This is a genomic window from Shinella sp. 1A1 (genome assembly GCF_055379515.1).
This window is the reverse complement of the sequence record NZ_AP039671.1, coordinates 942,021-1,158,599: the sequence shown is the minus strand read 5'-3', so window position 1 is coordinate 1,158,599 and position 216,579 is coordinate 942,021. Positions and strand designations below refer to the sequence as shown.

The following is a 216,579-nucleotide window of genomic DNA, read 5'->3' as shown; positions in this document are numbered from 1 at the left end:
TGACCGCCGATTGCTGGCGGCCCTTCGGATACTTGTTGATCGTGGCCTTGGCCCAGGCCGCATTCTCCTTGGAGAAGGCGAAGCTGGCGGGCTGGACATTGTCATCGGCTAGTCGACGAACGGACATTCTGTAACGCCTTGTCTCAGTTAATCTGCCGGCGCCGCATTTCCGCCGTGTCGGCGAAAGCGCGGGCGTGGGCCGGCGTGTCGTTCTGAAGGAATACGAAAGCACAGCCTGCGGACGCACCACCCCGAGCACCGGCCTCAGCGAAGGCGGCGGCAGTCGGGATCGCGGCGGTCACGGCAAGGGCTGCGTTCGGCATCAGCGGTCAACCTCGCCGAACACGATGTCGAGGGAACCCAGGATCGCCGAAACGTCGGCGAGCTGGTGGCCGCGACAGATGAAGTCCATGGCCTGCAGGTGGGCATAACCCGGGGCGCGGATCTTGCAGCGATAGGGCTTGTTGGTGCCGTCGGCGACGACATAGACGCCGAACTCGCCCTTCGGCGCTTCCACGGCCGCGTACACTTCACCGGCCGGCACATGATAGCCTTCCGTGTAGAGCTTGAAGTGATGGATGAGCGCTTCCATCGAACGCTTCATCTGGCCGCGCTTCGGCGGAACCATCTTGCCGTCGATGGAGGAGACCGGGCCGACCTTGGCGTCGCCGAGCAGGCGGTCGACGCACTGGCGCATGATCTTCGCCGATTCACGCATTTCGATCATGCGGATGACGTAACGGTCGTAGCAGTCGCCGTTCTTGCCGATCGGAATGTCGAAGTCGAGGTCGGAATAGCACTCGTAGGGCTGCGAGCGACGCAGGTCCCAGGCCGCGCCCGAACCGCGCACCATCACGCCCGAGAAGCCCCAGGCCCAGCAATCTTCCAGCTTCACGACGCCGATATCGACGTTGCGCTGCTTGAAGATACGGTTGCCGGTCAAGAGCTCGTCGATGTCGTCGACGGTCTTCAGGAACGGATCGATCCACTTGCCGATGTCTTCCACCAGTTCGTGCGGCAGGTCCTGGTGGACGCCGCCCGGGCGGATATAGGCCGAGTGCATGCGCGCGCCGCAGGCACGCTCGTAGAACACCATCAGCTTCTCGCGCTCCTCGAAGCCCCAGAGCGGCGGCGTCAGCGCGCCGACGTCCATGGCCTGCGTGGTGACGTTAAGGAGGTGCGAGAGGATACGGCCGATTTCCGAATAGAGCACACGGATGAGCTGGCCACGGATCGGAACCTCGGTGCCGGTCAGCTTCTCGACGGCGAGCGCGAAGGCATGCTCCTGGTTCATCGGCGCCACGTAGTCGAGGCGGTCGAAATAGGGCACGGCCTGAAGATAGGTCTTCGTCTCGATCAGCTTCTCGGTGCCGCGATGCAGCAGGCCGATATGCGGGTCGACGCGCTCGACGATTTCGCCGTCGAGTTCGAGGACAAGACGCAGAACCCCGTGCGCCGCAGGGTGCTGCGGGCCGAAGTTGATGTTGAAGTTGCGAACGTTGTGCTCGTTCATGCCGCTTGCTCCAGAGGCCGGCGCCCTAGCGGGTCGCCCGACCCAAAATCAGTTCGTCTTCGCCTTCTCGTCGCCCGGCAGCACGTAATCCGTGCCTTCCCAGGGAGAGAGGAAGTCGAAGTTGCGGAATTCCTGCTTCAGCTCGACAGGCTCGTACACGACACGCTTGACCTCGTCGTCATAACGCACTTCCACGAAGCCGGTCGTCGGGAAGTCCTTGCGCAGCGGATGCCCCTCGAAACCGTAGTCGGTGAGGATGCGGCGCAGGTCCGGATGGCCGGTGAAGAGGATGCCGTACATGTCGTAGGCTTCGCGCTCGAACCAGTCGGCGCCCGGATAGACCGGGCAGGCGGACGGAACCGGCTGGTCCTCGCCGGTCGCGACCTTGACGCGGATGCGCAGGTTCTGGCGCGGCGACAGGAGGTGATAGACCACGTCGAAGCGCTCGGCGCGGGCCGGCCAGTCCACGCCGCAGATGTCGACGAGGTTGACGAAGCCGCACTGCACGTCGTCGCGCAGGAAGGTCAGAAGCTCGACGACGCGGGCGCCGTCCGTCTTCAGGGTGAGTTCGCCAAAGGCGATATCGGCGGAGGCGACGAGACCGCCGGCCGCTTCGCCGATATGGGAGGAAAGCTCCTGGAGGGCTTCGCTCATCGTGTCAGTCCCCTGCCCTTAACGTTCGATCGTACCGGTCCGGCGGATCTTCTTCTGCAGCAGGAGCACGCCGTAGAGGAGCGCTTCCGCCGTGGGAGGACAGCCTGGTACATAGATGTCGACCGGCACCACGCGGTCACAGCCGCGCACCACCGAATAGGAATAGTGATAGTAGCCACCGCCATTGGCGCAGGACCCCATCGAGATGACGTAGCGCGGCTCGGGCATCTGGTCGTAGACCTTGCGGAGCGCGGGGGCCATCTTGTTGGTCAGCGTGCCGGCGACGATCATGACGTCCGACTGGCGCGGCGAGGCGCGCGGCGCGAAGCCGAAGCGCTCGACGTCGTAACGCGGCATCGAGAGCTGCATCATCTCGACGGCGCAGCACGCCAGACCAAAGGTCATCCACATCAGCGAGCCGGTGCGGGCCCAGGTGATGAGTTCATCCGTGGAGGTGACAAGAAAGCCCTTGTCGGCGAGCTCGTTGTTGATCTCGCCGAAGAAGGCGTCGTTGCTGCCGACGGGCTTGCCCGTGTTGGGATCGATGATCCCCTTGGGCTGCGGCGCGACGAGCGTGTTGTTCGTATGAGCTACTCCCATTCGAGTGCTCCCTTCTTCCATTCATAGATGAAGCCGATGGTCAGGACACCGAGGAAGACCATCATGGACCAGAAGCCGAACCAGCCCATGTCGCCGAACGAAACGGCCCAGGGGAAGAGGAAGGCGACTTCCAGGTCGAAGATGATGAAGAGGATCGATACCAGATAGAAGCGGATATCGAATTTCATGCGCGCATCGTCGAACGCATTGAAGCCGCACTCGTAAGCGGAGAGCTTTTCCGAATCGGGGGCCTTGTATGCGACGGCGAACGGCGCGACCAGCAAGGCAATGCCGATCACGAGTGCGATACCGATGAAGATGGCGATCGGGATATAGGAACCGAGAAGTTCAGTCATTGGCGTCCATCCTGCCTGCTCGTGGCGCCGGAGAGACGCCTGATGGTCGAAGACCTGCAAGCCGATAAAGTATGTTGCAACGCCACGTCGTTAGCGCAGTGAGCGTCCCCGCGCAAGGCTTTGTCCGGCTTTCGCCGCAATCATTGTGTTCTTTTCCCTGTCGCTCCGAAGGCCGGGGACGGGCCTTTTTAAATCGTTACGATTCGATGAAAGGCGGAGCGCGGGACGTTTCGCCGCAGCCGCGGCGGAAAAGCCCGCCGCGGCCCCGCCCTTCCCTCAGTTCGCATTGAGATTGAGCATGGGGATCGAGCCGCCCGGCAGCATGGTGCGCGGCAGTTGCCCGTCCCATTTTTCCGCCTGCGTCAGCGAGACGAGGCCGGGATTGTCGCGTAGCGCATCGCCGCGCAGCTTGATGGCGCCGGCTTCCGCCTCCCCGCGCAGCTTGATCGCTTCCGCCTCGGCCTGCGCGGCCAGCCGCACGGCGTCGGCCTGGGCCTGCGCTTCGGCGCGGCGGGCATCGGCCTGGGCCCGCGCCTGCGTCACGGTGATCTCCGCCTGCACCTTCTCGCGCTCGGCGTTCTGGCGCAGGCGCTGTACCTCGACCTCCGCCAGCATGCGCTGCTCGATGCTCGCCTCGTAGGCATCGGAGAAGTCGATGTTCTCGATCTGCACGCTATCTATGATGACGGGGCCGGAAACGCCTTCCTGGATCGCCGTCGCCACCTCCGCATTGAGCCGCCCGCGCTCCTGGATGGCCGTCACCGCATTGAAGCGGCCGAAGACCGTCTTCGTTTCCTCGAAGACCTTGCGCTCGATGAGGCGCGACATCAGCCCGTCCTCGCCGCCATAGGTCGCGTAGACGTCCTGCACGCGATCGGCCGGGATGCGGTAGTTCACGGAAAGGCGGATATCGGCCGGCTGCTGGTCGCGGCTATAGGCCTCCATCTTCTCGTAGACGACGGCCTTGGACTGCACGGAGATCCGCACGACCGAATCGATCAGCGGCAGCTTGAAGCCGAGGCCCGGCTCCGCGGTGCCCGCGACGGCGCCGTAGCGCAGGATGACCCCGCGCTCACCCTGGTCGATGGTGTACCACGAACCGAACAGGATGCTGAGCGCCACGAGCGCGGCAAGGCCCGTCAAGGCTATGGTGACATTACGCATGCAAATCCCCTCTCTTCGCTCGGCAAGCTATACGAAGACGGGAATGCGGCCAGAAACATTCGGCGCGACGGGAAGAATTTCCACGAAAATGTGCCTCATGCGATGCATGAGGAAACGACGACAATGGCCTGAAAGGAAAGAAATGGCGCGAGTGACGGGGCTCGAACCCGCGACCTCCGGCGTGACAGGCCGGCACTCTAACCGACTGAGCTACACCCGCGCATCTTTGTGGCCTTGCGGCCCCGAATGATCGTCCGGTCCTTCGAGTGGCGCGAGTGACGGGGCTCGAACCCGCGACCTCCGGCGTGACAGGCCGGCACTCTAACCGACTGAGCTACACCCGCATTCCTCGAAAGCGACCGGATGACGAAGCATCCGTCCCGAGCGACCTGAGCCGTTCGATGAGCGGCTAACTACGGGGTTCGGGTTTGGGTGTCAAGCAGGTTTCAAGACAAAAGAATGACGCGTCGCGAAATGTTTCCACACCCTTGCCCATCTTCATGGGGCCGTTCAAAAAAATGCAAAAAACTTTGCGATTGCCTCTTGCGGTTCGATCCGGTTCCGCATAGATCACAGCCACCAACGCGGCGGGCGATTAGCTCAGTTGGTAGAGCGCCTCGTTTACACCGAGGATGTCGGGAGTTCGAGTCTCTCATCGCCCACCAAGCTTTTTCGTGCAAGGCTCTGTTTTTACAGGGCCTTTTGCTTTTTCAGGGATAGTCAAACCCCTCACCTTCCCTCTTTCAGCGCCCGTTGATTCCATTGAGAAACTTCTTTCGCTTCCCCCACCCTTTTGAGAAGCAAAATAGGGCCGCAGCGATGGATCAACTCAACGAATCGCTACCCCTCTCAGACACCGCCACTTCGATGTAGCGGAGGAGACGCAACGGTGGGGGGCGGCTTACACCGCCCCGAAATGCTATGCAGCTCTAAGTGTGCCCCGCCTCTTTTTGCACTTGCGATACCAGACGTTGGCTAGCGCCTTCCAGTGCGGCATCCGATGCGTCTCGGCGAACCGTTTCGCGTCTTCCTCCGCCGTATAGAGGAGGTCAATAATCGCCGAGGTAATATCCTCGCCGGACACATGGCCAGCGAACTCGGAATCTGTCAGCAGGAATTCTACCGCTTTTATATGAGTAGCAGTAATCAGGCCTCGCTCGGCGTCTGCGATGATTTCAAGAACCTGCCGCGCCATTATTCTGCCGCGACGAGCGATCAGTCCTTCAATCTGCTTGACTGCAATGGTCTGACGGGACCCGTCACTGATCTGAGAATTTGGCGCCCGCAGTAGCCTCACATTCGCCGCCTTGCACGTTAGCTCTAGCGTAAGCGCGTCCTCGTCTCCGGCAGCTACAGCTGCCTGGTGGAGTTGTAAACTCGTAACACCAAGATTTTGAGTATTCTGCCCGATGAAAGCTTTCGCTTGGGCTACCGTGTCATCAGCCTCAACGATCATCACCGGAATAGTTTCAACGTGAGGATTTGAGGCTGCAGCAATGGCGGTATGCTGGCCATCCAGCACTTTAAGGACGGTCTGCCCTTCGTGATCAGCGTATGCACATATCGGTGGCTTGAACCTCGCCCAATCGAAGCCCTCCACAATCCTACGAATTTGCCTTAGGCCTCGCTCACCGATGTCCCTTTGATATGCAGGATCTACAAAGAGCTGTTCTGGCCGGATGATTTCGAAGATCGGCATACCTGTAGACGGCACCGCGGGGATCAACCCACTTATGCTGACCGGCGTAATAGTTCGCACATTGTCTTGCATTTCCTCTCCTCTCTAAGTTTCGACGAGAGGCTATGCGCATGACCTTCTAGGCGTCCAAGCGGGATCGATATCGTGCTTTCTCCGCGGATAACATCCACATGCTCCGCCCCACTTTGAACCGATACCTGGAACAAGGCAGCGACCACTCGACAACCTCAGATCGATCTGCTTTGATCGAAGCGCAATTCTGGGGGATACAATGAAATTCAAATACATCGCTGCCGCGCTCGCCGCGGCTGCTGCGACTTCCTGCGCAAAACGGCCTGATGCAATCGTGCCTGCCGACATTCCCATGGCCGCCTATACCGGTCAAACCTGCCCTGCCCTTCAAACGGAACTAGCAAAGGAAAAGGCAGCCCTATCCGCGGTCTCGAAACAGCAACACGACGCAGCTAATGGCGATGCCTTCGGCGTGTTCTTGATCGGCGTGCCGATGTCGAGCACATTCGGCGGCGACAAAGAAGGACAGGTTGCCGTGGCTAAAGGGAAGGTTCAAGCGATTGAGAATGCCATGAAGAGCAAGGGATGTGGGGCGTAGGTAGTACCTCGCCGAGTTCAACGGGAGAAGGCTTATGACATCGAACAATGCAGATTTGATAAGCGACGATGAACTTTCCAGTCGCGAGAAGAGCATATTCGACTATCCCGAGTACCGCGTATTCTACTTTGAAAGCGGCACATCCGCAGAGAAATGGGTAGACTCGATAAACGGACGCGCGCTCGTATCGCTAGGCGGTGGCAACTCTCTTCACTACTTCCGAATCGAAGCCCGCGGAGGCCACCAGTTCTCCACACGATACGACTGCGTCTATAGGCAAGCAGGCCCCGAGATCGATGAGAAAGCGGAAGGCGTGAACGGAGTAGCGTGTCCGAACCTTCCGAACTTGTCGGACGGCAGATACATCAAGCGATTTGGCGCCGCGCTGATCTACAATTCGTCCAGCCGCCCCTTCTCGATCGCCTACCGTGGCTGGATTTCTCAACACAAGAACCCAGGCATGCGCGTACCTGACCCTAGCGAAGGCTGGTGGTATACCGGGATTGGTGCGAAATGTGGGACAGCTGAGCATGAGCATTGGATTACGGCTATGGAGTTCCGCGCGAGTCCAGGGATCGCTTAATCGCCTGGAGAACTTTCTGCCAGGCACATCGCCAGACGTAAGGGGACGACGCATTGATGGGATGAGCGGGGCCGAGGCCCCGCAACCCAATTTACACCAGTTTCTGCAGCCGGTTTTTGCGATCGCTTTCTATTGCGCCACGGATCGTTGTCGCTGCAATCCTAGTTTCAGTCTTGCACGCTATATACCCGTGTGCATCCTGATCCTCGATGCGCTCGACCGCGAGCGCTTCCGATGCCATCGTGTAAGCCAGTTCGGAAAGCGACATGTGGTCACGCAGGCTCGCCTTGGGATGGAGCTTCTTCGACACTTTCAGCTCTTTAGCCGTACCTCCAAGCAGATGCTTGTAGAGTTCGTTGGTGCAGTTCGCATACTCCACGCCAGCCTTAACACCACGCTGGTTGAGTGTGTCCGTGTAGGTGCGACGAACCCGCTTGCCAATTTCGCGGCTTTTCTCGAACGCTTCGTCTCGGCGCCGCTTGTTCTCCCTGATTTCGTCGTGAAGCGTCTCATCCCCCTTCTTGAATCGAAGGAAGACGTCACGGATTTCGACTGCAAGTCCCGGGGACAGATATGACGCATATCCCAGCGCGAGGTTTTCGTGAGCCCAAGTCCCACCATCCGCGCCACGCTTAGTGTAAACTATTGATTTCGTTTCCTCTTTTGTCCAAAGGCGGGATTTTCCCGTGTTTTTCTTTAGAAGGACGACATATTCCTTTGCGTAGGAGTCCAGACGCATCCAATCTGCGGGGGTTTGGTTCTTCGAAAAACCAGCGGCACGGTGAATGTCGTTCAAACACACGAGGCCATTGCTATCGACCCGAATACGGGACTGCTTGAAAAGCATCACTTTCATTTCCGCCATAAGACATAAACCTTTCGTTATGTCGTTATGCGGAGGCCAGCAACTCTTGACATCCAAAAATTAATGAATACATGGACACCATGTGATCACATAGCCTGCCGCAAGGTTGGTACTTCAGGCCCGGATGGTGCGCTAACACCATCCGGGCCGCTCTATTTTTGATTTGCAGATGCAAATCTCGGATCATATCGGTGGTTGATCTGCCTTATTCAAGGCAAGCGGTAACGTTTTCTTTACCGATCATTGATTTTCCGGAACCTCGCCGCTAGCCCGCCCTCACCGGCGGGCTTTTTCATATCGAGATGGTCCGATCCCAAACAGGGGCTGATCCGACAATATCGCGAATGATCTGCCGCGCCCTAACAGCCGCGGCAGGTGTTGCTCTTCCACTCAGGATGATCGCCTGGGCAGTGTAGGTAATCTCGATCTGGCATTGAGAGCAGATATCATCATAGGCGATAGCCGCAGCCAGAGATGCACGGAGTCCCGCGCTGGCGGGGCCAGCGCTGAAATCCATTGCCATGTCCCTTGAACTCCTGCCGGCTTTTATCCGGCGATAGCTTGTTTAGAGACAACGGAAATTGGGAGTGAAGGTTCCGGCCACCCTTCCAACATTACCCTCAGGGCAAGAATCCGTCGCCAGATTGGTTGACTCTACCCCGAAACGGAACATATTGAGAACAAACCGGCGCTGCCGGTCACCCATCATAGACCCGAAATTGACGCCGACTGTGGCATCTCACAGGAGAACGACGACGTGCGCCCGCTCGAAATGCAAAACCCCGAGTCTCAAAACGAAATCGATGAAGCGCTGGCTTGGCACGATGGAGACGCCCGCGCTGCGATCGCCACGCTCCTCGCCGATTGTGCTTACCTGCGCTGGCAGCTTGCGATAGCCCGCAGAGCGATGGGCGCCGGTTTCACCCGCGGCTGGCGACCTCACCTTGAGCGCGAGTGAAACAGATGGACATAATAGAAGATGCTTGGGAAGGTAGTGCCGATGGCCACCTGCTTTAATCGGTCGAGCCGGGACCACGGGAGCAAGGATATGTTTCACCAGGAATTGAACGCACATTTCAGAAGTTCGCCAGGCAGAATAATATGTCTCGTGACGAGGCGTTGGCATTCATCGTGCGCGACTGGCTGATGGGACAAAGTCTGCACTCGCTGGCTGACGACCTGGACCCGGAGGAAATACCAGCATCCCTCCTGACGGGCTTGAACGAAGGCGCTGACCAAGATCGGCGCTGAGTTCGAAGGTGACCAGCGAGTAGATTTAACGGAGGGGAAAATGAAGCTGGCGCCAGAGATTGAAGACGCCTTGGACCGCTTTGCCTTGGAGCAGGACCTCACGCGCGAGGAGGCGTTTGCGGTTATCGCTGAGGATTGGTTGATCGGGCAAGGGTATCTCCGCGCGGATGAGGGTGATGAGGAGACAACAGAGCCGGTTCAAAACTGAGCTTGATGCGTGCGACAGGCTTCTTGTTGGCCCTGAGTTCCTAATGACGGATTTACGGAGTTGCCAAGCCGACAAAACTAACGCAACGTTCGCCGCGATTTGGAGAGCACGTCATGGCACATCGTACTAAGGATGAAGCGCAGTTGCGGATGGCGATGGGCGTTGCGCGCGTTGCCATGCGCCAAGGCCTCGAACCGTCAGAAGGCGTGAAACTGCTCAGAGAGTATTTTGCCACGGTACAGGCGTTAGAGAGCTCTCCTCCGGCCGGAGCTTGTCAGCAGTCAGAAGTGACGAGAACGCGCCGCCTTTCCGAATAGTCCTACCCTACCGGGTTTTTGTTCGAACCTCCGCCTTCACCATGCCGCAGTCTATCTGGTCGGAATGCAACATGGCCATCTCGATCATGTACGCGAGTTGCCAATCGCTGGCCTCCGCCTGTGACCTGAGTTCACGCAACATTTGCGTGATGTAGCTTCCGGATTTCCTCCCCGTTGTGCCTTCGCTCGCTACGAGCGATTGTTTGGGCCGTGCGTCCATGATGAACCCCCTCAAGGTTACGATCTGCAACTCAAACGATAGCTCAGCTGTGACATCAATCAATTCGAATAAATGAACGATGACATTTCACACGCAATAATTGGAGTTCTTTACTCAACACAACCAGTTCATCGGGCGCGAAACGAGAGCGAATTTTTGCTCGACTCCTCCACCGCCAGCATTAAAATGGGTCTCAATAACTGAGGGGTCTTTGCCATGACGCACCAGATCGGTTATTGTCTCCTCATTGGCATCTGCACCGCGGCGCTCTTGTGGCTCGCGTGGGCCTTTATCTAAGGCTTGTTCCGGCCGCCGTCGCTTCCCTCTACGCCCCAGCCCATCCGTCGACAGAGTTCTTCTCCGGCGCGAACGGCCTCCCCGCGAGAGCCATAGGGACCATTCAGGTAGTAGGAAGCCCCTCGGAATACGACCAGCGCGCTCTTTCCGACCACATCGAACATGATCTGCATGTCAGGTTCATACTTCACGGGTTTGATGCCTTCCTGCCCGAGTTGGGGCGAACGCGCCCGTTTGACCAGCAGAGCTGGTGCGTTTCTGGTCAGTGAAAATGGCTGTGATCGGGGCGTCCCCCCCCCCCCCGAACTGGCTGTGAACAATCTGATCGGGGTATTGTTCCGAGACAGACCCTACCACGACACTCACTGCCAATGGAACAAAATTACATAAGGCTAGTTTGAAGCGATCTCGCTCCGGTCCCGAGCGAGCTCTTGGGAGAGGCGAGCCTTCTTGGCTATGGGAAGGTTCGTCTCTTTTTTCACCGCGTATCGACAGCCACTCCAGGGAGTATCTGCTGACGGCTTTCCTCGGATCGCAGAACATGCCATCTGTAGGCGCCCGAAAGGGCGCGGGTGCCTTGGGAGAGCCAAAATCTTCAAGGCGCAGGTCCGGGGGCTTGTTCGGCGGCGCGACTCCCCTGTTGCGTCGCCGCCCGTCGGAACAATTTTCGCGCGCGCCCGTTCTGAAACGCCACTCTACTTAGTTCAGCCTTTTGCCCCGCCTCGCGCGGGGCGCTTTATATAGCGTGAGGTTTGAGATGGACCCGGGCAGATGGAATGAGCCGGTCACGTTCGAGACGCAGCGGCTCGGGCAGTACCGCACCGTAACCAGCACGGAGGAGGCAGCACGCGCCCTGCTCACGGATTGGCCTGTGCAATCCGGCCACGCCTTCATGAAAGCGCAGAAAGCTTGCCTGGCGGTGCTGGAGGGACGGAAGAAGCCGGCCGACGCGCGAGAGGCTTTCCTGAAGGCGGCGGATGAGCCTGAGGTATTTGTCAGGTGAGCATGACGAGTGTCACCGGCCTCCAGGGAACGCGGCCTTAACCGCTTCACCGGCCAGACTGGTGACATTGACATTGTCCATGTCGTCATCCCGGAAGCGTCGGAATGCACCGATCAAGACCACTATCGTAATCGCAGTGATGGACGTAATTGGCGCCAAGAACATGACGATCGCGACGGACTGCGGAACCGTGATCAAAGAGCCCCAGAAATAACTGTGCACGGTATGCCATACTGTGACACCCATAAAAATCATCGTCACAACCGCAAGTCCAAAAGCCGTGTAACGCATACGTATACGCTGCCGCACTTCGCTAATCAGTAGCCCGCGGTGCGTGGATTCGTCACTGAGGCGGGCGCTGTCTCCCTCCAGTTCAAGTCTCGCAATCCGCCGCTCCAACTCCGACACGGCGTCGTGCGCCAGCGTCAGGTCTTCCGTTGGCGGCGGAATGCTCTCTTCAACCATTAGCGGCCTGACGACGTTTCATTTCATAATGCGGTCTAATCAGGTCATCGGGGATAGGCGCGAAATACCCCCACCTACGGGTAGCCTGATCCCAAGGACCATTCTGTTCGTGCGTCAAATCTGACAACTGCATTGCCGACAGGCGGCCGTACCCATTGTAGATTTGCTCCAAGAGGTCGTTGTCGTTCGCCGACATTGGCAGCGATGTTACGGGAACCGGTATCGCTGCTTCGATGCCTTGCTGACGGAAGGCGTTGTATACATCTGGAATAACCGGCCCATACTTCCAAGCCTCAATTTTATTTATGATGAGCGGAGACCGCCGCATTTCCAGGTGCCAGCCGTGCGCAATATACACAAGCTTTAGCAACTGCATAATGGACAGCCGACGGCCATCACGCGCAGCGCGCGTCACGAACCAGTTGGCTATTTGTCGTGCGTCGTACATCTAACCCTCCTGTTCGCTGATGTGATTCTGCATTGCTTAGATAGGTACGCTTAACACGATTACACAGATAATGTCTTTAATCGTCGTTACGTTCCTCTACTAGCGGCCTCCACTCAGTCCGTGCGCGTGATCAAACCTGCTTGGCCTCCAAGGTGGCAAGCGACCGCATGATAGCCTTCTGGTCGTCGCGCATCTCCTTCAGCGTGTCGTCGGTGCGCTTCATGTGGCTGTCGAGATCCACACGTCGAACATAGCCGTTCGCCATGTCGTCGCGCACCCGGTTGACGCGCTCGTGGAGCTGGTCGTCTCCGGCCTTGATCTGTTCGACCACATTGTCGAGGCGGGTATTGACGGCGTGCAGGGCCGTGATGGCGATGCCGGCGACGGCGAGGACCACGCCCACCGCCGTACCAATAAGCCACTGGAGATCGCTCACAGTCATTTCTTGCACCCCGCGTCCTGCTGGCATTGCCGATTGTTCGAATTGATCGCCGGCCCGGCCGTGGTGTCGTCTGCCGCCAGCCGGGCCGCTTGGGCGTCGGAGAAGCGCACCATCTGGTAGCCGCTCCCGTTAATCGCAGCCGGCGTCTGGCAGCCGGCTATCGCGCATAAGCACAAGGCAGCGATCACGAGACGGCAAAGAGCGAAAGGTCGCATTGTTCTTCTCCAGTTCCTGAATGCGGTTGATGGCCTCGACGGCGGCGATGGCGGCTGTCTCCTGCCGCGCTTCCCTCTTGCCGAGGTAATGGGCGGCCGGGGCGACGAGCAGCGCGCCGAGAGCAAAGCCCCCGGCGATCTTGGCGGCGTCGACGAGGCCGATCATGCCTCGAACTCCGCCTTGAGCTCCTTGACCGCCTTCGCCAGGTCGAAGCGGCGTTTGATGGCATAGGCGGCGAACAGAGCGACGATGACGACGATAGCGAGCTGCACGCGGTAATCCTGAAAGACGGCAAGCAGCGGCACGAGGACGGTCGTGATGATCCACTGCCAAACCGTCTTCGACTTCATGGGCGACTGCTCCAGCTCGCCCGGATCGGCCACCACCGGCTTTTCAACGATAACCGGCTTCGGCTTGGCGGCCGCCACGTCGGCGCGCGCGGTGGCGAGCACCTGATCGAGAACCGCCTCGATCTTCTCCGGCTTCACCAGCGCCTTGTTCAGGCCGTCGCCGGCATAGAAGGACTGGCCGCGCTCCACGTCGCGATGCTTGCCCCGCGTGGCGATGAGGACAGGGAACGACGCCCATTCCTGCGCCAGCCTCTTGCCGAACTCGGTGCGGGTGAGCTTGCCGGCTACGAAAAGCTCGTAGCCGCGGCGCAGGAGGAGCGCATAGCCGAGCTGATCTTGAAACGCGGGCGTGAAGACGTCGTCCCCACTGATCGACGGGTTTTCCTTGGCGAGGTCGATCAGGGTTGCCCGCATGCACTGGTAGCCGCCGGCCGCGCTGGAGCCGAAATTCTTCGACCACCCACGCTGGGCGTCGATGATGTCGCCATAGGTCATGGACGTGAGCGGTTTCGGCAGACGGTCCTGCTTGTTGTTGTAGATGACGTCATAGGACGCGCGGTCGTCCCGGCCGACTTCAGTCTTTCGAATGAAGGCGAGCAGGATCGCCGCGCCACGAGGAATGGTGCGATTCATGATGTTTCTCCAGATTGAAGATGGTGAGGCGCTATTCCCGCGCCTTGCTCCGCGTTCGCGTCAGCACCCACCAGGCCGCCGTCGCGAAGGTCATGATCAGCCCCATGAGAGGGCCGCCAGCGCTCGCCGCCACGCATGCGCAGAGCTTGATATGCGTGGTGAGCGTCACGACGCCAGCATCAAAGGCGGCGTCGTGATCGAGGCAACAATGCAGCCATTCGCTGCCGGTCCCGCCGAGCCATGCCGGCCAGCCATCGAACCAGAAGGTGCAGCGGCCGTCACTCATCGCCGCCGACCCCGAAAGCGGCATCGACCGCCGCGAAGGTGGTAACTTCGCCGGCCGCGATGCCGGCCTGTACCGCCGCCTCGGTGGCGAACGCCATCCGGACATGCAGTCGCACCGCATCGGACAGCGAGACGAACTCGGCATTGCTCAGAAGCCGAAATTCGCCGTCAGCGAACTTCCATCCATCCGGATCGTCCCTGACGCCCTCGGAAATGGCCAGGCGCTCGGCGATGATCTTCGATTGGCTCTCACGGTCGCTATGGACCAGGACCCCGTTCCAGATCGCGCCGCCAGTCTCGATCCGCCAGCGCAGGTCCGATGCATAAGCCACGAGCTCGTCGACTGTGATCGGCGGCGGCGGCGGCGGGGAAAACTCGCCGGTGTGAGCATCGTAGAGATCGCCAATTCCGGCTGTATCCGATGCGACGAGCGTTGCCCCCTCAATCTCGAACCCCTCAGGCGCTAGGATGGTGTTGATGACGACACCGTTTTCGATAACAGCGTGCCTCATCCGATCACCCTCACTTTCACACGGCCTGCGCCGCCCGGCTGCCCGCGTCCACCGCCACCGCCCGGAACTTCACCGGCTGTATTGGTGCCGCCGCCATTTCCGCCGAAATTGCTAAGACCGCCGACCGTTCCGATACCGCCGCCGCCGCCGCCGTAATTTGCAAAGTTATTGGCAGCTCCAGCGCCACCGCCGAAATCCCAACCATCAGAACTACCAGTACCGGCACTTCTTCCGCCTCCGGCCCCGCCACCACCATTGGCACCCGGGGTGGTTCCGTTAGCGTTACCGCCATGCCCACCGGCACCAAACATACCGCCACCGCCGCCGTGGCCACCGCCACCACCGCCCGACGATGTGCCTTGACCACCACCGCCGCCGCCATAGGCGACAACGTAAGAGCCGAATGAGGAATTGCCGCCGTTAGTTGATCCTGTACCACCTATGCCGCCAGCGCCGACGCTAACGCTAACAACAGATGTAACGTCGGCGGCTCTCAAAATTTTGTAATTATAAGAGCCGCCGCCGCCGAAACCGCCACCCGATGCGCCTAAACCGCCGCCGCCGCCAGCGCCCCATACTTCGACGAATACGATTGCTTCTGCGGACAGTCCTTCCGGCTTTGTCCAATTCCCCGATACATCGAACTGTTGGAAGTCGATGTTCGCACCGCCACCGCTCTCATTGCTGGCGACGGACAGGATACGGAATTCTCCGCCGAGGAAGACCACATAATAGGCCGTACCGGCGCTGAAGTCCCCGGCCGCAAGAGCTTCACCGCCAGCCTTCACCAGATCGTAATAGGGGTTGGTCGCCCCGACCCGAAGCCGGCAAGGCCCGGTATTGGTTGCGCTCGGCTGGATGAAAAAGCCCATGCCCGCGACCACGTCCGCGTCGAGCACGGGGTCAACGGTGATCGTGTAGTCATTCGCGCTGTTCACAACCGAAGTCGGCTTCAGCGCCATGGAATCAAAGAGCATGCCCACTTTGGCCGCGACGGCGTCCATATAGTCGGGACCGGTTACCGGCCCAGGCGAAAGGGATGTCGGAAGCTTGCGATCCGCCATTTCTCATTCCTTCAGTTTTTGGGGTTTTCAAGCCGCCCAGATCTGCGGCGCTTCGTCGACGGCGGTGATGTTCGCCGTCAGGTCTTTTCCGTTGGAGACTTCGGTAACAATAAGGCGCTTCGTCTCGCGCCCCGCCAGGCCGACCACCACAAGGCAACCCTCCCCGATCTCGGCAATCAGCGGGCCGCCATCGAACGGAGAGCCGGCCGTCTCGTCATTCGGAACCGGCGTTTCGAACATCAGCGTGCCCGTCTCGCCGGCGGCGTTCGAAAGCGCGTGGACGGATAGCGCGCCATCCGTGCGACGGATCGCTATGCCGGTGTGAAGCCCGACGTCCAGCATATCCGGCACGGCAAGCATGTTGGCGACAGCCAGCATGTCGGGCGCGTTCTTTACCTCGATCCTCGTATCGAGGACGATCCCGATCACGTTGTCCCCCGTGCCGTCGAGCAGCACCGATTTGACGCGGCCATAGCCATAGTGACGCGCGAGGATGTCGTGCCCGACAGCGATGAGGGAGCCGCGCCGGCAGACGATGGCCTCGGCCGGCGAGGTCCAGCTATAGAACGTCGCGCGGTGCTCGGCTTGGGCGAGATCGAAGCTTGCGCGCTTGATGATCTTCGCCTCGGACACAAAGCCGTCGAAAGAAACCTGCTCCGTGCGCGCATCGGTGCCTTCCGCGCCCTTGCGATATACGACGATCTGTTTCGAGGAGTAATCAACGTCCTCGTCGCGGTAGTTCACACGGAAACCGGCCGGCACCCGGGCAAAGGCCTTCTTCCAGCCAAAGCCCGCCATGTTTCGCGGCGAGAACACCTGCACCGGCGCTTCTTCCGATCGGTCATAGTCCCGAACGATTCCATAGAATTCGGATTGATACGGTCGGGCGTAACCGCAGGAGGCGATGATGCGCAGGAGATCCTGCAAGCCATCGCCTTCCGCCACCATATCGCAGGTAAAATCCCCGTCGATGCACGCTTGCCGCCATTCAAGAAGGCCGTCGAGATCGATGATATCCTCGGGGACCGGGTCGAAGTTGAGCGGCCCGGTCAGAACGTCGAGGAAGTGCGGCGCCGGGTTCGGGGTCGTGATGAGATCGTGCCAGCCCGTACCGTCCCAATCGCGTACATAGCCCGAGGCCTTCACCGACAGACGGCCGATAGAACGATTCCGGGCCTTGAGGGCGATAAGGGCAAGATTCTTCTGGTTGACCGGGTACTGCATGCGGATCGAGACGATGCGGCGGATCTGTATCCGGTCGAGCAGCCCCTCGCGTGTCAGCGGCAAGGTGCCGCTGGCCGTTGCCCCATAGAAGTCCAGGATATTGCCGCTGTAGACATAGGTATCGGAGTTGAACAGATTGTCACGGATGGTTGCGCCCCGGATGATCTCAATCTCGTAGATGCCGGCCGGCCAGTCCTCTGCAGAAAGGAAGACCGAAACCGTGTCGGCCGAGAGCAGAACATTGCGCACGTTCGTCGTAAGATTGGTACCGTTGCGATAGATATCCCCTCCGGGCCCGGCCGAGAAATAGTCATCGGCGAACCAATCGTCGCCAAGCGGCAGGACATTCTGGCCCGGCACCTTCTTACGCGCCTCGATAAAGCCGCGACCTGTGGGCGGCAGGATCAAGGTGCCGTCGAATGCCTTGCCGAAGAAGAATTTCACCTGAACGCGCCGCTGCGCCTGGGTGGCATCCATATAGTGCAGTTCCGGCAGATACCGCCAGTCAGGATCGCCACGGCGGCGCATGCGGATGCGGATCGGAATTCGGAGCTTCTGCGCTTGGTCCTGCTGTCGCGTCAGGCCGGCGATGAAGAAGTGCACCCATGCCTCGTCAGGGCTGTCTGCGGTCGCCATGCCGTGCCAGACAGGAAGAGGAGCGGCGAAAAGCGCCAGGTCTTCCGCGTCCGTGCCATGCACCGACATTTCGGTGTTGAGATCATAGGTGCGCCCCTGCCGGCGCGTCAGCTCAAGCCGACGTTCGCCGGGAAGGCCCTCGCGCGTTTCGATCACGAGGTCACTATCGACCTTCGACATATCCCATGTCGTGTCGCCGAGACGGATATCCTCCAGCTTGTGCGGGCCGGCAAGGACGTGCACCGCCTCGACAAACTCGTCCTGCCCGATCAACTCGACAATCGGCTCAAAGGCGAAGGGAGGAAACACGCGTCGAGTGCCAATGACGCGCGGAATGGCGGCGTTAGGCTCCAGTACATTGCCGGAAACGCCGGCCGGCTCCAACTCAATGGCATCGCTCTTGTTTTGCTGCTGACTGCGCACCGGAGGAGAGGACAGCGCACCAATCACAAGCGAGCCGACGATACCGATGGACGCGGCGAGGATCTTGGCGCCGATGGAGCCGGCGGCAATCCCGAGGCTTGGAATGCCCACCGTAGCGATACCGGCCGTGACGAAGGACAGCGCGAGCGCGGCGACCAGACCAAAGATGCCCTTGCGGCCACCGCCGCGGCCACCCTGCGGCGCATAGTGAAAGGTGACCCCAACGATGACTTCCGACGTCGAAGCCTTCGGCCTGACGAGCTGCCAAAGCGCGCGCGGCACCTCGGCGCCGTTGACCATCACCGCGCCGTGCTCGTCGAAGTCGGTCGGCAGGCACTCCATCGCCTCGACGATCTGCGCCACCGTCACGCCCGGTTTCCAGAGAGCAACCTCCGGCGAGCCGAGCTTGAACGGTTCCCGCCATACGGCGAGGACATGACCTTCACACTGCTGCATCAGGCACCATCCGGTGGCGCCGGAAGCAGGCCACCCGTTCGCGGATTGAAAAATGGTTGAGCGGGACGATCACCGCGGCACTCGCCTCCTCAACATGAAGGATGCCGAGCGGGCCACCGTTGCGCACCGGAAGCAGAACGCCGACATGGCAGACAAGGCGCGATCCATGGTGGCGCATCACGCAGACGTCATAGGCCTGCAACGCTCCGGGGTCCGCAGCGCGCCAGACTTCATCATCCTTGCCGACGTCGATCTCGCGGCTCACCTTCATCAAGGCATGCGCGTCGATCTCGCCATAAGACGGAAGGTCAATGCCGAGATCGGCGGCATAGACCAGCCGGACAAGACCCCAACAGTCCGCGCCGGCCATGTTGCGCCCCTTGCTGACGAAGGGCACGCCGACATAGGTCATCGCCGACATCACCAATAGAGCCCCGGAAAGCGGTTCTGCGTCGCCCGCAACGCCGGCCAGGTCTCCTGGGTGTAGTCCCACGACCGTATCGTGCCGGTGAGTTGCAGGACATCTCCGTCGACGTCGGTGAGGTACAGGTGACGGGCCGCATAGACCCGCTCGACGGAACCATCCAACGGCACGCGCGGCGTCACCGTCATATCGAACTGCGAACCGGCGATGACCTCGATGTCGAGCCGGGGCGGCGAGACTGCATCCCGCACCGCCTCGCCGATCCGCCGGTCCACGTTCTGCACCGTCAGCCGCGCCGTCGGCGCCTCCTCGGTATCGGAGAGGAGGGATATCTCGAACTCGAACCCCTGATAGCGGTTGCCGTCCAGCATGTAATCGGCCGGGTCCGACACGACCCGCACCGGCTCCGGCAGGGAGCGGTGACGGATCGTCAGGAAGATGAGGAAGATTTCCGCAGACTCCTGACGCTCAAGTTCGCGGCGGGCGGACTGTGGAATGTCGCGCTCGATCATCGATATCAACCAGTCTGTGAAATCGGCCGCCTAAGGCAGAACCATGAGATTGAAGCTCACCAGCCAAAGCATCGCGGCATGCCGGCGCACCGTATAAAGCTGGTCACCCACCATCTTGACGGTGGCATCCGCACGGGTGCGCGGATGCTTGATCGTGAAAGGCAACGTTCCGCCTCGGATGGTGCCGCGCACGAATGTCTCGAACGTCGTCACCTGGACCGATGTCATCTTGAAGGTGGCCGGAAACTGCGACGTCCAGACGGAGGCACGCAGACGATCGATCGGCGGACCGACCTCCGGCTCGAACGTGACTTTCGGGCTCTCGATCGTTTCCTCGTGTTCGGCGATCGGGCACGGCGGAAGCGTGACAGGCCAGACCGCGGTCATCGCGTCACCTTCACCGGGCGCGCGCCGAAGCGTCCGCCCATCGACTTGTCAAATCCGCCCGAGGCAAATTCGTCCTTCACGCGACTGATGATCACGTCGATGATCTCCTCGCCATTGCTGCCCCGTCGGCGCTGCTGCTGCTTCTCGACGCCGGCATTGTCGATGATGTTGACGGTCGTTCCTCCACCCGACCCGCCGACGGCGCCGGAGGTCTTCTGGATGGCCGGCATGCGAAGATCGACGGGAATGCGCCGGCCGTCCGGCAGTGGAACGGCCGCCTCCGGCCCGGCCTCGCCGAAGATCGCCGCCGAGCGCGAGATGCCGCCGCCCGCAAAGGTGCGGATCGGCTGCGGGCGCCCATGAGCGGCAATCCCGCCCCTGGCATGGAAGAACATCTTGAAGATGTCGCCAAAACCGCCAGCGCCGCCGGAGCCATCGCCGAAGATGCTGTTGAGCGAAATGTCGATCAGCCGGTCGACGACCTTGTCGAGCGCGTTTGCGAGGGCCTCCGAGGCGGAGACCCCATTGCGCAGATCGGAGATGAAGCCGCCCACAAGTTCCTTGCCGAAGCCTGCGAGCTCGCGCGCGGCATCGGCGGTGCGCTGCTGGGACTCCTTCAGCTTCTCCGAAGCGGAAGTCGCCTTCGCATAGTTCTCGGCAAGCCCCGAAATCTGCTCACGCAGTTGCGGTGTCAGCTCGACGCCCGCCCGCTGCGCCTCGGCAAGGAGCTGCTGCTCGATGCGTGCCTTCTGGACCGCATAGCCATAGTCGTTGACCAACGGATTCAGCTTGGCCTGCGCCTCGTATTCGGCGTTCAACGCCTCGATACGGGCCTGAACCTGCTTGAGGTCGCCGCTGAAGATGTCCATCGGCGAGCGCTTGCCAATGCCCGCATCCTTCAAGGAATAACCGGTGCCCGAGAGGAAGGCCTGGGCTTCTTGCTGCCGGCGGCCCTTATTTATGCCTTTGTTATCGGACCCGAGGGCGGCAATCGCCTGCGCGACGGCTTCCGGTCCGCCCCCATTGTTGATGGCGTCAACGATGCGCTTCGGCAACTCACCGTAATTGTAGGCGATTGACGTTAAAGCAGCCTGTTGCCCGTCGTTCAACGACTTCCACGTCTCGATCCCAACCGCCTTCTGAATGCCGTCCTGAAATTCCACAAGGCGACGCTCAAGGTCGCGTTGCGCGTCGGCAAGCGTGACGACTGTGTCCTTCGTGACCTTCTCGATTTCTCCGTTGGCCCGCGTCACAGTGTCGGACCCAAAGCCTACGCGATAGGCGTTCACGTCCCATTTGGCCGTCGAAATGAACCCTTCGAAGCCCTTGACCATCTGCGCCGCGGCGCTCTCACCCGCGACACGGTAACGCTCTTCCGCAGCCCTGAACGAATTTCGCTGGTCCTCGTTGAGAAACTGGCCACCTCCAGAGAAAATTGGAGACAATTGGCCCAGCGGCGTCTTGTTGACCTGTTCCTGCAAAGATCGATAGTTCTTGGCGAATTCGGCCAGCTGTTGAATGGCGGCTGTCGTCGCGGGAATAAGGTCGTTTCTGATCTTGCCGGCGACTGCCGAAATGGCACCGCCACCTTCTGTTCCAAGGCCAAGCGCCTGTGACGTTAAAGCCGCAATGGCTTCCTTGGCCTGATCTCCCGAGAGACGAACGAGCCCGAGGTGATCGGACACCTTCTCCAGATGCTCCTGAAGCGGAATGGACTCCTGCGCGGACAGGCGAAGTTCGGCAGCCAATTTGCGGACCGGATCGGGCAAACCCGTCATCCCTTCGATCTTTGCCATTTCAAGCGAGAATTGGCGGAAGTCGGGAATGTCCTGCTCAAGAAGCTTTAGCGCCCGGCTGAAATCTGAAACGCTCTTGGTTGAGCCATCAAGGATCTTTGCCGTCCTACCGCTGAGGATATCATCCCGTAGCGATCCCGCTAGCGCATCAATCGCCTTTTGCGTACTACCGAACTCGTCGCGCAGCTTCTGTAGCTCAATCTGCCGAGCCGCGTCTGTGTATTGCTTAGCACCCTTTTCTGCGACGCCCCACGCGGCCTCAAACGACTTGATGACCTCCTCGTGTTCCTTCAGATACTTGTCGACGTCAGGGACACCAGAGCTTAGCGACGTGAGGTATTGAACGGCAACGCCGGTCAGGCCGATCAGAGCGAATGATGCCAGCGAGACCGGATTGACCATCGTGGCCAGAGCGCCGCCCAGCGTCTTCACCGCACCGATGAGGCCCCCGGAGCCCTGCAGCGCCTGCGAGACCTGCGATCCCTGTTGAACCATGATCGTGAAAGGCGACGTGCCGGAGGCAAGCCCCATGGCGATATCATTGAGCTGGAAAGACAGATTTGAAACGGCGGCACGCTGCGCGCCGAGGGACTGCACGACCTTCCTGCCCCCATCCTGGAAGCCCTTCGCAGTGTTGTCGTTCGCCTTTCGAAAACGGCTCTCGATACCACTAGCTGTGTCAGCGCCGGACTTGGCGATGGCCGCAAGCTGCTTTTCAAAGCGACGCTGAGTGGCCTCGATCGAGACCAGCAGGCGAGCAGAATCGTCATTGGCGGCCATTCAGAACGGTCCTGTATTTGAGATTGTTGTGACGATGTGCAAAATCGTGGCTCGGAGGAGGAGCCATGAACATCGCTCTTAAAATTCTCGTGGCGATCGCTTGTCTTTGCATGATCGCCGTAAGCAGCCACTATGGGTACGCTAGATATCAAGAATACATCGCGGACGAACATCGAGTTAAGTCCGAACGCAATGAAGCGCTTTCCGCCATACGATGCGCAAAGGAGCGGCTGCAGCAACTCGCCGCTGAAGAAAAAGAACAACACGACGCTGCACAGGTTCGTCGAAGGGAAGAGAACGCCGAGAGGCGTCGGAAATTCCTTGAACGCGTCAAGGCTAGACAGGCAAAGCGCGAACCTTGATTAACGAGAGAATTCTGTCGGCATTGTCCTAAACTAGAATCCATCAATGCCCAGCGCTGCCAACCTATCCTCTTCCATAGCAGGAGGCGTCGGCTCGTCCGTCCGATGGAAGTCGGCGAAACCCTCGACGCAATGGAGGAATTCCCAGATTGTCATCTCGTCGACCTGTCGCGGCGTGAAGCCTATTGCAGCTCCACCCCGATAATAGCTTGACCATCGGGTTTTTCCGTTTCGGAGCGGGGTCGGTGCGTTTCCTTCCCCGCCTTCTGCTCCCCCGGCGCATCACCGTCATCCCACATGATGAAGCGCCGCAGGATATCGGCGGCGGTGACCGAAAGCTCGTAAAGGCTGGTTTCGCCGGTGATTTTCCCGACCAGCTTTTTCGCCTCGATCTCCGCCATTCCGCCCCCGACCAGGCCGAGACGGATCGGCGACACGACGTCGTCCACCTTCCACTGGCTGCCCAGCAGGCGAAACAGCACGACTGAAACGCCAGCGTCGCAGGCCTGCTCGATGGCGCGCAGCTCGCCGATGCCGAGCCGGAAACTATGCTCGCCACCGGCCCATACAATTTCCTCGGCGGCGCGCATCAGGGACCTGCTACGGCGGGAGTGCGAACGGGCAGGCCGTCGAACTGGATCTCGATTTCTGCCGTCACCTTCTGCCCGCGCTCTCGCGAATGGTTGAGATTGGCGAGATATGCCGGACCGGTCTCGTATTCGGTGTCTCCCGCCACGGCTTTCAGATGGCCGACGCGGATGTTCTTCGTGGCGCCGGAATACCACCAGTCCATCATGGTACCGTGGTTCTGCGCCGCCCAGGTCCCTGTTCCGGACAGGGTGATTTCCTGCGACTGGACCGCCCGCTCCACAGCGGCCGGCAAGGATTCGTCGTCGCAGTCCGTCACCTCGGTCGTCGCCATGTTGGACGTCCGGTTCACGGCGTTGCTCGTCATGCCGCAAATCTTCGACCAGACACCGGGCGTGTCGGTCTCGATCTCGATGACCATTTCGTGAAAATTCTCGGTGACAGCACGCGCCATCTTCTTCTCCATGGCAAAGGGGCCGGCGAAGTGCCAGCCAGAAAGGGCATATCGCCCCGATGAAGGTGGAAGGGCTTCAGCCCCGGTTTGCGCCCCTACGGGCAGCGGTCTTGCAGCGGTTCTTCGGCACGACACGTTCGGCCAGACCGCGCTTGACGGCATAGGCAACGACATCTTCCGGCCAGCTCTGCGGGCCAGGTGCGGGTGAAAAGGTGAAGGAAAGACGTGAATGCGGCCGGCGATAGGTGCCGCCGGAATGAACGATCATGTTGGCCATCATCTCACCCATCTGGAAACTCTGCCTTTATCGCCTTCTTCATGTCCCGCATGATCCTGCTCCTGATACGCTTGCGAAGTGCTCGCCACGACGGAAAGAAAAACGGGTTTGCCGGCATGTCTTTGGTTCCGAACTCCTGCCAGCGGGCATAGAAAGCTTCTCGGCTCCCCGCATAAACGGTGATCTTGAGCCCGCGGCTGTCTGGCTCGCTTTCGGCAATGACGGCCGCGCCCTCCGGTGCTTCGCCCCACGTCCATGAGATCGACATCTGCAGGTCGCCGCTGTCGATCGGTACCAGTCGCTTCATCATCGCGACCAACTCTTCGGCGCCCTTCTCCATTGCGGCGCGGGTCGCGGCCTCGACGCGTTTCGGCAACGTGACCATGAGCTTCCTGCGGAACTGCGCTACACCTTCGACCACGGCGCTATTCCTCAATCAATGCCGTCACCTGAACGACGCCATGCGTGGTGATGCCGTCTGGATCGTCGATGACACGGACGAGGTCGACACGCATTAGCACGAGCGCGCCGGTCTCCAGTTCGCCATCGGTATCGTGCAATGCGCCTTTCACTGCATCCACCAACTTGCGGCACGGCCACTTCTTGCCGCCATCGCGCGTCCAGCAATCGAGTAGCAGCGTCTCTTCCCGGCCGCGGATGCAATCGACATCATCAGGCGTAAAATCCGACGGGCCGAAGGTGATATTCGGAAAGGACAGATCGTCATCGTTGCCGTCGACGATCCGGTCACCGACGATGTCCGTCACGGGTGCTGTCGCCAGGAGGCGAGCGAGAACGAGGTCCTGAAACGAGACCGACACGCTCATACCGCGACCCCGCTCTCGACGGTGAATTCGAGGTCTTGCCGATCATCCGTGGGAACCGGGCCAGATCGAACGTTGTAGACCTCGCCTGAGCGCAGATCCCGCATGCGCCAGGACGTGCGAACTTCCCTCGTCTGCGAGTTGTCATAGACCGTGACGACGACGGGTTGCCGTCCTGCAAGGCGCGCGGCCTGCACCGTCTCACCGCCACGGAGGAAGCGGAACGACGCATCGGCCGTCACCGGGTCCCCCCACCCGTCAATCCTGCCGCCGTGGCCGTCAGGAACCTTAACCGGCCTCTCGAAGACGACGAGATAATCTTTCCTGCCTGCATCCATCATGCGAATACGAAGCTCCTGTGCATGGCGACCATCGCCTTGACGCCCATCGGCACGCTGCCGGTCATATCGGCGGTGACATCGGCGCGATGGAGATAGAAGCTGGCGACGAGCATCAAGCACGCCTGCACCAACTTCGGCGATATGTTGCCAGCGCCGAGGCCAGCCTTGAACACGACCGTCGCTTCCGAGATTGCCGGCGAATTCTCGATGTAGAGCGCGGCGTTGCGGATCTCGTAATCCGTCACCGCTCCCGACACGCCCACCGGATCGAAATAGGTCACGGACTGGATATCGGGGTTTGGATACCCCTTGAAGTTCAGGGAGAAATCCGTGCCCGTCGCGGTGAACTCCGTTTCCAGGAACACCGTCTGGCAGGCGCGTTCGACCCAATCGACCGCAGCCTCGACATAGTGTTGCAGTATCACGTCGTCGTCCGAATGACGGACACGGCAATGCTGTTTGGCGAGGGCAAGCGATAGGACTTCGCCTACCGGCTCGCCGGACTGCTCAATCTTCATCTTGCCCTCGCTTGCTGCTTACGGGGTGGGCTCGGTCAGATCGCCGTACACGATACCTTCCGGCCGGAGGGTTTCGAGCTGGATGCGCTCCTCGATGAGGATCGTCACCTTGTTGGCGATGAAGTTGTCGCGATCCTCAGTGGAGCGACGGATCTCGATACCCTTGCGCTGCCAGAGGATCGTGTTGCCTACGAACCCGCCGACAAGGAACTTGCCCTGCGCAACGCCCTTGGTGCGGACGACCGGCAGGCCCCAGGCCGTATTGCCGGCAAAGGCCGGATGCAGGTAGCGGCCGTCCTCGTCTTTCGCCAGGTCGAGCGCCGCGGCGTCGAGATGGTTCATGACGACTGCGGTCGCGACGAGGTCGGCTTCCGAGACCTGGGCGATCGCCACGCGGATATCGTCCATGGCGTTCGCAGGGATGATGCCCGGAACGATGGCCGGATTGTAGACCGTGGAGTTCGCGATCAGACCGTCGACGCGGTTTGCGGTGCCATCGCCGTTGATGACCTCGCCTTCCTCCTTGAGCTGGAGGCCGTAGATGCCGCGCTGGTTGATGTAGCCTTCCATGCCGTCGACGTCGTCGAGGATTTCCTCGTTTACGCGGAACCAGTGCGCCATCTTGACCATCGGCGCGGTCTTGCCAGCAAAGGTGATGTCGGACTGCGGCTTGAGGGCACCGGCGGCCACGGTTGCGGCGTTGTTCGTGTAACCGGTCTCCTGAAGGTATTCGAGCACGGCGGCGGTTGTTGCAAGCGTCGGAATGACGTCGCGCAGGAACAACACCTGGTTGACCGGTTCGATAAGCCCGCGGTTCTGACGACGGACGCCGGCCGGCAGGGTGACCGTGCCGAACGATGCGGACGTGATGTCCTTCATCTCCACCGGTTCGCGGCTGCGCATCTTGGCGGCGAAGTCCTTCGTCTCCGCGATGATGCGGCCAAGCGACTTCGTTTCGTCACGCCGGGCGTTGAGCTTCTTGGTCAGGTCCGTGACCGTCTCGCCGAGTTCGGTCAGTTCCTTGCGGCTGTCCTCGACGCGGCCTTTGATGTCGGTGATATCCTCGCCGGACACCTGCTTTGTCTGGAGCTCGGCGAGCTTTTCCGAAAGGGCCTTCTGCTCCTTGGTGACTTCCTTCAGCTTGTCGCCGATTTCCTTCGACGCAGCGTCGAGCGCTTCCTTGATCTCAAGGTCCATCTTCAACTCCTGTGGTGATGGAAGGTTTAGGTGAAGCTGAACTTCTCTTTGATCAGCTTCGCGATCTCCGAGGCGGACGCGTCGCGCGGTCCATCGCCTAGAGCTTGTGGCGCAAGAGCCGCCTGGGCCTTGGCCAGCCATGCCGGGAAGCCTGCGTCACGCAAGGCACCTTCCACCGCACGTTTGAGGGGCGCGAAGTCGCCGGAGGACTTCGACGCCAGAATTACGTCGTTGATGCTCTTCACCGCATCGATGGTGGCGGCCTCCAGCATGGGGAAGGTCACCACCGAGATTTCGAACAGATCTACTTCGATCAGTTCGCGGTTACCGCCGCGCGTTTCCGACTTGCGCGTCAGGTATCCGATCGACAGGCTATCGACCACGCCGGCCAGCATCATCGCGTGCACTTCAAGGCCCTTGGCCGTCTTGAGGAGGAGCTTGCCTTCGACCCGCAGGCCGACGCTATCCTCCTCGACGACAGACCAGACGCCGATTGGCTGGTCCGGGTCGTGGCCCCAGAGCATCTTGGGCCGGCGAACCGCGAGGCTCTTCTTGAACGCTCCCGGCAAGGTGATGTCGCCGCCGAGGTCGACAAGATGGAATTTCGAGGCATAGCCGGAGAACGTGCCATCCTCCTTGACCGACTGCTCCTCAAGCCGGGAGAACTTGGTTTCCAGGTCCATTTCCTGCCTCGCTTCGTTTCGGAAGATCATCGGCGCCATTGATCGGGTTCATGCCCATCTTCGCGCGGATGTCGTTCTGGGTTTCCCAGGCTGTGTTGTTGCCGAGCGCCTTGGCGGCGTATTCACCGACGGTCTTCATGTCGCCGCGGTAGTATTGCGTCTCGTCGAGGTTCACGTATTGATCCGGCTCCAGCATCGAGAAGGCGATGCCGTGCTCCCAGCGCCGCGCCCATGGCTGCAGCGTCACCGTGACGTGATAGTCCATCGCGTCCGCGATCCGGGTCAACGATTGCCCGGCCGCGTCGTGCGCGAGGAAGATCGGATGAATGCCATAGGCGCGCGCCACCTCCTCGATGAGGAAGCGGCGAGTCTCCAGCAGCTTCATATCGGCCTGCGTGGGAATGATGCTCTTGTAGTTGGCGCCGCTGTCGAAGATCGGCGTACCGGGAAGCTTATCTTTCAGCGCGTCCTCGACGGCCTTGGCCGCATCGTCACCGAGCGTTTGGTCGGTCGTGATGTAACCGCGGACGGCCTTCTGTTTTCCGTCATCAACTTGGCGCTCTTCGAGCGTGATCGCGAGGCCGAGAACCTTCTTGATCTCGTTGGTGATGTCCAGGCCTTCGATGTCGTCCCATCGCGGGTTCGATATCTCGATGAAATCCTCACGCGTCAGGCCGTCAACACTGCCAATGCCGGGAATGGTGCCAGTATAGGTGACGCGGGCCGTCTCCGGGTCCTTGACCGCGCGTACCTGCCCGTCGACGATCGGGATCAGCCGCTTGATGCGCTTCTTGTAACCACGGTCGATGTAGGCCCGGCCGACACCGTCGAATACGGCATGCAGCGTCAGGCATTCGACGAACTCGACCGGCGTCATGTAGTCGTTGGGCTTCTGCCCCAGCCTCTCCGCAAGCTCGCCTTCCATTACGGGACGGCGGATCATGCGGCCCAGATCATCGTAGGACTTCAGGCCGGTGATGATCGGCATCGCGGCGACGCCCTCGGCTATCCGCAGGCCGGCGGCGAGCGACGCCGTCACCTTCAGATGCCTCTCGGTCGCGGCGATCTCGCGCTCGATGATGTATTCCTGGTAGAACCGGTTGCCGTTGAGATCCCGGTCCTTTTTCTGGAAGAAGGACGGCCACCTCATGCCATGCGCACCCCGCGCGCCATGTAGCTGCCCTTGGCCTTCTTGTCCGATTTGGACGCCCCGACGGCCATAGCCTTCGAGACCATGCCGTCGATGCGGCCGCGGCTCTTGTTCTTGTCGAACATCTGGTTACCTATTCCGTCAGAGATCAGGACCACGTTCGATGCGCAAACGTCGGTCAGCTTGTTTTCCTCGATGAGGACTTCGCCCTTCAGGATCTTGTCCGTCATGCGGCTGATGGAGTGCGGCATGCAGAGCTGCCGGTCCTCGAAGGCGATCTTGGTGCCCTGTGCATGGGTGACGATCTTGAGGCCAGAGCCGGCGGGCTCCTTTGGCCCCATGTAACGCCACACAGGAAGGCCCACCTCGGCGGCTGCCTTGATGAACTCCGAGATGTAAGCCGGATCGACCGTGAGACTGTCGACCTTGAACTCTGCCCGCAGCGTCGCGACCTGTTGAGCGACGAACGTGTAATCGATCGTCTCGCTTTGAAGGATCGTCACGTACTTGTCGGCCGCGAATGCCGTGTACGGGATGCCGTCCTGCGCCTCGCGCCGGGCAAGACCACCGCTGGTCGTCCAGTACCATGTCTTGAGCGTCAGCCTGTCATCAGGTGCTCGCCAGCACGCCGAAAGCGCGGTCAAATCGTTCTTGCGCGACAAGTCGAGCGAAAGGAAGCAAGGAAATTCCTTCACTTCCTCGGTAAAAACTGGCCCCAAACACGCCCTCCAGGCCTGTTCATCCGGTAGCCAAAACCCCGATGAGCCCACGGGTTTCCCGAAATACAGCCTTTCCGTCGCAAGCCGTTCGGAGGCGATATGCTTCGCGGTCTCCACACGGCGCCGAACGTTGTCGATCGGATAGGTGATCCCGAGCGCCGGGAGCGCTTTCACCCAACAGGATTCGTCGTTGAACGGGTCGTCGTCCTCATCGACACGCGCGATGTAGGAGAACGCAGCGTCGTCTTTGATCACGCCTTCCGCGACGCGCTGGTAGAACTGCGAAAGATCGGTGGCGACCGTCTGGTCCACCGCCGGCGTATTGGTGCCGAGCAACATCAGCGGGTCGCCGGGCATCTTGTCGACGGCCGCGCCCCACAATTGGAGCGCCTTGTCCGTCTTCATCTCGTGGATCTCGTCACCGAAAACCGCGATCGGCTTCGGGCCGGAAATCGTATCGCCGGAGGCCACCGGCAGAAACTTCGCCTCCATCGACGGGACTTCTATCTTCCAGGCGTTGTCGCCAACGCCACGAATGATCACCGTACCGCGGCTCTCCAACGTCTCGCCGTCCTTGCCGGGGATATCCGCCCGGCACAGCGCGACGGCGTCGGAGAACAGAACCTTGGCCTGATCCTTATCGTTCGCGATGGCGTACGCTTCGGCTCGGCGGATGCCGCAGAATCCGATCATGTAGACGCCGATCGCGCCCATCAACGGCGATTTAGCCTGTCCTTTCCCTGTCTCGATCCATGCGCGCCGGAAGCGTCTGGTCCCGTCGGCATTCCGCCAACCAAAGAGCGACCCGACGACGAATGTCATCCAGTCCAGCAGGTGGAATGGCTGGCCGACCTTTTCGCCGGCCGTGACGGTGAACATCGCCGGGAAGAAGCGCAGAGCCCGGCCCGCCTGCTCCAGATCGAATTTCAGCCCTCGCTGGTGACCGTCCTTCAGGTCGTTGAGGTGGCGCTGACATGCAGCGCGGACGAACCGGCCTGCGATGATGTCTCCCTTGACGACCCTATTGGCGTAACCCGTTGTCGGATCCAAGGAACTCGTCGGCGGCAACCTTTCCGGCGGCCGGCTTTTCCCTGCCCGCTTTGACTGTTGCCTCACCGAACATCGCCTTTTCCAATTTCAGCATCCGCTCGTTCAGCTTCTCGCAGGCGGACCAACGGTAGTTGAAATATTCGCCGCCCTCCTCGCCTTTGAGGACCGGCCCTTGCTCGAAGGCAGTCGGATGAAGGCGTTCGAACTCGACTTTCGCCCGAACATATCGGTCGGCGCGCGCCAGGTTGGCAGCCGTGACAGCATCGAGTTCCCTGAGAGCGGCGACGGTCTCTTTCCAGAGGATTTTCGCCAGCTCGGCGGCTTCCTCATCGTTCGCAAAGACCCGGCCATATGCCGGTTGGACTATCTTGACCACCCTACCCCTCTTTCGGGACTGGTTTCAGTGCAAATGAAGGGGGGACGCGGATGCGGGAAAATCGGGCCCCTTTTAAACTTTGAGGGGGTGGTTTGATGTTTCACGGCCGTTGTTTCACGCCTCGACCACCTTTGCCTTTCGCCCTCGCTTGGCCTTTGGCGTCTCGGCAGGCCGCGCTTCCGCTTCCCTCTGACTGTTCGCCTCGACACCGTCTACCTTGATGCCCTTTGCCCGCGCGATGGACGCGCCACGGCTGACGGCGTTGGCAAGCTCGTGGTCCACGACGATGGCGTCGGTCTCTTCACCCTTCAGCTTCGCCTCTATGGCGGCCACATAGGCGAGCGCCTTCGGCTGCGGTGCCATGGTGCGCCAGTACGCCAGCGCCAGTTCCAGTTCTTCGCTCATGATGCACTCCGATTCCATGGATGATCGGGATCGACTGGCCGACCATCCTCATCGTGCCCCGGCACATAGCCCCGGTTCGTGTGCCGCTGGATCGGGCCATCGTGACATTCGTTGCAGACGGCCATGAGATTGTTCGGATTGAGGAAGAGATCGAGGTCGCCCTTGTGGTCTCGCTTGTGATGCGCGACTGGAGCGTTCGGTTCCTTGCCCTTCCCTATCAGCAGCTTGCCGCAGCCGTGCCATTGGCAGGTGTAGTTGTCGCGGAGGAATATCCTCTTGCGGAGCGGTTGCCAGGCGGGATGTTTGTAGAGCGCCTGATGCTCTGGCCTGTACCGCTTAGGCGCCACGCAGGTTCTCGACCTCAAGCCAGTGGTCGTTGATGCGGACCATCGCCTTACCGTCAGGCTGGACCGCCTGCGCATCAACGGTGCCGGTGATGCTGGTAACGGGGCAGCGCAGTTTCATTCCGATCATGTCTTGCTCCTGTTGCGTTTATGAGGAGTCTGCGCAAATCTCTCATGCCGTGCATTTTCAAACTGGGCATCGGCTAACAATGGGGGGGTTGGATGGCACACCGAGTTCAATTGAAGGGTGCTTCACGCGGGTACAAGCGTGGCGCCGTCTTTCATGTTGAAAGGGGCAGTTCCTGGGAACAAATCAGCTACGAATACGAATACTGCCACCAGTATCGACCTTACGCCTTCTTGGAGACTTTAGGCTCCCGTGGACGAATACAGTTAGAGGGATGCTCGAAATGGGTTATCGTGAAGCGCGTCTAAAGTGAAAGTCAAGCCTAAAACGACAAGTACCATGCCGGGGCGGCTCCAAATGACCTTAATTGAAGTGTTGCTAATCGAGTCCCCGCGGCGCATTGTTCGCTCGTCGGCAGCCATCATCCCGGGCGCTGCTGTTTGAGGGCTGGTTACCCTGGCCCCAAACGAAAGGATGACACCATGTCTTCCGATACCACATTTACTGTTTCCTCTACCGATATGACGATGATTCGCTCACTTCTTTTTCGCGCAGGGTACAGCGCGGGGTCACCCGCAGATGGAGAGTTTCGCGCTGATACTGCGACCGCGATGCTTGTTGAGAAAGTGCGTGGCGGCGAAACCTCTCAGGCCGTGCTTGAGCGGCTTCTTGGCAACAGCTATGGCTGTCCCGAGCGGGAGGTTGAGTTGTTTAAGCCGGGCCTGCCGCAGTTCGCCATTCAAGGCCTGCCTGCTTGTACAGCCTATCGGCTTAGGCGAGCAGGGCCCAGATAATCCAAGCAATGAGAGCCGGAATAGTCGCGATGATCAGCAGGAAGCCATTCCACACGTCCGGGAAGCTATACTCCCCGCGTCCGCTGGTGAACTTCGAAACGGCATAGCCATAAGAAAGCACCGTCACGGCGAGCGGCAGCAGCCACCAGCCAAGTCGATGGTGAACGTCATCGCTACTCTTGAAATGAAAAATCCGCCAACGGGTGACAATGACAGACCGGGGCGGGCTGTTTCGGCTGGCGAAACTATGGAGCCTTTCCGGCGCCATACAAACGCCAATCGGCTACGCCGTATGGGGTCGGGATCAACGATCCAGATCCTCCCGGTAGCATTTTCACCGCCCTGTAATGACCTTATTTGAATTCTTGCTAAAGCAGTTTGAAGCGCGCAAGATTGGATTTCCAGCAGCCTTTGATACGGGCGCTGCTGTTTGAGGGCTAGCTACCCTGGCCCCAAACAAGAGGAGGACGATATGTCTTCCCTAATCCTTCTTCGACCAAGCCGATATCTAATCACCACAACGGCCTCTCACATCGCGCTCGCGGCAAGTATTGTTGTAGTCGTTTACGTTCTCACGGAGGGATGGCTATGGTGATCCTGACCTTTAGAGCACCAAGAACTTCGGCGAAGCTAAAAAAAACAGTTCTTCACCAAATTCTTAGCGACGCCAACTACGAAACCGAGAAACTCGCCGGTGGCGTCGGATCGGAGAACGAAGAGGCGCGGAAGATCGTTCGCCTTATCAAGAACGCGACCATCGGCGCGGAAAACTATCCGCTATCAAAACTCTCACAGCACCGTGACCGCAACGCGGGCATCGACACTTGGGATAATGAAGGCGGGGCTCCTCAAGGGCCTACCCCTCCTCACTGCTAATGCCGCCGAATACGAAATAAGGCATGATTAACCGTTGACGCCTTTGTGCCTTCAACCCACGAGGACATTTCCATGTCTGCCGATGTAAGCAGGGCGGACGTCGCCTTCCGCGTTAAGAGAATTGTTGCGAAGGAATTAGGCGTCCCAAAAGAAGAACTCGAAAACGATGCGTCCTATATGGGAGACTTGGGAGCCGATTCCCTCGAAGTCACCCAGATCATGATGCTGATCGAAGACGAATTCTGGATCACGTTCCCCGAAGAGCCGGTTACCGATCTATCGACAGTTGGCCGTACAGTCGATTTCGTTCTGGCGGCACGGGAGCGCGGCACAAACGCCGCAACACTCATGTGAAATGCCGGGCTACCCTCCCGGCTTGGCCGCTGGGCCTTGGCGATGTCACCCTCAAGTGGCCAAGGCTCCTACATGAGCGGGGCGCAGCGGCTTCCCCTCTTAATAGGTCAGGCAGCTTTCTTAGCGGCCGTCGTCTTGTTGATCGCCGTCACGGCGAGGTTCGTCAACTTGTTGTTGGTCGCCTTCTCCTGGTCGAGGATTTCGCTCAGGAGCTTGTGCGCCTCGTCGTGGCCGAGATCCTTGGCCCATTCGCGAAGCGAGCCATAGCGTGCGATCTCGTAGTGCTCGACAGCCTGGCAAGCGGCGAGCAGTCCAGCGTCGAGCGCCGTGCCCTCGGCTTCCTTCATGAGGCCGTCGGCCTCCTTGATCAGGCCCTCGATGGCGTCGCACTTCTCGCCGGACACATTCTTGCCAATCGACTTGAAGACCTGCTCAAGCTTCTTGATCTGATCCTTGGTCTCCGCAAGGTGCTCCTCGGCAGCCTTCTTCAGTTCTGGACTCTTCGCAGCCTTCGCGACCTTCGGCAAAGCCTTCGTGATCGCACTCTCGGCATAGTAGACATCCTGAAGAGTGTGCTCGAAAATATCAGCCAGCGATTTCATAATGTCTCTCCTTTGCAAGATGAAATGCGGGAGAGAAATTGAGAAGGCGGCAAAACGTTCCGACACTCTTAGAAATTGAAAAAAGGACGCATTTCCCCCATCGCGCCGGATGCGATTTTCCGGCTATGGGACCGGCAGCCTGTCAGCGCGAAGCATGAGGGGCGCATAGGTTTCTTGTCATCCCACATAGGTATTTATACCGTGTCGCGGAAATCATCAAGACTTTTGTCCTGCTCAAGCCCATCGATCGCGGAAACAATTCCCATAATCCGCAAGCGGGTCGCTTCCGGCAGGCTGTTGATGCAGGCGTCGGCATAGACGCGCAAAGAGACAGTGCGGCCCCGGCCCTTCGGCAGATGGCGCCCGAGCTCGGCGTTCAGCGTCTGCCTGCGCTTGAAGCGGGCCTCCTCCGTCTTCTGGGCCTTCCGATACCGATATTCCTGCTCACGCTCGAACATTTCGAGCATGATGAACCTGATGTCATCCTCGCTGATCGCGACCGGTGTCCTGTTCACTCGCACAAGGTCGATGATGCCGTCGGTATCCGTCACGGCGCGGAAGCCCTGCCCCGGATCGCGCCGGATGAAGGCATAACCGACGAGCAAGGGAAATCGCCGCGCCCGCAGCTTCCGCCCTCGATGCGTGCGGGTCTCCTGCCAGAAAGCCGGCATGTAGACGTCAATCCCCTCTTCGCGAAGGTTCCGCTCGATGATCGTCTCGCCCTTCCGGTACTCGGGCGCATCTGCCGCCTGCGCTGCCACCCGTTGCGTGCCGGGCGCGACGCGCACCGCATACCACGGTTCGTTCCGCTGGCCCGTCAGGTGAAGGGCCTGCCAGTCGACGAGGACGACGAGCCGCCCGGAGGACGGCTTGCCCGGCACCGCCTGTCGCTCCTGCACAGCCGGCAGGACGCGGGCCTTCTCGACGCCGGCCGCCCGGATCGCCGCGAAGGATCGGTCGGTGGTGAAGCCGTCGTCGATCACTCGCCAGCCGGAAAGGCTGTCAGGCACCACGACAGCATGCCCGGCGATGGCCTCAAGAGTGGTCACGGTCTCGTTGTTCGTCTGCATCAAGCCTGTTCCTTCAGTCCAAAATGATCGTTGAGCGATGACGTCGGCCGGGATGCCCGGCGAAGTGCCAAATCCGGCGGGCAGACCGAATGTCGGACGCGGCCGGCACGCACCGCGCCGCGGTGACGTTGGCGGCATCCTCCGTCTCGAAGACTTGGCCGGCCCATGCCTCGTCCAGCCCTCCGGGGCCTTTGACAACAATGGCGAAACCATCCTCGACACTGCGGCAAAGCAGGTCGTCGCGCCCATCTTCCAAGCGCTGCATGCGGATCACGGCCACCGCCTTTCCGAGCGCCGCTTGATGACGTTCCGACGCTCCGGGGTCAGCTTCACCAACGCCGGCCGCCAATTCGTGATCTTGGTGATGATCCTCGACATACGTTCTGGTGGATCGATGCAGAACCAATCCCCCGAGACGTCGAGGAAGTAATGCCGGCGCTGCTCGTTATCGAAGCAACCTACCATATCGGAGAACAGCAGTTCGCAGATCGTGCCGTCCGGCTTGGCGTCCTTCATCGGGCGCCATGGGTTGAGGCGGTCGTATTCCTCACGGGCTTTGCGCTCGGCAATCGTCATCGGCCAAGCTCCTTCAGGATTTCCGAACCGACGATGGCAACTGTCGCCATGATGGCGAACATCGCCTGATAGACAGGGTCATATCTGCACAAGGCCATGTCTAGGCCGAGACCGACGTGAAAGAGGCCCACGTGCCTAAGGACGGCGCTTCGTTTCATGCTGCCCTCCCGGTAAGATCGTAGATGTGGCCGTCGAAGTCCTTGGCGCACGTGCCAGCCTCGACGCGAGCGTCGGCATAATCCTCGCCGCTCCACATGCAGATGCGAGTTCCGTCCGCCTCGACGACTGTGACGAAGAAATGGAACTTGCCGACGTCGTCCGGCATCCGTCGGCGGCCTGCAGCGTCCTCGACGAAGACGCTGGTGATCATGCCAGAGGTGATTTCCACGGTGGCCGCGGTCCTGATGCTGGCTATTGTCATAGGTCATCCTCCCTTCCGAGGGGCTGATAGCTGTCTGGGATTTCTTCGAAGCGCCGGTCGGCGCCGACAAACTGAAGCTTCACGGAGCCGACCATTCCGCACATCGGCTGTCGTCGAATCTTCTGCGAAATGACGAAGGTCACGCTCTTCTGGTAGTCGCGATAGACCACGAGACCGGCATCGGCTTTGTTGCGCCAGTGGGCGCTGCCCGCCAAGTCGTAGAGCTGCGGCACTGGCTCGCGCCCATCAACGGGCGACCCCAGCTTGCGCGGGTGGATAACCATCCAGACCGTGCAGTCGTGGAGCTTCCCGAACCGCTTGCACTTGGAAATCAACTGCGAAACGAATTCGGTTTCGGTGAGTGTCGAGGGCCGCGAGGCTTCTATCTCGTTGTAGGGGTCGAGCACAATGTTGGTGACGCCGTACCGGATGATGGCGGCGCGCGCACGCTCCAGAAGCCAGTCGATGGATGGGGTATGCTCAAGGGTTCCGATCAGGAAAACCCGCTCTTGAAGCCACAGCAATGCATTCTGGACGTCGCCGGGCGACATTCGCAAAGTCGGCCCGTCGTAGAAGGGATTACCCGCCCAGATTTCGCATAGGTCGGCGATCTGGTTCTCGTGCCCGGTCTCCGGGGAGAAAATGGCCCACCGCTCGTCTCGAAGCCGCGCGGTCTGGATGATGATCTGCGACAGCACGCGCGATTTGCCGTGGTTCGGGATACCCGTCACGGCGATGAATTGGCCGGGAATGTACCTGAATGCCTTGTCGAGCTCCGGCCAGCCAGTTGACCGCGGCTGGGGCCCTCGGCCGTGGTAAAGGTCCATCACGCCGACCGCGAACTCCTCGACGTCGTGCAGGCCTTCAATCGGCCATGGCTCGGCGTAGTCGACGGCGCGGCGCAACTCGTCGGCGCCATGCTTGACCAGGCATTCGTTGCCGTCCTTGACGCCCGTCGGCATCTTGACGCGGTAGCAGCGATCGCGGCCGACGCGCTTGGCAATCTCCTGCGCCAACTGCTCGCCGGGCTCGTCCATGTCGGTTGCGATCAGGACGCGCCGTACCTTCGTGATCAGTTCCCAATGAGTGCCGAATGGCTCGTAGCGCTTTTCACTTTCCTCCGGTCCGGAGGGGGCACCGTTCGGCAGGGAAACGACATGATGGAAGCCGGCTTCGACGAACGACATGACGTCGATCTCGCCCTCGGCGATGATCAGGTCCTCGCCGGCACCGATGGAATCCGCGTTGAAGAAAACGGGCTCCGGGTCCTTCTCCTGGCGGAAGTGCTTGTCAGCCGTGCGGTACTTCACGTTCCGCAGCTCGCCATCCCACTCGTAGGGGAACGCGATGCAATCCTCTTCCTGCTTCGTCTGCGGGAACCACTGGCGGGTCTTGTAGATGCCCATGCTTTGGACGGTCTCTGCCGAGAGGCCACGCTTGCCAAACCACGCCAGCAAGGTATCCGGCCGGTCGCGGCGCGCGGGGCGCTCCGGCTTGCGGTAAGTCCTGCGTTCCCGCGCTGGACGATAGCCTTCGCCACCAGCGCCGCCGGAGAAGCTGCAATGGTGGCAATGCCAGACGGCGCGGCCGTCCGCCTCGATAGTCACGCTGAGGCAAGGATCGTTTTTCTTCCGCCGGCTGCTGCTGCACGCGGGGCAGATCGTCTTGTGGCTTCCGACGCGATAATCGCGCAGGCGGATGCCGTGCTCGCTAAGGGCGCTCTGGGCGTCGGCCATGTCAGCGCCTCCCGCCGTAGAAGAGGAAATCGTTGGTCAGGTCTTCATCCGCACGCGGGGCGCTACGGCTGCCAGCACCCTTCCGAGCCTTCCGGTCATCGGCCGCTTTGCGGATCCAGTTCCGCCATGCCGCTGTCCAGTCGAGCTTGACGCCCTTCTGGCCTGGCTGCTGGCGCCAGTAGTCACGGAACTTGTCGGCTTCTCGCTCGATCTCGGATGCCGTGAAGCCCTCTTTCTCCCCGAACGAGTGATCGGGTTGCCAGTCGTCGGGCAGGCGAAAAGCCTTTTTTTTGGAAGAACCGGTAGGTTCTTCTTTTATTAAAGTCTGAGATTCTGAGATTGGTTGAACGCCGGTTGAACGCTCGTTGAACGGTCGTTCAACCGGCTCTTTGTTTTTTCTGCGCTTTTTCGCTGATGCTTTTCCCGCGAAAGATTGTTGCTCAAGCATTTTTGCGCGACTGCTAAACGCATTTTCACAGCGGACATTCCATAGGCCGCAGCTCAATCGGACGATCTTTTCGTCCCCGATCAGCATGTCCAGAACGTGCCTGAAAGTCCGGGTGTCGGTCCCGCACATGCGCGCCAGACGCTCGTCCGACTGGTCCAGAGCAACGCCGCGATTGTACATTTCGTTGAGCAGCACGGTGTAGATTCCAATTTCCATGGCTTTCATCCCCCGGATGCCGCCGAGGAAGTCGTCTTGAAACCACTGCACGTAAGGAAGCAGGCAATGGCGGTAGTCCGGCACATAGTCAGGAGGCACGCCTACCTCCTCATCGCCAGCCATCGGCCGAAGAGAACGGCGGCGATGTAGGCGTCACGAAGCGACCGGGTGCGCCGCAACTCGCCCAAGGCGTCGAGGTAGTCGTCCCAGGCGTCCCGCTCGCGGTTCCGCGCGTCGGCGCCCGACGGAGAGGCTGGGGCATCCGGGCGTCTCCCGGTCTCGGGGCTGGGGCATCCGGGCGTCTCCCGGTCTCGGGGCGTCATCCGTGCACCTGTCGGTACAGCTTCATCATCCGCGCCCGGTCGACCGCCTTGCGGGCCTCCCAAACCTTCAGATTGAAGCGCGCGACGAGGACGTCAGCCGGTTCGTCGGACCAGCGGTCAATGTCGGCGAGCCATTGGGCGGCGCGGGTGATTTCGTCGGCTTGGAGGTTGATGGGCGTCGTCATGCGCGAGCCTCGGGTGTGACCCGGGCGCCCACCGCCCCCTTCCGATCACTATAACGGGCGGCAAGCCAGCCATAGTTGATGCCCGAAATCTTACGAGCTTCAGCGGCGCAAATCACACGCGCCCAGTGGTTCGGAGCGATGCGATTACGTTTTTTCATTTGGAACGCGGCCTCAAGGCCACATTCAATATCGGACGCGAATTCGCGGACGGTCGGCCAGCGGCCGATGAGATCAACAATCGTTTTCGGAGTGGTAAGCATTCCTTAATCGTACGCAGAGTACGACAAAAACGCAAGAGAACTTCGTGCCCCTTGTACGATAAAAATCAGGCAGATTGTACGAATGAAAAACGAACCCCGATTTCGACTTCAGGAGGCCCGTAAAAACGCGGGGTTTACCAGCCCTAGCGAAGCGGCGCGGGCCTTCCCACGCGACATAAACAAGAACACCTTGATCAGCCATGAGAATGGCAATCGAGCCATCTCAAAGAAAGCAGCCGAGAAATATGGTGAGCTGTTTGGTGTCACCGCCGGCTGGATCTTGTTCAATTCAGCGGATGATGATGCTGCGGCCAGCCCACCGAATGAGGTTTCACTATCTCGGGTCGGCATGACCGAAGGCATCGTCACCGGTATTGCCGAGGCCGGCACCTTCCGGGAGGTTGATGAGTTCGACCAGTCAGAGCGGCAGCGGGTGGCCATTCCGCGCGACGAGCTATTCCCAAACGCCCGCCAGTTGCTGTTCGACTGCTCCGGCGACAGCATGAACGATCTGAAACCGCGCCCCATCCTACAAGGCGACCGACTGGTGTGCCTGGCGTATGATGACGTCGAGCATCTGCTCGAGATGAAATCCGGCATGGTGGTTGTCGTCGAGCGCACGCGCGACAGCGGACACTTTCGCGAATGGTCGGTGAAACAGCTCGAGCTCTATCCCGACCGCGCCGAATTCCATCCGCGATCGACCAACCCGAAGCATAAGCCGATCGTCATCCGACAGGATCACGAGGCCGACGATGGTGTGACGGTGAAGGTCATCGCCCTGGTGCGTCGGGTCATGAACGAGATGCCGGGGTTTTGACGAGACCTAGTCGTGAATCCTAGTGATCTGAATTTCCGACGGGATGTAGCCATCAGCGGTCAGCTTCGAAACGACAATAATGTCGGCCTTCACACTATCACGGTTCCACAAGTCAGTCGCGGTGATAGGCTCAACCAGCTTCATTCGCAGGCGCTTGTCGGTTATGCCGGCGGGCACCGCGGCCCACCCGGTATTGATCTTGTCTCGGTCCTGCGCATGTATTTCGAGCGTTGCGCCATAGTGCGGCGTGTATCGCTCGAAATCCTCTTTGTCCTTGAACTCCGACGGATACGGCACCTCCCGAATTACGTCGCGCTCCACTCGGCTACGATCAAAGATCACAGGCACGCCACCCTCGCGCTGCGTAGGGATGAAGAAGCCTTTTACCGCTTTAGCTAGGCGTTTCACCGGCCCCGGCTTGCTGTATTTCGCCTCAAAAACCGCGCGAACGCGTTCCTGGCTCATACCAGTAGCCTCAGACATCTGGTCAATCAGCTCGTCCACCTGGCGCCGCAGCGCACCGTTTTCGACAGTCTTGACAGCGGCGTCCTTGAGAAAGGCTGCCCCATAGAACAGCACGATCATCGTCGTAACAGTCACGATGGAGTCGTACTGGTCCGAGATTGTTATATCGAAGAGCTTCTCAAGCATTGGCGGAATTTCCGTCTTGAGATCGTCTTGAAACGCAACGATTAGTGTCAGCGCGAACAGCTCTCGAAGAGGGCTTTCCTGCGACAGGAGCCGCACATTTATCGCGCTGTTTTCGACATGCACCCCGGGGATCAGGCTTGGCAATAACGAGATTGCATCCTCGATCGCCGTTTCCGCCGCCTGCAGCGACGCAATTACGTCGCCAATGGGCGTTGTTCCTTTGGTGTCGTAAACAATCGATAGCGGGAGCCGGATTTCTGCCATAGGCCAAAGAAATCAGCTTTTCCTTGGGTTGTGGAGTCATTTTTACTCCACTTATAGCCAAGGTTAATCGCCACGCGTCACGCGATCTTTCAGGCCGCGAATGAACGCCTGCCGCCGCAATCAAACTCCCTGCACACCGCGCCAATCTCTGCAATTAGCCAGGACTTCGGCTCATTGCACATCCTCGACACACCCTCCCCGTCGATGAAGTTCATCACCGGCAGAACGCAGAAGTCCTCGTCGTCGCCGACCGGCCCGAGCCGCGCGATCTTGAAGCTATAGCCTGGGAAGCGATTGCCCAGGTAGGCCTCCATCCGCTCCTTCGCCGCGAAAATCTCCGACCGGCGGGCGTACGGCGGCACGATGATGAATTCCAGGACCTCTTTCTCAATAGCCATAGACATATCCTCCTTCGATGCCGACGAGCTGTGCGATAACGCTTCCGCACGGCCGGCAGTTGAATTTCAGATCGCCCAGAACGGCGCTCTCGATTAGTTCGTCGGCATCGCGAGGAATGCCCTCTCCCACCGACAAGCGAATATCTCTCGTGCTCTCCCGCATGCAGTTGTCGCACCGCAGGTGAAGTGTGAACGACGCTGTCGCCGCAGGTACCGACAAGCCCATATTGTTCTCCTTTCGTTCTTATGAAGCCAGAACGAACCGCGGGAGTCGAGTCGATTCTTCGATAGTCGACAAAATCAGACAGTCGGAGAATTCGTACAAAACGTACTTGACCATTCAAGGAAATGGAGAGTACATAACGTACTACATTGCCCACTGGAGCCGACATGCACGAGGACCGCCCCATCTCCGATTTCATCAGCGCTCATCATGCGGCAGTCCTCGTCGACGAAGCATCCTTTGATGCCGACGGGCTCCTCATCCTCGATGTGACCGTGGCCGAGAAGATCGCAGCAGATGAGCGCTCGGCCTTCATCGAATTCGTCTCGGCGCCCTGCAGGTCGCCCGAGGAGGTGCAGGCGAAGCTGCGGTATCTCCTCGACGGCACCGTCGGCGAACGCTCTTCTTTTCTCGACTATCTGTTCGAGTACGGCGCCGACGTTGAGGACGGGCTTCTTACGCCTTTCCTCCGGTCTCTGCTTCTGGCCGATGCCCCGCGCGGGTGCACGCACGAGGAGGAGGCGTGATGCCTGGGACGTCAAAAAGGATTGTCTGCGTTCTCAGGCATCCATGGAGGGGGAACGATGCCGGCGTTGCGAAGAGTTGCCGCCATGACGTCGCCGGCAGCAATCGCGTTCGTGGATCGCGTGTCTTCCTCTATTTGAATGAACCGATCGATATCCGGCCAAAGGATATCTGCGAGCTGCCGGTCAACCTCCTTGCTGTACTGGCTGACGAAAAAGAACTGCCACCAGCGCCTTGCGAAGTCGAGACGTCGCTCCTCCTCAAACGTAGGATGGATGTCCGCGAGAGTGGCAAGCTTCAGCGCACGCTCCGCATCGCTTACGCTCCAGTAGTCTCGCCAAGATATCGGCGGGTCATATTCCCCCTGCTCAATCACCGCGCGGCTCGCAGCCTCGCTAATGGCGCGCTCAACTACCGTCGTTATTGTCTGCCCGCGAAGACGCGACACGAACTCCAGCATAAAGCGGGTTTTCGGATCAAGCCGGATGGTAAGGCTTTCACTTTTCGAGGGTTTTTTCAGCGATACGGCCATTGCACTCTCCGTGTAATGCAAACACCGTACATTTTATGTGTGCGCAGTGCAAATAGCACTTGCGGAACTTTCCTCGTTGGTTAATGATATCTGTATTGCAGATGCAGTGCAGTTAAGAAAGGAAGCGTGCAATGAATGATCTGCAAGCGCGATCAAACGATGAACAGCGTATCGGGACCACCTTTTCGAAAGCAGAGATCTCGGAAATCGACGATTGGGGATTTGCCCGGAAAATCCGGTCGCGATCCGAAGTGATCCGCCGTCTCGTTCGCGAAGGCCTGAACGCCGTAGATGTGAAAACGGCGGCTGAATGAGGTTGCAGCCTCAGACACCGCCGTCTCCGAAATGATGAGCCGCTTGCAGGCGGCTTTCCCCATCAATGTCCAGAAAGCGTAGGAGCTCAACATGGACGCCCTCATCGATACCATGCCCGGCGGGGGCGGTAAACCCGTTCGCATCTCCACGAAGGAAATCGCACGCCTGACCGAAAAAGGGCACAATACGGTTCTGCGCGACACGCGCAGTATGCTGGTCGAACTCTATTGCGCGGATCTGATCAGCGACCAGGGCGCGTCAAGGCGTTCCGAGACTATCAGGTCGAAGGCGGACGAAATTCTTATCAAGCGATATGGCCCCGGTACCAATTGGTACGACCTCGGATTCGAGATCGTTCGCAGCGGCAACGCCACTGTCGAAATCCTTCTCGACCGCGAACATGCCATGACCCTCGTCACCGGCTATGACATCAAGCTCCGCAAGCGTGTCGTCGACAAGCTGTCCGAGCTGGAGCATGTCCAGCCGACCATCCCGACCACGGCGGAAGCTCTCGCCCAGGTCTTTCGCATGGTCGCTGACAGCGAGCGGCGTGAGGCACGGCAAGCCGCGGACATTGCGGAAATTCGTGCCGATGTCGAAGAAATCCGACAGACGCTGACGATCTTCGATGACGTCCCGCCGAACGGGGAACTGGTAACCTATCTGCGGCCACGCATTCGCAAAATGACCGGTCTGTCCTTTGACGTGATCAATATCGTTCTGGACAAGTCCCCGTATTCCCTCAGCCCGAAGTTTGGCGTCCGGAATCATCATGAAAATGCCGACGGGACGATCAACTACGGGTACTGGAAACGCGAGGTCAACGCGGTTTTCAGGGAATTTATCAAGCAGTGCCGTCAGGTGACGCCGACGCTCTGCGAACACGATCTCATCGAATTCCGGTTCAAGCTGGTGAAAGGCGGTACGAAATGACCACCGCCAAGACCATCATCGAACTCCTCGGCATCGCCGACCGCGCGCTGACCGTCGAAGCCTGCCAGCAGAAGCGCCAGAAGGCGCAGCGGGATCTCCGCGCCGCCTATGATGCCTGGAAGACAGAGCACCGCATCAAGGACCGCATGGAAGCCGGCTCAGACGACATGGAGCGCATGAAGGCAGCGACGGAGGCGGAATACGACCTCCTCACCGAGGCCAAGCGTGATGAGGCGAACGCCCACAAGCGGCTCCAGTCGGCCATCAGCAAGTACCGCAAACAAGGCTGACGGCGCCCCGCGCGCCTCGCCTCCCCCGATTTCATCTCTGAGGACACCACAATGCCGAACACATCGATTCAGGCAGCCGGCGAAGCTATGCCCGCCCCCACAAACGAAACACCGCATGATGAAGTCCGCCGCCTGTCCTGGCGCATCGCCGACTTGCTGAACGGCCTCGACCCTCGCATCGACTACGTCACGATCTGCGCTTCCGGCTCGGAAGCCCATGCGGTGATGACGGGCTTCAACATTCCCGTCGGAAACGAGGCTTCCGTCGACGGCCTTTTCAGGGAATGGCAGGCCCTGCGCTTGAGCATCATCGGCGAAGACACGCCAGAGGTCGAGAAGCAGAAGCTTCAGCAGTGCGAGGATCTTCGACAGAAGATTTCAAGCCTCCGGCCGGCAACGCTCCATGACCTTGTTCTGATGCTCTACGTCCATACCGTTGCCGGCGTGAACGATTACGAAGACGAATTCATGACGAACGTCTTCAGCCTGGTCGGCCTCACCAACGAGAACGTACGGGAGGGCGCGTAATGTCCGAGACCACACGCCGTTCCATCCCCGAAATGTTCGCCGAATGGCTCTCCATCCTGAATGGACCGCCAGACGACAGATCAGACGAGGAATTCGAAAGAGAACCCTCGCGCTATCGGGTCCTACAGGACGAAATCGTCAAAGCCGATCCACACACGCCGCAGGACGTGGCGATGATGTATATCGCCGATACCGACGATGGTCAGAGCTTCCGATCTGAGGAGTTCGACGCACGCGTTCGGGAATTGGCTGGCTCCGGCGTTGATGTCGTTCCTTCGCCGTCACAGCTCGAAGCGCTGTTCGAGCGGAAGCATGAGGCCGACAAGCTTCACGATCAGCAGATCGTAATCACCGACGGTCATATCGAAGCAGGCACGGCAACGGGCGAAATCTGGCAGGCGCAGTTCGACGCCTGCAACGTGGTGGACAGCATTGTTCTCGAGATTTTCGCCTACCGGCCCATCAATGCGGCCGAGCAGGACCGCAAGGCACGCTTCCTGCTCGAATGGACCAAGGATACCGAGGCCAACGACGAAGAGGTGAAGGCCCTTCTCACCTCAATGCTGCTCCCCACCGATGGGAGGGCAGTGGTATGAGCCAGCAGCAAAACGACGCTATCATCGAGGCTAATTCCGAGCTGCTGGACGCGATTGGTCACCTCAATACGATCAAGCTCATCATCACAGCGTTGGAGACCAAGCCTCATGGCGTGGAGGTCGACGAAGCGCTGCACTGCTTGGAGCTCGCCACGCATGGCGCGCTGCGCGTCATCATGGATGCCCGGCAGAAGCTGGATGACGCGGAGGTTTCAGCATGACGACCCTGAGCTCTGTCGAACCCGAGATCGATTACTTCGACCTTGATCCGCTGATCTGCGACGCGGTCAATATGACCGATGTGCTGACGGAAGAAATCAGGAGGCATTTCGAAAATAGTCCGCCGCCAGGCGGCTACCTCCTCGACGCGCAAGATGGCAACCGGCTGTTCTTCGTCTCCGGCATGGTCATAGCCATGACCGAAAAAGTGCTGAAGGCATTCTATTTGGCTCTGGAGAACGATCGGCGGAAGACGGCAAGCAGCCGCGTCTGCGCTCCCAGCGGCGAGGACTGACCATGTCGGCACCAGCCCTTATCCGCAAGCACGACATGCTGCGCGCCGCCGAGGTGGCGCAGGCCACCGGCTGCCGTATCGACATCAAGGTCGGCGATGCCGTCGTTTCGATCAGCCCGGCCTGCCCGACGGAAGCGCCCCGGCCGGCGCAGTCGAAGAACGAGGGCATTGACTATTCCCGCCCTGACCTGTGAAGGTTCGAGAATGCCCCGGAAACTTCCCCTTCACGTCCACAAGCAGAAGACCCGCCATGGAAAGTGGGTCTTCTATTTTCGCATTGGGAAAGGGAAGCGCGTTCGCCTCCCCGCCCCGACCGACCCCACCTTCAAGGCGGCGTATATGGCCGCGCTGACGGGGGGCGCGCCCCTGCCCGTCCCGAAGGTCTACGAGGGCACGCTACAGTGGCTTTGGGACCGCTACACGACCGAGAGCGCCAAGTGGGCCGGGTACAGCCCCGCCACGCAGAAACAGCAGCGCCTGATCATGGACAAGGTGCTGAAGAACGCCGCGCGCTCGGCGCTCACCAGTTTCACCCAGGACGTCATTCAGGAAGCCGTCGACAAGCGCCACGAGACGCCAGCGCTCGCCGCGAACTTCCTGAAGGTGATGCGCGGCATGTTCGGGTGGGGAAAGAGAATGCGCGCCGTCACCGCCGACCCGACCATCGGCGTCGAGCTGCCGGCCTACAAGACGGACGGCTTCCCGGCGTGGACCGTCGACGACGTGAAGAAATTCCGGGCCACGCACAAGATTGGCACGCCCGAGCGCCTGGCTATGGAGCTGATGCTTCTCGCCGGCCTGCGCCGATCCGACGTGGTTGTCGTCGGCCGTCAGCACATTCAGGACCGCGTTCTTACCATCGACACCGCCAAGACCGGCGCGCGTGTCACCGTCGAGTTATCCGAAGATCTGCTCAAGATGATCAACACCACTCCGCGGCGCGGTCTCCACCTCATCGAGAACAGTCTCGGGAAGCCTTTCGTCAAGGAAAGCTTCGGCAACTGGTTCCGCGTCAAGTGCACCGAGGCCGGAGTCACGAAGTCGGCGCACGGCCTGCGCAAGCTGAGCGCCACCCTCGCGGCCGAAGGCGGAGCGGCCACCCATCAGCTTCTTGCCCAATACGGCTGGACGAACATTTCGACGGCGGAAATCTACACGAAGGGCGTCGACCGCAAGCGGCTCGGGATCGAGGCCAGCCGCATCGTCGCGGATCAGATCGGGAACATAAAAACCCCTCACCCTGAAACAGGTGAGGGATTTATCCCGAAAAAGGCAATAAAAACAAAGGCGAAAAAATGAGATTTAGGGCTCTCATCGCCCACCATTCTTCCTCCGGAATTCGCACGCAGGCCCCGTAAAAACGGGGCTTTTTTCGTTCTGGCGCTGCCCTTCCCTGCCGTAACCGGCCCGGCTGTGCGGGCCGATCCGGAGCTCCTCGTCAATGCGTTGTCGGCGGTTCTTCTTCCTCGTCGTCTTCCAGGAACGAATGGATGCCGTCCCTTGCGATCGTGGCCAGGAATTCGTCGAAGGCTTCGCGGTCGGTGGCGAAGGGTTCGTCCCATTCGAAGAGGTCTTCGTTCTGGGTGACGACCTCCAGCTTCCAGTCGTTCTGCGTGCCGGCGGGGCGGGAGATGTCGACGAGCACGGTGACGCCGTCTTCCGTGAATTCTCCCGAAAGCTCGGAATGCTCCAGTTTGGGCTTCTTGGTCATGGCGGGCGATCCTGCGGGCGTCTAGCCGGATTCGGGATCCGGCAGGGTCGAAATGGTGAAATCAGAACGGCCAGCGTGATCTCGCGGCAGCGACGTGACGTCAATCGGTCGCCCGACCCCGATCTAAAACTATCGGCAGTCGCGTTCTGGCATCCCTTGTGACAGAGCGGAGGGTATCCGTCCACCCTCGGAGTTCAGACGACCTGCTTGGGATGCGTCGGGGCGAATTCGGCGACGAGTTCGTGCTTTTCGCCGGGATAGGTCAGACGCACATGGGTAATGTAAAGGCCACCGCTCCAGGTGCGGCGCTCCACGACGAGGCAGGGCGTTCCGGGCGCGATGGCCAGCAGTTCGGCGGCGCGGGCATCGGCGCCGACGGCGCGGATGCGGTGCTCGGCGGCGCTCCAGGGGACGCGGCTGATCAGCCAGGCACCGGGGGCGACATCCTCGAACGTCTCTCCGGCGGCCTCTGGCACGGCTTCGAGGTTGATGAGGCGATCTTCCAGGCAGAAGGGCTGCGCGCCGGCGAAGTGAAGCGCCGAGATATCCGTCAGCCGGGCAGAATCGGAAAGCTCCATCAGCCGGCGGTCGGCGGCCTTGGCCGCGCGGTCGAGGCGCGTGCGGCGCTCGTAGCGATAGGGAAGCCCGAGCGATTCGACTTCAAGCCGGATATCGTGGATTTCGAGAACCGCGGACTGGGCGTGCGGATGGGTGACGTAGCTGCCCGATTTGCGGCGGCGCTCGATGAGGCCGCGCTTGACCAGCTCGGTGATCGCCTTGTTCACCGTCATGCGCGAGCATTGATACTGCTCGGTCAGCTCGTGCTCGAAGGGGATTCGGTGGCCCGGCGGCCATTCGCCCGACAGGATCTTGCCCTCGACATCATCGAGGATGCGCCGGTGCAGCGAAGGCTCCCTGGCCTCGACCTCTGTTCTGTCCCCGTCGATGGAAATGATCGCCTCCGCTCCGGGCGTGGATTCGCCCGGTCTCAGGAAAGTCATAGGAAAGGCCCGGTCGGCTTTCAATACGGCCTCAGGCCGTGGCGAGCGCCCGCATGGTCGCGGTGAAGCGCCGGCCGACCGCTTCGCGGGCGACGTGCCGGCCGCCCTCGACCTGCTTGCGGCCGTTCACCCAGACGCAATCGACTTCGGCACCGTTTGCGAAGATCCAGCCGTCGAGCAGGCCGTCGCCGGCAAGTTCGAGGCCGTGGCGGGCCTTGATACTGACGAAATCAGCCGCCCTGCCCGCGGCAAGACCGGCTTCCACGCCGAGCGCCGCCGCGCCGCCGACAAGCGCGCCGTCGAACAGCGCGCGGCCCATCGAGCCGCCGGGCTCCGCCAGAACGTTGCGGGCGCGATGATAAAGGCGCTGGGAATATTCGAGCTGGCGCAGTTCGTCCGGCAGGCCGATCAGCACGTTCGAATCGGAACCGACGCCGTAGCGGCCGCCGGCGGCGAGGAAATCGGGCGCCGGGAAGGTGCCGTCGCCGAGATTGGCTTCCGTTACCGGGCAGAGGCCGGCGATGGCGCCGGCTTTCGCCATGCCCAGCGTTTCGGCATCCGTCATGTGCGTAGCGTGGATGAAGCACCAGCGGCCGTCGACCTTCTGGTTCTCAAGCAGCCATTCCACCGGGCGGCGGCCGGACCAGGCGATGCTGTCCTCCACTTCCTTCACCTGTTCGGCGATGTGGATATGGATCGGCTTGTCGCCGGCCATGGTGACGACGGCGCTCAGCTCGTCAGGGGTGACGGCGCGAAGACTGTGCGGGGCGACACCCGTGACGCCGTCCGGCAACGAACCCGTCAGGGCGCGGCAGCGCTCCAGAAGGGCGGCATAGGAATCGCGGTCGTTGATGAAGCGGCGCTGCCCCTCGCCCGGCGCGGTGCCGCCGAAGCCGGCATGGGCATAGAAGACGGGAAGCAGCGAGAGGGCGATGCCGGTCTCGGACGCGGCCGAGGCGATCCGCGCGGCCATTTCGGCGATGTCGCCATAATGCCCGCCGTCCTTGTCGTGGTGCAGGTAATGGAACTCGCCGACGCGGGTGAAGCCGGCTTCCAGCATTTCCACATAGAGCTGCGCGGCAACCGCCTCGACATCGTCAGGCGTCATGGAAAGCGCGAAGCGGTACATGACATTGCGCCAGCTCCAGAAGCTGTCGCTGCCGGGGCCGCGCGTTTCGGCAAGGCCCGCCATGCCGCGCTGGAAGGCGTGGCTGTGCAGGTTCGGCATGCCGGCGACAAGGGTGTCGTGGCGCTCGTCGCCCGGCGCGGCCGCCCTGCTCTCGATTCCCGTGATCCGCCCGCCCTCGACGCTGATGCGGACATTGTTCGCCCAGCCGCTCGCCAGCAGCGCCTGCCTTGCATGAATGACGGCCATGGCCGGTCTCCTCTCCCGATGTGCACCCCTGACGCCGATCCGAAAAATGGCTCTTGCGTCCGACGTGATTATGTATATACATTATCTCCATCACAGGGAAGAGGCAATCACGATGACGGCAACGGAAAACGACATCGCCCGCGTCTGGCGCAATGCCCGGCTCGCGACGCTCAACGAAAGCCTGCCCGGCCTCGGCATCGTGGAAAACGGCGCGATCGCCGTCGTCGACGGGCGCATCGCCTTTGCGGGTCCGGAGGCGGAGCTTCCCGCCACGTTCGCCAAGGCCGAGAGCATCGATTGCGAAGGCCGCTGGATCACGCCCGGCCTCATCGACTGCCACACCCATCTCGTGCATGCCGGCGACCGCGCCCATGAATTCGAGCTTCGCCTTGCAGGCGCCTCCTATGAGGAGATCGCGCGGGCCGGTGGCGGCATTGTCTCCTCGGTGAAGGCGCTGCGCGCGGCAAGCGAGGACGATCTGGTGCGGGAAACCCTGCCCCGCCTCGATGCGCTGATCGCCGAAGGCGTGACGACGGTCGAGATGAAGTCCGGTTACGGCCTCGACACGGAAAACGAACTGAAGTCGCTGCGCGCGGCCCGCCGCATCGCCGACGAGCGCGACGTCACCGTGCGCACCACCTTCCTCGGCGCCCACGCGCTGCCGCCGGAAATGAACGGCGACAAGACGGCCTATATAAAGAAGGTCGTCACCGAGATGCTGCCGGCCGTCGCGGCCGAAGGGCTTGCCGATGCGGTGGACGGCTTCTGCGAGGGCATCGCCTTCTCGACCGCCGAGATGACCGAGGTCTTCGAGGCCGCGAAGGCGCATGGCCTGCCGGTCAAGCTCCATGCCGACCAGCTTTCCAATCTGCACGGCGCCGAACTTGCCGCCAGCTACGGCGCGCTTTCGGCCGACCACCTCGAATATACCGACGATGCGGGCGCCGCCGCGATGGCGAAGGCCGGCACCGTCGCCGTCATCCTGCCCGGTGCCTTCTACTTCATTCGTGAAACCAAGAGGCCGCCGGTCGATCTCTTCCGCAAGCACGGCGTGAAAATGGCGGTCGCAACCGACGCCAATCCCGGCACGTCGCCGCTCACCTCCCTCCTCCTCACCATGAACATGGCCGCAACCCTCTTCGGCATGACCGTCGAGGAATGCATCGCCGGCACGACGCGCGAAGCCGCTCGCGCGCTTGGGCTGGTCGACGAGGTGGGGACGCTGGAGGCCGGAAAATGGGCCGATTTCGTTCTCTGGAACATCGGCCGGCCGGCGGAACTGGTCTACCGCATGGGCTTCAACCCCATGCATGCCCGTATCCGCAGCGGACACTGATCACATCATACGCAGCCTGTGCGCTGCATCGGGAAATGAAACATGACGATCACGCTTCATCCGGGCTCCGTGCCCCTGAAAACCCTCGAAACCATCTACTGGACCGGCGAAGCCGCCAAGCTTGACGCGTCCTTCGACGCCGGCATCCAGAAGGCCGCCGCGCGCATCGCGGAAATCGCCGCCGGCGACGAGCCGGTCTACGGCATCAATACCGGCTTCGGCAAACTCGCCTCCATCAAGATCGCACCGGCCGATGTCGCGACGCTCCAGCGCAACCTGATCCTGTCGCACTGCTGCGGCGTGGGCAAACCGCTCGCGGAAAACATCGTGCGCCTCATCATGGCGCTGAAGCTGATCTCGCTCGGCCGCGGTGCATCCGGCGTGCGTATCGAGATCGTCCGTCTGCTCGAAGCCATGCAGGCCAAGGGCGTCATCCCGGTCATTCCGGAACAGGGTTCCGTCGGCGCCTCGGGCGACCTCGCTCCCCTCGCCCACATGACCGCCGTCATGATCGGCGAAGGCGAAGCCATCTATGCCGGCGACCGTATGCCGGGTGGCAAGGCCCTCGAAAAGGCCGGCCTGAAGCCGGTCGTTCTGGCCGCCAAGGAAGGCCTCGCACTGATCAACGGCACGCAGGTCTCCACCGGCCTTGCGCTTGCCGGCCTCTTCCGCGCCCATCGCGCCGCGCAGGCCGCGCTCGTCACCGGCGCGCTCTCCACCGACGCCGCCATGGGCTCCTCCGCGCCGTTCCATCCGGACATCCACACGCTGCGCGGCCACAAGGGCCAGATCGATGCGGCCGCCTCGCTTCGCGCGCTGCTGGCCGGCTCCGTCATCCGCGACAGCCACATCACCGGCGACGAGCGCGTGCAGGATCCCTATTGCATCCGCTGCCAGCCGCAGGTCGACGGCGCATGCCTCGATCTCCTGCGCTCGGCCGCCCATACGCTCGAAATCGAAGCCAATGCCGTGACCGACAACCCGCTCGTCCTTTCGGACAACAGCGTGGTTTCGGGCGGCAACTTCCATGCCGAGCCGGTCGCCTTCGCCGCCGACCAGATCGCGATCGCGACCTGCGAGATCGGCGCCATCGCCCAGCGCCGCATCGCGCTGCTGGTCGATCCGGCCCTCTCCTTCGGCCTGCCGGCCTTCCTCGCCAAGAAGCCGGGCCTCAATTCGGGCCTCATGATCGCGGAAGTCACCTCGGCCGCGCTGATGAGCGAGAACAAGCAGATGTCGCATCCGGCCTCGGTCGACTCCACCCCGACCTCCGCCAACCAGGAAGACCATGTCTCCATGGCCTGCCACGGCGCCCGCCGCCTGCTGCGCATGACGGAAAACCTCTCCGCCATCATCGGCATCGAGGCGCTGACGGCCGCCCAGGGCATCGAGTTCCGCGCCCCGCTCACCACCAGCCCGGAGTTGCAGAAGGTCGTCGCCGCGCTGCGCACCGTCGTGCCGACGCTGGAGGAAGACCGCTACATGGCCCCGGACCTCACCGCCGCCGGCACGTTCGTCTCCTCGGGCGCGCTCGCCGCCTCCGTCACCAAGGGCATCCTGCCGGTGCTGGAGGCCTGACATGGCGCTCTTCGAAACCCATCAGGGCACCTCGCCCGTCATTCTCGCCTTCCCGCATACCGGCACGGATGTCCCTGCCGATATACGGGAGCGCCTGAATGACAATGGCCGCATCCTCGCGGATACGGACTGGCACATCGAACGTCTCTATGACGGCCTGCTGCCCGACGTGACGACGGTGCGCGCCACGTTCCACCGCTATGTCATCGATGCCAATCGGGATCCGGCCGGCGTCAGCCTCTATCCCGGCCAGAACACGACGGGCCTCGTTCCGGAGACGGATTTCGACGGCAAGCCGATCTGGAAGGACGGCGAAACGCCGACCGAGGCCGACATCGCCTACCGGCTCGCCAATTTCCATGCGCCCTACCACGCGGCCCTCGCCGCCGAGATCGAGCGCGTGAAGGCGATCCACGGCGTGGCGATCCTCTACGACTGCCACTCGATCCGCTCGCTGATCCCCTTCCTGTTCGAAGGCCGGCTGCCGGATTTCAACGTCGGCACCGACATGGGGCGCACCTGCGCGAAGGAAATCGAAACGGCGACGTTCGACGTCTGCGCGAAGGCTGAAGGCTATACCAGCATCCTCAATGGCCGCTTCAAGGGCGGCTGGACGACACGCCATTACGGCAAGCCGGAAACCGGCGTGCACGCCATCCAGATGGAGCTCGCCCAGGTGAGCCATCTGTCCACGGAGGTTCCACCCTTCGATCTGGACGCGGACAAGGCCGCACGCCTGCGCATTCACCTGAAAGACATTCTGCAACGCATCGAGGCGCTCGCCTCCACCCTCACACGCTGACCCGGGAGAACCAGCCATGACCGACAATCCCCGCCACAATATCCGCGAAGTCCGCGCCGCCACCGGCACCGAACGCACCGCCAAGAGCTGGCTGACCGAAGCGCCGCTGCGCATGCTGATGAACAACCTCGATCCCGACGTCGCGGAAAACCCGCACGAACTGGTCGTCTATGGCGGCATCGGCCGCGCCGCCCGCACCTGGGCCGATTTCGACAAGATCGTCGCCTCGCTGCGCGACCTTGAAGAAAACGAGACGCTGATCGTGCAGTCCGGCAAGCCGGTCGGCATCTTCCGCACGCACAAGGATGCGCCGCGCGTTCTCATCGCCAACTCCAACCTCGTGCCGCACTGGGCCACCTGGGATCACTTCAACGAGCTGGATAAGAAGGGCCTTGCCATGTACGGCCAGATGACGGCCGGCTCGTGGATCTATATCGGCTCGCAGGGCATCGTTCAGGGCACCTACGAGACCTTCGTGGAAGCCGGCCGCCAGCACTATAACGGCAACCTCAAGGGCAAGTGGGTCCTCACCGGCGGCCTCGGCGGCATGGGCGGCGCCCAGCCGCTCGCCGCGGTCATGGCCGGCGCCTCGTGCCTTGCCGTCGAGTGCAACCCGGACTCGATCGATTTCCGCCTGCGCACCCGCTACATCGACGAGAAGGCCGAGACGCTCGACGAAGCCATGGCGATGATCGACCGCTGGACGAAGGCTGGCGAAGCCAAGTCCGTGGGCCTGCTCGGCAACGCTGCCGAAATCCTGCCGGAAATGATCCGCCGCGGCATCCGCCCAGACATGGTCACCGACCAGACCTCCGCCCACGACCCGATCAACGGCTACCTGCCGAAGGGCTGGACGATGGCCGAGTGGAAGGCAAAGCGCGAAAGCGACCCGAAGGCCGTCGAAAAGGCCGCCCGCGCTTCCATGCGCGAGCATGTCGAAGCCATGATCGCCTTCCAGGACATGGGAATCCCGACCTTCGACTATGGCAACAACATCCGCCAGGTCGCCAAGGAAGAAGGCCTCGAAAACGCCTTCGCATTCCCGGGCTTCGTGCCGGCCTATATCCGCCCGCTGTTCTGCAAGGGCATCGGTCCGTTCCGCTGGGCCGCTCTCTCGGGCGATCCGGAAGACATCTACAAGACCGACGCCAAGGTGAAGGAGCTGCTGCCCGACAACAAGCACCTGCACAACTGGCTGGACATGGCGAAGGACCGCATCGCCTTCCAGGGCCTGCCGGCGCGCATCTGCTGGGTCGGCCTCGGCGACCGCCACCGCCTCGGCCTCGCCTTCAACGAGATGGTCAAGAACGGCGAGCTGAAGGCTCCGATCGTCATCGGTCGCGACCACCTCGATTCGGGTTCCGTCGCCTCGCCGAACCGCGAGACGGAATCGATGAAGGATGGCTCGGACGCCGTATCCGACTGGCCGCTGCTCAACGCCCTGCTCAACACCGCATCCGGCGCGACCTGGGTGTCGCTCCACCACGGCGGCGGCGTCGGCATGGGCTTCTCGCAGCATTCGGGCGTCGTCATCTGCTGCGACGGCACGGATGAAGCCGCCAAGCGCGTTGGCCGCGTATTGTGGAACGACCCGGCGACCGGCGTCATGCGCCACGCCGATGCGGGCTACGACATCGCGCTCGACTGCGCCCGTGAAAAGGGCCTGCGCCTGCCGGGCATCCTGGGCAACTGATGAGCCTCTTGCTCCGCAACGCCGATCATCGCCGCATGCCGTGGAAGAACGGCGGCGGCGAGACGGTCGAGGTGATCGTCCATCCGGAAGGCGCAAGCCTTTCGGATTTCGGCTGGCGCGTCAGCATGGCGGGCGTGGCGAGCGACGGTCCCTTCTCCGTCTTTCCCGGCATCGACCGCACGCTGGCGGTGCTTACGGGCGACGGCATGGAACTGTCCATCGAAGGGCTTGGCGAGAGGCTGCTGACACCAAAGTCCGCACCGCTCCCCTTCCCGGCCGATGCGCCGACCACGGCACGCCTTCCCGGCGGGCCGATCACCGACCTCAACGTGATGACGCGGCGCGGTGTTTTCGGGCACAGCCTCGCGCACCACGTCGCCGAAGGCGCGAAGGCGCTCCCGGCATCGTCGGGCCAGCGTCTGCTGCTGGCGCTCGAACCGCTCGGCGTCTCCACGGCGGATGGCCTCCTCGGCCTCCAGCCACTCGACGCCCTCGTGCTCGATAGCACGGAGGAGGCGGAAGTGGTGCCGGCGGGCGCAAGCGCCGCCTTCTACCTCGTCGAAATCACGCCGGCCTGACCGGCGTTCCTTGTCCGTCCCGTCCTGGAATGTTACCTCCCGGCAAATGCATTTTTGCCGGGAGATTTTCATGAGACATCGCACATTCGGCCGTACGGGCTTCACCACCACGGATATCGGCTTCGGCGCCTGGCAGATCGGAGGCGCCTGGGGTGACGTCAGCGAAGCGGATGGCCGCGCCGCCCTTCACGCCGCGCTCGATGCCGGCATGACCTTCATCGATACCGCCGACGTCTATGGCGACGGCCGTTCGGAAAAGATCATTGCCGACGTGCTGAAGGAACGTGGCGGCGAACGCCCGATGGTGGCGACCAAAGCCGGCCGCCGGCTCTCCCCGCATGTCGCCGACGGCTACAACAAGGCCAATCTCGAAGCTTTCATCGACCGCAGCCTGAAGAATCTCGGCGTCGAATGCCTCGACCTCGTGCAGCTCCATTGCCCGCCGACCGAAGTCTATTACCGTCCCGAGGTCTTCCAGGCACTGGAGGAGATCAAGGCCGCCGGCAAGATCGCCGATTACGGCGTCAGCGTCGAGAAGGTCGAGGAAGCGCTGAAGGCCATCGAATATCCCGGCGTCGTCAGCGTGCAGATCATCTACAACATCTTCCGCCAGCGCCCGGCGCGGCTCTTCTTCCAGGAGGCCGCCCGCCGCAAGGTCGCGATCATCGCCCGCGTGCCGCTGGCAAGCGGCCTGCTCTCCGGCAAGATCACGCGCGACACCGCGTTTGCCGCCGACGACCACCGCAACTTCAACCGTAACGGCGATGCCTTCGACGTGGGCGAGACCTTTGCCGGCGTGCCTTTCGAGACGGGCCTGCAAGCCGTCGAGGAAATCCGCGCGCTGGTGCCGGCCGGCGAGAGCATGGCCGCCTTCGCGCTGCGCTGGATCCTGATGGCGGATGCCGTCAGCGTGGTCATCCCGGGCGCGCGCAACGGCGAACAGGCAAAGGCCAATGCCGCCGCTGCGAGCCTGCCGCCCATCCCGGAAAACGTGATGGAAGCGACGCGCGAGGTCTATGAGCGGCTCGTCGCACCGCATGTCCACCAGCGCTGGTAAAACAGGCAAAGCGCATAAACTGAAATGATAGCCAACATTATGGCTATCTATTTCGTTTATGCGCGGCCCCGCGCTACCGTTCCCCATTGCTCGCAATCACAACTGGGGAACAACCATGAAAAGAATGCTTCTTGCGCTGGCTCTCGCAAGCTCCACCCTGCTTTCGGCCGCCGCATCCGCCGAGACGCTGAAGATCGGCACGGAGGGCGCCTATCCGCCCTTCAACTTCCAGGATTCGGCCGGCAAGCTCGGCGGCTTCGACGTGGAGATCGGCCTTGCGCTCTGCGAGAAGATGAAGGTCGAATGCGAAGTCGTCGGCCAGGACTGGGACGGCATCATTCCGGGCCTCATCGCCAAGAAATACGACATGATCATCGCCTCGATGTTCATCACCGAGGAGCGCAAGAAGCAGGTCGCCTTCACCGACCCCTACTATCTTGCCGCCATGACCCATGCCGCGCCGAAGAATTCCGGCATCACCGACTTCACCAATGAAGGCATGAAGGGCAAGACCATCGGCGCCCAGTCCGGCACCACGCAGGCCGACTACGCCGCCGCCGTCTATCCGGACGCGGACATCAAGCTCTACCCGACGCAGGACGAGGTGAACCTCGACATGGCCAACGGCCGTCTCGACCTGCAGGTCGGCGACATGATCCCGCTGCTCGACTGGGTCACCAAGAACGACGACGGCAAGGCCTGCTGCGAGTTGATCGGCAAGCCCATCACCGATCCGAAATTCGTCGGCGAAGGCGTCGGCATCGCCGTGCGTCAGGATGACAACGACCTGCGCGAGAAGCTGAATGCCGCGCTGAAGGCCATCCGCGAGGACGGGACGTATCAGAAGATCAACGACAAGTACTTCTCGATCGATATCTATACGATGAAGTAAGCGTGGGGGCGTAGCGCGCCCTCATCCGGCCTGCCGGCCACCTTCTCCCCGCAGGCGGGGAGAAGGAAACAAGCGGAACCGCTTTCCTTCCTCTCCGCCGGAGTTGCTTGGGGAAATCAGTGCACCATTCCCCTTCTCCCCGCTTGCGGGGAGAAGGTCGCGGCAGCGGGATGAGGGGCAGCCCGGCCGCGCATGGCAAGAGCCCTTGCCTTCCCCCGCCCCGCCGTCCTAGCTAGGCGCATGCCGATCAACCGCCTCGAACGCTTCGCCCACAATCTCGACTGGAACCTCCTGCGCACCTTCGTCGTCGTGGTGGAGGAAGGCTCGATCACGCGGGCGGCGAACCGGCTGCTGCTGCAACAGCCGGCCGTCAGCATGGCGCTGAAACGGCTGGAGCAATCGGTCGGCCACCGGCTGATCGACCGCAGCCCCGGCCGCTTCGAGCTGACGGAGGCCGGCGAGCGCCTCCATGCGCTCTGCCGCGACATCTTCACCGCCATCGTGCGCCTGCCGGAGGCGATGGAACCCTCCGGCGAGGACATTGCCGGGCACATCACCATCCACGCCGTCAGCCATGCCATGAACCCGGAATGGGACCGGGCGATCGCCGATTTCTTCCGGTTGCATCCGCGCGTCACCGTCGGCGTGACGGTAGAGACGACGACGGACGTGATCCGCTCGGTCGAGCGGGGCGTCGCGACGCTCGGCCTTTCGGACGGCATCATTCCCGAGGGGCTGGACAAGGTGCCCTTCTGCTTCGAGCGCTATGCGCTTTATTGCGGGCGCGGACACCGGCTGTTCGGCAGGCGCGACGCGCGGCTGGAGGATCTGCGCGGCGAGCCCTATGTCAGCTTCCTCGCCGACGTGCTCGGCGGGCCGCATATGGGGCCGGTGACGGCGGTGCGTGCCGTCGGCTCCTTCGGCCAGCAGGTGCGGGCGCTGGCCTTCAACGTCGAGGAGGTGCTGCGCCTCGTCGTCGCCAATGCCGGCATCGGCATGCTGCCGGCCCACCTCACCGACCCGGCGCTGGCCGCCGGCGAGCTCTGGCAATTGCCGCCCTATGACGACCTGCCGGTGACGGAGACCTTCCGCATCACCAATCCCGGGTCGGCGCTCAACCCGGCCGAGCGCGCCTTCCTCGCCCATATCGCCGACGTGCCCGTCTGGCGCTGGGGCGAGCCACATCAATCCTGATGATACCCGCCTTCAGCGCTATAAATTTGAAGAATATCGGCAGCTTTCGTAGGCCTTTCTCCACAAACAGACGGAGGCGGCCATGCAGACTTTCGACATCGCAATCATCGGCGGCGGCATTGCCGGCCTGTCGCTCGCCTATTTCCTGAGCCCGCACCGCTCCGTCGTGGTGCTGGAGCGGGAGGAAGCGCTCGGCTACCACAGCACCGGCCGCTCGGCCGCCGAATTCACCCTGCGCGACAACGCCCCCCTCGTGAACGCGCTGGCCCGCGCCAGCCATGCCTTCATGATAAGCCCGCCGGAGGGCTTTGCCGCCGTGCCGCTTCTCGTCGCACGCGGCAGCATCCTGTTCGGCGCCGAGGACAAGGCTGCGCTGGTGCGCGAACGCTTCGAGCAGACGAAGGCGCTCGGCGTCGCCGTCGAGTGGCTGGACGAGGCTGCGCTTCTTGCCCGCGCGCCCATCATGAACCCGGCCTATGTCGCGGCCGCCTATTTCGACCCGGACTATTGGGACATCGAGGTGGACGCGCTCCTGCAGGCCTATGCCCGCCACGCCCGGCACAACGGCGCGCAGGTCCTCGAAAGGCGTCCCTTCACCGGCGCCCGACGGGACGGCGGCCGGTGGCTGATCGAGACCAATGGCGAAACCCTTTCCGCCGGCGTGCTGGTCAACGCGGCGGGCGGCTGGGCGGATACGGTCGCCGAACGTGCTGGCGTCAAGCCCCTCGGCATCGTGCCGCACCGACGCACCGCCGTCACGGTCGACCTGCCGGAGGGCGTGGATGCGGGCAGCCTGCCGGAAATGAACGAGATCGAGGACACGTTCTATTTCAAGCCGGAAGGCGGCCGCCTGCTTGCCTCGCCGGCCGACGCCACGCCCTGCGAGCCCGCCGACGTGCAGCCGGAGGAAATCGACGTCGCCTATGCCGCCCATTATGTCGAGGAGGCGACGACGCTCAGCGTGCGCCGCGTCTTCCGAAGCTGGGCCGGCATGCGCAGCTTTTCCGCCGACCGCCTGCCCGTCGTCGGGCCGGCTCAGGACGAGCCGTCCTTCTTCTGGCTCGCCGGCCAGGGCGGTTACGGCATCCTCACCTCGCCCGCCCTCGGCAGCCTTGCCGCAGCCCTCCTCACGGAAAGCCCGGTGCCGGAGCCGCTCGCCCGCGAGGGCATCGGGGCCGAGACCTTCAGTCCCGCACGCTTCCCCTGAAACGAAACGGGCGCCCAATGGGCGCCCGTTCTGCTTTACGCTTCCGCAGCCGGCTTGCCGGCTGCGCCGGTGGCGCGGGCGGTGTCGCGATCCTTCCACCAGCGGCTGAGGAACAGGAGGATCGGGCCGCCGATATAGATCGACGAGGTCGTCGCGACGACGACGCCGAACAGCATCGGCCAGGCGAAGGGCTTGACCGTGTCGCCACCCCAGATCGCCATGGGCAGCAGCGAGACCGCCACGGCGAGCGAGGTAAAGATGCATCGCATGACCACCTGGTTGATCGACAGGTCGATGAGGTCGGAGAACGGCATCGACTTGTACTTGCGCAGGTTCTCGCGCATTCGGTCGTACACCACGACCTTGTCGTTGACCGAGTAGCCGATCAGCGTCAGCACGGCGGCGATGGCCGTCAGGTTGAAATCGATCTGCATCAGCGAGAAGAAGCCGATCATCTTGGTGATGTCGAGGATCAGCGTCACGATGGCGCCCACCGCGAAGTGCCACTCGAAGCGCCACCAGATGTAGATCAGGATCGCCACCATGCCGAGGCCGACGGCGAGGAAGCCGGACCGCGCCAGCTCGGTGCTGACCGTCGGGCCGACCACTTCCGTGCGCTCGAAATTGGCGTCCGGGATCATCTCGGCAACGCCGTTGCGGATCTCCTGGAGCGCCGCGGTCTGCTCGGCCTCACCACCCGGCTGGCGCTGGACGCGCACGAGCACGGACGTGCCCTGGCCGAATTCCTGCAGCGCCACTTCGCCGAGGTTGAGGTCCTCCATCTTCTTGCGGAGCGTCGCGAGGTCGATGGGCGACTTGGAGGTCGCCTCGACCTGGATGCCGCCGACGAAGTCGATGCCGTAGTTGAGGCCCGGCGTGAAGAACAGGATGATCGAGCTCGTCGAGATGAAGGCCGACATGGCGATGGCGATGTAGCGGCCGCGCATGAAGGAGAAGGTCGGGATTTCCCAGACCTTGCCGAAGAGCGAATGGATATCGATCTTCTTCATCTTGCGCACGATCACCGCCTCGCGCATCAGGAAGCGCACGAAGGTGATCGAGGTGAACATCGAGATCGCAAGGCCGATGATCATGGTGATGGCGAAGCCGCGCACCGGGCCCGAGCCGAACATGAAGAGCAGGATCATGCCGACCATGGTCGTCATGTTGCCGTCGACGATGGTGGCGTAGGCCTTGTTGAAGCCGACGTCGAGCGCCTTCATGGCCCCTGCCCCACCCGCGGTCTCTTCACGGATACGGGCGTTGATCAGGATGTTGGCGTCCACCGCCATGCCGATGCCGAGGATGATGCCGGCGATGCCGGGCAAGGTCAGCGTCGAGCCGAGCAGGCCCAGCACGCCGATCGTCAGGATCGTGTGCAGCACGAGGCCGAGATTGGCGATGAGGCCCCATGCGCCATAGAGCACCTGCATGAGGATGACGACGGCGAGAAGGCCGGCGAAGCCCGTATAAAGGCCCATGCGGATCGAGTCCGAACCGAGATTCGGGCCGACGGTGCGCTCCTCGATGATGGTGAGCGGCGCCGGCAGGGCGCCCGAGCGCAGCAGTGCCGAGAGGACGGTCGCTTCCTGCGGGTTGAAGTTGCCCGAGATCTGGCCCTGGCCGCCGATGATCGGCTCGCGGATGACCGGCGCCGTCAGCACCTTGCCGTCGAGGACGATGGCGAAGGGCTTGCCGACATTGGCCTGCGTGATTTCCGCGAACTGGCGCGCGCCGGTGGAATCGAAGCTGAACGAGACGATCGGCTCGTTCGAGCGCTGGTCGAAGCCGGCCTTGGCGTCGGCGAGCCGGTCGCCGGAGATCGCCACGCGCTCCTCGACCGCATATTTGCGGCCGTCGTTGGCGCCGGGCAGGATCATTACGCCGCGCGGGGCGACGCCGTTCGGATCAACGGTCTGGTCGACCATGTGGAAGCTCATCTGCGCGGTCGAGCCGAGAAGCTGGCGCAGGCGCGTCGGGTCCTGCAGGCCCGGAAGCTGGACGAGGATGCGGTCGCCGCCGACACGCTGGATCAGCGGCTCGGCAACGCCCACCTGGTCGACGCGGCGGCGGATGATCTCGAGGCTCTGCTCGACGGCGGCCGACATGCGCTCGTTGATGCCGGCTTCCGTCAGCGTAACGTTGATCTGGAGGCCGCTGGTCGCGACATCGATATCCGACGAGCCGGCGCCGAAGCCGAGCGTCGAGGTGGGCGCGGCGAGCTTGCGCACTTCCGGCAGCACCTTGTCGAGCGCCGCCTGGTCGGGCAGCGTAACGGTCAGCGTCGTGCCGTTGAGGCGGGCGGCCGAGGCGCGCTCGCCGGCGGTGCGCAGGATCGCGCGGGTATCGTTGAGCAGCACGTCCATGCGCGCCTTGCGGAGCGCTGCGGAATCCACCTCCAGGACGAGGTGCGAGCCGCCCTTCAGGTCGAGGCCGAGGGTGACGGGATTGGAGGGCAGGAAGTGCCCGTATTTCGCCTGCTGCTCAGGCGTCAGCACGTTCGGCACGGCCGCGAGCATCCCGAAGAGGATGATGGCGGCGGAGACAAACAATGCCCATTTGGAGGTTTTCATGGGGTTGTTCCACTTCAACTGCCGGAACGGCGCGACCGAAAGGCCGGCGCCGACCGTGGGATCGGAATTCAATCGAATGGCGCGGCGTGTTAACGCCGGGGGGCCTCAGGCGGCAAAAGCCGGAGGCGCGCGGCTGCGGAAGGCAGCACTGCCGGCCGATGCCGGCGCCGCATCTTCCGCCGCCTGGAAGACGACGACGGACGCGGTTTCAAAGGGATAGAGCAGCGCGCTCGCGGTCGGCAGGAGCGCCTTGCCGGCGGAATCGCCGTCCGCAAGGCCCGTCTTGGCCTTGGCGACGCGCCGTTCCGCATGGCTGCCGGCCGGGAACCAGAGGTCCTCGCCGGCAGGCGAGAGCGGCGACGGCGCGACACCGCCTTCAGCCGCAGCGCGCTGTGGATGGCCCGGCGTTCCCGCATCGCCCGCAAGGGGAAACTGCGAGAAGAACAGCGTGAAAAGCAGCACGAGGAAGCCGACGGGTGCAAAACCCCGCTCCCAGATCGTCGCCTCTTTGCCTGTTCCGGTCGTCATGCCTGTCCTTAGCCTTCCCGCAATTCCCGATGGAGGAATTGCCGGGCGGAACGCCGCGCGAAGCAGTCCGCGCGGGCATTGCCGATGGTGCGCCAAGAAACATTTAACCCCCGGCAAGTCAAGTTCGCGGCGCCCATTCCGGCCGCTTCCGGGCCGTTTCAGCCGTCACAGTTCGTGGATCGTGACGTCCGGGCAGGCTTCCCGCGCAAGCTCCTTCAGGTGCTGGTGGTGAGTCAGGTAGATCACCTGCCCGCTTCTTGCCATCCCGCCCATGACGCGCAGCGCGTTCAGCGCCCGCCGGTCGTCGAAGGTTTCCATGATGTCGTCGGCAATGAAGGGCACGATCTCGCGGCTTGCGGCGATCTCGTGATAGCCGGCGACGCGCAGGGCGAGATAGAGCTGGAAGCGCGTTCCCTTGGAAAGGTCCCGCGCAAGCTTCGAGCTGCCCGCGGCGGCATTGACGACGAGGAATTCGCTGTCCTTCTCCAGCACCGTGGAAAGGCCGGCATATTCGCCGCCGGTAATGTCGCGGAAGGTGTGCGAGGCCCGCTCCATCATCGCGCTGCGATGGCGCTCGCGGTAAAGGCGAAGAGCCTGTTCGGCGGCCATGATGCCCGCGCGCGTCGAAAGATAGCGCCGCGACCTTTCGGCGAGATCGACCAGCGCGGTGCGCCGCCGCTCCTCCAGCGCCGCCGCCGCGTCGCTGCCGGCGATGGCGGCGAGCGCCTCCTCGGCCTTCGCCCGTGCGAGGTGCTGCTCCTGCACCGCCCGGTCCAGTTCGTCCAGCCGGGCCGAAAGGTCACCCCGCTCGGCGGCAAGCTGGTCCTCGTCGACGGCGGCGAGAAGCGCCTCGGCCTCGTCGACCGTTTCCGCGCGCATCTGCTGCATAAGATCGCGCGCCGCATCCTCCGCGCGGCTGCGCACCTCGTCGCGCTTGCGGTAGGCTTCGAGCAGGATCTCCGCCTCCGCCAGGCTTTCGCAGCCGAGAAAGGCAAAGATATCCGACTGGCGCGAGGCAAGCACCGCACGGCGCTCGTCCAGCGCCCTCTCCTCCTCGCCAAGCCGCGCGAGCGCCTTGTCGATGGCCTCGCGGTGGTCGCGGACCATTTTCGCCGCGGCAAGGCGGTTTGCGAGCCCGGCGACGGTCGCCAGAGGATCGGCGGGGTCGAAGGGTTCCGTCAGGCGGTCGGCCAGGCGATCGGCAAGTCGGGCCGCATGGCCGGCATAATCCTCCTGGTCGCGGCGCATGGCCGCGATGCGGTGCTCCAGTTCGCGCTGCCGCTCGACATTCTGGGCAAGCGCCTGCAAGGCGGGCAGCAGGGTCGAGAGGCGATCCGGATCGGCCGGGACGCTGCCGCTCGCAAGCCACGTGCCGGCAATCGCCGCGTTCCAGACCTCCTGCCATGCCGCCAATGCGCTTGCGGCCTCATCCATGGCCTTCCCGCGCGCTTCGACATCCGTCTTTGCGCGCGCAAGGCGCTCGGCGGCGGCAAGGCGCTCGGTGCGGGCGGTCTTCAGCGCCTCCAGCCTGTCCTCTGCCAGGAAAAGGGTCTCGTCGAAGCCCGCATCCTTCGCCAGCCCCTCGGGAAGGTGGGCGGAGAGGCGCGAAGACACGTCTTCCGTTTCCCGCGCGACAAGCGCCGCCTCCGTCTCCTGCCGCGCAAGCACGGCGAGTTTCTCCAATGTCACGGCGCGGCGTTCGAGCCAGGAAACAACATCGGCAAGGGAGGTCTGCGGCGCGAGACCGAGACGGACGGCAAGGACGGAGGTTTCCGCCTCGATATCCGCCTTCTGCCGTTCCAGCCGCAGCGTCTCGGCGCTGAGGGTTTCGAGCCTTGCCACGCCTTCGGCGACGGTGCGTTCGAGGACGCGGATTTCCGACAGGCGGTCGGCATTGCGCAGCCGCGCTTCCGTCGCGCGGTCGTCCTCGCGCATCGCCGCCTCGAAGGTCCCGGCGGACGGCACGTCCATTTTCGCCAGATGCGCCTGCCAGGCCGCGTCGCGCGCGGCGCGCAGATAGGCCGCTTCTTCCTCCCCCGCCGCGCCCGTCGCCTTGCGAAGCGCATCGAGCGTTGCCCTTGCGGCGGCGACATCGCGCTCCAGCGTAGCGACCTGTTCCCGCTGCCGGTTCAAAGCATCGGCCGCCGCGTCGGATTGCCGGCGCAGGCGCTCCAGTTCGTCCGTTGCCGGAGCGGCGGCGGCTTCCAGCGCAGCCGCGGAGCCCGTCCACGGCGCGAGGCGGGACAGGGCGCCATCCGCCTCCTGCCGTGCCAGCGCGGCAAGGCGCCGGGCCTCGCGCAGGCGGGCGGGCAGATCGCCGGCACGGGCGGCGCGGACGATGGCGCCGAGGGCCGACTGGGCCTCCTCGTCGCGCTGTCTTTCCGCGTCGGAGGCGCTGCCGGCCCCGTCGCCGATGGCAGCGAGGGTCTTTTCCGCCTCCGCGCGCTCCCGCCCGGCGGCTTCGAACCGCTCGGCAAGCGCCACCCGCCGCGAAAGGAGGGAGCCGAGCCGTTCGGCAAGGCCGGCGGGCAGCAGGATTTCGAGCGGATCGGCCTCGGCGGAAAGGCCCAGCGTGGCGATGCCGGCGGCGATGGTCGCGGCGACGCGGCCCCGGTCCGCCTCGCGGGCGGCAAGGTCCATGGCGGCGGTGCGGAAGCGGGCCTCCAGCGCCGAGCCGGAAAGCGCGGCGATATCGGCCTCGGCGGCGAATATGGCAAGGTCTTCGGCAAGCGCGGCGCGCTCCGCCACATGGCGCTCACGCTCGTCGACGACGCGCGTGGCCCGCGCGGCGATCTCCGCCTCTTCGCGCGCAAGCTCGCCGAGTAGCATGCGCCAGGCGGGCGGCGGCGCGTCGCCGAGATCGAAGCCGCCGAGCTCCGCACGCAACGCGCGAAGGCGATGAAGGTAAGGCAACGCGGAAAGGCTGCGCTCCGCCTGCGCAAGCGCTGCCCGCGCTTCTCCGCGCGCGGCCGTCGCCTCCTCATGGCGCTGGATCGCGGCATCGCGGTCGCGGACGAGCTGGCCATAATCGCGGGCGGCGACGTCGAGCGCCTTGCGCTCGGCGGCCAGCGCCTCGATTTCCGCCTTCAGGACCGACAGGCCGTGCTTGCGGCCGGAGGGGCGGTAGAAGTCGTCGGCTTCCGCCTTAAGCGCGGCAAGGCCGGAGGCCATGTCGGAAAGGCCGGAACTGGCGGAAAACAGCATGGAGCCGAGCTCGCCCTCGCTCTTCAGGATATCCTCGCCGCCCTTCTCGATACTCTCGTCGTCCAGCGAGAACATGGTGCGATAGGCGTTGCGGTCCATCCCGCCGAGCACGGAGGCGAAGAGCCCATCCGGCAACGCCCGGTCGTCGGCCGTGACGAGCGAGCCCTGGTTCTTCTTGAGGCGATAGGCCTCGTGCCGTTGCGCGCCGATGGAGAGCGCGCCGCCGATGCGCATCAGCGCATAGGGATGGAGAAAGCCGTAGGCGCTCGATTTCTCGATGCCGAAGAGGAGATCGAGATAGGCGGAAAACAGCGTCGACTTGCCCGCCTCGTTGGGGCCGTGGACGAGGTGGAAATCGACCCTGCCCGGCTGCGCGCTGCCGAAATCCAGGCTGCGGTCGGTGAACTTGCCGTAGCGGACGAGGTCCAGTCTGTCGAGGCGCATGCGCTAGGCTCCCCCGCTCTCGCCGCCGAGGCGGGCGAGCACGGCGTCCGAGCCCTGAAGGGCGATATCCGACAGCAGCGTCTCCTCCTCCGCCTCGTCTGTAGCCAGAAGGCTGCGCGCCTCCCGCGGAAGCTGGCGCAGCAGATCGCCCAGCGTCTCGCGCAGTTCCTCCCGATAGGCATGGTTTTCCACGACGTCCTCGCGCATCAGGCGCGCCAGCTCGGCGAGCGGGCCGGCATCGGCGCCCGCTTCCGCAGCGGGTACGGAAACGGCAAGCTCCACCGCCTCGATCCAGCATTCGCCGAGCGAGGCGGCAAGGTTCTGCAATTCGGCAAGCAGCAGGTCCTCGTCGCGGCGCAGGCGCCAGGCCAGCGGTGTCGCGCCGGTCACGGCAAGGCGGGCGACGAGATGCGCGCCGCCTGCGGCCGCCCGCGCCGCGCCGAGCAGGCTTTCGGCGCGGTCGAGCATGCCGTTCCAGTCGTCGATGCCGGAAAGGTCGAGCGAAAGCCGCTCGAAGACCGCGACGGCGACGTGGCGCTCCTCGCAGGTGATCGAGCCGTCCTCGGCGACGGTGGCGAGCGTCACGCCCTTCGGCCCACTCTCGTTGATGTCGCGGCCCTGCGGGTTGCCGGGCATGACGATCCAGGGCTTTTCCAGATGGACGCGCCGCTGGTGGATATGGCCGAGCGCCCAGTAGTCGAAGCCGTGCGCCGAAAGATCGGCAAGCCCCACCGGGGCATAGGGATCGTGCCGGCTCGCGCCGGCAAGGCTCGTATGCATGAGGCCGATATTGACCGCATCCGGCACCGGCGCACGGAAGGTCGGGAGCAGCGAGGCGGGGGCGTGCGGATTGGCGAAGCTGACGCCGTGGACATGGACCTCGCGGCCATTTTCCAGCGCCCCCGCGCGCACCGGCTTGCCGCGCCCGTCGAAGACGTGGACATTGGGCGGGAAGGTCAACTCGCGGGTGATCTGCGACTGCGCATCGTGGTTGCCGCGGATGATATAGACGCGGATGCCCGCCGCCTCCAGCCGCCGCATCTGGCCCATCAGGAACAGCGCGGTCGCCATGGAGGTCTGCGAGCCATCGTAGAGATCGCCGGCGACGATCACCGCATCCACCGCCTCGGCGACGGCAAGGTCGACGATGCGCTCCAGCGCCTTGCGGGTCGCCCCGCGCACGAGGTCGCCGAGGTCGGCATTGCGCAGCGCCAGCGAGGCGAGCGGCGAATCGAGATGCAGGTCGGCCGTGTGGATGAAGCGGAATGGCATGGCCGGACCATCGCCCCGGCCACCCGCCCGGTCAATGCTTGCGGCTGCGCCCGCGACCTTATGGGCGGGTTATGCAGGGAAGAAATCGCCCCTCCCCGAAAAAGACCGAGAAGAGCCAAGAAAAACCGCCTGTTACCGAACAGTTCGCATTTACAGGGATCGTTCAATATCTATGATCAAATTCAACGAAAAACTTCGTGATCATTTGACATGGTCCCTCATAATACCTATATTCCACCTCATGAGTAGCACGATAGAAATCTCCCAAGGCATGTTCAAACTCTACCATCAGGTGAGTCGCCTGGTGAATGAGTGCATGATGGACGAAGGCGTCTCGCTCGCCCGCAGCAAGTTCCTGCTTCTTCTGGAATGTCAGGGCCCGCAGCGGTCGACGGATATCGCCTGCGCGCTTGGTTTCGCACCCCGTACGGTAACGGAAGCGATTGATGGCCTGGAACGCGACAAGCTCGTAAAACGCGAGCCCGATCCCAAGGACCGCCGCGCCAAGATCGTCTCGATCACGGATATGGGCCGGACCGTCATTTCGGCCGCCCAGCAGCCGCAGCACAAGACGATCGAAGCGATCTTCAACGCTCTGACCGAAGATCAGAAGCAGCATCTGAAGGACATCATCGGCTGCCTCAGCGCCAAGACCGAAGAGCTGCAACGGGAAAGAGACAGGAACGCAAGCGAGCTGCCCGAGGCGGCGCCCGCGGCTTCATTGCGCGTCGTCGGCTAAGACCGAACGACAACGAGAAAGGAAAAGGCCGGGATCGCAGGATCCCGGCCTTTTCGTTTGGACATGGAAAACCGCGCCCTCCCCCGCACGAGGAGGACGCGGGACCCGCCGCCTACATGGCGTTGAGCGGGCCGATACCGAAGAACAGCGTTTCGCCGGACGAATCGTCCACGCCGTCATTGTCCGTCACGACGAAGCCGTTGCCGGCCGCATCGATCGTAAAGCCCTCGACCTTGTCGACGACATAGCCGTTGGTGGCCTTGAGGTCGGGAATGAGGTCGCGGACCTCCTCCTTCTTCACGACCGGCAGTTCACCGCCGAGCTTGGCCGGCTTCAGGTCGGCCAGCGCGACGCGGTACAGCTTCTTCAGCTTGGCGGCCTGGCCGATCAGGTTGTCACGCTCGATGATATAGGCGTGATCACCGTTCGCCGTGATCTCGGAGAGGCCGACCCAGCCGCTTTCGGTCTTTTCGAGCGGGTAGCGGACAGCGCCCCATTCCTTGTCGGAGGGCTTGTAGGAGACGAGCTTCACGAAGCCCTTCTCGTCGTCGCCCCATTCGCGCTGCACTGCCATCCAGAGCACCGTGTCGTCACCCTCGCCGACGCTGGTGATACCTTCGAAGCCGAAGCGCTTTTCGCCGGCGCGCAGCTCGGCAGGAATGGCGATCTCCTTGTCGATCTCGCCCTTCGCGTTCACGTGGATGATGGCATGGGCATAGAGCTTGTCGGCATCGCCTTCGTTGGCCAGCCAGAAGCCGCCTTCGCCATCCGGCGTCAGGCCTTCGCTGTCGAGCTTCTGCGCGGGAGCACCGTTGCGGGTGATGCGCAGGGCATCGACGATCTTCGCCGGCTTGCCCGTCGCGTCGATCGTGAAGATCGTCGGCTGGGAAGCGTAGAAGGAATCGTTGACGGCATAGAGCATGCCCGGCTTGTCCTTGACCGGGGCAAGGCCGGAAAGCGCGCCGAAGCCGATCAGCTCGCCGTCCTTCTCGGTGGAGACGATCTGCGGATAGGCAGCCTCCCCTTCCGCGCGTTCATAGATCATGACATGCGAGCGCGCGCCGCCGTCCTCGACGAGGTCGGCCTCGTTGGCCGTCACGAGGAGGTTGCGGGCCGGAATGGCAACGGCACCTTCAGGCGCGATGCCCGACGGCAGAAGCTGGAGAAGCTCGGGCTCGCCGCCGGTGTCCTTGTAGACGCCGACGATGGAGGCGCGCTCGGCCAGCACGAAGAACAGGTTGTCCTCGCCGAATTTCGCGGCTTCCAGGCCTTCCGGCTCGACGCCCTTCTTGTTGCGCTTGTCCGGGTAGTGACCGATCTTGGCGATCTCGCGTTCGAAGGCCGGGCCATTCTCATAGAGAACCTTGCCCTGCTTGTCGAAGATGGTGAAGCCGCGGGCGCCGCCCTTCCAGTCGCCTTCATTGGCGACGACGAGGCGGTTGTCGTCCAGCCACTTCACGGCGTCGGGTTCGCGGGCGACGTCCTCGACCTTGCCGGTGAACTTCAGCGCACCGTCCTTCTTGGTATCGACGCCTTCGAGGCTGACGGTGCCGGCGGAGAAGTGGGTTTTCACCGCGCCCGTCTTGCCGTCGACGATGACGATATGGTTGTTTTCCTGCAGGGTGACGGCGACTTCGTCGAGACCGTTGAAGGAGACGAATTCAGGCTCGGGGTCCCCCCCGGCGATTTCGGCAAGGCCGGTCAGGGCTACGTGCTTGATCGAGCCGCAATCGACGACGCCGTCCTTCAGCGAGAGAAGAACCAGATCGCCGGCCGGCATCTGCGGGATGGCGCCGTCATTGACCTCTTCGTCGCGCTCGTTTTCGATGGCGATCGCGGCGAGCGTCTTATCCTTGTTGAGTGCGATCGAATCCGGCTGGCCGCCGAGATCGCAGGTCGCATCGACCGTCTTCGAGGCGACGTCGACCTGGGCGAGGATGCCGGAAGGCTTCACATAGCTTTCGCGCGTGTTGACGGCGACCAGCGCCTTGCCAGCCGCAAAGGTCACGGAGGTCGGTTCGCCTTCGAAGGCGACGGTGCCGCCGGCCTTCGGCGCCCTGGCGTCGGTGATGTCGATGAAGCCGATCGCCTTGTTCGGGCTGTCGGAATAGACGAGCGTGTTGCCGTCCTCGGAGGCGGCGATGATTTCGGACGAGGTCGGCTTCGCCTTGTCCGCGCCTTCCGGCAGGTTATCGGCGACGGCAAAGGACGCAATGCGATTGAATACGGGCTCGGCGCTGGCGGCAGAGGCCACCGATGCGGCGAGGACCGCTGCCAGCGCAGCGGTGAGCGAACGGGTTTTCATGAAATCCTCCGGAATCCGGTCAATAGGAACCCGGCGGTTCTGAGGCTTTCCTGTTACAGCGCGATGACAATCGAGATGGTGGGGTGCGCCTTCCGCGCAAATAAAAAGGGGCCCGGACGAACCGGACCCCAGATCCTGAAATCAGGATGGCGGCGGAGTGGATAACCGCTCTGCCCTCCAGCGCCGCGCGTCGGTGACGACGCGCGAAAGGCGGAGAGCGTTTAGCTGCCGCAGGACCGGCCGCGCTTGCACGCGGAGATCACACGGCGGCTGAAGATCAGCCGTTGACGGCGTCCTTCAGGCCCTTGCCGGCCGAGAACTTCGGCACGTTGCGAGCCGGGATTTCGATCTCGGCGCCCGTCGAAAGGTTGCGGCCCTTCGAAGCTTCACGACGCGACACGGAGAAATTGCCGAAACCGACGAGACGAACGTCGCCGCCGTTCTTGAGTTCGCCCTGGATCGTCTCGAAAACGGCGTCGACAGCAGATGCTGCGTCCGTCTTGGAGAGGCCAGACTTCTCAGCCACTGCGGATACGAGTTCATTCTTGTTCATGTTTCCACCCCTTTCTTACGGTTTGAAACGACTCATACAAGTCGGGGGCAGAATACGCATCGGCCTTCGCCCCGCAAGAATATTTCGCCCGGAAAGCCTGATAATCCGGGGTTTACACACTCTTTTCGACGAAAAAGACCGGCCCAAGGGCCGGTCTTTTGGCATTTTCCAGTCATGGCCGGGCAAATTGCCCCGGGCGGAAGGCTCAGTGCGCGACCGCTCCGGCGCCGTCCTCGGTCGATTCGACGGGCGGCACCTTGGCCGCCTCGACCGTGCCGTCCCACTCGATCGGCTCGGGCTTGCGGGTGAGCGCATGCGCGATCACCTCGCCCATCCGCGAGACCGGGACGATCTCCATGCTGTTCTTCACATTGTCCGGAATGTCCGCCAGGTCCTTGGCGTTCTCTTCCGGGATCAGCACCTTCTTGATGCCGCCGCGAAGCGCCGCGAGCAGCTTTTCCTTGAGGCCGCCGATCGGCAGGACCCGGCCGCGCAGCGTCACTTCGCCCGTCATCGCGATATCCTTCGAGACAGGGATGCCGGTCATGATGGAGACGATGGCGGTCGCCATGGCGATACCGGCCGACGGACCGTCCTTCGGCGTCGCGCCTTCCGGCACATGCACGTGGATATCCGTCTTGTCGAAGCGCGGCGGCTCGATGCCGAAATCGACGGCGCGCGAGCGGACATAGGAGGCCGCCGCCGAAATCGATTCCTTCATCACGTCCTTCAGGTTGCCGGTGACCGTCATGCGGCCCTTGCCACCCGGCAGGCTGACGCCTTCGATGGTGAGCAACTCGCCGCCGACTTCCGTCCAGGCAAGGCCCGTGACGACGCCGACCTGGTCCTCACGCTCGGCTTCGCCGTGGCGGAAGCGCGGAACGCCGAGGAAGTCATGGATGTTGTCAGCCGTGACCTCGACCTTCTTCGCCTTGCCCTTGATGATCTCGGTGACCGCCTTGCGGGCGAGCTTCATCAGTTCACGCTCGAAGTTACGAACGCCCGCCTCGCGGGTGTACTGCTGGATGACCGCCATCAGCGCGCCGTCGGTGACCGAGAATTCCTTCGGCTGCAGCGCGTGGTCACGGATCGCCTTGGGCAGCAGGTGCCGCTTGGCGATTTCCAGCTTCTCTTCCTCCGTGTAGCCGGCGATGCGGATCACTTCCATGCGGTCCATCAGGGGCGCGGGAATGTTCAGCGTGTTCGCCGTCGTCACGAACATGACGTTGGACAGGTCGTATTCGACTTCCAGGTAGTGATCCATGAAGGTCGAGTTCTGTTCCGGATCCAGCACCTCGAGCAGGGCCGAAGACGGGTCGCCGCGGAAGTCCATGCCCATCTTGTCGATCTCGTCGAGCAGGAAGAGCGGGTTGGACTTCTTCGCCTTCTTCATCGACTGGATGACCTTGCCGGGCATCGAGCCGATATAGGTGCGGCGGTGACCGCGGATCTCGGCCTCGTCACGCACGCCGCCGAGCGCCATGCGGATATATTCGCGGCCGGTCGCCTTGGCGATCGACTTGGCGAGCGAGGTCTTGCCGACGCCCGGAGGACCGACGAGGCACAGGATCGGGCCCTTGATCTTGGTCGAGCGGGCCTGCACGGCGAGATATTCGACGATGCGCTCCTTGACCTTGTCGAGGCCGAAATGATCCTCGTCGAGGATCTTCTCGGCGGCGTTCAGGTCGGTCTTGATCTTCGACTTCTTGCCCCACGGAATGCCCGTCAGCCAGTCGAGATAATTGCGCACGACGGTGGCTTCCGCCGACATCGGGCTCATCTGGCGCAGCTTCTTCAGCTCGGCATCCGCCTTCTCACGGGCCTCCTTGGAGAGCTTGACCTTGGCGATCTTCTCTTCCAGTTCGGCCATCTCGTCGCGGCCGTCCTCGCCGTCGCCGAGTTCCTTCTGGATCGCCTTCATCTGTTCGTTGAGGTAGTATTCGCGCTGGGTCTTCTCCATCTGGCGCTTGACGCGCGAGCGGATGCGCTTTTCCACCTGCAGGACCGAGATCTCGCCTTCCATGAAGCCGAGCGCCTTTTCGAGGCGCAGCTTGACACTGGTCGTCTCGAGCATTTCCTGCTTTTCGACGATCTTGATGGAGAGGTGCGAAGCGACGGTGTCGGCGAGCTTCGAGTAGTCCTCGATCTGGCTCGCGGCGCCGACGACTTCCGGCGAAATCTTCTTGTTGAGCTTCACATAGTTCTCGAACTCGGAGACGACCGAGCGCGACAGCGCCTCGATCTCGACCGGGTCCTCGTCCGGCTCAGGCAGCACATGCGCCATCGCCTCGTAGAACTCCTCGCGCTCGGTGTAGCCGTCGATCTCCGCGCGGGCGCGGCCCTCGACGAGAACCTTCACGGTACCGTCAGGCAGCTTCAGGAGCTGGAGAACGTTGGCGACGGTGCCGATGCGGTAGATGGCGTCGGTCTCCGGATCGTCGTCGGAAGCGTTGATCTGGGTGGCAAGCATGATCTGCTTGTCGGTGCCCATCACCTCTTCCAGCGCGCGGATCGACTTCTCGCGACCGACGAACAGCGGCACGATCATGTGCGGGAACACCACGATGTCGCGCAGGGGCAGGACCGGGAAGGCCGTGGAATCGTGCGGCGCAGACGTCTTTTTCGTCATGTCATTTCCTTTCAAACGTCCCGTTTCCGGGAACCGGTCCACTCGGTGCCTGGGAACACCGGGCCGGCTATCTTTTCCATCCACAGGTGGCGTGCGGCTAACGCTTTTTCAAGCCCGGCGCCGAGGTGCCCCACCCCCGCGCCGAACCAGACGAACCATCAAGGAAGTCTAGTCTTCCGCGCTGTCGCGGAACTTGCGGCCTTCCCCCGGCAATCATTGCCGGAGCATACGCGAAACAGAATCGAAGTCTTCCATATTCGCGCGGCGCGTGCCGTTTCGCAACGCCTCACCTGCGCGCCGGATCAGTCGCGTATCATGCCCTCGATGGGCAGAAGCGGCTAGTCACGAAATATCACCAGTGATTTTCAAACGAAAAGACCCGCCGTGGGCGGGTCCAGATCGTTGGCAAGGAGAGCCGGAGGTTCAGGCCGAGACGTTCGCCTTCTCCTCGGAGCGCTCCGAGTAGATGTAGAGCGGACGGGCCGCGCCCTTGACCACCTCGTCGGAGATGACGACCTCGCGGACGCCTTCCAGCGTCGGCAGCTCGAACATCGTGTCGAGCAGGATCTTCTCCATGATCGAGCGAAGGCCGCGGGCGCCGGTCTTGCGGACGATCGCCTTGCGGGCGATCTCGCGCAGCGCGTCCTCGTGGAAGGTCAGCTCGACGTCTTCCATCTCGAACAGGCGCTGGTACTGCTTGATCAGCGCGTTCTTCGGCTCGGACAGGATCTGGATCAGCGCATCCTCGTCGAGGTCCTCCAGCGTCGCCAGGACGGGCAGACGGCCGATGAATTCCGGGATGAGGCCGAACTTTACCAGGTCCTCCGGCTCCAGGTCGCGCAGGACTTCGCCGACGCGGCGATCTTCCGGCGAGCGAACCGTCGCGCCGAAGCCGATGGAAGTCTTCTCGCCGCGGGCGGAGATGATCTTGTCGAGACCTGCGAAGGCACCGCCGCAGATGAACAGGATGTTCGTCGTGTCGACCTGCAGGAATTCCTGCTGCGGATGCTTGCGGCCGCCCTGCGGCGGCACGGAGGCAACCGTGCCTTCCATGATCTTCAGAAGCGCCTGCTGCACGCCCTCGCCCGAGACGTCACGGGTTATGGACGGGTTGTCGGACTTGCGCGAGATCTTGTCGACCTCGTCGATATAGACGATGCCGCGCTGCGCGCGCTCGACATTGTAGTCGGCCGCCTGCAGGAGCTTGAGGATGATGTTCTCCACGTCCTCGCCGACGTAACCGGCTTCGGTCAGCGTCGTGGCGTCGGCCATGGTGAAGGGCACGTCGATGATGCGGGCGAGCGTCTGGGCGAGGTAGGTCTTGCCGCAGCCCGTGGGGCCGACCAGCATGATGTTCGACTTCGCCAGTTCCACATCCGAGCCCTTGGCGGCATGCGCCAGGCGCTTGTAGTGGTTGTGCACCGCGACCGACAGGATGCGCTTGGCCTGCTGCTGGCCGATGACGTATTCGTCGAGGACCTTGATGATATCCTGGGGCGTGGGAACGCCGTCGCGGGATTTCACCATCGAGGTCTTGTTCTCCTCGCGGATGATGTCCATGCACAGTTCGACGCATTCATCGCAGATGAACACCGTCGGTCCGGCAATCAGCTTGCGGACCTCGTGCTGGCTCTTGCCGCAGAAGGAGCAGTAAAGGGTATTCTTGGAGTCGCCGCCGTTGCTGCCGCTGACCTTGCTCATATCACTTTCCTTCCAGCACGCCGTTCATCTTCAGGAAGATGGCCGGACCACTCAAACCACCTTCTCGGGGGGCCGCTCGCGCCGCCCTTCGAAGGCTCCAGGGGTACTGACCGGCATGGGCACCGCCCGAACCGGTGGCAACGAAGCCCCACCGAATTACCGAATGCTAGGTCTGTCAAATCAACATAGCATTAACGGCCAATATTAACGGGTTTGCCGTGCGGATAAAGCCCGTGACCATTACAAATGCGTCACAATATGCCTCATCCGCACACAAAACCTTGATTTCAGGCGCTTTCGCCGCCCTCGGCCTCGGCGCGGCTGGTGATGACCTGATCCACCAGGCCCCAGTCCTTCGCCTCGTCCGCACTCATGAAATGGTCGCGATCGAGAGTCTGCTCCACTTCCTCGTAGGTGCGGCCGCAGTGCTTGACATAGACCTCGTTCAGCTTGCGCTTCATCTTGAGGATGTCCTTGGCGTGGCGCTCGATATCCGATGCCTGGCCCTGGAAACCGCCGGAGGGCTGGTGAACCATGATGCGGGCATTCGGCGTCGCGAAGCGCATGTCCTTGTGGCCGGCAGCGAGCAGCAGCGAGCCCATGGACGCGGCCTGGCCGATGCAGAGCGTCGACACGGCCGGCTTGATGAACTGCATCGTGTCATAAATCGCCATGCCCGAGGTCACGACGCCGCCCGGCGAATTGATGTAGAGCGCGATTTCCTTCTTCGGGTTTTCTGCCTCAAGGAAGAGGAGCTGCGCGCAGACGAGCGTTGCGATGTGATCTTCGACGGGACCCGTCAGGAAGATGATGCGCTCCTTGAGGAGGCGCGAATAGATGTCGTAGGAACGCTCGCCGCGGTTGGTCTGCTCGACGACCATCGGCACCAGAGCCATGGCGGTATCTACGGGATTTCTCATATCAATCCTTCATCTCAGGTGGCTCTGAAACCCTTCGCAAACGTTGGGAATCAGCAAGTTTCGTCTTCCCTACATAGAGTGTCAGGGTATCCGACTTCAAGACGGCCAAGCGTTTTGCGGCGCTCTATGCCAGAATGCGGTTAACCGGCGCGAGGTGGAACCGCGATTTCCACAACCGAACCGGAGGCAAGGTGAAGGAAGGATGAATCCGGCCATCCCTCCCGCCCCACCCCATCGCCCCAGCCGCCGGACGGAGGCAGCCATGACGAGACCATCGATCGCAGCCCTTTCGCTGCTTCTCATGACCGCGACGGGCGCCTTCGCCCAGCAGGCGTCGGACACGATCGCCCCCGAACGGGCGACCGGCCTTGCCGCGGCGAGCGTCGCGACCGCGAAGGACCATATGGTCGCCGCCGCCCATCCGCTCGCGGCGGCGGCAGGCGAGAAGGTTCTTGCCGAGGGCGGCAGCGCCATCGATGCAATGGTCGCCGTCCAGACCGTGCTCGGCCTCGTGGAGCCGCAGTCCTCCGGCCTCGGCGGCGGGGCGCTCCTCGTCTATTACGACGCCGAGGCGAAGCGCCTCGTCACGCTCGACGGGCGCGAGACCGCGCCGATGGAAGCGACCCCGAAGCTCTTCCTCGATAAGACGGGCCAGCCGCTCGATTTCTTCGATGCCGTCGTCGGCGGGCGCTCGGTCGGCACGCCCGGCACCGTCATGCTGTTGCAGCAGGCGCACAACCGCTGGGGCCGCAAGCCGTGGAAGGATCTCTTCACGCCGGCGGAAACACTGGCGCGCGAGGGCTTTGCCGTCTCGCCGCGCCTTGCCGGCCTCATCGCCGCTGAGGGCGAGCGGCTGAAGACCTTCGAGGCGACAGCCTCCTATTTCTTCGGCGCCGACGGCGCGCCGCTGAAGGCCGGCGCCGTGCTGAAGAACCCCGCCTATGCCGAAACTCTCGCCACGATTGCCAAGGGCGGCGCGCAGGCCTTCTACAGCGGCCCGATCGCCGAGGGGATCGTCGATACGGTGCGCATGTCCGGCAGGAATGCCGGCGTCCTCTCGCTGGAGGATCTCGCCAACTATCGGGTGAAGGAGCGCCGGCCGGTCTGCGCCCGCTACCGGGCGCTCGACGTCTGCGGCATGGGGCCGCCCTCCTCCGGCGCGGTCGCCATCGGCGAGATGCTCGGCATGCTGGAGAACTTCGACCTCAAGGCGCTCGGCAAGGACAATCCGGAAAGCTGGCGGCTGATCGGCGACGCCCAGCGCCTCGCCTTCGCCGACCGGGAGCGTTACCTCGCCGATACCGACTTCGTGCCCGCGCCGATCGAGGGCCTTCTCGACAAGACCTATCTCGGCGAACGGGCGAAATTGCTCGACGGAGAAAAGGCGCTCGGCGACGACGCCGTGACGGCCGGCAGGCCGGAATGGGACCACGCCTTCAACTTCGGCCGCGACGCAGCGCTCGAACTGCCCTCCACCAGCCATTTCGTCATCGTCGACAAGGCGGGCAATGTCGTCTCCATGACGACGACCATCGAGAACGGCTTCGGCTCACGGCTGATGACCGGCGGCTTCCTGCTGAACAACGAACTGACGGACTTCTCCTTCAAGACGCATGACGAGGGCGTGCCGATCGCCAACCGCGTCGAGCCGGGCAAGCGCCCACGCTCCTCGATGTCGCCGACCATCGTGCTCAAGGACGGCAAGCCGCTCCTTGCCATCGGCTCGCCCGGCGGCAGCCAGATCATCGGCTATGTGGCACAGGCGCTCGTCGCCTATATCGACTGGGGCATGGATATCGGCGACGTCGTCGCCATGCCCCATCTCATCAACCGCTTCGGCCCCTACGAGATCGAGGCGGGCACGGATGCGGAAAAGCTGGCCGAGCCGCTGAAGGCGCTCGGCTACGAGATCAAGCCCGGCGAGATGAATTCCGGCCTCCACGCCATCGAGCTGACCGAGGGCGGCATCCGGGGCGCCGCCGATCCCCGCCGCGAGGGCGTGGCGGTCGGGAGATAGGCAAGGCCGGAAGGAGGTAGCGCGGCGCGATCCTAAAGCCGGATCACATAGTCCTTGCGAGTCGTTTCAACGACTTCCCAGGTTCCCTTGAAGCCGGGTCTGAGAATCAGGCGGTCGCCGGCCTTGAGCTCGAAGGTTTCGCCATCGTCGGAGGTCACGATGGAATGGCCTTCGAGGATGTGGAAATATTCCCATTCGTCGTACTGGATGCGCCACTTGCCCGGCGTCGATTGCCAGATGCCGGAATAGATGCCGCCATCGGCCTCCTCGATGTTCCAGCTGGTGAAGACCGGATCGCCGGAAATCAGCCTGTCGGCCGCCGGACGGCCTTCTTCCGGCGCGATGCCGGAAATGTCGAAATTACGTGCCTTGCTCATAGCGGCCCTTTTCGTGTGCGTGATCGCCCCTCATCCGGCCTGCCGGCCACCTTCTCCCCGCAAGCGGGGAGAAGGAAACATGCCGAACAGCTTCCATTCTCGGCAAGCTACTGCTTTGGGAAAGCGGTGCAACATCCCCTTCTCCCCGCTTGCGGGGAGAAGGTGGCGGCAGCCGGATGAGGGGCGACCCGGTTTCTAAGCCTTGGCGAGCGCCTGCTCAATGTCGGCGATGATGTCCGCAACGTCCTCGATGCCGATGGAGAGGCGCACGACGTCCGGGCCGGCGCCGGCGGCGACCTGCTGCTCTTCGCTGAGCTGGCGGTGGGTGGTGGAGGCCGGGTGGATGACGAGCGAGCGCGTGTCGCCGATATTGGCGAGGTGCGAGAGCATTTCCAGCCCCTCGACGAAGCGCTTGCCCGCCTCGTAGCCGCCCTTCAGGCCGAAGGTGAAGACGGCGCCCGCGCCCTTCGGAGAATAGCGCTGCTGCAGCGCATAGTTAGGGTCGGTCTCGAGGCCCGCATAGTTGACCCAGGACACCTTGTCGTGGCTCTTCAGCCACTTGGCGACGGCGAGCGCGTTGTCGCAATGACGCTGCATGCGCAGCGGCAGCGTCTCGATACCGTTGAGAAGCTGGAAGGCGTTGAAGGGCGAGATGGCCGGGCCGAAGTCGCGCAGGCCGAGGACGCGGCAGGCGATGGCGAAGGCGAAGTTGCCGAAGGTGGCGTGCAGCACCATGCCGGCATATTCCGGGCGCGGCTCGGAGAGCGCCGGATACTTGCCGGAGGCCGACCAGTCGAAGGTGCCGCCATCGACGATGACGCCGCCCATGGAATTGCCGTGGCCGCCCATGAACTTGGTCAGCGAATGCACGACGATGTCGGCGCCGTGCTCCAGCGGGCGCAGCAGGTAGGGCGTCGCCATCGTGTTGTCGACGATGAGCGGCAGGCCGTGGCGATGGGCGATCTCGGCGATGCCGGCGATGTCGACGAAGGTGCCGCCGGGATTGGCCAGACTCTCGATGAAGATCGCCTTGGTCTTGTCGTCGATCTGGCTCTCGAAGCTCGACAGGTCGGCCGGATCGGCCCAGCGCACATGCCAGTCGAACGACTTGAAGGCGTGGCCGAACTGATTGATCGAGCCGCCATAGAGCCGGCGGGCGGCGATGAAGTTCTCGCCCGGGCGCATGATCGTGTGGAAGACGAGGAGCTGGGCGGAATGGCCCGAGGCGACGGCGAGCGCCGCCGTGCCGCCTTCAAGCGCGGCGACGCGCTCTTCGAGCACCGCCTGCGTCGGGTTCATGATGCGGGTATAGATGTTGCCGAAGGCCTGCAGGCCGAAGAGCGAGGCGGCGTGGTCCGTATCGTTGAAGACAAAGCTGGTGGTCTGGTAGATCGGCGTCGCGCGCGCGCCCGTGGTCGGGTCCGGCTGGGCGCCGGCGTGGACGGCGAGCGTGGAAAATCCGGGCTTGTTCTTGCTCATGAAATGGCCTCCCTGGCTAAAGTCGGGGCGACTATTTCAGAGACTTAAAGCCCCGTCAAAGAAAGATTTTTCGGCGATCCGCCGGCCGCGCGGCCTCAGGCGACGAGGCGCGGATATTCGATCGCGGGGCAGCGATCCATGACCACCTTGACGCCCGCCGCCTCGGCCTTTGCGGCGGCCTCGTCGTGCCGTACGGAGAGCTGTCCCCATATGGCCTTCGGCAGCGGGGCGAGCGCCAGAACCTCGTCGACGACCGAGGGTAGCGCATCGGCGGCGCGGAAGACGTCCACCATGTCGACGGGCTCGGCTATGTCGGCAAGGCGCGCGACGACGGTCTGGCCGAGGATTTCCTTGCCGGCCTGGCCGGGATTGACGGGAATGACGCGATAGCCCTTGCGCAGCAGGAAGGCCATGACCCTATAGCTCGGGCGCTCCGGATTGGGCGAAGCGCCGACCAGCGCGATCACCTTCGTCGAGCGCAGGATGTCGGCGATGTAATAGTCCGGATAGGAATCGTGATTCATGGCGCTTTCCCGTTTCTGCGCGGAGAATTGGGGTAACGCAACGTGAAGTCAATATGAGCGCTCAGGACGCCTTGAGCATCAGCACCGGATATTCCGTGACCGGGCAGCGGTCCATGACGACCCGGATGCCCGCCGCTTCCGCCCGGGCGGCGGCCGCATCGTCGCGCACGGTGAACTGTCCCCAGATCACCGACGGAAGCGGGCGAAGGGCCAGCACCTCGTCGACGACCGCCTGGAACTGGCTGGCGGCGCGGAAGACGTCCACCATGTCGATCGGCTCGGGAATGTCGGCAAGGTGCCCGTAAACGGGTTGACCGAGAATGGTCTTGCCGGCGTGACCGGGATTGACCGGGATGACGCGGTATCCCTTGCCGAGCAGGAAGCCCATGACGCCATGGCTCGGCCGTGCGTCGTTCGGCGAGGCGCCGAGCACGGCGATGGTGTGCACGGATTTCAGGATGTGGCGAATATAGCTGTCGGGATAGTGATTATGGTTCATCGCTGCCTCCTCCGGCGTTCGCGACCGTCTCTCACTGGCTGCCTGTCATTCGTCGTCCCTGCCGCATTCTAGCCCGAAATCTTAAAGAAGGCGACCGTGCCCCTGCCCGCCCGCACGCGGGCCCTGTGCCGATTCGGGACAGATCGTGCGGTTTCCTGAAAATTGCCGGTTGCAAACCGCCTCTTTTGGGCAGATGAAGACGCACTCCCCTTCGCGCGCCTGCCCTTCCGAGGTCCCCGATTGCCGCTAGACGTTCTCTTTCTCGTGCTGTTCGGCGCGGCCCTGCATGCGACCTGGAATGCCCTCGTCAAATCCGGCACCGACAAGTCGCTCGACGCCGCGATGGTCTCGCTCGGCGGCGGAGTGATCGGCCTTGCTTTCCTCCCGCTGGTGCCGATGCCGCAGCCGGCGGCCTGGCCGTTCATCCTGACGTCGACATTCCTGCAATTCGCCTATTTCCAGCTCGTGGCCGCCGCCTACCGCACCGGCGATATCGGCCTCGTCTATCCGTTGATGCGCGGCACGCCGCCCCTTCTGATCGCGATGACCAGCGGCGTGATCCTCGGCGAGCATCTGACGTCCATGGCGATGGTCGGCGTGCTCGTCATCTCGGCGGGCGTGCTCACTCTTGCCCTCGAGGCACGCCACGGCAGCCGCCGCGCCATCGCCTATGCGTTCGCCAATGCCGTGGTGATCGCCGGCTATACCTTCGTCGACGGCGCGGGCGCGCGCGTCTCGGGCAACGCCGTCTCCTATACGCTCTGGCTGTCGCTCCCGACGCCGGTGCTGCTCTTCGCCTGGGCAGTCCTGCGGCGGGGCACCCGGCCGGTCTGGAACCATGTGCGGCGCAACTGGGCGCGCGGCCTCCTCGGCGGCGCCGGCTCCATCGCCTCCTACGGCCTTGCCCTGTGGGCAATGACCCGGGCGCCGGTCGCGACCGTGGCGGCGCTCCGCGAGACCGCCATCCTCTTCGCGCTCCTCATCTCGGTCTTCATCCTCAAGGAGAAGGCCGGCATCTGGCGCTACGTCGCCGGCTCGGTCATCGCCTGCGGCGTGCTGGTGCTGAAGCTCGCCTAGCTACTTCCGGTCCCACTCCGGCATGCGCTTGCCGAGGAAGGCGCCGATGCCCTCCTTCGCGTCATCCGCGAGCATGTTGTCGACCATCGCCGCCACCGCGACATCGTACGCTTCCGCTACCGGCAATCCGGCCTGCGCGCGGAAGGCGGCCTTGCCGATGCGCAGCGCCTGCGGCGACTTTGCGGCGATGACGGCGGCGTATTTGTCGACGACCTGACGGAGATATTGCTGCGGCACGATGCGGTTGACGAGGCCGAAGTCCTTGGCGGTGGAGGCGTCGATGGTCTCGCCGGTCAGCAGCATCTCCATAGCCTGCTTGGGGTGCGCCGCGCGGGTGACGGCGACCATCGGCGTCGAGCAGAAGAGGCCGATATTGACGCCCGGCGTGCAGAAGGTGGAGGTGTCGGTGCAGATGGCAAGATCGCAGCTCGCAACGAGCTGGCAGCCGGCCGCCGTCGCGAGCCCATCGATCTCGGCGACCACCGGCTGCGGCAGCGCGGCGATCTTCAGCATGATCTCCGCCGCCATGCGCATGGTCCTCTCGAAGAAGGCGCAGCCGTCGTCGGCATCCTCGCGGTGGGCGGTCATCTCCTTGAGGTCGTGACCGGCGGAAAAGACCTTGCCCGTCGAGGCGAGCACGACGACGCGGATGGCGTCATCGGCGGCGACGGCATCCAGCGCCTCGCCGAGCGCTTCCATGACCGCGATGGAGAGGGCATTGGCGGGCGGATTGTTGAGCGTGATCCGAAGGATCGGCTCCGCGCGTTCGACGCGCACGAGGCCCGTCGGCTCCTCTTTCCTGAACGACACCACATCCGCCATGATCGCCTCCTTCATGTTTCCGCCTCCGGTCCTACGCCGCGCGGCAGCCGGTTTCAAGCGCGCAGGCATAGACTTTGAGAGGGCTTGCCGCGACTTTGGAAGGGCTTGCAGCAGCCGGAAAATCGGTCTTCAAAGCAGGCGATAGGAGAGAATGCCATGGAATTGACGCCCGTCATGGACCCCGAGGCGCTGAACCGCTTCCTCGAAACCGATTTTCCGCAGCTTCACACGGACGGCAAGGTGTTCGAGGTGGTGGATGTCTCCCCCGGCTCGGTCGTCATGCGCCTCATGCCCAACGAGCGGCATCTGCGCCCCGGCGGCACCGTCTCCGGCCCCACGCTCTTCGCGCTCGCCGATGTCGGCGCCTATTGCGCCGTGCTCGCCCATATCGGACCGGTGGCGCTCGCGGTCACCACCAGCCTCAACATCAACTTCCTGCGCAAGCCGAAGCCCGGCCCCCTCACCTGCACCTGCCGGCTTCTCAAGCTCGGCAAGCGGCTGGCGGTCATGGAAGCCTCGATTTTCGACGAGGATGCCGACGATCTGGTGGCCCACGCCACCGCGACCTATTCGATTCCGCCGCGATAATTTGTGGTATTTACATACCTCATAAATAAGTCATTGTTTTCATTACCGTATCTTTGACGTCGCCCGGATCGCGTCCCTTGACGTCCCATCGGCTCTCGCTTATAAGCCGCCCAGATCGCGGTCCCCACGGGCCGCGTTCGATTTTTGGCATCCGCAAGGGGCCAAACCAAGCAACAAGAAACGCCCGTCGCCCACAAGGCCTCGGGACCCTAAAGAAAGAGCTACTCCCATGGCAACCTTCGTACAGAAGCCCGCCGAGGTAGAGAAGAAGTGGATCCTCATCGACGCCGAAGGCCTCGTTGTCGGTCGCCTCGCTACCCTCATTGCTAACCGCCTGCGCGGCAAGCACAAGGCAACCTTCACGCCCCACGTCGACGACGGCGACAACGTCATCGTCATCAACGCCGACAAGGTCGTCTTCACCGGCAAGAAGTACTCCGACAAGAAGTACTACTGGCACACCGGTTACCCGGGTGGCATCAAGGAGCGCACGGCTCGCCAGATCATCGAAGGCCGCTTCCCGGAGCGCGTCCTCGAGAAGGCTGTCGAACGCATGGTTCCGCGCGGCCCGCTCGGCCGTCGCCAGATGAAGAACCTGCGCGTCTACGCCGGCTCCAACCACCCGCATGAAGCACAGCAGCCCGTCGCTCTCGACGTCGCCGCGCTGAACAGCAAGAACACAAGGAGCGCCTGATAATGGCCGACCTCTCCTCGCTCAAGGACCTCGGCGTCGCCGCTGCAGCTCCGGCCGCTTCCGCCCCGGTTCACGTCAAGAAGGTTGACGCCCAGGGCCGTTCCTACGCAACCGGCAAGCGCAAGGACGCCGTTGCCCGTGTATGGGTCAAGCCGGGCTCCGGCAAGATCACCATCAACGGCAAGTCGTTCGAAGCCTACTTCGCCCGCCCGGTCCTGCAGATGATCCTGCAGCAGCCGATCGTCGCAGCGGCCCGTGACGGCCAGTTCGACATCGACGCGACCGTCGCCGGCGGCGGCCTTTCCGGCCAGGCCGGTGCCGTTCGTCACGGCATCTCCAAGGCGCTGACCTACTTCGAGCCGGGCCTGCGCTCGGTCCTCAAGAAGGGCGGCTTCCTGACCCGCGACTCGCGCGTCGTCGAACGCAAGAAGTACGGCAAGGCCAAGGCCCGTCGTTCGTTCCAGTTCTCCAAGCGTTGATCGCTCGGAAGACTTGTTCTTCAGGAAAGGCCGGGGTTCGCCCCGGCCTTTTCGTTTTCGGCGACACAAAATCCACAGAGTCCTCTTGCCTTGAAGGCGCCGATTGGCGAACGTCCCGCCAGACTTCGGAGGGACTTTCATGGCCAACAAGACGATCGACCACGCCATCACGGGCAAGACGCTGAAGAGTGCCGCCTCGGACCCGACTCATGCCGGCATCCTCTCCTTCATGCGCCGCCGCTATACGAAGGTGCTGAAGGACGTGGACGCCGTTGTCTGGGGCATTCCCTTCGACGCCGCGACCTCCAACCGTCCCGGCACGCGCTTCGGGCCGCAGGCCATCCGCCGCGCCTCGGCGATCATGGACAACGATCCGCAATATCCCTTCGAGCGCGACCTCTTCGAGGACATGGCGGTCATCGACTATGGCGACTGCCTGCTCGACTACGGCAACCACCAGAAGACGCCCGGCACCATCGAGCGCGAGGCGAAGAAGATCCTGAAATCCGGCGCCTACATGCTGACGCTGGGCGGCGACCATTTCATCACGCTGCCGCTGCTGCGCGCCCATGCCGAAAAATACGGCCCCCTCTCCCTCGTGCAGTTCGACGCCCACCAGGATACCTGGGCGGACGAAAAGGGCCGCATCGACCATGGCTCTTTCGTCGGCACCGCCGTGCGCGAGGGACTGATCGATACCGAAAGCTCCATCCAGATCGGCATCCGCACCCATGCGCCGGAGGATTGCGGCATCCGCATCCTCTACGGCTACGACGTCGAGGAAATGAGCGCCGCCGAGATCGCCGAAACGATCATCCGCCATGTCGGCGACCGGGCGACCTATCTCACCTTCGATATCGACTGCCTCGACCCGGCCTTCGCCCCCGGCACCGGCACGCCCGTCTCCGGCGGCCCGTCCAGCGCGCGCATCCTCTCGGTCCTGCGCAAGCTCGGCGCCCTCAACATTGTCGGCTCCGATGTGGTCGAGGTGGCCCCCGCCTACGACCATGCCGATATCACCGCCATCGCCGGCTCCAACATCGCCATGTACATGCTGGGCCTGCATGCCGAGAATCTGGCGGAGCGCCGCTGACGGCGCGGCATTGAATGCGACAGGCCGAGGGGTTATATCGGCCGCGACTTCTTATGTTCGTAATTCCGCAACACGCTTTTGCTGGAATTGCGCAAGGCTCTGACAGGATGGACAGCAGATGAAACCGAAGATCTTCATCGATGGCGAACACGGCACGACGGGCCTGCAGATCCGCACGCGCATGGCCGGCCGCAGCGATGTCGAGCTGCTTTCCATTCCCGAGGCCGAGCGCCGCAATGCACAGCTGCGCGAAGACCTCCTGAACAGCGCCGACGTCGCGATCCTCTGCCTGCCGGATGACGCGGCGAAGGAAGCCGTGGCCATGGTTTCCGGCAACAACCAGGTGCGCATCATCGACACCTCGACCGCGCACCGTGTCGATCCGGACTGGGCATACGGTTTTGCCGAGATGGACCGCGAGCAGCCGAAGAAGATCGCCGGCGCCCGCTATGTCGCCAATCCCGGCTGCTATCCGACGGGCGCCATCGGCCTCCTCCGCCCGCTCCGCCTCGCCGGCATCCTGCCGGAGGACTATCCGATCACGGTCAATGCGGTCTCCGGCTATACGGGCGGCGGCAAGCAGCTCATCGCACAGATGGAGAATGCCGACCATCCCGAGCATGTCGCCTCGCCGCACTTCCTCTACGGCCTGCCGCTCAAGCACAAGCACGTGCCGGAGATGCAGGTGCATGGCCTCCTTTCCCGCGCGCCGCTCTTCGCGCCCTCCGTCGGCAAGTTCGCGCAGGGCATGATCGTGCAGGTGCCGCTCTACCTCGCCGACCTCAACGGCCACGCCTCGCTGGGCTCGATCCACGAGGCGCTTGCCGACCACTATGCCGGGCAGGACATCGTCGAGGTGGTGGACCTCAAGGAGAGCGCGGCGCTCCCCCGCGTCGATGCCGTCGAGCTTGCCGATACGGACCGCATGAAACTCTACGTCTTCGGCACCGCCGGCGCGCCGCATGTCAACCTTGTCGCCCTGCTCGACAATCTCGGCAAGGGCGCATCGGGTGCGGCCGTCCAGAACATGGACCTGATGCTGAAGGGATGAAGGCCGGATACCCGCCCTTCCCCGCTGAATGGCGGATCGAAAGCGCCCGGCTCATTGCCGACACCGCTGCCGGAAGCGTCTATGAAGTGGCGCTTTCAGACGGCGCGAGCGCGATCGTCAAGCACCTGAAGCCGAAGGTCCTGGAAGACAGCCTGCGCGGCGCGGATTTCCTCGCCTGGCGGGATGGCATCGGCTGTGTGAGGCTCCTTGCCCGCTCGGACGACATGTTGCTGATGGAGCATGCCGGCAAGACGACGCTGCGTAATCACCTCGAGACCCAGGGCGACGACGATGCGACCCGCATCGCCGCAGAGGTGCTGCGGGCATATCATCACCCTTCGCAGACCCCACCACCCGCTAGCCTGCTGTCGCTGCCGCGCTATTTTGCAAGCCTGTTCACCAAGGCCGAGCAGGACCGCAGGGAAAGCCTGGCAAGTCCCTATGTGGATGCCGCGGCTATTGCCGATGCGCTGATCGCCGACCAGCGGGATATCAAGCCGCTGCATGGCGACCTGCACCACGAAAACATCGTCCACGGCCCACGCGGCTGGCTGATCATCGATCCGGCGGGGCTGATCGGCGATGCGGCGCTCGACGTCGCCAACATGTTCTCCAATCCGCTCGACCGCTTCGATCTTACCCGAAACGAGGAGCGGATCGCCACAATGGCCGGCATCTTCGCCGAGACGCTCGGCCGCGATGTCCGCACCATCCTGCGCTACGCCTTCGCCTATGGCTGCCTGTCGGCCGCATGGCATGAGGAGGACGGCAACGAAGAGGAGCGCGACAACGAACTCGTCGTCGCCGCCGCCGTCCGCAACGTTCTCGGGCAGGCCTGAGCGGGATCAGTCGTCCGCGATCTCGCGGGGAAACTCCCCATAGAACCCGCGCCAATGCGCGATGGCGAAGCCGAGCACGATCAGCGCGCCACCCTGGTGGGCGAGCGCCCATACGAGCGGAACCTGCCAGACCAGCGTGAGGATGCCGATCGTCGCCTGCAGACAGACGAGGCCGAACAGCAGAAGCGCGCGGCGCGCATGCGTCGTTTCCGGTGCGGCGCGCAGCGACGAGACCAGATGGATCAGGGTAAGCGCGAAGAGCACATAGGCGCCGAGGCGGTGGACGAACTGCACGGTCTTCGGGTTTTCGAAGAGGTTGATCCACCAGGGCTGCTGCACGAAGAGGCCGCCTGGCACCAGCGCGCCGTCCATCAAGGGCCATGTATTGTAGGTGAGGCCCGCATGAAGGCCGGCGACGAGCGCGCCGAGATAGATCTGGAAGATCGCCATGCAGGCGATGATGCCGGCCATCCGGCGCGCGCCGGCGGTCGGCGGCGCATCCTCGCTATGCGGCGCGAGCGCGCGCATGATCCACATCGTCAGCGCGAAGATGAGACAGGCGATGGTGAGGTGCGTCGCCAGCCGGTACTGGCTGACCGAGACGCGTTCGGCAAGGCCGGAGGAGACCATCCACCAGCCGATGAAGCCCTGGAAGCCGCCGAGCGCCAAAAGGCCGGCGAGCGGCCAGCGCAGCCGCTTCTCGATGCGCCCGGTGAACCAGAAGAACACGAGCGGCACGGCGAAGATGAAGCCGATGGAGCGCGCGATCAGCCGGTGCGCCCATTCCCACCAGAAGATCGACTTGAATTCGTCGACCGTCATGCCCTTGTTGATCTGCTCATATTGCGGGATGCGCTTGTAAAGCTCGAACTCCTCCTGCCACTCGGCAGCGGTGAGCGGGGGGATGGCGCCGTGGATCGGCTTCCATTCTGTAATGGAAAGGCCCGAGCCGGTCAGCCGCGTCGCGCCGCCGACGAGGACGAGGACCGCGAGCGCGACCAGCACGACGGCGAGCCAGCAGCGCACCTGGCGGCGGTTGCGGTCGATCCGGTCGCTGTCATGGCCGCTTCGATAGGCGTTGACGGTCGTGGCGTTCATTCTGTCGGCTCCTGTTGAACGGCAGCATGGCTGCCGCTTAGGATTTTTCAAGCAAGCGCCGGCGCAAAACCGCGCGGGCGCATTGGCTGGACTGGTTCCAGCGTTGATTTGCCCGACCAGCCCGTGCAAAACAAGGCCCGAACCTTTGCGGCATGCCGTCGCGCCCCGCCGCCCCCGTTTTTGAAAGACCGAAAATGCCCCCTCGCCTCAGAAAACTGATCGGCACGATCCTGATCATCATCCTCGTGCTCTTCTATGCCCTGGTCGCGACGACCGTCGCCTCGGCGACGCTCGGTCAGTCGCCGTGGTACATCCACCTTCTCTATTTCGCCGTAACCGGGCTTTTGTGGATCCTGCCCGCCATGCTCATCATCAAGTGGATGGAAAAGCCGGCAAAGCCGCGCGACGAATAGGCCGCAGGGCCCGCCGAATTAGGGAATCGATAACCGCACCCGCCGATTTCGCCGGCACGGAGCGGGCTTAAACCTTTTTCGCACGCCTTGCGCGTAGCCTCAAGGCGCGGCAATGCGGCCGCGTGGCCAAGGCAAGGGTCGAGGGCGATGCAACTGCAGATCAAGGCGTCCGGGCATGAACCCGCGGCCCTCCTTACGGAGGGAGCCGGCGACGTGCTGCATGCGGGCCTGCCGCTCACGCTTCGCCTGCATGACCGCATGGAGCCGCTGGAGGCGGCGTGGCGCGCGCTCGAAGCGCAAGACGGCCTCTCCCTCCACCAGAGCTACGACTGGTGCCGGGCCTGGGTGGAGACCCACGGCCATGACTTATTGATCATCGAAGGCCTTCGCGGCGGAAGCACGCAATTCATCCTGCCGCTGGAGGTCGTGCGCCAGGGGCCGTTGCGTACCGCCCGGATGATCGCCACCGATTTCAGCAATATCAATACCGGCCTTTACAGCGAGGCGTTCCGCGAGACCTCCTCGCCCCGGCAGCTCCTGCCCGCCCTCGAGGACATGCGCGGCCAGCTTGCCCGCACCTGCGACCTGCTGCTTCTCGAGAAGATGCCGCTGGAATGGCGCGGCCGCGCCAGCCCCTTCGCCGCCCTTCCCTCGGTGATCAACCAGAACGCGGCGTTCCAGCTCGCGGTGTTCGACAGCTTCGAACGGACGCTGGAGCAGATCAACGCCAAGCGCCGCCGCAAGCGGGCGCGCAACTCCGAGCGGCGCCTCGCCGCGACGGGCGGCTACGACCATGTCATCGCCGAGCCGGGCGAGGACGCGCTCGCGCTGCTCGACCTGTTCTTCCGCCAGAAGGCGGCGCGATTCGAGGCGATGGGCCTGCCGGATGTCTTCCGCGAGGAGCGTACACGCAGCTTCTTCCGCGCCCTCGCCTCGGCCCCCGCGGCTGGCGGCAATCATCTCCTCCAGCTCCACGCCCTACGCCTCAAGGGCGAGCATGAGGGACATGTCGCGGCCATAACGGGCCTTTCGCGCAAGGGCGATCATGTGATCTGCCAGTTCGGCTCGATCGACGACAGCGTGGCGGCGGATGCCAGCCCCGGCGACTTCCTGTTCCATATCGCCATCGAGAAACTGTGCGGCGAAGGCGTGCGGCTTTTCGATTTCGGCATCGGCGACCAGCTCTACAAGCGCTCCTGGTGCCCGATCGAGACGGCGCAGCACGATCTGCTCTGGCCGGTAACGCTGGCCGGCAGGGCCGCGGCGACCCTGCACCGCGCCAAGGCCGCCACCAAGCGGCTCATCAAGCAGAACCCGCAGATCTATTCCTTCGTGCAGCGCCTTCGCTTCGGCAAGGCGGAGCCTGCCGGATCCGCTACCGCCGCCGATTAGGCGGCCCGGCGGCCCGGGTGACCGGGGGGCTCCTTCGCCTCGCCCGTCATCAGCACGATCTCGCTGTAGCCCGCATCGCCGAAGGCGGTGAGCAGGTCGACCACCTCGTCCTCGTCGGCGCCGGGAAGGGAGAGGATGATATCCATCTGCTGGTCACGCGTCAGGCGGCGCACGCCCTCCACCTCGGCCGCCCCGCATTCCACGATCACCGTGTCATAGGCGTCGGACAGCGAATCGACCACCATCGCGAGACGGTCGATGCCGCGCATGGCGCGCCTGATATTGGCATTGCCGCGCGGGATGATATGGGCGTCGGAAAGCCGGTCGCCGTGGATGATGTCGCCGAAGGCGGCATCGCCGACGAGAAGATCGGTGATGCCGGGCAGGAACTGCGACTGCGCCATCAGCCGGGTCGGGCAGGCCGATCCCGTCAGGTCGATGATCAGTGTCTTGCGGTTTTCCTGCGCGATGCGGCGGGCAAGCATGACGGTGGCCGCCGAGCCGCGGTCGCCGGACGGCGAGACGGAGATGGCGACCGGGATTTCGTTCTCGACCAGATAGTCGGCGACGGCGGCGATGGAATAATCCTCGTCATCCTCCGTTTCCACGGCGGCGATTTCCGCAACCTCCGGCTCCTCCTCGTCCTCGTCTTCCGGTTCCATGTCCGAGAGCAGCGAACGGGCCGGCACGACGGGCTCCCGGAAGGCCTCACGGTCCGCATGGACGACCGGCTCTTCCAGGGTTTCGACGGGCTCCGGCGTCTCCACAACCACTTCTTCCTCCTCGCGGCGCCGGGACGTCGCGGCAGCAGCGGCGGCGGTCGGCTTCAGGGCGCGGCCGCTGAAGAGCTCGGCAAGCAGGATGATGATGGAACTCAGCGCGAAGCCGGCCACACCGCCCACGACGGTGATCGGAACCACCTTCGGGAAGGAAACCTCCGTCGGCTCGACAGCCGCCGAGATGACGCGGGCATCCGCCGGGGTCGCGTTGTTGCTCGTGCGCGAGGTCGCCTCGCGGTAGCGCGCAAGATAGGTCTCGAGAAGCTGGCGCTGGGCGGCAGCCTCGCGCTCCAGCGCCTTGAGGCCAACCTCGTCCTCGCCGGCGCGGGCGGTGTCAGCCTTCAGCTTGTTGAGCTGCTGCGTGAGCTGGGTTTCGCGCAGCTCCGCCGTCTTCGCCTCGTTTTCGAGGCTCGACAGGATCTTCTGCGTTTCCGCCTTGATCTGCGTGCGGATACCGGAAAGCTGCGAGCGCAGGCCCTTCAACCGGGGATGTCCCTCCAGCAGCGAAGTCGAAAGATCGGAGATCTGCCCCTGGATCTGCGCCTCGCTCTCCTTGAGCCGCTGGATCATCTGCGAGCCGACGACGTCGGAAAGCGTATCCGGCGACCCGCCGCTCTTCAGAACGGCACGCACGCTTTCGGCCCGTGCCTCGGCATTGGCGCGCTCGCCGCGCACGCGGGCAAGCTCGGTGGAGATGTCGTTCAACTGGCGCACCGCGAAGGTCGAATTGTCGCCCGTCGGCAGGAGATCGGACTGCGAGCGGTATTCGGCGACCTTCTGCTCGGCCTCGCGCACCTTTTCGCGCAGGTTGGCGATTTCCGGCTCCAGCCAGCGCGTCGCCTCGGAATTGGTGTCGAGCTTGGCGCCGCTCTGCAGGGAGAGATAGACCTTGGCCATTTCGTTGGGGATCTCGGCGGCAAGGCGCGGGTCCTTCGAGGCGAACTCGATGGCGATGACGCGCGAGCGCTCCACCTGATAGACGGTCAGCTTCTCGGTGAATTCCTTGAGGACGCGCTCTTCCGGCGGCAGGTCGAGCGGGTTCTTGCGAAGGCCAAGAAGCACCAGCACGTCGGAAACCGCCGAGGGCTTCGCCGTCGTGTCGAATTCCTCCAGCTCGTAGAGCTTCATGTTGCGCGCGACCTGCTTGATGAGGTCGGCCGACTGGAGGAGCTGCACCTGGCTGGCGATGCCCGCCTCGTCGAAGGCCGGCTGCTCGCCGCCCTGCGCACGATCCTGCCCCGTCGTGAAGGCGGGCTCGCGCGTTTCGATGAGGAGGCGCGCCTCGCTCTTGTATTTGGGCGTGATCAGGCTCGCACCGGCAAAGGCGATGCCCGCGCAGGCGACGGTCGCCAGCAGCACGCGCATACGGTTGCGCCAGATCGCGCCGAACAGACCGCCAAGGTCGATATCGACATCCTGCTGGCTCTCGTGAACGCCCGACATAACAAACTCCAAACCCGACGATTTGGCTGCACGGTAAACAAACATGGTAACGCAAGAGTTAATCTTCCGGCGCTTCCCCTACCCCGCGTTGTTCGTTTCTCCGGAAAAAACGGCCTTTGCTACCGACAGGCGCGCGGCCTTTACCAGCCGTTAACCCTAACGGAACGATAACGGGGCCTCACATCTGATTTGGGACGGAACTGCGAAATGCGTGTCGCTACGATCAACAAGGGCATCCTGCTCGCGCTGGCGCTCATCGTGCCGGCCGTTTCGGGCTGCAGCAGCTATCGCCCCGCCCCCAAGGCCTTCCACGAGGCGACGATCCAGCCCTATCGCCTCGACAGCGGCGACCGGCTGCGCATCACCGTCTTCGAGCAGACCGGCCTCAGCAATACCTATACGGTCGACCAGGCCGGTTACGTGGCCTTCCCGCTCATCGGCGCCGTGCCGGCGCGCGGCCAGACCATCCAGGAGCTGGAAAGCATCATCGCGGCGAAGCTCCGCCAAGGATATCTGCGCGATCCGGACGTTTCCATCGAAGTCGATCGCTACCGCTCCATCTATCTCATGGGCGAGGTCGGCCAGGCGGGTCAGTACAGCTACGTCGCCGGCATGACGATCCAGAACGCCATCGCGGTCGCCGGCGGCTTCTCGCCGCGCGCCAACCAGCGCGACGTCGACGTGACCCGCAAGATCAACGGCAAGATCGTCACCGGAAGGGTTTCCATCTCCGATCCGGTGCTGGCCGGCGATACGATCTATGTGCGCGAACGACTGTTCTGATTCTCATGGCGGACGATGGGCCCCTGCGCATCATTCATTGTTTCAGGTCCCCCGTCGGCGGAATCTTCCGCCATGTGCGCGACCTTGCGGAATACCACACGCGGGCGGGCCATGAGGTCGGCATCATCTGCGACAGTCTTACCGGCGGCTCTTTCGAGGACAAGCTCTTCGACGAGATCCGCCCCCATCTCTCGCTCGGCCTCGTCCGCATGCCGATCAGCCGGTCGGTCAATCTGCGCGACCTCGGCGCCATCCGGGACAGTTATCGTGAAATAAAAGGTTTGCAGCCGGATGTCCTGCATGGGCATGGCGCCAAGGGTGGCGCCATCGCCCGGCTCATCGGCTCGATCCTGCGGGTCAACAGGTATCGCGTAGCCCGCCTCTATACGCCGCATGGCGGCAGCCTGCACTACACCCGGCGCTCGGCGACGGGGCTCGCGGTACTCACCGCCGAGCGGCTTCTCGAACCCTTCGGCGATGCCATCGCCTTCGTCTGCGACTATGAGAAGGACGCCTATACCGCCCGCGTCGGCCGCCCGCGCATCCAGACGGCGCGCATCTACAACGGCATCCACGACCGCGATTTCGAGCGGGTCTATCCCCGCGAGGATGCGGTGGATTTCCTCTATATCGGCATGCTGCGCGACCTGAAGGGGCCGGACGTCTTCGTCGACGCCTTCGCGCGGGCCGAGCGCATCGCAGGCCGGCCGCTCTCCGCGCTGATGATCGGCGACGGGCCGGACAGGGAAAAATACAAGCAGATGATGCTGCAGCTCGGCCTCGGCCGGCGCATCGTCATGATGCCCGCCATGAAGGCGCGCGAGGCCTTCGCCCTCACCCGCAACGTGGTCGTGCCGTCACGCGCCGAGGCGATGCCCTATATCGTGCTGGAAGCGCTCGCCGCCCAGAAGCCGGTCATCGCAAGCCGTGTCGGCGGCATACCGGAAGTGCTCGGCCGCGACAGCATCGCGCTCACCGAGCCGGGCGACGCCCAGTCCCTGGCGGCGGCGATGGCCCAGGCGATCGGCGATCCCGGCTGGCTGCGCAAGGTCATGCCGGAGCCAGCGGCCTTCAAGGAAACCTTCTCGGCCTCGGCCATGTCCAGCTCGATCCTTGCCCTTTACCGGGACATTCTCGCCCGCCAGGCCGGCGGCCGGCGGCTTGCCGAAACGTCGGCGGAAGCCCTGCCGTAAACGTTTCTTAGGGGCTTCGTGCTATTTCCGGCACAAAGCCCCAAAGGTGCATGCCATGAACCATGTCGAGAAGCCCGAATCCTTCGATCCGGAAGGTTTGAGACGCAGGCTCTCCGAAAGCCGGGGAAATGCGTCCGGCCCGGCTGCCGGCGGCGCGGAGGAAAAGGGCGTCGAGCTCAATTCGCTTGCCCGCCAGATCGCCGAGCAGTTCCGCGACGACAGCTATTCGCCCGCCATGATCACCGGGCTGCTGCGCCTTTGCGAATTCGGCGCACTGCTTGCCCTCGGCTACTTCATCCATGCGCTCTATGACGGCTTCGAGATCACGGTGCTCTATGCCGCCGTGCTGGTGGGGGGCGCGGCCATCGGGGTCCTCCTCCTGCAACTCGCCGATGCCTATCAGGTGCCGGCGCTCCGCTCGCCCTTGCGCATGACGCCGCGCATCCTCGCCGCCTGGGCGGCGGCCTTCGCCTCCATTTCGCTCGTCCTCTTCTTCTTCAAGACGGGCGACCAGTATTCCCGCGTCTGGTTTGCCGCCTGGTTCGCGACGGGCGCCGTCTATCTCCTGTTCGAGCGGCAGGTGATCGCCTATGCGATCCGCCGCTGGGCCCGCAACGGCACGATGGAGCGGCGCGCCGTCATCGTCGGCGGTGGCGAACCGGCCAAGGAACTCATCCGCTCGCTGGAATACCAGCCGGAGAACGACATCCGCATCTGCGGCATCTTCGACGACCGCGACGAGCGCCGCTCACCCTCGATCATCGCCGGCTATCCCAAGCTCGGCAATGTCGCCGAACTCGTCGAATTCGCCCGCCTCGCGCGCATCGACATGCTGATCATCTCGCTGCCGCTCTCGGCCGAGACGCGCATCCTGTCGCTGCTCAAGAAGCTGTGGGTGTTGCCGGTGGATATCCGCCTTGCCGCCCATGCGAGAGGCCTTCGCTTCCGCCCGCGCAGCTATTCGCAAATCGGCGCCGTGCCGATGCTCGACATCTTCGACAAGCCGATCGCCGACTGGGACAATGTCGCCAAACGCATCTTCGACATCTTCTTCTCCGTCGTCGCGCTCGTCCTGCTCTGGCCGGTGCTGATCGGCGCGGCCATCGCGGTGAAGCTCTCCTCGCCCGGCCCGATCCTCTTCAAGCAGAAGCGCCACGGCTTCAACAACGAGGTCATCGAAGTCTACAAGTTCCGCTCGATGTACACGCATCTTTCGGACCCGTCCGCCCGCGCCGCCGTCACCAAGGGCGATCCGCGCGTCACCCGTGTCGGCCGCTTCCTGCGCAAGTCCTCCATCGACGAGCTGCCGCAGCTCTTCAACGTGCTGAAGGGCGAGCTTTCGCTCGTCGGGCCCCGTCCGCATGCCGTCGAGGCGCAGACGCACGACCGCAAATATGTCGATGTCGTCGACAGCTATTTCGCCCGCCACCGCGTGAAGCCGGGCGTGACCGGCTGGGCGCAGATCAACGGCTGGCGCGGCGAGATCGACCATGACGACAAGATCCGCTTCCGCACGGAGTTCGACCTCTACTACATCGAGAACTGGTCGCTCTGGCTCGACCTGAAGATCCTGTTCCTGACGCCCTTCCGCCTGCTCAACACGGAAAACGCCTATTGAGCGACGCGGCCCTCCCCCACGCCCCCTCCTTCCGGCCGCAGCTTGCGGCCGTCGGCATTATCGGCTCGGGGCTGGTGACGCTGGGCGTGTTCCTGTCGGGCTTCGTCATCAGCGAGCCGGCGCCCTATGAAGTCTTCATGGCGGCGCTCATCGGACTCTGGGCGCTCGTGGGGCTGCGCATCTCGCGCACCGTCGGATCGCTTCTCGCCCTTCTCGTGGTCTTCAATATCGGCGGCATGCTCTCGCTGACGGTGATGGACGATCTTTCCGAGGGGCCGATGTACATGGCCGTCTCGCTGTTCCTCGCCATTTCCAGCGTCTTCTTCGCCGCGATCGTCGAGGCGAAGCCGGCACGGCTGCAGCTCATCTTCCGCGCCTGGGTGGCGAGCGCCCTGATCACCTCGATGCTCGGCATCCTCGGCTATTTCCATGCCTTCCCGGGCTCGGAGGCGTTCACGCTCTACGACCGCGCCAAGGGCGCCTTCCAGGACCCGAACGTCTTCGGCCCCTTCCTCGTCGCCCCCTCGCTCTACCTGATGCACGGCCTTCTCGCCGGCCGCATCCTCGGCGCGCCGCTGAAGGTGATCGGCGTCCTCATCCTGGCGCTCGGCATCTTCCTGTCCTTCTCGCGCGCGGCCTGGGGCCTCTATCTCTTCGCCGTCGCGGCGCTCGTCTTCATCATGCTGCTGAAGGAGCGCACCGGCGCCTTCCGGCTGAAGATCCTCATCCTCAGCATCTCGGCCGCCGGCCTGATGATCCTCGCGCTGGTCGTCGCCCTGCAGTTCGACAAGGTTTCGAACCTCTTCTCCAGCCGCACGCAGCTCGTCCAGGAGTATGACGGCGGCCATCTCGGGCGCTTCGAACGCCACCGCATCGGCTTCCTGATGGCGATGGAAAAGCCGCTCGGCATCGGACCGATGCGCTTCGGCAAGATGTTCTCCGAAGACGAGCACAACATCTACCTGAAATCGCTCACCACCTATGGCTGGCTCGGCTTCATCACCTACCTGACACTGGTCGGATGGACGCTCTCGGCCGCCTTCAAGGCGCTGCTGCGCGACAGGCCATGGCAGCCCTACCTGATGATCGCCTTCATCACGCTTCTCGGCCACAGCGGGATCGGCTTCGTCATCGACACCGACCACTGGCGCCATTTCTACCTGCTGCTCGGCGTCACATGGGGCTGCCTTGCGCTGGAGCGCCGTTACACCCGGCAGGCGCTCAAAGAAAAAGCCGCCCCTCCTCCCGGAGAGACGGCTTTCGATAATCCATCGGGTAAATCTATCGCCTGATGGCCCTTGCCAGCGCTATGAGAATGCAGGCGCCGATGAAGCCGGCGACGAGATAGCCCAGCCAGCCGCCGAGCGAAACGCCGATCAGCCCCAGCAGGATGTTTGCGACCGCCGCGCCGACGATGCCGAGAACGATGTTCATCAGCACGCCCATATTGCTCTTCATGAACATTTCGGCGAGCCAGCCGGCAATACCGCCGATGATGATGGCTGCGATCCAGCCGATGCCTGCATTTTCCATGCGTAACCTCCTCAAGCGTCAGATAGCCCCGGCACGACAAGCCGGCGGCGAGAGAACGCGAAGAGACGCGTAAAGTTCCATGCGGAACTTCAAATGCAATCTATGAGGGGAGAGAATGGTCGGAATGGCGGGATTCGAACCCACGACCCCTTGACCCCCAGTCAAGTGCGCTACCGGGCTGCGCTACATTCCGGACCGCGCAAACCCCTATAGTCTCGGGCATTTGGATGCAAGCCCAAAATTGCCAATTCAGGATGTTTCGTCATCGGCAATTCGAATTTCCTGCCGAGGACGGCGGCGTCCCTGCGTCGGGTACGCGGCCTTCGTCCTCACGGCGGAGCTTGGCAAGCGCATGACGCTTCCAAGACAGGATTCTTTTCGCAAGCGTACCGGATTCGTCAAATCAGACCTTCCCGGCCATTAGACCAAAGTCTAAGACTGTTCCTGCTCGCTTGTCATTTTGCGAGCAACTCCCCCGCGTCACAGAGCCAAGCGTGACGCTTGTTTTGCCCCGCCATAGTGCGGGGCTTTTTCTTTTTGGGGATTTCCGCGGTTCAGCGGACCTGGTCGAGCAGGCGCTTGCATTCCAGGAGATCGTAGAGCGCCTCCTGCAGGAGGGCGCGGTCCTCCTTGCCGACGCTGGTCTTGCCGAGCGAGATTTCCGGTGTCTCCTCGCTGCCGCCGACGAAGGAGAAGAAGCGGCGGCTGGCCGGAGCCTTGGCACGGCCGACGATCTGGTCCTCGTCGCTGCCGGCCTTCGGCGGGGGCGGCTCCTCGTGGCTGGCGGCCGCCAGCGCCTCGACGGTCGCAAGGTCGCCGCTGGCGATCGCCGCGACGAACTTGTTGCCATTGACCTTGAGCAGCTTCTGCACGCCCTTGATCGTATAGCCGTGGTCGTAGAGCAGATGGCGGATGCCCTTGAGGAGATCGACGTCTTCCGGGCGATAGTAGCGCCGCCCGCCGCCGCGCTTCATCGGCTTGATCTGCGTGAAGCGCGTTTCCCAGAAACGCAGCACATGCTGCGGCAGGTCGAGATCGTCGGCGACCTCGCTGATGGTGCGGAAAGCGTCCGGACTCTTGTCCATTCTACCCTCGATGAAAGCTCACGCCGGCGCACGAGAAGCGTGCCGCCGAATCGTATTCATTTCAGCGGGTTGCCGGGCGATATTCAAGTTTCAAATTGCTAATGCCCGGCAACAGGCGGGAAAATCGCTCAGGACGCGGGAGAAGCGGGCTTCTGCTTCGCCTTGCGCGCGAGATGGGCCTTCAGCACCCGCTGCTTGAGAACGTTGGACGCCTTGAAGGTCATGACGCGGCGCGGCGAGATCGGCACTTCCTCGCCGGTCTTCGGGTTTCGCCCGATGCGCTCGTTCTTGTCACGAACCTGGAATGTCGCGAAGGAGGAGAGCTTCACGCTCTCGCCCCGCACGATGGCGTTGCAAATCTCGTCGATCACGGTTTCGACAAGCTCCGCGGATTCTGTTCTGGAAAGGCCGACCTTCCGGAAAACCGATTCGGCCAAATCTGCGCGTGTCACCGTCTTACCGCTCATCGCTCCTCACCGATTTCCTATTGAAAGCCTATGGTTAAGTGGCGGAAGAGTATTGTCCTTGCCCCCTCGGGTCAAGCGGGCCTGCTGCGCAGTCTCACCTTACCAGCGAAGCAGCACCGCACCCCAGGTGAAACCGCCGCCCATCGCCTCCAGAAGGACGAGGTCACCCTGCTTGATACGGCCGTCTGCGGCCGCCGCCGCAAGGGCCAGCGGGATCGATGCCGCCGAGGTGTTGCCGTGCTGGTCCACGGTGATGACGACCTTCTCCAGCGGGATGCCGAGCTTCTTGGCCGAACCGTCGATGATGCGCTTGTTGGCCTGGTGCGGCACCAGCCAGTCGACGTCGTCGGCGGTGAAGCCGGTGGCGTCGAAGGCCGAGACGATGACGTCCGTGATCATGCCGACCGCATGCTTGAAGACCTCGCGGCCCTCCATGCGCAGATGGCCGACCGTGCCGGTGGTGGACGGGCCGCCGTCGACGAAGAGCTTGTCGCGGTGCGCGCCGTCGGAGCGAAGCTGCGTCGACAGGACGCCGCGGTCCGCATTGGTCCCCGCCCCTTCCTGCGCTTCCAGCACGATGGCGCCGGCGCCGTCGCCGAAGAGCACGCAGGTCGTGCGGTCGGTCCAGTCGAGGATGCGCGAGAAGGTCTCCGCGCCGATGACGAGGACGCGTTTCGCAAGCCCGCCGCGGATATAGGCGTCCGCCGTCGTCACGGCATAGACGAAGCCGGAACAGACCGCCTGCACGTCGAAGGCGAAGCCATGGGACATGCCGAGGCGGTTCTGAATGTTGACGGCCGTCGCCGGGAAGGTGTTGTCCGGCGTGGAGGTGGCGACGATGATCAGGTCGATGTCGGCGGCGGTAAGGCCGGCATTGTCCAGCGCGGCGCGGGCAGCGCCCTCGCCGAGCGAAGCGGTCGTCTCGCCCTCGCCGGCGATGTAGCGCTGGCGGATGCCGGTGCGCTGCACGATCCATTCGTCGGACGTGTCGACCATGCTTTCCAGTTCGGCATTGGTGAGCACCCGTTTCGGAAGCGCCGTTCCGAAACCGCGAACCACTGAACGAATCATCCTATACCTCGTCGGTCACGCCCGGGGCGCCTTCGACAGGCCGGCCCGCGTGATACTTCTGCAAATCCCGTTCGATCTTGTCCCTGAGGCCGTTGCGGACCATGTCGTAGCCGACATCCACCGCCGCGGCGAAGCCCTCGGCATCCGTGCCGCCATGGCTCTTGATGACGATGCCGTTGAGGCCGAGGAACACGCCGCCGTTCGTCTTGCGCGGGTCCATCTTCTCGCGCACGCGGTCGAAGGCGCTCTTGGCGAGAATGTAGCCGAGCTTGGCAAGCCAGGTGCGCGACATGGCCGCGCGCAGGTATTCGGCGATCTGCCGCGCCGTGCCTTCCGCCGCCTTCAGGGCGATGTTTCCTGAAAACCCTTCCGTGACCACCACGTCCACCGTGCCGCGACCGATATCGTCACCTTCCACGAAGCCGTAATATTCAATCGTGTCGAAATTGGCCTCGCGGATGAGCTGGCCGGCGGCCTTGACCTCTTCCTGGCCCTTGATTTCCTCGACGCCGACATTGAGGAGGCCAAGCGTCGGCCGATCGATCTCGAACAGCGCGCGCGCCATGGCCCCGCCCATCAACGCGAAGTCGAAGAGCTGGCTCGCATCGGCGCCGATCGTCGCGCCGATGTCGAGCACGATGCTCTCGCCCTTCAGGGTCGGCCAGATGCCGGCGATGGCCGGGCGCTCGATATTGGCCATCATGCGAAGGCAGAACTTCGACATGGCCATCAGCGCGCCGGTATTGCCGGCGGAGACGGCGACATCGGCCTCGTTTTTCGCCACGGCATCGATCGCCTGCCACATGGAGGACTTGCCGCGGCCGCGGCGCAGCGCCTGGCTCGGCTTCTCGTCCATGGCGACGGAGACGTCGCAATGATGGAAAGTGCTTGCAGCCTTCAGCTTGGGATGCTGCGCCAGAAGCGGCTCGCATTCGGCGGCATTGCCATAAAGTACGAAGCGGATCTCGGGATGTCGTTCGAGAGCCTTGGCTGCGCCCGGGATGGCGACCTTCGGACCGAAATCGCCACCCATGACATCGACGGATATTCTGACCACGCGAGTCTTGCCTTACTAGCCTTGATTCTTGTTCCAACGGCAGAGGGGTCACTACAGCGGAATTCGGCCAAAATACCGCTTTTCGCCGGGTGCACAACTGAATTATCGGGCGCTTGCCGGGCCGTTCAGTCTTTTTTCCAATCCTTCAGAACGGCGAAGGGCGACGGTTTGCGGTCGTCCTTGTCCGTGCTTTCGATGTGGTCGCCGAAGGCGACATCGGCCCTGCGGGGATAGGGATCGATGGCGAGCGCCGCGTGTTCGGCGGCCACCACGCCGGCATCGATGGTGTCGCCGGTGAAGACTTCCGGCGCATCGGGACCGTCGGGATCGAGCAGCATCTCGCCGGTTTCGGACGAAACCGGCAGGCGCGCCAGCTTGGAGCCTTCCGGCACGAAGACCACTTCCACCGGCTCGTCGATATGGGATTCGACCGGGTCGAGCGTCACGACGCAGGCCTGCACGATATCGGCGGTCACGCGCCCCTTGAGGCGCACGCCGTCGCGCTTCCAGCGCATGACCTGGAAGGTCGCCGACAGCGCCTTCACCTCGAGCACCGACCAGAGCCCGGCGAGGCCGGCCCTTTCCTCGGCATCGGCGCTGATCGTCACCTCGACCGGGTTGGCCGAGATATGGCCCACCTTCACGGGGTAGGAGAATGGCGCGTCGTCGTCTTTCTTCATCACATGTCCCTCGCCGCTTCAGGCGGCGTTTTCTTCGGTGCCGGGCTCGATCACCTCGAGCAGGCCGGCCCGGATCGCATCTTCACCGGCCTCCCCCATCGCCTTCTCGACGGCGACGAGATACTCCGCCAGTCCCTCCATTGAGGGAGCCTCAAGACCCGCCGCCGGATGGATGTTCCGGCGAAGCGCCTCGGCAAGCGCGGCGCGGTCGCCGGCATCGAGTGCGGCGGCATAGGATTCCAGCCGGCCGTAGAACATGCCGGCGAATTTCTTCATGCGCTTCGGCACGCCGACATCGCCCACGCCAAGCTCGCGAATCGAATGGTCGACGTCCTCGAAGAAGGCGTCGACGATCTCCTGAGCGATCTCCTGGCCCGACGTGGCGCTTACACGCGTGCGCCGGAAGTAAAGGATCAGCATGGCCGAGAGCATCTCGAAGCGCCCCATGACCGTGTCAGGAACGTCAAGTCTCTCATAGAGATAGGGATGACGCGCCGCCTTTGTCAGGGTCGCATACTGCTTCTCGACGATGCGCCGGTTGCCGTTTTTTTTGCCGAACAGGCCGAAAATCATCATAAAGCCTAGTTTTGCCCGATTCAAACCATGGTGCCGTCGCAAGTCATGTTGCATGACGGTCGAAGCTGGTTTACCGAAGCAGGCATGAATTGCAATGGCTGCGCGGCCATCATCGTCCCGGGGATGTTGTGAAGAGAGATTCTGCGAATATGAAGCTGTTGCGTAACGCCGCCATTGCCGTCACCCTCTCCGCATCCGTTCTGACGGCCTGCCAGGGCCCCAGCGAAGTCCTCTATCAGGGCTATGTCGTCGACCAGGAAACGCTAGCGCTCGCACCCGTCGGCTCCTCGCGCGAGCAGGTTCTGCTTTCGCTCGGCACGCCGTCCTCGACCGCGACCTTCGACAACGAAGTCTTCTACTACATCTCGCAGAAGCGCAGGCGCGCGGCCGCCTTCATGAAGCCGAAGGTCATCGAGCAGAGCGTGCTCGCCGTCTATTTCGACAAGGACGGCAATGTGGAGCGCCTCGCGAACTACACCCTGCAGGACGGCAAGGTCTTCGACATGATCGCCCGCGTCACACCGACGGGCGGCGCCGAAACGACCTTCCTCGGCCAGCTTCTGCGCGGCGGCGCGAACCCCGGCAGCGTCATGAAGAGCATGCTGGGCGGCAACAACTGACGCCCATCCGGAAGGATGAAACAAGAAACCCGCGGGGATCGCTCCCCGCGGGTTTTTGTTTGATCGCCGTCCGGATCAGGCGAGAACGGCGAGCAACAGCAAGGCCACGATATTGGTGATCTTGATCGCCGGGTTCACAGCCGGGCCGGCCGTGTCCTTGTAGGGATCGCCGACCGTGTCGCCGGTGACGGAGGCCTTGTGGGCTTCCGAGCCCTTGAGGTGGCGGTTGCCGTCCTTGTCGACGAAACCGTCCTCGAAGCTCTTCTTGGCATTGTCCCATGCGCCGCCGCCGGAGGTCATGGAGATCGCCACGAACAGGCCGTTGACGATGACGCCGAGCAGCGAGGCGCCGAGCGCCGCGAAGGCCGAGGCCTTCGAGCCGGAGATGAGCAGCACGCCGAAATAGACGACGAGCGGCGCCAGCACCGGCAGCAGCGAGGGGATGATCATCTCGCGGATCGCCGCCTTGGTCAGGATATCCACCGCGCGGCCGTAATCCGGCCGTTCGGTGCCGGCCATGATGCCGGCCTTCTCGCGGAACTGCCGCCGCACTTCCTCCACGATGGAACCCGCCGCCCGGCCGACGGCGGTCATCGCGATACCGCCGAAGAGGTAGGGGATGAGGCCGCCGAAGATGAGACCGGCCACCACGTAGGGGTTGGAGAGATCGAAGGAGATCGTGCCGATATCCGCGAAATACGGATATTTGTCGCCGTTCGCCGCGAAATAGGCGAGGTCGTTCGAGTAGGCGGCGAAAAGCACCAGCGCGCCGAGGCCGGCCGAGCCAATCGCGTAGCCCTTGGTGACGGCCTTGGTCGTGTTGCCGACGGCGTCGAGCGCGTCGGTGGACTTGCGCACCTCCGGCGGCAGGTGGGACATTTCGGCGATGCCGCCGGCATTGTCCGTAACCGGGCCGAAGGCATCGAGCGCCACGATCATGCCAGCAATGCCGAGCATGCCGGTGACGGCGATGCCGGTGCCGAAGAGGCCGGCGAGCTGGTAGGTGGCGATGATGCCGCCGACGATGACGATCGCCGGCAGCGCCGTCGATTCCAGCGAGACGGCAAGGCCCTGGATGACGTTCGTGCCGTGGCCGGTGACGGACGCCTGGGCGATGGAGTTCACCGGGCGCTTGTTGGTGCCGGTATAGTATTCGGTGATCACCACGATGAGCGCCGTCACCAGAAGCCCGAGCAGGCCGCAGATGAAGAGGTTCGTACCGGTGATCTCCTTGCCCGCCACAGTGCCGAGGCTGCCCCAGCCGACCGTGAGCGACGTCGCGGCCCCAAGGCCGAGGACCGAAAGCACGCCCGTCACGATGAGGCCCTTGTAGAGGGCGCCCATGATCGAGCCGTTCGAGCCGAGCTTGACGAAGAAGGAACCGATGATCGAGGTGATGATGCAGGCGCCGCAGATGGCGAGCGGATAGATCATCGCGCTCGCGAGGATCGGCGTGGCCGCGAAGAAGATCGCCGCGAGGACCATGGTGGCGACGACCGTCACCGCATAGGTCTCGAAGAGGTCGGCGGCCATGCCGGCGCAGTCGCCGACATTGTCGCCCACATTGTCGGCGATGGTGGCCGGGTTGCGCGGGTCGTCCTCGGGAATGCCGGCCTCGACCTTGCCGACGAGGTCGCCGCCGACATCCGCACCCTTGGTGAAGATGCCGCCGCCGAGACGGGCGAAGATCGAGATCAGCGATGCGCCGAAGCCGAGCGCGACGAGCGCGTCGATGACCTCGCGCGAGGCCGGTTCCTGGCCGAGGACGCCGGTCAGGATCCAGTAGTAGATGGAGACGCCGAGAAGCGCGAGACCCGCCACCAGCATGCCGGTGATCGCGCCCGACTTGAAGGCGATGTCCAGGCCGGAGGACAGGCTGACGGACGCGGCCTGCGCCGTGCGCACATTGGCACGGACGGAAACATGCATGCCGATGAAACCGGCAACGCCCGACAGCACGGCGCCGATCAGGAAACCGATGGCGGCCGTTGCGGAAAGCAGTAGCCAGGTGCCGATGAAGACGACGACCCCGACGATGGCAATGGTCTTGTACTGCCGGGTGAGATAGGCCTGCGCCCCTTCCCGGATATAACCTGCAATTTCCTGCATGCGGGCATTCCCCTGGTCGGCGGCCAGCACCGACTGTGTCGCCCAGATGGCATAGACCACCGAGAGCAACCCGCATGCGATAACGCCAAACAATATGGTCATTTCGCTCTGTCCTCCTTGGAGGCTCCGGGGTCCTCTCCCCGCAGCCGAAAAGCGCCTGCTCCCCTTGCCTCCTCACAAGTGGAAACCGGCGCGGCCAGAGTGCGTTTGCGAATCGGTTGCGTCAAGCCGCTGCACCGCGGCAAGCGCTTCTAAAAAACGGATTTTTCGAGGCGGCTCGGTGCGAACCGATTAGACGGCAGCGCGGCGCGTGCGCAAAAGCAGGAGCAGCACCAGAACGAGGCTGACGCCGGTGATGGGCCAGAACATCAGGTTGATCGCCTGCCAGCCATAGGTGTTGAACACCTTGCCGGAGGAGAAGGAGGCGAGCGCCACGGCGCCGAAGAGGATGATGTCGTGGAAGCCCTGCACCTTGTCGGCCTCGTGCGGGCGATAGCTGGAGGCGACGATGGCGGTGGCGCCGATGAAGCCGAAGTTCCAGCCGATGCCGAGCAGGATGAGCGCGCCCCAGAAATTCCACAGCGCGATGCCCATATGCGCGACCCCGGCGCAGCCCATGAGGATGATGAGGCCGGCGGCGACCACCTTTTCCGTGCCGAAACGCTGGATCAGCATGCCGGTGAAGAAGCTCGGGGCGAACATGGCAAGCACGTGCCACTGGATGCCGAGCGTCGCCATTTCCGGCGAGAAGCCGCAGCCGATGACCATGGCGAGCGGCGCGCCGGTCATCATGAAGGTCATCAGCGCATAGGAGGAAATGCCGCAGACCATGCCGGTCAGGAAGCGCTGGGTCAGCACGATCTCGCGCAGCGGCCGCACGGGCGCGCCGCTGGCGGCGCCCGCCGCCTTGTGGTCGGGCAGGCGCAGCAGGAAGAACAGGACGATGGCAAGGCCGCAGAGCGGCGCGAGCGCCACGAAGGCGCCGGCGAAGAGCACGGGCTCGAAGAGGTCCTTGGTGAGGATGACGACCTGCGGGCCGAGGATTGCCGAGATGACGCCGCCGGCGAGGATCCAGGAGATGGCGCGGGGCTTGTAGAACGAGGGCGAGGCATCGGCCGCGGCGAAGCGGATCTTCTGCGCGAAACCGCTGGAAATGCCGACGAGCATGAAGCCGAGGGCGAAGAGCCAGAAATCGCCGCGGAAGAGCGCGATGGCCGCGATCAGCCCGCCGCTCGCCCCGACCAGCGCGCCGACGACGAAGCCGTAGGCGCGCCCGAGCAGGCGCGCGGCGATGGCGACGAGCACGGCGCCGAGCGCCACGCCGACATTGAAGCCGGTCAGCGGGGCGGTCGCCAGCGACTTGTCCGCGCCGAGCAGATTGTAGCCGGCAAGGCCGCCGACGGAAAAGACGATGGGGCCGGACGAGGCAAGCAGCGCCTGCGCGAACATCAGCAGGAAAACGTTGCGGCGCGCGGCCGACAGTTCCCGTTCAAGACCTTCGACCGTGCCGACGCTCATCGTGCCTACCGTTTACTTGCGTGTATCCGTCCGAACCTGCCTGGCGATGCGGTCGAGAACCGCGTTCACCAGCTTCGGCTCCTCGTCCTCGAAGAACGCCTTGGCGATCTCGACATATTCCGTGACGATCACGGCGACCGGCACGTCCTTGCGCTCGCGCAGCTCGAAGGTGCCGGCGCGCAGGATGGCGCGGACCGTCGAATCGAGGCGCGACAGCGCCCAGTCGTCCTGCAGCGCCGCGCCGATCAGCGGATCGAGCTGGCGCTGGTCGCGCACGACGCCCGAGACGATGGAGCGGAACCATGAGGGGTCCGCCTTCAGATAGGTGTCGCCGTCGAGTTCCTGGCCGAGGCGGTGCGCCTCGTATTCGGCGACGATCTCCAGCACGCCGGTGCCGCCGATATCCATCTGGTAGAGCGCCTGCACGGCGGCAAGGCGCGCCGCGCCGCGCTGGTTGGCCGGTTTCACCGGCTGCTGGTTCTTCTCGGTGGTCACTGTTCGCCGCCCAGTTTCTTCTTCAGCTCGATCATGGTCAGCGCCGCGCGGGCCGCAAAACCGCCCTTGTCGCCTTCCGAGCGGCGGGCGCGCGCCCAGCCCTGCTCGTCGTTCTCGACCGTCAGGATGCCGTTGCCGATGGGAAGGGCCTCGCTGACGGAGAGGTCCATCAGCGCGCGGCAGGATTCGTTGGCGACGATGTCGAAATGGTAGGTCTCGCCACGGATGACCATGCCGAGCGCGACGAAGCCGTCATACCAGGTGCCGGCATTTTCCATGCCGTCGAGCGCCATGGAGATGGCGGCCGGGATTTCGAGCGCGCCCATGACGGTCACGATGTCGTAGGTCGCGCCGGCCGCGTCGAGCGCGTGCTTGGCGCCGTCGAGCATCGCATCGGCCATGTCGTCGTAGAAACGGGCCTCGACGATGAGGAGATGGGGATTATCGGTGTTGGCCATGAATCACCTGAAAATTGGAAGCAGGCCACGCAATTGCGGGCGGAAGCGGCGGTCAAACCACGACGGACGGGGCTTGGCAAGCGTTTTCCGCCCCCTGCGGCGTTTTCCGCCTTTCCCGGATGGCCGGCCCTTCGGGGGACGGAACCGTCGGCTACCGGGAAGACGAGCCCGGCGCCTGATCTCAGGCGGCGAGCGACACGCGGTTGCGGCCGCCGCGCTTGGCCTCGTAGAGCGCCTTGTCGGCGTTGCTGAGGAGGGAATCGAAGCTCACGCAGGCCTCGTTGCCGAAGGCGATGCCGGCGCTCACGGTGCAGCTTATGGAGCGCCCGCCGATGGGGATCAGCTTGGCCGCGAAATCGGCGCGGATGCATTCGGCGATGTGCTGCGCCCGGTGCGGCAGCGTGCGGTCCAGCACCACGACGAATTCCTCTCCGCCCAGGCGGGCGACGCAGGCCGCCGCGCCGCAGGCATCGCACAGCACCGCAGCGAAGGCCTTCAACACCGCATCGCCGGCCGCATGGCCGTGGCGGTCGTTGACCGATTTGAAGCTGTCGAGGTCGAAGGCGATGGCCGCCCGGTGCGCGCCGACCGTCTCCTCGCCGTAGCGGTCGAAGAGCGCCCGGCGGTTGAGAAGGCCCGTCAGCGCATCCGTATTGGCGGCGCGCTGGTGGTTGCGGGCGACACGCCACTGGTTGAGCGCCAGCGACATGGCGCCGATGCCGCTTATGCCCATGATCGCCACGACAAGATTGAGGTTTTCCGCCCAGTTGTCGGGCGCATGGCCGAGCACCATGCGGCCATCGTGAATGAGCACGCCGGCGCACAGGATGAAGGACAGCGCCGTCAGCAGGTAGAGGATGACCATGCCGGTGAGCGGTAGCGGCGCCTCGTCCCGGCCGCGCCAGTATTCGCCGGCCGTGGCGACCAGCGCGGCGGCGATCAACAGGTTGAGCGCGACGAAGCCCGCGCCGTCATAGCCGGCCACCAGCCAGGGGAGAGCAATGGCCGAACTCGCGAGGAAGGCGGCGAGGATGCGGCCGCGGCCGCGCCGGCCCGTGCGGAAACGATAGGCCGCGCCATAGATGAAGGCGAAGCCGAGGAACTGCAGCGCGAAGGCAAGGCATCCGATCCGGAAGTCGGGATTGTCGAAATAGATGCTGTAGACCACGACGGCCGGAACGATGCAGCCGATGCCGAGGGACCAGGAGAGCAGGAAGCGCTCGACCCGGGCGGACATCCACGTGGCGAACAGGGTGGCGGAAAGGCAAAAGCCCGCCAGCCCGATAGCCAGGAGAAGAGTGTTATAGTCCGGCATCATGCACGAGCGTCCCCAGGTCCGATGCCGCACCCTAGGAGCGCAGAAGTATCGATATCGTTACCTCGGAGATGGCTTGCCGCCGATTTCCTGTGCCGTTTCGCAACGAACCTCGAGATTGTCACGCCGCGGTCACGCCCGGATGCAACCGGACGCAGCCTTGTTGCCCGTCCGCCGGCCTTTTACCGGCGGGGACGAGCCAATGCGCCTGCTTCGGAAGAAGCTCTCTACGCCTTCGGCGCAGGGAATTCCGCCAGCCGGGCGGCGTAGCGCGCCATGGTGTCGACCTCGAAATTGACGAAATCGCCGGCCTTGCGCTCGCCCCAGGTGGTGACCTCCAGCGTGTGGCGGATAAGGAGCACGTCGAAGACCGCGCCGTCCACCGCGTTGACGGTGAGCGAGGTGCCGTCGAGCGCGACGGAGCCCTTCGGGGCGACGAAGCGCTCCAGCCCTTCCGGCGCGCGGATGCGGAAGCGCGTGGCATCGCCCTCCGCCTCGACCGAGAGGATTTCCGCCTTGCCATCGACATGGCCGGAGACGATGTGGCCGCCGAGTTCGTCGCCGATCTTCAGGGACCGTTCGAGATTGATGCGCGTGCCGGCCGTCCAGCTGCCAATGGTCGTCAGCCGCAGCGCTTCTTCCCAGGCCTCGACCTCGAACCAGCGGGCATTCGCGCCTTCCTCCGGCAGTGCCGTCACGGTGAGGCAGGTGCCCGAATGGGCAATGGAGGCGCCCATGTCGATGGTTGCGGGATCGTAGTTGGTGCGCACGCGCAGGCGGACGCCCTCGTTCATGGGCTCGATCTTCTCGACCGTTCCGATATCCGTGACAATGCCGGTAAACATCAATCGTCTCTTTCGTATTCTTGCAGGACATCCGCACCGTAGCGCGCCGTGTGGCGAAGCGAGAAGCCGTCCGGCATCCGCCCGGACACAAATGGGGATGCGACCCCGTCCTTGCCAATGGCCTCGGGCCCGGTAAAGAGCGAAATGCGGCCGACGAGGCCGGCATCGAGGAAGGACATGGCCGTGCGCGCGCCGCCTTCCACCAGCAGCGAGGAGATGCCGCGCGTCGCCAGCGCCGTCAACAGGGCGTCGAGCTTGCGCGGATCGCAGATCAGCACCTCGACGCCGAGCGCCTCCAGTGCCGCCTGGCGCGCGAGGAAGCCGGGATCGTCCCTGCGGTCCCTTTCCGTCACGGCGATGACCGGCACCGTTTGCGCCGTCTGCGCCAGTTTCGAGGCCGGCGGCAGTTCCAGCCGCGGATCGAGCACGATGCGCACCGGCGAGCGGGCTTCGAGGCCCGGCAGGCGGCAGGTGAGTTCCGGATCGTCGGCGAGCGCCGTGCCGATGCCAATAAGGATCGCGTCCGTCTCGGCGCGCAGCACATGCACCTGGCCGCGCGAGACGGGGCCGGTGATCGCCACCTGTCCCTCCCCCAGCCGGCCGAGCATGCCGTCAGCGGAAACGGCAAGTTTCAGAGTCACATAGGGCTGCTTCTTCGTCTGTCGATTCAGGTAGGCGGCAAGGGCCTCCCGGCCCGCTTCCTCCAGAACGCCGGTCTCCACCGCGATGCCGGCATCGCGCAGCATGGCAAGGCCCCTGCCCGCGACGCGCTCGTCCGGGTCCGTCACCGACACGACGACGCGGGCGATGCCGGCGGCGATCAGCGCCTCGGAGCACGGCGGCGTCTTGCCGTGGTGGGAGCAGGGTTCGAGCGTGACATAGGCTGTCGCACCGCGCGCCGCCGCGCCCGCCTCGGCGAGCGCCTGCGTTTCCGCATGCGGCCTGCCGCCCGGCGCGGTGACGGCCGAGCCGACGACCACGCCATCCCTGACGATCAGGCAGGCGACGGAGGGATTGGTAGAGGTCAGGCCAAGGTTGCGGCGGCTGAGGCGGATCGCCGCCGCCATGAAGCGCTTATCTTCCGCCTGGGAAGACATCTAGCCGTCGGCGCCCGGATCCCGGGCGATCTTGGCGGCGACCTCGGCGAGGATCTTCTCGAAGTCGTCGACATGGGAGAAATCGCGGTAGACCGAGGCGTAGCGCACGAAGCCCACGTCATCGAGCGCCTTCAGCGCCTCCAGCACCTGGAGACCGATTTCTTCCGAGGCGATTTCCGTCTCGCCAGAGCTTTCCAGCCGGCGGACGATGCCCGAGACCGCGCGTTCGATGCGATCCCGGTCGACGGGCCGCTTGCGAAGCGCGATCTCGAAGGATTTCAGCAGCTTGTCGCGGTCGAAGGGGGCCTTGCGGCCCGTCTTCTTGACGACCATCAGATCCCGCAGCTGCACCCGCTCGAAGGTCGTGAACCGACCGCCGCAATCCGGGCAGATGCGCCGGCGGCGAATGGCGGCCCCGTCCTCTGCGGGACGGGAGTCCTTCACCTGCGTATCTTCCGAACCGCAATAGGGGCAGCGCATTCTCTGATCCTGCTTACATGTAGGGATACATCGGGAAGCGGCCCGTCAGCGCGACGACCTTTTCCCGGACGGCGGATTCGACAGCCGCATTGCCCTCGTCGGAATTGGCGACCTTGAGACCGTCGAGAACCTCGACGATCAGGCTGCCGATCTCCTTGAACTCGGCTTCCTTGAAGCCGCGGGTCGTGCCGGCCGGCGTGCCGAGGCGGACGCCCGAGGTGACGAAGGGCTTTTCGGGGTCGAACGGGATGCCGTTCTTGTTGCAGGTGACATAGGCGCGGCCGAGGGCGGCTTCCGCCCGCTTGCCGGTCGCGTTCTTCTTGCGAAGGTCGACGAGCATCAGGTGGTTGTCGGTACCGCCCGAGACGATGTCGAGGCCTCCGGCCTTCAGCGTCTCGGCGAGAGTCTTGGCGTTCTTGACGACCTGCGCGGCGTATTCCTTGAATTCCGGCTGCAGCGCCTCGCCGAAGGCGACGGCCTTGGCGGCGATGATGTGCATGAGCGGACCGCCCTGCAGGCCCGGGAAGACGGCCGAGTTGATCTTCTTGGCGATGTCCTCGTCGTTCGTCAGCACGACGCCGCCGCGCGGGCCGCGGAGCGACTTGTGCGTGGTGGTGGTCGCGACGTGGCAATGCGGGAACGGCGACGGATGCTGGCCACCGGCGACGAGGCCGGCGATATGCGCCATGTCGACCATCAGATAGGCGCCGACTTCATCGGCGATCTCGCGGAAGCGCTTCCAGTCCCAGATGCGGGAATAGGCGGTGCCGCCGGCGATGATGAGCTTCGGCTTGTTCTTGCGGGCCTTCTCGGCGACGTCGTCCATGTCGAGCAGATTGTCGCCCTCACGCACGCCGTAGGAGACGACGTTGAACCACTTGCCGGACATGTTGACCGGCGAGCCGTGCGTCAGGTGGCCGCCCGAATTGAGATCGAGGCCCATGAAGGTGTCGCCCGGCTGCAGCAGCGCGAGGAAGACGGCCTGGTTCATCTGCGAGCCGGAATTCGGCTGGACGTTGGCGAAGTTGACGCCGAACAGCTTCTTGGCGCGCTCGATGGCGAGTTCTTCCGCGATGTCGACGAACTGGCAGCCGCCGTAGTAGCGCTTGCCCGGATAGCCTTCGGCATACTTGTTCGTCATGATCGAGCCCTGGGCTTCGAGCACGGCGCGCGAGACGATGTTCTCCGAGGCGATCAGTTCGATCTCATGGCGCTGGCGACCGAGTTCCTTCTGGATCGAGCCGAAAATCTCCGGATCGGTGTCGGCAAGGGAACGCGTGAAGAAAACGTCGGTGGCGGAAGACTGGCTCATCCTCGAGGCTCCTTAAGGGTGGGTGGCACGGTGTTTAACGTCCTCGCATGGCAAGGGCAATATCCGCTCCACGGTTTGCGCCATTTCGGCGCGTCTTATGGGATAAAAACGACAGACGGCACAAAGCCGGAAGGAAAAAGGCCCCGCGTTCCAGAGGAAAGCGGGGCCTTCGAAAAGTCAGACAAATAGCCTTATTGCGGCAGCAGGTCGTCGTCCGGGGAGCCGGCCGGCTTTTCCATGCCGTAGCCGGTCTGGAGGGCGAGTTCGGTGGCGCCGTCCATCTGGTAGATGTCGTCGCGGAACTGCACGACACGGTCGCGGGCCGACCAGGCGCTGATGTAGACGAAATAGACCGGAACCTCGACGGCCAGCTTGATCGGCGTGTTGACGCGGTCGTTGATGACCTTCTCGATCTGCTGGCGCGACCAGCCGGGCGTGTCGCGCAGCAGCCAGGTGATGAGGTCGCGGACGTTCTGCACGCGCACGCAGCCGGACGATTCGAAGCGCATCAGCTTGTTGAACAGGCCCTGCTGGGGCGTGTCGTGCATGTATTCGTTGTTCGTGTTGTGGAAGTTGATCTTGGTGGACGCCATGGCGTTGATCTTGCCCGGGTCCTGACGGAACATCAGGTTCGGCGCCTTGTCGGCGAACCAGTCCACTGTCTCCGGCGCGACCTCGCGGCCGCTGCCGTCGATCAGGCGGATGTTGTTGCGCTTGAGGTAGGTCGGGTCCTTGCGCATCAGCGGCACGATGTCCTTCTCGACGATCGAGCGCGGCGCGGTCCAATAGGGATTGAGGGTGACGTCGTAGATCTTCGAATTGAGGATATGCGTCGGGCGGCTGCTGCGGCCGACGACGGCGACATGGCGCAGCACGACGCGCCCGTCCTCAACTGCCTCGACGGAGGCAGCCGGAATGTTGACCATCACATAGCGCTGGCCGAGATCGCCGGACATGGTCTGCAGGCGCACAAGGTTGGTGTTGAGCTGGTTGAGGCGCGTCGTCGCCGGCACGTTCATGGCCTTCAGCGAGAATTCGCCGAGCACGCCGTCCTGCGGCAGGCCGTGGCGGGCCTGGAAGCGCTTCACCGCGCCGTCGACATAGGAATCGAAGGCGTTGGAGATACCCGCCTCGCGCGACAGGTCTCCGGAGATCATCAAGCGCTGGCGCAGGGTCTGGACGCCGGGATCGACCACGCCGATCTGCAGCTTCTGGGCCGAGGAGACTTCCGGCCAGCCGCCGGCGGATACGATCTGCTGGTAGTCGGCGATCGCCTGCTGGATGTTCGGCACGGCGCCAGGGCCGAGGATCGGATTGTTCGAGGCGACGGCGTCGGCGCTGCGCGAGGCCTTGGCGTCGAACTGATCGTCCCAGTTGCCGCGGCGCGATGCATCCAGAATGTCGTCCATCGCCGACTGGGCAAACGCGGGCGCTGCAAGGGCAGCGGCGCCGAAGGTTGCGGCCGAACGCAGGAATGCGCGGCGCGAGAACACATCAAATCCGGTTTTGCGAGACATCTATCCTACCATCTCCTGAGACGCCACATCGAGCGGCGAGGTGCACGCGGCACGGGGGACCGAAGGGTCCATACCCGATGCAGCTATCACGAACAGGGTTAACAAACGCAAACCGGCCCTGCCGCCCGCGCATACCTGAGCCCATCGTCCGGGTGTCACAGCAATATGGCCAATTCGTGTCTCGGAGGCTGCGGGCCGGCCGCAAACGAAAACGTGAAAAGCCGGACGCGCAGGGAACGCGGCCGGCTTTCGGAGGAGGTCGAAAAGAACGCCCGGGGATTACAGGCGATAGAGGATCGAGTCGTTCCAGAAGCGGTCGAGACGCTGAAGCAGCTTGTTCATCTGGTTGAATTCGCCTTCGCCGATGCCGCCGACCTTCTGGATCGAGCCGATATGGCGCTCGTAGAGCTTGGCGACGGTCTCGGCGACTTCCTGGCCGGTTTCCGTCAGGCTGATACGGACCGAGCGGCGGTCGATGCGCGAGCGCTGGTGGTTGATGAAGCCGAGGTCGACCAGCTTCTTGACGTTATAGGAGACGTTCGAGCCGAGGTAGTAGCCACGCGAGCGCAGCTCGCCGGCGGTCAGCTCGGAATTGCCGATGTTGAAGAGGAGCAGCGCCTGGACGGCGTTGACGTCGGAGCGACCGGCGCGGTCGAATTCGTCCTTGATGACATCGAGCAGGCGACGGTGCAGACGCTCGACGAGGTGAAGGGATTCCAGATAGAGGTTGCGGATCGCATCTTCCTGCGGATCGACGACCGGGGCCTGCTGCGGCTTCATCTTGGTGTTCATGGTTCTCTGCCTCACTGTTTTGTTTGGCGGTGTGGTTTGTTTTCCCGCCTTGAGTGAGAACCTAGCGAATGCATCTAAAATTCTACTTAAACCGCAGCCTTAACAGCGCCTTACCGGAGAGCGACCCTGTCTCAGGGTGAATCAGTTCTTACCGTGCGGGCCTGGCGGCGGCGCTGGATGAAGAGCGCGACGCGGAAAAGCAGGAACATCACGGCCACCGCGACATGCATGATGACCAGCAGCCGGTTGATGCCGAAGATGGACGGATAGACCTCGTGCATCGTGATTTCCGTCGCCGCTGCGATCAGCCAGATCACCGGCCCCCAGGAGACGAGCAGCCAGAGGCCGACGGCCGCGACGGGGAAGAGCACGGCAAGCGCCGTCGAGGCGGCCTTCCAGGCCGGCGGCAGCAGATCGAACCGCCCTCTCCCGTCAAGGGAGAAGCCCGTCAGCATGGCCCAGTACTGCAGCGCGAACCACAGCGAGGCCACCGCCACCAGCCGCAGGAACAGTGCGAACAGCGTCTCAGTCAGGCTCGGTCTTGGGCCCTTGGCAGAATCAGCAACCATGGTGGGGACAGTAAGGGCAAGCACCGCCGGCATAAAGCCTGCAAAACGCGTCATGCACGGCCATATGCCGCACACTCCCCTCCCCGCTCGCGATTTGATTGACGCGGACGGCGTGATAAGACGCGCCAAACGGACCAGCAAGGAAATGACATCATGACCGGCAGCAGGAACATCGTCGACGAAATCACCGGCCACCGCCGCATGCGGCGGAACCGGAAGGCCGACTGGACCCGCCGGCTCGTGCAGGAGAATCGCCTGACGGTGGACGATCTCATCTGGCCGGTCTTCGTGGTGCCGGGCACGAATGTCGTCGATCCCGTCGCGGCGATGCCCGGCGTCAACCGCATGAGCGTCGACAGGCTGGTGGAAGCCGCCAGGGAAGCGGCCGACCTCGGCATCCCCGCCATCGCCACCTTCCCCAACATCGATATGAACCTGCGCGACGAGACGGGCTCGCACAGCCTTGCGGCCGACAACCTCATCAACGAGGCGACGCGGGCCATCAAGAAGGCCGTGCCGAACATCGGCGTCATTACCGACGTCGCGCTCGATCCCTTCACCAGCCACGGCCATGACGGCGTGCTGCGCGGCGACGTGATCGTCAACGACGAGACGGTCGAGCTGGTCGCCCGGGCCGCCGTGATCCAGGCAGATGCCGGCTCCGACATCATCGCGCCGTCCGAGATGATGGACGGGCGCGTCGGCGCGATCCGCCGGGCGCTCGATGCGGCGGGCCACCAGGATGTCGGCATCATGGCCTATGCGACGAAGTTCGCCTCGGCCTTCTACGGCCCCTACCGCGACGCCATCGGCACCGGCGGCCTGCTGAAGGGTGACAAGAAGACCTATTACATCGACCCCGCCAACGGCACCGAGGCGATGCGCGACGCCGCGCTCGACGTCGAGGAAGGCGCGGATATGATGATGGTCAAGCCGGGCCTTCCCTATCTCGACATCTGTTGGCGCATGAAGGAGGCGTTCGGCCTGCCGGTCTTCGCCTATCAGGTCTCGGGCGAGTACAGCCAGATCAAGGCCGCGGCGCTGAACGGCTGGATCGACGGCGAGCGCGTCATGCTCGAGACCCTGCTCGCCTTCAAGCGCGCCGGCTGCGACGGCATCCTCACCTATTTCGCAATGGACGTGGCGCGGCATCTGGCTAAAAAGGGCTGAGCGCCCCGCAAGCTACAACGCAATCCGCGACAGAGCGAATGGCATCCCGATAACCACGCCGATCGCAAAGGGGTGGCTCCTCGAGTCTCCCTTTCCGGGCAGCGGGTTTGCCGCAACCTCGGCAAGGCAGACAAAGTAAAGGCCGCAAAGCATGAACATGCCGGCATGCCAGAAGGCGCCGGTGATCGCAGGCATGATTGCAAAACCGAAAAGAACCGCGGCCGCCACCGAAGCGAAGCCGACGGCTCTCGTTGCCACATTGTGCACCATATCCCGTAGATAGGCCATTGCGCGCCGGTTGCCCTGCCACTCCAAAATCAGCCTTCCAGTCCACAGAAACAGGATCGAGAATGCTATGGAATGGAAGGCGACATGCTCCAGCAGCAGGATACCGCCCCAGTCCGCCTTGTCGAAATAGTCATAGGCGACAAACTGAAGAATCGCCGCCAGAAAGCCCAGCGAGGAAAAGAATGGGACATCCTTGCGCAGGTCACCACTGACGAGGAGCCACGGAGTATTCTCCGACGGTTTCATGATCGTTTCCTTTCGAATACGGATCGGCGCGTTAAATGCCTTGCCCGTTCGTCCTATCACCGCCAGCTCGGGAATCGCCTATTGGTTCCGATCTGTTGTTTTCCGCCGACGACATCCCATATGGAGGGCATGTTCCATTCGGGAGACAGGCAGATGAGCGCTGATTTCAACGAGACGCGGGTTCCGACGACGGACTGGCAGGCCTATCGTGGCGTGCTGTCGCGCCGGGTGTTCGCGTTCCTGATCGACTATGCGATCATCGCGCTCCTCTGGATTCCGGCCGCCGTGGTGGTCTTCTTCCTCGGCATCCTGACCTTCGGCCTCGGCTTCTTCCTTTATCCCTCGCTCTTCGTCATCGTCGCCATGCTCTATTTCGGCCTGACGATGGGCGGCCCGAGCCAGGCGAGCGCCGGCATGAACGTCATGGGCCTCGCGCTCGCGCGCGTCGACGGCCGGCCGGTCGATTTCCTGACGGCGATCGTCCATCTCGTGCTGTTCTGGATCGGCAATGCGCTGCTGACGCCGTTCATCGTGCTCGTCGGCCTCTTCACCGATCGCGGCCGCCTGCTGCACGACCTGCTGCTCGGCACCGTTATGGTCCGCCGCGACCGCTACTGACCGGCCGGATCGCCCTCAAGCCACCGGCCCCATCGCTCCGCAACGGCCCTCCCCATGGCGATTGCAGGGGGAAGGGCCTTGCGGCAGTTGACCTTTTTCCGAACTGCGCCATGGTATTGGCATAGAAGTGTCACATGGCGACGGAGTCGCTTCACGGCAAATGAACACGCAGGCAACATCCTCTCCGCAATTCTATCTCACCGCGCCGGCGGCTTGCCCCTATCTGCCGCAGGAGATGGAGAGAAAGGTGTTCACCCACCTCGTGGGCGAGCGCGCGCCGGAGCTGAACGATCTCCTCACCCAGGGCGGCTTCCGCCGTTCGCAGAACATCGCCTATCGTCCGGCCTGCGAATCCTGCCGCGCCTGCATTTCCGTGCGCATCCTCGTCAACGAGTTCGAGCCGCGACGCACCATGCGGCGGGTGCTGGCCGCCAATGGCGACATCGTCTCGCGGGAATATCCGGCCGAGCCCTCCAGCGAGCAATATTCGCTCTTCCGCCACTATCTCGACGCCCGCCACCAGAAAGGCGGCATGTCGGACATGTCCGTACTCGACTATGCGATGATGGTGGAGGACACGCATGTCCACACCAAGGTCATCGAATATCGCGTGCGCGAGGAAGGCGCGGGCCTCAAGGAACGGCCGCAGGGCGAGCTCCTCGCCGTGGCGCTGACCGACCGCATGGGCGACGGCCTTTCCATGGTCTATTCCTTCTACAATCCGGAACTGACCCACCGCTCGCTCGGCACCTTCATGATCCTCGACCATATCCGCCGCGCCAGGGCGCTCGGCCTGCCGCATGTCTATCTCGGCTACTGGGTGAAGGGATCGCGGAAGATGGACTATAAAACAAAGTTTTTGCCGCAGGAGCACCTGATGCCGCGCGGCTGGGAGCGCTATGAAGGAGACGATATCGCTCCCTAGTGCATTTCCGGCTCGCCGGAAATATTCTAGATTCTTGTTTTAACCGCATTATCCGACGCCGAAGCGACGCCGCTCCGGCTGGAAACGCTCCAGTTCACATTCGGTCCCGCCGTGTCCTCAGCCAACGATCCCGCCCTTCACCGCAAGGGCCTTCTCATCACCGCCATCGGCGGTCTCGCGCTTTCCTTCGACATCCCGCTGATCCGCTCGGCCCATGGCGAGTTCTGGTCGATGCTGGTGCTGCGGAACCTCTCCGTCTTCCTGATGGCCCTCGTCCTGTGGGCGGGGCTGAACTTCGTGCTTCGCCGGAAGACCGTGCTCGTGCCCGGCCGCAAGGGCCTGCTGATCACCCTCTTCTACGGCGTCAACTCGCTGACCTTCATGCTCGCCGTCTTCAACACGACGACGGCCAATGTCGTCTTCATCCTCGCCTTCACATCGATGTTCGCCGCCATTCTCTCCTGGATCTTCCTCGGGGAGCGGCCGGCCAACGCGACGCTGCTGACCATGGCGGCCATGGTCTTCGGCGTCATCCTCATCGTGCACGAGGGCCTTGCCAGCGGCAATCTCTTCGGCGATGCGATGGCCGCCTGTTCCGCGCTGATGCTGGCATGCGCCCTGACGCTCAGCCGCAGCAGCGGCGCCGACATGGGCTTCGTACCGCTGATCGCCTCCGCCACGTCGGGCATCGTCGGCCTGTTCCTGCTGCCCGAAGGCGGCCTCGTCGTCGCGGACCCCGTCTATATTCTCCTCAACGGCCTCGTCCTGCTTCCCCTCGCCTTCTGGTGCCTCGCAACGGGACCCCGCTACCTCTCCGCGCCGGAAGTGGGCATGTTCTACCTCGTGGAAACGGTGCTCGCGCCCATCTGGGTCTGGATCGTCTTCGCCGAAACGCCCACCACCCAGACCCTCGTCGGCGGCTCCATCCTCATCCTCGCCCTCCTCGCCCACTCGCTCTGGCAGATGCGGTCGAAGGTGCGGGCCGCGAAGGCAGCGGACTCGGCCACCGGGCTTCCGTTCACCGGATGAGATTGCGATCTGCTCAGTCGCACGTTATAACTTGGTTATAACGGAGCAAGGCCATGAACATCACCATCCGCAAGATCGGCAATTCCGAAGGCATCATCATTCCGAAGGACGTGCTGGACCGCATGGGCGTCAAGGCGGGCGATGAGGTCACACTGACCAGCGAGGGCGGCAAACTCATTCTCACCGCTTCCGACGGCGACTTCGACCGGCAGCTCAAGCATGCCGAGAAGTTCATGGACCGCTACAAGGTCGCGCTCAAGAAGCTTGCCGAATGAGCTTTCTCTTTCTCGACCGGCGCCTGGTGGAACGACTGCACGCCGTGCAGATAGAGCGGTTCGGCGGAGCCGCAGGTCTGCGTGACGAGAATGCATTCGAGTCGGCGCTGTCCCGTCCCGTCAACAAGGCGCTCTATGGCTGCGAGGATCTGCTCGAACTCGCCGCGGCATATCTCTACGGGCTGGCGAGGAACCACGCATTTGTCGATGGCAACAAGCGCATCGCCATTGTCGCGGCTGCGGCCTTCCTGATGGACAACGGCTTCGAAATCGCCACGGATGATGCCACGCTTTACACCTTCGTCCTCGCCGTCGCGGCCGGCGAGATTGACGAAGAGGGCGCGACGCGCTTCCTGCGCGACGTCAGCATCCTCTATGCCGGGTGATCAGCCGCTGAACTTGCCGCTGCGCGGGAAGCCCTTCGGCACGGTACGGCCGGCGGTGGCGCGGTCGGCGAGCCATTCGGCAAGCTCTTCCTTCGTCCGCACGAAGTTGCGGCCGGCGCTGTCGTCCCAGGAGAGACCCTCGTCGATCGCGAAGCAGCGGATATCGGAGACGCCGCCGTCCTTGTAGCGCTGCAGGCGAACGCCCTTGCCGCGCGACATTTCCGGCAGCTGCGCCAGCGGGAAGACCAGCATCTTGCGGTTCTCGCCGACGACGGCGACATGGTCGCCGCGCACGGGCACGACGAGCTTGGCCTCGTCCGGCATGCCGACATTCATCACCTGCTTGCCCTTGCGGGTATTGGCGACCATCTCGCTTTCCGAGACGACGAAGCCGTTGCCGGCCTGCGAGGCGATGACGACCTTGCGGGACGGATCGTGCACGAAGGCGGTCAGGACGTCCTGATCGTTCTCCATGTCGACCATGATGCGCAGCGGCTCGCCGTGGCCACGGCCGCCCGGCAGCTTGTCGGCGCCGAGCGTGAAGACCTTGCCGCCCGTCGTGACGATCAGCAGTTTGTCCGTCGTCTGCGCCGGGAAGGCCACCTTCAGCGCGTCGCCTTCCTTGAACTGGAGGCCGGACGTATCGGCGATATGGCCCTTCAGCGCGCGGATCCAGCCCTTTTCCGAGATGACGACCGTGACCGGCTCCTTCTCGATCATGGCCTGCTGGATCGCCTCCACATCCGCTTGCGGGGCACTGGCGAACTGGGTGCGGCGGCGGCCGATCTCGGTCGCCTTGGCGAATTTCTTGCGGACCTCGCCGATTTCCCAGGCGACGGTCTGCCATTGCTTCTCGTCGGAGGCGAGCAGCGCCTCGATTTCCGCCTTCTCCTTCGACAGGTTATCGAATTCAGTGCGGATCTCGAATTCCTCGAGCTTGCGCAGCGAGCGCAGGCGCATGTTGAGGATCGCTTCGGCCTGCACGTCCGTCAGCGAGAAGGTCTCCATCAAGGAAACCTTCGGCTCGTCCTCCTCGCGGATGATGCGGATCACCTCGTCGAGATTGAGATAGGCGACGAGGTAGCCGCCGAGGATTTCCAGGCGACGTTCAATGGCGGCGAGGCGATGGCGCGAACGGCGCTGCAGGACTTCGCGCCGGTGGGCCAGCCACTCGACCAGCACGTCCTTGAGGCCCATGACCTTCGGCACGCGCCCCATCGAAAGCACATTCATGTTGAGTGGAATGCGGCTTTCCAGCTCGGAAAGCTTGAAGAGCGATTCCATCAGGATCGTCGGATCGACGGTGCGGCTCTTCGGCACCAGCACGATGCGCACGTCCTCGGCCGATTCGTCGCGAATATCCTCCAGAAGCGGAAGCTTGCGGGCGATCAGCAGCTCGGCGATCTTCTCGATCAGGCGCGATTTCTGCACCTGATAGGGAATTTCGGTGACGACGATCTGGTAGCCGCCGCGACCGAGGTCTTCCGTCTCCCATTTCGAGCGCACGCGGAAACCGCCGCGGCCCGTCTTGTAGGCCTCGATGATGCTTTCGCGGCTGTCGATGATGATGCCGCCGGTCGGCAGGTCCGGGCCCTGCACGAATTCGACCAGCTTCTCCACGTCCGCATCAGGATTGCGGATGAGGTGGAGTGCGGCGTCGCACAGTTCATGGACATTGTGCGAGGGAATGGAGGTCGCCATGCCGACGGCGATGCCGGAGGAACCGTTCGCGAGAAGATTCGGGAAGGCACCCGGCAGGACGATGGGTTCTTCGTCTTCCTCGTTGTAGGTCGGGCGGAAGTCGACGGCGTCCTGGTCAATGCCTTCGAGCAGCAGCGTCGCGACCTCGGTCATGCGCGCTTCGGTGTATCGGTAGGCGGCGGCGTTGTCGCCGTCGATATTGCCGAAATTGCCCTGCCCGTCGACGATGGGATAACGCTGCGAGAAATCCTGCGCGAGGCGCACCAGCGCGTCGTAGACCGACTGGTCGCCGTGCGGGTGGAACTTACCGATGACGTCGCCGACGATACGCGCGCATTTCTTGAACGAGGAGTTGGACCTGAGGCCCATTTCGCTCATGGCGTGGATGATGCGGCGATGGACCGGCTTCAGGCCGTCGCGGACATCCGGCAGTGCGCGCTGGGTGATGGTCGACAGCGCATAGGCAAGGTAGCGCTCTTCCAGCGCCGCCTTGAGGTCGACCGGCACGATATTGTCGTCTCCGCCATCCGGCGGCAAAGTGTTTTGTCCCATGGGCCTTGACTACCCCCTTGGCCGATTCGCGGCAAGGAATCCGGGCCATCGGGCTGTGGATAGCAGTTTGTAAAGCTTCTTCGAAATCTGCTCCCCGCGACAGAGAATTCCATGGAAACTCTTCGCGGCATGAATATATTTGCCACGCCGCCCGTATAGGAGCGGTAACGGCAAGGCAGCCGTCCAAGAAATCCAGAAAGAGAGCCTATTCATGATGCGCACCTCCCATTTCCGCGCCCTTCTCGCCGGTGCAGCGCTCGCCACCCTGGCAAGCCCCGCCTTCGCACTCGACGGTGCGGACCTGCTGGCCAAGCTGAATGCTACCTATGCCACCAGCGGCGTATCCATCAGCTCTTCGAACGTGACCGCCGACGGCTCCACCGTGACCCTGGAAGGCGCGGAGCTGAAGGCGACGGGCAATGAAACCCCGATCAAGCTCGGCACCGTCACCATGGACGGCGTCGAGGAAGACGGCGACGGCGGCTACAAGATCGAGACCGTTTCCTTCGAGGACGTCAACGTCACCGAGGACGAGACGATCGTCACGGCCAAGGACATCGCGCTCAGCGGCGTCTCGGTTCCCGGCAAGGTCGTTCCCGGCACGCTGGAATCGCTGCTGATGTACGAATCGGCGACGGCCGGCCCGGTCAGCGTCACCGCCAAGGGCAAGGAAGTCTTCTCCATGTCCGGCATGGAAGCGAACATCACCCGGATGGACGATGACGCCGGCCTCGAATTCGATGCGACGATGTCCGATCTCAAGGCCGACCTCACGGGCGTCGAGGACGCCAAGACCAAGGACGCGCTCGACAAGCTCGGCATCCACTCGCTGGACGGCAAGGTCAGCATGTCGGGCAGCTGGGAACTGGCGAGCGGCAAGCTGGCCGTCGACGAATATGCCTTCGACTTCAAGGATGTCGGCCGCCTCAACATCACGCTCGCCTTCTCCGGCTACACGCTGGACTTCCTGAAGAACATGCAGGAAGCGCTCAAGACGGCCGAATCCAACCCGAACAAGGACGAAGCGAACGCCGCGATGGGCATGGCCATGATGGGCCTCGTCCAGCAGCTCACCTTCAACAGCGCCTCGATCTCCTTCGACGACGCCTCGATCACCAAGAAGCTGCTCGACTATGCCGGCAGCGAGCAGGGCGTGACGGGCGACCAGATGGCGCAGTCGCTGAAGGGCCTCGTTCCGATCATGATCGCGCAGCTCAACATGCCTGACCTGCAGAACCAGATCTCCGCCGCCGTCAACACCTATCTCGACGACCCGAAGAGCCTGAAGATCAGCGCCGAGCCGAAGGAGCCGGTGCCGTTCCCGATGATCATGGGCGCCGCCATGGGCGCGCCGCAGACCATCCCGCAGGTCCTCGGCGTTACCGTTACGGCCAACGAGTAAGCGACAGCGCAGGAACAAGAAACACGAAAGCCCGGAGCATCGCTCCGGGCTTTCTCTTTTTCGGTCATGCCGAAGGAAGGGTTATTCGAGAACCTGGATGACGGTCCGCGTCTGCGGGTTCACGATCACCCGGTGCTCGTTGACGATGGTGTAGGCGTAGTCGGGCTGGCCGTCGATGGCGTGGATTTCCACCGCATCGGGAACGACCTTGCCGACCAGGACATCGCCTTCATAGGGCACAGAGGGAATGTCCTGCTCCAGAACGTAGGTACGGACTTCGCCCGGGATGACGACGGTCGATTCCGTCGTCACCGGGTCGGACTCCTGCACGATCACCGTATCCTGGGCATAGGCCGAGGCGGACAGCGACAGAAGCGCCGCCGCGGAGACAAGGATAAGCCTGTTGCGCATGTTCGTTCTCCTGTGTTGACGGGAGGAGAACGGCGTCAGCGCCCGACTGTTCCGGGCGGCGGGAACGGCAAGGCCCTTCCCGCCCTCCAGATATCAGTCCTTCTTGGACGGAACGACGCGCAGTGCCAGTTCACGCAGCTGCGTCGGCGTTGCCGGCGACGGAGCATTCATCAGGAGATCCTGCGCCTGCTGGTTCATCGGGAACAGCGAGATTTCGCGCAGATTCTTGGCGCCGACGAGCAGCATGACGACACGGTCGATGCCGAAGGCGCAGCCGCCGTGCGGCGGGGCACCGTACTGGAAGGCGCGGTAGAGGCCGCCGAAGCGCTCTTCCACGTCCGCCTGGCTGAGGCCGACCTTCTCGAAGGCCTTGACCATCAGTTCCGGCGACTGGTTACGGATCGAGCCCGAGGCGATCTCGAAGCCGTTGCAGACGGCGTCGTACTGGTAGGCCTTGAGTTCCAGCGGATCCTTGCTGTCGAAGGCTTCGAGGCCGCCCTGCGGCATCGAGAAGGGGTTGTGCGCGAAGTCGATCTTCTTTTCGTCTTCGTTGTATTCGTAGAACGGGAAGTCGACGATCCAGCACATTTCGAAGCGGTCGCGATCGACGAGGTTCAGTTCCTCGCCGGCGCGGGTGCGGGCTTCGCCGGCGAACTTGTAGAACTTGGCCGGGTCGCCGGCGACGAAGAAGCAGGCGTCGCCGTCATCGAGGCCGAGCTGCGTGCGGATGGCTTCCGTGCGCTCCTCGCCGATGTTCTTGGCGAGCGGGCCTGCACCCTCCAGCTTGTCGGCTTCCTTGCGCCAGAAGATGTAGCCGAGGCCGGGCTGACCGGTCGACTGCGCCCAGGCGTTCATGCGGTCGCAGAAAGCACGGCTGCCGCCGGTCTTGGCCGGGATCGCCCAGACTTCGACCTTCGGGTTCGACGCGATCATGTTCGCGAAGACCTTGAAGCCGGAGCCGGCGAAATGCTCGGTGACGGCCTGCATGACGATGGGGTTGCGCAGGTCCGGCTTGTCGGAGCCGTATTTGCGGATCGCCTCGTCGTAAGGAATGCGCGGCCACTCCTTCGTGACGGGCTTGCCTTCGGCAAACTCCTCGAAGACGGCCGTCATCATCGGCTCCATCGTCTGCCAGACGTCTTCCTGCGTGACGAAGCTCATTTCGACGTCGAGCTGGTAGAATTCGCCCGGCAGGCGGTCGGCGCGCGGGTCTTCGTCGCGGAAGCACGGCGCGATCTGGAAGTAGCGGTCGAAACCGGCGACCATCAGCAGCTGCTTGTACTGCTGCGGGGCCTGCGGCAGGGCGAAGAACTTGCCCTCATGGATGCGCGACGGCACGAGGAAGTCGCGTGCGCCCTCGGGCGAGGAAGCCGTGAGGATCGGCGTCGTGTATTCGGCAAAGCCGGCCTCGCCCATACCCTTGCGCATGGCGGAGATGATCTGCGTGCGCTTGACGATGTTCCGGTGCAGCGTTTCGCGGCGCAGGTCGATGAAGCGGTACTTGAGGCGCACGTCTTCCGGGTAGTCCGGCTCGCCGAAGACCGGCAGCGGCAGTTCCTTGGCGGCCGACAGGACTTCGATCTCCTGCGCATAAAGCTCGATCTCGCCGGTCGGCATGCCCTTGTTGACCGTATCCTCGGTGCGCGCCTTGACGAGGCCGTCGATGCGGATCACCCATTCGCCGCGCACCGTCTCGGCCTTCTTGAAGGCCGGGGAATCGGGATCGGCGACGACCTGCGTGATGCCGTAATGGTCGCGCAGGTCGATGAAGAGCACGCCGCCGTGATCTCGAACGCGGTGAACCCAGCCGGAAAGACGGACGGTCTCACCGACATCGGACTTGCGGAGAGCGGCGCAGGTGTGGCTGCGGTAACGGTGCATCGTGGTATCCTGAAATGCTGACAGGCCGCGCGGGAAGGTCCCGGCGCAGCTACCCAAGAAAATCGCGCGGAAAAGCGCATGGTGGCGGCCGTTTGTCAAGGCTTGGCGGGCGAGCGCCTTGGTGCCCGCCCCTCATCCGGCCTGCCGGCCACCTTCTCCCCGCAAGCGGGGCGAAGGGGATATGCCGCCCTCTTTTCCCCAAGCAAGAACCTTTCGCGGGGCACGTTCCCTCTCCCCGCTTGCGGGGAGAGGGTTAGGGTGAGGGGCAAAGCCGCAGGGAATCACTTGCCATGTCTCAGGCAAACGCCTCCCGATTCAACATCAGCCATTGCAACATCATGATCGTCTTGGAATCGACGATGCCGCCATTGGCGATCAGGGCGCAGGCCTCGTCGATGGGCATTTCGACGATCTCGATATCCTCGCCCTCGCCGTCCACGCCGCCGCCCTTGCCGTCGCGCCTGGCGCTATCGATATGGGCGGCGAAGCAGGAGACGTGCTCCGTCAGCGTGCCGGGGCTGGGATACATGTCGAAGACGTGGCGCAGGTCACTGACCGCGTAGCCCGTTTCCTCCATCGCCTCGCGGCTGATGGCGTCTTCCGGGCTGTCGTCGTCAAGAAGGCCGGCAGGTATTTCGAGGAGGAAGCCGTCCGGGTGGCCGCCGAGGAAGGCGCCGGGGCGGAACTGGCGCACCAGCACGACCGTCTGGCGCACCGGATCGACGAGGAGGATCGCCGCCGCCGCGCCGTGGTCGTGCACCTCGCGGTCGAGGAACTCGACCCGTCCGTCGGCGCGGGTCTGTTCGAGAACGAGGGTGCGCAAATGGATGAAACGCTTCCAGACCGTCTGCTGCTCGACGATACGGACGGACGACTGCTTTTCTGCGGACATGGAATACCCTTCGGCGTCAGGCCTTGCGCAGCCAGACATGGTTGTCGTGGAAGGCCGCGCCGCCATAGGGCGCGATGGGATCGGCGCCGGTCAGCACGTTGATGCCCTCCCCGTCGAGATGGGCGGAATTCGGCCAGATGCCTTCGGCGATGAGCACGCCGGGCTTGGCCTCCCCCGTGACCTTCGCATGCAGGCGGATGTCGCCGCGCCGGTTGCCGAGGCGCACGATATCGCCCGGCTCGATGCCCTGCGTTGCCGCGTCGTCGGGGTGGATCATCACCTCCGGCCGCCCTTCCCGCTCGCGCGAGCTCCTGCCTTCCGAGAAGGTGGAGTTGAGGAAGGTACGGGCGGGCGATGTCGCGAGGCGGAACGGATGGTCGGCATCCGCCGTCTCGATCACGGTCACATAGTCCGGGAAGGCCGGCAGCGCCTCGTGCGGGCCGAAGGCGCCGAGCACCTTCGGCGGCTTGTTGGGAGCCGGCGTGTTGGTCCAGTTCGGGCGGAAGCGGAACCTGCCGTCGGGGAAGCCGAAGCCCTTGGAAAAATGCGCCGTCTCGAAATCCGGCTGGCAGTCGATCCACTTCTCTTCCTTCAACCCGTCGAAATCCATCTCGTAATAGGGCAGCATGCGGGTGATGTGCTGCTGCTCGGAAAGGCCGAAGCCCGGCAGGTCGACGATGCCGAGGCGCCTTGCCAGTTCCTCGATAACGAAGAGGTTGGTGCGCACGGTCGCCGGCGGCTCGACGAGCTTGGGGCCGAGCAGGATGTGCTGGTGGCCGCCGCCGCGATAGATGTCGTCATGCTCGACGAACATGGTGGCGGGCAGAACGATATCGGCGAGCTTTGCCGTATCGGTCATGAACTGCTCGTGCACGGCGACGAAGAGGTCGTCGCGCAGAAAGCCCTGCTTCACGAGGCGCTGTTCGGGCGCGACGTTCGCGGGGTTGGTGTTCTGGATCAGCATGGCGGTGACCGGGCCGCGATCGCGCAACGCGACGGCATCGCCCGTCAGGATGCGGCCGATCTGCGACTGGTCGAGCATGCGGATATCGGGGTCGACGAATTTCGCGCCCGTCAGCTCGCCCTTGCGCAGATGGAAGATGCTGGAATTGCTGTGGAACGCGCCGCCGCCCTCATATTGCCAGGAGCCGAGAACGGTGGCGATGGAAAGCGCGGCATGCATGGAGACCGCGCCGTTGCGGCTGCGGGTGAAGCCGTAGCCGAGACGGAAGAAGCTTCTCTTCGTCTGCCCGACGAGCGCGGCGAAAGCCTCGATCTCCTCGACGGCAAGGCCGGTGATGTCGGCCGCCCATTGCGGATTGCGGGTCGAAAGGTGGGCCTCGAGGCCGGCCGGATCGTCCGCGAATTTCTGCATATAAGCACGGTCGGCATAGCCGTCGCGGAAGGCGATATGCATGACGGCGCAGGCGAGCGCGGCGTCGGTGCCGGGCTTGAGCTTCAGCGCGAGGTCGGCCTGCTTCATCGTCGGATTGTCGTAGACGTCGATGACGACGATCTTCGCGCCCCGCTCCTTGCGCGCCTTCACGGCATGGGTCATCACATTGACCTGCGTGGAGACGGCGTTCGTGCCCCAGATCACCACGCAGTCGGACTTCGCCATCTCGCGCGGATCGGGACCGCGCAGCGTGCCGGCGCCCATGGTGAAGCCCGTCCAGGCCGGATTGGTGCAGATGGAATCGAAGAAGCCGGAATAGCGTTTCGCATGGCGCAGGCGCTCGATGGAATCGCGCTGCACGAGGCCCATCGTGCCGGCGTAGTAATAGGGCCAGACCGCCTCGGTGCCATGCGCCTGCTCGGCCTTGACGAAGGCTTCGGCGATGGCGTCCAATGCCGCTTCCCAGGAGATGTCGGCCCATTCGCCGCTGCCCTTGGCGCCCTTGCGGACCTGCGGCTTCATCAGCCGATCGGGATGATAGAGGCGTTCGGCATAACGGGCGACCTTGGCGCAGATGACGCCGGCCGTGTAGCTGTTGTCGGCGCTGCCCCTGACGCGGCCCATGCGACCTTCCGCATCGATCTCGATATCGAGCGCGCAGGTGGAAGGACAGTCGTGCGGGCAGGCCGAATGGCCAATCCGCGGTTTTCCGAGATGGGGGGTCGCAACGTTCATGGCTTTTCTATATTGCAGAGCGCAAACGGCCAAAAGGCAAAACGTTCTACCATCGCAACAATTCATCGACGCATCATTGCGGACAATCCCGGGCAGCGCTCCATGAACTACCGCCACATCTACCATGCCGGCAATTTCGCGGATGTGCTGAAACATGCCGTGCTCGCCCGCCTCGTCACCTATATGCAGGGCAAGGACAAGGCCTTCCGCGTGCTCGATACCCATGCGGGCATCGGCCTCTACGACCTTTCCAGCGAGGAGGCGCAAAAGACCGGCGAATGGCGCGACGGCATCGGCCGGCTGCTGGAAGGCGACATGCCGGCGGCGGTCGCCGACATCCTTGAACCTTATCTCAAGGTCATTCAGGAACTGAATCCGCAAGGCGGGCTAACCCATTATCCCGGCTCGCCAAAACTCGCGCGCATGCTCTTCCGTCCGCAGGACCGGCTTTCGGCCATGGAACTGCATCCGGACGACTACGAGACCCTGCATCGCCTCTTCGACGGCGATTTCCAGAGCCGCGTCACCCATCTCGACGGCTGGCTTTCGCTTGGCGCGCATCTGCCGCCGAAGGAGAAGCGTGGCATCGTGCTGGTCGATCCGCCCTTCGAGATCGAGGGCGAATACGAGCGGCTGGTCGACGGGCTGGAAAAGGCCGTGCGCCGCTTTGCCGGCGGGGTCTATTGCCTGTGGTATCCGCTGAAGAAGAACGCGCCGATCGCCGCCTTCCACAAGGCGCTGAAGGAGACGGGCATTGCCAAGATGCTCTGCGCCGAGCTTACCGTGAAGAGCGACCGGGAGACGACGGGATTGACCGGCTCCGGCCTCATCGTCGTCAACCCGCCCTTCACGCTGAAGCAGGAGCTCGACGTGCTGCTGCCCTTCCTCAAGGAGCGGCTGGCGCAGGATCGTTTCGCTTCGGCGCGCGCTTTCTGGCTTGCGGGAGAAGCGAAGGCCTCTTGACCTTTGGCGTTCGGCGGCAACAATCGCGCGCCGAACCGGGAGACCTTCATGACATCCTTGCCCGCGGCCGCGCCATGATGCGGCGGCCCTCTTCCATCCTCGTCCCGCTGCTCCTCGCCGGCATGGCCGCGCTCGCCGGCTGCGGCGAGGAAAAGCCGGACGGGAAGGCCAAGCCCGAGACGAATCATGCCGCGCCGGAAAAGCGGGCACAGGCACCGCTCGGCAAGGGCTTCGACTTCTACGTCCTCTCGCTCTCCTGGTCGCCGACCTGGTGCGCGGACAACGATGCCGACGGCAGAACGCAGCAGTGCCGCCGCGGCGAGAACAACGGCTTCATCGTGCACGGGCTCTGGCCACAGAACGAGCGCGGCTATCCGGAATATTGTCCGACGCGGGAATCGGACCGCGTGCCGGAAAGCCTCGGGCGCACCGTTCTCGACATCATCCCCTCGATGGGCCTGGTCGGCCACGAATGGCGCAAGCACGGCAGTTGCTCGGGCCTTTCCCAGAAGGATTATTTCGCCACGGTGCGCGCCGCCTTCGAGCGCATTCGCATTCCGGCCGAGGCGAGCCGAGGCGGCCGTCGTCTTTCGCCCGACACGGTGGAAAGCACCTTCATCGCCGCCAATCCCGGGCTCGACCCCAAGGGCATCGCCGTCACCTGCGAGGACGGCCGACTGGAGGAGGTCCGCATCTGCATGACGGCGGACCTTGCCTTCCGCACCTGCCCCGCCGTCGACCGTGCCGCCTGCCACGCCCCGTCCATCGAACAGCCGCCCATCCGCTAGAACAGGAAACGCCCATGAAGATCTTCTATTCCGATGCCTCGCCCTACTCCACCAAGGTGCGCATGGCCGCCCATTATGCCGGCCTTCCGGTCGAGGCTGTCGTCGTCGACACCAATGCGAATCCGGCCGAGCTGCTGGCCGCCAATCCGCTCGGCAAGATCCCGACGCTTCTCACCGACGACGGGCTCGCCGTCTATGACAGCCGGGCGATCATGAACTATATCGACCGCCAGACGCGCGGAGCGCTCTATCCGCGCAATGCCGCCAAGCGCACGGAGGTCGACGTGCTGGAGGCGACCGCCGACGGCATCTGCGACAGCCTGCTCTCCATCGTCTACGAACGCCGCACGCGGCCGGAGGACAAGGTTCACCAGCCCTGGATCGACCGCCAGTGGCAGAAGGTCGAGCGCGCGCTCGATCACCTCGAAGCCAACATGCCGCGCCTCGGCAAGAAACCGCATGCCGGCCACTTCGCCCTCGCCGCCATGCTGCGCTACATCGAGATGCGCTTTGCCGGAAAGTGGCAGCGCGGCCGGCCGAAGCTGAAGCGCTATCTCGCCCGCTTCGAGACCGTCTTCCCCGACTATGCGATGTTCAAGGGCTGAAAGCACAATACAAAAAGGCCGGGCTTTCGCCCGGCCTTTCCGCATTCCTGAGCCTGTCAGGGCTTAGAACTTCACGCCCATACCGACGCGGATGCTGTGGTCTTCGAAGCCGCTCTTGACGCCAGCGCCGTTGAAGGACTTCTTGCCGTAGTCGCTGTAACGGTATTCGACGCGAGCCGTCACATTGTCCGTGACGAAGGCTTCAACACCTGCACCAGCCGTCCAGCCGAGCAGAGTAGCATCATCCTTGGCACCGCCGTTGTTGACCTTGACGTTCGAAGCCGCGATACCGGCCGTGCCGTATACGAGGACCGGGTTCAGGTCGACGCCGACGCGGCCGCGGATCGAGCCGTTGGCGCCCTGCTTGGCCTTGAAGCCGTTAGCCGTGTTGTTCACGCCCGAGTAATTCAGGTCGGCTTCACCGCCGTAAACCATCTGGCCGCTCTGCATGTTGTAACCGCCATAGACGCCGCCGCCGAAGCCGTGCGCGCGGTTCTTGCCCTGGCCGTTGAACTTGCCGTTCTGCCAGGTGGCGGTGCCACCGAGATAGGCGCCCGACCAGTTCTTGACGACCGGCTCGGAATATTCGGCGGCCGGAGCCTGCGGAACTTCGTCGATGGCGTCGGCAGCGTGAGCGGCCTGGAAGGCGACCATCGAAACGGTCGAAGCGATGAGGGTAGCGATAAGTGTACGCATGTTATTCTCCTTTACTAAACGACGCCCTCTCTGGGAGGCTGACGGGCGTCGTCATTTCCAATTCAGTCCCGCCCGGTTGAGGTGAAATTGAATAAAGATTGAGGAAATGAAAGAGCCAAAATGTGAAATTATTGTGGCGGGCACGCGGCACAAATTGGATGTGACTTTTGAACAACAGGTAATTCATTAACCACGATTTCAATCAGCGAAGAATACGGTAAAATATACTTCAAATTACTTTGAAGTCGCCTCTGCGGTTAATTTTTCCGCAACCAATTTTCCGGGGGAGTTTAAGCCTGCGCAGAGATGTCTATATCTTGGGCCGGTTAATCAAATGAATCGGCAGGACGGACTTTTCTTGAAGCAGCCCTTGAAAACGGCCCTCGTGACGGGCGGCGCAAAGCGTATCGGCAAGGCCATCGTGGACGATCTCGCGGCACATGGCTTTGCCGTCGCCATCCATGCAAACAGGTCCCTGGAGGACGCCGAGGACATGGTCCGCGGGCTCGCCGGACAGGGCATCAGGGCGGCCGCAGTGCAATGCGACCTCGCGGACGGCGCGGCGACGGCGCGGCTGATGGACCGCGTCAACGACGCTCTCGGCCCGATCGACCTTCTCGTCAACAATGCCTCGCTGTTCAAGCCCGACACCGTGGTGGCCTTCGGCGACGACTTGTGGGACCGGCATTTCGCCGTCCATGTGAAGGCGCCGTCGATCCTTGCGCGCGATTTCGCCCGGCAGCTTCCCGAGGGGCATGCGGGCTCGATCGTCAACATCATCGACCAGCGCGTCTGGAATCCGACGCCGCGTTACTATTCCTATACGCTCTCCAAGTCCGCTCTCTGGATGGCGACACGGACCATGGCGCAGAGCTTTGCGCCGCGGGTGCGGGTCAACGCCATCGGCCCCGGCCCCTCCCTGCCGAACGAGCGCCAGGACGATGCCGCCTTTCAGGCGCAGGTGGAGGGATTGATCCTCCGCCGCGGCCCCTCGCTGGAGGAATTCGGGCGCACAGTTCGCTTTTTGTTCGACACGCCGTCCATTACGGGGCAAATGATAGCGCTCGACGGCGGGCAGCATCTCGCCTGGGAAACACCCGATGTCGGGGGAATAGCGGAATGAACGGCCGGAAAGTGGAGGATGGCGGCATCCTCTATGACGAAAACGAGACCGACGAGGACGACGAGCTTCAGGAAAGCCCGCCCGAAGGCAGCGCCGCGCCCGCCATCGCCACCCCGGGCATAGACTGGAACGAGGGCGGCGACGTGCCGGAGGGCCTCATCGGCGCCGAGTTGATCCAGGCCTTCGTCAAGCGCCTGCCGAACAGCCCCGGCGTCTACCGCATGTTCAATGCGGACGGCGACGTGCTCTATGTCGGCAAGGCGCGCAGCCTGAAGAAGCGCGTCACCAACTACGCGCAGGGCCGCGGCCATTCCAACCGCATCACGCAGATGATTCGCCTGACGGCGAACATGGAATTCGTCACCACGCGCACCGAGACCGAAGCGCTGCTGCTGGAGGCGAACCTCATCAAGCGGCTGCGCCCGCGCTTCAACGTGCTGCTGCGCGACGACAAGTCCTTCCCCTATATCCTCGTGACGGGCGACAGCCGCGCGCCGGCGATCTTCAAGCATCGCGGCGCGCGCAGCCGCAAGGGCGATTATTTCGGCCCCTTCGCATCGGCGGGTGCGGTGGGGCGCACCATCAACTCGCTGCAGCGTGCCTTCCTCTTGCGCACCTGCACCGACAGCGTCTTCGAGACGCGCACGCGGCCGTGCCTGCTCTACCAGATCAAGCGCTGTTCCGGTCCCTGTACCCATGAGATCAGCGACCGGGACTATGCCGAACTGGTGCAGGAGGCCGAGGACTTCCTCTCCGGCAAGAGCCAGAAGGTGAAGGCCCATATGGCCGAAGCCATGAACGCGGCCGCCGAGGACCTCGATTTCGAGCGCGCCGCCGTCTATCGCGACCGGCTGGCGGCGCTTTCCCACGTCCAGAGCCATCAGGGCATCAACCCGGCCGGCGTGGAGGAGGCGGACGTCTTCGCCATCCATCACGAGGGCGGCGTCTCCTGCATCCAGGTCTTCTTCTTCCGCACCGGGCAGAACTGGGGCAACCGTGCCTATTTTCCCAAGGCCGATCCGCAGCTTACCGGGGCGGAGGTGCTGAACGCCTTCCTCGCCCAGTTCTACGACGACAAGCCCTGTCCGCGGCAGATCCTGCTCTCCGAACCGGTCGAGGAGATCGACCTCCTCTCGCAGGCGCTTTCCGAGCGCTCGGGGCACAAGGTCGCGATCTCCGTGCCGCAGCGCGGCGAGAAGAAGGACCTCGTCGACCATGTCGTGGCCAATGCCCGCGAGGCGCATGGCCGCAAGCTGGCGGAGACCGCCTCGCAATCGCGTCTGCTCGAAGGCTTCGCCGCGACCTTCAAGCTGCCTTACGTGCCGCGCCGCATCGAGATCTACGACAACTCGCATATCATGGGCACCAATGCCGTCGGCGGCATGGTGGTGGCGGGGCCGGAAGGCTTCGTGAAGGGCCAGTACCGCAAGTTCAACATCAAATCGACCGACATCACGCCCGGCGACGACTTCGGCATGATGAAGGAAGTGATGACCCGGCGCTTCTCCCGCCTCATCAAGGAAGAGGGCCTGCCGGACCGCAACGCCGACCAGAGCGCGGATGCGGCGGACCTGCCCTTCCCCGCCTGGCCCGACGTGATCCTCATCGACGGCGGCCAAGGCCAGATGACCGCGGTACGCGCCATCCTTGAAGAACTCGGCATCACGGATCAGGTGATCGCCATCGGAGTCGCCAAGGGCGCGGACCGCGAGGCGGGGCGCGAGCGCTTCTTCATGAAGGGCACCCCCGACTTCTCGCTGCCGCCGCGCGATCCGGTGCTCTATTTCGTGCAGCGCCTGCGCGACGAGGCGCACCGCTTCGCCATCGGCTCGCACCGGGCGCGGCGCAAGAAGGAGATGGTCAAGAACCCGCTCGACGAGATCGCCGGCATCGGCCCGACGCGCAAGCGCGCCCTGCTCCAGCATTTCGGCACCGCCAAGGCCGTCTCCCGTGCCGCGATGGCGGACCTGATGGCCGTCGGCGGCATTTCGGAAAGCGTCGCCCGCCTCGTCTACAACCATTTCCACGACGACGCGGCCGGCTGACGGCCGGCGCGCAGCTTCCCCGTGCCGACGAAAATGGCGGGCCGATCCGGAGAAAAGTGGAGTTTTCTTCACCGGAAACCGGGCCGCGGGGAGCGGCATTGCGCCGCCCTCCGCAAATTCGCCAAGAATTGCCGGAAACAAAGGTTGACGTTGCTGTCACAAAGACCTCATCTAGCCGTAAACTGACGAGACCGAAGAATCCATGGCTTCCCGCGCATATAGCATCCCGAACCTCCTCACCTACGGCCGCATCCTGGCCGTTCCGCTGATCGTCCTCTGCTTCTTCATCGAAGGGCGGCTGGAGTCGTCGGACTTTGCGCGGTGGACGGCCTTCTGGCTGTTCGTCGCGGCATCCATCACCGACTATCTCGACGGCTATCTCGCCCGCATCTGGAACCAGACGTCCAATATCGGCCGCATGCTGGACCCGATCGCCGACAAGCTGCTCGTCGCCTCGGTGCTGCTGCTGATGGCCGCGGACGGAACCATCGCCGGCTGGACGATCTGGGCGGCGATCATCATCCTGTGCCGCGAGATCCTCGTTTCGGGCCTGCGCGAATATCTCGCCGACCTCAAGGTGAGCGTACCCGTGACGCGCATCGCCAAGTGGAAGACGACGATCCAGATGCTCGCCATCGGCTTCCTGCTGGCCGGCCCCGCCGGCGACAAGGTGCTGCCCTATACGACCGAGATCGGCATCGTGCTGCTCTGGGTCGCCGCCGCCATCACCATGTATACCGGCTACGACTATTTCCGCGCCGGCCTGAAGCATATCGTGGACGAGTGAGATGACACGGCTCGTCTACTTCGCCTGGGTGCGCGAACGGATCGGCAAGGGCGAGGAAGACATCGACCTGCCGGCCTCCGTGACCACCGGCGGCGAACTCCTGCGCTATCTCAAGACGCTCGGCGAGGACTATGCCCATGCGCTGGAGCACGACAAGGTCATCCGCATCGCGATCAACCAGGAACATGTCGAGCACGACGAGCCGATTGCCGGCGCCCGGGAGATCGCCCTCTTCCCGCCGATGACGGGAGGCTGAGCCGTGACCGGCCGCGCCCCGGCACCGGTTACCGTGCGTGTCCAGACGGACGATTTCGACATTACGGCCGAGACGGCACGGCTGACAGGTGGACAGGCAGCGGCGGGCGCCATCGTGACCTTCACGGGCCTCTGCCGTGACGAGGGCGGACGGCTTTCCGCGCTGGAACTGGAGCATTATCCGGGCATGGCGGAAGCCGAGATCGGCCGCATCTGCCATGAGGCCGTCGAACGCTTTTCCCTCCTCGGCATCGCTGCCATCCACCGCGTCGGCAGGATCGCGCCCGGCGAAAACATCGTTCTCGTCATCGCCGCCGCCCCGCACCGCCACGCCGCCTTCGACGGCGCCTCCTTCGTCATGGATTACCTGAAGACCTCCGCGCCCTTCTGGAAGAAGGAGCACTTTTCCGACGGAAGCGAAGGCGGTTGGGTTGATGCCAAGGAGAGCGACGACCGGGCGCGGGGGAAGTGGACCTAGCGGGACGGTTGCCGTCGTGCCTTGCGTCATCCTTGGGCTCGACCCGAGGATCCACAGCCCGCGGCACGCCCGCTACGGCACCAGCCGCTCCCGCCGGAAGATCACCAGCAGCAGCACCAGCCCGGAAAAAATCACGAGGTCCCGCCAGAGAAACGCGCCATAGGCGCTCCAGACGGTTTCGGCCAGGCCCATCGCGGCCCCGCCGAGCGCGGAGCGGAGCGGAGCCCCTGCCCCGCCGATGGCGGCGATGAAGAGCACCTTGACGCCGAAGACCATGGCGGCGCCGAAATCCATGTTTCCATAGTAGGAGACGGCGAGAATGCCGGTGATGCTGGCGATCAGCGCCGCCGCGGCATAAGCCGTCAGGAATATCGCGCCCGCATCGACGCCGCAGAGCGCCGCCGCCGCGCGGTCCTGCGACACCGCCCGCCAGCGCCGGCCCCAGGCCGAGCGGACGAGGAAGGCATGGCCGATGGCGACGATGGCCACCATGGCGGCCGTGTTGACGAGCTGCAGGACGGTCAGCACCACGGGAAAGCCGGGGTTGTCCCAGAACACGACGCGTGTGCCGAGCAGCGGCGGCAGCCAGAGGCTTTTCGTATCCGAGGCGAGCCGCGCGGTCTCCATCAGCACAAGCACGATGCCGAGCGCGGCGACCACGACCGTATTGTCCGAGGAAAAGGCGAGCGGCCGCATGACATGGCGCCCGATGAGAAGGCCCGCGCCAACGCCGTAGAGCAACGCGGCTGCCGCGCCGAAGGCGAGCGCGGCCGGCAGGACCAGCCAGAGCCGCGTCCAGCCGACACTCGCGAAGAGCACGAACATCTGCGCCGCGAAGGCGAAGAGCGCGCCATAGGCCACATCCGCCCGGCGCGTGACCGCGAATGCAATGGAATAGCCGAAGGCGAGCGCCGCATAGAGCGCGGCCACGGGCGCGGCATTGGCGATCTGCTGGAGAAAGTAGGCCATGGCGGCTCCCGCATTTTTTCAGAATTATAACTGGTAAAATTGCGTTTACCAGTTAGAATATCGCATGACCTTTTCCTGGACCCCGCATCGCTTTTCCGGTGGCGTGCTTGCGCTCGATGTCGCCAATTCCGTCGTGCTGCGCGCCGATCCCGAACGCCGGATCGACCGTTTCGCCGATCCGGCGGTGATGGATGCCTTTGCCGCCGGCGCGAACCGGCACGGGGCGGAGCGCGCCCTCCTCGGCCCGCTGGAGCCCGTTGCCCCGGAGGCGCGCGAGGGGCTGGTCAGGCTTCGCGAGGCGATAGACCGGCATTTTCGCGCCGAGGTGGCGACCGGCACAAGGCCGGCGCTGCTCGCCGATCTGCTGGAGGCGGCGGCCGCGACGCTGCGCCTTTCGGGCGAAAGGCCGCAGGCGCTCGATACCGCGACGGCGCACTCGGCCCTGCTGCTGATCGCCCGGCCGGAGCCGGAGCGACTGAAGATCTGCCCGAACTGCGGATGGCTCTTCCTCGACCGCAGCCGCAACCGCTCGCGCGCCTGGTGCGACATGGCGGTCTGCGGCAACCGCGCGAAGGCGAGCCGGCATTACCGCCGCAATCGCGAGGAGGCCCGACCATGAGGAAATATCTGGCGATCCTGCTGCCGCTTGCCCTTGCGCTCGCCGCCTGCCAGCGCGAGACGGGCGGCGATCCCTTGAAGCTGACGGGCAAGATGTTCGTCTTCAACTACCGCCTCGCCTATGCGACCTATCTCGTCACGCTGGAGCAGATGACGCCCCTGCCCGACGGCACCGTCGTCAAGGCGGAATTCGAGAACCCGGCGGGCGGCGCGGCGCTGACGCTGGAGCGCAGGATCTTTCCCAACCTGCCGAAGGTGGTGCTGGAAAGCCCGGACGTGACCTGCGTGAAGAAGGCGCGGCCCTACAAGGTCACGATCGCGGTGGTGGGGCCGGACGGCGGCACGCTGCAATCGATCGAGACGCAGGTGACGTCGAGCGCCGACCAGAGCATCCTGCCGGCAAAGGCCCTTGTCGTCGGCCCCGGCTATGACAAGAACCCCGAGGTCTTCAAGGACGGCAAGGCGCCCGCGCATTTCGAAATGGCGAAGTGCTCCAAGTAAAACGGCCGTTCGGCCACGGCTCCATAGGGCCGATAGAACCCTGAAACCTCTCCTCCGTCATGCTCGGACTGGCATGGCCCCTCGGCTCAAGGCCGAGGGTGACGCTGGCGGGCGGGGCGGCGTTCTAGACAAACGAAAGAACCGGAGCCTTGCGGCCCCGGTTCCCGAGTCATTTCAAAGGTTTCCGGCCTCAGCCGGACAAACCGATTCAGCCGACGATTTCGGTGTCGGAGAACCAGTACTTGATTTCCTGGGCAGCGGTTTCCGGGGCGTCGGAGCCGTGGACCGAATTTTCGCCGATCGACAGGGCGTGCGTCTTGCGGATGGTGCCTTCGTCGGCATTGGCCGGGTTGGTGGCGCCCATGACTTCGCGGTTCTTGAGGATCGCGTTCTCGCCTTCGAGAACCTGGACGATCGTCGGGCCGGAGGTCATGCCTTCGACGAGTTCGCCGAAGAACGGACGTTCCTTGTGAACGGCGTAGAAGCCTTCGGCTTCGCGGCGGCTCATCCAGACGCGCTTGGAAGCAACGACGCGGAGGCCCGCATCTTCAAGCATCTTGGTGATGGCGCCGGTCAGGTTGCGCTTCGTCGCGTCCGGCTTGATCATCGAAAAGGTGCGTTCAATCGCCATTTTCCCGTTTCCCTTGGTTTTCCGGTGAAAGTGGCGGTTCCATAGCCGCCAACGCCCCGCAAAACAAGAGGGTGGCAGCTTTTGCCGGTCCTGGCCTCAAACTTTCATGCAGCCGTCACACGATGGCCGGCACCGCCGTGAAGGTCGAGGCAGCGGGCGAACCAGAGCGCGACGGGGTCGTCTTCCTCCAGCACCTTCGTGCCCGCCGTCGTGCGCAGCCATTGCAGCGCGCCGAAGACGATATAGTCGGCAAAGAGCGGTCCCTCCCCACCGATGAAGGGCTGCACCTTCAGCATGTTGCGCAGGGGCTGGAGCCTTTTCGCAAAGCCTTCGATCTCCGCCGCGCCGGCGGCGGCGATGTCCTCCAGCGAGGCGCCGAGCCGCGCCTCACGGCTGCGGCGGAAATAGGCCCGGTCGACCGGCCCGAGCATGTCGTGGATATCGAGGATGGCGATGCGGGTGACGGCCATGTGCAGGGTCGACTGCGACCAGGTCTCGATGAACCGGGCCATCGCCCGGCCGCCCTCCCCGCCGAACAGGGTCGGCCGGTCGGGATAGGCCTCGTCCAGATAGACGGCGATGTCGAAGCTGTCGCGCACCAGCCGGTCACCGTCGCGCAGCACCGGCACCGTCGCCGTGCTGCCGTCCTCGATAGCCGGGATATCGGTGAAGCCCACCGGCACCGTCTCGTAGTCGAGCCCCTTGTGGGCGAGCGACATCACCGTCTTCCAGACGTGGGGCGAAAACTGGCGGGCCTTGTCCGCGCCGGCGAGCGCATAGAGCAGTCGTGTCATGGCAACCTCCTCGATCGATCCGGCCGCATAGGAGCGCAGCGCGGCACCCGGCGCAAATCAGATAATTTCATGGATGGCATTCACGCGCGATATCGCAGGCCGGTCTATAGTCCGGCAAACCACGGAGACAACGATGCTCGACCACTATCGCATGTATGCCGCCTACAATGGCTGGGCCAACCGCCTCGTCTATGCGGAGACCGCCAAGCTCGACGATTCCGACTATCGCAAGAATCTCGGCGCCTTCTTCGGCTCGCTGCACGGCACGCTGAACCACCTGCTTGCCGCCGACCGAATCTGGATGAAGCGCTTCACCGGGGTAGGCGATGCGCCCGGCCGGCTGGACGCCATCCTGCACGAGGACCTGGCAAGCCTTACGGCCGCGAGGGGGACGGAAGACGCCCGGCTCGCCGCCTTCATCGATTCGCTTACGGAGGAGCGGATCGCAGCGGATTTCACCTATAGCCCGATCACCAATCCTTCGGTCGTCACTCATTCTCTGCGTGCGGCGCTGACCCATGTCTTCAACCATCAGACCCATCATCGCGGCCAGTGCCACGCCATGCTGACGGCGCTCGGCGGGCCGAGCCTGTCGCTCGACCTCATCTACTTCCTGCGGACGGAGGGAACGGAATTCCTATAAATTTTAGGGTGAATGGCATCTTCCTGTTCCTGCAACAGTAGTGATACAGTCGAGGAGTATGGAAGCGCTCGACACCGATTTGGGGGCTGTACCACCCTGTCACCCAGGTGACAGGCACGGGCGATCGGTGATGGGATAGTCGCTGCCATTGGGGCCAATGCCGAACGGCACGCGCCTCGCCCGGAGAGAGGAAATACAATGGCAAGAACGAACGAAGAGTGGGCAGCCCTGCTCGGCAGTACGCTTTGCAAGATGGCCCGCGTTTACGGCACGGACGCCCCGAACGCCTACCTGCCGGAAGAATGCTATCCGGTGATCGAGAAGACATTCGACGTCGCGCTGGACGAGGCGCGGGCCGAGGGCTACGCCGCCGCCATGCGGGAATTGCAAAACAGGACGTTGCGCGCCAACAATGCGCGGCGCCCGACGGTGATCAGCCAGATGATGCGGGTGATCCCGCTCGCCCGGCGCACGGCCTGACCGTCCGCAGGTTGTGGCGGGCGGGGCGCCTGCCCATCGCCCGCCGGACAGCCACGTCCCTGACATTCGTCAAGTGCGGTCGAATCCTTGGTTCAGCACACGCAAAATTAACCGCGCAATCCGATAGTTACGCCGACAGATCCCAGCGGGCAGGCCACCGCCGCCCGCGCCTACCTTACGGCGTTTCATGACCAGCAAGGCACAACCCGCCCCCAAGGACGCGCAGTCCCCCGTACCGCCGATCATGGCGCGCATCGCCCATGTCATGGCCAGCCTCGGCATTGCCGCGCTGCCGCGCAACTACGAGCTTCTCTTCGAGGCGCTGAACGGCAATGCGGGCGTCTCGCGCGAGATCGCGGCGCTGGGCAAGGCGCCCGAGCAATCGGCTCTCGATTCGATCGCGCTGCGCCATTCGCTGCCGAGCCACAATGTGCTCGCCGCCGGCCAGGCCGCGGGCGAAGCCGTGCGCCTGCTCACGGAAATCTCGAAGACGACGGAGGAAAACCAGCGCCAGCGCGCCGCTGCCGTGCTGGAGCTCGAGGAGATCGCCGCACGCATGAACCGCGACCCGGTGCTCGGCATTTCGGATTTTTCGGGCGATGCGGTGCGCCTGCTCTCGCTGGTACAGGACATCCTCGGCGCCGACAGGGCCGCCTCCGCGCGCATCGACGACCTCCAGAACCATCTCGACGGCCTGCGCTCCGGCCTTTCCGTCAGCCGCGCGGCGCTGACGCACGATCCGGTAACGGGCCTTGCCAATCACGCCGCCCTCATCGGCCGCCTGAAGGACTTCTTCCAGAAAGAGGCCGGCGAAAGCACCTCCGCGCTTCTCCTCTTCCGCGTCGAGCAGCTGAAGGAATTTGCCGAGACGCATCCGGCGGGCGCGGCGGAAAAGACGCTGAAGCGGCTTGCCGCCATCTTCCGCCAGTCGGTGAAGAAGCACGATTTCGTCGCCCGCACCGGGCCGGACCTCTTCTGCCTCCTCCTCAGCGATGTCAGCCGCGAGATCGCCGTCACCATCGCCCGGCGCATCGCGGTGCGGGTCGCTGAAAAGCCGTTTCCCTTCATGGACCGCGAATTGCCGGCCGGCTTCCTGACGCTGACGGCCGGGGTCTCGCTGAGCGATTCGGCAAGCTCGCCCCCCATGCTCTACGAGCAGGCGGAACAGGCGCTCGCCTATGCGGGGGAAAGCGGCATTGCGCTGCGCATCTATTCGGCCGAGGTGTCCGAGCGGGCGGGCCGGCTCTACCGGGCGGGCGCCGCAGGCTGAGCCACCTTCCCTTTTGACGTTTTTCCCGGCCAAAAGCGCTTCGCACTTTCGCGGGAATTGCTCTATAGAGCCGGCATGATCACGATTTCCGGCCTCACTGCCCGCGTCGCCGGGCGTCTTCTCATCGACAATGCCTCCGTTTCGCTGCCGAGCGGCACGAAGGCGGGTCTTGTCGGGCGCAACGGCACCGGCAAGTCCACGCTGTTCCGCATCATCACCGGCGACCTCGCCCCGGAGGCCGGCACCATCTCGCTGCCGAAGAACGCGCGCATCGGCCAGGTGGCGCAGGAAGCGCCGGGCACGGACGAAGCGCTGATCGAGATCGTGCTCGCCGCCGACAAGGAGCGCGCCAGCCTCCTCAAGGAAGCCGAGACGGCGAGCGACCCGCACCGCATCGCCGAAATCCAGACGCGGCTCACCGATATCGGCGCCCATTCGGCCGAATCGCGCGCCGCCAGCATCCTTGCCGGCCTCGGCTTCGACCACGAGGCGCAGCAGCGCCCGGCGAAAAGCTTTTCCGGCGGCTGGCGCATGCGCGTGGCGCTCGCGGCCGTGCTGTTCTCCGAGCCGGACCTGCTGCTCCTCGACGAGCCGACCAACTATCTCGACCTCGAAGGCACGCTCTGGCTGGAAGACTATGTGAAGCGCTATCCGCACACCGTCATCGTCATCAGCCACGACCGCGACCTGCTGAACACCGCCGTCAATTCCATCGTCCATCTCGACCAGCAGAAGCTCACCTTCTACCGCGGCTCCTACGACCAGTTCGAGCGCCAGAAGGCGGAGGCCGACGAATTGCAGATGAAGGCGAAGGCCAAGAACGACGCCGCGCGAAAACATCTGCAAAGCTTCATCGACCGCTTCCGCGCCAAGGCGACCAAGGCCCGGCAGGCACAGAGCCGCATCAAGGCGCTGGAGCGCATGGGCACGGTCGCCGCCGTGATCGAGACGCATGTCCAGCCCATCACCTTCCCCGAGCCGGAAAAGCAGCCCGCCTCACCCATCATCGCCATCGAGGGCGGCGCGGTCGGCTATGTGCCGGGCAAGCCGATCCTCAAGCAGATCAATCTCAGGATCGACAACGACGACCGCATCGCGCTGCTCGGCTCGAACGGCAACGGCAAGTCGACCTTCGCCAAGTTCATCTCGGGACGTCTCGACGCCGAGGCCGGAGCCATCAAGAAGGCGCCGAACCTCAAGATCGGCTTCTTCGCGCAGCACCAGCTCGACGACCTCATTCCCGACCAGTCGCCCGTCGAGCATGTGCGCCGGCTGATGCCGGAAGCGCCGGAGGCCAAGGTCCGCGCCCGCGTGGCACAGATGGGGCTTGCGACGGAAAAGATGTCGACCGCCGCCAAGGACCTTTCGGGCGGCGAGAAGGCCCGGCTCCTCATGGGCCTTGCCGCCTTCGACGCGCCGAACCTGCTTATTCTCGACGAGCCGACGAACCATCTCGACATCGACAGCCGCCGCGCGCTGATCGAGGCGCTGAACGACTATGAGGGCGCCGTCATCCTGATCTCGCACGACCGCCACCTGATCGAGGCGACCGTCGACCGACTCTGGCTGGTCAATGACGGCACCGTCAAATCCTTCGATGGCGACATGGAGGATTATCGCAGCCTCATCGTTCAATCCGCCAGGAAAGACGACAGGGACAAGACCGCCAATGGCGGCGAGGCGAACAAGGCCGAGCTGCGCAAGGCCAATGCCGACCGGCGCGCGCAGCTTGCGCCCTTGAAGAAAAAGATCAACGAAATCGAGTCCCTGACGGCAAAGCTGCAGAAGCAGATTCAACTTCTTGACACCGAGCTTGCGGATCCGATGCTCTACGAGAAGAGCCCCGCCAAGGCCGCCGAGAAGGCCAAGCTGCGCTCCATGGCCGTCGACAGGCTGAACGATGCAGAGGAGCAGTGGCTGGAGCTCTCCGCCGAGTACGAGGATGCGATGGCGGGCTGAGGGCCGCCCCGGCTCCTTCCCCGGAAACGCCTGAAAAACAGGCAGATTGTGCAGGCTGCCTCTAAGACGAAAGTCGTAGCGCGCGGCTTTCGCCTTCCCTCCTCGCCGGGTTGAAACGCCGAACCCGCCGTGGTTAGCTTCCGCCCGATGGCACGAAAGCGGGATGGGACCCGCTCGTCATTGGGAGGAAAACCATGGATCGTCGTTCATTCATCCGCAAAGCCGGTGTCGCCGGCGTCGGGGGCGCTGCCGCCACGATGCTTGCCGCACCGGCCATCGCCCAGAGCAGCCCCAAGATCAACTGGCGCCTCGCCTCGTCGTTCCCCAAGTCGCTCGACACGATCTATGGCGGCGCGGAGGTCCTTTCCAAATACGTCTCCGAGGCGACGGACGGCAACTTCCAGATCCAGGTCTTCGCGGCCGGTGAAATCGTGCCCGGCCTCCAGGCGGCCGATGCGGCATCGGCCGGCACGGTCGAGGCGGCGCATACGGTTTCCTACTATTACTGGGGCAAGGACCCGGTTTGGGCGCTCGGCGCGGCCGTGCCCTTCGCGCTCAACGCGCGCGGCATGAACGCCTGGCAGTACCATGGCGGCGGCATCGACCTCTTCAACGAATTCCTCGCGACGCAGGGCCTCATCGGCTTTCCGGGTGGCAATACCGGCGTGCAGATGGGCGGCTGGTTCCGAAAGGAGATCAAGACCGTCGCCGACATGAAGGGCCTGAAGATGCGCATCGGCGGCTTTGCCGGCAAAGTCGTCGAAAAGCTCGGCGTCGTGCCGCAGCAGATCGCCGGCGGCGACATCTATCCCGCGCTCGAAAAGGGCACGATCGACGCGGCCGAATGGGTCGGCCCCTATGACGACGAGAAGCTCGGCTTCTTCAAGGTCGCGCCCTATTACTACTATCCCGGCTGGTGGGAAGGCGGCCCGACGGTGCATGCCCTCTTCAACAAGGCGGCCTTCGAGAGCCTGCCGAAGAACTACCAGTCGCTGCTGCGCACCGCCTGCCAGGCGACCGACGCGGACATGCTGCAGAAATACGACTATCTGAACCCGGCCGCCATCAAGCGCCTCGTCGCCGCCGGCGCGAAGCTCAGCCCGTTCAGCCAGGAGATCCTGTCGGCCTGCTTCGACGCGTCCAACGAGGTCTATGCAGAGATGGAAGCCTCGAACCCGACCTTCAAGAAGATCTGGGACTCGATCAAGGCCTTCCGCGGCGAGTTCTACCTCAACGCCCAGATCGCCGAATACAACTACGATACCTTCATGATGATCCAGCAGCGCAGCAACAAGCTGTAGGGGCTGGCGGAAGCAGAGACGGAAAACCCCGGGGCAGCGATGCTCCGGGGTTTTCGTTTGTTGCCATATTGCCGGAGATGGCAGCGCCTGCCATGCCCCTCATCCGCCTGCCGGCACCTTCTCCTCGCAAGCAGGGAGAAGGTCGCGGCAGCGGGATGAGGGGCAGGCTCCCCCAGCCCCTCAATTGAACGACGGCGGGCTCGACAGGTCCGTGGCGGGCTTCTGCTCCGTGCCGGGCTGGCCGCCTTCGGCCGGCTTCTCGCCGCCGCTTCCGTCCAGCGGATTGCCGGCCGGAAGCTGCAGGCCGCCGGGAAGGCCGAGACCGCCGCCGTTGTCGGGTAACGTGAGACCGGTGCCGAAGCCGGGCACCTCGATCTTGATCGTCGCCGGATCGACGCCGCTCCCCTCGCCCTTGTAGTGCATGACCATGCCGGGGAAGAGGATGGTGAGCGCGACCATGAGGATCTGGATGCCGACGAAGGGCACCGCGCCCCAATAGATCTGCCCCGTCGTCACCGGCTGCGTCAGCTTGCCCGTCACCTTGTCGAGATAGGGCACCTTCGCCGCAACCGAGCGCAGGTAGAACAGCGCGAAGCCGAAAGGCGGGTGCATGAAGCTCGTCTGCATGTTGATGCCGAGCAGCACGCCGAACCAGATGAGGTCGATGCCGAGCTTGTCGGCGGCGGGCGCCAGCAGCGGCACGATGATGAAGGCGAGCTCGAAGAAATCGAGGAAGAACGCCAGGAAGAAGACCAGCAGGTTCACCCCGATCAGGAAGCCCGTCTCGCCGCCCGGCAGCGAGACCAGCAGGTGCTCGACCCACAGATGCCCGTTGACACCGTAGAAGGTGAGCGAGAAGACGCGCGCGCCGATGAGGATGAACAGCACGAAGGCCGAAAGGCGCGTGGTGGAGGTCAGCGCCGAACGGACCACCTCCATGGTGAGCCGTCCCTTGGCCGCCGCCATGGCCAGCGCGCCGACCGCGCCCATGGCGCCGCCTTCCGTCGGCGTCGCGATGCCGAGGAAGATGGTGCCGAGCACAAGGAAGATCAGCGCCAGCGGCGGGATCAGCACGATGATGACCTGCTGGGCGAGCCGCGACATCATGTTGATGTTGAGCGACTTGTCAGCCAGCGCCACGATATAGATGAAGATCACGCCGACAGTCGCGCCGAGGATGTCGGCATTCTCGCCATGGGTCGGGGCGAGGTAGACATGGGCGGCATAGGCAAAGCCGGCTGCAACCACGAGCGCGATGGCCAGCGACGTCACGCCCGAGCCCAGCGAACGCGCCTCCAGCGGCAAAGCCGGCATGGAATCCCGCTTCAGGAAGGTCATCAGCAGGATGTAGCCCATGTAGAGCCCGGTCAGCACGAGGCCCGGGATGAGCGCGCCGGCATACATGTCGCCGACTGAGCGGCCGAGCTGGTCGGCAAGCACGATCAGCACGAGCGAGGGCGGGATGATCTGGGCGAGCGTGCCCGAGGCTGCGATGACGCCCGAGGCGATGGACCGGTCATAGCCGTAGCGCAGCATGATCGGCAGCGAGATGAGGCCCATGGCGATGACGGACGCGGCGACGACGCCGGTGGTGGCCGCCAGCAGCGCGCCGACGAAGATCACCGCATAGGCAAGGCCGCCGCGGATCGGCCCGAAGAGCTGACCGATCGTGTCGAGCAGGTCCTCGGCCATGCCGGATCGTTCGAGCACGATCCCCATGAAGGTAAAGAAGGGGATGGCCAGCAACGTGTCGTTCGACATCACCCCCCAGAGCCGCTCCGGCATGGCATTCAGCAGCGGCCAGGAGAGGTTGATCGAATCGGAGAGCGGCGCGAGCTCCACGCCGATGACGAAGAAAAGCAGGCCGTTTGCCGCGAGCGCGAATGCCACCGGATAGCCGAGCAGCAGGAACACGATCAGCGAGACGAACATGATCGGCGCGAGGTTTTCCGCAATGAACTCGATCATGCGCCCTTCTCCCCGGCAACGGCGTCTTCGAGGGGAGCGTGCGTGGGGTTGTAGGGCGTCGGATCGTCCATGTCGCCGCGCATGATGGCGATCTTCTTGACGATCTCCGATACGCCCTGGAAGGCGAGCAGCACGAAGCCGGCGAGCAGGATGGCCTTGGCCGGCCAGACGATGAGGCCGCCGGCGCTCGACGAGCCCTCGCCCGAGCGGAAGGACATCACGACATAGGGAACGAGGTAATAGACCATCAGCAGCACGAAGGGCATCAGGAACAGGAGATGACCGAGAAGGTCGATCCAGTGCTGCACCCGGCGCGAGAACTTGCCGTAGACGACGTCGATGCGGATATGCTCGTTCTGCGCCAGCGTATAGGCCGCGGCGAGCATGAAGGCCCCGCCGAAGAGGTACCATTGCGCCTCGAGCCAGGCGTTGGACGATGTGTTGAACACCTTTCGCACGATGGCGTTGCCGGCGCTGACGAGAACGGCGACGAGGATCAGCCAGCCAACGGCCTTTCCGATATTTTCCGTGATCGCGTCGATGAGCCGGCTGAGGACCAGCAGCGTCTTCATAATCAATTCCTCCCCGCCCGGCTTGTTATTTGTTTGGTGCCAGACAGAGTCAGAGTGCCGATTTCAAAGCCCGTTTCAAGCACAAAGCCCGGTTTTCCCGCTCTCAGCCGCCGTCTTAGACGAAAGGCGAATGCGGCTTTAAGGCCGTTGCACAAAGGATAGGCAGCGGGAGGCATCGCTGCGGCCTTGCTCCCGCCGAGGGTTCTGCTACAACAACGCCAAATCATCATACAAATGAGGGCGGAGCCATGTCCCCGATCAATCTCGCAATCGTCGGCGTCGGCAAGATCGTGCGCGACCAGCATCTTCCGGCCGTCGCGAAAAACGGCGACTACCGACTGATCGCCGCGGCGAGCCGCCACGGCACGGTCGAGGGCATCGACAATTTCAAGTCGATCGACGAGATGCTGGCCGCTGTCCCCGCCATCGACGCCGTATCGCTCTGCATGCCGCCGCAATATCGCTACGAGGCGGCCGAGAAGGCGCTTTCCGCCGGCAAGCACGTCTTCCTCGAAAAGCCGCCGGGCGCAACGCTTTCCGAGGTCGCCGACCTCGAGGCGCTGGCCGCTGCCAAGGGGCTTTCGCTCTTTGCAAGCTGGCACTCGCGCTATGCGCCGGCCGTCGAGGCCGCGAAGGAATTTCTCGCCGGCACGACGATCCGCTCCATGCGGGTGATCTGGAAGGAAGACGTGCGCCACTGGCATCCGAACCAGGAATGGATCTGGCAGGCGGGCGGCCTCGGCGTGTTCGATCCGGGCATCAATGCGCTTTCCATCGTCACCCATATCCTGCCGCGCCCGGTCTTCATCACCGCCGCGACGCTGGAATTCCCGGAAAACCGCGACGCCCCCATCGCCGCCTCGATGACCTTCTCGGACGCGAAGGGACTCGACCTTGCCGCCGAATTCGACTGGCGTCAGACGGGCAAGCAGAGCTGGGACATCGTCGCTGAGACGGATGCCGGCGAAATGGTGCTGTCGGAAGGCGGCGCCAAGCTCTCCATCGACGGCAAGCTGGTGCACGAGGAGCCGGAGCAGGAATATCCGATGCTCTACAAGCGCTTCGCCGAGATCATCAAGGCCGGAAAGTCCGACGTCGACCTCGCGCCGCTCCGCCACGTCGCGGATGCGTTCATGCTCGGGCGACGGAAGTTCGTCGATTCGTTCTACGATTGAGATAAGGCCCGCCTCCCGGCGGGCCTTTTTCGTTGGGCCGTCAGGCCGCGGCGGTGACCGGGCTTGCCCCCGGCCGCCTGAGCAGCAGCACCGAGAGCGCGGCCAGCACGCACATGAGGCCGGCGATCTGCAAGGCGGGCATGTAGGTGTTGTAGTCGCTCTTCAGGTAGCCCGCGCCGAAGGCGGCCGTCGCCGCGCCGAGCTGATGGCCGGCAAAGACCCAGCCGAAAACCAGTCCCGCCTTTTCGCGACCGAAATTTTCCGCCGCGAGCTTGACCGTCGGCGGCACCGTCGCGACCCAGTCCAGACCGTAGAAGACGGCGAAGACTGACAGTTCCAGCATGCTGAAGCCGGAGAAGGACAGGTAGATCAGCGAGAAGCCACGCAGCCCGTAGAACCAGAAAAGCAGGAAGCGGTTGTCGTAGCGATCCGACAGCCAGCCGGCGAAAACCGTGCCGAAGAAATCGAAGACGCCAATGACGGCGAGCGTGCTTGCGGCGGTTACGGCCGCCATGCCGAAATCACCGCAGATCGAAATCCAATGGGTCTGGATGAGGCCGTTGGTCGAAAGCCCGCAAACGAAGAAGGTGCCGAAGAGAACCCAGAAGACCGGATTGGCGGAAACGCTTTTCAGGGTGATGAGCGGTGCAAGCAAGGTGGCGCGCAGATTGTGATCCTGCCGGGGCGGCTTGACGATGGCCGTCTCGCCATAGGCCGGCAGGCCGACATCGGCGGGATGATCGCGCATCAGCAGAAGAACGAACAACATGGCGGCGGCGATGACGGCGACCGACAGCGTCAGCGCGATGCGCCAGCCATAGGCCTCGGTCAGCGCGGCAAGCAGCGGCAGGAAGACGAGCTGGCCGGTCGCTGTGCTCGCCGTCATCAGGCCGACGACGAGGCCCCGGCGCTTCGAGAACCAGCGGGTGGCGACGGTCGCGCCCAGAACCAGCGCCGTCATGCCGGTGCCGACCCCGATCACCACGCCCCAGAGCAGCAGAAGCTGCCAGACCTCGGTCATGAAGAAGGAGACGACGATGCCGCTCATGATGAGGACGAGTGCGGTCGTCACGACCTGGCGGATGCCGAAATGATTCATGAAGGCGGCGGCGAAGGGACCGAGTAGCCCGAAGAGCACGAGGCGCACGGCCATGGCGGAGGAAATCTCGGCGATATCCCAGCCGAACTCCTCGTGCAGGGGCAGGATCATGACGCCCGCCGAGCCCATGGCCCCGGCGGTCGCCAGCATGGTGAGGAAGGTGGTCGCGGCAACCACCCAGCCGTAGTGGAGGTTCCGGTCGGCCATCCATCTGGCGAGGTTTGCGGAGAACATGGTCGAAGTCCCTTTCCTGATCGCCGCCGGTGCGGTCGGGTTTGGAGCATCTGCTCAAAAATGCGGGCAGATACCCATTTCCTGTCGAAAAAATCAGAGCGCGGCAAGAAGCTGCCGCAACTGCTCGGCGCCGCCCGGCCCGAGCCGCGATTCGATATCGGCCTGAACGCCGTCCCATAGCGGTGCCCCTGCCCCGAGGATTGCGCGTCCCTCGTCGGTCACGGCCAGCGTCGCCTCGCGCTGGTCCTTGCCGGGCCGGATCGCCACCAGCCCCATGCGCTCCAGCACCTTGGCATTGCGCCCTACCGTCGAGCGGTCGAGTTCGACGCGCATGCCCAGATCGGTCAGCGATACGGGCGCCATGCGGTCGATGTTCCTGAGCAGGCTGAACTGCGCGATGTTCACGCCAAGCGGCGCCAGCGCCTCGTCGTAATAGGACGAGACCCGGCGCGAGGCCTTGCGCAGCACGATGCAGTGACACATGTCCTTGATCATTTCTCGGGTATATACCCACAATCATATCCGCGCAAGACGAAAGGCGCATCGCGCGGGGATGCGCGATGCCATCTTCGATGCCTCGGAGAAGGCGGCCGGATCAGGCCTTCTTCATCCAGCGCCCGTCGCCGTTCTGCTGCCAGTAGGTTAGCTGGTGCCCCTCGCCTTTCAGGCGCTTCCAGTGCTCGCGCGCGGTTTCCACCTCGCTCTGATCGTAGCCGTCGAACATGAAGATGACGCGCTCATAGGCGTCGAGCGGCGGCGGCGGCGCGCCGGCGACGAGGAAGCGGACGGTGGCGGCGTTCGGGTTGTCGGGCGTTGCCGTCAGGAGCACCGGCTGCTCTTCGGGAAATGCCTGCTCGTCGGTGCCGTGCGGCAGGAAGCTGTCCTCGCGGAAGGTCCACAGATGCGTGTCGAGCGCATCGCGGCGCTCGGCATCGCCCACCTGCACGACGACGCGCCAGCCGCGCTCCAGACTCTTGTCGAGCAGCGGCGGCAGCGCGTCTTCGAGCTTGGATTCCGTCAGGTGATAGAAGAGGACTTCGCTCACCTCTCCCTCACCCTTCGTAATGGGCGCGCACGAGCTCGTCGAGCAGGCGCACGCCGAAGCCGGAGGCCCAGGACTGGTTGATCTCGTCGGTCGGCGAACCCATGGCGGTGCCGGCGATATCGAGATGCGCCCAGGGCGTGTCCTTGACGAAGCGCTGGAGGAACTGCGCGGCGGTGATCGAGCCGGCATAGCGCCCACCGGTGTTCTTCATGTCGGCGAACTTGCTGTCGATCATCTTGTCGTATTCGCGGCCGAGCGGCATGCGCCAGAGGCGCTCGTTCGTCGAAAGGCCCGCGGCGGTGAGGCGCGCGGCGAGCGTGTCGTCGTTGGAGAACAGGCCGGCATGGTGGCTGCCGAGCGCGACCATGATCGCGCCGGTCAGCGTCGCAAGGTTCACCATGAATTGCGGCTTGAAGGTCTCGTTGCAGTACCAGAGCGCATCGCAGAGAACGAGGCGGCCTTCGGCATCGGTGTTGATGACCTCAATGGTCTGGCCGGACATCGACTTGACGATGTCGCCGGGGCGCTGGGCATTGCCGTCAGGCATGTTTTCCACGAGGCCGAGGATGCCGACGACATTGGCCTTTGCCTTGCGGGCCGCGAGCGTGTGCATGAGGCCGATGACGGCGGCAGCGCCGCCCATGTCACCCTTCATGTCCTCCATGCCGGCGGCCGGCTTGATGGAAATGCCGCCGGTGTCGAAGACGACGCCCTTGCCGATGAAGGCGACCGGCCGGTCCTTCTCCTTGCCGCCCTTCCAGTGCATGACCGCGAGGCGCGGCGGACGAACGGAGCCCTGCGCAACGCCGAGCAGGGCGGCCATGCCGAGCTTCTTCATTTCGCGCTCGGTGAGGATGTCCACCTCGACGCCGAGCTTTTCGAGCGCCTTGGCCTTGTCGGCGAATTCGACGGGGCCGAGCACGTTGGCCGGCTCGTTGACGAGGTTGCGCGCGAGGATGACGCCTTCGGCAACGGCTTCGGAGACGTCGTTCGCCTTCTTCGCCGCGCCGGCCTCGGCGGTGACGATCGTCACCTTGACCGCCTTGCCGTTCTTCGCCTCGTCGTCGTCGCTCTTCTTCGTCTTGTAGAGGTCGAAGCTGTAAGCGCCGAGCTGCAGGCCGAGGGCGAAGTCGGCGGCGTTCTTCCCCGTCACCGAGACGCCGGGGGCATCGAGATGGATCGCCACCTTCTCGGCGCGGCCGATCCTGCCGGCAGCGGCCCCGCCCAGCTTCAGCCAGTCATGCGCAACGAGCTTTTCCGCCTCGCCGAGGCCGAGCACGAGGATGCGGTCGACCGATGCGCCATGCGGCGCGAGAACATCGAGGCTCTTCAGCGCCTTGCCGGTGAATTTCGCAACGCCGGCCGCGCGAGCCACGGCGCCAGCCGGATCGACCTCGCCGATCGCCGCGGGCTCGCCGCCGGCGACCTGCAGAAGGATCGCGAGGTCACCCGCCCCGCGCGCCGTCTTTGCGAAACCGATGTCGAATTTGAAAGCCATGATTCACTCCGATATGGCCTTGCGGCCTTTTATTTCAGCCGCGCGGGCCACCGGGGCTTTCCGCGAATCGCGGGAAGCTCCATCTTTCGTTTCTGCCGTTCCACGTGCAAAACCGCCTTGCGCTTCTGCCGGAACGGCTCCAGTCGCATCAACTCCTTGTCGCTTTTGCGGCGCTTGGCAAGACGCGCCCGCTTGTTTAGAGATCGTTAAGCATGCTTGTTCGCCAGAAATTTTCCATCCGGGCGGACACTCTTCGCTATGGCGTCAGCCTCAAGAAAGCTTATATGCCCATTTGCAGTTCCGTTGACGGGCGCCTTGGGCGTGGACCGGAACCGCTTGTCGGACGTGCGGACTGAAAGATGAAACTGATCGAGCGCTATATCCTGCGGCGGGCGTCGCTCATGTTCGTCGCCACGCTCCTGCCCCTGCTCGGCATCGTCTGGGTCACGCAGGCGTTGACCAGCATCAACCTCGTCACCGACAGCGGCCAGTCGATCTTCGCCTTCGTGAAGCTCGCGACGCTGATCCTGCCGTCCGTCATTCCGATCATCCTGCCCTTCGCCCTCGTCATCGGCGTTTCGCAGACGCTGACCGTGATGAACGGCGATTCGGAGCTGACGGTGCTGAATTCGGCGGGCGCCTCGCGCGTCACGATCATCCGGCCGATCATGATCCTCGCCGTGGCGATGAGCTTCGTTTCCTTTGCCGTCGACAATTTCGTCGAGCCCTATTCGCGCATGGCCGTGCGCAAGATGATCGCGACGGCCCATGCCGACATGCTCTCCGCGGTCGTGCAGGAAAACACCTTCCGCAAGATCACCGACGGCCTCTATGTACAGGTCGCGGAGCGGCGCAACGGCGGCGTCCTGCGCGGCATCTTCGTTGCCGATACGCGCGATCCGCGCTTCGAGATGGTCTATTACGCCCGCGAGGGCGCCGTGGACGAGAAGAGCTCGGCACTGGTGATGAAGGACGGCGAGGTGCACCGCAAGCTGCCGGACGGCAACGTCTCGGTCATCCGCTTCGAATCCTATGCCTTCGACCTTGCCGACCTTACCCAGAGCGCCGGGCAGGCCAATATAAGGCCGAAGGACCGGGACCTGCCCTACCTTCTCGACCCCGACCCGGAAGACCCCTATTTCAAGCGCAATCCGGGCGCTTTCACCGCCGAGCTGCACCGCCGCTTCTCCGAGTGGTTGCTGCCCGCGGTCTTCGGCCTGATCGCGCTCGTCGTCAGCGGCGACGCGCGCTCACACCGTGAAGCGCGCATCCATCCTATGGTCACCGCGCTGCTGACGGCACTCTTCATTCGCTGGGCGAGTTTCTATGCATCGAACAATGCCGAGAACTCGATCGCCTTCACCGTGATCATGTATCTCATACCGCTCGTCACCGGGGGGCTCGCGATCCGCTATCTCGCGCGCAACAAGAGCCTGGAGATTCCGGCCACGCTCGGCGAAAGGCTGGCGGCGTTGCGCGCAAGGCTGCTTTCGCGGTTCATCAGCCCGGGTACGCCCTCCGCCGGCGGGGGCGCCAGCTCATGATTCGCACGCTCGGCCTCTATTTCTTCCGCCGCTACATCACCACCACGGTGTGGTTCCTGCTCGGCGTCTTCTCGCTGATCTTCATCATCGATTTCAGCGAGATGTCGAACCGCGCCGGCGCGCTGCCGCATTATACGGTCTCGATCGGCCTCCTCGTCACGGCGCTGCGCATCCCGACGATCCTCATGCAGACGGTGCCCTTCGTCGCGCTGTTTTCCGGCATGGCCGCGCTGATCTCGCTCAACCGCCGTTACGAACTGGTGGTGACGCGCGCGGCGGGCATTTCCGTCTGGCAGTTCCTGCGCCCCTTCATCGTCGGCGCCTTCCTGTTCGGCCTTGCCGCTGTGCTGGTGCTCAATCCGCTTGCCGCCTGGGGCAACAGGAAGTCGCAGGAGCTCGAAGCCTCCTGGGGCGCGACCAATGCACGGGCCGAAAACACCGTTCCATGGCTGCGCCAGATTTACGGCAAGGACCAGGCGATCATCGGCGCCAAGGCGATGCTCGACGGCGGCACGCGTCTTCTCAACGTCTCCGTCATCCACTTCGACCAGGCCGGCGGGATCGTCCTCAGGCAGGACGCCGACTCGGCCACTTTGGAAGATGGTTACTGGCTTCTTAAGAACGTCCGCGAGACTCGCATCGGCGAATTGCCGGTTCGTCTCGACGAGGTACAGCTTCGTACCAACCTGAAACGGGAATTCGTCCAGGAGAGCCTGGAGAAACCTGAAAACATTGCGTTTTTCGAGCTGGGACGAAAGATCGAGGCCGCCAGATCCTTCGGCTTCCCGACCTATGCGATGCAAACGCAGCTCCACTCGATGCTTTCGCTGCCGCTTCTCCTGGTTGCGATGACGCTGATCGCGGCCTGTGTATCGTTAAAATTTAGTCGGTTTAACCAATCGCGTGCGGTGATTCTGGGTGGAATCCTGTCAGGCTTCATGCTTTATGTCGTCACCGTGCTTGTGAAGGCATTCGGAAGCAGCGGTGTTGTTCCTCCGTTCGTTGCGGCCTGGCTCCCAGTGGTCGTCGCAATGTCCTTGGGCGCGACGATTCTTCTGCATCAGGAGGACGGCTAGTGGCGGCAGGCGACCGCAAAAAGAATCGGTGGTTGAAAGCCGCCCTGCTTGCAGGTGCGGCCACGTGCGCCCTCATGCCCGTCTTCTCCCTGCCCGCATATGCCCAGTCGCCCGATATCGGGACGATGGAGCCGAAGATTCCCGAAGGCAGCAAGCTGGTTCTTGCTGCCAACGAACTCGTCTACAACAGGGACAACGAGACGGTTGTCGCCCGCGGCGCCGTACAGATCAATTACGGCGGCTACCATCTCGTCGCCCGCGAGGTCGAATACGACCAGAAGACGGGCCGGCTGAAAGCCCGCGGCAATATCGAACTGATCGAACCGACCGGCAATCGCCTCTATGGCGAGGAGATGGACCTTTCGGACGATTTCGCCAACGGCTTCGTCAACGCGCTGCGCGTCGAGACCACCGACCTCACCAAGATGGCGGCCACCAGCGGCGAACGCGTCAACGACGAGGAGATGATCCTCAACCACGCCGTCTATACCGCCTGTACGCCCTGCGCCACCGACCCGACGCATCGCGGCGTCTGGGAGGTCAAGGCCGAGCGCATCGTGCAGAACGGCCGCACCAAAACGATCCGCCTCGAGCGCGCCCGCTTCGAGATGTTCGGCAAGCCGATCGCCTATATTCCGGTGCTCGAGGTGCCGGACCATACCGTCAAACGCAAGACCGGCTTCCTCTTCCCGAAGTTCCAGTATGCGCAGAAGCTCGGCTTCGGCGTGACGACCCCCTACTATATCGCGATCGCCCCCGACATGGACGCGACGCTGTCACCGACCGTCCTCACCAATCAGGGCTTCCTGATGGAGGCGGAATTCCGCAAGCGCTTCCATAATGGCCTGATAACGCTGCGCGCCGCCGGCATCCGGCAGCTGAACTCGGACGTCTTCACGGCCAATACGAGCGACCGCCTGGAAGACGGCTTCCGCGGCATGGTCGCCTCCACGGGTGAATTCAAGATCAATCCGCGCTGGGCGTTCGGCTGGAACGTGATGGCGCAGACCGACAACAACTTCTCGCGCACCTACGAACTTAACGGCCTGAACGACAAGACATATGTCAACCAGGGCTACCTGTCCGGCCTTGGCCGCCGCAACAGTTTCGACCTGCGCGCCTTCTATTTCGATGTCCAGGACGCCGACTCCGACAACAAGGCCGAGCGCCAGCAGGCGATCGCCCAGACGCTGGACCACGAATATATCGTGCCGCAGTCCGTGCTCGGCGGCGAACTCAGCGTGACGACGAACATCACGAACATCGACCGCGATCTCGCCGATACCTATACGACGCTCGGCGGGGTGGATCGCTTCCGGGGTCTCGAAGGCGGCATGACCCGCCTGACGAGCGAAGTGGAATGGAAGCGCCAGTTCGTGGTTCCGGGCGGCCTCGTCCTGACGCCTTTGCTGGCCGCGCGCGGTGATATCCATCGCCTTGATATGCGGCCCCCGAGCGGCGGCTTCGCCCCCTACGGCGGAGACTACGAATCAGACAGCAGTGCCACCCGTTCGATGCTGACGGCAGGACTGGAAGCACGCTACCCGATCCTCGCGACGACGGATTACAGTACCCATCTCTTCGAGCCGATCGCGCAGATCTACGCACGCCCGAACGAAGACCTTGCCGGCAGGCTGCCGAACGAGGATTCCCAGAGCTTCGTCTTCGATGCCACGAACCTCTTCGAACGGGACAAGTTCTCGGGCTTCGACCGGATCGAGGGCGGCACCCGGGCCAATATCGGCCTGCGCTACACCGGCACGTTCGACAATGGCGTGCTCCTGCGCAGCATCATCGGCCAGTCCTTCCAGCTCGGCGGCGTGAATTCCTTCGCAACGCCGGACCTCGTCAATGCCGGCGCGAATTCCGGTCTTGAAACGGACAGCTCGGATTATGTCGGCATGGCGGGCTTCGACCTGCCGAACGGCATCTCGTTCTCCACCAGCGCACGTCTCGACAAGGACGATTTCTCGCTTCGCCGCTCGGATACCGCCCTGCGTTACGATGGTGCCAAGGTCGCGACGGAATTCGTCTATACGCGCATTGCAGGGCAGCCGGATTACGGCCTGCAAAACAGCGCGAGCGAACTCCAGAGCAAGGCCGTCTTCAAGTTCCACGATTACTGGTCCGTCTTCGGGTCGCTGACCTACGACATCGGCAACCATGTCATCTCACGCGACGGGATCGGTATTTCCTACGACGACCGGGACACCGTCTTCTCGCTCTTCTACGAGCGCGAGCGGGACAGGGACGACAACACGGCGAACGACTGGTCGATCGGCGCGCGCCTGATGTTCCGTACCCTCGGTGACATCCGGGTGGGGGATTCCACGCTCACCGGCTTCGAATAGCGTTCGCTTGCCGCTCTTGTCATCGTTTGGCCGTATGTATTATGCATCCGGGGCAATAGACCGTTGCCGTCATGCGCTTTCGTGGCGTGGACCGGCGGGGCGAAATGGATTTGGATAGAGGGACTGGCATGATGGGCAGACAATCTCTGGTGCGTTCCATGATGGTGGGCGCTGCGCTTGCAGTGGCTGTGACGATCGCTGTCCCGATGGGTTCTGCCGAGGCAGCTACCTCGGTCGTCGCCGTCGTCAACAACACGCCGATCACCTCCGGGGATCTCGAACGCCGCGTCAACTTCCTGAAGCTGCAGCATGCCAAGGGCAACCTTCGCAGCAAGGCCCGCGAGGAACTGGTCGAGGAAGCACTGAAGCGCGGAGAGATTTTGCGTGCGGGGGCCTCCGTCAGCACCTCGGAAGTGGACGCCGCCTATGCGCGCTTTGCCTCCTCGAACAAGATGTCGCCCGACCAGCTCGGCAAGATCCTGAACCAAGCCGGGGTCGGACCGGAGCATTTCAAGCAGTTCATCGCCGTCCAGATGAGCTGGCCGCGCGTGGTCAATGCCCGCTTCGGCGGTTCGACCAACGGCAAGACGCTTGCCGAGCGCATGCAGGAGAACGGCGGCAAGAAGCCGGTGACGACGGAATATTTCCTCAAGCAGGTGATTTTCGTCGTGCCTGAAAAGCGCCGCAACGCGATCCTCGGCAAGCGCAAGGCGGAGGCGGAAGCCTCCCGTTCGAAATTCCCCGGCTGCGACCAGGCAAAGGCTTTCGCCGCGACGATGCATGACGTGTCGATCCGCGATCTCGGCCGCGTCCTCGCGCCCCAGATGCCGGACGACTGGAAGCCGCTGATCGAGAAGACGACCGGCCAGACGACCGGCACGCGCGTCACCGAACGCGGCGTCGAATATCTGGCGATCTGCAAGAAGCGGGAAGTCAACGACGACGTCGCCGCCGAGATGGTCTTCCGCGCGGAGGACATCGCCAATTCCAAGGGCAACAACGAGAACGACGAGAACAGCAAGAAGTACATCGCCGAACTGCGCAAGAAGGCGACGATCACCGAACGCTGATCCGGCGCTCCTGCGGGACGCTTCTCGAACCCGCAAGGGCATCATTCGATGCCCTTGCCTTATCTCTCCATGCATTCCGGCGGCAATCGCTGCGCACCATGCCGGAAGCGCTTTCGCGGCGGGGGCCCATGACGCAGACCAACACACCTCCGCTGGCGCTCACCATGGGCGACCCTGCCGGCATCGGGCCGGACATCACCCTTGCCCTTTGGGCCGCCCGTGAGCGGCTCTCGCTTCCAGCCTTCCTGTTCATCGGCGATGCCAAGGTGCTGCGTGAGCGGGCCGCCCTGCTCGGCCTCGACGTCACCATCGCCGCAGCGGAGCCGGAAACGGCGGCTGCCGTCTTCCCGAAGGCCATTCCCGTTCTTGCCCGCGACTGCCGGGCGCCCGTCGTTCCCGGCGCCCCGGATGCCGGCAACGCCGCGGCCATAACAGGCTCGATCGAGACCGCCGTCCATCTTACCATGGCGGGGCGAACCTCCGCCGTCGTGACGAACCCGATCGCCAAGGCGGTTCTCTATGATGCCGGCTTCGGCTTTCCGGGACATACCGAGTTCCTTGCCGATCTTGCCGCGAGGGCGACCGGCCGGGAGGCTCTCCTCCCCGTGATGCTGCTGGCGGGCCCGAAGCTGCGCGCCGTTCCCGTCACGATCCATATTCCGCTGAAGGACGTCCCCGCCGCCCTTACCGAGGACCTGATCGTCGAGACGGCGACGATCACCGCGCGGGACCTTCGCCGCCGCTTCGGCATCGAGCGCCCGCGCCTCGCGATTGCCGGCCTCAATCCCCATGCCGGCGAAGGCGGTGCGCTGGGGCTGGAGGACGACGCCATCGTGCGCCCCGCGGTCGACCGGCTGAAGGCCGCCGGCATCGACGCCGTCGGCCCGCTGCCGGCCGATACGATGTTCCACGATGCCGCCCGCGCCAGCTATGACGTGGCGCTCTGCATGTATCACGATCAGGCGCTGATCCCCGCCAAGGCGCTCGGCTTCGACGATTCGGTCAACGCGACGCTGGGCCTGCCCTTCATCCGCACCTCGCCGGACCATGGCACGGCCTTCGCGCTGGCCGGCAGGGGCGTCGCGAGGCCCGACAGCCTGCTCGCCGCGCTCCGGCTGGCGAATACGCTTGCCGCGCATGAGCGTGCAGCAGGGGAGACGGCATGATGGCGGCACTCGACGGACTTCCGCCGCTGCGCGACGTCATCCAGCGGCACGGGCTCGATGCGAAGAAGGCGCTCGGGCAGAACTTCCTGCTCGACCTGAACCTCACCCAGAAGATCGCCCGCACCGCCGGCCCCATCGAGAACCATACGGTGATCGAGGTCGGCCCCGGCCCCGGTGGCCTGACGCGCGCCATTCTCGCGCTCGGCGCGAAACGCGTTATTGCCATCGAGCGCGATGCGCGCTGCCTGCCGGCGCTGGCGGAAATCTCGGAACACTATCCCGGCCGCCTGACGGTGATCGAGGGCGATGCGCTGAAGACGGATTTCGAGGCGCTGGCGCCCGGCGAGCCGGTGCGCATCATCGCCAACCTGCCCTACAATGTCGGCACGCAGCTGCTCGTCAACTGGCTGCTGCCGAAGCGCTGGCCACCGTTCTGGGAGTCGCTCACGCTGATGTTCCAGCGCGAGGTGGGCCTGCGCATCGTCGCCGAAGAGAACGACGACCATTACGGCCGGCTCGGTGTGCTCTGCGGATGGCGCACCGATGCCCGCATGGCCTTCGACGTGCCGCCGCAGGCCTTCACGCCGCCGCCGAAGGTAACGTCTTCCGTCGTGCATCTGGAGCCGGTCGCCAATCCCCTGCCCTGCGATGTCGCGGCTTTGGAACGCGTCACCCATGCGGCCTTCGGCCAGCGCCGCAAGATGCTGCGGCAGAGCGTCAAGTCGCTCGGGGGCGAAGCGCTGCTGGCAAAGGCGGAGATCGATCCGCAGCGGCGGGCGGAGACGCTGAGCGTGGAAGAGTTCGTGCGGCTGGCGAACGCGCTCTGAGGCATGGGCATGGCCCCTCATCCGGCCTGCCGGCCACCTTCTCCCCGCAAGCGGGGAGAAGGGATATGCCGCGCCGTTTTCCCCAATCAGCAACCGCTCGTGGGGCAAATCCCCTCTCCCGCTTGCGGGGAGAGGGTTAGGGTGAGGGGCTATCCCGAAATGGGAACCGTGCGATCGGCACTGACCCGTTAGAGAACCGGCTTTTCCGTCACCAGATTCGTCACGAAATCGAAGAGCCCGTGCCGCCGGTCGCGGCGCAGGCGCTCGGCTTTCACGATGCTCTGCACGGCATCGAAGGCGACGGAGAGGTCGTCGTTGAGGATGACGTAGTCGTATTCGCGCCAATGCTCGATCTCGGCGCGGGAATTGGCGAGGCGGGTCTGGATGACCTCTTCCGTGTCCTCCGCGCGGCGGTGCAGGCGCGATTGCAGCTCGGTCATCGACGGCGGCAGGATGAAGATCGAGACGACGTCGGCCGGCATCTTCTCCTGGAGCTGCTGGGCGCCCTGCCAGTCTATGTCGAAGAGCATGTCGCGGCCGGCGGACATCGCCTCCTCCACGGGCTCGCGCGGCGTGCCGTAGAAATTGCCGTGCACCTCGGCCCATTCGAGCAGAGAATCAGAGTCGCGGCGAAGTTCGAATTCACGCTTGGAAATGAAGTGATAGTGCCGGCCGGCAATCTCGCTGGCGCGGCGCTGGCGCGTCGTCACGCTGACCGACAGGCTGAGGCCGGGATCGGCTTCCAGCAGGTTGCGCGCGATGGTCGACTTGCCCGCGCCCGACGGCGAGGAGATGACGAGCATGAGCCCGCGGCGCTCGATATGGATCTCTTTCGACGGTTCGGCCATGGCCTACTCCAAATTCTGGACCTGTTCCCTGAACTGGTCGATGACGACCTTCAGTTCGATGCCTGCAGCCGTTACAGCAGCAGCGTTCGACTTGGAACAGATCGTATTCGATTCCCGGTTAAATTCCTGTGCGAGAAAATCGAGCTTGCGGCCGATGGGGCCGCCTGCGGCGATGAGTTCGCGCGCGGCCGCAACATGGGCCTTCAGCCGGTCGATCTCCTCACGCAGGTCCGCCTTGGTGGCGAGCAGCGCCGCTTCCTGGTGCAGCCGGTCTCGGTCGAGCGCGCTCGCGCCCTGCAGCAGCATGGCGACCTGCCCGGCCAGCCGCTCGGCGATTGCCGTCACGCTGCGCGAAGGGTCGGCCTCGACCACCTCCGTCAATGCCTCGATGCGGGCGACCTGGCCGAGCAGGATGCCGGCGAGCGCGCTTCCTTCCTTGCGCCGCATGTCGGCAAGACGGCGGACCGCCTCGACAAAGCCCTCCCGGATGTTGCCATCCCGCGCCCCGCGCTCGTCCTCGCTCTCCTCCGCCTCGCGGAAGTCCACGATGCCGCGGACGGAGAGCAGCGTATCGAGCTTGATCGGAGCGGGATCGATGGTGCCGGCAAGCTGGTCGCGCAGGGCCAGGACGGCGGCCAGCGCGCCCTGGTTCACGACGGCCTCGATATCCGCTTCGCTGACGCTGGTGGCAAGGCCGACCTGCAGATTGCCGCGCGAGAAAGCTTCGCCGGCAAGGCGCCGCACATCCGCTTCCAGCGCCTCGAAGCCGGGCGGCAGGCGCAGGCGCATGTCGAGCCCCTTGCCGTTCACCGAACGCAGTTCCCACGCCCAGCGAGTGCGCCCGCTGGTTCCCTCGACCCGCGCAAAGCCGGTCATCGATTGCAATGTCATGTCAGCCTCCAGTGGCGGCCCGCTCGGGCGAGCCTGCCGGATACGCGCAGCGTGCCCGGTATTGGATATCCAAAGTGAAACAGTTTCCCGGCCTTGAAAACCGGCAAGCGGGCGGAAGCGGCAGCGATCCACATCAAAGGTGGCGCAGATACGAAGAGGCCCCGGAAAACCGGGGCCTCTTGCGAAATCCCGCCCTTACTGGGCGGTGGTCGCGCCCTGCGTTTCCTTGGCAGCGTCGGCCGCCTTCTCCGCTTCCAGCTTGCGCCAGCGCCGGACATTCTGGTTGTGCTCGTCCAGCGTCTCGGCGAAGACATGCCCGCCGGTGCCGTCGGCGACGAAGTAGAGGTCCGCCGTGCGCGAGGGATTGGCGACGGCTTCCAGCGCCGCGCGGCCGGGATTGGCGATCGGCGTCGGCGGCAGGCCCTTGATGATATAGGTGTTGAACGGCGTCTTCTTCTCAAGGTCCGACTGGAAGATCGGGCGGTCGGCGGGCTTACCCTCGCCGCCGAACATGCCGTAGATGATCGTCGGGTCCGACTGCAGGCGCATGCCCTTTTCGAGACGGTTGAGGAACACCGAGGCCACGCGCGAGCGCTCGTCGGCCCGACCGGTTTCCTTCTCGACGATGGAGGCGAGTGTGACGAATTCCTCGCGGGTGGTGATCGGCAGATTGTCGTCGCGGCGCTGCCAGATCTGGTCGATCAGCGCCTTCTGCGCATCGAGCATCTGGTGCAGGATATCGGCGCGCTTCGTGCCGCGCGAGAACTTGTAGGTGTCCGTCATCAGCGAGCCTTCCGGCGGCAGCTCGGCCGGCAGGTCGCCTTCCAGCACCGGATCTTCGGTGAGGCGCTTGAACACCTGCTTGACCGTCAGGCCTTCCGGCACGGAGACGCTGTAGAGGATCGACTTGCCGGATTTCAGCAGCTCGACGATCTCGCGCATGGAGGCCCCGGCCTTGATCTCGTATTCACCGGCCTTCAGTGTCTCGCCGTCGAGATAGACGCGAGAGAGCACGCGGAAAACGCGGCTGTCGCTGATGATGTTGTTGCGTTCGAGGTTGGCGGCGATCTCGTTGGTGCCGGCGCCGCCGCGAACGATGAAGTTCGTGTTGGCGGTCAGGGGACCGGCTTCCTCATAGCTCTTGATGCCGTAATAGAAAATACCGACGCCGATGAGCGTGGCGAAGACGACCACGGTCATGACGAAATTCAGGAAGATGACGACCTGGCTGCGCGCCTTGCGCGACCGGCGGCGGCTCGGCGGTTCGGGCACCTGCTCGGGGCGCAGGGCCTCATTGGCGGACTTCGGAATGATGCGGGGCTGGCCGGAGGCCTCGCCGCGTCCGAATTGCGTCTCGCCGGAATCGTTCGTGTCGCTCACGGACTGTCCTCATGGGTTCGGGCATTGCTCGACGTCTTCCAGCAGAGCAATGCGGCAAAAGCGGGATCAAGCCGCTCTTCTCATTCGGTTGTGCGGGCGCGCCGGGACGACTTTGCGTCCCGGACGGGATCAGGCGTCGTAGCGCTTGAGAACCAGCGATGCGTTCGTTCCGCCGAAGCCGAACGAGTTGGACAGCGCCACGTTGATCTCGCGCTTGCGGGCCTTGTGAGGCACCAGGTCGATCGCCGTCTCGACGTCGGGATTGTCGAGGTTGAGCGTCGGCGGCGCGATATTGTCACGGATCGCCAACGCCGTGAAGATCGCCTCGACGGCACCGGCGGCACCCAGAAGGTGGCCGATGGCGGACTTGGTGGACGACATGGAGATACGGGAGGCCGCATCGCCGACGAGCCGTTCCACCGCGCCGAGCTCGATCGTGTCGGCCATGGTGGAGGTGCCGTGCGCGTTGATATAGTCGACTTCGCTGGCCGGAATGCCGGCGCGCTTCAGCGCCATGGTCATGCAGCGGAAGGCGCCGTCGCCGTCCTCGGACGGTGCGGTGATGTGGAATGCGTCGCCCGAAAGGCCATAGCCGACGACCTCGGCATAGATCTTGGCGCCGCGCGCCTTGGCGTGCTCAAGCTCTTCGAGAACGACGACGCCGGCGCCCTCGCCCATGACGAAGCCGTCGCGGTCGCGGTCATAGGGACGCGAAGCGGCGGTCGGATCGTCGTTGCGGGCGGTGGACAGCGCCTTGCAGGCGGCAAAGCCGGCGAGCGAGATGCGGCAGATCGGCGATTCGGCGCCGCCGGCCACCATGACGTCGGCATCGCCGAGCGCGATCAGGCGGCTGGCATCGCCGATGGCGTGCGCGCCGGTCGAGCAGGCCGTGACGACGGAATGGTTCGGGCCGCGCAGCTTGTGCTTGATCGAAACCTGGCCGGAGGCGAGGTTGATCAGGCGGCCGGGAATGAAGAAGGGCGAGATGCGGCGCGGGCCCTTGTCGCGCAGCGTGTAGCCGGCCTCGACGATGCCCTCGAGGCCGCCGATGCCGGAGCCGATGAGCACGCCGGTCGCGATCTGGTCCTCGTCGGTCTTCGGATGCCAGCCGGCATCTTCGAGCGCCATGTCGGCGGCTGCGACGGCATAGGTGATGAACGGATCGACCTTGCGCTGTTCCTTGGGTTCCATCCACTGGTCGGCATTGTAGGTGCCGTCGGAACCGTCGCCGAGCGGGATGGAGCAGGCGATCTTCGCGGGAAGGTCCTCGACCTCGAAGGCGGTTACCCTGGCGGCGGCGCTGCGGCCCTCCAGAAGCCGGCTCCAGGTCACTTCGGTGCCACAGCCAAGCGGGGATACCATGCCGGTACCCGTGATAACGACACGCCTCATCGTCCGTGATCCACCCTTATATTCTTATAATCCATTGCCTCGTGGAGAGGTGCGGCCTCCCGGACGGAGACCGGGACGGGCCGCCGCAGGGCGGCCCGTCGGCAGTCAGATCAGGCCTGGGCCTTCTCGATGAACTTGACGGCGTCGCCGACCGTCAGGATCGAGTCAGCGGCATCGTCCGGGATCTCGACGCCGAATTCTTCTTCGAACGCCATGACCAGTTCGACGGTGTCGAGCGAGTCCGCGCCAAGATCATCGATGAAGCTTGCGCCTTCGCTGACCTTATCGGCGTCAACACCCAGATGATCAATGACAATTTTCTTTACGCGTTCTGCGATATCGCTCATGTCGGATTCCTCGACCTTTGTTTTTGATCGGCGCCTTTCACGGCACCGGACACTCAACACGCCCGATGTGCCTCAAGAACACATCCGGCAAACCCTTCAACCGGCAATGCGGGATCGACGATCCTTTTGCGTATCGCCCGATCGCTCAGGCTTTTGCCGGTCGACTGCTGGCAGTCATGGCCCGATTAACACGGTTTATGCCTGCCGCAAAGTGTGAAAATAGCCGGTGCGCCAGCGGTCAACATGCAATTTATGCTGTTTCGCCGGGCGCTTGGGCCAGCTTCAGATCATCGCCATGCCGCCGTTCACGTGCAGCGTCTGGCCCGTCATGTAGGACGCCTCCGAGGAAGCGAGGTAAGCGACGGCTGACGCGACTTCCGCGCCGGTGCCCATGCGCTTCATCGGGATCGCCCCCATGATCGCTTCCTTCTGCTTGTCGTTCAGCTTGCCCGTCATCGCGCTTTCGATGAAGCCCGGCGCCACGCAGTTGACGGTGACGTTGCGGGTCGCGATCTCCTGGGCCAGCGACTTGGTGAAGCCGATCATGCCGGCCTTGGAGGCGCAGTAGTTCGCCTGGCCCGGATTGCCGGTGACGCCGACGACCGAGGTGATGTTGATGATGCGGCCGTAGCGGCGGCGCATCATCGGATGGGTCAGCTCGCGCGTCAGGCGGAAGACGGCCGTCAGGTTCACTTCGAGAACGGCATCCCAGTCCTCGTCGCTCATGCGCACGAAGAGGCCGTCCTTGGTGATGCCGGCATTGTTGACGAGGATGTCGACGCCGCCGAGCTCGGCTTCCGCCTTCTCGCCGAGCGCCTTGACCTCGGCGCGGTCGGAAAGGTTGGCCGGGAAGATGTGGACCCGCTCGCCAAGGTCGTTGGCGAGGGTTTCCAGCTTCTCGACGCGGGTGCCGTGCAGGCCGACGATGGCGCCCTGGGCGTGGAGAACGCGGGCGATCTCCTCGCCGATGCCGCCGGATGCGCCGGTAACGAGAGCCTTGCGGCCGGTAAGATCAAGCATGGTTCCGTTCCTTTAAAGAGAGATCAGCCGATGAGCGCTGCGAGCGCGCTGTCGATATCGGCGGGAGTGTTGATGGCGATGCCGGTGACGGACTTGTCGATGCGGCGCGCGAGGCCGGTCAGCACCTTGCCGGAGCCGACTTCGTAGAGCGTCGTCACGTCATTCTTGCCGAACCACTCGACCGTCTCGCGCCAGCGGACCTGGCCCGTGACCTGCTCGACGAGGAGCCTGACGATTTCCTCAGGGTCGCTCACCGGCGCGGCGCGGACATTGGCGATGACCGGCACGACGGGGGCCTTGGCCGTCACAGCGGCGAGCGCCTCGCCCATGGCGTCGGCGGCCGGCGCCATCAGGGCGGAGTGGAAGGGGGCGGAGACGGAGAGCATCAGCGCGCGCTTGGCGCCCTTTTCCGTCGCGAGCCGGGCGGCGACTTCCACGGCCGGCTTGGAGCCGGAGATGACGAGCTGGCCGCCGCCATTGTCGTTGGCGATCTGGCAGGCGCCGCCGGTGGAGGCTTCCTTGCAGATGGCTTCGACATCCGCCTGTTCCAGACCGATGATCGCGGCCATGGCGCCCTCGCCGACCGGAACGGCCGACTGCATGGCGTTGCCGCGGATGCGCAGCAGGCGCGCGGTATCGGCCAGCGAGAAGGTGCCGGCGGCACAGAGCGCCGAATATTCGCCGAGCGAGTGGCCGGCGACATAGGAGACCTGATCCTTCAGCGACAGACCGCGCGCTTCCAGAACGCGCATGACGGCGATGGAGACTGCCATCAGCGCCGGCTGCGCGTTGGCGGTCAGCGTCAGCGTTTCCTCGGGCCCTTCGAACATGATGGTGGAAAGCTTCTGGCCGAGGGCCTCGTCGACTTCCGCGAAAACGGCGCGCGCCTCGGGGAAGGCGTCGGCGAGATCCTTGCCCATGCCGACGGCCTGGCTGCCCTGGCCGGGGAAGGTGAATGCTACGCTCATAGGGGTTTCTCCCGTCTCATGTTTCCTTTTCCATTCACATTCCGGCCCCGCAAGTCAAGGCATGGCGCCCGGGCGGCCCCGCTTCAACCCGGCTTTCCGGGGCGCTTCACACAGGGAATCGCGCCTTTCAGGCTTGCGCTTCGCCGGGAGCTGCCTACATTCGCGCCGTTTCCACCAAAGGATTTTCCCTCCCATGAAATACAATCCGCTCGGCCGGACCGGCATCAGCGTGTCGGAAATCTGCCTCGGCACGATGACCTGGGGCTCGCAGAACAGCGAACAGGACGCCGGGGATCAGCTCGATTATGCGCTCTCGCAGGGCGTCAACTTCATCGACACCGCCGAACTCTACCCGACCACGCCGCTTTCCCCCGAAACCTATGGCGACACGGAACGCTTCATCGGCAACTGGATGAAGGCGCGCGGCAACCGCGACAGGATCGTGCTTGCCTCCAAGGTCGCCGGCCCCGGCCGTCCCTATATCCGCGGCGGCGCGCCGATGAGCCGCGCGGGCATTCTGGAGGCGATCGACAACAGCCTCTCGCGCCTCAAGACCGACTATCTCGATCTCTACCAGCTCCATTGGCCGAACCGCGGCCACTACCATTTCCGCAACGCCTGGAGCTATGAGCCCTCGAAGCAGGACCGCGCGAAAGTCGCCGCCGAGCTTCTCGAAATCCACGAAACGGTCGGCGAACTCGTCAAGGCCGGCAAGGTGCGGGCGCTCGGCCTTTCCAACGATACGGCCTGGGGCACGATGCAGCTCCTGAAGCTCGCGGGGGAAAAGAGCCTGCCGCGCGTCGCCTCGATCCAGAACGAATACAACCTCCTCTACCGGACCTACGATCTCGACCTCGCGGAGGTTTCGCATCACGAGGAGATCGGGTTGCTCGCCTATTCGCCGCTCGCCGCCGGCCTTCTCACCGGCAAGTATCTCGACGGCGCGCGGCCGGAAGGCTCGCGCCTGACGAAGAACGGCGATCTCGGCGGCCGCTACCAGCCGCTGCAGGAACCGGCGGTGCGCGCCTATGTGGAGCTTGCACGGGAGCACGGGCTCGATCCCGCCCAGATGGCCCTCGCCTTCTGCCTGACACGGCCCTTCACGGCCTCCGTCATCATCGGCGCGACGTCCATGGAGCAATTGAAGACGGATATCGGGGCGAAGGACGTGGCGCTCTCCGCCGAGTTGATGAACGGCATCCGCCGCATCCACCGGCTCTATCCCGCGCCGATGTAGGAAAAGCTGGGCGGCTGATCCCCGGCCGCCCAGATTGCCGTCAATGGATGGGCTTGGGCTCCTGCGTTTCCGGCAGCAGCCAGTTCAGGAAGACCGCGCAGAGGCCGCCGGTCGCAACGCCCGATTCCAGCACGCTCTTCACGAAATTCGGCATGTGCGAGACGAATTCCGGCACCTGCGACACGCCGAGGCCGAGCGCCAGCGAGATCGAGATGATCAGCAGCGCGCGGCGGTCGAGCTGGAGACCGGCGAGGATGTTGATGCCCGAGGCGGCGACCGCACCGAACATGACGATGACCGCACCGCCCAGAACCGGCTCCGGAACCGCCTGGATGACGCCCGCGATTGCCGGGAACAGGCCGAGCAGCACCAGCACGCCGGCGATATAGACGCCGACATGGCGGCTGGCGACGCCGGTGAGCTGGATGATGCCGTTGTTCTGCGCGAAGACCGAGCTCGGGAAGGTGTTGAAGATGCCGGCGAGAAGCGAGTTCGCGCCGTTGACGAGAACGCCGCCCTTCACGCGCTCCATCCACACCGGACCCTCGACAGGCTCGCGGGAGATCTTGCTGGTGGCGGTGATGTCGCCAATGGCCTCGAGCGAGGTCACAAGATAGATGACGACCATGGGCGCAAAGAGCGTCCAGGAGAAATCGATCCCGAAATGCAGCGGTGTCGGTACCTCGAACCAGGCGGCCTGGTGGACGCCCGCGAAATCGAGGCGGCCGACGGCGGCGGCAAGCGCGTAGCCGGCGCCGAGCGCGATGATGATCGCGGCGCTGCGCACCCAGACGACCGGGATACGGTTCAGCACGATGATCAGGCCCAGCACGGTGCCGGACAGGAGCAGGTTCTCGCCATTGGCGAAGGTGCCCGACTGCATGGCGCCGAAACCGCCGCCCATGCTGATGAGGCCGACCTTGATGAGCGTGAGGCCGATCATCAGCACGACGATGCCGGTGACGAGCGGGGTGATGAGCTTCTTGACGAAGGGCAGGACGCGCGAAAGCCCCATCTCGATGAAGGAGCCGGCAATGACCACGCCGAAGATCGCCGCCATGACGGCCTCGACGGGCGTGCCCTGCTTGACCATCAGCACGCCGCCGGCGATCAGCGGGCCGACGAAGTTGAAGCTGGTGCCCTGCACGATCAGCAGGCCCGCGCCGAGCGGACCGAAGCGGCGGCACTGCACGAAGGTCGCGATGCCGGAAATGACCAGCGACATGGAAACGATCATGTTGGTGTCGCGCGCGGAAACGCCGAGGGCCTGACAGATCAGGAGACCGGGCGTGACGATCGGCACGATGATGGCGAGCAGGTGCTGGATGGCGGCGAGCAGCGCGATCGCCGGCTTCGGCTTGTCCTCCAGCGCGAAGACCAGGTCGTCCGCCGGCGTCGACGGCACTTCGGGATGGGTATAGGCGTTCATCGTCCGCCCCCCATGAAATGTCCGATTACATTGCGCATATGCGCGCAGGACCGTGCCGCGGCACGGGAATGGTGGGTCGCCATGGCTTCTCCTCCCGGCGTTATGGGGTTTTCCGAAGCCTCCACTTCGGGCTGGAGAAGCTAACCGAGTTCGCCGCGAAGAACCCCATCCGGAAACCTGAAAGAGTTTCGTGCGGTCCGAGGGGTAATGCGCAAAAAGAAACCCGCCGTTTCCGGCGGGTTCCTCATGCCCCATACAGGCGACCTCAGGGCGTGGTGGTGGTATTGGCGCCACCGCCCTGGGCCGGCTGGCTGTTCAGCGGCTGGGTGCCGGTTTCCGCGCCACCCGTTGCGCCGCCGGTCGCCGTGCCGCCCGCCGGGGCGCTTTCCTGCGTCCCGATGGCCGAGGTGTTGGCGTTCGTATCGACGCCGCCACCCGGCGTTCCGCTGCCGACGAAATAGAATATGCCCACGGCGACGAGGACAGCGATGATCACCGCCACGGCCCAGCCGCCGGTTCCGCTGCCGCGGTTGGTTGTATTGACCACCGTCGGGCCGCTCTCTTCCGGGGGACGATTGACAAGGTTGGGATCCTGCATGTCTGTCACTCCATCTGGTTGGGTCGGGCTGAACAACGCGCCACGTCCGTTTTTGTTCCCCCGGCCGTCGCAGAACGGGACAGCGCGCCTGCTGGCCTTGCATTCCCGCGAAAAATGCGTATAAGCGCGCTGTTCAAAACACCCGGGTCACCGGCTGGTGGCTGAACGGAGGGCCGGCATATCGCAAGATCTGCCGTTTGGGGCCAAGGGCTCCGGCCTCCCGTGTCTCCGCTCTCGACCGTCTGGATGATACGCTTTTCTTGCTTCGGGCTATACGCCCCTGAGAACTGTCGTTGAGGCTTGGCGCCGGTTTCGGGTGTAGTTTAACGCAAGAAAGGCAAAGCCAAATGGCTCTTTACGAACATGTATTCCTGGCCCGCCAGGACGTGTCCGCCCAGCAGGTCGACGCTCTCGTCGAACAGTACAAGGGCGTGATCGAAGCACACGGCGGCAAGGTCGGCCGTGTCGAGAACTGGGGCCTCAAGTCCCTCACCTACCGCATCAAGAAGAACCGCAAGGCTCACTACGCCCTGATGGACATCGATGCCCCGGCCGCCGCCATCCACGAGATGGAACGCCAGATGCGCATCAACGAAGACGTGCTTCGCTACATGACCATCGCCGTCGAAGCCCACGAAGAAGGCCCGTCCGCGATGATGCAGAAGCGCGACCGCGACGACCGTCCGCGCCGCGATGGCGACGACCGCGGCCCGCGCCGTGACTTCGGCGACCGTCCGCGCCGCGACTTCGGCGACCGCCCGCCGCGCCGCGACGGCGACCGTCCGGCCCGCGAAGCGTAATCGAAGCAGAAGGAGACTAAGACAATGGCTGATATTTCTTCCGCTCCGGCACGCCGTCCGTTCCACCGCCGCCGCAAGACCTGCCCCTTCTCGGGCGCCAACGCTCCGAAGATCGACTACAAGGACGTCCGTCTTCTGTCGCGTTACATCTCCGAGCGCGGCAAGATCGTTCCGTCCCGCATCACGGCCGTTTCCCAGAAGAAGCAGCGCGAACTCGCCAAGGCGATCAAGCGCGCCCGCTTCCTCGGCCTGCTGCCCTACGTCGTAGCGTAATCATGCTTTCCTCCCGGCCGGCCTTCGCCGCGCCGGGAGAGACGATACCGGGGAAGACGGCCCAGCCGCCTTCCCCACTCCCTTCCGCGATGGGCGCGGATCGGAACCGCCGGCCTCGGCCCTCAACGGGCAAGGCCAAATCCCATGTTGGGGAGCCGGTCCTTTCGGGCACTCCTCTAACTGTCTGACCGGACAGGACAGCGACGTGAAGAACCTGACGCCAGCCTCGATTGCGACCGGCCTCGTTGCCGGTGTGACCGCCGCTCTGCTTTCGCTGAGCGCGAATGCGCAGTCGTCGCTCGCCATCGTGCTCTATGCCGCGTCCGCCCTTCCCATCCTGATCGCCGGCCTCGGCTGGGGCAATGCCAGCGCCTTCATCGCCGTCGTCGCCGGCGGCGCGACCGCCTCCGCGCTGGTCTCCTCGCATTTCGCCGCGCTGATCGTCATCATCACGCTCATTCCGGCCGGCTGGCTCAGCAACCTTGCGAATCTCGCCCGCCCCGCCTCCGAACTCGGCGGCCCGGAAGACGCGCTCGCCTGGTATCCGCTTTCCAACATCCTCGCCCATCTCGCCGTGATGGTGACGCTCGGCATGATCGCCGTCGGCGCGATCGTCGGCTACGACAGCGAGATGGCCGGCAAGCTGGTCGACATCGTCATCGAGACGCTGAAGGCGCAGGAACCGCTCTACAACCCCGATGCGGCCGCCGTCGCGCAGATGAAGTCGATCTTCGCGCTGGCGCTGCCGCTGGTGCAGGGCGCGCTGTGGGTGTTCCTGCTCTTTGCCGCCTACTATGTCGCAAGCTTCATCGTGCGCCTTTCCGGCAAGGGCCTGCGCCCGCGCGAGGACATGCCCTCGACGCTGCGCATGCACCGCAATGCGATCTTCATCTTCCTCGCCGGCCTCGTCCTCTCCTTCGTGGGCGGCGTTCCGGCGATCATCGGCGCGCTCGTCTGCGGCACCTTCGGGGCCGGCTTCGTGCTCGCCGGCTTCGCGAGCCTGCATTTCAGGACGCGCGGCAAGCCGTGGCGGCTGATTGCCCTGTGGTTCGCCTATATCTCGGTATTGCTCTTCACGATACCGGTCTTCGCCATCCTGGTCCTCGGCCTGATGGACACGCGGCGCGCCATAGCGCTGACGCCCACCAGCCCGGCGGGCCAGAAAAACCAGAATACCTGAACTCAAGAAAGGAACTCGAAATGGACGTCATTCTCCTCGAACGCATCGCCAAGCTCGGCCAGATGGGCGAGACCGTAAAGGTCCGCGACGGCTTTGCCCGCAACTACCTGCTGCCGCTCGGCAAGGCGCTGCGCGCCAACGAAGCCAACAAGAAGCGCTTCGAAGCCGAGCGTTCGACGCTCGAAGCCCGCAACCTCGAGCGCAAGTCGGAAGCCCAGAAGGTTGCCGAACAACTCGACGGCAAGTCCTTCGTCATGGTCCGCTCCGCCGGCGAAACCGGCCAGCTCTACGGTTCGGTCGCTGCCCGTGACATCATCGAAGCCCTCTCCGCCGAAGGCTTCAACATCGGCCGCAACCAGGTCGAGCTCAACACCCCGATCAAGGCGATCGGCCTGCACAAGGTCGTCCTGCACCTGCACGCCGAAGTCGAGATCGCCATCGAGCTCAACGTCGCCCGTTCGGCCGACGAAGCCGAGCGCCAGGCCAAGGGCGAAAGCCTCACCTCGGCCGACGCCATCTACGGCGTCGACGAAGATGCCCTGAAGCCGGAAGACTTCTTCGATCCGGAAGCCGACCAGGACGGCGACGAAGAATAATCAGCGAATGAGCCGGCTTCCGCCGGCTCATTTGTTTCGAGCGGATACGCTTTTCCGACGGGCCGGCATTGCCGGCCCGTCTTATTTGCGAAGAGGCAAAAAAATACGGGTTGAAATCCCGTCTTTTCCATCAATATTTATATTCCGTTAGACTGGATTGGCGGTCGGGCCGCTCCCCAGGCCGGTTTCCGACCAGACCCGTTCCGCCAGATATTTTAAGCGTGACGGAGTTTAGCGAATGAAATTCATTGTACAGGCTCTCGTTTCCCGCCTTATCGAGACCGGAAACCTGACGATCACCTACCCCGACGGAACGAGCCAAACCTATGGCGACGGCACCGGCAATCCCGTCCACATGCGCATCAATACCAGGAAGGCCCTCTGGGGGCTCGGCATCGATCCCGCCTATTACCTCGGCCATTGTTACGGCACGGGGGAGATCGATCTTCTCCAGGGCGACATGTACGGGCTGCTCAAGGCGGTCTTCACCGGCAATCCGGACTTCAAGTATTACGACACCGGCTGGAACCGCTTCCTGGAGCGCTTCCGCTACCTCTTCCGCTGGGCGCGGGAGAAGAACAGCATCGTGCGCTCGCGCAAGAACGTGCAGCACCATTACGATCTCACCGGCGCGCTCTACGACCTCTTCCTCGATCAGGACCGGCAATATTCCTGCGCCTATTTCGAGCGGCCGGACCAGACGCTGGATGATGCGCAACTCGCCAAGAAGCGCCACATCTCCGCCAAGCTCAACATCAACCGGCCGGGACAGAACGTGCTCGACATCGGCTGCGGCTGGGGCGGCATGGCTCTCTATCTCGCCCGCCAGGTCGGCGCGAAGGTCACGGGCGTCACGCTCTCCGACGAGCAGCACGCCATCGCCGTCAAGCGCGCGAGCGATGCCGGCCTTTCCGACGAGGTGAAGTTCCTGCTGCAAGACTATCGCAACACGGAAGGACCCTTCGACCGCATCGTCTCCGTCGGCATGTTCGAGCATGTCGGCCGGCCGAACTACCTCACCTTCTTCAGGAAGAGCGCCTCGCTCCTCAAGCGCGACGGGGTGATGCTGCTGCACACGATCGGCCGCACGGACCAGCCGACCGCCAACAACCCGTTCATCGAGAAGTACATCTTCCCCGGCGGCTATATCCCCGCGCTTTCCGAGGTGATGCAGGCGGTGGAGAAGAGCGGGCTTGCCGTGACGGATGTCGAGATCCTGCGGCTGCACTATGCCGAGACGCTGCGGCACTGGCGCGAGCGTTTCATGGCGCGGCGCGAGGAGGCCAAGGCGATCTACGACGAGAAGTTCTGCCGCATCTGGGAGTTCTATCTCGCCGCCTCGGAAAGCGCGTTCCGCTGGCAGAACCTCGTGGTCTTCCAGCTCCAGCTCGCGCATGACCAGCAGGCCGTGCCGCTGACCCGCGAATATATCGGGCGCGGCGAGGATTGCCTGAAGGCGCATGAGGCAAACCCGAAGGGCGAGCGCCGCGGCGCCCGGCAGTTTCCGCAGGAGGCATCGTTGTAGATTCGCCCCAGTCAAACCGGAAGGTGGCAGGCCCGGAAGATTCCGGCTTGCCGCCTTCGGCGCGCCTGTGGAAAAGTCTAACACCGGGCCTAAAGGACGCGGCAGGCGCGCATGCGGCCGGAACCGCTTGACCCTCGGGCGCAAAGGACCCAAACCACGGGGCTTCAGGCAACAGGGACGGGAGATTCGGGACGATGAACGATGCCGTGCGCAAGTTGAGCGGGGCCGGTCGCGAAGCACCGGAGGCGCATCACCGCGAGGCGCCGAACAACGTCGAGGCGGAACAGGCGCTGCTCGGCGCGATCCTCGTCAACAACGACGCCTATTACCGCGTCTCGGACTTCCTCAAGCCGATCCATTTCCACGAGCCCCTGCACCGCAAGATCTACGAGCTTGCCGGCGACACGATCCGCATGGGCAAGATCGCGACAACGATCACGCTGAAGACCCATCTTCCGGCGGACGGCAAGGTCGGCGACCTGACGATCCCGCAATATCTCGCCCGTCTTGCCGCCGAGGCCGTGACGATCATCAACGCGGAAGACTATGGCCGGGCGATCTACGACCTGGCGCTGCGCCGCTCGCTGATCACCATCGGCGAGGACATGGTCAACATCGCCTATGACGCGCCGCTCGACATGCCGCCTCAGAACCAGATCGAGGACGCCGAGCGCCGCCTCTTCGAGCTGGCCGAGACCGGCCGCTACGACGGCGGCTTCCAGTCGTTCAACGACGCGGTGGCGCAGGCGATCGACATGGCCGGCCAGGCCTTCGAGCGCGACGGCTCGCTCTCGGGCATTTCCACCGGCATCCACTCGCTCGACGGCCGCATGGGCGGCCTGCAGCGCTCGGACCTTATCGTGCTTGCCGGTCGTCCCGGCATGGGCAAGACCTCGCTTGCCACCAACATCGCCTACAATATCGCCGCCTCCTATGAGCCGGAAGTGCAGGCGGACGGCTCGTTCAAGGCGAGGAACGGCGGCGTCGTCGGCTTCTACTCGCTGGAAATGTCCTCCGAACAGCTCGCCACCCGTATCATTTCGGAACAGACGGAAGTCTCCTCCTCGAAGATCCGCCGCGGCGACATTTCCGAGGCCGATTTCGAAAAGCTCGTCGCCTGCTCGCAGATGATGCAGAAGGTGCCGCTCTATATCGACCAGACGGGCGGCATCTCGATTGCCCAGCTTTCCGCCCGCGCCCGCCGCCTGAAGCGCCAGCGCGGCCTCGATTGCCTCGTGGTGGACTATATCCAGCTCATGACCGGCTCGGGCAAGTCCAGCGACAATCGCGTGCAGGAGATCACCCAGATCACCACAGGCCTGAAGGCGCTCGGCAAGGAGCTGAATGTTCCGATCATCGCCCTCTCCCAGCTCTCCCGTCAGGTGGAAAGCCGCGAGGACAAGCGCCCGCAGCTCTCCGACCTTCGCGAATCGGGCTCCATCGAACAGGACGCCGACGTGGTGCTCTTCGTGTTCCGCGAGGAATACTATGTGAAGAACCTCGAGCCGCGCGACGAGTTCGACCCGAAATACGAGGAATGGAAGATGAAGTTCGAAGCGGTGAAGGGCACCGCGGACGTCATCATCGCAAAGCAGCGTCACGGACCCACCGGCACGGTGAAGCTCGCCTTCCAGTCGGAGTACACCCGCTTCACCGATCTCGCCGATCCGTCCTTCACCCAGTACGAGCACTGAGGGAAATCGTGGGGCCTTCGCCGCCTCACTTCTTCTGAAAGGCCGGCGCCTTGCAATAGTCCGCGACGATGGCGAGGGCGCGTTTGCCGCGCGCCTTCTGGTCCGCGTCCGTCATCGGCAGATCGAGGCGGTCGGCGCAGGTCTCGTCCGCGGCGGTACCGTCTCCGGAAAGCGACATCCGGCTCGAACAGTATAGCCCCTCGCCCGTCAGCACAACCTGCTCGGCCCGCGGAGCATCGAGGGGAAGCGGGTTGGTCTCCGCGATCATGTCGTCGACCGAGGCATAGGCCGTGGCGGCGGTGACGCGGCCGAGATCGACGAGGCCGAGGGTCAGCGTCGCCCATTTGTCGGGAAACTGCAGGGCGGAGATCGTCCGCGCCCGGCAGGGCGCGCCGGAGACTTCAAGCCGCGTCACCAGCCGCGGCGCATCGGGATTTTCGACGATCGAGTAATAGACATCGGCGCCCTTGTCGCGCTCGGGTTCCGCCCCGTCCTGGGCAAGGCCGAGCAGCACGGCATGCGCCTCGCGCATTTCAGCGTCGGTCGGCGGGGGCGCCGCGGCGACCGACGCCGGAAAGGCAAAGGTGATCGCCCCCAAGGTCGTTGCCACTCTGCGCCACATGCTGTTTCCCCTTTTGGTGGCGCACCATAAAGAGCGCCTTTTGCACCGGCAATGGCGCGCTCCGGCATATTGCCGCCATGGTCAACAGGCTGTATTCAGAACCATGAGCCCACACCATTCCCACGCGCGTTCCACCCTGCCCGTCGCCGGTGAGGATCATGCCCGCCTGACGATCGACCTTTCGGCGCTCGCCGATAACTGGCGCGCCATGGCGCGGCGCTCCGGCGCGGCGCGCACGGCGGCCGTGCTGAAGGCCGACGGCTACGGCATCGGGCTGGAGCATGCCGGCCGGACCTTCCATCACGCCGGCGCCCGCGACTTCTTCGTCGCCACTCCGGCGGAGGGCGCGACGCTGCGCGCCATCCTGCCGGATGTCCGCATCTACGTCCTCTCCGGCATGTGGGCCGGCTCGGAACGCCTCTTCTTCGAATTCGACCTCGTGCCCGTCATCGTCTCGGAAGAACAGCTCGTCGTCTTCATGGCGGCGGTTTCCGAAGGGTGCGACCATCCCTGCGTGCTGCATGTCGATACCGGCATGAACCGGCTCGGCCTTCGGGTCGAGGACGCGCTGGCGCTGGCGGGCGACGCCGCGCGACCGGCGAGTTTCGCGCCGATCATGCTGCTGAGCCACCTTGCCTGCGCCGACGAGCCAGCCCATCCGCTCAACCGCCAGCAGCTGCAAAGGTTCCGCAGCGTCGTCGCGGCCTTCGACGACATCGACGCCAGCCTTGCCAATTCGGCGGGCATTTTTCTCGGCGAGGACTATCACTTCACCCTCACCCGGCCCGGCATCGCGCTCTATGGCGGCAGCGCCGTCAACGGCGTCGACAACCCGATGAAACCGGTCGTCACCGCCGAGGCGCGCATCCTCCAGGTGCGCGAGGCGAAGGCCGGGGAGAGCGTCAGCTACGGCGCGACACCGCTTGCCCGCGACAGCCGCATCGCCATCGCCGCCATCGGCTATGCGGACGGCTACATGCGCACGCTCGGTGCCGGCGTTCCGCTGCGCGCGGCCGGCATTGCCGGAGCGAACGGCGTGCTGCACGGGCGTACCGTGCCGCTGATCGGCCGCGTCACCATGGACCTCACCCATTTCGACGTCACCGACCTGCCGCCCGGCAGCGTGCGGGCCGGCGACTTCATCGAGCTCTTCGGCCGCGCCATGCCGATCCAGGACGTCGCGCGCGCCGCCGGCACCGTCGACTACGAGCTCCTCACCAGCCTCGGCAACCGCTACGAACGACGCTATGAGACGGTGAAAAAATAGGACACGTTCCTGTTTTGTGCTATGGGCTTGCTGGCGATTCCAACGTCAGCATCAGAAGCGAGATCCGATGGCGAAAGCCCGCACCCAATTCGTCTGCCAGAACTGCGGCACCGCGCATTCCCGCTGGGTCGGGAAATGCGAGGGCTGCGGCGAATGGAACACCGTGGTCGAGGAAGACCCGATGGGCGGCATCGGCGCCGGCCCCGGCAAGGTGCCGAAGAAGGGCCGCCCCGTCGCGCTCACCACGCTTTCCGGCGAGACGGAGGAGGCGCCGCGCATCCACACCGGCATCGCGGAACTCGACCGGGCGACCGGCGGCGGCTTCGTGCGCGGCTCGGCGGTGCTGATCGGCGGCGATCCCGGCATCGGCAAGTCGACGCTGCTGATGCAGTCCGCCGCCGCCCTCTCGCGGCAGGGACACCGCATCATCTATGTCTCCGGGGAAGAGGCCGTCGCGCAGGTGCGCCTTCGCGCCCAGCGCCTGCACGCGCACGAGACGGACGTGCTGCTCGCCGCCGAGACCAATGTAGAGGACATCCTCGCCACCGTCGGCGAGGGCAAGCGGCCGGACCTCGTCATCATCGATTCGATCCAGACGCTGTGGAGCGACACGGCCGAGGCCGCGCCCGGCACGGTGACGCAGGTCAGGACCGGCGTGCAGGCGATGATCCGCTTCGCCAAGCAGACGGGCGCGGCCATGGTGCTGGTCGGCCATGTCACCAAGGAAGGCCAGATCGCCGGTCCCCGCGTCGTCGAGCACATGGTCGACGCCGTGCTCTATTTCGAGGGCGACCGCGGCCACCACTACCGCATCCTGCGCACGGTGAAGAACCGCTTCGGCCCGACCGACGAGATCGGCGTCTTCGAAATGTCCGACCGGGGACTGCGCGAAGTCTCCAACCCGTCCGAACTCTTCCTCGGCGAGCGCAATGCCAAATCGCCGGGCGCGGCCGTCTTCGCCGGCATGGAGGGCACGCGACCGGTGCTGGTCGAGGTGCAGGCGCTGGTCGCGCCCACCTCGCTCGGCACGCCGCGCCGGGCCGTCGTCGGCTGGGATTCGGCGCGGCTCTCGATGATCCTCGCGGTGCTGGAGGCCCATTGCGGCGTCAGGCTCGGCCAGCACGACGTCTATCTCAACGTCGCCGGCGGCTACCGCATCTCGGAGCCAGCGGCGGACCTCGCGGTAGCCTCCGCGCTGGTTTCCTCGCTCGCCGGACTTGCCCTTCCCGCCGATTGCGTCTATTTCGGCGAAGTCAGCCTGTCGGGCGCCATTCGTCCGGTTGCGCACACCGCCCAGCGCCTTAAAGAAGCCGAAAAGCTGGGTTTTTCGCAGGCCGTGCTGCCCGCCGGTTCCGCCGAGCTGCCCAAGGGGGCCGGTGGCCGCTGGAGCGAGATCGAAAGCCTGCCGGATCTGGTGGCGCGCATTGCCGGATCGAAGAACGCCCTCAAGCGGGAAGACGAGGACGTCTGACGCCCTCCGGCGAAAGAGAAAGCCCTGTGGGAAACATGGCTTCATGTGTGTCGAACCGGGACGGCGACGGCGCCTTCCGCTAAGTTAGCCCCGCACGGGGACATGTAAGCTAGCCCCGCATGGGGCATATAAGTTGGCCCCGCATGGGGGCATGGGGCCCGGCGACATTTCGGGTTTGGAGTAGGACGAACATGCCCATCACAATTCTCGACGGTATCGTCATCGGCGTTGCCCTGTTCTCCGCCGTTCTGGCGATGGTGCGCGGCTTCTCGCGCGAAGTGCTCTCCGTCGCAAGCTGGGTGGGCGCCGCCGCGGCCGCCTACTTCCTCTATCCGGTGCTGGTTCCCTATGCGAAGAACTACACGACGAGCGACACGGTCGCGCTGGCGGGCTCGGCCGGCGCCGTCTTCCTCGTCGCGCTCATCGTGATCTCCTTCATCACCATGCGCATCGCCGACTTCATCATCGACAGCCGTATCGGTGCGCTGGACCGCACGCTCGGCTTCCTGTTCGGCGCGGCCCGCGGCATCCTGCTCGTCGTCGTCGCCATGCTGTTCTTCAACTGGCTGGTCGCGCCGCAGCAGCAGCCGGTCTGGGTCACCACCGCCAAGTCGAAGCCGCTGCTCGACAATCTCGGCTCGCGCCTCGTGGCGCTGCTGCCGGAAGACGCCGACGCGACGATCCTCGACCGCCTGCGCGGCAAGAAGACCGAGGGCGAAGGCGGCGCGGAAGAGCCGGACGGCACAACGGGCGGCGGCACCAGCCCGGCACCCGCCGAAGACACGCCCGCCACGAACGGATAAACACCAGGGGAGCCGCCGCTCGCGAGAATTGATGAAGGCAGGCTCCCCGATTTTTTGGTAGGATAGACAATCGCCACTGACGCTTCCGGGCCTCGGTGGCAAATGCTTTCGGCGATACCCATATGGGCCTCGCCGGGGCGATGAACCACCGAGTACCAGCGCAACCTCCTACGGTCCCGAGCAAAGGCTTGCAGCAATGAGCGATTTTGAGTTCCCCGGCCGCCACGACGACGATCTCGACGGCGATACGCTTCATGAGGAATGCGGCGTCTTCGGCATTCTCGGCCATCCCGAGGCGGCCACGCTGACGGCGCTGGGCCTGCACGCGCTCCAGCATCGCGGCCAGGAAGCGGCGGGCATCGTCTCCTTCGACGGCAAGCAGTTCCACACCGAAAAGCACATGGGTCTCGTAGGCGACCACTATACGAACCCGGTGACGCTGGCCAAGCTCCCCGGCAACATCGCCGTCGGCCACACGCGCTATTCCACCACCGGGGAAGTGGCGCTGCGCAACGTGCAGCCGCTCTTCGCGGAGCTGGAAGTCGGCGGCATCGCCGTCGCCCATAACGGCAACTTCACCAACGGCCTGACGCTGCGCCGGCAGCTGATTGCCGGCGGCGCGATCTGTCAGTCGACCTCCGACACGGAAGTCGTGCTGCACCTCATCGCCCGCTCGCGCTACACCAACACCACCGACCGCTTCATCGACGCCATCCGCCAGATGGAAGGCGGTTATTCGATGCTCGGCATCACCCGCACCAAGCTGATCGCCGCACGCGACCCCACGGGCATCCGCCCGCTCGTCATGGGCGAGCTCGATGGTAAGCCGATCTTCGCCTCCGAGACCTGCGCGCTCGACATCATCGGCGCGAAATACATCCGCGACGTGGAGAACGGCGAGATCGTCGTCTGCGAAATCCAGCCGGATGGCTCGATCAGCATCGAGGCGAAGAAGTCGGGCAATGCCCAGCCGGAACGCCTCTGCCTCTTCGAATATGTCTATTTCGCCCGCCCCGATTCCGTCGTCGGCGGCCGCAGCGTCTATGTGGCGCGCAAGAACATGGGCATCAACCTCGCCAAGGAGCACCCGGTCGAGGGCGACGTCGTCGTGCCGGTGCCGGACGGCGGCACGCCAGCGGCACTCGGCTATGCGCAGGAGAGCGGCATCCCGTTCGAATACGGCATCATCCGCAACCATTATGTCGGGCGCACCTTCATCGAGCCGACGCAGCAGATCCGCGCCTTCGGCGTGAAGCTGAAGCATTCGGCCAACCGCGCGATGATCGCCGGCAAGCGCGTCATCCTCGTCGACGATTCGATCGTGCGCGGCACGACGTCGCTGAAGATCGTGCAGATGATCCGCGATGCCGGCGCAAAGGAAGTGCATATCCGCGTCGCCAGCCCGATGATCTTCTATCCGGACTTCTACGGCATCGACACGCCGGATCGCGACAAGCTGCTCGCCAACCAGTACACGGACGTCAAGGCGATGGCGGAGTATATCGGTGCGGATTCGCTGGAGTTCATCTCCATCGACGGCCTCTACCGCGCCGTCGGCGGCGAGGACCGCAACCCGGCCCGGCCGCAGTTCACCGACCATTACTTCACCGGCGACTATCCGACGCGCCTCCTTGACAAGGAAGGCGAGACGATGGGACGGAAGGTCTCGGTTCTGGCAAGCAACGGATAATTGAAGACATCATGAGCATCGACCTGAAGGGCCGCCTCGCGCTGGTCACCGGCGCCTCGCGCGGCATCGGCTATTTCACCGCCCTCGAACTGGCGAAGGCGGGCGCGCATGTCATCGCCTGCGCCCGCACCGTTGGGGGGCTGGAAGAGCTGGACGACGCGATCAAGCAGGCCGGCGGCAGCGCGACGCTGGTGCCCTTCGACCTTGCCGACATGGCGGCCATCGACAAGCTCGGCGGCTCGATCTTCGAACGCTGGGGCAAGCTCGACATCCTCGTCGCCAATGCCGGCGTGCTCGGCACGATCTCGCCCATCGGCCATGTCGAGGCGAAGGTCTTCGAGAAGGTGATGACCATCAACGTCACCGCGACCTGGCGCCTCATCCGCTCGCTCGAGCCGCTGCTGCTGAAGTCGGACGCCGGCCGCGCCGTCATCCTCTCTTCCAGCGCCGCGCACAAGTGCAAGCCCTTCTGGGGCCCCTACTCCGCCTCCAAGGCCGCCGTGGAAGCCCTTGCCCGCACCTGGGCCGGCGAGACGCAGCGCACGGCCCTGCGCATCACCTCGCTCGACCCCGGCGCCACCCGCACCGCCATGCGCGCGCAGGCCGTGCCGGGCGAGGACCCGTCGACGGTGCAGCACCCTTCCGAGGTGGCGAAGGCTATCCTTTCGCTGGTCTCGCCGGATTTCACGGAGACCGGCAAGCTCTTCGAGATGCGCAAGGGGCGTTTGCTGGATTACCGGCTGCCGGAATAGTTCGGGCACGGGCATAGCCCCTCATCCGCCTGCCGGCACCTTCTCCCCGCAAGCGGGGAGAAGGATTGTCGTGGCACGGTTCTGCCATCCACACGGTTGCGAATTGCTGGAAGCCGGATCGGCATAAGTCTTCGCCCCGCTTGCGGGGAGAAGGTGCCGGCAGGCGGATGAGGGGCAGTTCCCTACTCCCTACTCCCTACTCCCTATTCTCTATTCCCCGACCACCGTCGTCACCTCCACCGAAAGCCCCGGCGCGAGATATTTCGCAAGGTCCTGCCCCTCGTCGATGGCGATGCGGACGGGGATGCGCTGGGCGATCTTGGTGAAGTTGCCGGTGGCGTTGTCCGGCTTGATGACGCTGAATTCCGAGCCGGCGGCCGGCGAGAAGCGCTCGACATGGCCGGTCAGGGTGGCGTGCTTCAGCGCGTCGACGCTGACCTTCACCTTCTGGCCGGGCTTGATATAGGCAAGCTGGGTTTCCTTGAAATTGGCGATGACCCAGGTGTCCTGCGGCACGACGGCCATGAGCTGCGTGCCGGCGGCGACATATTGGCCGAGCTTCACGCCCACCTCGCCGACGGCGCCGTCGCGCGGCGCAGTGATGACGGTGTTGGAAAGGTCGATCTTGGCAAGCTCGACCGAAGCCTCCGCGCCCGCCACCGCGGCGCGCAGCGAATCGCGGCCGACGATGATCGTCTGGAGGTCCTGCCGGGTGACTTCGAGATTGGCTTCGGCCTGCACGACGGCGGCCTCGGCCTGATCGAACTGGGTGCGGCTCTGCTCGCGGTCGCTCTGGGTGGCGATGCCCTTGTCGGACAGTTCCTCGATGCGGTTCCAGTTCTCCTGCGCGCGGCGCTTTGCGGCGCTGGCGCTGGCGAGCGCCGCATCGCTGGCGCCGATGCGCGCCTTGGCGGCGTTTTCCTGCTGCTCGGAATTGGCGAGCGCCGCCTTCTGGCTGGCGAGCGTCGCCTCGGCCTGCGCCACCTTCTGGCGGTAGATGCGGTCGTCGAGGCGGGCGAGCACGGCGCCGGCCTTCACGGGCTCGTAGTCCTTGACCGTGACGTCGGTGACATAGCCGGCGAGCTGCGGACTGATCAGCGTGACGTAGCCGCGCACATAGGCATTGTCGGTCGTCTGGACATCGCTGGAGAAGGGCGGCAATTGCCAGGCGTAGAGAACGGCGCCGATGCCGGCGATGCCGAGGAGGATGGCGACGCCGGTCGCCGTGTTGCGGATATATGTCTTCATTGCGGGGTCAACCTTCAACGGCCGCCTGCCCTTCGGGGCGGGCGGCGGCCTCCTTGATGCGGATGTAAAGCCAGTGAATGACGAGCGCGACGGCGGCGCCGACCGCCAGAAGCGCGATGATGAGGAATGCGTCGTTGTGGGCCAGCACGTTGGCCTCGCGCGTCACCTGCTGGCCGAGCAGCGCGACGCCCTCCGCCTTGAGCACGGCGGGGTCGGTGATGATACGGCCATAGGCGGCGGAAAGCTGCGAGACGCGGTTTGCGACCAGCGGGTCGGCGAGCGTCATCGACTGGGCGAGCATGTTGGAATGGAACTTCTCGCGCAGCGTGATGAAGGAGCCGAACAGCGCCGAGCCGGCCAGCCCTCCGAGGCTTTGCGTCACCAGGAAGACGACGATGAAGCTCAGGATGTATTGCGGGCCCTTGCGCAGCGCCATGGTGAAGCCGGCGGCGATGGCCGGCGGCATGAAGAGGCTGCCGCCGACCGCGATCATCGACTGGCTCAGATACATCTGCCCGGGCCGCGTGAGGTTCGTCGCATGGCTGTCGAGAAAGGCGCCGATGCCGATGAAGAGCAGCGCGGCCATGTGGATGCCGGGCTCCCGCCCGGGCTTGAGAATCGCCGCGCAGGCAAGCCCGCCCGCGACGGTGGCGAGCGCCACGATGCCGTAGAGGCCGGTCAGCTGGTCGTTCTGCAGGCCGATGATCTGGAAGAAATTGCTGGCGACGGCGGTCTGCTCGGCCAGCATCAGCCGGAACAGCACCAGCACCGCGCCGACATGCAGCACCTCGCGGCTGGCGAGCCAGCGCAGGTCGATCAGCGGCTTCTCTCGGTTCAGCTCCAGCACGGCGGCGATGGTGAGCGCGGCGATCATGACCACCAGCAGCTCGCCGAGCCACCGCGCCTCCAGCCACCAATAGATCCGTCCGGTGACGAGCACGACGGCGCCCGAGCCGAAGCCGATGGCGATGAAGATGTAGCTGACGATGTCACGCTTCTCGATGACCTTGGCGCGCGGGATCGGCGTCAGCGGCAGGAGGTAGATCGCCGCGAAGGCGAGCATGGCGAGCGCCAGTTCGAGCTGGAGCAGCGCCCGCACGCCGCCGAGGTCGATCAGTGTCGGCGAGATGAAGCGGGTCAGCGGCGGGGCAAGGCTGATATTGGTGAGCGCCAGCGAAATGCCGACCGTCAGCTTGCGGGCCGGCGGAAAGGCCTCCAGCATATAGAGGAAGCCGAGCGAGGAAAGCGGCGCGGCGGCGATGCCGGCGAAGAAGCGCAGCACGATCGCCGAACGCAGATCGGTGATGAAGATGTGCAGCGCCGCGACGACGAGGAAGACGGCGATGCCGAGCTCGGCGAAATGGCGCAGGCCGTACTGGTTGCGGATCTTGATGAGGGCGATCGACAGCGAGGCGTTGGGCGCCATATAGGCCGCCATCAGCCAGACCGCCTCGGCGCTGGTGGCGCCGAACGGGCCCTGAAGCTGGGGGATATTGGCGGCCACGAGGTTCATGCCGAAGCCCTGCGTGAGGGCCAGCAGCGTCGAGGCGGCCATGTAGGCGGCGGCGCGCGCGGGCGGCATCGGCGGGGGAGCTGGCGGCGGGGCGGCCGGCGGCGCCTCCACCGGCTCCGGTGGCTCGCCCTCCGCGCCGCGATCCCCGTTGTCGGGCGCGGTGCTCATGCGTCGACGCTCTCCCGACAGCTCTTTGCGATGTTCTCGGCCATAGTGGCGAAGACCTTGACCGTGGTGGACATGTCGCCGGCCGGGATGCTCTTCAGCACGTCGGCGCGCAGCGATCTGGCAAGGTCCAGCACCTCCTCCGCCACCTGGGCGCCGTAGGGCGTCATGGCGATCTGCTTGGCGCGGCGGTCGCCTTCGACGGCCTGCCGCTCGATGAAGCCCTGCTTTTCCATGCCGTCGAGCAGGCGAACGAGGGTCGGCGTCTCGATATCGAGTTCGTCGGCAAGTTCCCGCTGGTTGAGCTGCACGCCGCGGCCGAGGATGAGCAGCGCGCGGGCGCGCGGCAGCGTCAGCCCCCTCTCCTTCACGCGGGCGTCGAACAGCGCGCGCATCTTGCGCTGGACGCGGGAGAGATCGTCGAGGAGGCGTTCGCGCGGATCGGTCGTGCTCATCTTGCCAGTCTCATTGCTAGTCTCAATATTATTAGCTCACTATCTATTTGATAGCTATCTACCCGACCGCCTGGCAAAAATCAAGCCCTGCCCACGGGGTGTGGACAGGGCTTCAAGGGATTCACGCGGATGTGATGGCGGAAGCCGGCTCAGGGGCCGTCGGCCTCCTCGGGGAATTCGCTTGCGCCATGGGTCGAAGGCGTCGTCCAGCCGCCGTACTTGCGCTGCCAGGAGCGCGCGCCGAACGGCAGGGTCGCGAGATAGGCGACGACCGTCACAACCATGGTCTCCCAGGTGAAGCTCATCAGCGTCGCGACATAGATGACGACGAGCAGGATCGCCGGCAGGACGAGATCGCGGCGGATGCGGCTGCCCTCGGACTTGCCGGACCAGACCGGCAGGCGGCTGACCAGCAGGAAGCCGATCAGCACCGTATAGCCGGAGGCGAGGAAGGCGAAGAGCGGGCTCGGCGCGATGCCGAGGAAACCAAGATAGACGGGCAGCAGCACGAGCATGGCGCCGGCGGGCGCCGGCACGCCGACGAAATATTCCGACTGCCACTTCGCCTTGGTCTCGCGCTCCGCCATGACATTGAAGCGCGCGAGGCGAAGGCCCGCGGCGATGGCGTAGATCAGCGCGGCGATCCAGCCGAAGGAGCGCGCCTGATCGAGAATGAAGACATAGAGCACCAGGGCGGGCGCCACGCCGAAATTGACGATGTCGGCGAGCGAATCCATCTGCCCGCCGAACTTGGACGTCGCCTTCAGCAGGCGCGCGACGCGGCCGTCGATGCCGTCGAGAAAGGCGGCGAGCAGCACCATGCCGACGGCGAGTTCGTAACGGTTCTCGAAGGCGAGCCGGATACCGGTGAGGCCCGCACAGATGGCGAGAACCGTGATGACATTCGGAATGATGATGCGCAGCGGGATTTCACGCAGGCGCGGACCCCTGGCCTCGTCATTCGGGCCATTGGGCTCATAGGGCGGAAACGGAGTGTCCATCGCTTATCGCTTTGTTCGTGTCCTTGGCAGCGGCCGTTCCAGTCTAGATAAGCCGCTGCGACGAATGGTCAATCATTCAGCCGCGACGGCTGATGACCGGGCCTTTGGCCGAGCCGAATTCGGCAAGCACCGTCTCCCCGGCGATCGCCGTCTGGCCGACGCTGACGCGCGGCTCGGCGCCGGCCGGCAGGAAGACGTCGAGCCGCGAGCCGAAGCGGATGAGGCCGAAGCGCTCGCCGGCCTCCAGGCTGTCATTCATTGCGGTCCAGCAGAGGATGCGGCGGGCGACGAGGCCGGCGATCTGCACGACGCCGATCCGCCCATGGGCGCTTTCGATGACGAGACCGTTGCGCTCGTTCTCCTGGCTCGCCTTGTCGAGGTCGGCATTGAGGAACTTGCCGGCGCGATAGGCGACGCGCGAGACGCGGCCGCGCATCGGCGCGCGGTTCACATGGCAGTTGAAGACGTTCATGAAGACCGAGATACGCATCATCGGCTGATCGCCGAGCTCCAGCTCGGCCGGCGGCGTCACCATGGCGATGGCCGAAACGCGGCCGTCTGCCGGCGAGATGACGAGGTCGTCGTCCTGCGGCGTCATGCGCTCGGGATCGCGGAAGAAATAGGCGCACCAGGCCGTCAGGATGAAGCCGATCCACATCAGCGGCTCCCAGAGGAGACCGAGAAGCAGCGACACGACGAAGAAGGCCGCCACGAACTTCCAGCCCTCCCGATGAATCGGCACCAGGGTGCTGCGTATCGTATCGACCAAACTCATCTTCCGACGTCTCCTGATAATTTCACGCCATCGACCTAGCGTGAAAAGCCCGCCGGGGCAATGCGGCGCAGTGGATAGACCCCGGACGCGGGGCCTGGCGTATGTGGTTTCGATGGGAAACCGGGCGGGATACCCCCCTCTGCCCTGCCGGGCATCTCCCCCACAAGGGGGGAGATTGGATGGGGCACCGTTTCAAGCCACCATCAGCGTTGCAATTTGAGCAAAGTGCTCGCCTCTTGCCGATCTCCCCCCTTGTGGGGGAGATGCCCGGCAGGGCAGAGGGGGGTATCCCGCATTGACAGAGCAGCTGACGGAAGTGGACACTCATCATCATTGCGGGAGGCAAAGCCATGAGCGCAGAGACGGAGAAACAGCCCCTTCTCAGCGGCGCGGAACCGGTCCTGTATGTGACCGACTTTCCCGCCGCCCTCGCCTTCTACACGCAGAAGCTCGGCTTTGCCGTGGACTTCACCTATGGCGCCCCGCCCTTTTACGGCGTCGTGCAGCGGGACCGGGCACGGCTCTGCCTGCGGCTCGTGGAGGAGCCGGTCTTTGCCGGAGACGTGCGGGAGCGCGAGGAACTGCTGTCGGCGTCGATCACGCTCGACAGCGCGACGGCCATCGAGCGGCTCTTCCTCGACTATCAGGCGAAGGGCGTGCCCTTCCACCTGACGCTGACGACGCAGCCGTGGGGCGCGAGGAACGTCATCGTCCGCGATCCGGACGGCAACCTGATCCTCTTTGCAGCCCCCGGCGACTGATCACTCCGCCGCCGGCACGCCGCGCGTGACGATGCCGAGATCGTCGCTCTCGCGCACCTGCTTCAGTCGCTCCTCGGCCTGCACGGCCTCGCGCTGGCGGTTCCACATAGAGGCGTAGAGGCCGTCGTCGCGCTGCATCAGCTCGCCATGCGTGCCGCGTTCGGCGATCGCGCCGTCCTTGAGCACGATGATCTCGTCGGCCGAGATGACGGTGGAGAGGCGGTGGGCGATGACCAGCGTGGTGCGGTTCTTCGAGACCACATCGAGCGCCGCCTGGATTTCCTGCTCGGTGCGGGTGTCGAGCGCCGAGGTCGCCTCGTCGAGGATGAGGATCGGCGGGCTCTTCAGGATCGTGCGGGCGATGGCGACGCGCTGCTTCTCGCCGCCGGAAAGCTTCAGGCCGCGCTCGCCGACCATCGCCTTGAAGCCGCCCGGCAAGTGGCGGATGAAGGGGCCGATCTGCGCGGCTTCGGCGGCGGCCGTGACCTCCTCGTCGGAGGCTTCGGGGCGGCCGTAGCGGATATTGTAGGCGATGGTGTCGTTGAAGAGCACGGTGTCCTGCGGCACCATGCCGATGACCTTGCGCAGGCTCTTCTGCGTGACATCCCGCACATCCTGCCCGTCGATGGTGATCGCCCCCTCCTGCACGTCGTAGAAACGATAGAGCAGGCGCGAGAGCGTCGACTTGCCCGCGCCGGAGGGGCCGACGACGGCGACGGTCTTGCCGGCCGGCACGTCGAAGGAGATGCCCTTGAGGATCGGCCGCGCTGGATCGTAGGCGAAATGCACGTCCCTGAAGGAGATCGCGCCGTCCGTGACGGCAAGCGCCGTCGCGCCCGGCCTGTCCTGCACCTCTTCTTCGACTTCCAGCAGATCGAACATCTGCTCGATATCGGTGAGGCCCTGGCGGATCTCGCGGTAGACGAAGCCGATGAAATTGAGCGGGATGGCCAGCTGGATCAGCATGGCATTGATGAAGACGAAGTCGCCGACCGTCTGCTCGCCGCGCTGCACGGCAAGCGCGGACATCGCCATCATCACCGCCATGCCGACGCCGAAGATCAGCGCCTGGCCGAAGTTGAGCCAGCCGAGCGAGGTCCAGACCTGGGTGGCGGATTTCTCGTAGCGCTCCATGGACTGGTCGAAGCGGCGGGCCTCCATCTCCTCGTTGCCGAAATACTTCACCGTCTCGAAGTTGAGGAGCGAATCGATGGCCTTGGTGTTGGCCTCCGTGTCGCTGTCGTTCATCGCGCGGCGGATGGAAATGCGCCAGTCGCTCGCCCGGACGGTGAACCAGATATAGAGACAGACCGTGACGGCGGTGACGAGCAGGTATTGCAGGCCATAACCGCGCCAGAAGACGGCGGCGGTCAAAAGGAACTCGATGAAGGTCGGCACGCTGTTGAGGATCGTGAAGCGCACGATCGTCTCGATACCCTTGGTGCCGCGCTCGATGACGCGCGACAGGCCGCCGGTGCGCCGCTCCAGATGGAAGCGCAGCGACAGGCGATGCAGGTGCACGAAGGTGCGGTAGGCGAGCTGGCGCACGGCATATTGCCCGACGCTGGCAAAGAGCGCGTCACGAAGCTGGTTGAGGCCGGCCTGCACGATGCGCGCGCCGTTATAGGCGAGCACCAGCATGACGGCGCCGAGCAGGAAGGCGGGCAGCAGGCCGACGGCGTCGGGCTTGTTGTTCAGTGCATCCGTCGCCCATTTGAAGAAATAGGGAACGAGCAGCAGCACGATCTTGGAGGCGAGCAGGAAGACCGATGCCCAGACCACGCGCATCTTCAGGTCCGGCCGATCGGAGGGCCACATATAGGGCCAGAGGTTCATCAGCGTCTGGAGGAGATTGCTGTGGTCGGCCGAAACCGTCTTTTTCGTCGTCGTCGCCACGCTGGCCTCCGCCGGACGCCAACCGCCCGCTCTCGTCTTGCTGCCCGTGAAAAGCGTCGTTCGACGCCTTTCAGCCTTCGTCTTCACGCAATCGCGCATGGAATGAAATACGGCGCCCGGTGGGGCGCCGCATAGCGGAGATAGGACCTTGCCGGCCGTTTCGCAACGGCCGGCAGGAAATAACGGCCGTCAATTCCCGCGCATATGCTTGCGGTGCATCTTCTCGGCCTCGGCGTCGGTCTCCATGGTCTTGTCCGGCACGCCGAAGACCTGGCCGGGGATGATGCGGTCCGGGTTGGCGATCTGGTCCTCGTTGGCGAGGTAGATCGTGGTGTAGCGCACGCCCTTGCCGTAGATGCGGCGGGAGATCTGCCACAGCGTATCGCCGCGGCGGATGATGACCGAAGTCTTGCTCTCCTTGAGCGGCGCCTGCTCGACCGTTTCCGGCTCCCCGGCGACAGCCTCGCCGCCCGTGGAGGCCGCGGCCTGGCCGCCCGATGCCGCACCGCTTTCGGTGCCCGCAGCGGTGGAAGCGCCCTCGCCTGCAGCCGCGCCATCGGTTGCCGTGGCACCGTTGGTCGCAGCAGAGCCGTCCGTCGCGGCGGCGGCGCCCTGCGTCGCGGTTGCAACGGCATTGGCGGCGGCGGTCAGCGAGGGCATGCCCTCGAGCGCGACGAGCGCCTGCTGGTAGGCTTCCTTGCCCGCGCCGGCAGGCACGGCGGCAAGGCGGTCGAGCGCGGTCGCGGCCCAGCCCTTCAGCTCCTCGATGGCGGCCTTGACGTCGGCGGCGGTATCGGCCGGCGGCACGAAGCCGGTGAGGCGCATCAGCGCGCTTTCGAGCGCCGTGCGGCCCGTCTGTATCTCCGCCGCCGTGGCATTCCTGCCATCGGCGAAGAGTGCGACGAACTGCTGCTGCAGGGCGGTCGCCTGACCGGCCAGCGCCTCGATGGAGTTGTCCGCGGCGGCCGTCACGTTGCCGGCCGCGTCATGGGCCTTCTCGATCGCCGGGGCGAGCGCATCGGCAACGGCGGTCTCGATCGAGCCGAGCGCCTCGCCGACAGCGGCAGCATCCGGCGGCAACGCATGAAGGCGGGTCAACGCGGAGGCGGCAGCGGCGGAGGCCTTGGCCGCCATCTGGCGGGCCGCCTCCCCTTCCTCCTCGCCGGGCTTGAACTCGGCCAGCGACTTCAGCGCGATCTCCGTCGCGGAGCGGGCCGCCGCCAGTTCCTCGGCACTCGGCACGCGGCCGTCGGCGTAAAGGCCCTTGAGGAGCGCAAGCGCCTTGTCCGCCTCGGTGCGCAGCTTGTCGAAGGTGCCGCCGCCGATGAGGCCGAGGCCCGGGCCGGCATCGGTCGCGGCATTTTCCTGCGCGACCACTGCGACCTGCTCGCCTTCCGGCCGGTCGAACGGAACGGAGGCGCGGAAATCGACCTTGCTGCCGTCGGCATTCATGACATCGGCGCGAACCGTATGGCGGCCGACAGAGAGAACGATCTTGCCATCGATGACATAGCGGCCCGCTTCATCGGCCTTGGCCTCGCCGACGAGCTTGTCGTCGGCATAAATGCGGACCAGTGCGTTCGGCCTGGCCGTTCCGGCGACGAACATACGCTCGCCTTCCAGCTCCACGGCCGAAACGCGCGCCTGCGCCTTCGCGGCGGCATCCGTATCGGCGGCGGGCTGGGTGCCCTCGCCCGTCGGCTGCGCGCCGGCGGCTTCGCCCCCGGTCACGGTCTGCCCGCCCGTGGCCAGCGGCACTTCGCCCGCGGCGGATGCGACTTCGCCGCCCGCCGGACCGGCGGATGTACCGGCCGCTTCGCCGGCCGCCTTCTGCGCGGCTTCCGGCATCGTGATCAGCCGGCTCGCCTCACCGGGCTTCGAGACCATGGCGAGCAGCTCGCCGCTGCCGTCCTTCGGCACGGAAACAGTCGCGACCTCCTCGGAGGTCTTCGTATCGCCCTTGTCGTCCTTGGTGTTCAGCGTGAGCTGGTAGTCGCCGGCGGCGAGCGGTTGGTCGAACACGGCGGCGAAATCGCCCGAGGGGCCGATATCGGTCGTGGCGACGACCGTCTCGCCGTTGCGGATCTCCAGCCTGGTGTTCGGCTGGCCGCGGCCGGCGATCACCGTGGAGCCGTCCGGCTCGACACGCAGGAGATCGAAGGCGGGCGTGACCCAGCCGGCCGTGGGATCGGCCGAAGGCTCGGCGGGGGTGGCGTCGGCCTTGGCGGTTTCCTGCGTCGCGGCGGCCGTGGCAGTGGCATCGCCGCTGGAAGCCGTGCCGGCCGCGGGCTGCTCACCCGTCGCGCGGGCCTGCTTGCCGTCCGTCGTCCTGGTATCGCCGCCGCCCTCGACCGGCTTTTCGGCAAGCGATGCGACCGGCGTTTGCGCGGGCTTTTCCTTGTTCATGTTGGGCAGCACGAAGAAAACCATGAGCAGCGTTGCCGCCGCCAGCACGATCAAGGCCACCAGGCCGGTCTTGTTCTTCATCATCAACTCTCTCTCTGTCCCGGTTTCCCGGGGCGTCCCCTGCCGAAATTGCTATCGGTTCCCAGTGCCTTGCACAAGGTTTCGGGGGCTTTGGCGGCCTTGCCCCCACGCTTTTTCGGTCAATATCCTTGACGGGCCGCCGGGCGGGTGTCTGAATCGGGGCATGAGTGAGCAAAACATGCCGATTCGATCCGTCTGCGTTTACTGCGGCTCCCAGCCGGGCCGTGATTCTGCCTATGTCACCGCCGGAAGGCTGCTGGGCAAGGCGATGGCGGAAAACCACCTCCAGCTCGTCTATGGCGGCGGGACCAAGGGCATCATGGGAGCCGTCGCCAGCGGCGTGCTCTCGCATGGCGGGCGCGTCACCGGCATCATACCGCAATTCCTCGTGGATATGGAGGCCACGCGCCATTCGCTGGGCCAGCTCAGCGAACTGATCGTCACGCCCGACATGCACGAGCGCAAGCACAAGATGTTCGACCGCGCCGACGCCTTCGTCGCCCTGCCGGGCGGCATCGGCACGCTGGAGGAGATCGTCGAGGTGATGACCTGGGCGCAGCTCGGCCGGCACAGGAAGCCGATGGTCTTCGCCAATATCGGCGGCTTCTGGGACCCGATGCTGAAGCTCATCCGCCACATGGCCGATGAGGGCTTCATCCACACCGCCCATCTCGTCCAGCCGCTCGTCATCGACGACCCGGAAGAAATCGTCTCCGCCCTTGTCGAGCACTGGGCCGGCCAGATCGACCGCGAGGGCGAAGCCGAGATCATCGCAAAGCTCTGACGCCGGGAGCGACGGAAACAAAAAAGCCGGAGGTCTCACCTCCGGCTTTTTTCGTTCATTCCGCCGGTTTCAATTCCGTCGCCGCGAGGCGTTTTGCGCGGGCGCCGCGCAGCATCGCGCCGGAATAGATGAAGAGCGCGGCCCAGATGAAGCCGAAGGCGATGAGCTTGGTGGTGCCGAAGGGCTCGCCGAAGGCAAAGACGGCGATGAGGAAGATCATCGTCGGGGCGATGTACTGCATGATGCCGATGGTCGACAGGCGCAGGAGCTTCGCGCCGTTGGCATAGATCATCAGCGGGATCGCCGTGACGATGCCGCAGGCGAGCAGCCAGAGGACATCCGCCATGCCGGTATCGCCGAAATGGCCCCCGCCGCTCGCTTCCAGCCAGATCACATAGGCGAGCGCCGGCACGCTGAGCAGCAGCACTTCGAGGAAGAAGCCCTGGTTCGGGCCGATCGGCAGGGTTTTGCGGAAGAAGGCGTAGAAGCCCCAGGAGAAGCAGAGGCCGAGCGACACCCACGGCAGCCCGCCGGCATCGAAGGCGAGGATAGCCACCGCGCAGGCGGCAAGGCCGATCGCCACCATCTGCGCCGGGCTCGGCTTTTCCTTCAGAAGCACCGCGCCGAGGAAGATCGAAAAGAGCGGGTTGATATAGTAGCCGAGCGCCGTCTCGATGGTGCGGCCGACGCTGATCGCCCAGACATAGATGCCCCAGTTGATGGTGATCAGCACCGCCGTCAGCGTCGCCATGGCGAGCATGCGCGGCGAGCGCAGCGCCGCCTTGATATCGGCCGTGCGGCCGAGCCAGACCAGAACGAGGCCGGCGAGCGGCACAGACCAGACGATGCGGTGCGCCACCACTTCGGGCGCGGGGATATGGGATACGGCCTTCATGAAGAAGGGCAGGAAGCCCCACAGCACATAGGCTATCAGCGCAAAGGCGAAACCGCGCGGCGAATCGCCCGTCTGAGGGCCGCTGGAGGAGTTTGCGTCGGCCATGGTGTCGTTTCCCGTCGATTTTTCGGATTTTCCGACGTCCTACTCCAATGCCGGCGAATGTACCAATTCATTCCGGTGAAGGGACGATGAGTGGCGCTGAAGCTCGGGCGCATGGCGGCCTGCCTTCGCAGGCGCCATGCGCTGGAAAGACTACTCCGCCGCCACGCGCCCCGCTTCGCCGCGGTTCTTCAGCAGCTTGTAGACGATGGAATCCATCAGCGCCTGGAAGGAGGCATCGATGATGTTGTCGGAGACGCCGACCGTCCACCAGCGGGCGCCGGAAGCGTCGGTCGATTCGATCAGGACGCGGGTGATGGCCCCGGTGCCGCCGTTGAGGATACGGACCTTGTAGTCCGCCAGCTCCAGGTCGGCGATCTCGCCCTGGTACTTGCCGAGGTCCTTGCGCAGCGCAAGGTCGAGCGCGTTGACCGGGCCGTGGCCCTCGGCGACGGACATCATGGTCTCGCCGTCGACGATCACCCGCACCACGGCTTCCGACACGGTCTTGAGCTGGCCGTTGGCGTCATAGCGCCGTTCGACCATCACGCGGAAGCTCTCGACATGGAAGAAATCCGGCACCGTGCCGAGCGTGCGGTAGGCCAGCAGCGCGAAGCTCGCATCCGCGCCCTCATAGGCATAGCCGGTCGCCTCGCGCTCCTTGACGATCTGGATGAGCCGGTCGAGCTTCGGATCGTCCTTGGCGACCGAAATGCCGCGCAGCTTCAGGGCGTTGATGAAGTTCGCCTTGCCGCCCTGGTCCGACACCATGACCTTGCGCAGGTTGCCGACGCTTTCCGGCGTGACATGCTCGTAGGTGCGCGGGTCCTTGAGGAGCGCGGAGGCATGGATGCCGGCCTTGGTGGCGAAGGCGGAGGCGCCGACATAGGGCGCCTGATGATCGGGCGAACGGTTCAAGAGTTCGTCGAAGGTGTGGGCGAGCTTGGTGAGGCCGGTCAGCTCCTCCGTGTCGATGCCGATCTCGAAGCGCCCGCTATAGGCTTCCTTCAGCGCGAGCGTCGGCACGAGCGTCACGAGATTGGCGTTACCGCAGCGCTCGCCGATGCCGTTGAGCGTGCCCTGCACCTGCCGCACACCCGCCTCGACGGCGGCCAGCGAATTGGCGACGGCCTGCCCCGTGTCGTTATGGGCGTGGATGCCGAGGTTTGCGCCCGGCACGCCGGCGGCGATCACCGCCTTCACGATGGCCTGCACCTCGGAGGGCTGCGTGCCGCCGTTGGTGTCGCAGAGCACGACCCAGCGCGCACCGGAGGCGAAGGCGGTTTTCGCGCAAGCCAATGCGTATTCGGGATTCGCCTTGTAGCCGTCGAAGAAGTGCTCGCAGTCGATCATGGATTCACGGCCGGAGGCGACGACCGCCTTCACGGATTCGGCGATGCTCTCGAGGTTCTCCTCATTGGTGCAGCCGAGCGCGACGCGCACATGATAGTCCCAGCTCTTGGCGACGAGACAGATCGCGTCGCTCCGCGAATCGAGGAGCGCGGCAAGGCCGGGATCGTTGGAGGCGGAAACGCCCGCGCGCTTCGTCATGCCGAAGGCGACGAACTTGGCGCGGCCGGTGCGTTTCTTCGCGAAGAAGGCCGTATCGGTCGGGTTGGCGCCCGGATAGCCGCCCTCGACATAGTCCAGGCCGAACTCGTCCAGCATGCCGGCAATGGCGATCTTGTCCTCGACGGAAAAGTCGATGCCGGGCGTCTGCTGGCCGTCGCGAAGCGTGGTGTCGAAAAGGTAGATACGGTCTTTCATCGGTTCCCTCCCTGGGAACGGTCCTGGTACTTCAAATCTGCCCCTCATCCGGCTGCCGCCACCTTCTCCCCGCAAGCGGGGAGAAGGCCAAGATGAGGGGTAATCTCTCAAACTTTACCGGCAAACTTGTCGGTCGCATAAATCAGGCGGTCGAGGATGCCGGGTTCGGAATAGGCATGGCCCGCTCCTTCGACGAGGTAGAATTCCGATTCCGGCCAGGCCTTGTGCAGCGCCCAGGCGTTCTTCGCCGGGCACGGCATGTCGTAGCGGCCGTGGGCGATGATGCCGGGGATGCCCTTCAGCCTGTCGGCGTCGCGAAGCAGCTGCCCCTCCTCCAGCCAGCCGGCATTGACGAAGAAATGCGTCTCCAGCCGGGCGAAGGCATCGGCGAATTCGTCCTCGCCGAAATGGTCGCTCGTCGACGGCTCCGGCAGAAGCGTGATCGTCTCGCCTTCCCAGAGACTCCAGGCCTTGGCGGCGGCGATGCGCACCGCATTGTCCGCGCCCGTCAGGCGGCGGTAATAGGCCTGCATCATCTCGTGGCGCTCTTCCGGCGGGATGGGCGCGAGGAAGCGCTCCCACTTGTCGGGGAACATTTCCGAGACGCCGAACTGGTAGTACCAGTCGAGCTCGGCCTTGGTGAGCATGTAGATGCCGCGCAGCACGAGTTCGGACACGCGTTCGGGATGCTTCTCGGCATAGGCGAGCGCCAGCGTCGAGCCCCACGAACCGCCGAAGACCAGCCACTTTTCCGCGCCCGCCATCTCGCGCAGCCGCTCCATGTCGGAAACGAGATGCCAGGTGGTGTTGGCTTCGAGCCCCGCATGGGGCGTGGAGCGGCCGCAGCCGCGCTGGTCGAACAGCGTCACGTCGTAGAGCTTCGGATCGAACAGCCGGCGGTGGCTCGGCGAGATCGTGCCGCCCGGGCCGCCATGCAGGAAGACGGCGGGCTTGGCGCCCGGCGTGCCGGCCCGCTCCCAGTAGATGACATGCCCGTCGCCGACATCGAGATGGCCGCAGGCATAGGGCTCGATCTCGGGATAGAGGGTACGCAACGCTTCGCTCATAGTTTCATTCCGTGGGCAGGCCAGTTTTCGGTTTCGTGATCGGGATGCTGGAAGGAGATGATCGTCTCCTGCCGGCTGTAGTAATCCGGGTCGTCATGCACCGGGGCGGAGAAGATCGCCTCCACCCAGGGCAGGCGCGAACCGTAATTGACCTGGATCTGCGGAGCGAGGTCGCTGCGGTCGTCGAAAGCGCCGATGGCGATCTCCAGCCCGCCGGGATGCTTGTAGGTCAGCGGCGTGCCGCAGCGCTTGCAGAAGCCGCGCGCGATATTGACCGAGGACTGGAAGTAGCTCGGCTCCTCGCGCGTCCATTCGGCCTCGCCCTCGACGGTGACGAGCGGGCCGAAGAAGCCGCCGAACTGCTTCTGGCACATACGGCAATGGCAGATCGACGGGCGGCCGAGCGCGCCGTGGATGCGGAAGCGCACGGCGCCGCACTGGCAGCCGCCGGTCCTTGTCTTTTCCTGTTCCGTGGTCATGGCAGGCTCCTTCAGCGATAAGAGGAATAGACGACGACGGCGATCACGACGGCCGTGACGAGGATCAGCTTGCCGGCGATGAGATAGAGCCACTTGCGGGGAAAGCCGAGCTCGGGCCTGGGATCGCTCATGGAGCATCCTCCGGCGGCCAGTGGTCGGTATCGTAGTCGGGATGCTGGCGGTTCGAATCACGGATCGCCACATGCCGCGCCTCGCCGCCCTCTCCTTCATTGCTTTCGTGCTCCGGCAATCTGGCCAGTTGCGGGAACCAGACGACGCGCGATTCGACGCCGGATTGAGCGATGGGGCGCACGTCGTCCGGGTCGTCGAGCGAGCCAAGCGTCACATTGATATGGGCCGAGGCGAGGCCGTCATAGAAGAGCGGCGTGCCGCAATCCCGGCAGAAGCCGCGGCGCACGATCTCCGACGACCGGAACCAGCCCGGCTCGCCGCGCGTGATGGAAAAGCGCTCGCGCGGGGCATTGGCGAGCGGCAGGAAATAGTTGCCCGCCGCCTTCTGGCACATGCGGCAATGACACAGATGCGGATCGCCGAGCGTGCCCTCGACACGATAGCGCACCGCGCCGCACTGGCAGCCGCCGGTATAGATGCGCGAGATGCTCATGGCGCGCGCTCCGGCGGCCATTCGTCGGTATCGTGGTCGGGATGCTGGTAGGAGACGAGGTCGGCGAGGAAGGCGGCAGCCCCCTGGTCGGCCATCGTATCCTCGCCCGGCAGGTCGCGGATCGTGTCGACGTAAGGCAGCTTCGCCTCGATGCCCCACTGGATGCGCGGAGCGATCTCGGCTGGATCGTCGAAAGCGGCGATGGTCAGCGCCACGCCGTCCGGCGCCTCATAGGTCAGCGGCGTGCCGCATTCCGCGCAGAAACCGCGATAGCCGTGGTTGGAGGAGCGGAAGCGCTTCGGCGCGCCGCGCGTCCATGTCAGCTTCGCGCCGCTGACCGAAACCAGCGGCAGATAGAAGTTCCCGCCCGCCTTCTGGCACATCCGGCAATGACAGACCGACGCATCCCCCAGCGCGCCCTCGACATGAAAGCGCATGGCACCGCACTGGCATCCGCCGGTGTAGAAGGGGGTGGTCATGGCGCGGGCTCCCTGTTCCGGCGCTCTTCTACGACGGCAAGGATATGGCGGCAAACATTGTCCATATCCTTCAGCACGTCGTCATTCCAGAACCGCAAAACTGTCCAGCCATCCGCTTCGAGACGCCGTGTCCGGTCGGCATCATATCGCAGCGACGTGTCCGTCGCGTGCTGCGATCCATCGAGCTCGACAACGATGCGATGGGCTGGGCAGGCGAAATCGACGATGTATCCGGCTACCGGCATCTGGCGCCGAAAACTCAGCCCCATGAGACGATGGGCACGCAGTTCGTTCCAGAGGGCGAGCTCGGCATCCGTCAGGATCTTGCGCATCCGGCGCGCGCGAAGGCGATTGAGCCTCGAAACCTTCCCGTGCGGCATGGCACCCCCCTCTGTCACTTCGTGACATCTCCCCCACAAGGGGGGAGATTGGGTGCCAGCATAATCGCTCATCGCGAACTCAACCAGTAATTGATTTTCGAAGCGGAAGCCACGAGTCCCCGATCTCCCCCCTTGTGGGGGAGATGTCACGAAGTGACAGAGGGGGGTGGCTTGTCTCAACGCTTCACCTCCCACGTCGTCACGCGTTCGCCCGTCGCCGGGTCCTTGCCGTCTTTCAGCTGGATGCCCTTGGCGGAGAGGTCGTCGCGAATCCTGTCGGCCTCGGTGAAGTTCTTCGCCTTCAGCATTTCGAGGCGGAGCTGGATGATCGAATCGATGCTCTCCTCCAGCGCCTTCGAGACCTCGGCCTTCTTCGGCTCCACGCCGAGAAGCCGGGCACTGGCGGCGAAGACGGGCAGCATCAGCGGGTCGCTGTTGGCGCATTGGGCGAGCGCATGCAGGGCCTGCACGGCGCCGACCGTGTTGAGGTCGTCGAAGAGCGGCGCCAGCACCGTTTCGTCCACGCGGCCTTCCGCCGGATTGCCGCCGGCGGGCCACTTGGAAAGAAGGCGCTCGGCCTCCTCCAGCCGCTTGACGGAGAAGTCGATCGGCTCGCGGTAATGCGTCATCAGCATGGCGAGGCGCAGCACCTCGCCCGGCCATTTGCGCCCGCCGAACTTCTCCTCGTGCAGCAGTTCGTAGATCGTGACGAAGTTACCTTCGGATTTCGACATCTTGCGGCCTTCGACCTGCACGAAGCCGTTGTGCATCCAGACATTCGCCATGACCTTCGTGCCATGGGCGCAGCGCGACTGGGCGATCTCGTTCTCGTGGTGCGGGAAGATCAGGTCGAGCCCGCCGCCATGAATGTCGAAGACCTCGCCGAGATAGGCCGCCGACATGGCCGAGCACTCGATATGCCAGCCGGGCCGGCCCTTTGGTTTCCCTGTCAGGCCTGCGGCCTTCCACGCCTCTTGGCCCCACGGGCTCTCCCAGCCGGGCTCCTCCGGCGAGGAGAGCTTCCAGAGCACGAAGTCGCCGGGATTCTTCTTGTGCACGTCGACGGCGACGCGGGCGCCGGCCTGCTGCTCGTCGAGATTGCGCTTCGAAAGCTGGCCGTAATCGGCCATCGATCCGGTGTCGAACAGCACTTCACCATTGGTTTCATAGGCATGGCCGCGTTCGATGAGACGTTGAATCAGGGTGATCATGTCCGCCTTGCCATCCTCGCGCGGCTGCACGAATTCGGTGGCGCGCGGCTCGTGCGTCGGCGGCATGGCGCCGAGCGTGGCGACATCGGAATGGAACTGGTTCGCCGTCTTCTCCGTCACCCGGCGGATCGCCTCGTTCAGCGAGAGGGCGCCGCTTTCGATCTCGCCGCCGAAATCGCGCAGCGCCCGGGCGTTGATCTTGTCGTCGACGTCCGTGATGTTGCGGGCATAGGTGACGTGGGCTTCGCCATAGACATGGCGCAGCAGGCGATAGAGCACGTCGAAGACGATGACCGGCCGCGCATTGCCGATATGGGCGAAGTCATAGACCGTCGGGCCGCAGACATACATGCGCACGTTGTCGGGATCGATGGGAGCGAAGGGCTCCTTCGAGCGCGTGAGCGTGTTGTACAGCGACAGGACCGGCTTTTCGGCCATGGAAATCTCCCAAAATGCGTGCACCCGGCTGGCCGGGTCGTTGTCATCCGGGGATTTTGGGGGACGAAAACGGCCAGGCCAGCGCGTGCGCTAGCGAATAATGCTCCGGCGAATGCAGAGTACCGTTTTCATGGCCTGCTTTATCGCGCCGCGCGCGGCCTTGGTCAAGCGGCGTGAAGGCCGGGCCGCGAAAATCCTGCCCGTTCGGCCTGTTATCCCAAGCTGTTACCTGCGTGACAGCCGGCGCACGGTGCGTCGTGCGATATGTCCGCCGGTCATATTTATTGATCACCGAAACCGTGGATTTGGGCCTTCCGCCGCAGAGCGATCAAGATTTGAGCAGAATTTGGCCGAAAGGGTCCGGTAAATGCATAGGTCATCGGGGGTAGCGACCGGGGGAACCAGACGGGGCTGCCTGATGACAACTTCAGGAGAGTGAGAATGTCGATCGCCAAGAAGAAACCGGCGCAACCCGCCGCCGCCAATGCCAACCTGCAGGAGCGCTACAAGCCGCTCGGCCTGCGCGCCGTGGTTGCCGCCACGCAGTGCAAGCCGGAGGTGAAGGCCACTGAGGCGCGCCGCGACCGCGACTTGCCGCCGGTGCTCCAGTCGCTCTACGAATAGGCGGCTCCAAGTCAAAAGAGCGATAGCTGATCCGACGATGGGGGCGCTTGTGCGCCCTTGTTCTTTTGCGGCATCGGCGCTTCCTCCTCGACGGGCTCGAGGATGTCCGGTCCCATATTGGCGACCTTGTTCACCTTGTCGGAAATCGCAATGGCCTCGAAGAAGCCGTCATCGATCGGCTTCATGAGGTCGGCGACGTCGCGCGGCTCCTGCGCTTTGCAGTCGAGCCAGCGGGAAAAATCTTCCGGGCGGATGACGACCGGCATGCGGTCGTGGATGCGGGAAATGTCGTTATTCGCCGCCGTCGTCAGGATCGCGCCGGTATCGACCTCCGAGCCATCGGCGGAAGACCAGGTCTCCATCAGGCCGGCGAAGGCGACGATCTCGCCCTTCCGCGGGCGGATGAAATAGGCCTGCGCCTTCGCGCCCTTCTCCTCCGGCCGCCGCCATTCGAAGAAGCCGGAGGCCGGCACGAGGATGCGGCGATGGCGCATGGCGGCCTTGAACGAGGCCTTGCCCACCGCCGTCTCGGAGCGGGCATTGATCAGCAGCGGAAAATCGCGCGGGTCCTTCACCCAGCCGGGCATGAAGCCCCAGCGCACGAGCACCGCCCGGCGCTCCGGCAGGTTGCTGCCGGGCTCCTGCCTTTCGCCCGCCACGACGATGAGGATCGGCTGCGTCGGGGCGATGTTGTAGCGCGCCGGCGGATCCTCCACATCCACGATGCCGAGGAATTCCCGCAAGAGGTCCGTCCTGGCGAGCAATGCATATCGTCCACACATGGCATCGTCATCGCACTTTGCCTATAAGGGGTCAATGAAGCGCAACCGAACCGGACAGCGATGAAGAAGTCGAAGATGCCCCAGCCCGCCTCCTCCGCCATCATCGAGCGCGACGGGCGCTACCTGCTCGTGCTGCGCAGCAAGCCGCCGTCGGATGCCATGTATGCCTTTCCGGGCGGGCGCGGCGAGGACGGCGAGACACCGGCCGAGACGGCGCTGCGCGAACTCCTCGAGGAAACCGGCATAAAGGCCGAAAAGCCCATGCTTTTCGCGACCTACGACCTGCCGGGCCGCGAGGACGGCCCCGGCAGCCCCTCCTTCTTCCTTTCCGTCTTCAAGGTGAAGGCCGACCGGAGCGCGGTCGCCGTCGCCGCCGACGATGCGGCGAGCGTCGGCTGGTACACGGCCGAGGAGATCGCGGGCCTTCCCGCGCCCGACAGCGTGCGCGAATGCATCGCCCGGCTGGAAGCCGAGCGGCTGGGACCTGCCGCATGAAGGTGATTCGCCTCGCCCTGATCGCAAGCCTTGCCCTTGCCGGCCCCGCCCTCGCCCAGAAGGCGAAGCAGGCCGCCGGAACCGAAACGCCGGCCGCCGCTCCCGTCGAGGAAAAACCCGCACCTTATGACGAGCGGCTGGAGCGGCTTTCGGAAATCCTCGGCGCCGTGCACTACCTGCGCAATCTTTGCGCCGGCAAGGCGGAGGACAACTGGCGCGCCGCCATGCAGCGCATCATCGAGCTGGAAGCGGCCAAGGAGCCGAAGCGGCAGGAAAAGCTGACCGCCGCATTCAACCGTGGATACCGCTCCTTTGCCGCCATCTATACCGCTTGCACCGACTCGGCAGTTGTCGCAGAAGAGAGATACCGTAACGAAGGTGCAACACTTGCCACGGAAATTACCGCAAGGTTCGGAAATTAGGGATTAATTAACCTGTTTTCGCAGCAGCCAGTGCCGTTTTGGGAAAAGGCTGCTAAGGTCGTTAACAGTGCAGTAAGAACTGAATGCCTCGCATGGACCGATCTATGGAACCTACTCTCAACGATATCGACGAGATGATCGTGCACGAGAAGATGCAGGCCGCTCTGGAACACCAGAACGAGGCCTGGGCCGATGGCATGGCTGATGGTATCGAACCGGAAATCATCGCCGATGCGGCCATTGCGCTCGCCCTGCGCGAGACGGTTCGCGTCCATGGCGAGCGGGGCGCGGAAGCGCTGCTCGATTCGCTTCGCGAGCGCCTGCTGGCTGGAGAATTCTCCCCCGAGCGCATCCTGCAATAGGCTGGAAAGACAGGTCATGCAGATGTCGGCTGACGGCAACAAGCTGCTTTCCAGCAGCGTCATCGCCTTGTCGGTGCTCTTCGCAACGACGACGCTCCTCGCGCCCGTGCGCCCGGCCTTCGCCCTCAGCGAGCTGAAGCACGAGCCGGGCGAGGTGCCGCAAAAAGCCGCCGACGGCGAAAAGCCGGCCGAGGCCGAAAAGGCCGCGCCGGCCGTCAAGGAAGAGGAAGCCGCCCCGGTCGAACTGCCGCGGCCGGACCCACTGATCCGCAACGACAAGGCGGTGACGGAACCGGCCGAGGAAACGCCGGCGACCACCGACAAGCCTGCGGAAGAGCCGCAGGCGCCCGTCGAGGTGCTCTACGACATCGACAAGGCGCCCGAGCCGGTGCGCCGCATGCGCCAGCTCATCGTCGAGGCCGCCGCTTCCGGCGATATCGAGCGCCTGCGCCCCCTGCTCGGCAAGGGCATGACCGAGACGCAGGTCTCCATGGTCGAAAGCGAGGACGGGCCGGTCGAGACACTGAAGGGCCAGTCCGGCGATCCCGACGGCATCGAGATCCTCGCGATCCTGCTCGACGTGCTGGCGACGGGCTTCGCCCATGTCGGCCAGGGCACGGCGGACGAGATGTATGTCTGGCCCTATTTCGCCGAAAAGCCGCTCACGAGCCTGACGCCGCCGGAAAAGGTGGAGCTGCTGCGCATCGTCACGGCGGGCGACTATTCCGACATGCAGGAATTCGGCAGCTACAACTTCTACCGCGTCGGCATCACGCCGGACGGCCAGTGGAAGTTCTTCGTCACCGGCGAATAATCTCCAGCGCGTCCAGCCATGCGTGACCGGGATGCGCCCCTCCAAGGCATTCCCGCAGCCAGTCGCGCGCCGAAGCGTCCAGCTTTGGCAGCGCCCGAGCGAAATCGGCCTCGTCCTTGTCGCGTCGGTACTTCGCCTTGAAAAGCAGGACGATCTCCGGCGCGAGATAGGGGATGCCTCCTGCGCCCCGCCGGACGGCCTCACGGCGCGGGCGGCGGATAGACGGATCGCGCTTGTAGATCCAGGTCTCCGGCGTGCCGTCCTCCAGCATCATGTCCACCCGCCAGCGGCGTGCCGCCCTGTCCTCGCACCATACCTGCGCTATGTCGGCCGGCGGCGCTTCGCCCTCCGCGAGCGGCCGCACCTTGCCGTCGCCCACCGCATGAAGGCGGACATCCGGCAAGGCCGCGCGGAAGAGCGAAAAATCGGGCCGCAGCAGGGTGAACTCCAGATCCTCGTGCGGGCGCGTCCCGGCGCCGTGCCAGAGATCGAGCGCCCAGCCGCCGACGACGCACCAGGGCCGCGGGACGCCGGCAAGCCGGCGCGCGAGTTCGGCCGGATGCCAGGCGGACCATGCATCATGGGCAAGCGGCGTTGTCGGGGCGGTCATCGTCGGGTCTCTCCTTGGGCGCCTTTCATACCGCTATCGCGCCGGCGGGCAACAGCCGCGACCTTGCGAAAGCGGCCCAGCCGTTCTACCTCTGCATCAACGGGTGCGATGGTGCACCGCAGGCGCCGGCTTCGTCCGGCGCACGACAAATCTGGATCCGACCATGCCTTCCGTCACGCTTTCCGGCCGCGCCTTCCTCCGCATTTCCGGCAAGGATGCCGAAACCTTCCTGCAGAACCTGATCACTACCAATCTGCCCGACCTTAGGGAGGATGAAATCCGCCCCGGCGCGCTGCTGACGCCGCAGGGCAAGATTCTCTTCGACTTCCTGATCCGCCGCGACGGCCCGGATGCCTTCCTCATCGAAACGACGGAGGACCAGCGCGACGGCCTCCTCAAGCGGCTGACCATGTACAAGCTGCGCGCCGCCGTCGACCTTGCGGCCGCCGAAGGCGACGCGGTGACGGTCTCCTGGGACGCGGCAGAGGCCGGCGCGCCGCGCGACGTGCGCTTCGCCAAGACGGGGATCGACGTTTCCCGCCGCGCAAGCGACGGCGGCAGCGACGATGCCGTGCTCTACGATGCGCTGCGCATTGCCGCGGGGCTTCCCGAGGCCGGCAGCGATTACGCCCTTTCCGACGCCTTCCCGCATGACGTTCTGCTCGATCTCAGCGGCGGGCTTTCCTTCCGCACGGGGTGCTATGTCGGGCAGGAGGTCGTCTCCCGCATGCAACATCGCGGCACCGCCCGCCGCCGGCCCGTCATCGTCACGGGCGAGGCGCCGCTTCCGGCGACGGGCACCGAGCTTCTGGCCGGCGGCAAGCCGGTCGGCACGCTCGGCAGCGTCTCCGGCGCACTCGGCCTTGCCATCGCGCGCATCGACCGCGTGGCCGACGCCATCGCCGCCGGCACGCCGATCACCGCGGACGGCGCGCCCGTCACCCTCACGCTCCCGGCATGGACCGGCCTCACCTTCCCCGAGCAGGCATCCGAGGTGCCGGCGCAATGAGCGGCGCGGCACGCCCGAAGACGGAGCCGCGCGCCTGGCAGCGCATGCTGTCCGGCCGCCGCCTCGATCTCCTCAACCCCTCGCCGCTCGACATCGAGCTTTCCGACATCGCCCACGGCCTTGCCCGCGTCGCCCGCTGGAACGGCCAGACCAACGGCGACCATGCCTTTTCGGTGGCGCAGCATTCGCTGGCCGTCGAGGCGATCTTCCGCCGCCAGAACCGGTGCGACGCCGGCGAGTGCCTGATGGCGCTGCTGCACGACGCGCCGGAATATGTGATCGGCGACATGATCTCGCCCTTCAAGGCCGTGGTCGGCGGCGGTTACAAGACCGTCGAGAAGCGGCTGGAGGCCGCCGTGCACCTGCGCTTCGGCCTGCCGGCGGCGACGCCCGCGAGCCTGAAGGCGAAGATCAAGAAGGCCGACCAGGTCGCCGCCTTCTTCGAGGCGACCGAGCTTGCCGGCTTCTCCCATGCCGAGGCCGTGAAATTCTTCGGCGCGCCGCGCGGCATCACGCTCGACATGATCGAGATCGCGCCGGTGCCCGCCGTGGAGGCGCAAAGGCGCTTTTGCGAGCGCTTCGACGCGCTGGAGCGCGAGCGCGGCCCCCTCGCCGCGGCGGTGTGAGCATGGGCACGATCGTCGTCGCCCCGCTCGGCCGGATCGCGGAGCTCGCCGTCCGCCACCGCTGCCGCGAGATGCTGAGCCTCGTCGCGCCGAAGCAGGACTTCCACCGTCCGGCGGTGATCTCCGCCGGACGCCACATGATCCTCGGCGTCAACGACATCGCCTTTGCCGGCACCGGCAATCTCGTCGCGCCCGGCGAGGAGCATGTGGCGGCGATCGTCGGCTTCGCGCGCGGCTGGGACCGGCAGGCGCCGCTTCTCGTCCATTGCATGATGGGCGTCTCGCGCTCGCCGGCCGCCGCGCTTATCGCCGCGCTCGCGGTGGCGCCGGACCAGGATGACCATGACCTCGCGCAGCGCCTGCGCCGCGCTTCCGCGCAGGCGACGCCGAATGCGCGGCTGGTGGCGATCGGCGACCATGTGCTCGGGCGGGGCGGAAAGCTCGTCGCGGCGGTGAAGGCCATCGGCCGCGGCGCGGACTATGTCGGCGAGAGCCCGTTCTCCTTCTCCGCACTTCCCGAAGGCGCAGAACCGTGACGGAAAGCCGCGCCCGCCCCCCGGTCGAGATCGGCCTCAACGCGGCGGTCGTCGCGATTTCCGGGCGCAGCCCCTCCATCCTCGCCATCGGCGGCGAGGGCGCGCACAAGCGCGACGCCCTGCCCTTCGGCCCCTTCGATCCGCACCAGCACCGCACTTTCGAGACGAGCCTGCGCGCCAGCGTGGAGGCGCAAACAGCGCTGAAGCTCGGCTATATCGAGCAGCTCTACACCTTCGGCGACCGCGGCCGGCAGAAAGCCCCCGACGAGGCCGGCACGCACATGGTCTCGGTCGGCTATCTCGCGCTGACGCGCACGGACGCCGAGGCGAACGAGCAGCTGGCGGAAGCCGGTGCCGCCTGGCGGGACTGGTATGCCTATCTTCCCTGGGAGGACTGGCGGCAGGGCCGGCCCGCCGTGATCGACCAGCTGATCCTGCCCGCCCTCAAGCAATGGAGCAGCGAGGCGGCCAATGCCGACCGCGCCACCCCGATGCCGTCGCCGCGCGCGCGCATCCGCCTCGCCTTCGGCCTCGACGATTTCCCGTGGGACGAGGAGCGCGTGCTGGAGCGCTACGAGCTTCTCTACGAGGCCGGCCTTGCCGAGGAGGCGGTGACGGACGGCTGGGCGCGCGCCGGCCAGCCCTCGCCCGGCATCGCCATGCGCCACGACCATCGCCGCATCCTCGCGACGGCCATGGCGCGGCTGCGCGGCAAGATCAAATACCGCCCGGTCATCTTCGAGCTGATGGCGCCGGAATTCACGCTGACCGAGCTTCAGGCGACCGTCGAGGCGATCTCGGGCCGGCATCTGCACAAGCAGAACTTCCGCCGGCTCGTCGAAGGGGCCGAGCTGGTGGAGCCGACCGGCTCTTCCACCAGCGCGACGGGTGGCCGGCCTGCCGCCCTCTTCCGCTTCCGCCGCCGCATCTTCGAGGAGCGCCCGGCGCCCGGCCTCAAGGTCGGGATGCGCTAAATCGGAACTTCTTTCCCTCCCTGCCATTTCGCCATCGATATCAACGGTGGGAAAAGGGTTTCATGGAACGACAGGCAACCGACGTTATCGTCGCGACGCGAGCAGCGCTGACGCAGGCGAGCGCGCTCGCCGTGCAATATTCCTTCTCCATTCTCGGCGCGCTGTTGCTGCTGCTGCTCGGCTGGTTCCTGTCGCGGCTGCTGCACCGCTGGGCGCTTTCCGGGCTCTCGCATGTGCGGGGCATCGACATGACGCTGGCGCATTTCTTCGCCAATGTGCTGCGCTATGCCGTGCTCATCCTCGTCTTCGTGACGGCGCTCGGCCAGTTCGGCGTGCAGACGGCCTCGATCATCGCGGCGCTCGGCGCGGCGGGCCTCGCCATCGGCCTTGCGCTGCAGGGCACGCTGCAGAACATCGCGGCCGGCATCATGCTGCTGGTGCTGCGCCCGTTCCGGGTCGGCGAATATATCGAGACCAAGGACGTCACCGGCACGATCACCGAAATCGGCCTCTTCGCCACGGAGCTGAGGACGAGCGACGGCCTTTATCGCCTCGCGCCCAATTCCACGCTCTGGAACACGCCGGTCACCAATTTCAGCCGCGAGCGCACCCGCAAGCACGACCTCCAGGTGACCATCCCGAGCGACCGGGACATCGACGACGAGATCGACCGCCTGCTGACCATCGCGCGTGAGGAGCCCACCATCGAATCGGCGCCGCCGCCGCAGGTCTTCGTCGACAGCCTCGCGGAAAACGCCGCCACGCTGACGCTGCGCTACTGGGTGCCGACGCCGCAATGGTTCAGGACGACGCGGGAGATGAACCGCCGCGTGCGCATCGCCTTCGGGCAGAGCCTGCCGGAGCCGCCCGCAGAGGCGGCCCCGGCCGAATAGCTACTTGATGACGGCGCAGGCGAGCCGGTCTCCGGCCCCGCCGGCCGGACCGGTGCGGTAATCGTCAGAGCCGGCATGGACGACCAGCGCGCGGCCGCGAATACCGCGCTCGGCATCGTCGAGGCGCACCATCGTTGAATAGACCTGCGCGCGCAGCACACCGTCGTCGGCGACATACTGGTTGGGAAGGTCGCCGGCATGCGGGCCGTCGGCGGCGAGGAAGCCGTGCTCCTTCCCATCCGGGTTGAAGTGGCCGCCCGCCGATTCGTGGCCGCCGCTCGGATCGCAGGCGCCGGTATCGTGGATATGCAGCGCCACCCATTTGCGTGGCGTCAGGCCCGAGATCTCCACCTCGAACAGCACGCCGTCGTTTCCGGCCGTCAGGTGCGCGCGGCCGGTTTCCGTGCCGGCGCGGTTGAGGAAATTGGCCTCGGCCGTGCTCTTCCCCTGCTGCGCGAGCGCCGGGGCGCCGAGCGCTGCCAGCATGCCCGCCGCGACGGCGAGCCCAAGGATCTTGTTCATGATGCGTCCTTCCGGTTGGTTTTCACCTGAAACCGGAACGCATCCTGCGTTGGGGTGTTCCCGCGCTCAACGCAGCACGACGTCGAGGCCGATGTCGAGCGTCGGGGCGGCCATGGTGATCTTGGACGTCGAGATATAGTCGACGCCGGTCTCGGCGATGGCGCGGATCGTCGAAAGGTTCACGTTGCCGGAGGCTTCGAGCTTCACGCGGCGCGGGTCTGCCGCATAGACGGCATCGGCAAGGCCGGCATTGTCACGGTTGATCTCGACGGCGCGGCGCAGGAGCTCCGGCCCCATATTGTCGAGGAGGATCACGTCGGGCTGCGCGTCCAGCGCCTCCTCCAACTCCGCAAGGTTCGTCACCTCCACCTCGACCTTGACGAGATGGCCGGCGAAGGCCCGTGCGGCGCGGATGGCCCCGGCAACGCCGCCGGCGACGGCGATGTGGTTGTCCTTGATGAGGATCGCGTCGTCGAGCCCGTAGCGGTGCGAGGAGCCGCCGCCCATGCGCACGGCGTATTTCTCCAGCGCCCGGAGGCCGGGAATGGTCTTGCGCGTGCAGCAGACCTTGGCCGGCGTGTGGGCGATCTCGCGGGCGAAGCGCGCCGTGTAGGAAGCGACGCCGCTGAGGTGCATGAGGAAGTTGAGCGCCACGCGCTCGGCGGACAGCACGGCGCGGGCCGGTCCCGAGACCGTGGCGATCACCGTGCCCGGCGAAAGCGTGTCGCCGTCCTTCACGAAGGCCTCGAAGCGGATGGCGGGATCCATCAGGCGGAAGGCGGCGCGGGCGAGATCGAGGCCGGCGACGACGCCGTCCTCGCGGATGTTCAGTTCGGCGGCCGCCGTCATGTCTGGCGCGATGGTCGCCTGGCTGGTGATGTCGCCGGCCCGGCCGAGATCCTCGCCAAGCGCCGCGCGCACCTGCTCCTCCACCATCAGCGGCGAAAGGACGGGGAGATAGGGGGTGGTCATGGCTGCTTGTCCCGTTTCATTGCGTCTCAAGAGGCGACTTCAGGCCGCCGCCGTTTGCGAAAGCTCGGCGACCACCTTGTCGGCCTCGGCGAGCGTGAGGAAGGTGCGGTGCTTCCAGCCCGCCTTCTGCTCGGGGAAATCCGAGCGGAAATGGCCGCCGCGGCTTTCCTCGCGCAGCCAGGCGCCGACGGCAATGAGCTTTGCCGTGGTGACGATATTGTGGAAGCGCATGCGGCTGTTCTCGCGCTCCAGCGTGGCGATCTCGCGGATGGCGGCCGCAAGGCCGTCGCGATCGCGGATGACGCCGGCCTGGTCGCTCATGACATGGCGCAGGCGCGTGAGCGCGGGGCTGTCCTCGATGGTGACGAGGTCGTCGCTCTCGCCGGCATTCTTGCCCCAGTCGTTGATCTTCGGCTCCGGCAGCATGCCCTTGATGTTCTCCGCGATGCGGGCGGCGAAGACGACGGCCTCGAGCAGCGAGTTGGAGGCGAGCCGGTTCGCGCCGTGGACGCCGGTGGAGGTGACCTCGCCGGCGGCCCACAGGCCGTCGATGGAGGTGCGGCCCTCGGCATCCGTCAGCACGCCGCCCATGTGATAATGCACGGCAGGCACGACGGGGATCGGCTGGCTGACCGGATCGATGCCGGCGGCCTTGCAGGAGGCGTAGACCGTCGGGAACATGTCGGGGAAATGCGCGCCGACGGCCTTGGTGCAATCGAGAAAGGCACCGCGGCCGGCCTGCACTTCGGCGAAGACGCCGCGCGAGACGATGTCGCGCGGGGCCAATTCGCCGTCCGCGTGGATATCCAGCATGAAGCGATGGCCGGCGGAATTGACGAGATGCGCTCCGTCGCCGCGCAGCGCCTCGGTGGCGAGCGGCGCGGGGTCGCGGCCGATATTGATGGCGGTCGGGTGGAACTGCACGAATTCCGGATCGGCGATGATCGCGCCGGCGCGGGCGGCCATGCCGACGCCCTGGCCGCAGGCCTCCCACGGATTGGTGGTGACGGCGAAGAGATGGCCGACACCGCCCGAGCAGAGCACGACGGCGCGGGCGGGGAAATGCACACGGTTCTTCGACTGCCCGGCATCCGGCCGGGCGACGACGCCGGAAATGAAGCGGCCCTCGCGCACTAGCTCCTCGACGACATAGCCTTCCAGCACGCGGATCGACGGCGTGTTGCGGACGGCCGCGATCAGCGCCTCCATGATGGCCTTGCCGGCCATGTCGCCCTTGACGCGCACGATACGGCGCTCGGAATGGGCGGCCTCGCGGGAGAGCAGGAGCTTGCCTTCGAGGTCGCGGTCGAAGGGCACGCCGTATTCGAGCAGGTCGTGGATGCGCGCCGGGCCTTCGGAGACCATGAAGCGCGCCATCTTCTCGTCGACGATGCCGGCGCCCGCTTCCAGCGTGTCGGCGACGTGCTTGTCGAAGGTGTCGCCGGGGCTCATCGCCGCCGCGATGCCGCCCTGCGCCCAGGCGGAGGACGCGCCCTGCCCGATGGGCGCGGCGGCGAGGATGGTGACGGGACGCGGCGCGAGCTTCAGCGCGCAGAACAGGCCCGCAAGCCCGCCGCCGACGATGACGATATCGTCGATGCCGTTCCACGATTGCGGGCGGAAACTTTCCATGGGCATTTGTCTTTCCTCCGACGTGCACCAGACTGTTCTCCCCCCTTGTGGGGGAGATGTCACGAAGTGACAGAGGGGGGGTGGCGGCCCGCACTGACGAGGAGGCTCACCCCCTCTGCCCTGCCGGGCATCTCCCCCACAAGGGGGGAGATC

At 64.2% G+C, this 216,579-nt stretch carries 235 protein-coding genes, 4 tRNA genes and 1 pseudogene (1 of these 240 cut by a window edge); 100 read left to right on the top strand and 140 right to left on the bottom strand.

Annotated features, from left to right (window positions below; genetic code table 11):
- From ACZ48C_RS05815 to ACZ48C_RS05780, 8 genes are all read right to left on the bottom strand, one after another.
- On the bottom strand, positions 1 to 127 hold the start of the coding sequence (locus tag ACZ48C_RS05815) for an NADH-quinone oxidoreductase subunit E (protein WP_464782484.1). It extends 1,010 nt beyond the left edge of the window; 127 of the gene's 1,137 nt are visible here — the first part of the coding sequence; its start codon is at positions 125 to 127; its stop codon lies beyond the left edge, outside the window.
- Positions 128 to 322: 195 nt separating this feature from the next.
- Positions 323 to 1,513 carry an NADH-quinone oxidoreductase subunit D gene (locus tag ACZ48C_RS05810; protein ID WP_160784761.1) on the bottom strand — a complete coding sequence of 397 codons (1,191 nt, stop codon included), beginning with the start codon at positions 1,511 to 1,513 and terminating at the stop codon, positions 323 to 325.
- Positions 1,514 to 1,561: 48 nt separating this feature from the next.
- Positions 1,562 to 2,167, bottom strand: a complete 606-nt coding sequence (locus ACZ48C_RS05805; RefSeq protein WP_119258710.1) for an NADH-quinone oxidoreductase subunit C — start codon at positions 2,165 to 2,167, stop codon at positions 1,562 to 1,564.
- Between the two features lie 18 nt (positions 2,168 to 2,185).
- Positions 2,186 to 2,767: a NuoB/complex I 20 kDa subunit family protein gene (locus tag ACZ48C_RS05800; protein ID WP_119258711.1), complete on the bottom strand. Its 582-nt coding sequence runs from the start codon at positions 2,765 to 2,767 to the stop codon at positions 2,186 to 2,188.
- On the bottom strand, positions 2,758 to 3,123 hold the full coding sequence (locus ACZ48C_RS05795; RefSeq protein WP_119258712.1) for an NADH-quinone oxidoreductase subunit A: 366 nt from the start codon (positions 3,121 to 3,123) through the stop codon (positions 2,758 to 2,760). Before ACZ48C_RS05795 ends, ACZ48C_RS05800 begins: the two co-directional genes overlap by 10 nt.
- 276 nt (positions 3,124 to 3,399) lie before the next feature.
- Complete coding sequence (locus ACZ48C_RS05790) at positions 3,400 to 4,287, bottom strand: prohibitin family protein (RefSeq protein WP_464782483.1); 888 nt, start codon at positions 4,285 to 4,287, stop codon at positions 3,400 to 3,402.
- A 143-nt stretch (positions 4,288 to 4,430) separates the two neighbouring features.
- Positions 4,431 to 4,507, bottom strand: a tRNA-Asp gene (locus tag ACZ48C_RS05785).
- Positions 4,508 to 4,554: 47 nt separating this feature from the next.
- Positions 4,555 to 4,631 (bottom strand) — tRNA-Asp (locus ACZ48C_RS05780).
- A gap of 245 nt (positions 4,632 to 4,876) precedes the next feature.
- On the opposite strand from ACZ48C_RS05780, the gene ACZ48C_RS05775 reads away from it, so the two are divergent.
- A tRNA-Val gene (locus ACZ48C_RS05775) sits at positions 4,877 to 4,952 on the top strand.
- A gap of 254 nt (positions 4,953 to 5,206) precedes the next feature.
- Here the strand turns inward: ACZ48C_RS05775 and ACZ48C_RS05770 are convergent.
- Complete coding sequence (locus tag ACZ48C_RS05770; protein ID WP_464782482.1) at positions 5,207 to 6,058, bottom strand: hypothetical protein; 852 nt, start codon at positions 6,056 to 6,058, stop codon at positions 5,207 to 5,209.
- Between the two features lie 199 nt (positions 6,059 to 6,257).
- Here ACZ48C_RS05770 and ACZ48C_RS05765 point away from each other — a divergent pair, with 199 nt between their 5' ends.
- Entirely contained in the window at positions 6,258 to 6,596 is a 339-nt protein-coding gene (locus tag ACZ48C_RS05765) for a hypothetical protein (protein WP_464782481.1), read from the top strand.
- 34 nt (positions 6,597 to 6,630) lie between these two features.
- Complete coding sequence (locus ACZ48C_RS05760; protein ID WP_464782480.1) at positions 6,631 to 7,179, top strand: hypothetical protein; 549 nt, start codon at positions 6,631 to 6,633, stop codon at positions 7,177 to 7,179.
- 91 nt (positions 7,180 to 7,270) lie between these two features.
- Here the strand turns inward: ACZ48C_RS05760 and ACZ48C_RS05755 are convergent, their stop codons facing one another.
- The gene (locus tag ACZ48C_RS05755) at positions 7,271 to 8,026 is read right to left on the bottom strand and encodes a KilA-N domain-containing protein (protein WP_464782479.1); all 756 of its coding nucleotides are present in this window, start codon (positions 8,024 to 8,026) and stop codon (positions 7,271 to 7,273) included.
- A gap of 310 nt (positions 8,027 to 8,336) precedes the next feature.
- Positions 8,337 to 8,567: a hypothetical protein gene (locus ACZ48C_RS05750; protein WP_464782478.1), complete on the bottom strand. Its 231-nt coding sequence runs from the start codon at positions 8,565 to 8,567 to the stop codon at positions 8,337 to 8,339.
- A 234-nt stretch (positions 8,568 to 8,801) separates the two neighbouring features.
- Between ACZ48C_RS05750 and ACZ48C_RS05745 the strand changes: the two genes are divergently transcribed.
- From ACZ48C_RS05745 to ACZ48C_RS05730, 4 genes are all read left to right on the top strand, one after another.
- Positions 8,802 to 9,002 (top strand): dehydrogenase, encoded by a 201-nt coding sequence (locus ACZ48C_RS05745; protein ID WP_464782477.1) that lies wholly within the window; start codon positions 8,802 to 8,804, stop codon positions 9,000 to 9,002.
- 143 nt (positions 9,003 to 9,145) lie between these two features.
- Complete coding sequence (locus ACZ48C_RS05740; RefSeq protein WP_464782476.1) at positions 9,146 to 9,295, top strand: hypothetical protein; 150 nt, start codon at positions 9,146 to 9,148, stop codon at positions 9,293 to 9,295.
- Between the two features lie 40 nt (positions 9,296 to 9,335).
- On the top strand, positions 9,336 to 9,503 hold the full coding sequence (locus ACZ48C_RS05735; protein ID WP_464782475.1) for a hypothetical protein: 168 nt from the start codon (positions 9,336 to 9,338) through the stop codon (positions 9,501 to 9,503).
- A gap of 113 nt (positions 9,504 to 9,616) precedes the next feature.
- Positions 9,617 to 9,820, top strand: a complete 204-nt coding sequence (locus tag ACZ48C_RS05730; RefSeq protein ID WP_464782474.1) for a hypothetical protein — start codon at positions 9,617 to 9,619, stop codon at positions 9,818 to 9,820.
- A gap of 7 nt (positions 9,821 to 9,827) precedes the next feature.
- Here ACZ48C_RS05730 and ACZ48C_RS05725 read toward each other — a convergent pair whose 3' ends face one another.
- Complete coding sequence (locus tag ACZ48C_RS05725) at positions 9,828 to 10,040, bottom strand: hypothetical protein (protein ID WP_464782473.1); 213 nt, start codon at positions 10,038 to 10,040, stop codon at positions 9,828 to 9,830.
- A gap of 1,054 nt (positions 10,041 to 11,094) precedes the next feature.
- On the opposite strand from ACZ48C_RS05725, the gene ACZ48C_RS05720 reads away from it, so the two are divergent.
- Positions 11,095 to 11,340 carry a DUF982 domain-containing protein gene (locus ACZ48C_RS05720; protein WP_464782472.1) on the top strand — a complete coding sequence of 82 codons (246 nt, stop codon included), beginning with the start codon at positions 11,095 to 11,097 and terminating at the stop codon, positions 11,338 to 11,340.
- A 12-nt stretch (positions 11,341 to 11,352) separates the two neighbouring features.
- Here the strand turns inward: ACZ48C_RS05720 and ACZ48C_RS05715 are convergent, their stop codons facing one another.
- The 13 genes from ACZ48C_RS05715 to ACZ48C_RS05655 form a co-directional block, all read right to left on the bottom strand.
- Entirely contained in the window at positions 11,353 to 11,805 is a 453-nt protein-coding gene (locus tag ACZ48C_RS05715) for a hypothetical protein (protein ID WP_464782471.1), read from the bottom strand.
- A complete protein-coding gene (locus ACZ48C_RS05710) occupies positions 11,798 to 12,253 on the bottom strand; it encodes a Panacea domain-containing protein (protein ID WP_464782470.1) in 456 nt (151 codons plus the stop codon). The genes ACZ48C_RS05715 and ACZ48C_RS05710 overlap by 8 nt, the downstream gene beginning before the upstream one ends.
- Before the next feature lie 130 nt (positions 12,254 to 12,383).
- Positions 12,384 to 12,695, bottom strand: a complete 312-nt coding sequence (locus tag ACZ48C_RS05705) for a hypothetical protein (protein ID WP_464782469.1) — start codon at positions 12,693 to 12,695, stop codon at positions 12,384 to 12,386.
- Positions 12,696 to 12,824: 129 nt separating this feature from the next.
- Positions 12,825 to 13,076, bottom strand: a complete 252-nt coding sequence (locus ACZ48C_RS05700; protein ID WP_464782468.1) for a hypothetical protein — start codon at positions 13,074 to 13,076, stop codon at positions 12,825 to 12,827.
- The gene (locus tag ACZ48C_RS05695) at positions 13,073 to 13,894 is read right to left on the bottom strand and encodes a hypothetical protein (RefSeq protein WP_464782467.1); all 822 of its coding nucleotides are present in this window, start codon (positions 13,892 to 13,894) and stop codon (positions 13,073 to 13,075) included. The genes ACZ48C_RS05700 and ACZ48C_RS05695 overlap by 4 nt, the downstream gene beginning before the upstream one ends.
- A gap of 31 nt (positions 13,895 to 13,925) precedes the next feature.
- On the bottom strand, positions 13,926 to 14,180 hold the full coding sequence (locus ACZ48C_RS05690; protein ID WP_464782466.1) for a hypothetical protein: 255 nt from the start codon (positions 14,178 to 14,180) through the stop codon (positions 13,926 to 13,928).
- Positions 14,173 to 14,691: a DUF4376 domain-containing protein gene (locus tag ACZ48C_RS05685; protein ID WP_464782465.1), complete on the bottom strand. Its 519-nt coding sequence runs from the start codon at positions 14,689 to 14,691 to the stop codon at positions 14,173 to 14,175. The genes ACZ48C_RS05690 and ACZ48C_RS05685 overlap by 8 nt, the downstream gene beginning before the upstream one ends.
- Positions 14,688 to 15,755: a glycine-rich domain-containing protein gene (locus ACZ48C_RS05680; protein WP_464782464.1), complete on the bottom strand. Its 1,068-nt coding sequence runs from the start codon at positions 15,753 to 15,755 to the stop codon at positions 14,688 to 14,690. Before ACZ48C_RS05680 ends, ACZ48C_RS05685 begins: the two co-directional genes overlap by 4 nt.
- A 27-nt stretch (positions 15,756 to 15,782) precedes the next feature.
- On the bottom strand, positions 15,783 to 18,494 hold the full coding sequence (locus ACZ48C_RS05675) for a hypothetical protein (RefSeq protein WP_464782463.1): 2,712 nt from the start codon (positions 18,492 to 18,494) through the stop codon (positions 15,783 to 15,785).
- Positions 18,481 to 18,906 (bottom strand): NlpC/P60 family protein, encoded by a 426-nt coding sequence (locus tag ACZ48C_RS05670; RefSeq protein ID WP_464782462.1) that lies wholly within the window; start codon positions 18,904 to 18,906, stop codon positions 18,481 to 18,483. The genes ACZ48C_RS05675 and ACZ48C_RS05670 overlap by 14 nt, the downstream gene beginning before the upstream one ends.
- Before the next feature lie 8 nt (positions 18,907 to 18,914).
- Complete coding sequence (locus ACZ48C_RS05665; RefSeq protein WP_464782461.1) at positions 18,915 to 19,430, bottom strand: DUF1833 family protein; 516 nt, start codon at positions 19,428 to 19,430, stop codon at positions 18,915 to 18,917.
- Positions 19,431 to 19,460: 30 nt separating this feature from the next.
- A complete protein-coding gene (locus ACZ48C_RS05660; RefSeq protein ID WP_464782460.1) occupies positions 19,461 to 19,817 on the bottom strand; it encodes a hypothetical protein in 357 nt (118 codons plus the stop codon).
- Complete coding sequence (locus ACZ48C_RS05655; RefSeq protein ID WP_464782459.1) at positions 19,814 to 22,393, bottom strand: phage tail length tape measure family protein; 2,580 nt, start codon at positions 22,391 to 22,393, stop codon at positions 19,814 to 19,816. The genes ACZ48C_RS05660 and ACZ48C_RS05655 overlap by 4 nt, the downstream gene beginning before the upstream one ends.
- 65 nt (positions 22,394 to 22,458) lie before the next feature.
- On the opposite strand from ACZ48C_RS05655, the gene ACZ48C_RS05650 reads away from it, so the two are divergent.
- Positions 22,459 to 22,755 carry a hypothetical protein gene (locus ACZ48C_RS05650; protein ID WP_464782458.1) on the top strand — a complete coding sequence of 99 codons (297 nt, stop codon included), beginning with the start codon at positions 22,459 to 22,461 and terminating at the stop codon, positions 22,753 to 22,755.
- 182 nt (positions 22,756 to 22,937) lie between these two features.
- Here ACZ48C_RS05650 and ACZ48C_RS05645 read toward each other — a convergent pair whose 3' ends face one another.
- The 14 genes from ACZ48C_RS05645 to ACZ48C_RS05580 form a co-directional block, all read right to left on the bottom strand.
- The gene (locus tag ACZ48C_RS05645; protein ID WP_464782457.1) at positions 22,938 to 23,345 is read right to left on the bottom strand and encodes a gene transfer agent family protein; all 408 of its coding nucleotides are present in this window, start codon (positions 23,343 to 23,345) and stop codon (positions 22,938 to 22,940) included.
- Positions 23,345 to 23,797: a phage tail tube protein gene (locus tag ACZ48C_RS05640; RefSeq protein WP_464782456.1), complete on the bottom strand. Its 453-nt coding sequence runs from the start codon at positions 23,795 to 23,797 to the stop codon at positions 23,345 to 23,347. The genes ACZ48C_RS05645 and ACZ48C_RS05640 overlap by 1 nt, the downstream gene beginning before the upstream one ends.
- Before the next feature lie 76 nt (positions 23,798 to 23,873).
- A complete protein-coding gene (locus tag ACZ48C_RS05635) occupies positions 23,874 to 24,086 on the bottom strand; it encodes a hypothetical protein (RefSeq protein WP_464782455.1) in 213 nt (70 codons plus the stop codon).
- Positions 24,079 to 24,495 (bottom strand): HK97-gp10 family putative phage morphogenesis protein, encoded by a 417-nt coding sequence (locus ACZ48C_RS05630; RefSeq protein WP_464782454.1) that lies wholly within the window; start codon positions 24,493 to 24,495, stop codon positions 24,079 to 24,081. Before ACZ48C_RS05630 ends, ACZ48C_RS05635 begins: the two co-directional genes overlap by 8 nt.
- Positions 24,496 to 24,499: 4 nt before the next feature.
- A complete protein-coding gene (locus ACZ48C_RS05625) occupies positions 24,500 to 24,901 on the bottom strand; it encodes a DUF3168 domain-containing protein (RefSeq protein WP_464782453.1) in 402 nt (133 codons plus the stop codon).
- On the bottom strand, positions 24,898 to 25,239 hold the full coding sequence (locus ACZ48C_RS05620; RefSeq protein WP_464782452.1) for a head-tail adaptor protein: 342 nt from the start codon (positions 25,237 to 25,239) through the stop codon (positions 24,898 to 24,900). The genes ACZ48C_RS05625 and ACZ48C_RS05620 overlap by 4 nt, the downstream gene beginning before the upstream one ends.
- Positions 25,236 to 25,757 carry a head-tail connector protein gene (locus tag ACZ48C_RS05615; protein WP_464782451.1) on the bottom strand — a complete coding sequence of 174 codons (522 nt, stop codon included), beginning with the start codon at positions 25,755 to 25,757 and terminating at the stop codon, positions 25,236 to 25,238. The genes ACZ48C_RS05620 and ACZ48C_RS05615 overlap by 4 nt, the downstream gene beginning before the upstream one ends.
- 18 nt (positions 25,758 to 25,775) lie before the next feature.
- Positions 25,776 to 26,954: a phage major capsid protein gene (locus ACZ48C_RS05610; protein ID WP_464782450.1), complete on the bottom strand. Its 1,179-nt coding sequence runs from the start codon at positions 26,952 to 26,954 to the stop codon at positions 25,776 to 25,778.
- Positions 26,955 to 26,980: 26 nt separating this feature from the next.
- Positions 26,981 to 27,637, bottom strand: a complete 657-nt coding sequence (locus ACZ48C_RS05605) for an HK97 family phage prohead protease (protein WP_464782449.1) — start codon at positions 27,635 to 27,637, stop codon at positions 26,981 to 26,983.
- Entirely contained in the window at positions 27,606 to 28,787 is a 1,182-nt protein-coding gene (locus tag ACZ48C_RS05600) for a phage portal protein (protein ID WP_464782448.1), read from the bottom strand. The genes ACZ48C_RS05605 and ACZ48C_RS05600 overlap by 32 nt, the downstream gene beginning before the upstream one ends.
- The gene (locus tag ACZ48C_RS05595; RefSeq protein ID WP_464782447.1) at positions 28,784 to 30,556 is read right to left on the bottom strand and encodes a terminase large subunit; all 1,773 of its coding nucleotides are present in this window, start codon (positions 30,554 to 30,556) and stop codon (positions 28,784 to 28,786) included. The genes ACZ48C_RS05600 and ACZ48C_RS05595 overlap by 4 nt, the downstream gene beginning before the upstream one ends.
- Positions 30,528 to 30,932, bottom strand: coding sequence for a hypothetical protein (locus ACZ48C_RS05590; RefSeq protein WP_464782446.1), 405 nt, complete (start codon positions 30,930 to 30,932; stop codon positions 30,528 to 30,530). Before ACZ48C_RS05590 ends, ACZ48C_RS05595 begins: the two co-directional genes overlap by 29 nt.
- A 114-nt stretch (positions 30,933 to 31,046) precedes the next feature.
- Positions 31,047 to 31,337: a hypothetical protein gene (locus tag ACZ48C_RS05585; RefSeq protein WP_464782445.1), complete on the bottom strand. Its 291-nt coding sequence runs from the start codon at positions 31,335 to 31,337 to the stop codon at positions 31,047 to 31,049.
- Between the two features lie 336 nt (positions 31,338 to 31,673).
- Positions 31,674 to 31,811 carry a hypothetical protein gene (locus tag ACZ48C_RS05580; protein ID WP_464782444.1) on the bottom strand — a complete coding sequence of 46 codons (138 nt, stop codon included), beginning with the start codon at positions 31,809 to 31,811 and terminating at the stop codon, positions 31,674 to 31,676.
- A 479-nt stretch (positions 31,812 to 32,290) separates the two neighbouring features.
- Between ACZ48C_RS05580 and ACZ48C_RS05575 the strand changes: the two genes are divergently transcribed.
- Positions 32,291 to 32,602: a hypothetical protein gene (locus tag ACZ48C_RS05575; protein ID WP_464782443.1), complete on the top strand. Its 312-nt coding sequence runs from the start codon at positions 32,291 to 32,293 to the stop codon at positions 32,600 to 32,602.
- Here ACZ48C_RS05575 and ACZ48C_RS05570 read toward each other — a convergent pair.
- Positions 32,580 to 32,870: a hypothetical protein gene (locus ACZ48C_RS05570; RefSeq protein ID WP_464782442.1), complete on the bottom strand. Its 291-nt coding sequence runs from the start codon at positions 32,868 to 32,870 to the stop codon at positions 32,580 to 32,582. The genes ACZ48C_RS05575 and ACZ48C_RS05570 overlap by 23 nt on opposite strands.
- 320 nt (positions 32,871 to 33,190) lie before the next feature.
- Between ACZ48C_RS05570 and ACZ48C_RS05565 the strand changes: the two genes are divergently transcribed.
- Positions 33,191 to 33,478, top strand: coding sequence for a hypothetical protein (locus tag ACZ48C_RS05565; RefSeq protein WP_464782441.1), 288 nt, complete (start codon positions 33,191 to 33,193; stop codon positions 33,476 to 33,478).
- Positions 33,479 to 33,550: 72 nt separating this feature from the next.
- Entirely contained in the window at positions 33,551 to 33,832 is a 282-nt protein-coding gene (locus ACZ48C_RS05560; protein ID WP_464782440.1) for an acyl carrier protein, read from the top strand.
- Positions 33,833 to 33,939: 107 nt separating this feature from the next.
- Here the strand turns inward: ACZ48C_RS05560 and ACZ48C_RS05555 are convergent, their stop codons facing one another.
- The 10 genes from ACZ48C_RS05555 to ACZ48C_RS05510 form a co-directional block, all read right to left on the bottom strand.
- Positions 33,940 to 34,434 carry a ferritin-like domain-containing protein gene (locus tag ACZ48C_RS05555; protein WP_464782439.1) on the bottom strand — a complete coding sequence of 165 codons (495 nt, stop codon included), beginning with the start codon at positions 34,432 to 34,434 and terminating at the stop codon, positions 33,940 to 33,942.
- A gap of 194 nt (positions 34,435 to 34,628) precedes the next feature.
- On the bottom strand, positions 34,629 to 35,504 hold the full coding sequence (locus ACZ48C_RS05550) for a transcription termination/antitermination NusG family protein (RefSeq protein WP_464782438.1): 876 nt from the start codon (positions 35,502 to 35,504) through the stop codon (positions 34,629 to 34,631).
- A gap of 13 nt (positions 35,505 to 35,517) precedes the next feature.
- Positions 35,518 to 35,784 (bottom strand): hypothetical protein, encoded by a 267-nt coding sequence (locus ACZ48C_RS05545; protein WP_464782437.1) that lies wholly within the window; start codon positions 35,782 to 35,784, stop codon positions 35,518 to 35,520.
- Positions 35,775 to 36,080: a hypothetical protein gene (locus ACZ48C_RS05540; RefSeq protein WP_464782436.1), complete on the bottom strand. Its 306-nt coding sequence runs from the start codon at positions 36,078 to 36,080 to the stop codon at positions 35,775 to 35,777. The genes ACZ48C_RS05545 and ACZ48C_RS05540 overlap by 10 nt, the downstream gene beginning before the upstream one ends.
- The gene (locus tag ACZ48C_RS05535; RefSeq protein WP_464782435.1) at positions 36,077 to 36,238 is read right to left on the bottom strand and encodes a hypothetical protein; all 162 of its coding nucleotides are present in this window, start codon (positions 36,236 to 36,238) and stop codon (positions 36,077 to 36,079) included. Before ACZ48C_RS05535 ends, ACZ48C_RS05540 begins: the two co-directional genes overlap by 4 nt.
- On the bottom strand, positions 36,235 to 36,501 hold the full coding sequence (locus tag ACZ48C_RS05530) for a hypothetical protein (RefSeq protein ID WP_464782434.1): 267 nt from the start codon (positions 36,499 to 36,501) through the stop codon (positions 36,235 to 36,237). Before ACZ48C_RS05530 ends, ACZ48C_RS05535 begins: the two co-directional genes overlap by 4 nt.
- A complete protein-coding gene (locus ACZ48C_RS05525; RefSeq protein WP_464782433.1) occupies positions 36,498 to 38,237 on the bottom strand; it encodes a bifunctional DNA primase/helicase in 1,740 nt (579 codons plus the stop codon). Before ACZ48C_RS05525 ends, ACZ48C_RS05530 begins: the two co-directional genes overlap by 4 nt.
- A gap of 1 nt (position 38,238) precedes the next feature.
- Positions 38,239 to 39,000 carry a YdaU family protein gene (locus ACZ48C_RS05520; protein WP_464782432.1) on the bottom strand — a complete coding sequence of 254 codons (762 nt, stop codon included), beginning with the start codon at positions 38,998 to 39,000 and terminating at the stop codon, positions 38,239 to 38,241.
- Positions 39,001 to 39,220: 220 nt separating this feature from the next.
- Positions 39,221 to 39,409 carry a hypothetical protein gene (locus ACZ48C_RS05515; protein ID WP_464782431.1) on the bottom strand — a complete coding sequence of 63 codons (189 nt, stop codon included), beginning with the start codon at positions 39,407 to 39,409 and terminating at the stop codon, positions 39,221 to 39,223.
- Positions 39,406 to 39,669, bottom strand: coding sequence for a hypothetical protein (locus ACZ48C_RS05510; protein WP_464782430.1), 264 nt, complete (start codon positions 39,667 to 39,669; stop codon positions 39,406 to 39,408). Before ACZ48C_RS05510 ends, ACZ48C_RS05515 begins: the two co-directional genes overlap by 4 nt.
- A gap of 82 nt (positions 39,670 to 39,751) precedes the next feature.
- Between ACZ48C_RS05510 and ACZ48C_RS05505 the strand changes: the two genes are divergently transcribed.
- Positions 39,752 to 40,489: a LexA family transcriptional regulator gene (locus ACZ48C_RS05505; protein ID WP_464782429.1), complete on the top strand. Its 738-nt coding sequence runs from the start codon at positions 39,752 to 39,754 to the stop codon at positions 40,487 to 40,489.
- Positions 40,490 to 40,495: 6 nt separating this feature from the next.
- On the opposite strand, the gene ACZ48C_RS05500 is transcribed toward ACZ48C_RS05505, so the two are convergent.
- The 3 genes from ACZ48C_RS05500 to ACZ48C_RS05490 all read right to left on the bottom strand — a co-directional run bounded on the left by ACZ48C_RS05500 (position 40,496) and on the right by ACZ48C_RS05490 (position 42,028).
- Positions 40,496 to 41,404: a hypothetical protein gene (locus ACZ48C_RS05500; protein WP_464782428.1), complete on the bottom strand. Its 909-nt coding sequence runs from the start codon at positions 41,402 to 41,404 to the stop codon at positions 40,496 to 40,498.
- A gap of 89 nt (positions 41,405 to 41,493) precedes the next feature.
- Complete coding sequence (locus ACZ48C_RS05495) at positions 41,494 to 41,802, bottom strand: hypothetical protein (protein ID WP_464782427.1); 309 nt, start codon at positions 41,800 to 41,802, stop codon at positions 41,494 to 41,496.
- Complete coding sequence (locus tag ACZ48C_RS05490; protein WP_464782426.1) at positions 41,792 to 42,028, bottom strand: hypothetical protein; 237 nt, start codon at positions 42,026 to 42,028, stop codon at positions 41,792 to 41,794. The genes ACZ48C_RS05495 and ACZ48C_RS05490 overlap by 11 nt, the downstream gene beginning before the upstream one ends.
- A gap of 164 nt (positions 42,029 to 42,192) precedes the next feature.
- Between ACZ48C_RS05490 and ACZ48C_RS05485 the strand changes: the two genes are divergently transcribed.
- Positions 42,193 to 42,552, top strand: a complete 360-nt coding sequence (locus ACZ48C_RS05485) for a hypothetical protein (protein WP_464782425.1) — start codon at positions 42,193 to 42,195, stop codon at positions 42,550 to 42,552.
- 11 nt (positions 42,553 to 42,563) lie between these two features.
- Here ACZ48C_RS05485 and ACZ48C_RS05480 read toward each other — a convergent pair whose 3' ends face one another.
- Together ACZ48C_RS05480 and ACZ48C_RS05475 are read right to left on the bottom strand one after the other, a co-directional pair.
- Positions 42,564 to 43,082 (bottom strand): hypothetical protein, encoded by a 519-nt coding sequence (locus ACZ48C_RS05480; protein WP_464782424.1) that lies wholly within the window; start codon positions 43,080 to 43,082, stop codon positions 42,564 to 42,566.
- Positions 43,083 to 43,234: 152 nt separating this feature from the next.
- Positions 43,235 to 43,489: a hypothetical protein gene (locus ACZ48C_RS05475; RefSeq protein WP_464782423.1), complete on the bottom strand. Its 255-nt coding sequence runs from the start codon at positions 43,487 to 43,489 to the stop codon at positions 43,235 to 43,237.
- Here ACZ48C_RS05475 and ACZ48C_RS05470 point away from each other — a divergent pair.
- The 8 genes from ACZ48C_RS05470 to ACZ48C_RS05435 all read left to right on the top strand — a co-directional run bounded on the left by ACZ48C_RS05470 (position 43,488) and on the right by ACZ48C_RS05435 (position 47,557).
- Positions 43,488 to 44,330: a Rha family transcriptional regulator gene (locus tag ACZ48C_RS05470; RefSeq protein WP_464782422.1), complete on the top strand. Its 843-nt coding sequence runs from the start codon at positions 43,488 to 43,490 to the stop codon at positions 44,328 to 44,330. The two genes, ACZ48C_RS05475 and ACZ48C_RS05470, sit on opposite strands and share 2 nt — an antisense overlap.
- Positions 44,327 to 44,620, top strand: coding sequence for a hypothetical protein (locus ACZ48C_RS05465; protein ID WP_464782421.1), 294 nt, complete (start codon positions 44,327 to 44,329; stop codon positions 44,618 to 44,620). Before ACZ48C_RS05470 ends, ACZ48C_RS05465 begins: the two co-directional genes overlap by 4 nt.
- Positions 44,621 to 44,707: 87 nt before the next feature.
- Entirely contained in the window at positions 44,708 to 45,148 is a 441-nt protein-coding gene (locus ACZ48C_RS05460) for a hypothetical protein (protein WP_464782420.1), read from the top strand.
- On the top strand, positions 45,148 to 45,744 hold the full coding sequence (locus ACZ48C_RS05455) for a hypothetical protein (RefSeq protein WP_464782419.1): 597 nt from the start codon (positions 45,148 to 45,150) through the stop codon (positions 45,742 to 45,744). The genes ACZ48C_RS05460 and ACZ48C_RS05455 overlap by 1 nt, the downstream gene beginning before the upstream one ends.
- Positions 45,741 to 45,965, top strand: coding sequence for a hypothetical protein (locus tag ACZ48C_RS05450; RefSeq protein ID WP_464782418.1), 225 nt, complete (start codon positions 45,741 to 45,743; stop codon positions 45,963 to 45,965). The genes ACZ48C_RS05455 and ACZ48C_RS05450 overlap by 4 nt, the downstream gene beginning before the upstream one ends.
- A complete protein-coding gene (locus ACZ48C_RS05445) occupies positions 45,962 to 46,258 on the top strand; it encodes a hypothetical protein (RefSeq protein WP_464782417.1) in 297 nt (98 codons plus the stop codon). The genes ACZ48C_RS05450 and ACZ48C_RS05445 overlap by 4 nt, the downstream gene beginning before the upstream one ends.
- 2 nt (positions 46,259 to 46,260) lie before the next feature.
- Positions 46,261 to 46,452, top strand: coding sequence for a hypothetical protein (locus ACZ48C_RS05440; RefSeq protein ID WP_464782416.1), 192 nt, complete (start codon positions 46,261 to 46,263; stop codon positions 46,450 to 46,452).
- 145 nt (positions 46,453 to 46,597) lie between these two features.
- Complete coding sequence (locus ACZ48C_RS05435; RefSeq protein ID WP_464782415.1) at positions 46,598 to 47,557, top strand: tyrosine-type recombinase/integrase; 960 nt, start codon at positions 46,598 to 46,600, stop codon at positions 47,555 to 47,557.
- A gap of 139 nt (positions 47,558 to 47,696) precedes the next feature.
- Here ACZ48C_RS05435 and ACZ48C_RS05430 read toward each other — a convergent pair whose 3' ends face one another.
- From ACZ48C_RS05430 to ACZ48C_RS05420, 3 genes are all read right to left on the bottom strand, one after another.
- Positions 47,697 to 47,969, bottom strand: a complete 273-nt coding sequence (locus ACZ48C_RS05430) for a hypothetical protein (protein ID WP_119258714.1) — start codon at positions 47,967 to 47,969, stop codon at positions 47,697 to 47,699.
- 194 nt (positions 47,970 to 48,163) lie between these two features.
- Positions 48,164 to 48,970: a histidine utilization repressor gene (gene hutC / locus ACZ48C_RS05425; protein WP_464782414.1), complete on the bottom strand. Its 807-nt coding sequence runs from the start codon at positions 48,968 to 48,970 to the stop codon at positions 48,164 to 48,166.
- 31 nt (positions 48,971 to 49,001) lie between these two features.
- A complete protein-coding gene (locus ACZ48C_RS05420) occupies positions 49,002 to 50,345 on the bottom strand; it encodes a formimidoylglutamate deiminase (RefSeq protein ID WP_464782413.1) in 1,344 nt (447 codons plus the stop codon).
- 112 nt (positions 50,346 to 50,457) lie between these two features.
- Here ACZ48C_RS05420 and hutI point away from each other — a divergent pair, with 112 nt between their 5' ends.
- The 9 genes from hutI to ACZ48C_RS05375 all read left to right on the top strand — a co-directional run bounded on the left by hutI (position 50,458) and on the right by ACZ48C_RS05375 (position 60,682).
- A complete protein-coding gene (hutI, locus tag ACZ48C_RS05415) occupies positions 50,458 to 51,681 on the top strand; it encodes an imidazolonepropionase (protein WP_464782412.1) in 1,224 nt (407 codons plus the stop codon).
- Positions 51,682 to 51,723: 42 nt separating this feature from the next.
- Complete coding sequence (gene hutH / locus ACZ48C_RS05410) at positions 51,724 to 53,259, top strand: histidine ammonia-lyase (protein ID WP_424547210.1); 1,536 nt, start codon at positions 51,724 to 51,726, stop codon at positions 53,257 to 53,259.
- Position 53,260: 1 nt separating this feature from the next.
- A complete protein-coding gene (gene hutG, locus ACZ48C_RS05405) occupies positions 53,261 to 54,061 on the top strand; it encodes an N-formylglutamate deformylase (RefSeq protein WP_318911371.1) in 801 nt (266 codons plus the stop codon).
- A 16-nt stretch (positions 54,062 to 54,077) separates the two neighbouring features.
- Positions 54,078 to 55,754 (top strand): urocanate hydratase, encoded by a 1,677-nt coding sequence (gene hutU, locus ACZ48C_RS05400; protein WP_464782411.1) that lies wholly within the window; start codon positions 54,078 to 54,080, stop codon positions 55,752 to 55,754.
- Positions 55,754 to 56,332: a HutD/Ves family protein gene (locus ACZ48C_RS05395; RefSeq protein WP_464782410.1), complete on the top strand. Its 579-nt coding sequence runs from the start codon at positions 55,754 to 55,756 to the stop codon at positions 56,330 to 56,332. The genes hutU and ACZ48C_RS05395 overlap by 1 nt, the downstream gene beginning before the upstream one ends.
- A 70-nt stretch (positions 56,333 to 56,402) precedes the next feature.
- Positions 56,403 to 57,389 carry an aldo/keto reductase gene (locus ACZ48C_RS05390; RefSeq protein WP_464782409.1) on the top strand — a complete coding sequence of 329 codons (987 nt, stop codon included), beginning with the start codon at positions 56,403 to 56,405 and terminating at the stop codon, positions 57,387 to 57,389.
- A gap of 115 nt (positions 57,390 to 57,504) precedes the next feature.
- Positions 57,505 to 58,281, top strand: coding sequence for an ABC transporter substrate-binding protein (locus ACZ48C_RS05385; protein WP_318911367.1), 777 nt, complete (start codon positions 57,505 to 57,507; stop codon positions 58,279 to 58,281).
- Positions 58,282 to 58,521: 240 nt separating this feature from the next.
- On the top strand, positions 58,522 to 59,475 hold the full coding sequence (locus tag ACZ48C_RS05380) for a LysR family transcriptional regulator (RefSeq protein ID WP_318911366.1): 954 nt from the start codon (positions 58,522 to 58,524) through the stop codon (positions 59,473 to 59,475).
- An 82-nt stretch (positions 59,476 to 59,557) separates the two neighbouring features.
- On the top strand, positions 59,558 to 60,682 hold the full coding sequence (locus ACZ48C_RS05375; RefSeq protein WP_464782408.1) for an NAD(P)/FAD-dependent oxidoreductase: 1,125 nt from the start codon (positions 59,558 to 59,560) through the stop codon (positions 60,680 to 60,682).
- A gap of 35 nt (positions 60,683 to 60,717) precedes the next feature.
- Here the strand turns inward: ACZ48C_RS05375 and secD are convergent, their stop codons facing one another.
- From secD to ACZ48C_RS05355, 4 genes are all read right to left on the bottom strand, one after another.
- Positions 60,718 to 63,255 carry a protein translocase subunit SecD gene (gene secD / locus ACZ48C_RS05370; protein WP_464782407.1) on the bottom strand — a complete coding sequence of 846 codons (2,538 nt, stop codon included), beginning with the start codon at positions 63,253 to 63,255 and terminating at the stop codon, positions 60,718 to 60,720.
- Between the two features lie 105 nt (positions 63,256 to 63,360).
- Positions 63,361 to 63,783: a hypothetical protein gene (locus ACZ48C_RS05365; protein WP_464782406.1), complete on the bottom strand. Its 423-nt coding sequence runs from the start codon at positions 63,781 to 63,783 to the stop codon at positions 63,361 to 63,363.
- Between the two features lie 165 nt (positions 63,784 to 63,948).
- On the bottom strand, positions 63,949 to 67,431 hold the full coding sequence (locus ACZ48C_RS05360) for an ATP-binding protein (RefSeq protein WP_464782405.1): 3,483 nt from the start codon (positions 67,429 to 67,431) through the stop codon (positions 63,949 to 63,951).
- A 3-nt stretch (positions 67,432 to 67,434) separates the two neighbouring features.
- Positions 67,435 to 68,703 (bottom strand): metallophosphoesterase family protein, encoded by a 1,269-nt coding sequence (locus tag ACZ48C_RS05355; RefSeq protein ID WP_464782404.1) that lies wholly within the window; start codon positions 68,701 to 68,703, stop codon positions 67,435 to 67,437.
- 271 nt (positions 68,704 to 68,974) lie between these two features.
- On the opposite strand from ACZ48C_RS05355, the gene ACZ48C_RS05350 reads away from it, so the two are divergent.
- Positions 68,975 to 69,442, top strand: a complete 468-nt coding sequence (locus ACZ48C_RS05350; RefSeq protein WP_424549295.1) for a MarR family winged helix-turn-helix transcriptional regulator — start codon at positions 68,975 to 68,977, stop codon at positions 69,440 to 69,442.
- Positions 69,443 to 69,554: 112 nt separating this feature from the next.
- On the opposite strand, the gene ACZ48C_RS05345 is transcribed toward ACZ48C_RS05350, so the two are convergent.
- The 5 genes from ACZ48C_RS05345 to clpP form a co-directional block, all read right to left on the bottom strand.
- Positions 69,555 to 71,747 (bottom strand): esterase-like activity of phytase family protein, encoded by a 2,193-nt coding sequence (locus ACZ48C_RS05345; protein WP_464782403.1) that lies wholly within the window; start codon positions 71,745 to 71,747, stop codon positions 69,555 to 69,557.
- Between the two features lie 277 nt (positions 71,748 to 72,024).
- Entirely contained in the window at positions 72,025 to 72,300 is a 276-nt protein-coding gene (hupB, locus tag ACZ48C_RS05340; RefSeq protein WP_023516583.1) for a DNA-binding protein HupB, read from the bottom strand.
- Between the two features lie 205 nt (positions 72,301 to 72,505).
- The gene (gene lon / locus ACZ48C_RS05335; protein ID WP_454635112.1) at positions 72,506 to 74,929 is read right to left on the bottom strand and encodes an endopeptidase La; all 2,424 of its coding nucleotides are present in this window, start codon (positions 74,927 to 74,929) and stop codon (positions 72,506 to 72,508) included.
- A 423-nt stretch (positions 74,930 to 75,352) separates the two neighbouring features.
- Positions 75,353 to 76,630 (bottom strand): ATP-dependent Clp protease ATP-binding subunit ClpX, encoded by a 1,278-nt coding sequence (clpX, locus tag ACZ48C_RS05330; protein ID WP_119258733.1) that lies wholly within the window; start codon positions 76,628 to 76,630, stop codon positions 75,353 to 75,355.
- A gap of 287 nt (positions 76,631 to 76,917) precedes the next feature.
- On the bottom strand, positions 76,918 to 77,550 hold the full coding sequence (gene clpP, locus ACZ48C_RS05325; protein ID WP_318911361.1) for an ATP-dependent Clp endopeptidase proteolytic subunit ClpP: 633 nt from the start codon (positions 77,548 to 77,550) through the stop codon (positions 76,918 to 76,920).
- 262 nt (positions 77,551 to 77,812) lie between these two features.
- Between clpP and ggt the strand changes: the two genes are divergently transcribed.
- On the top strand, positions 77,813 to 79,567 hold the full coding sequence (gene ggt / locus ACZ48C_RS05320; RefSeq protein ID WP_464782402.1) for a gamma-glutamyltransferase: 1,755 nt from the start codon (positions 77,813 to 77,815) through the stop codon (positions 79,565 to 79,567).
- A 32-nt stretch (positions 79,568 to 79,599) separates the two neighbouring features.
- Here ggt and ACZ48C_RS05315 read toward each other — a convergent pair whose 3' ends face one another.
- From ACZ48C_RS05315 to ACZ48C_RS05300, 4 genes are all read right to left on the bottom strand, one after another.
- Entirely contained in the window at positions 79,600 to 79,944 is a 345-nt protein-coding gene (locus ACZ48C_RS05315; RefSeq protein ID WP_119258736.1) for a cupin domain-containing protein, read from the bottom strand.
- Positions 79,945 to 80,139: 195 nt separating this feature from the next.
- Positions 80,140 to 81,423, bottom strand: a complete 1,284-nt coding sequence (locus ACZ48C_RS05310; protein ID WP_318911358.1) for an O-acetylhomoserine aminocarboxypropyltransferase — start codon at positions 81,421 to 81,423, stop codon at positions 80,140 to 80,142.
- Between the two features lie 95 nt (positions 81,424 to 81,518).
- Positions 81,519 to 81,947 (bottom strand): CoA-binding protein, encoded by a 429-nt coding sequence (locus ACZ48C_RS05305; protein WP_464782401.1) that lies wholly within the window; start codon positions 81,945 to 81,947, stop codon positions 81,519 to 81,521.
- A 61-nt stretch (positions 81,948 to 82,008) separates the two neighbouring features.
- Positions 82,009 to 82,446, bottom strand: coding sequence for a CoA-binding protein (locus ACZ48C_RS05300; RefSeq protein WP_318911356.1), 438 nt, complete (start codon positions 82,444 to 82,446; stop codon positions 82,009 to 82,011).
- A gap of 240 nt (positions 82,447 to 82,686) precedes the next feature.
- Between ACZ48C_RS05300 and ACZ48C_RS05295 the strand changes: the two genes are divergently transcribed.
- Positions 82,687 to 83,523 (top strand): EamA family transporter, encoded by an 837-nt coding sequence (locus tag ACZ48C_RS05295; protein WP_119258740.1) that lies wholly within the window; start codon positions 82,687 to 82,689, stop codon positions 83,521 to 83,523.
- Here ACZ48C_RS05295 and ACZ48C_RS05290 read toward each other — a convergent pair whose 3' ends face one another.
- A complete protein-coding gene (locus ACZ48C_RS05290) occupies positions 83,524 to 84,345 on the bottom strand; it encodes an enoyl-CoA hydratase (protein WP_464782778.1) in 822 nt (273 codons plus the stop codon). It abuts the gene before it with no gap.
- Positions 84,346 to 84,501: 156 nt separating this feature from the next.
- On the opposite strand from ACZ48C_RS05290, the gene ACZ48C_RS05285 reads away from it, so the two are divergent.
- From ACZ48C_RS05285 to ACZ48C_RS05260, 6 genes are all read left to right on the top strand, one after another.
- Positions 84,502 to 84,933, top strand: a complete 432-nt coding sequence (locus ACZ48C_RS05285) for a PaaI family thioesterase (protein WP_463621246.1) — start codon at positions 84,502 to 84,504, stop codon at positions 84,931 to 84,933.
- Positions 84,934 to 85,162: 229 nt separating this feature from the next.
- Positions 85,163 to 85,627, top strand: a complete 465-nt coding sequence (gene rplM / locus ACZ48C_RS05280) for a 50S ribosomal protein L13 (RefSeq protein WP_119258742.1) — start codon at positions 85,163 to 85,165, stop codon at positions 85,625 to 85,627.
- A gap of 2 nt (positions 85,628 to 85,629) precedes the next feature.
- A complete protein-coding gene (rpsI, locus tag ACZ48C_RS05275) occupies positions 85,630 to 86,106 on the top strand; it encodes a 30S ribosomal protein S9 (RefSeq protein ID WP_119258743.1) in 477 nt (158 codons plus the stop codon).
- Between the two features lie 139 nt (positions 86,107 to 86,245).
- Entirely contained in the window at positions 86,246 to 87,199 is a 954-nt protein-coding gene (gene speB / locus ACZ48C_RS05270) for an agmatinase (RefSeq protein WP_464782400.1), read from the top strand.
- 118 nt (positions 87,200 to 87,317) lie between these two features.
- Entirely contained in the window at positions 87,318 to 88,250 is a 933-nt protein-coding gene (argC, locus tag ACZ48C_RS05265) for an N-acetyl-gamma-glutamyl-phosphate reductase (RefSeq protein ID WP_464782399.1), read from the top strand.
- Complete coding sequence (locus ACZ48C_RS05260) at positions 88,247 to 89,089, top strand: aminoglycoside phosphotransferase family protein (protein WP_464782398.1); 843 nt, start codon at positions 88,247 to 88,249, stop codon at positions 89,087 to 89,089. The genes argC and ACZ48C_RS05260 overlap by 4 nt, the downstream gene beginning before the upstream one ends.
- Positions 89,090 to 89,095: 6 nt before the next feature.
- On the opposite strand, the gene ACZ48C_RS05255 is transcribed toward ACZ48C_RS05260, so the two are convergent.
- On the bottom strand, positions 89,096 to 90,187 hold the full coding sequence (locus ACZ48C_RS05255; protein ID WP_464782397.1) for a COX15/CtaA family protein: 1,092 nt from the start codon (positions 90,185 to 90,187) through the stop codon (positions 89,096 to 89,098).
- 194 nt (positions 90,188 to 90,381) lie between these two features.
- Between ACZ48C_RS05255 and ACZ48C_RS05250 the strand changes: the two genes are divergently transcribed.
- A complete protein-coding gene (locus ACZ48C_RS05250) occupies positions 90,382 to 90,600 on the top strand; it encodes a DUF2842 domain-containing protein (RefSeq protein WP_119258748.1) in 219 nt (72 codons plus the stop codon).
- Between the two features lie 147 nt (positions 90,601 to 90,747).
- Positions 90,748 to 91,992, top strand: a complete 1,245-nt coding sequence (locus ACZ48C_RS05245) for a GNAT family N-acetyltransferase (protein WP_464782396.1) — start codon at positions 90,748 to 90,750, stop codon at positions 91,990 to 91,992.
- On the opposite strand, the gene ACZ48C_RS05240 is transcribed toward ACZ48C_RS05245, so the two are convergent.
- Positions 91,989 to 94,214, bottom strand: a complete 2,226-nt coding sequence (locus ACZ48C_RS05240) for a GumC family protein (protein ID WP_464782395.1) — start codon at positions 94,212 to 94,214, stop codon at positions 91,989 to 91,991. The genes ACZ48C_RS05245 and ACZ48C_RS05240 overlap by 4 nt on opposite strands.
- 207 nt (positions 94,215 to 94,421) lie before the next feature.
- Here ACZ48C_RS05240 and ACZ48C_RS05235 point away from each other — a divergent pair, with 207 nt between their 5' ends.
- The 4 genes from ACZ48C_RS05235 to ACZ48C_RS05220 are packed head-to-tail and all read left to right on the top strand — an operon-like array spanning position 94,422 to position 99,100.
- The gene (locus tag ACZ48C_RS05235; RefSeq protein WP_119258751.1) at positions 94,422 to 94,997 is read left to right on the top strand and encodes a polysaccharide biosynthesis/export family protein; all 576 of its coding nucleotides are present in this window, start codon (positions 94,422 to 94,424) and stop codon (positions 94,995 to 94,997) included.
- Between the two features lie 5 nt (positions 94,998 to 95,002).
- The gene (locus ACZ48C_RS05230) at positions 95,003 to 96,190 is read left to right on the top strand and encodes a glycosyltransferase family 4 protein (protein WP_454635122.1); all 1,188 of its coding nucleotides are present in this window, start codon (positions 95,003 to 95,005) and stop codon (positions 96,188 to 96,190) included.
- A gap of 55 nt (positions 96,191 to 96,245) precedes the next feature.
- Entirely contained in the window at positions 96,246 to 97,808 is a 1,563-nt protein-coding gene (locus ACZ48C_RS05225) for an undecaprenyl-phosphate glucose phosphotransferase (RefSeq protein WP_424549309.1), read from the top strand.
- A complete protein-coding gene (locus ACZ48C_RS05220; RefSeq protein ID WP_464782394.1) occupies positions 97,805 to 99,100 on the top strand; it encodes an O-antigen ligase family protein in 1,296 nt (431 codons plus the stop codon). Before ACZ48C_RS05225 ends, ACZ48C_RS05220 begins: the two co-directional genes overlap by 4 nt.
- Here ACZ48C_RS05220 and ACZ48C_RS05215 read toward each other — a convergent pair.
- The 8 genes from ACZ48C_RS05215 to ACZ48C_RS05180 form a co-directional block, all read right to left on the bottom strand.
- Complete coding sequence (locus ACZ48C_RS05215) at positions 99,090 to 99,341, bottom strand: GlsB/YeaQ/YmgE family stress response membrane protein (protein ID WP_119258755.1); 252 nt, start codon at positions 99,339 to 99,341, stop codon at positions 99,090 to 99,092. The genes ACZ48C_RS05220 and ACZ48C_RS05215 overlap by 11 nt on opposite strands.
- Positions 99,342 to 99,457: 116 nt before the next feature.
- Positions 99,458 to 99,534 (bottom strand) — tRNA-Pro (locus tag ACZ48C_RS05210).
- A 361-nt stretch (positions 99,535 to 99,895) separates the two neighbouring features.
- Positions 99,896 to 100,426, bottom strand: a complete 531-nt coding sequence (locus ACZ48C_RS05205) for a MerR family transcriptional regulator (protein ID WP_464782393.1) — start codon at positions 100,424 to 100,426, stop codon at positions 99,896 to 99,898.
- A gap of 128 nt (positions 100,427 to 100,554) precedes the next feature.
- Positions 100,555 to 100,893, bottom strand: a complete 339-nt coding sequence (locus tag ACZ48C_RS05200; RefSeq protein ID WP_064329714.1) for an integration host factor subunit alpha — start codon at positions 100,891 to 100,893, stop codon at positions 100,555 to 100,557.
- A gap of 99 nt (positions 100,894 to 100,992) precedes the next feature.
- Entirely contained in the window at positions 100,993 to 101,964 is a 972-nt protein-coding gene (locus ACZ48C_RS05195) for a beta-ketoacyl-ACP synthase III (RefSeq protein WP_454635124.1), read from the bottom strand.
- A gap of 1 nt (position 101,965) precedes the next feature.
- Positions 101,966 to 103,021 (bottom strand): phosphate acyltransferase PlsX, encoded by a 1,056-nt coding sequence (gene plsX, locus ACZ48C_RS05190; protein ID WP_119258758.1) that lies wholly within the window; start codon positions 103,019 to 103,021, stop codon positions 101,966 to 101,968.
- Positions 103,022 to 103,146: 125 nt separating this feature from the next.
- Positions 103,147 to 103,701: a YceD family protein gene (locus ACZ48C_RS05185; protein ID WP_318911346.1), complete on the bottom strand. Its 555-nt coding sequence runs from the start codon at positions 103,699 to 103,701 to the stop codon at positions 103,147 to 103,149.
- A gap of 18 nt (positions 103,702 to 103,719) precedes the next feature.
- Positions 103,720 to 104,274, bottom strand: a complete 555-nt coding sequence (locus ACZ48C_RS05180; protein WP_464782777.1) for a ubiquinol-cytochrome C chaperone family protein — start codon at positions 104,272 to 104,274, stop codon at positions 103,720 to 103,722.
- 152 nt (positions 104,275 to 104,426) lie between these two features.
- Here ACZ48C_RS05180 and ACZ48C_RS05175 point away from each other — a divergent pair, with 152 nt between their 5' ends.
- Entirely contained in the window at positions 104,427 to 104,897 is a 471-nt protein-coding gene (locus ACZ48C_RS05175; protein ID WP_119258760.1) for an outer membrane protein assembly factor BamE, read from the top strand.
- A 75-nt stretch (positions 104,898 to 104,972) separates the two neighbouring features.
- Here ACZ48C_RS05175 and ACZ48C_RS05170 read toward each other — a convergent pair whose 3' ends face one another.
- The 12 genes from ACZ48C_RS05170 to ACZ48C_RS05115 all read right to left on the bottom strand — a co-directional run bounded on the left by ACZ48C_RS05170 (position 104,973) and on the right by ACZ48C_RS05115 (position 117,404).
- Positions 104,973 to 107,108 carry a sodium-translocating pyrophosphatase gene (locus tag ACZ48C_RS05170; RefSeq protein WP_119258761.1) on the bottom strand — a complete coding sequence of 712 codons (2,136 nt, stop codon included), beginning with the start codon at positions 107,106 to 107,108 and terminating at the stop codon, positions 104,973 to 104,975.
- Positions 107,109 to 107,297: 189 nt separating this feature from the next.
- Positions 107,298 to 108,524 carry an MFS transporter gene (locus ACZ48C_RS05165; protein WP_119258762.1) on the bottom strand — a complete coding sequence of 409 codons (1,227 nt, stop codon included), beginning with the start codon at positions 108,522 to 108,524 and terminating at the stop codon, positions 107,298 to 107,300.
- A gap of 12 nt (positions 108,525 to 108,536) precedes the next feature.
- Positions 108,537 to 109,019: a transcription antitermination factor NusB gene (gene nusB / locus ACZ48C_RS05160; RefSeq protein WP_119258763.1), complete on the bottom strand. Its 483-nt coding sequence runs from the start codon at positions 109,017 to 109,019 to the stop codon at positions 108,537 to 108,539.
- Complete coding sequence (gene ribH, locus ACZ48C_RS05155; protein WP_119258764.1) at positions 109,016 to 109,477, bottom strand: 6,7-dimethyl-8-ribityllumazine synthase; 462 nt, start codon at positions 109,475 to 109,477, stop codon at positions 109,016 to 109,018. The genes nusB and ribH overlap by 4 nt, the downstream gene beginning before the upstream one ends.
- 181 nt (positions 109,478 to 109,658) lie before the next feature.
- Entirely contained in the window at positions 109,659 to 110,795 is a 1,137-nt protein-coding gene (locus ACZ48C_RS05150) for a GGDEF domain-containing protein (protein ID WP_464782392.1), read from the bottom strand.
- A 224-nt stretch (positions 110,796 to 111,019) separates the two neighbouring features.
- Positions 111,020 to 111,637 (bottom strand): riboflavin synthase, encoded by a 618-nt coding sequence (locus ACZ48C_RS05145; protein ID WP_119258766.1) that lies wholly within the window; start codon positions 111,635 to 111,637, stop codon positions 111,020 to 111,022.
- A complete protein-coding gene (gene ribD, locus ACZ48C_RS05140) occupies positions 111,637 to 112,734 on the bottom strand; it encodes a bifunctional diaminohydroxyphosphoribosylaminopyrimidine deaminase/5-amino-6-(5-phosphoribosylamino)uracil reductase RibD (RefSeq protein ID WP_464782391.1) in 1,098 nt (365 codons plus the stop codon). The genes ACZ48C_RS05145 and ribD overlap by 1 nt, the downstream gene beginning before the upstream one ends.
- Positions 112,735 to 113,214: a transcriptional regulator NrdR gene (gene nrdR / locus ACZ48C_RS05135; RefSeq protein ID WP_119258768.1), complete on the bottom strand. Its 480-nt coding sequence runs from the start codon at positions 113,212 to 113,214 to the stop codon at positions 112,735 to 112,737.
- A gap of 13 nt (positions 113,215 to 113,227) precedes the next feature.
- Positions 113,228 to 114,526: a serine hydroxymethyltransferase gene (glyA, locus tag ACZ48C_RS05130; protein WP_415212033.1), complete on the bottom strand. Its 1,299-nt coding sequence runs from the start codon at positions 114,524 to 114,526 to the stop codon at positions 113,228 to 113,230.
- Positions 114,527 to 114,717: 191 nt separating this feature from the next.
- Entirely contained in the window at positions 114,718 to 116,043 is a 1,326-nt protein-coding gene (locus tag ACZ48C_RS05125) for a L,D-transpeptidase family protein (protein WP_119258770.1), read from the bottom strand.
- A gap of 279 nt (positions 116,044 to 116,322) precedes the next feature.
- On the bottom strand, positions 116,323 to 116,835 hold the full coding sequence (gene ldtR, locus ACZ48C_RS05120) for a transcriptional regulator LdtR (protein WP_119258771.1): 513 nt from the start codon (positions 116,833 to 116,835) through the stop codon (positions 116,323 to 116,325).
- Between the two features lie 131 nt (positions 116,836 to 116,966).
- Entirely contained in the window at positions 116,967 to 117,404 is a 438-nt protein-coding gene (locus tag ACZ48C_RS05115; RefSeq protein ID WP_413251139.1) for a DUF6163 family protein, read from the bottom strand.
- Between the two features lie 153 nt (positions 117,405 to 117,557).
- Here ACZ48C_RS05115 and hemB point away from each other — a divergent pair, with 153 nt between their 5' ends.
- A complete protein-coding gene (gene hemB / locus ACZ48C_RS05110) occupies positions 117,558 to 118,574 on the top strand; it encodes a porphobilinogen synthase (protein ID WP_119258772.1) in 1,017 nt (338 codons plus the stop codon).
- A gap of 12 nt (positions 118,575 to 118,586) precedes the next feature.
- Here the strand turns inward: hemB and ACZ48C_RS05105 are convergent, their stop codons facing one another.
- Complete coding sequence (locus ACZ48C_RS05105) at positions 118,587 to 119,108, bottom strand: hypothetical protein (protein ID WP_119258773.1); 522 nt, start codon at positions 119,106 to 119,108, stop codon at positions 118,587 to 118,589.
- 153 nt (positions 119,109 to 119,261) lie between these two features.
- On the opposite strand from ACZ48C_RS05105, the gene ACZ48C_RS05100 reads away from it, so the two are divergent.
- The 5 genes from ACZ48C_RS05100 (at position 119,262) to ACZ48C_RS05080 (ending at position 122,341) form a co-directional block, all read left to right on the top strand.
- Positions 119,262 to 119,726, top strand: a complete 465-nt coding sequence (locus ACZ48C_RS05100) for an RDD family protein (RefSeq protein WP_119258774.1) — start codon at positions 119,262 to 119,264, stop codon at positions 119,724 to 119,726.
- A 160-nt stretch (positions 119,727 to 119,886) separates the two neighbouring features.
- Positions 119,887 to 120,651: an arginyltransferase gene (locus tag ACZ48C_RS05095; protein ID WP_464782390.1), complete on the top strand. Its 765-nt coding sequence runs from the start codon at positions 119,887 to 119,889 to the stop codon at positions 120,649 to 120,651.
- Between the two features lie 111 nt (positions 120,652 to 120,762).
- Positions 120,763 to 121,680 (top strand): DMT family transporter, encoded by a 918-nt coding sequence (locus ACZ48C_RS05090; protein ID WP_464782389.1) that lies wholly within the window; start codon positions 120,763 to 120,765, stop codon positions 121,678 to 121,680.
- Positions 121,681 to 121,733: 53 nt separating this feature from the next.
- Positions 121,734 to 121,955, top strand: coding sequence for an AbrB/MazE/SpoVT family DNA-binding domain-containing protein (locus ACZ48C_RS05085; RefSeq protein WP_119258777.1), 222 nt, complete (start codon positions 121,734 to 121,736; stop codon positions 121,953 to 121,955).
- Positions 121,952 to 122,341, top strand: coding sequence for a type II toxin-antitoxin system death-on-curing family toxin (locus tag ACZ48C_RS05080; RefSeq protein ID WP_464782388.1), 390 nt, complete (start codon positions 121,952 to 121,954; stop codon positions 122,339 to 122,341). Before ACZ48C_RS05085 ends, ACZ48C_RS05080 begins: the two co-directional genes overlap by 4 nt.
- Here the strand turns inward: ACZ48C_RS05080 and parC are convergent, their stop codons facing one another.
- Positions 122,342 to 124,594, bottom strand: coding sequence for a DNA topoisomerase IV subunit A (gene parC, locus ACZ48C_RS05075; RefSeq protein WP_464782387.1), 2,253 nt, complete (start codon positions 124,592 to 124,594; stop codon positions 122,342 to 122,344).
- 211 nt (positions 124,595 to 124,805) lie between these two features.
- On the opposite strand from parC, the gene ACZ48C_RS05070 reads away from it, so the two are divergent.
- Positions 124,806 to 125,996, top strand: a complete 1,191-nt coding sequence (locus tag ACZ48C_RS05070; RefSeq protein ID WP_318911334.1) for a hypothetical protein — start codon at positions 124,806 to 124,808, stop codon at positions 125,994 to 125,996.
- A gap of 81 nt (positions 125,997 to 126,077) precedes the next feature.
- Here the strand turns inward: ACZ48C_RS05070 and ACZ48C_RS05065 are convergent, their stop codons facing one another.
- From ACZ48C_RS05065 to ACZ48C_RS05050, 4 genes are all read right to left on the bottom strand, one after another.
- A complete protein-coding gene (locus ACZ48C_RS05065; protein ID WP_119258781.1) occupies positions 126,078 to 126,407 on the bottom strand; it encodes a DUF1236 domain-containing protein in 330 nt (109 codons plus the stop codon).
- A 93-nt stretch (positions 126,408 to 126,500) separates the two neighbouring features.
- Positions 126,501 to 128,288 (bottom strand): aspartate--tRNA ligase, encoded by a 1,788-nt coding sequence (gene aspS / locus ACZ48C_RS05060; protein ID WP_464782386.1) that lies wholly within the window; start codon positions 128,286 to 128,288, stop codon positions 126,501 to 126,503.
- A gap of 295 nt (positions 128,289 to 128,583) precedes the next feature.
- Positions 128,584 to 129,180, bottom strand: coding sequence for an NUDIX domain-containing protein (locus tag ACZ48C_RS05055; RefSeq protein WP_464782385.1), 597 nt, complete (start codon positions 129,178 to 129,180; stop codon positions 128,584 to 128,586).
- A gap of 16 nt (positions 129,181 to 129,196) precedes the next feature.
- A complete protein-coding gene (locus ACZ48C_RS05050) occupies positions 129,197 to 131,311 on the bottom strand; it encodes a molybdopterin-containing oxidoreductase family protein (RefSeq protein ID WP_464782384.1) in 2,115 nt (704 codons plus the stop codon).
- On the opposite strand from ACZ48C_RS05050, the pseudogene ACZ48C_RS05045 reads away from it, so the two are divergent.
- The 3 genes and pseudogenes from ACZ48C_RS05045 to ACZ48C_RS05035 form a co-directional block, all read left to right on the top strand.
- A pseudogene (locus ACZ48C_RS05045) lies at positions 131,267 to 132,244 on the top strand (23S rRNA (adenine(2030)-N(6))-methyltransferase RlmJ); the annotation flags it as partial. The gene ACZ48C_RS05050 and the pseudogene ACZ48C_RS05045 sit on opposite strands and share 45 nt — an antisense overlap.
- 26 nt (positions 132,245 to 132,270) lie before the next feature.
- Positions 132,271 to 133,062 (top strand): ribonuclease T2 family protein, encoded by a 792-nt coding sequence (locus tag ACZ48C_RS05040; protein WP_464782383.1) that lies wholly within the window; start codon positions 132,271 to 132,273, stop codon positions 133,060 to 133,062.
- Between the two features lie 14 nt (positions 133,063 to 133,076).
- Positions 133,077 to 133,667 carry a glutathione S-transferase family protein gene (locus ACZ48C_RS05035; protein WP_464782382.1) on the top strand — a complete coding sequence of 197 codons (591 nt, stop codon included), beginning with the start codon at positions 133,077 to 133,079 and terminating at the stop codon, positions 133,665 to 133,667.
- A gap of 63 nt (positions 133,668 to 133,730) precedes the next feature.
- On the opposite strand, the gene ACZ48C_RS05030 is transcribed toward ACZ48C_RS05035, so the two are convergent.
- A complete protein-coding gene (locus tag ACZ48C_RS05030; RefSeq protein ID WP_424549328.1) occupies positions 133,731 to 134,363 on the bottom strand; it encodes an outer membrane protein in 633 nt (210 codons plus the stop codon).
- Positions 134,364 to 134,721: 358 nt separating this feature from the next.
- Between ACZ48C_RS05030 and ACZ48C_RS05025 the strand changes: the two genes are divergently transcribed.
- From ACZ48C_RS05025 to ACZ48C_RS05005, 5 genes are all read left to right on the top strand, one after another.
- Positions 134,722 to 135,486: an SDR family oxidoreductase gene (locus ACZ48C_RS05025; RefSeq protein ID WP_464782381.1), complete on the top strand. Its 765-nt coding sequence runs from the start codon at positions 134,722 to 134,724 to the stop codon at positions 135,484 to 135,486.
- A complete protein-coding gene (gene uvrC, locus ACZ48C_RS05020) occupies positions 135,483 to 137,531 on the top strand; it encodes an excinuclease ABC subunit UvrC (RefSeq protein ID WP_464782380.1) in 2,049 nt (682 codons plus the stop codon). Before ACZ48C_RS05025 ends, uvrC begins: the two co-directional genes overlap by 4 nt.
- A gap of 202 nt (positions 137,532 to 137,733) precedes the next feature.
- Positions 137,734 to 138,318: a CDP-diacylglycerol--glycerol-3-phosphate 3-phosphatidyltransferase gene (gene pgsA / locus ACZ48C_RS05015; protein WP_119258787.1), complete on the top strand. Its 585-nt coding sequence runs from the start codon at positions 137,734 to 137,736 to the stop codon at positions 138,316 to 138,318.
- Between the two features lies 1 nt (position 138,319).
- The gene (gene moaD / locus ACZ48C_RS05010; protein WP_119258788.1) at positions 138,320 to 138,574 is read left to right on the top strand and encodes a molybdopterin converting factor subunit 1; all 255 of its coding nucleotides are present in this window, start codon (positions 138,320 to 138,322) and stop codon (positions 138,572 to 138,574) included.
- A 3-nt stretch (positions 138,575 to 138,577) separates the two neighbouring features.
- Complete coding sequence (locus ACZ48C_RS05005) at positions 138,578 to 139,051, top strand: molybdenum cofactor biosynthesis protein MoaE (RefSeq protein WP_464782379.1); 474 nt, start codon at positions 138,578 to 138,580, stop codon at positions 139,049 to 139,051.
- Positions 139,052 to 139,123: 72 nt separating this feature from the next.
- Here the strand turns inward: ACZ48C_RS05005 and ACZ48C_RS05000 are convergent, their stop codons facing one another.
- Positions 139,124 to 140,020, bottom strand: coding sequence for an ABC transporter permease subunit (locus tag ACZ48C_RS05000; RefSeq protein ID WP_464782378.1), 897 nt, complete (start codon positions 140,018 to 140,020; stop codon positions 139,124 to 139,126).
- Between the two features lie 64 nt (positions 140,021 to 140,084).
- On the opposite strand from ACZ48C_RS05000, the gene ACZ48C_RS04995 reads away from it, so the two are divergent.
- Together ACZ48C_RS04995 and ACZ48C_RS04990 are read left to right on the top strand one after the other, a co-directional pair.
- Positions 140,085 to 140,639, top strand: a complete 555-nt coding sequence (locus ACZ48C_RS04995) for a CGNR zinc finger domain-containing protein (RefSeq protein ID WP_464782377.1) — start codon at positions 140,085 to 140,087, stop codon at positions 140,637 to 140,639.
- Positions 140,636 to 141,139 carry a hypothetical protein gene (locus ACZ48C_RS04990; RefSeq protein WP_464782376.1) on the top strand — a complete coding sequence of 168 codons (504 nt, stop codon included), beginning with the start codon at positions 140,636 to 140,638 and terminating at the stop codon, positions 141,137 to 141,139. The genes ACZ48C_RS04995 and ACZ48C_RS04990 overlap by 4 nt, the downstream gene beginning before the upstream one ends.
- A gap of 208 nt (positions 141,140 to 141,347) precedes the next feature.
- On the opposite strand, the gene ndk is transcribed toward ACZ48C_RS04990, so the two are convergent.
- Positions 141,348 to 141,770, bottom strand: a complete 423-nt coding sequence (gene ndk / locus ACZ48C_RS04985; protein WP_119259171.1) for a nucleoside-diphosphate kinase — start codon at positions 141,768 to 141,770, stop codon at positions 141,348 to 141,350.
- 104 nt (positions 141,771 to 141,874) lie between these two features.
- Positions 141,875 to 142,564 carry a glutathione S-transferase family protein gene (locus tag ACZ48C_RS04980; RefSeq protein ID WP_464782375.1) on the bottom strand — a complete coding sequence of 230 codons (690 nt, stop codon included), beginning with the start codon at positions 142,562 to 142,564 and terminating at the stop codon, positions 141,875 to 141,877.
- A 133-nt stretch (positions 142,565 to 142,697) separates the two neighbouring features.
- Here ACZ48C_RS04980 and ACZ48C_RS04975 point away from each other — a divergent pair, with 133 nt between their 5' ends.
- The 5 genes from ACZ48C_RS04975 (at position 142,698) to ACZ48C_RS04955 (ending at position 148,217) form a co-directional block, all read left to right on the top strand.
- Positions 142,698 to 143,207 carry a DinB family protein gene (locus ACZ48C_RS04975; RefSeq protein WP_464782374.1) on the top strand — a complete coding sequence of 170 codons (510 nt, stop codon included), beginning with the start codon at positions 142,698 to 142,700 and terminating at the stop codon, positions 143,205 to 143,207.
- Between the two features lie 198 nt (positions 143,208 to 143,405).
- Complete coding sequence (locus ACZ48C_RS04970; RefSeq protein ID WP_162911552.1) at positions 143,406 to 143,687, top strand: hypothetical protein; 282 nt, start codon at positions 143,406 to 143,408, stop codon at positions 143,685 to 143,687.
- 187 nt (positions 143,688 to 143,874) lie between these two features.
- Positions 143,875 to 144,957, top strand: a complete 1,083-nt coding sequence (locus ACZ48C_RS04965) for a GGDEF domain-containing protein (RefSeq protein ID WP_464782373.1) — start codon at positions 143,875 to 143,877, stop codon at positions 144,955 to 144,957.
- 75 nt (positions 144,958 to 145,032) lie between these two features.
- Complete coding sequence (locus ACZ48C_RS04960) at positions 145,033 to 146,916, top strand: ABC-F family ATP-binding cassette domain-containing protein (protein WP_464782372.1); 1,884 nt, start codon at positions 145,033 to 145,035, stop codon at positions 146,914 to 146,916.
- A 194-nt stretch (positions 146,917 to 147,110) separates the two neighbouring features.
- Positions 147,111 to 148,217 carry a TRAP transporter substrate-binding protein gene (locus tag ACZ48C_RS04955; RefSeq protein WP_119259166.1) on the top strand — a complete coding sequence of 369 codons (1,107 nt, stop codon included), beginning with the start codon at positions 147,111 to 147,113 and terminating at the stop codon, positions 148,215 to 148,217.
- Between the two features lie 180 nt (positions 148,218 to 148,397).
- Here the strand turns inward: ACZ48C_RS04955 and ACZ48C_RS04950 are convergent, their stop codons facing one another.
- Together ACZ48C_RS04950 and ACZ48C_RS04945 are read right to left on the bottom strand one after the other, a co-directional pair.
- Positions 148,398 to 150,185 (bottom strand): TRAP transporter large permease, encoded by a 1,788-nt coding sequence (locus ACZ48C_RS04950; protein WP_424549340.1) that lies wholly within the window; start codon positions 150,183 to 150,185, stop codon positions 148,398 to 148,400.
- Positions 150,182 to 150,757, bottom strand: coding sequence for a TRAP transporter small permease subunit (locus ACZ48C_RS04945; protein ID WP_464782371.1), 576 nt, complete (start codon positions 150,755 to 150,757; stop codon positions 150,182 to 150,184). The genes ACZ48C_RS04950 and ACZ48C_RS04945 overlap by 4 nt, the downstream gene beginning before the upstream one ends.
- A gap of 248 nt (positions 150,758 to 151,005) precedes the next feature.
- Here ACZ48C_RS04945 and ACZ48C_RS04940 point away from each other — a divergent pair, with 248 nt between their 5' ends.
- Positions 151,006 to 151,932: a Gfo/Idh/MocA family protein gene (locus ACZ48C_RS04940; RefSeq protein ID WP_454635145.1), complete on the top strand. Its 927-nt coding sequence runs from the start codon at positions 151,006 to 151,008 to the stop codon at positions 151,930 to 151,932.
- Positions 151,933 to 151,972: 40 nt separating this feature from the next.
- Here the strand turns inward: ACZ48C_RS04940 and ACZ48C_RS04935 are convergent, their stop codons facing one another.
- From ACZ48C_RS04935 to ACZ48C_RS04920, 4 genes are all read right to left on the bottom strand, one after another.
- Positions 151,973 to 153,265 carry an MFS transporter gene (locus ACZ48C_RS04935; protein WP_424549342.1) on the bottom strand — a complete coding sequence of 431 codons (1,293 nt, stop codon included), beginning with the start codon at positions 153,263 to 153,265 and terminating at the stop codon, positions 151,973 to 151,975.
- Between the two features lie 93 nt (positions 153,266 to 153,358).
- Positions 153,359 to 153,760, bottom strand: a complete 402-nt coding sequence (locus tag ACZ48C_RS04930; protein ID WP_464782370.1) for a MarR family winged helix-turn-helix transcriptional regulator — start codon at positions 153,758 to 153,760, stop codon at positions 153,359 to 153,361.
- Between the two features lie 100 nt (positions 153,761 to 153,860).
- On the bottom strand, positions 153,861 to 154,310 hold the full coding sequence (locus ACZ48C_RS04925) for a DNA polymerase III subunit chi (protein WP_464782369.1): 450 nt from the start codon (positions 154,308 to 154,310) through the stop codon (positions 153,861 to 153,863).
- Between the two features lie 7 nt (positions 154,311 to 154,317).
- The gene (locus tag ACZ48C_RS04920) at positions 154,318 to 155,808 is read right to left on the bottom strand and encodes a leucyl aminopeptidase (RefSeq protein WP_119259159.1); all 1,491 of its coding nucleotides are present in this window, start codon (positions 155,806 to 155,808) and stop codon (positions 154,318 to 154,320) included.
- Between the two features lie 359 nt (positions 155,809 to 156,167).
- Here ACZ48C_RS04920 and lptF point away from each other — a divergent pair, with 359 nt between their 5' ends.
- The 6 genes from lptF (at position 156,168) to rsmA (ending at position 163,842) form a co-directional block, all read left to right on the top strand.
- Positions 156,168 to 157,352, top strand: a complete 1,185-nt coding sequence (lptF, locus tag ACZ48C_RS04915; RefSeq protein ID WP_119259158.1) for an LPS export ABC transporter permease LptF — start codon at positions 156,168 to 156,170, stop codon at positions 157,350 to 157,352.
- Entirely contained in the window at positions 157,349 to 158,428 is a 1,080-nt protein-coding gene (gene lptG, locus ACZ48C_RS04910) for an LPS export ABC transporter permease LptG (RefSeq protein WP_454635149.1), read from the top strand. The genes lptF and lptG overlap by 4 nt, the downstream gene beginning before the upstream one ends.
- Positions 158,428 to 160,779, top strand: a complete 2,352-nt coding sequence (locus tag ACZ48C_RS04905; protein WP_464782368.1) for an LPS-assembly protein LptD — start codon at positions 158,428 to 158,430, stop codon at positions 160,777 to 160,779. The genes lptG and ACZ48C_RS04905 overlap by 1 nt, the downstream gene beginning before the upstream one ends.
- Positions 160,780 to 160,907: 128 nt before the next feature.
- Positions 160,908 to 161,849, top strand: coding sequence for a SurA N-terminal domain-containing protein (locus ACZ48C_RS04900; RefSeq protein WP_464782367.1), 942 nt, complete (start codon positions 160,908 to 160,910; stop codon positions 161,847 to 161,849).
- A 128-nt stretch (positions 161,850 to 161,977) separates the two neighbouring features.
- A complete protein-coding gene (gene pdxA / locus ACZ48C_RS04895) occupies positions 161,978 to 163,015 on the top strand; it encodes a 4-hydroxythreonine-4-phosphate dehydrogenase PdxA (RefSeq protein WP_464782366.1) in 1,038 nt (345 codons plus the stop codon).
- Positions 163,015 to 163,842, top strand: coding sequence for a 16S rRNA (adenine(1518)-N(6)/adenine(1519)-N(6))-dimethyltransferase RsmA (gene rsmA / locus ACZ48C_RS04890; protein ID WP_464782776.1), 828 nt, complete (start codon positions 163,015 to 163,017; stop codon positions 163,840 to 163,842). The genes pdxA and rsmA overlap by 1 nt, the downstream gene beginning before the upstream one ends.
- 188 nt (positions 163,843 to 164,030) lie before the next feature.
- On the opposite strand, the gene gmk is transcribed toward rsmA, so the two are convergent.
- The 7 genes from gmk to fabD all read right to left on the bottom strand — a co-directional run bounded on the left by gmk (position 164,031) and on the right by fabD (position 170,688).
- Positions 164,031 to 164,690: a guanylate kinase gene (gene gmk, locus ACZ48C_RS04885; RefSeq protein ID WP_119259152.1), complete on the bottom strand. Its 660-nt coding sequence runs from the start codon at positions 164,688 to 164,690 to the stop codon at positions 164,031 to 164,033.
- Between the two features lie 3 nt (positions 164,691 to 164,693).
- Positions 164,694 to 165,581: a YicC/YloC family endoribonuclease gene (locus tag ACZ48C_RS04880; RefSeq protein ID WP_464782365.1), complete on the bottom strand. Its 888-nt coding sequence runs from the start codon at positions 165,579 to 165,581 to the stop codon at positions 164,694 to 164,696.
- A 195-nt stretch (positions 165,582 to 165,776) separates the two neighbouring features.
- A complete protein-coding gene (gene mltG, locus ACZ48C_RS04875) occupies positions 165,777 to 166,961 on the bottom strand; it encodes an endolytic transglycosylase MltG (RefSeq protein ID WP_464782364.1) in 1,185 nt (394 codons plus the stop codon).
- A gap of 129 nt (positions 166,962 to 167,090) precedes the next feature.
- Positions 167,091 to 168,353: a beta-ketoacyl-ACP synthase II gene (gene fabF / locus ACZ48C_RS04870; RefSeq protein ID WP_424549350.1), complete on the bottom strand. Its 1,263-nt coding sequence runs from the start codon at positions 168,351 to 168,353 to the stop codon at positions 167,091 to 167,093.
- Positions 168,354 to 168,463: 110 nt separating this feature from the next.
- Positions 168,464 to 168,700 (bottom strand): acyl carrier protein, encoded by a 237-nt coding sequence (locus ACZ48C_RS04865; RefSeq protein WP_097139127.1) that lies wholly within the window; start codon positions 168,698 to 168,700, stop codon positions 168,464 to 168,466.
- Between the two features lie 282 nt (positions 168,701 to 168,982).
- Positions 168,983 to 169,720: a 3-oxoacyl-[acyl-carrier-protein] reductase gene (gene fabG / locus ACZ48C_RS04860; RefSeq protein ID WP_119259148.1), complete on the bottom strand. Its 738-nt coding sequence runs from the start codon at positions 169,718 to 169,720 to the stop codon at positions 168,983 to 168,985.
- A 23-nt stretch (positions 169,721 to 169,743) separates the two neighbouring features.
- On the bottom strand, positions 169,744 to 170,688 hold the full coding sequence (gene fabD, locus ACZ48C_RS04855; protein ID WP_464782363.1) for an ACP S-malonyltransferase: 945 nt from the start codon (positions 170,686 to 170,688) through the stop codon (positions 169,744 to 169,746).
- A 193-nt stretch (positions 170,689 to 170,881) separates the two neighbouring features.
- Between fabD and ACZ48C_RS04850 the strand changes: the two genes are divergently transcribed.
- Positions 170,882 to 171,925 (top strand): aldo/keto reductase, encoded by a 1,044-nt coding sequence (locus tag ACZ48C_RS04850; RefSeq protein WP_464782362.1) that lies wholly within the window; start codon positions 170,882 to 170,884, stop codon positions 171,923 to 171,925.
- A gap of 40 nt (positions 171,926 to 171,965) precedes the next feature.
- On the opposite strand, the gene ACZ48C_RS04845 is transcribed toward ACZ48C_RS04850, so the two are convergent.
- The gene (locus ACZ48C_RS04845) at positions 171,966 to 173,354 is read right to left on the bottom strand and encodes a nucleobase:cation symporter-2 family protein (protein WP_464782361.1); all 1,389 of its coding nucleotides are present in this window, start codon (positions 173,352 to 173,354) and stop codon (positions 171,966 to 171,968) included.
- A gap of 265 nt (positions 173,355 to 173,619) precedes the next feature.
- A complete protein-coding gene (locus ACZ48C_RS04840; protein WP_205536236.1) occupies positions 173,620 to 173,952 on the bottom strand; it encodes a hypothetical protein in 333 nt (110 codons plus the stop codon).
- Positions 173,953 to 174,299: 347 nt separating this feature from the next.
- Between ACZ48C_RS04840 and rpsF the strand changes: the two genes are divergently transcribed.
- From rpsF to ACZ48C_RS04810, 6 genes are all read left to right on the top strand, one after another.
- Positions 174,300 to 174,752: a 30S ribosomal protein S6 gene (gene rpsF / locus ACZ48C_RS04835; protein ID WP_119259144.1), complete on the top strand. Its 453-nt coding sequence runs from the start codon at positions 174,300 to 174,302 to the stop codon at positions 174,750 to 174,752.
- Positions 174,753 to 174,776: 24 nt separating this feature from the next.
- Positions 174,777 to 175,025, top strand: coding sequence for a 30S ribosomal protein S18 (gene rpsR / locus ACZ48C_RS04830; protein ID WP_097139135.1), 249 nt, complete (start codon positions 174,777 to 174,779; stop codon positions 175,023 to 175,025).
- A 205-nt stretch (positions 175,026 to 175,230) separates the two neighbouring features.
- Positions 175,231 to 176,205 carry a DUF2232 domain-containing protein gene (locus ACZ48C_RS04825; RefSeq protein WP_464782360.1) on the top strand — a complete coding sequence of 325 codons (975 nt, stop codon included), beginning with the start codon at positions 175,231 to 175,233 and terminating at the stop codon, positions 176,203 to 176,205.
- A gap of 20 nt (positions 176,206 to 176,225) precedes the next feature.
- The gene (rplI, locus tag ACZ48C_RS04820; protein WP_119259142.1) at positions 176,226 to 176,801 is read left to right on the top strand and encodes a 50S ribosomal protein L9; all 576 of its coding nucleotides are present in this window, start codon (positions 176,226 to 176,228) and stop codon (positions 176,799 to 176,801) included.
- A gap of 238 nt (positions 176,802 to 177,039) precedes the next feature.
- A complete protein-coding gene (locus ACZ48C_RS04815; protein WP_119259141.1) occupies positions 177,040 to 178,326 on the top strand; it encodes an SAM-dependent methyltransferase in 1,287 nt (428 codons plus the stop codon).
- 194 nt (positions 178,327 to 178,520) lie between these two features.
- Positions 178,521 to 180,020, top strand: a complete 1,500-nt coding sequence (locus ACZ48C_RS04810; protein WP_119259140.1) for a replicative DNA helicase — start codon at positions 178,521 to 178,523, stop codon at positions 180,018 to 180,020.
- Positions 180,021 to 180,045: 25 nt separating this feature from the next.
- On the opposite strand, the gene ACZ48C_RS04805 is transcribed toward ACZ48C_RS04810, so the two are convergent.
- Positions 180,046 to 180,642, bottom strand: coding sequence for a hypothetical protein (locus ACZ48C_RS04805; protein ID WP_464782359.1), 597 nt, complete (start codon positions 180,640 to 180,642; stop codon positions 180,046 to 180,048).
- Between the two features lie 103 nt (positions 180,643 to 180,745).
- Between ACZ48C_RS04805 and alr the strand changes: the two genes are divergently transcribed.
- From alr to ACZ48C_RS04780, 5 genes are all read left to right on the top strand, one after another.
- Positions 180,746 to 181,909, top strand: coding sequence for an alanine racemase (gene alr, locus ACZ48C_RS04800; RefSeq protein ID WP_464782358.1), 1,164 nt, complete (start codon positions 180,746 to 180,748; stop codon positions 181,907 to 181,909).
- Positions 181,910 to 181,976: 67 nt separating this feature from the next.
- Positions 181,977 to 183,380: a DNA repair protein RadA gene (radA, locus tag ACZ48C_RS04795; protein ID WP_464782357.1), complete on the top strand. Its 1,404-nt coding sequence runs from the start codon at positions 181,977 to 181,979 to the stop codon at positions 183,378 to 183,380.
- 191 nt (positions 183,381 to 183,571) lie between these two features.
- The gene (locus ACZ48C_RS04790; protein ID WP_119259136.1) at positions 183,572 to 184,183 is read left to right on the top strand and encodes a CvpA family protein; all 612 of its coding nucleotides are present in this window, start codon (positions 183,572 to 183,574) and stop codon (positions 184,181 to 184,183) included.
- Positions 184,184 to 184,379: 196 nt separating this feature from the next.
- Positions 184,380 to 185,873, top strand: a complete 1,494-nt coding sequence (purF, locus tag ACZ48C_RS04785; protein ID WP_119259135.1) for an amidophosphoribosyltransferase — start codon at positions 184,380 to 184,382, stop codon at positions 185,871 to 185,873.
- 11 nt (positions 185,874 to 185,884) lie between these two features.
- Complete coding sequence (locus ACZ48C_RS04780; RefSeq protein WP_464782356.1) at positions 185,885 to 186,625, top strand: SDR family NAD(P)-dependent oxidoreductase; 741 nt, start codon at positions 185,885 to 185,887, stop codon at positions 186,623 to 186,625.
- 210 nt (positions 186,626 to 186,835) lie between these two features.
- On the opposite strand, the gene ACZ48C_RS04775 is transcribed toward ACZ48C_RS04780, so the two are convergent.
- The 5 genes from ACZ48C_RS04775 to ACZ48C_RS04755 form a co-directional block, all read right to left on the bottom strand.
- Entirely contained in the window at positions 186,836 to 187,873 is a 1,038-nt protein-coding gene (locus tag ACZ48C_RS04775; protein ID WP_119259133.1) for an HlyD family secretion protein, read from the bottom strand.
- A gap of 7 nt (positions 187,874 to 187,880) precedes the next feature.
- Complete coding sequence (locus tag ACZ48C_RS04770; protein WP_464782775.1) at positions 187,881 to 189,455, bottom strand: MFS transporter; 1,575 nt, start codon at positions 189,453 to 189,455, stop codon at positions 187,881 to 187,883.
- Positions 189,456 to 189,550: 95 nt separating this feature from the next.
- Positions 189,551 to 190,006: a MarR family winged helix-turn-helix transcriptional regulator gene (locus ACZ48C_RS04765; protein WP_119259132.1), complete on the bottom strand. Its 456-nt coding sequence runs from the start codon at positions 190,004 to 190,006 to the stop codon at positions 189,551 to 189,553.
- Between the two features lie 149 nt (positions 190,007 to 190,155).
- On the bottom strand, positions 190,156 to 191,007 hold the full coding sequence (gene pssA / locus ACZ48C_RS04760) for a CDP-diacylglycerol--serine O-phosphatidyltransferase (protein ID WP_119259131.1): 852 nt from the start codon (positions 191,005 to 191,007) through the stop codon (positions 190,156 to 190,158).
- Between the two features lie 76 nt (positions 191,008 to 191,083).
- Positions 191,084 to 191,800 (bottom strand): phosphatidylserine decarboxylase, encoded by a 717-nt coding sequence (locus ACZ48C_RS04755; protein ID WP_424549362.1) that lies wholly within the window; start codon positions 191,798 to 191,800, stop codon positions 191,084 to 191,086.
- Positions 191,801 to 192,132: 332 nt separating this feature from the next.
- On the opposite strand from ACZ48C_RS04755, the gene ACZ48C_RS04750 reads away from it, so the two are divergent.
- Positions 192,133 to 192,543, top strand: a complete 411-nt coding sequence (locus ACZ48C_RS04750; RefSeq protein ID WP_464782355.1) for a VOC family protein — start codon at positions 192,133 to 192,135, stop codon at positions 192,541 to 192,543.
- On the opposite strand, the gene ACZ48C_RS04745 is transcribed toward ACZ48C_RS04750, so the two are convergent.
- Together ACZ48C_RS04745 and ACZ48C_RS04740 are read right to left on the bottom strand one after the other, a co-directional pair.
- A complete protein-coding gene (locus ACZ48C_RS04745; RefSeq protein ID WP_454635164.1) occupies positions 192,544 to 194,379 on the bottom strand; it encodes an ABCB family ABC transporter ATP-binding protein/permease in 1,836 nt (611 codons plus the stop codon).
- 249 nt (positions 194,380 to 194,628) lie between these two features.
- On the bottom strand, positions 194,629 to 196,929 hold the full coding sequence (locus ACZ48C_RS04740) for a LysM peptidoglycan-binding domain-containing protein (RefSeq protein WP_464782354.1): 2,301 nt from the start codon (positions 196,927 to 196,929) through the stop codon (positions 194,629 to 194,631).
- 160 nt (positions 196,930 to 197,089) lie between these two features.
- On the opposite strand from ACZ48C_RS04740, the gene ACZ48C_RS04735 reads away from it, so the two are divergent.
- Positions 197,090 to 197,710 carry an LOG family protein gene (locus tag ACZ48C_RS04735; protein ID WP_119259128.1) on the top strand — a complete coding sequence of 207 codons (621 nt, stop codon included), beginning with the start codon at positions 197,090 to 197,092 and terminating at the stop codon, positions 197,708 to 197,710.
- Positions 197,711 to 197,765: 55 nt separating this feature from the next.
- Here the strand turns inward: ACZ48C_RS04735 and rarD are convergent, their stop codons facing one another.
- The 8 genes from rarD to cysS all read right to left on the bottom strand — a co-directional run bounded on the left by rarD (position 197,766) and on the right by cysS (position 205,153).
- On the bottom strand, positions 197,766 to 198,710 hold the full coding sequence (gene rarD, locus ACZ48C_RS04730; RefSeq protein ID WP_119258806.1) for an EamA family transporter RarD: 945 nt from the start codon (positions 198,708 to 198,710) through the stop codon (positions 197,766 to 197,768).
- A 150-nt stretch (positions 198,711 to 198,860) separates the two neighbouring features.
- On the bottom strand, positions 198,861 to 200,474 hold the full coding sequence (cimA, locus tag ACZ48C_RS04725; RefSeq protein ID WP_119258807.1) for a citramalate synthase: 1,614 nt from the start codon (positions 200,472 to 200,474) through the stop codon (positions 198,861 to 198,863).
- Positions 200,475 to 200,581: 107 nt separating this feature from the next.
- The gene (gene pip / locus ACZ48C_RS04720) at positions 200,582 to 201,541 is read right to left on the bottom strand and encodes a prolyl aminopeptidase (protein WP_464782353.1); all 960 of its coding nucleotides are present in this window, start codon (positions 201,539 to 201,541) and stop codon (positions 200,582 to 200,584) included.
- Positions 201,538 to 202,020, bottom strand: a complete 483-nt coding sequence (locus ACZ48C_RS04715; RefSeq protein ID WP_464782352.1) for a GFA family protein — start codon at positions 202,018 to 202,020, stop codon at positions 201,538 to 201,540. Before ACZ48C_RS04715 ends, pip begins: the two co-directional genes overlap by 4 nt.
- 127 nt (positions 202,021 to 202,147) lie before the next feature.
- Positions 202,148 to 202,645 carry a GFA family protein gene (locus ACZ48C_RS04710; protein WP_318911299.1) on the bottom strand — a complete coding sequence of 166 codons (498 nt, stop codon included), beginning with the start codon at positions 202,643 to 202,645 and terminating at the stop codon, positions 202,148 to 202,150.
- Positions 202,642 to 203,124 (bottom strand): GFA family protein, encoded by a 483-nt coding sequence (locus ACZ48C_RS04705; RefSeq protein ID WP_464782351.1) that lies wholly within the window; start codon positions 203,122 to 203,124, stop codon positions 202,642 to 202,644. Before ACZ48C_RS04705 ends, ACZ48C_RS04710 begins: the two co-directional genes overlap by 4 nt.
- On the bottom strand, positions 203,121 to 203,504 hold the full coding sequence (locus ACZ48C_RS04700; protein WP_318911297.1) for an endonuclease domain-containing protein: 384 nt from the start codon (positions 203,502 to 203,504) through the stop codon (positions 203,121 to 203,123). Before ACZ48C_RS04700 ends, ACZ48C_RS04705 begins: the two co-directional genes overlap by 4 nt.
- Before the next feature lie 176 nt (positions 203,505 to 203,680).
- On the bottom strand, positions 203,681 to 205,153 hold the full coding sequence (gene cysS, locus ACZ48C_RS04695; RefSeq protein WP_464782350.1) for a cysteine--tRNA ligase: 1,473 nt from the start codon (positions 205,151 to 205,153) through the stop codon (positions 203,681 to 203,683).
- Between the two features lie 441 nt (positions 205,154 to 205,594).
- On the opposite strand from cysS, the gene ACZ48C_RS04690 reads away from it, so the two are divergent.
- Entirely contained in the window at positions 205,595 to 205,777 is a 183-nt protein-coding gene (locus ACZ48C_RS04690) for a hypothetical protein (protein WP_119258812.1), read from the top strand.
- An 11-nt stretch (positions 205,778 to 205,788) separates the two neighbouring features.
- Here the strand turns inward: ACZ48C_RS04690 and ACZ48C_RS04685 are convergent, their stop codons facing one another.
- Positions 205,789 to 206,559: an SOS response-associated peptidase gene (locus tag ACZ48C_RS04685; protein WP_464782349.1), complete on the bottom strand. Its 771-nt coding sequence runs from the start codon at positions 206,557 to 206,559 to the stop codon at positions 205,789 to 205,791.
- A 75-nt stretch (positions 206,560 to 206,634) separates the two neighbouring features.
- Between ACZ48C_RS04685 and ACZ48C_RS04680 the strand changes: the two genes are divergently transcribed.
- The 4 genes from ACZ48C_RS04680 to ACZ48C_RS04665 all read left to right on the top strand — a co-directional run bounded on the left by ACZ48C_RS04680 (position 206,635) and on the right by ACZ48C_RS04665 (position 208,652).
- Positions 206,635 to 207,054, top strand: coding sequence for an NUDIX domain-containing protein (locus ACZ48C_RS04680; RefSeq protein WP_464782348.1), 420 nt, complete (start codon positions 206,635 to 206,637; stop codon positions 207,052 to 207,054).
- Positions 207,051 to 207,476, top strand: a complete 426-nt coding sequence (locus ACZ48C_RS04675) for a TIGR02301 family protein (protein WP_424546739.1) — start codon at positions 207,051 to 207,053, stop codon at positions 207,474 to 207,476. The genes ACZ48C_RS04680 and ACZ48C_RS04675 overlap by 4 nt, the downstream gene beginning before the upstream one ends.
- Before the next feature lie 92 nt (positions 207,477 to 207,568).
- Entirely contained in the window at positions 207,569 to 207,838 is a 270-nt protein-coding gene (locus ACZ48C_RS04670) for a hypothetical protein (RefSeq protein ID WP_119258816.1), read from the top strand.
- Between the two features lie 16 nt (positions 207,839 to 207,854).
- Positions 207,855 to 208,652, top strand: coding sequence for a hypothetical protein (locus ACZ48C_RS04665; RefSeq protein ID WP_464782347.1), 798 nt, complete (start codon positions 207,855 to 207,857; stop codon positions 208,650 to 208,652).
- On the opposite strand, the gene ACZ48C_RS04660 is transcribed toward ACZ48C_RS04665, so the two are convergent.
- Positions 208,639 to 209,262 carry an amino acid transporter gene (locus ACZ48C_RS04660; protein WP_464782346.1) on the bottom strand — a complete coding sequence of 208 codons (624 nt, stop codon included), beginning with the start codon at positions 209,260 to 209,262 and terminating at the stop codon, positions 208,639 to 208,641. The two genes, ACZ48C_RS04665 and ACZ48C_RS04660, sit on opposite strands and share 14 nt — an antisense overlap.
- 163 nt (positions 209,263 to 209,425) lie before the next feature.
- Here ACZ48C_RS04660 and ygfZ point away from each other — a divergent pair, with 163 nt between their 5' ends.
- The 5 genes from ygfZ (at position 209,426) to ACZ48C_RS04635 (ending at position 213,300) form a co-directional block, all read left to right on the top strand.
- Positions 209,426 to 210,271, top strand: a complete 846-nt coding sequence (gene ygfZ / locus ACZ48C_RS04655; protein WP_464782345.1) for a CAF17-like 4Fe-4S cluster assembly/insertion protein YgfZ — start codon at positions 209,426 to 209,428, stop codon at positions 210,269 to 210,271.
- Entirely contained in the window at positions 210,268 to 210,897 is a 630-nt protein-coding gene (locus ACZ48C_RS04650) for an HD family hydrolase (RefSeq protein WP_313195809.1), read from the top strand. The genes ygfZ and ACZ48C_RS04650 overlap by 4 nt, the downstream gene beginning before the upstream one ends.
- Before the next feature lie 2 nt (positions 210,898 to 210,899).
- The gene (locus ACZ48C_RS04645) at positions 210,900 to 211,433 is read left to right on the top strand and encodes a tyrosine phosphatase family protein (protein WP_464782344.1); all 534 of its coding nucleotides are present in this window, start codon (positions 210,900 to 210,902) and stop codon (positions 211,431 to 211,433) included.
- Positions 211,430 to 212,407 carry an NUDIX hydrolase gene (locus tag ACZ48C_RS04640; RefSeq protein WP_464782343.1) on the top strand — a complete coding sequence of 326 codons (978 nt, stop codon included), beginning with the start codon at positions 211,430 to 211,432 and terminating at the stop codon, positions 212,405 to 212,407. Before ACZ48C_RS04645 ends, ACZ48C_RS04640 begins: the two co-directional genes overlap by 4 nt.
- A gap of 62 nt (positions 212,408 to 212,469) precedes the next feature.
- Complete coding sequence (locus ACZ48C_RS04635) at positions 212,470 to 213,300, top strand: mechanosensitive ion channel family protein (RefSeq protein WP_464782342.1); 831 nt, start codon at positions 212,470 to 212,472, stop codon at positions 213,298 to 213,300.
- Here ACZ48C_RS04635 and ACZ48C_RS04630 read toward each other — a convergent pair whose 3' ends face one another.
- The 3 genes from ACZ48C_RS04630 to ACZ48C_RS04620 all read right to left on the bottom strand — a co-directional run bounded on the left by ACZ48C_RS04630 (position 213,301) and on the right by ACZ48C_RS04620 (position 216,432).
- Entirely contained in the window at positions 213,301 to 213,822 is a 522-nt protein-coding gene (locus ACZ48C_RS04630; protein ID WP_464782341.1) for a superoxide dismutase family protein, read from the bottom strand.
- 66 nt (positions 213,823 to 213,888) lie between these two features.
- Positions 213,889 to 214,794 (bottom strand): carboxylating nicotinate-nucleotide diphosphorylase, encoded by a 906-nt coding sequence (gene nadC, locus ACZ48C_RS04625; RefSeq protein ID WP_464782340.1) that lies wholly within the window; start codon positions 214,792 to 214,794, stop codon positions 213,889 to 213,891.
- Between the two features lie 39 nt (positions 214,795 to 214,833).
- Positions 214,834 to 216,432, bottom strand: a complete 1,599-nt coding sequence (locus ACZ48C_RS04620; protein ID WP_464782339.1) for an L-aspartate oxidase — start codon at positions 216,430 to 216,432, stop codon at positions 214,834 to 214,836.
- Positions 216,433 to 216,579 lie beyond the last annotated feature (147 nt).

What these genes read in the sequence shown, in the direction of transcription:
- ACZ48C_RS04945 (WP_464782371.1), bottom strand. Translation starts at nt 150,757, where the DNA reads ATGAAGACGCTGCTGGTCCTCAGCCGGCTCATCGACGCGATCACGGAA.
- ACZ48C_RS05565 (WP_464782441.1), top strand. Translation starts at nt 33,191, where the DNA reads ATGGTGATCCTGACCTTTAGAGCACCAAGAACTTCGGCGAAGCTAAAA.
- rpsI (WP_119258743.1), top strand. Translation starts at nt 85,630, where the DNA reads ATGGCCGACCTCTCCTCGCTCAAGGACCTCGGCGTCGCCGCTGCAGCT.
- ACZ48C_RS05165 (WP_119258762.1), bottom strand. Translation starts at nt 108,524, where the DNA reads ATGAGCGTCGGCACGGTCGAAGGTCTTGAACGGGAACTGTCGGCCGCG.
- ACZ48C_RS05635 (WP_464782455.1), bottom strand. Translation starts at nt 24,086, where the DNA reads ATGGGTGAGATGATGGCCAACATGATCGTTCATTCCGGCGGCACCTAT.
- ACZ48C_RS04850 (WP_464782362.1), top strand. Translation starts at nt 170,882, where the DNA reads ATGAAATACAATCCGCTCGGCCGGACCGGCATCAGCGTGTCGGAAATC.
- ACZ48C_RS05445 (WP_464782417.1), top strand. Translation starts at nt 45,962, where the DNA reads ATGACGACCCTGAGCTCTGTCGAACCCGAGATCGATTACTTCGACCTT.
- rpsR (WP_097139135.1), top strand. Translation starts at nt 174,777, where the DNA reads ATGGCTGATATTTCTTCCGCTCCGGCACGCCGTCCGTTCCACCGCCGC.
- ACZ48C_RS04710 (WP_318911299.1), bottom strand. Translation starts at nt 202,645, where the DNA reads ATGAGCATCTCGCGCATCTATACCGGCGGCTGCCAGTGCGGCGCGGTG.
- ACZ48C_RS05390 (WP_464782409.1), top strand. Translation starts at nt 56,403, where the DNA reads ATGAGACATCGCACATTCGGCCGTACGGGCTTCACCACCACGGATATC.
- aspS (WP_464782386.1), bottom strand. Translation starts at nt 128,288, where the DNA reads ATGCACCGTTACCGCAGCCACACCTGCGCCGCTCTCCGCAAGTCCGAT.
- ACZ48C_RS04960 (WP_464782372.1), top strand. Translation starts at nt 145,033, where the DNA reads ATGATCACGATTTCCGGCCTCACTGCCCGCGTCGCCGGGCGTCTTCTC.
- ACZ48C_RS05610 (WP_464782450.1), bottom strand. Translation starts at nt 26,954, where the DNA reads ATGGACCTTGAGATCAAGGAAGCGCTCGACGCTGCGTCGAAGGAAATC.
- purF (WP_119259135.1), top strand. Translation starts at nt 184,380, where the DNA reads ATGAGCGATTTTGAGTTCCCCGGCCGCCACGACGACGATCTCGACGGC.
- ACZ48C_RS05500 (WP_464782428.1), bottom strand. Translation starts at nt 41,404, where the DNA reads ATGGCAGAAATCCGGCTCCCGCTATCGATTGTTTACGACACCAAAGGA.
- ACZ48C_RS05790 (WP_464782483.1), bottom strand. Translation starts at nt 4,287, where the DNA reads ATGCGTAATGTCACCATAGCCTTGACGGGCCTTGCCGCGCTCGTGGCG.
- ACZ48C_RS05770 (WP_464782482.1), bottom strand. Translation starts at nt 6,058, where the DNA reads ATGCAAGACAATGTGCGAACTATTACGCCGGTCAGCATAAGTGGGTTG.
- ACZ48C_RS05475 (WP_464782423.1), bottom strand. Translation starts at nt 43,489, where the DNA reads ATGTTGAGCTCCTACGCTTTCTGGACATTGATGGGGAAAGCCGCCTGC.
- ACZ48C_RS04980 (WP_464782375.1), bottom strand. Translation starts at nt 142,564, where the DNA reads ATGACACGACTGCTCTATGCGCTCGCCGGCGCGGACAAGGCCCGCCAG.
- ACZ48C_RS05535 (WP_464782435.1), bottom strand. Translation starts at nt 36,238, where the DNA reads ATGAAACGAAGCGCCGTCCTTAGGCACGTGGGCCTCTTTCACGTCGGT.
- ACZ48C_RS05725 (WP_464782473.1), bottom strand. Translation starts at nt 10,040, where the DNA reads ATGGACGCACGGCCCAAACAATCGCTCGTAGCGAGCGAAGGCACAACG.
- ACZ48C_RS05070 (WP_318911334.1), top strand. Translation starts at nt 124,806, where the DNA reads ATGATGCGCACCTCCCATTTCCGCGCCCTTCTCGCCGGTGCAGCGCTC.
- ACZ48C_RS05605 (WP_464782449.1), bottom strand. Translation starts at nt 27,637, where the DNA reads ATGGACCTGGAAACCAAGTTCTCCCGGCTTGAGGAGCAGTCGGTCAAG.
- ACZ48C_RS04685 (WP_464782349.1), bottom strand. Translation starts at nt 206,559, where the DNA reads ATGTGTGGACGATATGCATTGCTCGCCAGGACGGACCTCTTGCGGGAA.
- ACZ48C_RS05450 (WP_464782418.1), top strand. Translation starts at nt 45,741, where the DNA reads ATGAGCCAGCAGCAAAACGACGCTATCATCGAGGCTAATTCCGAGCTG.
- fabG (WP_119259148.1), bottom strand. Translation starts at nt 169,720, where the DNA reads ATGCTTGATCTTACCGGCCGCAAGGCTCTCGTTACCGGCGCATCCGGC.
- ACZ48C_RS05540 (WP_464782436.1), bottom strand. Translation starts at nt 36,080, where the DNA reads ATGACGATTGCCGAGCGCAAAGCCCGTGAGGAATACGACCGCCTCAAC.
- argC (WP_464782399.1), top strand. Translation starts at nt 87,318, where the DNA reads ATGAAACCGAAGATCTTCATCGATGGCGAACACGGCACGACGGGCCTG.
- ACZ48C_RS05195 (WP_454635124.1), bottom strand. Translation starts at nt 101,964, where the DNA reads ATGATTCGTTCAGTGGTTCGCGGTTTCGGAACGGCGCTTCCGAAACGG.
- ACZ48C_RS05810 (WP_160784761.1), bottom strand. Translation starts at nt 1,513, where the DNA reads ATGAACGAGCACAACGTTCGCAACTTCAACATCAACTTCGGCCCGCAG.
- ACZ48C_RS04740 (WP_464782354.1), bottom strand. Translation starts at nt 196,929, where the DNA reads ATGATGAAGAACAAGACCGGCCTGGTGGCCTTGATCGTGCTGGCGGCG.
- ACZ48C_RS05230 (WP_454635122.1), top strand. Translation starts at nt 95,003, where the DNA reads ATGGCGGACGATGGGCCCCTGCGCATCATTCATTGTTTCAGGTCCCCC.
- ACZ48C_RS05115 (WP_413251139.1), bottom strand. Translation starts at nt 117,404, where the DNA reads ATGGTTGCTGATTCTGCCAAGGGCCCAAGACCGAGCCTGACTGAGACG.
- ygfZ (WP_464782345.1), top strand. Translation starts at nt 209,426, where the DNA reads ATGCCTTCCGTCACGCTTTCCGGCCGCGCCTTCCTCCGCATTTCCGGC.
- ACZ48C_RS04900 (WP_464782367.1), top strand. Translation starts at nt 160,908, where the DNA reads ATGATGGGCAGACAATCTCTGGTGCGTTCCATGATGGTGGGCGCTGCG.
- ACZ48C_RS05250 (WP_119258748.1), top strand. Translation starts at nt 90,382, where the DNA reads ATGCCCCCTCGCCTCAGAAAACTGATCGGCACGATCCTGATCATCATC.
- ggt (WP_464782402.1), top strand. Translation starts at nt 77,813, where the DNA reads ATGACGAGACCATCGATCGCAGCCCTTTCGCTGCTTCTCATGACCGCG.
- ACZ48C_RS05660 (WP_464782460.1), bottom strand. Translation starts at nt 19,817, where the DNA reads ATGACCGCGGTCTGGCCTGTCACGCTTCCGCCGTGCCCGATCGCCGAA.
- ACZ48C_RS05740 (WP_464782476.1), top strand. Translation starts at nt 9,146, where the DNA reads ATGTCTCGTGACGAGGCGTTGGCATTCATCGTGCGCGACTGGCTGATG.
- moaD (WP_119258788.1), top strand. Translation starts at nt 138,320, where the DNA reads ATGACACGGCTCGTCTACTTCGCCTGGGTGCGCGAACGGATCGGCAAG.
- ACZ48C_RS05290 (WP_464782778.1), bottom strand. Translation starts at nt 84,345, where the DNA reads ATGGCGGATGTGGTGTCGTTCAGGAAAGAGGAGCCGACGGGCCTCGTG.
- ACZ48C_RS05085 (WP_119258777.1), top strand. Translation starts at nt 121,734, where the DNA reads ATGAACATCACCATCCGCAAGATCGGCAATTCCGAAGGCATCATCATT.
- ACZ48C_RS05750 (WP_464782478.1), bottom strand. Translation starts at nt 8,567, where the DNA reads ATGGCAATGGATTTCAGCGCTGGCCCCGCCAGCGCGGGACTCCGTGCA.
- ACZ48C_RS05145 (WP_119258766.1), bottom strand. Translation starts at nt 111,637, where the DNA reads ATGTTTACCGGCATTGTCACGGATATCGGAACGGTCGAGAAGATCGAG.
- ACZ48C_RS05555 (WP_464782439.1), bottom strand. Translation starts at nt 34,434, where the DNA reads ATGAAATCGCTGGCTGATATTTTCGAGCACACTCTTCAGGATGTCTAC.
- ACZ48C_RS05670 (WP_464782462.1), bottom strand. Translation starts at nt 18,906, where the DNA reads ATGACCTATGTCGGCGTGCCCTTCGTCAGCAAGGGGCGCAACATGGCC.
- ACZ48C_RS05585 (WP_464782445.1), bottom strand. Translation starts at nt 31,337, where the DNA reads ATGAGCGAAGAACTGGAACTGGCGCTGGCGTACTGGCGCACCATGGCA.
- ACZ48C_RS05285 (WP_463621246.1), top strand. Translation starts at nt 84,502, where the DNA reads ATGGAATTGACGCCCGTCATGGACCCCGAGGCGCTGAACCGCTTCCTC.
- ribD (WP_464782391.1), bottom strand. Translation starts at nt 112,734, where the DNA reads ATGTCTTCCCAGGCGGAAGATAAGCGCTTCATGGCGGCGGCGATCCGC.
- ACZ48C_RS05435 (WP_464782415.1), top strand. Translation starts at nt 46,598, where the DNA reads ATGGCCGCGCTGACGGGGGGCGCGCCCCTGCCCGTCCCGAAGGTCTAC.
- ACZ48C_RS04950 (WP_424549340.1), bottom strand. Translation starts at nt 150,185, where the DNA reads ATGATCGAGTTCATTGCGGAAAACCTCGCGCCGATCATGTTCGTCTCG.
- ACZ48C_RS05150 (WP_464782392.1), bottom strand. Translation starts at nt 110,795, where the DNA reads ATGATGCCGGACTATAACACTCTTCTCCTGGCTATCGGGCTGGCGGGC.
- ACZ48C_RS04845 (WP_464782361.1), bottom strand. Translation starts at nt 173,354, where the DNA reads ATGAACGCCTATACCCATCCCGAAGTGCCGTCGACGCCGGCGGACGAC.
- ACZ48C_RS05395 (WP_464782410.1), top strand. Translation starts at nt 55,754, where the DNA reads ATGAGCCTCTTGCTCCGCAACGCCGATCATCGCCGCATGCCGTGGAAG.
- ACZ48C_RS04965 (WP_464782373.1), top strand. Translation starts at nt 143,875, where the DNA reads ATGACCAGCAAGGCACAACCCGCCCCCAAGGACGCGCAGTCCCCCGTA.
- secD (WP_464782407.1), bottom strand. Translation starts at nt 63,255, where the DNA reads ATGAAAACCTCCAAATGGGCATTGTTTGTCTCCGCCGCCATCATCCTC.
- ACZ48C_RS04675 (WP_424546739.1), top strand. Translation starts at nt 207,051, where the DNA reads ATGAAGGTGATTCGCCTCGCCCTGATCGCAAGCCTTGCCCTTGCCGGC.
- ACZ48C_RS05355 (WP_464782404.1), bottom strand. Translation starts at nt 68,703, where the DNA reads ATGCCATTCCGCTTCATCCACACGGCCGACCTGCATCTCGATTCGCCG.
- fabD (WP_464782363.1), bottom strand. Translation starts at nt 170,688, where the DNA reads ATGAGCGTAGCATTCACCTTCCCCGGCCAGGGCAGCCAGGCCGTCGGC.
- ACZ48C_RS04635 (WP_464782342.1), top strand. Translation starts at nt 212,470, where the DNA reads ATGGAACGACAGGCAACCGACGTTATCGTCGCGACGCGAGCAGCGCTG.
- ACZ48C_RS05345 (WP_464782403.1), bottom strand. Translation starts at nt 71,747, where the DNA reads ATGAAAACCCGTTCGCTCACCGCTGCGCTGGCAGCGGTCCTCGCCGCA.
- ACZ48C_RS05755 (WP_464782479.1), bottom strand. Translation starts at nt 8,026, where the DNA reads ATGCTTTTCAAGCAGTCCCGTATTCGGGTCGATAGCAATGGCCTCGTG.
- rplI (WP_119259142.1), top strand. Translation starts at nt 176,226, where the DNA reads ATGGACGTCATTCTCCTCGAACGCATCGCCAAGCTCGGCCAGATGGGC.
- ACZ48C_RS04920 (WP_119259159.1), bottom strand. Translation starts at nt 155,808, where the DNA reads ATGGCTTTCAAATTCGACATCGGTTTCGCAAAGACGGCGCGCGGGGCG.
- clpP (WP_318911361.1), bottom strand. Translation starts at nt 77,550, where the DNA reads ATGAGAAATCCCGTAGATACCGCCATGGCTCTGGTGCCGATGGTCGTC.
- ACZ48C_RS05705 (WP_464782469.1), bottom strand. Translation starts at nt 12,695, where the DNA reads ATGACTGTGAGCGATCTCCAGTGGCTTATTGGTACGGCGGTGGGCGTG.
- ACZ48C_RS05550 (WP_464782438.1), bottom strand. Translation starts at nt 35,504, where the DNA reads ATGCAGACGAACAACGAGACCGTGACCACTCTTGAGGCCATCGCCGGG.
- ACZ48C_RS05485 (WP_464782425.1), top strand. Translation starts at nt 42,193, where the DNA reads ATGCACGAGGACCGCCCCATCTCCGATTTCATCAGCGCTCATCATGCG.
- ACZ48C_RS05385 (WP_318911367.1), top strand. Translation starts at nt 57,505, where the DNA reads ATGAAAAGAATGCTTCTTGCGCTGGCTCTCGCAAGCTCCACCCTGCTT.
- ACZ48C_RS05050 (WP_464782384.1), bottom strand. Translation starts at nt 131,311, where the DNA reads ATGAACGTTGCGACCCCCCATCTCGGAAAACCGCGGATTGGCCATTCG.
- hemB (WP_119258772.1), top strand. Translation starts at nt 117,558, where the DNA reads ATGACCGGCAGCAGGAACATCGTCGACGAAATCACCGGCCACCGCCGC.
- ACZ48C_RS05505 (WP_464782429.1), top strand. Translation starts at nt 39,752, where the DNA reads ATGAAAAACGAACCCCGATTTCGACTTCAGGAGGCCCGTAAAAACGCG.
- ACZ48C_RS05650 (WP_464782458.1), top strand. Translation starts at nt 22,459, where the DNA reads ATGAACATCGCTCTTAAAATTCTCGTGGCGATCGCTTGTCTTTGCATG.
- ACZ48C_RS05065 (WP_119258781.1), bottom strand. Translation starts at nt 126,407, where the DNA reads ATGCGCAACAGGCTTATCCTTGTCTCCGCGGCGGCGCTTCTGTCGCTG.
- ACZ48C_RS05095 (WP_464782390.1), top strand. Translation starts at nt 119,887, where the DNA reads ATGAACACGCAGGCAACATCCTCTCCGCAATTCTATCTCACCGCGCCG.
- ACZ48C_RS04930 (WP_464782370.1), bottom strand. Translation starts at nt 153,760, where the DNA reads ATGATCAAGGACATGTGTCACTGCATCGTGCTGCGCAAGGCCTCGCGC.
- ACZ48C_RS05030 (WP_424549328.1), bottom strand. Translation starts at nt 134,363, where the DNA reads ATGCGTACACTTATCGCTACCCTCATCGCTTCGACCGTTTCGATGGTC.
- ACZ48C_RS04650 (WP_313195809.1), top strand. Translation starts at nt 210,268, where the DNA reads ATGAGCGGCGCGGCACGCCCGAAGACGGAGCCGCGCGCCTGGCAGCGC.
- ACZ48C_RS05460 (WP_464782420.1), top strand. Translation starts at nt 44,708, where the DNA reads ATGCCCGCCCCCACAAACGAAACACCGCATGATGAAGTCCGCCGCCTG.
- ldtR (WP_119258771.1), bottom strand. Translation starts at nt 116,835, where the DNA reads ATGAACACCAAGATGAAGCCGCAGCAGGCCCCGGTCGTCGATCCGCAG.
- ACZ48C_RS04665 (WP_464782347.1), top strand. Translation starts at nt 207,855, where the DNA reads ATGCAGATGTCGGCTGACGGCAACAAGCTGCTTTCCAGCAGCGTCATC.
- pgsA (WP_119258787.1), top strand. Translation starts at nt 137,734, where the DNA reads ATGGCTTCCCGCGCATATAGCATCCCGAACCTCCTCACCTACGGCCGC.
- ribH (WP_119258764.1), bottom strand. Translation starts at nt 109,477, where the DNA reads ATGGCCAACACCGATAATCCCCATCTCCTCATCGTCGAGGCCCGTTTC.
- ACZ48C_RS04670 (WP_119258816.1), top strand. Translation starts at nt 207,569, where the DNA reads ATGGACCGATCTATGGAACCTACTCTCAACGATATCGACGAGATGATC.
- clpX (WP_119258733.1), bottom strand. Translation starts at nt 76,630, where the DNA reads ATGAGCAAGGTCAGCGGCAGCAACGGCGGCGACTCCAAGAATACCCTT.
- ACZ48C_RS04810 (WP_119259140.1), top strand. Translation starts at nt 178,521, where the DNA reads ATGAACGATGCCGTGCGCAAGTTGAGCGGGGCCGGTCGCGAAGCACCG.
- ACZ48C_RS05235 (WP_119258751.1), top strand. Translation starts at nt 94,422, where the DNA reads ATGCGTGTCGCTACGATCAACAAGGGCATCCTGCTCGCGCTGGCGCTC.
- ACZ48C_RS05080 (WP_464782388.1), top strand. Translation starts at nt 121,952, where the DNA reads ATGAGCTTTCTCTTTCTCGACCGGCGCCTGGTGGAACGACTGCACGCC.
- uvrC (WP_464782380.1), top strand. Translation starts at nt 135,483, where the DNA reads ATGAACGGCCGGAAAGTGGAGGATGGCGGCATCCTCTATGACGAAAAC.
- cimA (WP_119258807.1), bottom strand. Translation starts at nt 200,474, where the DNA reads ATGAAAGACCGTATCTACCTTTTCGACACCACGCTTCGCGACGGCCAG.
- rsmA (WP_464782776.1), top strand. Translation starts at nt 163,015, where the DNA reads ATGGCGGCACTCGACGGACTTCCGCCGCTGCGCGACGTCATCCAGCGG.
- rarD (WP_119258806.1), bottom strand. Translation starts at nt 198,710, where the DNA reads ATGGCCGACGCAAACTCCTCCAGCGGCCCTCAGACGGGCGATTCGCCG.
- hutG (WP_318911371.1), top strand. Translation starts at nt 53,261, where the DNA reads ATGGCGCTCTTCGAAACCCATCAGGGCACCTCGCCCGTCATTCTCGCC.
- ACZ48C_RS05710 (WP_464782470.1), bottom strand. Translation starts at nt 12,253, where the DNA reads ATGTACGACGCACGACAAATAGCCAACTGGTTCGTGACGCGCGCTGCG.
- ACZ48C_RS05470 (WP_464782422.1), top strand. Translation starts at nt 43,488, where the DNA reads ATGGACGCCCTCATCGATACCATGCCCGGCGGGGGCGGTAAACCCGTT.
- pssA (WP_119259131.1), bottom strand. Translation starts at nt 191,007, where the DNA reads ATGGACACTCCGTTTCCGCCCTATGAGCCCAATGGCCCGAATGACGAG.
- ACZ48C_RS05760 (WP_464782480.1), top strand. Translation starts at nt 6,631, where the DNA reads ATGACATCGAACAATGCAGATTTGATAAGCGACGATGAACTTTCCAGT.
- ACZ48C_RS05640 (WP_464782456.1), bottom strand. Translation starts at nt 23,797, where the DNA reads ATGGCGCGTGCTGTCACCGAGAATTTTCACGAAATGGTCATCGAGATC.
- ACZ48C_RS04880 (WP_464782365.1), bottom strand. Translation starts at nt 165,581, where the DNA reads ATGACATTGCAATCGATGACCGGCTTTGCGCGGGTCGAGGGAACCAGC.
- ACZ48C_RS04660 (WP_464782346.1), bottom strand. Translation starts at nt 209,262, where the DNA reads ATGACCGCCCCGACAACGCCGCTTGCCCATGATGCATGGTCCGCCTGG.
- ACZ48C_RS05645 (WP_464782457.1), bottom strand. Translation starts at nt 23,345, where the DNA reads ATGCGCGCCGCCGAGGAAATTGTATGGGCCGGTGGCGAGCATAGTTTC.
- hutC (WP_464782414.1), bottom strand. Translation starts at nt 48,970, where the DNA reads ATGACTTTCCTGAGACCGGGCGAATCCACGCCCGGAGCGGAGGCGATC.
- ACZ48C_RS05175 (WP_119258760.1), top strand. Translation starts at nt 104,427, where the DNA reads ATGAAGCTGTTGCGTAACGCCGCCATTGCCGTCACCCTCTCCGCATCC.
- ACZ48C_RS05765 (WP_464782481.1), top strand. Translation starts at nt 6,258, where the DNA reads ATGAAATTCAAATACATCGCTGCCGCGCTCGCCGCGGCTGCTGCGACT.
- ACZ48C_RS05225 (WP_424549309.1), top strand. Translation starts at nt 96,246, where the DNA reads ATGAACCATGTCGAGAAGCCCGAATCCTTCGATCCGGAAGGTTTGAGA.
- hutU (WP_464782411.1), top strand. Translation starts at nt 54,078, where the DNA reads ATGACCGACAATCCCCGCCACAATATCCGCGAAGTCCGCGCCGCCACC.
- rpsF (WP_119259144.1), top strand. Translation starts at nt 174,300, where the DNA reads ATGGCTCTTTACGAACATGTATTCCTGGCCCGCCAGGACGTGTCCGCC.
- ACZ48C_RS05205 (WP_464782393.1), bottom strand. Translation starts at nt 100,426, where the DNA reads ATGGACAAGAGTCCGGACGCTTTCCGCACCATCAGCGAGGTCGCCGAC.
- ACZ48C_RS05525 (WP_464782433.1), bottom strand. Translation starts at nt 38,237, where the DNA reads ATGGCCGACGCCCAGAGCGCCCTTAGCGAGCACGGCATCCGCCTGCGC.
- ACZ48C_RS04970 (WP_162911552.1), top strand. Translation starts at nt 143,406, where the DNA reads ATGGCAAGAACGAACGAAGAGTGGGCAGCCCTGCTCGGCAGTACGCTT.
- ACZ48C_RS05300 (WP_318911356.1), bottom strand. Translation starts at nt 82,446, where the DNA reads ATGAACCATAATCACTATCCCGACAGCTATATTCGCCACATCCTGAAA.
- ACZ48C_RS05105 (WP_119258773.1), bottom strand. Translation starts at nt 119,108, where the DNA reads ATGAAACCGTCGGAGAATACTCCGTGGCTCCTCGTCAGTGGTGACCTG.
- ACZ48C_RS05530 (WP_464782434.1), bottom strand. Translation starts at nt 36,501, where the DNA reads ATGACAATAGCCAGCATCAGGACCGCGGCCACCGTGGAAATCACCTCT.
- ACZ48C_RS05715 (WP_464782471.1), bottom strand. Translation starts at nt 11,805, where the DNA reads ATGGTTGAAGAGAGCATTCCGCCGCCAACGGAAGACCTGACGCTGGCG.
- ACZ48C_RS05035 (WP_464782382.1), top strand. Translation starts at nt 133,077, where the DNA reads ATGAAGATCTTCTATTCCGATGCCTCGCCCTACTCCACCAAGGTGCGC.
- ACZ48C_RS04935 (WP_424549342.1), bottom strand. Translation starts at nt 153,265, where the DNA reads ATGTTCTCCGCAAACCTCGCCAGATGGATGGCCGACCGGAACCTCCAC.
- ACZ48C_RS05575 (WP_464782443.1), top strand. Translation starts at nt 32,291, where the DNA reads ATGTCTTCCGATACCACATTTACTGTTTCCTCTACCGATATGACGATG.
- ACZ48C_RS05055 (WP_464782385.1), bottom strand. Translation starts at nt 129,180, where the DNA reads ATGTCCGCAGAAAAGCAGTCGTCCGTCCGTATCGTCGAGCAGCAGACG.
- ACZ48C_RS05360 (WP_464782405.1), bottom strand. Translation starts at nt 67,431, where the DNA reads ATGCGCCTCGACAGACTGGACCTCGTCCGCTACGGCAAGTTCACCGAC.
- ACZ48C_RS05375 (WP_464782408.1), top strand. Translation starts at nt 59,558, where the DNA reads ATGCAGACTTTCGACATCGCAATCATCGGCGGCGGCATTGCCGGCCTG.
- lptG (WP_454635149.1), top strand. Translation starts at nt 157,349, where the DNA reads ATGATTCGCACGCTCGGCCTCTATTTCTTCCGCCGCTACATCACCACC.
- ACZ48C_RS04715 (WP_464782352.1), bottom strand. Translation starts at nt 202,020, where the DNA reads ATGACCACGGAACAGGAAAAGACAAGGACCGGCGGCTGCCAGTGCGGC.
- ACZ48C_RS04705 (WP_464782351.1), bottom strand. Translation starts at nt 203,124, where the DNA reads ATGACCACCCCCTTCTACACCGGCGGATGCCAGTGCGGTGCCATGCGC.
- ACZ48C_RS05680 (WP_464782464.1), bottom strand. Translation starts at nt 15,755, where the DNA reads ATGGCGGATCGCAAGCTTCCGACATCCCTTTCGCCTGGGCCGGTAACC.
- ACZ48C_RS04815 (WP_119259141.1), top strand. Translation starts at nt 177,040, where the DNA reads ATGAAATTCATTGTACAGGCTCTCGTTTCCCGCCTTATCGAGACCGGA.
- ACZ48C_RS05420 (WP_464782413.1), bottom strand. Translation starts at nt 50,345, where the DNA reads ATGGCCGTCATTCATGCAAGGCAGGCGCTGCTGGCGAGCGGCTGGGCG.
- ACZ48C_RS05380 (WP_318911366.1), top strand. Translation starts at nt 58,522, where the DNA reads ATGCCGATCAACCGCCTCGAACGCTTCGCCCACAATCTCGACTGGAAC.
- ACZ48C_RS04765 (WP_119259132.1), bottom strand. Translation starts at nt 190,006, where the DNA reads ATGAGCACGACCGATCCGCGCGAACGCCTCCTCGACGATCTCTCCCGC.
- ACZ48C_RS04680 (WP_464782348.1), top strand. Translation starts at nt 206,635, where the DNA reads ATGCCCCAGCCCGCCTCCTCCGCCATCATCGAGCGCGACGGGCGCTAC.
- ACZ48C_RS05615 (WP_464782451.1), bottom strand. Translation starts at nt 25,757, where the DNA reads ATGAAGATTGAGCAGTCCGGCGAGCCGGTAGGCGAAGTCCTATCGCTT.
- ACZ48C_RS04865 (WP_097139127.1), bottom strand. Translation starts at nt 168,700, where the DNA reads ATGAGCGATATCGCAGAACGCGTAAAGAAAATTGTCATTGATCATCTG.
- hutI (WP_464782412.1), top strand. Translation starts at nt 50,458, where the DNA reads ATGACGGCAACGGAAAACGACATCGCCCGCGTCTGGCGCAATGCCCGG.
- gmk (WP_119259152.1), bottom strand. Translation starts at nt 164,690, where the DNA reads ATGGCCGAACCGTCGAAAGAGATCCATATCGAGCGCCGCGGGCTCATG.
- ACZ48C_RS04990 (WP_464782376.1), top strand. Translation starts at nt 140,636, where the DNA reads ATGAGGAAATATCTGGCGATCCTGCTGCCGCTTGCCCTTGCGCTCGCC.
- ACZ48C_RS05170 (WP_119258761.1), bottom strand. Translation starts at nt 107,108, where the DNA reads ATGACCATATTGTTTGGCGTTATCGCATGCGGGTTGCTCTCGGTGGTC.
- nrdR (WP_119258768.1), bottom strand. Translation starts at nt 113,214, where the DNA reads ATGCGCTGCCCCTATTGCGGTTCGGAAGATACGCAGGTGAAGGACTCC.
- ACZ48C_RS05480 (WP_464782424.1), bottom strand. Translation starts at nt 43,082, where the DNA reads ATGGCCGTATCGCTGAAAAAACCCTCGAAAAGTGAAAGCCTTACCATC.
- ACZ48C_RS05465 (WP_464782421.1), top strand. Translation starts at nt 44,327, where the DNA reads ATGACCACCGCCAAGACCATCATCGAACTCCTCGGCATCGCCGACCGC.
- ACZ48C_RS04840 (WP_205536236.1), bottom strand. Translation starts at nt 173,952, where the DNA reads ATGCAGGATCCCAACCTTGTCAATCGTCCCCCGGAAGAGAGCGGCCCG.
- ACZ48C_RS05260 (WP_464782398.1), top strand. Translation starts at nt 88,247, where the DNA reads ATGAAGGCCGGATACCCGCCCTTCCCCGCTGAATGGCGGATCGAAAGC.
- ACZ48C_RS04995 (WP_464782377.1), top strand. Translation starts at nt 140,085, where the DNA reads ATGACCTTTTCCTGGACCCCGCATCGCTTTTCCGGTGGCGTGCTTGCG.
- ACZ48C_RS05440 (WP_464782416.1), top strand. Translation starts at nt 46,261, where the DNA reads ATGTCGGCACCAGCCCTTATCCGCAAGCACGACATGCTGCGCGCCGCC.
- ACZ48C_RS05515 (WP_464782431.1), bottom strand. Translation starts at nt 39,409, where the DNA reads ATGACGACGCCCATCAACCTCCAAGCCGACGAAATCACCCGCGCCGCC.
- ACZ48C_RS04700 (WP_318911297.1), bottom strand. Translation starts at nt 203,504, where the DNA reads ATGCCGCACGGGAAGGTTTCGAGGCTCAATCGCCTTCGCGCGCGCCGG.
- speB (WP_464782400.1), top strand. Translation starts at nt 86,246, where the DNA reads ATGGCCAACAAGACGATCGACCACGCCATCACGGGCAAGACGCTGAAG.
- ACZ48C_RS04940 (WP_454635145.1), top strand. Translation starts at nt 151,006, where the DNA reads ATGTCCCCGATCAATCTCGCAATCGTCGGCGTCGGCAAGATCGTGCGC.
- ACZ48C_RS05800 (WP_119258711.1), bottom strand. Translation starts at nt 2,767, where the DNA reads ATGGGAGTAGCTCATACGAACAACACGCTCGTCGCGCCGCAGCCCAAG.
- ACZ48C_RS05185 (WP_318911346.1), bottom strand. Translation starts at nt 103,701, where the DNA reads ATGAAGAAAGACGACGACGCGCCATTCTCCTACCCCGTGAAGGTGGGC.
- ACZ48C_RS05580 (WP_464782444.1), bottom strand. Translation starts at nt 31,811, where the DNA reads ATGATCGGAATGAAACTGCGCTGCCCCGTTACCAGCATCACCGGCACC.
- lptF (WP_119259158.1), top strand. Translation starts at nt 156,168, where the DNA reads ATGAAACTGATCGAGCGCTATATCCTGCGGCGGGCGTCGCTCATGTTC.
- ACZ48C_RS05690 (WP_464782466.1), bottom strand. Translation starts at nt 14,180, where the DNA reads ATGAGTGACGGCCGCTGCACCTTCTGGTTCGATGGCTGGCCGGCATGG.
- ACZ48C_RS05100 (WP_119258774.1), top strand. Translation starts at nt 119,262, where the DNA reads ATGAGCGCTGATTTCAACGAGACGCGGGTTCCGACGACGGACTGGCAG.
- ACZ48C_RS05655 (WP_464782459.1), bottom strand. Translation starts at nt 22,393, where the DNA reads ATGGCCGCCAATGACGATTCTGCTCGCCTGCTGGTCTCGATCGAGGCC.
- ACZ48C_RS05570 (WP_464782442.1), bottom strand. Translation starts at nt 32,870, where the DNA reads ATGGCGCCGGAAAGGCTCCATAGTTTCGCCAGCCGAAACAGCCCGCCC.
- ACZ48C_RS05255 (WP_464782397.1), bottom strand. Translation starts at nt 90,187, where the DNA reads ATGAACGCCACGACCGTCAACGCCTATCGAAGCGGCCATGACAGCGAC.
- ACZ48C_RS05245 (WP_464782396.1), top strand. Translation starts at nt 90,748, where the DNA reads ATGCAACTGCAGATCAAGGCGTCCGGGCATGAACCCGCGGCCCTCCTT.
- ACZ48C_RS05700 (WP_464782468.1), bottom strand. Translation starts at nt 13,076, where the DNA reads ATGATCGGCCTCGTCGACGCCGCCAAGATCGCCGGGGGCTTTGCTCTC.
- ACZ48C_RS05430 (WP_119258714.1), bottom strand. Translation starts at nt 47,969, where the DNA reads ATGACCAAGAAGCCCAAACTGGAGCATTCCGAGCTTTCGGGAGAATTC.
- ACZ48C_RS04735 (WP_119259128.1), top strand. Translation starts at nt 197,090, where the DNA reads ATGAGTGAGCAAAACATGCCGATTCGATCCGTCTGCGTTTACTGCGGC.
- fabF (WP_424549350.1), bottom strand. Translation starts at nt 168,353, where the DNA reads ATGAGGCGTGTCGTTATCACGGGTACCGGCATGGTATCCCCGCTTGGC.
- ACZ48C_RS05495 (WP_464782427.1), bottom strand. Translation starts at nt 41,802, where the DNA reads ATGGCTATTGAGAAAGAGGTCCTGGAATTCATCATCGTGCCGCCGTAC.
- ACZ48C_RS05310 (WP_318911358.1), bottom strand. Translation starts at nt 81,423, where the DNA reads ATGAGCAAGAACAAGCCCGGATTTTCCACGCTCGCCGTCCACGCCGGC.
- ACZ48C_RS05795 (WP_119258712.1), bottom strand. Translation starts at nt 3,123, where the DNA reads ATGACTGAACTTCTCGGTTCCTATATCCCGATCGCCATCTTCATCGGT.
- ACZ48C_RS05695 (WP_464782467.1), bottom strand. Translation starts at nt 13,894, where the DNA reads ATGAATCGCACCATTCCTCGTGGCGCGGCGATCCTGCTCGCCTTCATT.
- ACZ48C_RS05730 (WP_464782474.1), top strand. Translation starts at nt 9,617, where the DNA reads ATGGCACATCGTACTAAGGATGAAGCGCAGTTGCGGATGGCGATGGGC.
- ACZ48C_RS04770 (WP_464782775.1), bottom strand. Translation starts at nt 189,455, where the DNA reads ATGCCGCCCGCGCGCGCCGCCGCCTACATGGCCGCCTCGACGCTGCTG.
- ACZ48C_RS05510 (WP_464782430.1), bottom strand. Translation starts at nt 39,669, where the DNA reads ATGCTTACCACTCCGAAAACGATTGTTGATCTCATCGGCCGCTGGCCG.
- nadC (WP_464782340.1), bottom strand. Translation starts at nt 214,794, where the DNA reads ATGACCACCCCCTATCTCCCCGTCCTTTCGCCGCTGATGGTGGAGGAG.
- pdxA (WP_464782366.1), top strand. Translation starts at nt 161,978, where the DNA reads ATGACGCAGACCAACACACCTCCGCTGGCGCTCACCATGGGCGACCCT.
- ACZ48C_RS05455 (WP_464782419.1), top strand. Translation starts at nt 45,148, where the DNA reads ATGTCCGAGACCACACGCCGTTCCATCCCCGAAATGTTCGCCGAATGG.
- ACZ48C_RS05620 (WP_464782452.1), bottom strand. Translation starts at nt 25,239, where the DNA reads ATGATGGATGCAGGCAGGAAAGATTATCTCGTCGTCTTCGAGAGGCCG.
- ACZ48C_RS05720 (WP_464782472.1), top strand. Translation starts at nt 11,095, where the DNA reads ATGGACCCGGGCAGATGGAATGAGCCGGTCACGTTCGAGACGCAGCGG.
- ACZ48C_RS04780 (WP_464782356.1), top strand. Translation starts at nt 185,885, where the DNA reads ATGAGCATCGACCTGAAGGGCCGCCTCGCGCTGGTCACCGGCGCCTCG.
- ACZ48C_RS04790 (WP_119259136.1), top strand. Translation starts at nt 183,572, where the DNA reads ATGCCCATCACAATTCTCGACGGTATCGTCATCGGCGTTGCCCTGTTC.
- ACZ48C_RS05675 (WP_464782463.1), bottom strand. Translation starts at nt 18,494, where the DNA reads ATGCAGCAGTGTGAAGGTCATGTCCTCGCCGTATGGCGGGAACCGTTC.
- ndk (WP_119259171.1), bottom strand. Translation starts at nt 141,770, where the DNA reads ATGGCGATTGAACGCACCTTTTCGATGATCAAGCCGGACGCGACGAAG.
- ACZ48C_RS05305 (WP_464782401.1), bottom strand. Translation starts at nt 81,947, where the DNA reads ATGAATCACGATTCCTATCCGGACTATTACATCGCCGACATCCTGCGC.
- radA (WP_464782357.1), top strand. Translation starts at nt 181,977, where the DNA reads ATGGCGAAAGCCCGCACCCAATTCGTCTGCCAGAACTGCGGCACCGCG.
- ACZ48C_RS04805 (WP_464782359.1), bottom strand. Translation starts at nt 180,642, where the DNA reads ATGTGGCGCAGAGTGGCAACGACCTTGGGGGCGATCACCTTTGCCTTT.
- ACZ48C_RS05805 (WP_119258710.1), bottom strand. Translation starts at nt 2,167, where the DNA reads ATGAGCGAAGCCCTCCAGGAGCTTTCCTCCCATATCGGCGAAGCGGCC.
- ACZ48C_RS04620 (WP_464782339.1), bottom strand. Translation starts at nt 216,432, where the DNA reads ATGCCCATGGAAAGTTTCCGCCCGCAATCGTGGAACGGCATCGACGAT.
- ACZ48C_RS05665 (WP_464782461.1), bottom strand. Translation starts at nt 19,430, where the DNA reads ATGATCGAGCGCGACATTCCACAGTCCGCCCGCCGCGAACTTGAGCGT.
- ACZ48C_RS05685 (WP_464782465.1), bottom strand. Translation starts at nt 14,691, where the DNA reads ATGAGGCACGCTGTTATCGAAAACGGTGTCGTCATCAACACCATCCTA.
- ACZ48C_RS04775 (WP_119259133.1), bottom strand. Translation starts at nt 187,873, where the DNA reads ATGAAGACATATATCCGCAACACGGCGACCGGCGTCGCCATCCTCCTC.
- ACZ48C_RS05600 (WP_464782448.1), bottom strand. Translation starts at nt 28,787, where the DNA reads ATGAGGTGGCCGTCCTTCTTCCAGAAAAAGGACCGGGATCTCAACGGC.
- ACZ48C_RS05735 (WP_464782475.1), top strand. Translation starts at nt 9,336, where the DNA reads ATGAAGCTGGCGCCAGAGATTGAAGACGCCTTGGACCGCTTTGCCTTG.
- lon (WP_454635112.1), bottom strand. Translation starts at nt 74,929, where the DNA reads ATGACGAAAAAGACGTCTGCGCCGCACGATTCCACGGCCTTCCCGGTC.
- rplM (WP_119258742.1), top strand. Translation starts at nt 85,163, where the DNA reads ATGGCAACCTTCGTACAGAAGCCCGCCGAGGTAGAGAAGAAGTGGATC.
- pip (WP_464782353.1), bottom strand. Translation starts at nt 201,541, where the DNA reads ATGAGCGAAGCGTTGCGTACCCTCTATCCCGAGATCGAGCCCTATGCC.
- hupB (WP_023516583.1), bottom strand. Translation starts at nt 72,300, where the DNA reads ATGAACAAGAATGAACTCGTATCCGCAGTGGCTGAGAAGTCTGGCCTC.
- ACZ48C_RS05365 (WP_464782406.1), bottom strand. Translation starts at nt 63,783, where the DNA reads ATGACGACCGGAACAGGCAAAGAGGCGACGATCTGGGAGCGGGGTTTT.
- ACZ48C_RS04745 (WP_454635164.1), bottom strand. Translation starts at nt 194,379, where the DNA reads ATGAACCTCTGGCCCTATATGTGGCCCTCCGATCGGCCGGACCTGAAG.
- ACZ48C_RS04955 (WP_119259166.1), top strand. Translation starts at nt 147,111, where the DNA reads ATGGATCGTCGTTCATTCATCCGCAAAGCCGGTGTCGCCGGCGTCGGG.
- glyA (WP_415212033.1), bottom strand. Translation starts at nt 114,526, where the DNA reads ATGAGCCAGTCTTCCGCCACCGACGTTTTCTTCACGCGTTCCCTTGCC.
- cysS (WP_464782350.1), bottom strand. Translation starts at nt 205,153, where the DNA reads ATGGCCGAAAAGCCGGTCCTGTCGCTGTACAACACGCTCACGCGCTCG.
- ACZ48C_RS05180 (WP_464782777.1), bottom strand. Translation starts at nt 104,274, where the DNA reads ATGATTTTCGGCCTGTTCGGCAAAAAAAACGGCAACCGGCGCATCGTC.
- ACZ48C_RS05350 (WP_424549295.1), top strand. Translation starts at nt 68,975, where the DNA reads ATGTTCAAACTCTACCATCAGGTGAGTCGCCTGGTGAATGAGTGCATG.
- ACZ48C_RS05000 (WP_464782378.1), bottom strand. Translation starts at nt 140,020, where the DNA reads ATGGCCTACTTTCTCCAGCAGATCGCCAATGCCGCGCCCGTGGCCGCG.
- ACZ48C_RS04690 (WP_119258812.1), top strand. Translation starts at nt 205,595, where the DNA reads ATGTCGATCGCCAAGAAGAAACCGGCGCAACCCGCCGCCGCCAATGCC.
- hutH (WP_424547210.1), top strand. Translation starts at nt 51,724, where the DNA reads ATGACGATCACGCTTCATCCGGGCTCCGTGCCCCTGAAAACCCTCGAA.
- parC (WP_464782387.1), bottom strand. Translation starts at nt 124,594, where the DNA reads ATGGGACAAAACACTTTGCCGCCGGATGGCGGAGACGACAATATCGTG.
- ACZ48C_RS05625 (WP_464782453.1), bottom strand. Translation starts at nt 24,901, where the DNA reads ATGAGCGTGTCGGTCTCGTTTCAGGACCTCGTTCTCGCTCGCCTCCTG.
- ACZ48C_RS05125 (WP_119258770.1), bottom strand. Translation starts at nt 116,043, where the DNA reads ATGTCTCGCAAAACCGGATTTGATGTGTTCTCGCGCCGCGCATTCCTG.
- ACZ48C_RS05200 (WP_064329714.1), bottom strand. Translation starts at nt 100,893, where the DNA reads ATGAGCGGTAAGACGGTGACACGCGCAGATTTGGCCGAATCGGTTTTC.
- ACZ48C_RS04975 (WP_464782374.1), top strand. Translation starts at nt 142,698, where the DNA reads ATGCTCGACCACTATCGCATGTATGCCGCCTACAATGGCTGGGCCAAC.
- ACZ48C_RS05215 (WP_119258755.1), bottom strand. Translation starts at nt 99,341, where the DNA reads ATGGAAAATGCAGGCATCGGCTGGATCGCAGCCATCATCATCGGCGGT.
- ACZ48C_RS05490 (WP_464782426.1), bottom strand. Translation starts at nt 42,028, where the DNA reads ATGGGCTTGTCGGTACCTGCGGCGACAGCGTCGTTCACACTTCACCTG.
- ACZ48C_RS04750 (WP_464782355.1), top strand. Translation starts at nt 192,133, where the DNA reads ATGAGCGCAGAGACGGAGAAACAGCCCCTTCTCAGCGGCGCGGAACCG.
- ACZ48C_RS04645 (WP_464782344.1), top strand. Translation starts at nt 210,900, where the DNA reads ATGGGCACGATCGTCGTCGCCCCGCTCGGCCGGATCGCGGAGCTCGCC.
- ACZ48C_RS05240 (WP_464782395.1), bottom strand. Translation starts at nt 94,214, where the DNA reads ATGTCGGGCGTTCACGAGAGCCAGCAGGATGTCGATATCGACCTTGGC.
- alr (WP_464782358.1), top strand. Translation starts at nt 180,746, where the DNA reads ATGAGCCCACACCATTCCCACGCGCGTTCCACCCTGCCCGTCGCCGGT.
- ACZ48C_RS05560 (WP_464782440.1), top strand. Translation starts at nt 33,551, where the DNA reads ATGTCTGCCGATGTAAGCAGGGCGGACGTCGCCTTCCGCGTTAAGAGA.
- ACZ48C_RS04630 (WP_464782341.1), bottom strand. Translation starts at nt 213,822, where the DNA reads ATGAACAAGATCCTTGGGCTCGCCGTCGCGGCGGGCATGCTGGCAGCG.
- ACZ48C_RS05315 (WP_119258736.1), bottom strand. Translation starts at nt 79,944, where the DNA reads ATGAGCAAGGCACGTAATTTCGACATTTCCGGCATCGCGCCGGAAGAA.